Raw genomic sequence first — 222,818 nt, 5'->3', positions numbered from 1 at the left:
GAAAGCGGCTCAACCACTGGCGAAAGCGGCTGTGGTAGGCGTTCACATTCTGGACGTGGATCGCGCCGGCGGCGCTCCGGCGTAGGCGTATCCCTGCGCGCAAGTCGACCGCCTGGTGCGCAATGCCATGCTGGCGGGCGAAGGCCCGATAGGCAGCATACCCGTCGCTGACCAGGAGTACTTGCCGGTCGAGCCTGGGCAGCAGGTGGCGCGTTAGTTGCGCGGCCGTCAGCGCGCCGCGGCCGACCACGGCATCGATGGTCTGCCCGCCGCGGTCGCGCGCCACCAGGATGCAGTCGAGCTCGCGCGAGATCCCGCGCCGGCCGGCGCGTCCGCCGCGCTTGCGCGCCGGACGGTTCAGCTTTTTCGCGCCTTTTTGCGACTCCAGCAGGAATATCTCGTCGGCCTCGGCAATGCCATTGAGCAGTTGCGGGCGGTCATGCTTGGCGCGCTCGAGAAAGCGGTGGCGCCAGCGAAAGGCCGTGTTGCGGTGCACGCCAACCTGGCTGGCTGCAGCCCGCACCGACGTCGAGGCCAGGACCGTGCCCAGGTAATCCAGCCATTTGTCGCGCCGCCGCAGGCGCGCCAGCGGTGTGCCGCTCAGGTCGTTATAGGTGCGCCTGCATGCGCGGCAGCGGTAGCGTGGCAGGCCATTGGCTTGTCCGTGCCGGTGGTACCGTTCACAGGCGCAAGCCGGACAGCGCCGCTGCGCCGCGCCAAGCTGGCTGATCAGCGCCACCACCTGCGCCAGGCCGGCTGCCGGCTGCAGGGCGGCCAGCGTGTGCAGGCGCTGTGGCAGGTTCAGTGCCGGCAGTCTGGCAAACCACTTCTTGAACTGAGGCGCACGCATGCTCGTTTCCCGGTGGTGGAGACCGGTGTTCGACCATGAAACAGCTCAGCAGTTCAAACCTCATCCATAGCGAAGGATGACAGCGCCAAAACAAAAGGCACCCGCAGGTGCCTTCGATCTCGAAATCGGACGCGATCAGTGTGCGCACATGGCGCGGTCCAGCTGGCCCATCCACGGTTCGGTGACCTCGCGGATCGCGCGGTCGTTGGCCATCAGCTGCTTGATCAGGTCGATCTTGCGCTGGCGCTTGGCGCCGTCCAGTGCCGGCACGCCGCCGATCGCCGCGCCTGCCGCGACGCTGGCCTGCACGTTCAGCCTGTCGAAACCCGTCCAGTCGCCCGCTTCGGCGGCGCACTTCATCTGGCTGCTGAGGCCAGCGAGGTTTTCGTACATCGAGAGGGCGTCGTTCGGGGTCATGTGAGCACCAGGGCAGTAAACACCGGCCGGATTGCCGGGTATCCAGGACATTTACGGATGGGCTTTCGGGAACTTTAGGGTGTTTTTGAAAAATTTTTAAAATATTTTTCAACGGACATGAATGTTGCTACTCTTGCACGTTCAGTCGGCCTGCGCCCGAATGCCTCTGCCATTCCCCGGTTTTGGCAGTCTGGCCCCGTTTTTTGCAGTCTGTCGCAATCCGGGCGCAGGCGACGTCGCGCTTTCTTACAGTGCGTGCTGGGTTCTTGCGCCGAGGAGCGCAGGGCCGCACCTATACGACACCAATAAAAACAGCTTAGAGAGAGACCTTATGAGAGACATGCCAGTCGCCCGGGCTGCCAAGGCGCTCGCCTCGGTCGCGTTGGTCCTGGGCGCCGCCACGGCGCAGGCCGAGGCGCCGTTTTCTTTCGCGGCCACGCCCGGCAAGCTGCCGAAGGACGTGGTCCCGCTCCAGTACACGGCCCACATCATGCCGGACGTCGGCGCGAACAGCTTCCGCGGCACCCAGACGGTCGAGATCGAGGTCCTGAAGCCGACCTCGACCATCATGCTGAACGCCGACAACATGCAGATCGACAGCGCCAGCCTGGCGGGCGGGAACATCGGCACGCTCAGGCTCGACCCGATCCTCGACAAGCAGCAGCAGACCCTGCGCTTTCAGCTGGCCCAGCCGCTGGCGCCGGGTAAGTACGAGCTGGCCCTGGCCTTCCGCGGCCAGATCAACCGCGAAGGGCGCGGCCTGTTCTACGTGAACTACAAGGCCGGCGGCCAGGAGAAGAAGCTGATCGCCACCACGATGGCGCCGACCGATGCGCGCCGCATGCTCCCGACCTGGGACGAACCGGCCTTCCGCGCCCGCTTCAAGCTCACGGTCGACGTGCCCGGCAATTTCCAGGCCTATTCGACCACGCCGATCGAGAAGCGCGAAGCGATGGCTGGCGGCATGCAGCGCATCAGCTTCGGCAACACGCCGAAGATGCCCAGCTACCTGGTGGTGCTGGTGGCGGGCGAGCTGGAGCGCCTGTCGAGCAAGCAGGACGGCGTCGACATCGGCATCGTGACCACCGAGGGCAAGCTGAACTCGGCCAGCTTCCCGCTGGCCGCCACCCGCGACCTGCTGCGCTACTACAACCATTACTTCGGCATCCGCTACCCGCTGCCCAAGCTGGACCAGATCGCGATCCCGGGCGGCTTCAACGGCGCCATGGAGAACTGGGGCGCCATCGTCTACAACGAGCCGACCCTGCTGTACGACCCGAAGAAGAGTCCGGAAAAGCTCAAGAAGTTCACCTTCAACATCAATGCCCACGAAGTGGCGCACCAGTGGTTCGGCAACCTGGTCACCATGGCCTGGTGGGACAACTTGTGGCTCAACGAGGGTTTTGCTTCGTGGATGGCGGCCAAGGCCACCCAGCACTTCCATCCCGAATGGCGGCCCTACCTGGAAGCCATGGCCGAGCGCGAATACGTGATGAACCTGGACGCGCGCAAGACCACCCACCCGATCCAGACCCGCATCGACACCGAAGAGCAGGCCGCCGCCGCCTTCGATGCGATCACCTACATGAAGGGCCAGGCCTTCCTGCGCATGCTGGAAGCCTACCTGGGCGAAGACGCCTTCCGCAAGGGCATGCGCGCCTACATGGCCAGGCACCAGTACTCCAACACCACGTCAGCCGACCTGTGGGCGGCGCTGGAAAAGGCGTCCGGCAAGCCGGTCGGGAAGCTGGCCTCGGACTGGACGCTGCAGCCGGGCTTCCCGCTGATCCGCGTGGAGCAGGCCTGCGAGGACGGCAAGCGCAAGGTCACGCTGTCGCAGGAACAGTACCGCCTGGACGAGCCGCCCAGGCAGCTGCGCCTGTGGAACGTGCCGCTGCAGGTCGGCACCGTCAACGGCAAGGCCTGGACCACGCTGCTGACCGGCCCGAGCGCCACGCTGACCCAGGCCAGCTGCGAAGGCACGCTGGTGGTCGACCCGCACAGCGTCGGCTACTTCCGCGTGCAGTACGACCCCGCCAGCTTCCGCGCGCTGGCCGAGCAGGCGCCGCGCCTGCCCGACAGCACGCGCCTGAAGCTCCTTTCCGATACCTGGAGCTTCGCATCGAACGGCCGCATGCCGCTGGCCGGCTACCTCGACCTGGTGCGCACCTACGGCGACGAGCCGCGGGTGGCGGTCTGGGACGCGATCCTGTCCAACCTGCGCACGCTCGACGCGCTGGCGCGCGGCGAGCCGGAGCAGGCGCTGATCCGCCGCTTCCTGATCGGCTTCGCGCGGCCGAAGTTCGAGCGGCTCGGCTGGGAAGAAAAGCCGGGCGAGACCGCCGAGGACACCCAGCTGCGCGGCATGCTGGCGAGCGCGCTGGCGCGCGCCGGCGACCCGCAGGCGATCGCCGAGGGCAAGGCCAGGTTCGCGCGCTACCTCGAGGCCCCGTCCTCGGTGCCGCCGTCGATGATCGACTTCGTCACCGGCACCGCCGGACGCTATGCCGACAAGGCCACCTACGAGGCCCTGGCCGCGCGCGCCGCCAACGCCCCGACCAGCGAGGAGCGCAACCGCTTCGGCCGCGCCTTGAGCGCCGCCCAGGATCCCCAGCTGGCCGCGCGCACCCTGCAGTCGCTGCTCTCGCCCCAGACCCCACCGGACCTGGTGCCCTACATCGTGGGCGGCGTCGCCGCCGAGCACCTCGACCAGACCTGGAACTTCGCCATCGCCCACCGCGAGGCCTTGCTGGACAACATGGAGTCGCTGGGCCGCAACAGCCTGTTCGCCAGCATCGTCGCCTCGTCCGCCAACCCGGCGCACGCCGAGATGATGGAAGCCTACATGCGCAAGAACTTCGGTCCGGACGGCGTTGTCGAAGCCGAGCGCGTCGGCAACGGCGTGCGCATCCGCGCCGACCAGAAGGCGCGCCTGCTGCCGCAGGTGCGCGCCGCCCTGCAGTAAGACCAAGATCATTACCGAGAGAAGGGAAGCCATGAAAACCAGCTGGACCTTGAACAAGACCGCCGTCGCCCTGGCGCTGTGCGGCGCCTTTGCCATTGCGCCTGCCCACGCGGCCGGACAAGCCGCCGGCGCCGTTGCCGCCAAGCCCGACGCCAAGCCCGCCGCCGCCACCGTGCTGCCGGGCGACGACTTCTACGCCTGGGCCAACGGCGAGTGGATGGCCAAGACCGAGATCCCGGCCGACCGCGGCGCCTGGGGCGCAATGTACGCGCTGGCCGAGGAGACCAATGCCCGCATCGTCAAGCTGATCGAGGAAGCGGCGGCCGGCAAGCCCGCCGGCAGCGAGGCGCGCAAGGTGGCCGACTTCTACACCGCTTACATGAACGAAGCGGCGATCGAGTCCGCCGGCCTGGCCGCGCTCAAGCCGCGCCTGGACAGGATCGAGGCCATCAAGGACCGTGCCGCGCTGTCGCGCGTGCTGGGCGAATTCCTGCGCGCCGACGTCGACCCGTTGAACGCCACCAACTTCAACACCCCGAACCTGTTCGGCGTGTGGTTCAACCAGGGTTTGACCGATCCATCCCATAACTTCGCCTACATCCTGCAGGGCGGCATCGGCCTGCCGGACCGCGCCTACTATCTCGACAACAACCCGAAGATGGCCGAGCTGCGCAGCAAGTACCAGCAGTACATCGGCGCCATGCTCAAGCTGGCCGGCTACGACAATGCCGAGGCGCGCGCCGCGAAGATCTTCGCGTTGGAGTCGGAACTGGCCCAGAGCCACGCCACTCGCGAAGAATCGGCCGACATCCAGAAGGCCAACAATCCCTGGAGCATGAAGGACTTCGCCGCCAAGGCCCCCGGCATGGACTGGAAGGCCTTCATGCAGGGCGCCCGCCTGGCCGGCCAGGACCGCTTCATCGCCTACCACCCGGGCGCCATCAAGGGCGCGGCCCGGCAGGTGGCGGCCACCGACCTGGCTACCTGGAAGGATTACCTGGCCTTCCACAGCCTGAACCAGTTCGCCAGCACGCTGCCCAAGGCCTATGGCGACCTGCGTTTCGAGTTCTACGGCAAGGGCCTGACCGGCTCGCCGCAGCAGTCGCCGCGCTGGAAGCGGGCGCTGGCGGCCACCAATAGCGCCATGGAAGAAGCGGTCGGCAAGATGTACGTGGACAAGTACTTCCCGGGCGAGAACAAGGCCCACATCCAGAAGATGGTGGCCAACATCAAGCAAGCCTTCGAGCGCCGCATCGACAAGCTCGACTGGATGGCGCCGTCGACCCGCGCCCAGGCCAAGGACAAGGTGCGCACCATGTACGTGGGCGTGGGCTATCCCGACAGCTGGCAGTCCTACGCAGGCCTGCAGGTCTCGCCGAAGGACGCGCTGGGCAACGTGATGCGCGCGCAGGAATTCCACTACACCCAGCAGCTCGCCAAGCTCAAGCAGAAGCCGAAGAAGACCGAGTGGGCGATGCCGCCGCAACTGGTCAACGCGGTCAACCTGCCGCTGCAGAACGCGCTGAACTTCCCGGCCGCGATCCTGCAGCCGCCCTTCTATGATCCGAAGGCCTCGGACGCCCACAACTACGGCGCGATCGGCTCGGTGATCGGCCACGAGATCAGCCACAGCTTCGACGACATGGGCGCCCAGTTCGACGCCCAGGGCCGCCTGCGCGACTGGTGGACCAAGGAAGACCTGGCCCACTTCAAGCAAGCCTCGCAGAAGCTGGTGGAGCAGTACAACGCCTACAAGCCTTTCGACGACCTGGCCATCAACGGCCAGCTGACGCTGAGCGAGAACCTGTCCGACCTGGCCGGCCTGGCCGCGGCCTACGACGCCTTCAAGTTCTCGCCGAGCGGCAAGGGTACCGGCGTCGAAGCCGACCGCCAGTTCTTCACCGGCTTCGCCCAGAGCTGGCGCACCAAGATGCGCGAAGCATCGCTGCGCCGCAACGTGCTCACCGACGGCCATTCGCCGGGCCAGTACCGCACCTACACCGTGCGCAACCTGGACCCGTGGTACAAGGCCTTCGACGTGCAGCCGGGGCAGCAGCTGTACCTGGCGCCGGAACAGCGGGTGCGGGTCTGGTGATGGGGTAGGGCGGGATGCGCGGCGACACCGGATCTCGCCGGATCTCGCCTTCAGCTGCGATACCGTCGTCCCGGCGCAGGCCGGGGCGACGTGGTCGTGCAGCGAACCAGCGGAGCGGCATGACAGTTCGCAGCGATTGGCCGGATAATGCCGCCATGAACCCCGACGACATCTCCCGCCGCACCCTGGCCCATTATGAGCACAACGCCGAGGCCTTCTTCGCCGGCACCATCGACCACGACGTCAGCCAGAACGTCGCGGCCCTGCTCGGCGCCATCGAGGCGCCGGCGCCCTGGACCATCCTCGACCTGGGTTGCGGTCCCGGCCGCGACCTCAAGACCTTTACCGCGCTCGGCCACAAAGCCATCGGCCTGGACGGCAGCAGCCGCTTCGCCGAGATGGCGCGCGCTTATAGCGGCTGCGAGGTCTGGCGCCAGGACTTCCTGCACCTGGACTTGCCGCCGGCCATGTTCGACGGCATTTTTGCCAACGCGTCGCTGTTCCACGTGCCGAGCGCCGCCTTGCCGGCGGTACTCGCGCAGCTGCACGCCACGCTGAAACCCGGCGGCGTCCTGTTCAGCTCGAACCCGCGCGGCGACAACCGCGAAGGCTGGAACGGCCCGCGTTACGGCAGCTACCACGACTACGCGGCCTGGAAGCGCTACCTGACCGCCGCCGGCTTTATTCCCCTGCATCACTACTACCGCCCGCCCGGCCTGCCGCGCGCCCAGCAGCCCTGGCTGGCCAGCGTCTGGCGCAAGCCAGTGTGTTAACTGGCGTACAGAGTTGCACTGCAATGAAGCCTAGGGTGGGACTTCGTTTCACGCACAAAAGAGGTGATTGACATGAATGACGATCAAATCAAGGGCAAGGCCAAGGACGTCGGCGGCAAGATCCAGGAGAAGGTCGGCGAAGCCGTCGGCAACCGCCAGGCCCAGCGCGAAGGCCTGTCCAAGCAGGCCGAAGGCAAGGTGCAGGAAAAAGTGGGCGACGTGAAGGATATCGTCAAGGGCAAGCGCTGAACCCTGCCGCTCCATGAAAAAGCCGCGCATTGCGCGGCTTTTTCGTTCCTGCTCAGGCCGGAGTTCGCTTCTGCGCCGGCCGGTCGCCCAGCACGTCTTCGATGTAGAGCATCTTGACCAGCACCGCCAGCCCGGCCGCCAGCGGCGTCGCCAGCGCCACCCCGGCAAAGCCGAACAGGGTGCCGAACACCAGCTGCATCACGATCACCAGCGCCGGCGGCAGGTCCACGGCCTTGGCTTCGATCAGTGGCTGCAGCACATAGCCTTCCACCAGCTGGATGCCGACGAACAGCAGCACCGTGTACAGCGCCAGGTCCGGGCTGATCGACAGCGCTAGCAGCACCGCCGGCACGCCGGCCATCACCGGGCCGAGATAGGGGATGAAGTCGAGCAGGCCGGCGATGATGCCGAGGATCAGCGCCAGCGGCACGCCCAGCATGCTCAAGCCGATCGAGGTGGCCACGCCGACGATCAGCATCGAGGCGGCCTTGCCCAGCAGCCAGCTGGACAGCGTGTTTCCCAGCTCCTGCTGTACTTCGCGCGCGCGACTGCGTCGGGTCTTTGGAATCAGGCGGATCACGCCTGTCGTATAGGTGTGCGGACTCGCTGCAAAATAAATGCCCACGAACAGGATGATGACGACGTTGCCCAGTGCGCCGATCACGCCGCCGAAGAACAGGCCCGCGTTCGGCACCATATTGCCCATTTGCTTGACGATCTGCTCGGGCGGCGGCAACTCCGCCACGACGCGCTTCATGAGGGGATGCTGCTCGACCGTCGTCTTCAAGCGCTCGACCGCAGCCGGCACTTCCTTGGCCAGCTTGCTGGACTGCTCGGAAACCTGCGGCGCCATGACCCAGCTGCCGATCCCGACGATGGCCAGCAGCGCCACCACGACAATCACCAGCGCGACACGCCGATGCATGGGGAAGCGCTGCGCCAGCATGTCACTCAACTTGTAGAGGAGAATGGCGCACAGGATGCAGGCAAAGATCAGCAGCAATGCATCGGCGGCCAGCACGACCGCGGCGGCGAGGGCGATGAACAGGATGGCGATTCCGCTGATCATGCTGACCCGCTTGGCATCCCGGCGTTGCGCGGGCGGTGCTTCGGCGGCGTGTTCGTTCCGGTTGTCGTTCATGCTGGGGCCTTTCAAGGTGTGGTCGTGTTGACAATACGTTAGCATTGTCAGCGCCTTAAAGTCGCGCCAATACTGACATTTGTGTAATGTGCGGACGCGAACAGAAGGGCAGCGAAAGCCGCCGTATTCTGTACTCGTGCATGGCCATCCGGGCATGTGAAACTAAGGAGAAGACCATGATCAACGAAAATCAAGTCAAGGGCAAACTGAAAGAAATCGGTGGCAAGATCCAGGAAGAATTTGGTGATGCGATCGACAGCCCAACCCAGGAAGCCAAGGGCCAGGCGACCAAGGTCGAAGGCCAGGCGCAGAAGAAGGTGGGCGACGTTCAGGAAAAGGTGGAAGACAAGCTGGACGACGTTGCGCGCCGCCCGCACTGATTCGCTGTTCACGCGTCGACAACAGCCACCCGAGTGCGGCTGTTGTTGTTTCAGGGCGCCACAATGCAAAACAGCCGCCCGGAGGCGGCTGTTTTGCTTCAGGAGAACACCAGCTTACTTCGCCGCCGTTCCGTCCAGGTTCTTCTTGAAGAAGGCCTCGATCAGCCCGTACACGTGGCGCTGGTTGACCTTGCCCGAGATGCCGTGCTTGGCGCCCGGATAGGTCATCAGGTCGAACTGCACGTTGCGCTTGACCAGTTCGTCGATCAGGCGCGTGGTGTTGGTGAACAGCACGTTGTCGTCGGCCATGCCGTGGATCAGCAGGAGCGGCGACTTCATGCCGTCCAGGTGCGCGAACACGCCGCTGCGCTGGTAGGCTTCCGGATCCGACTTCGGCGTGCCGCCCACGAACTGCTCGGTGTAGTGGGTGTCGTACAGCGACCAGTCGGTTACCGGGGCCACCGACACGCCCATCGCGATCTTGTCCGAGGCTGCCGACAGCAGGCGCAGGGTCATGAAGCCGCCATAGCTCCAGCCGAACACGCCGACGCGCTTCGGATCGACGAAGCTCTGCTGGTTCAGCCAGTCGATGCCGGTCACCTGATCTTCCACTTCGACCGCGCCGAGCTTGCCGTAGAGAGCGTCGGTGAAGACGCGCTCGCGGCGGCTCGAGCCGCGGTTATCCAGGGTGAACACCACGAAGCCCTGCTGCGCCATGTACTGGTTGAAGTAAGCGCCCCAGGTACGGGTCACGCGCTGCGAGTGCGGGCCGCCGTAGGTGAACAGAAAGACCGGGTAACGCTTGCTGGCATCGAAGTTGGCCGGCTTGATCATCGAGTAGTGCAGCGTCTGGCCATCCTTGGCCTTGATGCTGCCGTATTCGGTGGGCAGGTGGTCCGGCAGGTACTTCGCGTAAGGATGGTTGGCGTTCAGTTCGTTCTTTTCCAGCCATTCCACCATCGTGCCGTCGGCACGGCGGATCGACACCTGGGGCGGGGTCTGCGGGTTCGAGTAGGTGTCGACGAAGATCTTGCCGTTGCCTGCGAACGCGGCCTCGTGCCAGCCGTCGCCGCTGGTGATGCGCACCGGCTTGTCGGCGTTCTTGCCGTCCAGGTTCAGAGCGTAGGTCTGCTTGTCGATCACGGCGTCCTTGTTGGATGCGACGTAGACCTTGCCGGCGGCTTCATCGACCGCCAGGATGTTATCGACGCCCCATTCGCCTTTCGACAGCGGGTACTGCAGCTTGCCGTCCATGCCGTACAGGTACAGGTGGTTGCGGCCGCTGCGTTCGGAAGCCCAGATGAAGGCCTTCTTGTTCTTCAGGAAGCGCAGGTCGTTGTGGATGCTGACCCAGGTCTTCGAGGTTTCGGCCAGCAGCGGGCGCTGGGCCAGGGTGTCGACGTCCACGGCGATCAGGTCGAGGCGCTTCTGGTCGCGCGTCTGGCGCTGGTAGACCAGGGTCTTGGCGTCGGCGCTGAAGTCGGCGCGCACCAGGTAGATGTCCTTCTCGGCGCCGAGGTCGACCTTGCGCTGCTGGCCGGTGGCCGGGTTCACGATCATCAGCTCGATCAGCACGTTCGGGTCCCCGGCGGCCGGGTAGTGCTGGTCGATCACTTCGGTGCGGTCGGCGAAGATCTCGAAGCGGCGCACCACCGGGACCGGTTTTTCGTCGTAGCGGCGGTAGGCGATCGCGGAATCGTCCGGCGCCCAGTAGTAGCCGGTGTGCTGGTCCATCTCTTCCTGGGCGACGAATTCGGCCTCGCCGTTGTGGATGGTGCCCTTGCCGTCGGTGGTCAGCTGGCGCTCGGCGCCGGTCTGCAGGTCGATCACGACCAGGTTCTGGTTGCGCACGAAGGAGACGTAGCGGCCCTTCGGCGAGATCTTCGGATCGATCACGTTGCCCGACGCAACCTTGCGCGCGGCTTCCGGCCTGGCGACGTCGACCAGGTACAGGTCGCCGCCGATCGGCACCAGCAGCTGCCTGCCGTCCGGCGACCAGTAATAGTTGAGGATGCCCGACAGGCCGGCGGTACGGGCCCGTTCGCGGCGTGCTTTTTCCTCGAGCGACAGCTCCTCGTTCGGCACCAGGCGCTTGGAATCGACCAGGCGCTGGGTGCTCTTGGTCTTCATGTTGTATTCCCACAGGTCCTGCTGGTACTGGTTGTCGGCACGGCCGCGCAGGAAGGTGACGCGTTCGCCGTCCGGCGAGACGCGCAGGTTCTTCACGCTGGCGCCGGCCAGGGCCGGATCGCCGTAGATACGGTCCAGCGTGAGGCGTTCGGCCGCAGCGGGAGCGGCCGCGAGGGCGACCGCGAGAGCGGTCGAAAGGAGCAGGAGAGGGCGCATGGAGTGTCTCTGGTATAAGTTAATTTGCGACAACTGCGGAACGATACCAGAGACGGACCCGAAAAGCTGTAATTACACCTGTGCCTGCTGTAGCCGGTCGCCCTGGCCCGCAGCCTCGCGGATGCGGCGGCGCGCCAGTTTCTCGAACGACCAGGTCAGCAGCACCGCCGCCACCGTCAGTGCGATCACCAGCCCGATCCAGAAGCCGGTGGTCGACATCGGCGCGTCCGGCGTCCATGGGAACCAGGCCGGCGCCAGGCCCAGGATGCAGCCCAGCGGCAGCGAGACGCCCCAGAAGGCGAGCAGCTGGATGATCATCGGCGCACGCGTTACCTGGTAGCCGCGGATCGCCGAGGCGGTGGCGACCTGGGTGGCGTCGGACAGCTGGAACAGCGCAGCGAACAGCAGCAGGTGGGCGCAGGCGGCCTGCACCGCCGGATCGGAGGTGTAGGCGGCCGCGATCTCCCAGCGGAACAGGGCGATGCAGAGCGCCGACAGCGCGCCGAGCGTCACCGACATGCCGACGCCGACCCAGCCCACGAAGCGGGCGCGCACCGGATTGCCTTCGCCCATGGCCTGGCCGACGCGGGTCATCATGCCGATCGAGAGACTGAGTGGCACCATGAAGGTCAGCGAAGAAAAATTCAGTGCCACCTGGTGCGAGGACACGGCGACCACGCCGAAGCGCGCCACCAGCAGGCTGATCAGGCCGAAGGCGCTGACCTCGGCAAAATAGGTAACGCCGATCGGCAGGCCGAGGCGCAGCATGGCCCCGATTTCCTTGCGGTCCGGGCCCTCCCAGCCGGTGAACGGATAGGTCATGCGGTAGGCCGGCGACCGCTTGATCCACAACACCATGGCGCCCAGCACCAGCCACATGCCGACCGCGGTCGACACCGCGCAGCCCACCGCACCCAGTTGCGGGAAGCCCCAGTTGCCGTACACCAGCAGCCAGTTCGAGAGCACGTTGAAGACCAGGCCGAAGATCGCGATCCACATGATCGGCTTGGTCTGGTTGATGCTGGTGGTGTAGCCATATAACGCGCGGTAGCAGGCGAAGGCCGGCATGCCGAAGCTGATCACGTGCAGGAACAGCGAAGCGCGGTCGGCCACGTGTTGTTCCAGGCCGACGTGATCGAACAGCAGGGTGCACAGGTTGGCGAATAGCATGGCGACCAGGCCCACCAGCAAGCCTTTCCACAGCGACTGGCGTACCGAATGCGGAATCTGGTCGTAGCGCGCCGCCCCGATCTCGTGGGCGACCACGGTGTTAATCGCCATCATGGTGCCCATCACGGTCACCAGGACGATCGACCATACCGAGGTGCCGAGCGAGACGGCGGCCAGCTCCTCGGCGCTGACGTGGCCGGTCATCGCGACGTCGGCCACGCCCATGCCCACGGTGGCCAGCTGGCCGACCAGCATCGGCCAGGACAGGCGCCACAGCGTGGCAATTTCGGAGCGCACCGGAGCGATGTGGGCGGATGAGACAGTGGTGGCGGTCATGGCGGTCTGCTGATGGTACTGGAAAGCCCGCCATTTTACTGACTAAGTGCTTGAACTGAGCAACAAGTTGGCGCCGCCCCGGCGCTGTGAACATGCCAGCGAGCAGCTGCTCATCCGTTCTTGATTGGTCGCAAGGTCTTGCGCGCAAAACTGCACGACCTTTAGATCTTGCGAGAGGAGAACGCCATGGAAGAGCTGTTGCCGTACTACGAGCGTGAACTGGTCTACCTGAACACGGTCGGGCGCGAGCTGGCGCACCAGTATCCCCGCCTGGCGAACGAACTGGGCCTGGGCGCCGAGGGAACCGAAGACCCGCACATCCGGCGCCTGATCCAGGCCTGCGCGCTGCTCAATGCGCGCACCGCACGCAAGCTCGACGATGACTATCCCGAGTTCACCGAAGCCCTGCTGGGCAGTCTTTATCCCTACTTTCTGCAGGGCATTCCGTCCTGCTCGATCGCCCGCATCGACAGCGACGCGGGAGCCCAGGCCGGGGGCAAGCCCGAGCGGGCGGAGACGGTACCGCGCGGCACCGAGATGAGCGCGCTGCACGCCAAGGGCACGGCCTGCCGCTTCCGCACCACCAGTCCCCTGACGCTGGCCCCGGTGGGCGTGGCGCGGGCGCGCTACGAGCCGGTGGTGCATGCGCCGGCCCACGTGCGCCTGCCGGCGCGCGCCACCGGCCAGGTGGCGGTGACGATCGAGAGCGCGGTCCCGGCGCGCCTGCTGCGCCAGCTCGGCATGCCGCGCCTGCGGCTCTACGTCGATGCCGATCCTTTGCTGGCAGCAAGCCTGATCGACATCCTGTTCATGCGCGTCGGCGCCAGCTACCTGGAAATCGGCGACGGCGGACCGTGGCGCCAGCTCGAGCGCATGCCGCTGGCGCTGGGCGGCTTCGGCGACGACGATGCCCTGGTGCCCCTGCGACCGAGCGAACACGGCGCCTACCGGCTGCTGAGCGAATACTTCGCCTTCCCCGACAAGTTCCATTTCATCGACATCGACCTGGGCAAGCTGGGACCGATGCTGCCGGCCGCCGCGCACCGCTTCACCCTGCACCTGATCGTCAATGGCCTGCACGGCGACAGCGGCGCCGCGCGCCTGCTCGGGACCCTGAGCGCGGCGCACCTGGCGCCCGGCTGCACCCCGGTGGTCAACCTGTTCCAGCAGGCCGCCATGCCGGTGCGGATCACCCACCGCAGCGCGATGTACGACGTGCTGCCGGGGCGGCACGAAGAAGACGTGGAGGTCTACAGCATCGACACCGTGAACGTGCTGCGCACGGCGGAGGGCAGGGTGCAGTCGATCGCCTACCGGCCCTACTACGGCCTGCGCCACGGCGAAGGCGGCGAAGGGTGCACACTACGTGAGCGCTACTGGTTCGCGCGCCGCGACGACCGCGGCGTGCACCGCCACCGCATGAAGATCGGCTTCACCGATGCCGGCTTCTCGCTGGCGCCGGACGAGCAGTGCGTGGCCTCGATCGACCTGACCTGCACCAACGGCGCCCATGCGCCCAGCACCGGCTTCGGCGCGCCGGGCGGCGACCTCAGCAGCGAAACCGCGACCGGCGGCCTGCCGATCCGCCTGCTGCGCCGGCCGACCCCGCCGCACCGCTTCCCGTCCTCCGGCGGCGCGCACTGGCGGCTGGTGGCCCAGCTCGCGCTCAACCACCGCTCGCTGGGCGACCTCGACGCCTTCCGCGAGGTGCTGAGCTTGTACGACGTGTCGCGCTCGGCGGCGACGCAGCGCCAGATCGCCGGCATCGCGGCCATGGAAACCCTGCCGTCGACAGCCTGGATGCGCACCCGGATCGGCGCCACGCTGGTGCACGGCACCGAAGTCCGCATGACGGTGGACGAGGAAGCCTTCGCGGGCAGCAGCCTGTACGTGTTTGCGGAAGTGGTGAACCGCTTCTTCGGCCTGTACGTGCACATCAACAGCTTCACGCGCCTGGTGGTGCGCTCGGCGCAGACCGACCGCGAGCTGCTGCGCTGCGAGCCGCGCAACGGCAACCTGACGCTGGTGTGATCGCGCGTGATCACCGAGCTCCTCGCCGAACCCTGGCGCTACGAACTGTTCCAGGCCATCCGCCTGCTGTCGCGCTGGCTGCGCCGCTACGGCCTGTCGCCCGAGACCGCGATCCGCTTCGAGAACAGCCTGTCGCTGGCCTTCCCGGCCAGCGATATCGAGGCGCTGCGGATGGAGCAGGGCGCCGAGGCCCAGGCGGGCAGCGGCGAGATCCGCCTGCGCGTGCGCACCGCGGTGATGGGCCTGCTGGGCGTGAACGGCGCGCTGCCGCAGCATTACACCGAGCGCATCGCGGCCTGGGAGCATGCCACCCGCGACGAAGGCCCGCGCGCCTTCTACGACGCGTTCTCGAGCCGCCAGGTGGCGCTGTTCTACCTTGCCTGGCGCAAGTACCGGGTGCGCGGCGGATCGGACGAGCACCACCGCGACCGCTTCCTGGCCCAGCTGGCGGCGCTCGGCGGCATCGCCGGCCAAGGCCAGCTCGATGCCGGCCTGGCCTTCGAGAGCCTGGCCTATTTCGCCGCCCAGCTGCGCAGCCGGGTCGTGTCCGCCAGCCTGATCGCGGGCGTGCTCGGCGAGTACCTGCAGGTACCGGTCGCGGTGGAGCAGTTCGCCGGCCGCTGGGACCCGCTCGGCAAGGCCGACCGCAGCCGGTTGGGCGAAAATAACTGCGACGTCGGGCTGGGCGCCACCCTGGGCGAGCGCCTGCTGCGGCCCGAACTCGGCATCCGGATCCGGGTAGGGCCCGTGTCCTCCACCCAGTTCGAGCGCTTCCTGCCGGGCGCGAGCGGCGCCCGGGCCCTGGCGGCCTTGCTGGAACGCTTCGCGATCGAAGTGCCTTACCGCGAGCTGCAGGTGGTGCTGCGCGGCGACGAGGTCGACGGCGCCAGCCTGGACGGCACGATGCGGCTCGGCCTGGACGGTTTCCTGTGCACGCGCCCGGACCGGCGCGACCGCGACGACGTCTGCTACCTGCTGGACTGATCCCGGATCATCCGCGCGACGCCTGCCATGTGGACGTCCTACAATCGACCCGACCAGCGGATCAACCGGACAGGAGGGCATATGGAAAATATTGTGAATGCAGGCGATCACCTGGACCTGGTGAGCGAGCAGGACCTGGTCGGCCGGCGCGTTGCGGTCCTGATGACCGACGGCGTCGAACAGGTCGAGTACACCGAACCGCGCAAGTTCCTCGAACAGAAGGGCGTGCGCGTGACCCTGGTGTCGCCCAAGGACGCGGGCGAGGAAGTGCAGGGCAAGAACCACGACCAGCAGGGCGACCGCTTCAAGGTGGAACTGAGCCTGGCGCAGGCCCGGGAAGCCGACTTCGACGCCTTGCTGCTGCCGGGCGGCGAAGAAAATCCGAAGAAGCTGCGCCAGATCCCCGAAGCGATCGCCTTCATCAAGGCCTTCGACGAGGCCGACAAGCCGATCGCCGCGATCTGCCATGGACCGTGGCCGCTGATCGATGCGGGTATTGCCGAATCGAAGCACCTGACCAGCTATCCGGCGATCCAGGACGACCTGAAGGCGGCGGGGGCGGAATGGACGGACGATGAAGTCGTCGTCGACGGCAAGCTGATCACGAGTCGCAAGCCGGACGATATTCCGGCGTTCAACGAGGCGCTGATGAAGGAGTTGATGGTGATGCAGCAGGCCGGGATGGATCCGGGGCCGACGTCGTAGGGTGCTGTTTGGTCAGGTAGCCGCTTACGACGACGAAAACCTTTGCGGAGGTGCGCGTGGAGTACAAGGACTATTACAAGACGCTGGGGCTGGAAAAAAACGCGTCTCCCGAAGAGATCAAGAAGGCCTACCGCAAGCTCGTGCGCCAGTACCACCCGGACCTCAGCAAGCACGAGAACGCGACCGAAAAAACCAAGGAAATCAACGAAGCCTACGGCGTGCTGGGCGACGCCGAGAAGCGTGCGGCCTACGACGACCTGGGCCGCCGCGGCCAGCAAACGCGGGAAGGATTCCGGCCGCCGCCGGACTGGGCCTCGCAGTACGACTTTTCCGGCGCCGGCACCGAAGACGTCTTTGCCGACCTGTTTGCGCACATGGGGCGCCGTGGACGCGCGGGCGCCGGCCCGGGCGCGGGCTTTCAGATGCGCGGCGAAGACATCCACGCTGCGATCACGATCGACCTGCCCGACGCCTACACCGGTGCGACGCGCAACATCGGCCTGCGCGTGCCGGTGCAGCACGCGCAAGGCCATGTGGCGATGCAGGAAAAAACCCTGAGCGTGAACATTCCGAAGGGCGTCACGCCCGGCCAGCAGTTGCGGCTGGGAGGCCAGGGCCAGCCCGGGATCGGGGGTGGCCCGGCGGGCGACCTGTACCTGGAAATCCAGTACAGGGAAGACCCGCGTTACCGGGTGGACGGCGCGAACGTGTACCAGACCGTGCCGGTGACGCCATGGGAAGCGGCGCTGGGCGCGAGGATATCGGTGCCGACACCGTCGGGGACGGTCGAAGTTGCGGTCCCCGCAGGCTCGCAGGCCGGGCGCAAACTACGCTTGAAGGGGCGCGGGATCCCGGCCGCCACGCCGGGCGACCTGTACCTGATCCTCGAGGTGGCGCTGCCCCCGGCCAATTCTCCACGCGCAAAAGAGTTGTACGAACAGATGGCGCGCGAGATGTCCTTCAATCCGCGTAACAACATGGGAGCGTGAACGATGCAACAGCCACAAATCCTGACCGGCGTGCTGCTGGACGAAGTGGCCCTGAGCCTGGAGGAACTGGCACAGGCGGCGAACGTGGAACCGGAGTGGGTGCTGCGCCATGTGCAGGCCGGCGTGCTCGGCGGCGAGGCGGCGGTGCAGGTGACGAGCCTGCGTTTCGGCAGCAGCGACCTGAACCGCGTGCGGCGCCTGCTCAGCATCGAGCGCGACTTCGAAGCCAACGAGCATATCGCGGCACTGGTGATCGACCTGAGCGACGAGGTGCGGCGACTGCGCACCAGGATGCGGGTGCTGGGTCTGGAATAGGGCCTGTGGCCCGGTGCCACCTGTACGGCCAACAAGGCCGAGGCCGCGTGCCAGCCTGGGCCGCCTGCAAGCTCGGGCGACAAGCCGGCAAGCGCGGGCAGAAAAGAAAAAGCCGCTGACGAATCAGCGGCTTTTTGGAAGAGGTTGGTGGAGGCGGCGGGAATCGAACCCGCGTCCGCAAGCACTCTACAGACAGTTCTACATACTTAGCACTATCAATTAATTTAACCTGGACAACGGAGATGTGCACCCTTTGGACAGGCGAGTCACCTATTATTTAGCAGTCGACCAAGTGACCCGGCCTACTGCGAGCCCCTGTAAATGAGTCCACGAACCTTGCGGCACACCCCAGGGGCGAGGTGTTGTGGACCTAGCAGCAATTAAGCTGCGAGTGCGTACGAGTTATCGTTTGCAGTTATTGATTTCTGGATGTATTTACGAGGTAACCAGTCCTCGGTATGCCCTGCGCTGCTTTGCAACCCACGTCGAAACCAGGTCGCCCCCAACGAAAGAAGCTTCATTGTACTCCAATTTGCAGGTCGGTGCAGCTTCACAGCTTGGGAACCGCTTCATGTCAAGCCGGTCCAAAAAGATATGCTCATTGCATGATAAAACTGCAATATGATGAGCCGCTTACGCCGTCCGCATCAAGTCTTTTGACAAGGAAATGGAATGGTTTGCATCGTCTGCGGTAATACTCAAACGGCCGGGATCGCTTCGTGGCATGCGACCTGTCCGGCCTGCCATTACGAAAGCGCGGCGCTGTCGGTCGCGATCAACCGGCACACCGGGCCCGCGGTCAACGAAGCGGAGCGCGAGGCCGGCCTGAAGGCCCTGCGGCTGGAAAATTTCCGCGCCATCGTGCAGTACGCCAAGCGGCATGTCCGGCCGGGGGCGCGCAGCCTGCTCGACGTGGGCAGCGCCCACGGCTGGTTCCTGGAAACGGCGCGCGCCGATTTCGACGTGCTCGGTGTCGAGCCGGATGCGGTCGTCGGTTCGCGCGCTGCCGCGCGCGGCCTGCCGGTGCGGGCCGGCTTCTTTCCCGACGTGCTGCGCGAGGGCGAGCGCTTCGACGTCATCGTCTTCAACGACGTCATCGAACACATTCCCGACATCCGCAGCGCGCTGGATGCCTGCCGAGAGCGCCTGAATCCTAAAGGAATCCTGATCCTCAACCTGCCGAACAGCCGCGGCTTCTTCTATCGCCTGTCGAAAGTCATCGCCCGCCTGGGCTGGCGCACGCCCTTCGAGCGGCTGTGGCAGAAAGACCTGCCGTCGCCGCACGTGCATTACTTCAGCACCGGCAACCTGGCGCAGCTGGTGGCGGGGCGCGGCTTCGACCTGGTCGACAGCGCCGAGCTGCCGGCCCTGCGCGCCAAGGGCCTGCGCGAGCGCCTGAGCTGCGCGGGCAATGTGTCGCCACTGTCGCTATGGGTGCAGTACGTCGCCATCATGTGCGCCATCCCGGTGCTGCGCGTCTTCCCGAGCGACATCATCGTCTGCGTCTTCCGAAAAAAAACCGCAGGCTGAAGGCCTGCGGTTTTCGATGAAGCTGTGAAGCTTAGCGGTTGCGGTTGGCGATCTCGTTGCCGAGCATGCCGCCGCCGATGATGCCGGCCACGGTGGCGAGTTTCTTGCCGTTGCCGCCGCCGATCTGGTTGCCGATCAGGCCGCCGATCACGGCGCCGGTGCCGATGCCGACATAGTTCGGCTGGGCCGGTGCCGGGGCAGGCGCCGGCTGCGGGTAGTAGCGCGGCTCGCTCGGCTTGGCGTGTACCACGCGGGTTTTCTCGACCACCTTGACCACCGGCTTTTCACGGATCACTTCCTTGACCACGACGCGCTCCGGAGCCGGTGCGGGCTGGACGGCCGGCTGGGCGTAGGCGACCGGCATGGCCATTTGCGGCGCCGGACCGGCTGCCAGCTGGGTGGCCAGTTGCGGCGTCACCGGGGTGGCCGACAAGGGCAAGGCAGCGACTTGACCCTGGACTGCGGCGGCCGGCACCATCACGACCTGGCCCTGGGCGGTAGTCACGGGCACCATGCCCGGCTGCTGTTGTGCGCCATACGGTGCGGCGGCTGCGAGCTGGGCGGACGGGGCGCTCGGCGCGCTGTTCGAGTTCGGCAGCAGGCCGGTGATCGCGGCGGCGCCGGTCAGGCTGACAAGCACCACCGACACGGCGGCAGCGGCCATCAGGGGATGAATGCGGTTGAGGCGGGTGGTTTCCATGTTCTGCTCCGTAAGTGACGTGTTGTTGTCGTATGGGAGTAGATTACCGGCGAGCACGGTACAGAACTAGACGGAAGCCTGTATCAATCGTAAGGACTTGTAAGTGTGTAAGTGGCCGGCACTCCGGCGGGCAAATCTGCCCGCCTGGAGGGGATGTGGCTCAGGCAGCCGCCGCGGTCGCGCGTGCGCTTTCGACCACGGTGCGCAGGGTCTGCAGCAGGTCGGTCGGGGTGTCGAGCAGGTAGTCGGCGCCCCAGGTCGAGGGTTCGATGGCGCCGCAGTAGCCCCAGTTGCAGGCCACCGTCACCATGCCGGCGGCGTGGCCGGCTTCGACGTCGCGCTTGTCGTCGCCCACGTACCAGCAATGGGTCGGGTCCACGCCCAGGCGGCGCGCGCCTTCCAGCAGCGGGGCCGGGTGGGGCTTGGAGAAGCCGGTGGTGTCGCCCGACACCACGCAGCCCGCATGCGACAGGCCGATCTGCGGAATCAGGGGATCGGTGAAGCGCGCCGGCTTGTTGGTGACGATGCCCCAGGCCATGCCGGCCTGCTCGATGCCCACCAGCAGTTCGGTGACGCCGCCGAACAGCGAGCTGTGCACCGCCATGGTTTCCTGGTAGCGGTCGAACCACTGCAAGCGCAGTTCCTCGTAACCCTCGTCGCCCGGCGCCAGGCCGAAGGCGGCGCCGATCATGCCGCGCGCACCGGCGGAGGCGGTGGGGCGCAGCACCGAATACGGGGTCGGCGGCAGGCCGCGCTCGGTACGCAGCCAGTTGACGGCGGCCGCGAGGTCGGGCGCGGTGTCGGCCAGGGTGCCATCGAGGTCGAACAGGATGGCACGCGGTGCCGGCAGGACGGTCGGGAGGATCATGGGAAAAGAAGGACGAGGGTCAGAGCGGCTTGCTGCACGCCACCATGTAGTTCACATCGGTGTCGTTGTTGAGCGAGTAAATCTTGGTCAGCGGATTGTAAGTCAGGCCTTTCAGGCCGTCGACTTGTAATCCAGCAAGACGCGCGAATTGCGACAGTTCGGCCGGCGTGATGAACTTGGCGTAGTCGTGGGTGCCGCGCGGCAGCATGCGCAGGACGTATTCGGCGCCGATGACGGCGAACAGGTAGGACTTCGGGTTGCGGTTGAGCGTGGAGAAGAACACGTGGCCGCCCGGTTTCACCAGGGTGGCGGCGGCCTGCACGATCGAGGCCGGGTCCGGCACGTGCTCGAGCATCTCCATGCAGGTGACCACGTCGAACTGGCCGGGCTCTTCGGCGGCCATCTCTTCGGCCGAGACGTGCTTGTAGCGCACCTCCACGCCCGATTCCAGGCTGTGCAGGTCGGCCACTTTCAGCGCCTTCTTGGACAGGTCGATGCCGGTCACCTTGGCGCCCTTGCGCGCCATGGCTTCGGACAGCACGCCGCCGCCGCAGCCGATGTCGATCACCTTCTTGCCCAGCAGCGGCGCGCGGGCGTTGATCCACTCGAGGCGCAGCGGGTTGATTTCGTGCAGCGGACGGAATTCGGAAGTCGGGTCCCACCAGCGGTGGGCCAGCTCGCTGAATTTCTGGATTTCTAATGGGTCTGCGTTCGTATTCATACTCGGGATAATACTGGAAATGGTGATGTTCACGGAGTGCCGCACGGAAAATATGTACGGGCTTGCGAGCGAACCCGGGTTCCGGCCTGCGCCGGAAGTCGTCGGCCCCGGTGGGGCGTACGACGGTCCACGCGCTCGCAGTAAACGCAATCGACGTCATCCCGGCGAGGCCGGGATCCAACGGCGAAAACGAAAAAAACCCCGCCGCAGCGGGGTTTCGTTCAGCAATCTCGCGATTACTTGTTGACGGTGCGGGTACCGACGACTTCGATTTCGACGCGGCGGTTCTTGGCGCGGCCGCTTGACGTCTTGTTGTCGGCTTCAGGCTGCTTCTCGCCCTTGCCTTCGGTGTAGATGCGGTTTTCTTCCACGCCCTTGCCCTTCAGGTAAGCCTTGACGGCTTCGGCGCGGCGGACCGACAGTTTCTGGTTGTAGGCATCGGTGCCGATCGAGTCGGTATGGCCGACGGCGATGATGACTTCCAGGTTCATGTCGCCGAGCTTCGACACCAGCTCGTCCAGCGATGCCTTGCCGGCCGGCTTCAGGACGGCCTTGTCGAAATCGAAGAACGCGTCAGCCGAGTAGGAGACTTTTTCGGAGGTCGGGACCGGGGCCGGAGCAGGGGTCGGGGCAGGTGCCGGAGCAGGCGCCGGCTCGACCACCGGCGGCGGTGGCGGGGCGACGCACTTGCCATTTTCCAGCTTCTCTGGCGCCACGCACAGCGGCGCGTCGCAGCCCGGGACCGCGTCGGCCGGGGTCCAGTAACCGGTGCGCCAGCACAGGCCGAAAGGATTGCGGGCGATCACGCCGCGGCTGTCCTGCACATAGGCGCTGTATGGCGTACGGGCCTGGATGTCGGTGGTCAGCGGCGCATACGGCGCATCGCTCTGGGCAAAAGCGTTGCCCGCGATCGCAGCCGAAGCAGCGAGCATGAGGGTTGCCAGTTTATTCATGTTCTTTTTTCCTTTCGGGTAGATACCATGCGAAACGGAACGGGGCTTTGTGGTCAAGAGATTAACACGCGGCCCAGGGCTATCAGTTTCGCATTGTGAAACAATCAATTATTTTCCTGTCCATTTTGCCACATGCACCAGAATCGCACGACTGCACCTAAATCAAACATTGTTGATTCTATCTCTACGTTGTTTTGTTGCAACATTGGGGCAAGCGAACTCGGCCGACATCGACAATGCTGGAACTGTCCGCCCCGGAAAACGGTTTTGTGCTGTCGCTAAGTGGCCCATGGTAGAATCATCCGTTGCAGTCAAGGGAAGCTCGGAAAACCTGCTGCGCGTTGCCCCGTCGGTTTGCGATGCTCGCTGTACATCTCGTACAGCTGCGCTTCTCAGCCGACGCTGCGGCCGCTCGCGACGGTTTTTCGAGGTCCCTCTATAACCATTAGCCTGAAAGCAGTCGACCCGCCCAATGGATCAATTCGCAAAAGAAACAGTTCCCATTTCCCTCGAAGAAGAAATGCGCAAGAGCTACCTCGATTACGCGATGAGCGTGATCGTGGGCCGTGCTCTGCCGGACGTGCGGGACGGTCTGAAGCCGGTGCACCGCCGCGTGCTGTACTCGATGCACGAAAGTAATACGACCCACAGCCGCCCCTACGTGAAGTGCGCGCGCGTGGTCGGCGACACCATGGGTAAGTACCACCCGCACGGCGACTCGTCGATCTACGACACCCTGGTGCGCATGGCGCAGGACTTCTCGCTGCGCTACACCCTGGTGGACGGGCAGGGCAACTTCGGCTCGATCGACGGCGACTCGGCCGCGGCAATGCGTTATACCGAGTGCCGCCTGGACCGCATCTCGAGCGAACTGCTGGCCGACATCGACAAGGACACGGTCGACTACCAGCCGAACTACGACGGCAAGGAAAAGGAACCGACCGTCCTGCCGACCCGTATTCCGAACCTCCTGATCAACGGTTCGTCCGGCATCGCGGTGGGCATGGCCACCAACATTCCGCCGCACAACCTGTCGGAAGTCATCAACGGCGCCCAGCACCTGCTGAAGAACCCGGACTGCACGATCGACGAACTGATCGAGCTGATCCCGGCGCCGGACTTCCCGACCGCCGGCATCATCTATGGCGTCTCGGGCGTGCGCGACGGTTATCGCACCGGCCGCGGCCGCGTGGTGATGCGCGCCAAGACCCACTTCGAGGAATACGGCAAGGACGGCGGCCGCGTCGCGATCATCATCGACGAACTGCCCTACCAGGTAAATAAGAAGTCGCTGCTCGAGCGGATCGCCGAGAACGTGCGCGACAAGAAACTCGAAGGCATCAGCGACATCCGCGACGAGTCCGACAAGTCGGGCATGCGCGTGGTCATCGAACTGAAGCGTGGCGAAGTGCCGGAAGTGGTGCTGAACAACCTGTACAAGCAGACCCAGCTGCAGGACACCTTCGGCATGAACATGGTGGCGCTGGTCAACGGCCAGCCGAAGCTGCTGAACCTCAAGCAGATGCTCGAGTGCTTCCTGTCGCACCGCCGCGAAGTGGTCACCCGCCGCACCGTGTTCGAGCTGCGCAAGGCGCGCGAGCGCGGCCACATGCTGGAAGGCCTGGCCGTTGCGCTGGCCAACATCGACGACTTCATCGCGATCATCAAGGCCGCGCCGACGCCGCCGATCGCCAAGGTCGAGCTGATGCAGCGCGCCTGGGATTCGTCCCTGGTGCGCGAAATGCTGAACCGCACCGAGATGGGGGCGTCCGGCGGCATCGAGGCCTTCCGTCCGGAGCACCTGCCGAAGCACTACGGCATGCAGCAGGACGGCCTGTACAAGCTGTCCGACGAGCAGGCCCAGGAAATCCTGCAGATGCGCCTGCAGCGCCTGACCGGCCTGGAGCAGGACAAGATCATCAACGAGTACAAGGAAGTGATGGACCACATCGCCGACCTGCTCGACATCCTGGCCAAGCCGGAACGCGTCACGACCATCATCAGCGACGAGATGGCGCAGATCAAGTCGGACTACACCGAGAACGGCAAGGATCAGCGCCGCTCGGCCATCGAACACAATGCCAGCGACCTGGAAACCGAAGACCTGATCACCCCGCAGGACATGGTGGTCACGCTGTCGCACACGGGCTACATGAAGTCGCAGCCGATCGGTGAATACCGCGCCCAGAAGCGCGGCGGCCGCGGCAAGCAGGCGATGGCGACCAAGGACGAGGACTGGATCGACCAGCTGTTCATCGCCAATACCCACGACTACATGCTGTGCTTCTCGAACCGCGGCCGGATGTACTGGCTGAAGGTGTGGGAAGTGCCGCAGGGCTCGCGCAACTCGCGCGGCAAGCCGATCGTCAACATGTTCCCGCTGCAGGACGGCGAGAAGATCACCGTGATCCTGCCGCTGTCGGGCGAGAACCGGACCTTCCCGGAAGACCACTACGTGTTCATGGCGACCTCGCTGGGCACCGTCAAGAAGACCCCGCTGAAGGACTTCAGCAACCCGCGCAAGGCCGGCATCATCGCGGTCGACCTCGACGATGGCGACGTGCTGGTGGGCGCCGCACTGACCGACGGCCAGCACGACGTGATGCTGTTCTCGGATGGCGGCAAGGCGGTGCGCTTCGACGAGAACGACGTGCGTCCGATGGGCCGTACCGCGCGCGGCGTGCGCGGCATGAACCTGGAAGAGGGCCAGCAGGTCATCGCCCTGCTGGTGGCCGAGAACGAGCAGCAGTCGGTGCTCACGGCCACCGAGAACGGCTTCGGCAAGCGTACCCCGATCACGGAGTACACCCGCCATGGCCGCGGCACCAAGGGCATGATCGCGATCCAGACCACCGAGCGGAACGGCAAGGTGGTGGCCGCGACCCTGGTCGACGCCACCGACGAGATCATGCTGATCACGACCGGCGGCGTGCTGATCCGCACCCGGGTGGCCGAGATCCGCGAGATGGGCCGCGCGACCCAGGGCGTGACCCTGATCGCGGTGGAGGACGGCACCAAGCTGTCCGGCCTGCAGCGCATCGTCGAGACCGACCTGGAAGAGGTCGAGCTCGAACAGGCGCCGCAATAACGTACTGGACGGGCCGCCTTCGCGCGGCCCGTTTTTCTGGAAGACCGCATGAAGAAGTTCGTCCTCGCCCTGAGCGCTGCTGCTGCTGTCGCAGCCTTTCCATCGTTTGCCCTGGCCGCGCCAGGCGCGGACCCGCAGGCGACCGCCGCCGTCAACGCCATGTTCGACGCGATGGAAATGCGCAAGAACATGGCTGCCATGTATGCGCAAATGCGGCAAGCCATGCCTGCCATGATGCGCCAGCAACTGGTCGGCGTGATCCAGGCCGACCCCAAGCTCGACGCGCAGCAGAAGCAGGAAGCGGTCGCGAAGGTCGAGCAGTCGCTGCCGCGCATCTCCCAGTCGATCGGCAACCTCCTCGACGATCCGACCCTGATCGATGCAATGATCGATGAAATGGTGCCGCTGTACGCCAACCACTATACCGTGGCCGAAATCAGGCAGCTCACCGCTTTCTACCAGAGCCCGGTGGGCCGCAAGATGATGGCGATATCGCCGACACTGGCGGCCGAAGGCATGGCGATCGGCCAGCGGGTGATGATGCCGCGTGTGGGCAAGCTGATGCAGGACATGGCGCAGGAAGTGCAAAAACCGTAACAGCGCAGAAAGGACCGCATGACGACCCAGGTATTCAATTTTTCGGCCGGCCCGGCCGTCCTCCCGAAAGAAGTGCTGCAGCAGGCCGCCAGCGAAATGCTCGACTGGCACGGCAGCGGCATGTCGGTCATGGAGATGAGCCACCGCGGTCCGGAATTCATCTCCATCTACAAGCAGGCCGAAGCCGACCTGCGCGAACTGCTGGCGGTGCCGCCGAACTACAAGATCCTGTTCATGCAGGGCGGGGGACTCGGCCAGAACGCCATCATCCCGATGAACCTGGTGGGCTGCTGCCCGCAGCCGGCGACGATCGACTTCGTGCATACCGGTTCGTGGTCAGGCAAGTCGATCAAGGAAGCCAAGCGCTACGCCAACGTCAACATCGCCGCCAGCAGCGAAGCGAGCGGCTTCACGGCGGTGCCGGCGCAGGAAACCTGGCGCCTGACCTCGCACGCGGCCTACCTGCACATCTGCACCAACGAAACCATCGACGGCGTCGAATACAACTTCGTGCCCGATTCGCTGCCCAAGGTGCCGATCGTGGCCGACATGTCCTCGCACATCCTGTCGCGGGTGATCGACGTGTCGAAATACGGCCTGATCTTCGCCGGCGCGCAGAAGAACATCGGCCCGGCCGGCCTGACCCTGGTGATCGTGCGCGACGACCTGCTGGAAGACGCACTGCCGATCTGCCCCTCGGCCTTTCACTTCAAGACCGTGGCCGAGCATGAATCCATGTTCAACACGCCGCCGACCTACGCGATCTACATCGCCGGGCTGGTGTTCGCCCACCTCAAGAAGCAGGGCGGGATCGCGGCGATGGAACAGCGTAATATCGAAAAAGCGCGCCTGCTGTACGCGGCGCTGGACGCCGACGACTTCTACCAGAACCGCGTCGCTCCCGCATACCGTTCGCGCATGAACGTACCGTTCTTCCTGCGCGACGAATCCCTGAACGACAAATTCCTGGCCGGCGCGAAGGCGCGCGGGCTGCTGCAACTGAAGGGCCACAAGTCCGTCGGCGGCATGCGCGCATCGATCTACAACGCGATGCCGCTCGAGGGTGTGCAGGCCCTCGTCGATTATTTGAACGAATTCGCGGGCCGGTAAATCAAAGGTACCCGATGTTCGTAGGGTGGACGGCTCTCGTGTTCCGGTCCACTGGACCGGAACACCCCACGCGGTGAGACGCGACTCGTGTAAATTGTTCACGGTCCGTTGGACGCGTGGGCGGGAAACCCGCCCGCCCTACGGAAATAATACGAGCTAACGATGAACGACAAACTTCTCCCCCTGCGCGAGCAGATCGACGCGATCGACGCGCAAATCCTCGACCTCCTGAGCCGGCGCGGCCAGATTGCCCAGGAAGTCGGCCACGTCAAGGCCGAAACCAACGCCCCGGTGTTCCGCCCCGAACGCGAAGCGCAGGTGCTGCGCGGCGTCGCCGAGCGCAACCCCGGTCCGCTGAAGGACCGCGACGTCCAGACCATCTTCCGCGAGATCATGTCGTCCTGCCGGGCGCTGGAAAAGCGCGTGACGGTGGCCTATCTGGGCCCGTCCGGCACCTTCAGCGAGCAGGCCGTGTACCAGCAGTTCGGCAGCGCCATCGAGACGCTGCCCTGCGTCTCGATCGACGAGGTGTTCCGCGCCACCGAGGCCGGCACCGCCGACTTCGGCGTGGTCCCGGTCGAGAACTCGTCCGAAGGCGCGATCAACCGCACCCTCGACCTGATGCTGGCCACCACCACCGTGATCAGCGGCGAGATCTCGATCCCGGTCCATCACAGCCTGATGACGAAAACCGGCAGCATGGACGGCGTGACCGTCGTGTGCGCGCATTCGCAGGCGCTGGCCCAGTGCCAGGTCTGGCTCAACCTGCACCATTCCGGCATCGAACGCCGCGCGGTGGCCTCGAATGCCGAGGCGGCGATCATGGCCAGCCGGGACCCGAGCGTGGCGGCGATCGCCAGCGAGATGGCGGGCGAGCAGTACCAGCTCGGCGTGGTGCAGGCCCACATCCAGGACGACCCGCACAACCGCACCCGTTTCGCCGTGATCGGCAGCCTCGAAACCGGCCCGTCCGGCCGCGACCACACCTCGATCGTGCTGGCCGTGCCGAACAAGGCCGGCGCCGTCTACAGCCTGCTGGCGCCGCTGGCGAAGCACGGCGTGTCGATGACCCGTTTCGAGTCGCGCCCGGCGCGCATCGGCACCTGGGAGTACTACTTCTACGTCGACATCGAGGGCCACGTCAGCGATGCCGCCGTCGCCCGCGCCCTCGAGGAGCTGAAGGACAACGCCGCATTCTTCAAGGTGCTGGGTTCCTATCCCCAGAGCCTCTGACTTCAATCTTTTCAAACTTTCGAGAATCCCCATGTCGCAATTCGGTCCAGATTACGTCCGCGCCATCGCCCCTTACCAGGCCGGCAAACCCATCGCTGAAGTCGCCCGTGAGTTCGGCCTCGACGAAGCCAAGATCGTCAAGCTCGCCTCCAATGAAAACCCGTTCGGCGTGCCCGAATCGAGCCGCGCCGCGATGGCGCAGGCTGCCGCCGACCTTGGCCGTTACCCGGACGCCAACGGCTTCGAACTAAAGGCCGCCCTGTCCGCACGCTACGACGTGCCGGCCGAGTGGATCACCCTGGGCAACGGCAGCAACGACATCCTGGAAATCGCCGCGCACGCCTTCGTGCAGAAGGGCGAGTCGGTCGTGTATGCGCAGTACTCGTTCGCCGTGTACGCGCTGGCCACCCAGGGCGTGGGCGGCCGCGCGATCGTGGTCCCGGCCAAGGATTACGGTCACGACCTCGACGCGATGGCCGCTGCCATCGAGGCGGACACCCGCCTGGTCTTTGTCGCCAATCCGAACAACCCGACCGGCACCTTCATCCCGGCCGATGAAATCGAAGCCTTCCTGCAAAAAGTGCCGAGCAACGTGGTCGTGGTGCTGGACGAGGCCTACAACGAATACCTGGCGCCCGAGCACCAGTTCGAATCGAGCCAGTGGGTGCGCAAGTACCCGAACCTGATCGTCTCGCGCACCTTCTCCAAGGCCTACGGCCTGGCCGGCCTGCGCGTGGGCTTCGCCATCGCCCAGCCGGCGGTGACCGACCTGATGAACCGCATCCGCCAGCCCTTCAACGTCAATTCGCTGGCCCAGGCCGCCGCCATCGCCGCGCTCAACGACAAGGAATTCCTGGCGAAGGGCGCACAGAACAACACCGAGGGCTACCGGCAGCTGACCGCCGCCTTCGACGAACTGGGCCTGCAGTACGTGCCTTCGTTCGGCAACTTCGTGCTGGTGAAGGTGGGCGAGGACGACCAGGCCGGCGCGCGCGTCAACCTGGCGCTGCTCAAGCAGGGCGTGATCGTGCGCCCGGTCGGCAACTACGGCCTGCCCCAGTGGCTGCGCATCTCGATCGGCCTGCCGGAAGAGAATGCCGCCTTCATCGCGGCGCTGAAAAAGGTCATCGGCTGAATGATTGACCGCCTCGTCGTCGTCGGCGTCGGCCTGATCGGCGGCTCCTTCGCGCTGGCCCTGAAACAGGCCGGCGCCGTACGCACCGTCGCGGGCCTGGGCCGTGAGCCGCAAGCGATGGCGCGCGCGCTCGAACTGGGCATCGTCGACGAAGTCTGCGCCAGCCCGGCGCAGGCCATGCGCGGCGCCGACATGGTGCTGCTGGCGGCGCCGGTCGGGCAGACCGGGACCATCCTCGCCGCGCTGCTGCCGCACCTGGAGCCGCACACCGTCATCACCGACGCCGGCAGCACCAAGTGCGACGTGGTGGCGGCGGCGCGCGCGGCCCTGGGCGGGCGCGTGCGCCAGTTCGTGCCGGGCCACCCGATCGCCGGCAGCGAGTCGAACGGACCGGACGCCGCCCGCGCCGAGCTCTATCGCGGCAAGAAGACCGTGCTCACGCCGCTGCCGGAGAATGAACCCGGCATGGTGGAGCAGGTGGCCAACGCCTGGCGCCACTGCGGTTCGCTGATCCATCGCCTGAGTCCCGAGGACCACGACCGCGTGTTCGCCGCCGTCAGCCACCTGCCGCACCTGCTGGCCTACGCGCTGGTCGACGACATCGCCGCCAAGCCGCATGCCGGCATGCTGTTCCAGTATGCCGCCAGCGGATTCCGCGACTTCACCCGGATTGCCGGCTCCTCGCCCGAAATGTGGCGCGACATCTGCCTGGCCAACCGGGAGGCCCTGCTCACCGAGCTGGATGCATATCTGGCACAATTGACTACATTGCGGGCGCAGCTCGCCGCCGCCGATGGACGCGGCCTCGAAACCGTCTTCGCCAACGCGCAGCGCGCGAGGCAGGCATGGATCGAGGCGATCGAAGCCGGCTCGCCGCCCCCGCAACACCAGGATACCGAATGACCCAGTCCAAACACTACCCCCAGCACATCGACCTCGAGCCCGTGATCCACGTGGAAGGATCGGTGCGCCTGCCGGGCTCCAAGAGCATCTCGAACCGCACGCTGCTGCTGGCGGCGCTGTCCGAGGGCACGACCACGATCCACGACCTGCTGGCCTCGGACGACACCATGGTGATGCTGGGCGCGCTGCGCTCGCTCGGCATCAAGTGGGACGAAGTCGACGAGCGCACCGTGGTCGTGCATGGCAACGGCGGCGTGCTGCCGGTCCACGAGGCCGACCTGTTCATGGGCAATGCCGGCACCGCGATCCGCCCGCTGACGGCGGCGCTGGCCGTGATCGGCGGCGACTACACCTTGCACGGCGTCTCGCGCATGCACGAGCGCCCGATCGGCGACCTGGTCGATGCGCTGAACGAAGTCGGCGCCCAGATCGAGTACACCGGCGAGCAGGGCTTCCCCCCGCTGCGCATCCGCCGCGGCCATATCACGGCCAACCGCATCGCCGTGCGCGGCAACGTGTCGAGCCAGTTCCTGACCGCGCTCCTGATGGCGGCGCCCTTGATGGCGACTAGCCACGCGGTATCGATCGACGTGGTCGGCGAGCTGATTTCCAAGCCCTACATCGAGATCACCCTGAACCTGATGCGCCGCTTCGGCGTCACCGTCGAGCAGAACGGCTGGGCCTCGTTCACCGTGCATCCGGGCCAGCGCTACACGTCGCCGGGCAGCATCCACGTGGAAGGCGATGCCTCGTCGGCTTCCTACTTCCTGGCCGCCGGCGCGATCGCCGGCGGCCCGGTGCGGGTGGAAGGTGTGGGCGAGAACAGCATCCAGGGCGACGTGCGCTTCGCCGACGCGCTCGAGCGCATGGGCGCCATCGTGACGCGCGGCGAGAACTGGATCGAGGCCCGTTCGAACGGCGTCCTGAAGGCCATCGACGCCGACTTCAACCACATCCCCGATGCCGCAATGACCATTGCCGTGGCCGCGCTGTACGCGGACGGTCCGAGCACGCTGCGCAACATCGCCAGCTGGCGCGTGAAGGAAACCGACCGCCTGGCCGCGATGGCGCATGAACTGCGCAAGGTGGGAGCCGAGGTGGAGGAGGGGCCGGACTACATCCGCATCACCCCGCCGGAGCAGCTCAAGCCTGCCACCATCGACACCTACGACGACCACCGGATGGCGATGTGCTTCTCGCTGGCGTCGCTCGACGGCGCGGCGCGCAGGGGCAATGCGATGCGCATCAACGATCCGAAATGCGTCGCCAAGACCTTCCCCGAGTACTTCGAGGCCTTCGCGGGCATCGCGAAGAACGAGCTGTTTTAACAAGAGGACAAGGCGGCTGCGCCGCCGACAACAAACCCTATGCCGAATAACCCTATTCCCGTCATCGCCATCGACGGCCCGACCGCCTCCGGCAAGGGCACCGTCGCCGCCAAGGTCGCCGAGCGCCTGGGCTTTCACCTGCTCGACTCGGGCGCCCTGTACCGTCTCACGGCGCTGCAGGCGATTCGCCGCGGCCTCGCGCTGCGCGACGAACACGGCATCGCCAAGCTGGCCGAGCACCTGCCGGCTCGCTTCGTCGGCGGCGACATCTTCCTGAACAACGAGAACGTCACGGCGGCGATCCGGGCGGAAGAAGTTGGCAACATGGCATCGAAGATCGCTGCGCTGCCGACCGTGCGCCAGGCCCTGTATGCCCTGCAACTGGGCTTTCGCGAGACCCCCGGCCTGGTGGCCGACGGGCGCGATATGGGCACGGTGATCTTTCCCGGCGCGAAATTAAAAGTGTTCTTGACAGCAAGCGTGGAGGCGCGTGCGCAACGCCGGTATAAGCAATTGATTGACAAAGGATTTTCTGCTAATATGGACGATCTGCTGAAGGATTTGACCGAGCGAGACGAGCGCGACACCAAGCGCGCCATCGCGCCGCTGGTCCCGGCAGCGGATGCGCATCGGCTCGATACCTCGAACATGACGGCTGTGGAAGCGGTCGAACAGGTGTTGGCGTGGTATGCGCAGAAGTGAGTTGGTCTAGTTTTTTGCGAATTGTCTTCATTGCCATTGGCAGTGAGGACTTTCCGCGCAGGCAGGGACTGGGCGTTGTGCAACATCGTCGGCTTGAGTCATCGCCAGATGGCTGCGCTGCGAAACCCGTGTTTCCGTCTTCGCGGTGGTGACGATCTCAGGATCGTCATCCTTGTAGGGTGCCTGCGGCGGCAATTCCGCCATCGCAGGTGTGTTTCAACCTAACCCCAGTTCAGTCCGCACTATCGCCGGCCTGCTGGGCTAACTCGAGTAATAACCTTTATGTCTACTGCAACCAATCAAGATACCGGCATGGAAAGCTTCGCCGCCCTTTTCGAAGAATCGCTGTCGCGTCAAGACATGCGTTCGGGCGAAGTCATCTCGGCTGAAGTCGTGCGCCTGGATCACAACTTCGTGATCGTCAACGCCGGCCTGAAGTCGGAAGCCTTCATTCCGGTCGAAGAATTCAAGAATGACCAGGGCGAACTGGAAGTCCAGATCGGCGACTTCGTTTCCGTGGCCATCGAATCGCTGGAAAACGGTTTCGGCGATACCATCCTGTCGCGCGACAAGGCCAAGCGCCTGGCATCGTGGCTGGCTCTGGAAAAAGCAATGGAATCGGGCGAGATCGTCACCGGTACCGTCAACGGTAAAGTCAAGGGCGGCCTGACCGTCCTGACCAACGGCATCCGCGCATTCCTGCCGGGTTCGCTGGTCGACACCCGTCCGGTCAAGGACACCACCCCGTTCGAAGGCAAGACCCTGGAATTCAAGGTCATCAAGCTGGACCGCAAGCGTAACAACGTCGTCCTGTCGCGTCGCGCCGTCATCGAAGCTTCGATGGGCGAAGAGCGCGCCAAGCTGATGGAAACCCTGAAAGAAGGCACCGTGGTCACCGGCGTCGTCAAGAACATCACCGACTACGGTGCGTTCGTCGACCTGGGCGGCATCGACGGCCTGCTGCACATCACCGACCTGGCATGGCGTCGCGTGCGTCACCCGTCGGAAGTGCTGTCGGTTGGCCAGGAAATCACCGCCAAGGTCCTCAAGTACGACCAGGAAAAGAACCGCGTCTCGCTGGGCGTCAAGCAGCTGGGCGACGATCCGTGGACCGGTCTGTCGCGTCGCTACCCGCAGGGCACCCGTCTGTTCGGCAAGGTCACCAACCTGACCGACTACGGCGCGTTCGTGGAAGTCGAGCAGGGCATCGAAGGCCTGGTGCACGTCTCGGAAATGGACTGGACCAACAAGAACGTGGCTCCGAACAAGGTTGTCCAGCTGGGCGACGAAGTCGAAGTCATGGTCCTGGAAATCGACGAAGAGCGTCGTCGTATCTCGCTGGGCATGAAGCAGTGCAAGGCGAATCCGTGGGACGACTTCGGCATGACCCACAAGAAGGGCGACAAGGTCAAGGGTTCGATCAAGTCGATCACCGACTTCGGCGTGTTCATCGGCCTGCCGGGCAACATCGACGGCCTGGTGCACCTGTCGGACCTGTCGTGGACCGAGCCGGGCGAAGAGGCCGTGCGCCGCTTCAAGAAGGGCGACGAGCTGGAAGCCGTCGTGCTGGCGATCGACGTCGAGCGCGAGCGTGTCTCGCTGGGCGTCAAGCAGCTGGAAGGCGACCCGTTCAACAACTTCGCTTCGCTGAACGACAAGGGCACCCTGGTCACCGGCACCGTCAAGTCGGTTGAGCCGAAAGGCGCCGTGATCGCCCTGAACGAAGAAGTCGAAGGCTACCTGCGCGCTTCGGAAATCTCGCGTGACCGCGTGGAAGACGCCGGCACCCACCTGAAAGTGGGCGACAAGGTCGAAGCCCTGGTCATCAACATCGATCGCAAGGCTCGCAGCATCCAGCTGTCGATCAAGGCGAAAGACAATGTCGAGACCCAGGAAGCAATGAGCAAGCTGGCTGCCGACAACAGCGCCGCTTCGGGCACCACCAGCCTGGGCGCACTGCTGAAGGCCAAGTTCGATAACAAGAACTAAGCAAGGCTTAATCCCGACTGGAGCGACCAGATGACCAAGTCCGAGCTGATCAACCGCCTGGCTGAGCGTTATTCTCAGCTGGTGGCGAAAGATGCCGAGTTTGCCGTCAAGACCATCCTCGATGCGATGACCAACGCCCTGGCGACCGGCCAGCGTATCGAGATCCGCGGTTTCGGCAGCTTCGCGCTGAACAGCCGGCCACCCCGCATCGGCCGCAACCCGAAGTCCGGCGACAAGGTGATGGTGCCCGAAAAACGGGTGCCGCACTTCAAGCCGGGCAAGCAGTTGCGCGAGCGGGTGGACGCGATGGTCGGGCAACCGATCATCGAGGATTGAAGTCTTCCTGAAGTCGTCTGCGAACCGGCAGACAAGAACGGCGTCCCCTCGGGGATGCCGTTTTTTTTCGCCATGTTGGCCCCATTACGGCGGCAGCGCCACCTCGGCTTTTGAAATATCATGTTGGATATGCGACACTTCGCCTTTGTGCACCCATTTGCGCACTCAACCAGCGGGCACTGCTGATGAAATTTGTCTCCACCATCGTTGGAATCGTCCTGTTCGTCCTGTTCTTCGGCTTCGCCCTGAAGAACACGCAGGAAGTCGATCTCCATTTCTTCCTCAACTACGAACTGCGCGGCCCGCTCGTGCTGATGCTGCTGGCCTTCTTCATCGCCGGCGCCGCACTCGGCATCCTGGCCCTGACCCCGACCGTGTTCCGCCAGCGCCGCCAGACCTCGCAGCACCAGAACACCATCCAGGCCCTGCAGAGCGCCGCCGGCACCGGCTCGGCCAACGTGCAGCCGCAGCCGGATGCCGTGAACCCGGCGCGCTGATTCCACCAGCGCCCACACAGAACAAGAACACATGGAATTCGAACTCTGGATGCTGCTTTGCATCCCATTCTTCTTCGGCCTCGGCTGGATCGCCGCCCGTGTCGACATCAAGGAACTGGTCTCCGAATCGCGCTCGCTCCCGCGCGGCTATTTCAAGGGCCTGAACCACCTGCTCAACGACCAGCCCGACAAGGCCATCGACTCCTTCATCGAGATCGTCAAGCTCGATCCCGAGTCGGCCGACATGCACTTTGCCCTCGGTAACCTGTTCCGCCGCCGCGGCGAGACCGAACGCGCCATCCGGGTCCACCAGAACCTGCTGGCGCGCCCGGACCTGCCGGCCGAGCAGAAGGCGCATGCCCAGTACGAACTCGGCATGGACTACCTGAAGGCCGGCCTGCTCGACCGCGCCGAGGAGACCTTCAATCTGCTGGTCGACACGCCCTTCGAGGTGCAGGCGCGCCGCGCCCTGCTCGAGATCTACCAGCGCGAAAAGGAATGGCGCCGCGCGATCGACGTCGCCGTCGGCCTGCAGGAATCGGGCGCCGGCGCGCGCCAGAAGGAAATCGCGCAGTTCTACTGCGAGCTGGCGCAGGACGCCCTGGTGCACCTGCAGCCGAGCGACGCCATGCAACTGCTGGACAAGGCCTTGCTGGCCGACCGCTCGAGCGTGCGTGCCACCATCCTGATCGGCGACGCCCAGCTGGTCCAGGGCGATACCGAGGCCGCCCTGGCCACCTGGCGCCGCGTCGAGCACCAGAGCGTGCCGCACGTGGCCCTGGTGGCCCAGCGCCTGATGGACGGCTACCGCAAGGTCGGCCGGCCGCAGGAAGGCGTCAACCTGTTGCGCTCCTACCTGGCGGAAGCCTCGTCCATCGACCTGATCGAGGTGGTGTTCAAGGCCGTGATCGAACTCGACGGCGTGGAAGCTGCCAAACAGCTGGTGGTCGAAGAGCTGCGCCGCAATCCGACCCTGCTGGGGCTCGACAAGCTGCTCGAAGCCCACCTGATGGAAGCCCGTACCGAAGTATGGGAAGAGCTGTCGATGGTCAAGAACCTGGTGCAGCGCTATACCCAGAAGCTGGCGCGCTACCAGTGCAGCCACTGCGGCTTCAAGGCGCGCCAGTTCTACTGGCAGTGCCCGGGCTGCAGTCGTTGGGAAACCTATCCGCCGCGCCGTACCGAAGAACTCAACGTGATGAACTGATGCGCGGCATACACAAACCGGCGCTTCCGACATAAACCCATGAACCACCCGATCCCGAGCCGCCTGCTGGCGGCAGACAGCTTCCGCCGCGAGGCGGCCCCCGAACTCTCCGCCGTGCGCCTGCTCGTGGTGGGCGACGTCATGCTCGACCGCTACTGGTTCGGCGACGTCTCGCGCATCTCGCCGGAAGCGCCGGTGCCGGTGGTGCGCATCGAGCGCCGCGAAGAACGCCTGGGCGGCGCCGCCAACGTGGCGCGCAATGCCGCCGCGCTGGGCGCCCACACCGGCCTGCTGGGCGTGACCGGCAACGACGAAGCCGGCGACGAAGTCGAGAAGCTCCTGAAGGGCGCCGGCATCCACAGCTACCTGAAGCGCGACGACGCCATCTCCACCATCATCAAGCTGCGCGTCATCGGCCGCCAGCAGCAGATGGTCCGCATCGACTTCGAGGACGCGCCCACCGAGACCGTGCTGCGCGACAAGCTCGACCAGTTCCGGGCGCTGCTGCCCAGCTACGACGTCGTGATCCTGTCGGACTACAACAAGGGTGCGCTGGTGAACGTGGCCGAGATGGTCAAAGAGGCGCGCGCGGCCGGCAAGATCGTGCTGGTCGACCCGAAGGGCGACGATTTCACCCCTTACCGCGGCGCCACCATCCTGACCCCGAACCGCTCGGAACTGCAGCGCGTGGTGGGCGGCTGGAAGACCGAGGAGCAGCTGAGCGCCAAGGCCCAGGCCCTGCGCGCCGAGCTGGGCCTGACGGCCTTGCTGGTGACCCGTTCGGAAGAGGGCATGAGCCTGTACACCGCCGACGAGGTGCTGCACGTGCACGCCGAGGCGCGCGAGGTCTTCGACGTCTCGGGCGCCGGCGACACCGTGATCGCGACGCTCGCGGCGATGCTGGGCGCGGGCGCACCGCTGGACGAAGCGCTGGCCACCGCCAACCGCGCCGGCGGCATCGTGGTCGGCAAGCTCGGCACCGCGACCGTCACCCGCGAGGAACTGTTCCCCGGTTGAACTTGGCTTGAGCCTGCTCAATCCCGGGCCGTCAACGGTGGCCCGGCAACGCCGTTAGTGCTGGGATGGAGGGCGCCGCCGTCCATCGACTGACAACCTACGGAGAACATTCAATGATCAAGAAACTGGTACTCGCTGTTGCCGCGCTGCTCGCTTCGACCGGGATCGCCTTTGCCCAGGTGGACGTCAACAAGGCCGATGCGGCTGCGCTCGACGGCATCAAGGGCGTGGGACCGAGCATGTCGAAGATGATCCTCGACGAGCGCGCCAAGGGCGAGTTCAAGGACTGGGCCGACTTCCAGGGCCGCATCAAGGGCGTGAAGGGCAAGAAGGCCATGAAGCTGTCCGAGGCGGGGCTGGTGGTCAACGGCAAGCCGATGGAGGCGTCGGCGGCCAAGCCGGCCAAGGCGGTGAAGGCAGAGAAGGCCTCGGCCAAGGCGGACGCCAAGGCCAAGCCGGCCGAGCAGAAGGCAGCAATGTAATACCAGCACGACCAATCCACCAGAAAACCCACAAGTCGGCTTCCGACTTGTGGGTTTTTTATTGCGTACCTGCAGAACGATATTGACCCGCCTCCTTGCAAGAAATAAATGACGAAATTGAGCAAAAAGACGGCGCACGTGCTATATTCGTTGCCATTAAGAAATTAAAGTTGCTGTTTACTCATTTCCAATGGATTAATGAAGCTTATATGACAACAAAGTCCCTCACCATCGGCAAGCGCCTGGCAATTGGCTACGGCGCCGTTTTCTTCCTGATGATCGTCCTGACCGCGCTGGCCATCAGCCGCGTCGGCCAGATCGACAGCATCCTCACCCATATCAACGATGTCAACAACGTCAAGCAGCGCTACGCGATCAATTTTCGCGGCAGCGTGCATGACCGTGCGATTGCGCTGCGCGACGTGGTGCTGGCAGCCGATCCTGCCGGGGCTGCGGAGGCCGTGACCCTGATCCGTACCCTGGATGAGAACTATGCGCGTTCGGCCGAGCCGATGGACAAGCTGTTCGGCGAGCTGAAGGAAATCCTGCCGGCCGAGACCGAGGCGCTGGCGGCGATCAAGGAGCAGGAGCGCCGCGCCAAGCCGCTGATCGAGCAGGTGATCGCGCTGCACGCCGCCGGCCAGGCCCAGGAAGCCGCCGCGCTGCTGTCGCGGCAGGCGGCGCCGGCCTTCGTCGGCTGGCTGGCGAGCATCAATCGTTTCATCGACCTGCAGGAAAAGCTGAACAACGAACAGGCGGCCGGCGCGCGCGACATGGCGTCCGGCTTCTTCGGCTGGATGACCCTGCTTTGCCTGGGCGCGATCGTGGCCGGCGGGCTGGGCGCGTGGACCATCTCGCGCGGCCTGCTGCGCCAGCTCGGCGGCCAGCCGGACTATGCCGCATCGATCGTGGGCGCCATCGCCGCGGGCGACCTGGGCGTGCAGATCGAGACCGCGCCGGGCGACCGCAGCAGCCTGCTGTTCGCCATGAAGGGCATGCGCGACAGCCTGGTGTCGATCGTCGCGCAGGTACGCAACGGCACGCTCGGCATTGCCAGCGTATCGACCGAGATCGCGAGCGGCAACCGCGACCTGTCCGGCCGTACCGAGCGCCAGGCCGGCACGCTGGAAGCGACCGCCGCCTCGGTCGAACAGCTCACCGCGACCGTGCGCCAGAATGCCGACAACGCCCACCAGGCGAATGCGCTGGCCGAATCGGCCTCCACGGTGGCACTGCGCGGCGGCGCGGTCGTTGCCCAGGTGGTCGAGACCATGGCCTCGATCAACGAATCGTCGAAGAAGATCGTGGACATCATCGGCGTAATCGACGGCATCGCGTTCCAGACCAATATCCTGGCGCTGAATGCCGCAGTGGAAGCGGCCCGTGCGGGCGAGCAGGGCCGTGGCTTTGCCGTGGTGGCGACCGAAGTGCGCAACCTGGCCCAGCGCTCCGCGGCCGCCGCAAAAGAGATCAAAGGCCTGATCGGCAATTCGGTCGAGCGCGTCGATGCCGGGGCCCGGCTGGTGGACGAAGCCGGCGCCACGATGAACGACATCGTGGCCTCGGTGCGCCGCGTGACCGACATCATGGCCGAGATCACCCGCGCCAGCGCCGAGCAGAGCGCCGGCATCGGCCAGGTCAACACCGCCATCGGGCAGATGGACGAAGCCACGCGCCAGAATGCGACCCTGGTGCAGCAGGCAACTGCCGCGGCCGCCTCGCTGGAGGAAGAGGCCGAGCGCCTGGCCGCGGTGGTCAGCGTGTTCCGCCTGGACGCCGCGAACGACGGCACGCCGGCGGCGCAGGCCCGGCTGGCGCTCGCCGCACGCTGATCGGTGCAAGGAGGACGGCAAGGGCTGCCGGGACGGCCCTTGTCGCCGCGGCGTGCACGGGCGGCATGTATTGACTGACACCAATCAATCCGCATGAGAAGATGTGCTTGTCTTTGCACATCACGACTAGAAAGGTACTCATGCCTCACGCCCGCATCTCTTCCTCCCTGCTGGCCGCACTGCTCGCCCTTGCCGCCGGCGCCGCCACGGCCGCGACCGCAAGCCCGGCCGACAGCGCAGCCGCCCCCGACCTCAAGCGCCAGCAGCCGCAGATCAACAAGATCCTGGCCGAGGTCTCGCCCAAGCGTATCGAGGCCTATGTGGCCAAGCTGGTCGGCTTCGGCACCCGCCACACGATGTCGGAAACGGAATCCGACACCCGCGGCATCGGCGCCGCGCGCCGCTGGATCAAGGCCGAGCTGGAGCGCTGCGGCGCCGGCACGCCGCTGCAGGTGGCCTTCGACAGCCACATCGCCCCGGTGTCGGCGCGCATCTCGCGCCCGACCGAGATCGTCAACGTGGTGGCCACGCTGCCGGGCACCCAGGAAGCCTCGAAGGACCGCCTGTACGTGGTCAGCGGCCACTACGATTCGCGCGTCACCGACGTCATGAACTACACCGACGACGCGCCGGGCGCCAACGACGACGCCTCGGGCACCGCCGCCGTGATGGAGCTGGCCTGCGTCATGGCCAAGTACAAGTTCGACGCCACCCTGGTCTTCATGACCGTGGCCGCGGAAGAGCAGGGCCTGCTGGGCGCGCGCCACTGGGCCGAGCAGGCGCGCAAGAACAACCTGAACGTCGCGGGCATGCTCAACAACGACATCATCGGCAGCTCGCGCTCGGACAAGGGCAAGGTCGACAACACGCAAGTGCGCCTGTTCTCGCAGAGCATCCCGGCCACCAAGGAAATGAGCGATGCCGTGCGCCAGCTGGTGGCCACCGGCGGCGACAGCGATTCGCTCACCCGCCAGCTGGCCCGCTACACCAAGGAGCACGGCGAGCGCTACGTGAAGGGCTTCAAGGTCTCGGTGATCCACCGCGCCGACCGCTACCTGCGCGGCGGCGACCACATGCCCTTCCTGGAGCAGGGCTACGCCGCGGTGCGCTTTACCGAGCCTGCCGAGGACTTCTCGCACCAGCACCAGGACCTGCGTACCGAAAACGGCAAGGTGTACGGCGACCTTATCAAGTTCAATGACTACGACTACATCGCCAAGGTGACGCGGGTGAACGCGGCGACGCTGGCCTCGCTGGCGCTGGCCCCGGCGGCGCCGCAGAACGTCAAGCTGCGCACCGACAAGCTGACCAACGACTCGACCCTGGTGTGGCAGGCGAATGCCGAACCGGACGTGGCCGGCTACCGGATCGTCTGGCGCGATACCACCGCGGCCGACTGGCAGGGCTCGAAGTGGGTCGGGAACGTCACCGAGGCAACCATTGATTTGTCGAAGGACAATGTATTCTTCGGCGTGCAGGCAGTCGACAAGGACGGCAACGTGAGCGTCGCCACCTACCCGCTGCCGCAACGCTGATCCGGCAGCACCGTGGCCGGCCTCCGGGCCGGTCCGGGGCGGCGCCATACGCCAGCTTGCTGTCCGGATTAGAATAGCGGTTTAGGAAATCGCGAGAGAGCAAGGAATGGCTTACAAGACCATCGAAGATACGATCGGCAACACCCCGCTGGTGCAGCTCGTGCGCCTCCCCGGCGCGGATGCGGCTGCCCGCAACAACATCATCCTCGGCAAGCTCGAAGGCAACAATCCCGCCGGTTCCGTCAAGGACCGCGCCGCCATGTCGATGCTGCGCGGCGCCGAGCAGCGCGGCCTGATCAAGCCGGGCGACACCCTGATCGAAGCCACCAGCGGCAACACCGGCATCGCGCTGGCGATGGCGGCCGCCATCCGCGGCTACAAGATGGTGCTCCTGATGCCCGACAACCTGTCGGTCGAGCGCCGCCAGAGCATGGCGGCCTATGGCGCCCGGATCATCCTGACGCCGAAATCGGGCGGCATGGAATACGCGCGCGACATGGCCGAGCAGATGCAGAAGAACGGCGAGGGCATCATCCTCGACCAGTTCGGCAACCAGGACAATCCGCGCGGCCACTACGAAACCACCGGCCCGGAAATCTGGCGCGATACCGAAGGCCGCGTCACCCACTTCGTGAGCGCCATGGGCACGACCGGCACCATCATGGGCGTGTCGCGCTACCTGAAGGAACAGAACGAGGCGATCCGCATCATCGGCGCCCAGCCGGAAGAAGGTTCGTCGATTCCCGGCATCCGCAAATGGCCGGAAGCCTACCTGCCGAAGATCTACGAGAAGGCGCGCGTGGACCAGGTCGAGCCGGTGAGCCAGGCCGCAGCCGAGCAGATGGCGCGCCGCCTGGCGGCCGAGGAGGGCATCTTCTGCGGCATCTCGGCGGCGGGCGCCTGCGAAGTGGCGCTGCGCATCTCGCAGACGGTCGAGAATGCGACCATCGTGTTCGTCGTGTGCGACCGCGGCGACCGCTATCTTTCCACCGGTGTGTTCCCGGCCTGAGGTAGAAAAGTCTGCTTTGACAGGAGGTAATGTCTGTTACACTGACGAAACAGAAGTTGGGAGACTCGCCTGCTAATGATGCCCTGCCGGCATTCTAGGCGACATGCGAAGCGCAGGCTCATCGAGGATCGGTATTTCCCTGCCATGTATCAGCAAGAGCACCTCATGGCGGCCGCGGCCGCGGCCGGCAAGCACAAGGTACTGGTCATCGACGACCAGCCCATCAATCTCCGCAGCGTTTACCAGACCCTCGGCTCCGAGTATGAAGTCCTGATGGCTACCGGGGGCGAGGCCGGCATCGCGGCCTGCCGCCAGCACCGGCCGGATCTGGTACTGCTCGACCTGGTGATGCCTGGGATCGGGGGCATCGAGGTGGCGCAGCGCCTCAAGGCCGATCCTGCGACCGCGGCGATTCCCCTGATCTTCGTCACGGCCAGCACCGACAGCGAGCAGGAATCGGCATGCTGGGAAGCGGGCGCGGTGGACTTCGTCACCAAGCCTTTCAATCCGATGACGCTGCGCCGGCGCGTCCAGGTGCATCTGGCGCTCAAGCTGCAGGCCGACCTGTTGCAGCGGATGGCGTATATCGATGGCCTGACCGAGATCCCGAACCGGCGCTATTTCAACGAGCGCATCACGGCGGAAGCGGCGCGCGCCCAGCGCGAAGGCGCGGCGCTGGTGCTGATGCTGGCCGACGTCGACTTTTTCAAGCGCTACAACGACCATTATGGACACCAGGCCGGCGACGCCTGTCTGCGGCAGGTGGCCGGCGCGTTGCAGCGCAGCCTGCATCGCCCCAACGACTTCGTGGCGCGCTATGGTGGCGAGGAATTCGCGCTGCTGGCGCCGGGAGCCGGATGCGTGTCCGCGCAAGCGCTGGCGGACACGCTGTGCAGCGCAGTGCGGGCGTTGGCATTGCCGCATGCCGCCTCCGAGGTCGCTCCCTGCGTCACCGTCAGCATCGGAATCGTCTGCGTGGAGGACGCCGAGCGCTTCGACGTCGATTCCCTGTTGCGCCGCGCTGACGAACAACTGTACCGGGCCAAGGCCGCGGGCCGCGACCGGGCCTGCATCGCGAGCGCATGAAGGGCCGGCTGTTCCAGTTGCCGGCGCTCCTGATCGCCGTCGCCGGCGCCGCGCTCAGCATCGCCGGCGCACGCTACCAGCAACAGGACAACCGGCAGGTGATCGAGCGTCGCCTCGAGCGCATGCTGGACGACGCCAGCGACGGCATCCATGCCCGCCTCCAGGGCTACCGCCAGGTGCTGCGCGGGATACAGGGGCTGCTGCTGGTGGTTGGCCCGGACCAGATTGCGCCCCAGCAGCTGACGCGCTATCTCGCCACCATCGACCTGACGCGTGAATTCCCCGGGGCGCGCGGCTTCGGCTTCGTGCGGCGGGTCGCCCCGGAACACGAGGCAGCCTACCTGGCGCGCCAGCGCAGCCTGCACGGCAGCTTCGCGCTGCGCCAGTTCGTGCCGGGCGGCGGCGAGCGCTTCGTGATCCAGTTGATCGAGCCGCTCGACGGCAACCGCGTCGCGCTCGGGCTGGACCTGGCGTCGGAACCGAACCGGCGGCGCGCGGCACTGGCGGCGATGCGCAGCGGCGCCCCGCAGCTGACCGCGCCGATCACGCTGGTCCAGCCCGGCTCGGTCGCGGGCCAGGCCTTTCTGCTGCTGGTACCGGTGTACGAGCAGGGAACGCTGCCGGCGCCGGCCGAGCGCGCCGCGCGGCTGGTCGGCTGGACCTATACGCCCTTGCAGGTCGACACCATCCTGCGCGCGCTGATCGATCCGGCCGAGCCGGTGACGCTCGGCCTGGTGGACGTTACGGCCGGCGCCCAGGACGTGGTGCTGCCGGTGGCGGCGCCCGGCCCCGACACGGTGCAGGCACGCACTGATATCGAGGTATTTGGGCGCCGCTGGCGCCTGACCCTGAGCGCCGGCGAGGCCTTCTTCACGCAGCAGGGAATGACGCGGCCGGCGACCGTGCTGGCGCTCGGACTGTCCGCCAGCGCCGCGCTGGCGGCCCTGGCGCTGCTGGCCGCGTCCGGGCGGGGGCGCAAGCAGGAACTGCGCGCCGGCCAGGCCAGGCTGGCGGCGATCGTCGACAGCTCGATCGACGCGATCGTCGGCAAGGACCTGGATGGACGCATCACCAGCTGGAACCGCGGCGCCGAAACGCTGTTCGGCTACAGTGCCCAGGAAGCGCTTGGCCGCACCGCCGCCGAGCTCCTGATTCCTGCCGATCGCATCGAGGAGGAAAACCGCATGCTGGCCTGGCTGACCGAGCGTCCCGCCGTGGCCGACCTCGAGACGCAGCGACGTCACAAGGATGGCCACCTGATCGATGTCTGGCTGGCGGTTTCGCCGGTGCGCGCGGCCGATGGCAGCGTGGATGGCCTGGCGGTCACGGTACGCGACATCACCGAGCGCAAGGCGGCCGAGGACCGGGTGCGCGCCGCCAACGCCCGCCTGGAGGAGACCGTGGCGAGCCGCACCGCCCAGTTGAGCCAGCTGAATGCGCTGCTCGGTGGCGTGCTGGACGCCGCGACCGGCGTGGCGATCGTGGCCACCGACGCCGACGGCAGGATTACCGTCTTCAACCGCGGGGCCGAGCTGATGCTGGGATATCCGGCCAGCGAGATGATCGGCCGCGCCACGCCCTTGCAATTCCATGATCCGGACGAGGTGGCCGCGCGCGCTGCCGAGCTCAGCGTCAGCGAGGGCCGCCCGGTCGCGGGCTTCGCCACCTTCGTCACCGCAGCCGCGCATGCGGGTTCCGAGACGCGCGAATGGACCTATGTACGGCGCGACGGCAAACACATCACGGTATCGCTGATCGTCAGCGCGATCCGCGCCGCAGGTGGCGCCATCGATGGCTACCTCGGCGTGGCGGTCGACGTCACGGCGCGCAAGGAGCTGTTGGCGTCGCTACGCGAGGCCAAGGAGCAGGCCGATGCCGCCAGCGATGCCAAGTCGACCTTCCTGGCCAACATGAGCCACGAGATCCGCACGCCGCTCAATGCGGTGCTCGGCATGCTGCAGCTGCTGCAGATGACCCGGCTCGACAACCGCCAGCGCGACTATGCGGGCAAGGCCGAACAGGCGGCGCAGGCGCTGCTGCAGCTGCTCAACGACGTGCTCGACTACTCGAAGATCGAAGCGGGCAAGCTGATGCTGGACCCGCACCCGTTCGAATTCGACGGCCTGATGCGCGATCTTGCCACCATCCTGTCCGGCAACCAAGGCGGCAAACCGGTCGAGCTGTTGTTCGACCTGGATCCGCGCCTGCCCGCTTGCCTGGTGGGCGACCGCCTTCGCCTGCAGCAGATCCTGATCAATCTTGCCGGTAATGCCTTGAAGTTCACCGAGCGCGGCACGGTCACGGTCGGCGCCGAACTGCTGGAGCAGGGCGCGGGCGCGGTGCGCATCCGGATCGCCGTGCAGGATACCGGGATCGGCATCGCCTCCGACCAGCGCGAGCGCATCTTCGAGGGCTTCACCCAGGCGGAAGCATCGATTTCTCGCCGTTTCGGCGGCACCGGACTGGGCCTGGTGATCTGCCGGCGCCTGCTGGCGCAGATGGGCTCGGATCTGCAGCTGGACAGCACACCCGGCGTTGGCAGCCGCTTCTGGTTCGACCTGGCACTGGAAACCGCGCCGTCGCCGCCGGCCGCCGTGCGCGCCGCGCTGCGAGTACTGGTGGTGGATGACAACCCTGACACTGGCCGGACCCTGGCGCGGATGATGCGGGGGCTGGGTTGGGATGCCACGCTGGCTGGCGGCGGCGCCGAGGCGCTGGCGCTGTTGCAGGAGCCGGAGCGTCGTTTCGACGTGATTCTGCTCGACTGGCGCATGCCGGGACTCGACGGCATCGATACCGCCCATGACATCCGGCGCGGCTGCGCGCAGGCGCCGGTCGTGCTGATGGTGACGTCGGCCGGACGTGAGATGCTGCTGGCCAGCCACGACAGCGATGGCGAAGCGCCGTTCGCCGGGGTCCTGACCAAGCCGGTGACCCCGCGCCTGATCGCGGACGCGGTGGCGCGCGCGCTGGCCGACCCTGCGCCGATGCCCGCGCCGCGGCGGACGCGCCGGCTGGCCGGCATGCGTATCCTGGTGGTGGAGGACAATGCGGTGAATCGCCAGGTCGCGCGTGAGCTGCTCGAGAGCGAAGGAGCCCAGGTGAGCGTCGCCGAAGACGGCCTCCAGGGCCTCGAGCAGCTGCTCGGAGCCAGCATGCTGCCCGATGCGGTACTGATGGACATGCAGATGCCGGTGATGGACGGCTTGGAAGCGACGCGCCAGATCCGCCGCGCGCTCGGCGAATCGCTGACCATCATCGCGATGACCGCAAATGCGGGCGCGGGCGACCGCATACGCTGCCTGGACGCCGGCATGAACGGACACCTCGGCAAGCCGATCGCGCTGGAGGCGCTGGTGCGGGCCTTACGCCCGGCCGTCGGCAAGGACGACGGGACGCCCGGCGCGTCGAACACCGTGGCCGGCGCCCCGATGCGCGAGGCGCTGGCACGCTTCGGCGACGATGCCGCCGTCTACCTGCGCAGCCTCGACACCTTCCTGCCCGAGGCAGTGACGTTGATGGCGCAGGCCCGTTCCGCACTCGATGCCGGGGAGCGCGCCGCCGCTGGCGCGGCCATCCATAGCCTGAAGGGGGCGGCGGCCACCATCGGCGCGCGCGCGCTGGCCGTGACGCTGGGCGGCGTGGAGGGGCGCTTCATGGCTGGCGAGGAAGACGCCGACCTGCTGGCGGCGTTGCTGCCCATCACGCCTGTGGCCTTGGAGGAGGAATGCACGCGCTTGCGCGACGCCGTCCTGTCCGCCCGCCCCCGGCCTGACCCCGAAGGCGTCGCGCCGGCGACCAGCGGCGAACTGCAGGAGCTCGGCCGCTGGCTGGCCGACGGCAACATGCGTGCGCTCTCGATCGGCGAACGCATTGGCGCGAACGCCGCGCCTGGCTCCATCGAAGGGGTGCTGGCCGCGCAAATCGCGGGCTGCGACTTCGCCGCAGCCCGCGCCACTCTCGCACGCCTGCAAGGCGGCACGCCGAGGATGCCGTAAACGACGCGAGCCACCCCGTTGGGTGGCTCGAACCGTGTCAAGCAAGAAGAGCAAGCGGGCGCGTCCAAACGGGCGCGCCACGTTCGCTTCACGCGGCCGGAAGTCCCGCGCGGATTACGCCTCTTTCGGGGCGGCGCCTTCCTTCGGCTTGAACTGCTTGTCGCTGATGCGGAACTTGGCGCGGCGGTCGCCCATGAGGTAGCGCAGGTCGCGGATCGACAGGTCGCTCACTTCGTGCATGCGGATCAGGAGCGATGCGCCGACCGGCAGGCGGTGGTGGCGGATCTTCGAGATCACCGGCGGCGCCACTTCCAGCGCGCGCGACAGGGCAGCGTCGTTCTTCAGGCGCAGGTTCTCGATCAGGGTGTCGAGCAGGCGGTTCGGGTTGTACTGCAGGAGCTCATCGGATTCCGAATCGCTATTCATATCAATGCCGACTTGGTTTGTCATGATTCAATATCCTATTTTTGGGTTGGACGGAGCCCCATGCGGCGCTCGGCTCCAGGCTTAGGTATTTCGTAATTTTCTATTCAATTGTACAACTAATTTCTAATCTGATACTTAGTAGCAATAAAAATCAGATGACCTCAATCAGTATTGTTGTCTTATCGCAACAATAGCCGCAATGCAATTCTCTCACAAACTCACGGAAATAATAATTGTTTTTTGATTAATCGCGAGTGTATAGGCTAGGGCGTTTTGATGCCGCACAGTATGGAAAATCCTGACAGGCTGACAACAAAACCGGGAGTATGGAAATATTGCAGATGTTTCTACAGAGAATCTGCAGAAAAGACTTGCATACCCCCGGGGAGTATAGGGGGGCGCAAGGGGCTCAGAAGGAGCGGATGGGTAGCAGTTCCGTTACAAATCGATACAAAGTTTCCTGCCGGGCAATGCTCAGCCGCCGCGCGAGGCGCGTACGGCACGGCCAAGTTCGATGACCGACATGGCATAGAAATAACTGCGGTTGTACTTGGTGATGGCAAAGAAGTTATCGTCCGCCACCCAGTACTCGGTGGGCTCGGCGCCGTTCTGCAGATCCACCAGCCCGTACAGGCGCTCGGCGGGCAGGGCGCCATTCACCACCACGCCCGCGGCGCGCAGCTCTTCCGGGCGCAGGGTGGCGGCCAGTCCGCGCTCGAGCAGCGGCTCCCAGGCGCGGTTCGGTGATACGTCGGCCGGGGTGGCCGGGCTGCCGCGGTGCTCCGGGTTCCAGCCATGCTGGATCAGGAAGTTCGCCACGCTGCCGATCGCGTCGTCCGGCGAACCGCGCAGGTCGATCTGGCCATCGCCATTGAAATCCACGCCATACTTCAGGATGTTGCCGGGCATGAATTGCGGCATGCCGACCGCGCCGGCAAACGATCCCAGCAGCGAGAACGGCTCGAGCTTGTGCTCGCGCGCGAACAGCAGGGTATTCGCCAGTTCGCTGCGGAAGAAGGCCATGCGGCTGCTGCGGTTCGGGGTTTCCGGATAGGCGAAGGCGAGCGTCGCCAGGGTATCGAGCACGCGGAACTTGCCGGTGTCGCGCCCGTAGATGGTCTCGACGCCGATGATGCCGACGATGATGTCGGCCGGCACCCCATACGCGGCTTCCGCGCGCGCCAGCGCATCCGCATTCTCGTTCCAGAAGCGCACGCCGGCGGCGATGCGGATCGGTTCGATGAAGCGGTCGCGGTAGGCCTGCCAGTTCTTCGGCTTGCCCGGCGGGGCCGGCTTGACCAGCTGGACCGCCGAATCGATGAAGCGGGCCTGGCCGAACAGCGATTCGAGGCCGGCGCGGTCGAAGCCGTGCCGGGTGCTCATCTCGTCGATGAAGTCGCGCACCGCCTGCCATTCGAGGAAGTTGTGGTGCTCGCCGTCGTAGTCGATCGCGGCCGCCGCCGGGGCCGCTTTCAGGACCCTGGTCGAGCGGATCGAGACGCGCTTGCCGGCCTTGCCGGAAGCCGCGTCTTTCTTGCCTTTGGCCTTGGCGGCCGTTTTGCTTTTGCTGGATGCCTTGGTCTTGGCGCTTGCGGTACGGACGTGCGGATCTTTCGCGGCGGCCAGCGCCTGCCCGGCGGGGGCGAAGGCGATTGCCAGCGCGGCAAACAGGGGAACGATCGGTTTCATCTGACTTGCGACAGTAATCTCTTCAGGGTAGCGGCCAGCTGCCGGTCGCGCAAGGAGAGCGATCCGGGCTGGGGCGGCGCATAGCGCCAGGCGCTGTAGCGGCGCAGGAACTCGGCGGCGGCGTGACGCGATGGCGGCGCCAGCGCCTGCGTGGCCGCGATCCGGGCCGCATAGGCGGTGGGCCCTTCGTCCGCTGCACGTGCCAGGCCCGCATGCAGGTGAGCCAGGCGCTTGCATAGGGAAGAGTATAGCGCCTCGACCGGATTAATTTCCCTACGGAGATACAAAATTCTAGCCAGAAGCAACAATCCGGCCCCCAGCGTGATCAAGGCGGCAATCCGCCAGCCGGCCAGGTTCGACTGCAGGCTCTGCAGGAAGCTGCGCTGGCGTTCCGGCGTGTAGTTCAGTACCCACTGGTTCCAGCCGTTGTTCACCGCGCCGAGCGCATTGCGCAGGCGGCCCAGCAGCGAGTCGCCGCTGCCGCCGAACATCGACAGGCCGCGCAGCGCGTCGATGCCGAACGGCGCCGCCGGCGGCACCGCGGCCGCCAGGTTCTGGCGCACCCGCTCTGGCGCCACGGCGGCGGTCGGGTCGACCCGTACCCAGCCGCGCCCGCGCAGCCAGACCTCGGCCCAGGCGTGGGCATCGGACTGGCGCACCGTCAGGTAGCCGTCGATCGGATTCAGCTCGCCGCCCTGGTAGCCGGTGACCACGCGCGCCGGGATGCCGGCCGCCCGCATCAGGAACACGAAGGCGCCGGAATAGTGTTCGCAGAAACCGGCGCGGGTGCCGTACAGGAATTCGTCGACCGAGTGGCGGCCCAGCAGCGGCGGCTCCAGCGTGTAGCTGTAGGGCTGTTCGCGGAACTGGCGCAGCACCTGCTCGACGCGGCGCGCCGGCAGCGGCTCCTTGCGCAGCGCCAGGCCGGCCGCCAGGGCCTTGGGGTTGTAGCCGTAGGGGAGCAGCAGCCACTGGTTCGGGTCGTCGAGGGCCTCGCGCCCGTCCAGCGCGTATTCCGGGTAGGAGATCATCGTATAACGCACGCGCTGCGCCAGCGGCCGGTCGGTGCTCAGCTCGAGCTGGTGCGAGGCGCGCGTGCGGTAGCCCGGCAGCTCCGGCATGTGGCCGGGCATCTCGAGCGTGAAGATCCAGCGCGTGTCCGAGGGCTCCAGCGTGATCTCGTAGCGCCGCGCCTGGCCGCGCACCCGCAGCGAGGTGCCGGAGCGGGTGGCGATCGAGCCGCCGCGGGTCCAGGCGGTGCCGTCGAAGGCGTCGAGCACCAGGCCGCGCCAGTACAGCTGCGCCTTGGGCGGCACCGGACCCTCGAAGCGCACCCGGAAGGCCGGTTCGCCCGACATGGCCAGGTTCGACATCTGGCCCGGCGCCATGCGGTCCGACAGCCCCGACTTGCCGCCGCCGCTGCCCCCCGCGCCCGGCATGCCCCACAGCGGTCCGCCCAGGCGCGGGAACACGAAGAACAGCGCCACCGCGATCGGCGCCGCGAACAGCAGCATCCTGGCGCCGATCGCCAGGCGCGCGCGCAGCGGCGGCACCTTGCCGGTGAACTGGAAGGACATCTGGGTGGTGAGCAGGGCCAGGACCGCCGCCACCATCAGGAGCGCGGTGCCGATGCCCTGGGCGTAGAAGAAGTTGGTCAGCACCAGGAAGAAGCACAGGAAGATCACCACGTACAGGTCGCGCCGCGCGTGCATCTCGAGCATCTTGAAGGCGACCAGCAGCACCAGCATGGCGACCCCGGCGTCGCGCCCGATCAGGGATTTGTAGCTGAACTGGACGCCGGCCATCGCCAGCGCGGCGATCGGCAGCAGCACCAGGGGCGAGGGCATGCGCTTGCCGCGCAGCGTGATCGCGCCGCGCCAGGCCAGCGTGGCGGCGCACAGCAGCGACACCCACGGCGGCAGGTGGCTGGCGTGCGGCGCCAGCACCAGCACCGCGCTCCCCAGCAGGAGCAGGGTGTCGGCCTTGTCCCTCGGCAGGCGCGCCAGCGAGGACGGCAGTTTCATGCCGCCTCCCTGAGGCCGTACAGGGCCAGGGCGCGCAGGCAGGCCGCCTGGTGGGCGGCGCCGTTGCCGGCATCGTAGCGCACCGCCCCGAGCCGGAAGGCGTAGGGCAGGGCGCGCTGCTCGGCATCCAGCACCCAGCGCGTCATGCGCGACAGGCGCAGCTCCAGGTCGAGATGCGCGGGCAGCAGCGCGAAGTCGAGCAGCAGTTCGTCGCCCACGCCGCCTTCGAAGTGCTTGGTGACGAGCTGGCCGCCGAGGGTGGGGTCGAGGCGGGCGATCTGGCGCCAGGCCAGCTGGCGCGGCGAGTCGCCCGGCTGGTAGCTGCGCACGCCGGCGAAATCGTCGTTGCCTCCGGCCCGGCCGCTGCCGACTGCGCTGCCGCTCACAGGCAAGGGCGGTGCGCCTTCTTCCGGGCGCGGGTACACCAGGGCGCGGGTGGCGGGGCGCCAATAGCTCCAGGCGCGGAACAGGCCGAGCGGAAAGCGGGTGGACAGCACCACGCGCGCCGGCTCCAGCCAGCCGCGCGCGGCGGTCGGCACGGCCAGCATGACGGCGGCGCTGCCGTGGGCGCCGATGTCGGTGACGTGGCGCGGCTCGGCGACGTCGGCAAAATCGATCCAGACCCCATAGCGGGCCAGCGCGCCGCGGTTGGCGATGTGCAGTTCGAACTGCGCCTCCTGGCCGGCGAAGACGCCTGGCACGCGGCCTTGCTGCAGGGCCAGGTGGGCCAGGTTACGGTAGGTGAAGACCATGTCGACCAGCGCACACGACAGCGCCAGGAAGGTCAGCGCGAAGCCCAGGCCGAGGGTGTAGTTGATGGAACCGATCAAGAGCACCAGCAGCAGCACCGCGAAGCCGATGCCGGCGCGGGTAGGCAGGATGAACACGCGGCGCTGGCTCAGCACCACTTCGCCGGCATCGAGCGTGCCGTGGCGCGGCAGCCACTTGCCGGTGGTGCGCCGCAGCCAGCCCCGGAATCCGCCCCGGGGCCGGCCGCGGGAAGCACGCAAGGGGTCGCGGGATACGCCGTCTGCCATTTACACCGGAACCGATTTCTGCAGTTGCAGCACGAGGTCGCGGCTGGCCAGGGCCATGCCCTGGGCCGCCTTGAGCGGCCGCAGGCGGTGCGCGCAGACCGGCACCAGCACTGCCTGGATGTCCTCGGGGATCACGTGGTCGCGCCCCTCGAGCGCGGCCCAGGCGCGCCCGGCCTGCAGCAGCGCGATCGCGGCGCGCGGCGACAGGCCTTCGGCGAACAGGCCGTTCTGGCGCGACGCCTGGGCCAGCGCCTGCACGTAGGTGACCAGCGCCGCCGAGGCATGGATTTCCTTCAGCGCGCGTTGGGCCTGGGCCAGCTGCGCCGGCTGCATCGCCGGCTCCAGGGCCCGCAGCATGGCGCGGCGGTCCTCGCCCATCAGGAGGGCGCGCTCGGCGGCGGCGTCCGGGTAGCCCAGCGAGAGGCACATCAGGAAGCGGTCGAGCTGCGACTCGGGCAGCGGGAAGGTGCCGACCTGGTTGGCCGGGTTCTGGGTGGCGATCACGAAGAAGGGTTCGGGCAGGGGACGGGTGACGCCGTCGGCGCTGACCTGGCGCTCTTCCATGGCCTCGAGCAGGCCGGACTGGGTCTTGGGCGTGGCGCGGTTGATCTCGTCGGCCAGCAGCACCTGGGTGAAGATCGGGCCGGGGTGGAACACGAAGCCGCCGCTGTCGCGTTCGTAGACCGAGATGCCGGCCACGTCGGCCGGCAGCAGGTCGCTGGTGAACTGGACCCGGTTGAACTTCAGGCCGAGCGAGATCGCCAGCGCGTGCGCCAGCGTGGTCTTGCCGACGCCGGGCAGGTCTTCGAGCAGCAGGTGGCCGCCCGCCAGCAGGCAGGTCAGGGCCAGGCGGACCTGCTGGTCCTTGCCGACCACGACCTGGCTGACCTGGCGCGCGGCGGCATGCAGTTGATTGAACATGGTTGGGTTCCGGTGATTCGTTCGAAGCGGTGCTGCGTTTGCAAATAAAGCCGGCAAACAGGCTGTCAAGCCTGACAGGGCGAGCAGGACGGGGCAGCGTGCCGGCTCCCCGCATGGTAGATTAGCGCCATTGGCAAGCTTTATACTCCATCGGCAACAAGCCCGTGCACCGATTCTATGCGAGAACGGCCGCAAAGGTGTGCTATGGATGAGCTGGCACGAACCAAGCGGCAAACGACCAACGCGACGAGCACGATGAGCACAGCAATCTACAGCCACCCCGACTGTCTGCGGCACGAGATGGGCGACTGGCACCCCGAAGCGCCGGCGCGGCTGCAGGCGATCGACGACCAGCTGATCCTGGCGCGCCTGGACGGCCTGTTCGAGCAGCGCAGCGCGCCGCTGGCCGACCTCGAAGACGTCCTGCGCAACCATACGCCGGGCGCGGTGGCGCTGGTGCGCGACCAGGTGCCGGCCGAGGGCGACTACTATCCGCTCGACGGCGACACCATCCTGTGCCACCACAGCTACCGGGCGGCGCTGCGCGCGGCGGGCGCGGCGGTGGCGGCGACCGATGCCGTGATCGCCGGCGACATCGACAACGCCTTCTGCTCGGTCCGCCCGCCGGGACACCATGCAACCCCGACCGAGCCGATGGGTTTTTGCTTCTTCAATAACGTCGCGATCGCGGCGCGCCACGCGATGGAGGTGCACGGGCTGGAGCGCGTGGCCATCGTCGACTTCGACGTCCACCACGGGAACGGCACGGCCGCGGCCTTCCGCGACGACCCGCGGGTGCTGATGGTGAGCCTGTTCCAGCACCCGTTCTATCCCTACTGCGACCCGGAACCATACACGGCCACCAGCGTCAACGTGCCGGTGCCGGCCCTGTGCGACGGCGAAGCGGTGCGCAAGCTGGTCAACGAACTCTGGCTGCCGGCCCTGCATGCGCACAAGCCGCAGATGATCTTCATCTCGGCCGGCTTCGACGGCCACCGCGAAGACGACATGGGCGGCATCGGGCTGGTGGAGGCGGACTACGCCTGGATCACGCGCCAGATGATGGCGGTGGCGAAACAGTATGCCAAGGGGCGCATCGTCAGCTGCCTCGAGGGCGGCTACGCGCTGTCGGCGCTGGGCCGCAGCGTGGTGGCGCACCTGAGGGCGCTCGCCGAACTCGACTAGCGTGCGCGGCTGCCCGCGCAGGGCATCGGCAAGCTCGGCGCGGAACGTCCTGCGCGGTCTGCACATCTAATCCTTCACGGCTTCGCCACCTCATGCGCGGAGCAAACGACAAGGAGAAGAAAAGTGAGACCGATCCGTACCTTCTGCGCGCTGTTCCTGTTTCTGGCATTTACCTTCGCATCGGGCCTGGCAGGCGCCACCAACTACACCCTCTGGATCAACGGCCGGGCCGGCGGCGCCGTCGGCGCCGTCGGGAACTACGACGACTTCAGCTACTGGGGACCGGCCTCGACCCCGGCCGGCATCAACAAGAAGGCCGTCAACTGGGACGGCCGCAGCAGCATCGCTTCCCAGAGCGGCAAGGTGCGCGACGCGCTCGACTGCTTCTGCACCGGTGGCAACTGGTGCTACGTGGTCACCTACAGCGCCGGCGACCTGATGATGGGCTACCTGCTTGCCAACTACGGCGGCTCGACCCGCTTCAGGAAGAACGCCAGCCCTAACGCGAGCGGCGTGTGCGGTAACGGCGACGGCGGCACCCAGATCGGCTGGAACATCCGCTGGGTGCGCGCCGCGGCCGGCGCCGCGGGCGGCTCCGAACTGTCCGACGCCGGCTCCTGGACCACCTCCGAGCCGCTGGTGCAGGACCTGCGGACCACCACCGCGCGCGCCATGTACAACCACAACGCGACGCGCAACATCTGGTTCTACATGTACGCCGGCGCCAGGGGCACGCTGTACTCGGGCCTGCTGCCCGGCCAGGACGACGAGGTCGTCGCCTACCACAGCAGCGGCGGGGTGGCCGGCAGTGCGGGCCGCTCCCTGTGCAACCCGGGCGACTGGTTCTGCAACGACCTCACCCTCGGCACCGCCGACAACCAGGGCGGCAGCGCCAAGTGGAGCTATCACTCGGTGCTGTTCCGCGACGACGGCGAAGACTACAACCACTACACCAAGGGTAACTGGGGCGGGGTCGTGGGCGTCGTGCGCAATGCGGTGGTGAGCAGCGCGCAGTAGCCTTCCATGTCGCCCGGCAAACCTGGGGCAATGCCGCCGGCATTGCCCTTGCGCATGCACAATCTCCAATTAAAAAATGCGATGCCGGACGGCTTCACAACACTGCCAATCGTGCAAATTGACACGTCTGTATGTCGGGCGTACTGTCGATCTCAGCCGTAGTCTGGCGACAAACTGCGGCCAACAAAACCATAAAGGAGAAGACAGTGAGACAAATACGCATGTTGTGCGCGCTTTGCCTGATGTTGGTGACGAGCTGGGCGTCCGCCGCGAATTACACCCTCTGGATCAACGGTCGCACCGGCGGCGGCGCGATCGGCAACTACAACGATTTCACCTACTGGGGCCCGTCGACCACCGCGGCCGGCGTCAACAAGAAAGCCGTCAATTGGGACGGCCGCAGCAGCATCGCCTCGCAGAGCGGCTACGTGCGCAATGCGCTGGACTGCTTCTGCACCGGCAGCAACTGGTGCTACGTCGTCACCCACAGCGCCGGCGACCTGATGATGGGCTACACGATGGCCAACTACGGCGGCTCGGCGCGCGTCAAGAAGAACGCCAGCCCGAACAGCAGCGGCGTATGCGGCAACAGCGACGGCAGCTCGCAGACCGGCTGGAACATCAAGTGGGTGCGCGCCGCCTCCGGCGCGGGCGGCGGCTCGGAGCTGTCGGACGCCGGCTCCTGGACCACCTCGGAACCGCTGGTGCAGGACCTCAAGACCACCACCGCGCGCGCCATGTACAACCACAACACCACCCGCAACGTCTGGTTCTACATGTACGCGGCCGCCAAGGGCACCGCCTATTCGGGCATCCTGCCGGGCCAGGACGACGAGGCCGTCGCCTATCACAGCACCGGCGGCGTGGCCGGCAGTGCCGGCGGCTCCTACTGCAACCCGAGCGACTGGTTCTGCAACGACCTGACCCTCGGCACCGCGGCCAACGAGGGCGGCAGCGCCAAGTGGAGCTACCACTCGGTGGTCTTCCGTGACGACAGCGAAGCCTACAACCACTACGCCAACGGCAACTGGGGCGGGATCGTGGGCGTCGTGCGCAGCGCCGTGGTGAACAGTGCCCTCTAGGCCGCACCGTGCACTGATCGGGCCGGGCGTGGCGGTCGCGGTGGCGCTCGCCGTCGCGCTCGGCCTGTGGCTCGGCCGCGGCGAGCCCGCGCCGCCGCCCCAGGCGGCGTCGAGCCCGCCGCCGTCCGGTCCGCAGTTCTTCGGTCAGGTGGCCGCCGCCGGCGCCCCGCCGGTCCCCGGTGAGCGCGCCGAGCGGCGCCGCCAGCTGCTGGAACAGGTCCAGCTCGCCGACCACACCTATTGCAGCTACCGCGAAGGCAGCAAGTACCCGAACGAGTCGCGCCCCGCCGCGCAGAACCCGGACCAGCTGCAGCCGAACCAGCCGATCGCCGAGATGAACCCGATGCGGCTCGAGGGCGGCGGCAGCGACGCCAATGTCTTCCTGCAGACCTCGCAGTCGCATGTGTACCTGGCCGCCGGCGAAGCCGCCGCGTTCTCGCTGCGCGCGGTGAACGCGCAAGGAGCAAGCGTGCCGCTCGTGATCACGCGCGCGGTGGCGCAGGGCATGACCTATGGGAACAGCCGCCCGACGCCCCAGGTGGCGCTGTCTTTCGCGGACGATGGCAGCGGCGCCGATCCGGTGGCAAACGACAATGCCTTCGCCGGCATCCTGGCGCCGGGCCAGACCGGCCTGGCGGGTTTCCACGGCACCATCCGCACCGAAGTGCGCTACAGCGCCGGCGGACGCAAGGGCTTGGCCCTGTTCGACGTGATCTATACGCCGGTGCTGCCGGCCAGCTGGACCGGCCAGGTGCGCGAAGCGGTCGAGAACGGCTCGCTGAGCTTTTACCTGGGCCTGGACGTGCGCCAGCCCGGCCGCTACGTCGTGACCGGCCGGGTCGACGATGCGCGCGGGCGGCCTTTCGCGCTGGCTAACTTCAACGAGCTGCTCGGGGCCGGCGCGCGCGAAGTGAAGCTGACCGTGTTCGGCAAGCTGATGACGGACGAGCGGCCGGCGCTGCCCTTGCGCTTGCGCGACGTGGACGGCTACCTGCTGCGCGAGAACGTCGACCCGGACCGCCTGCTGGTGCCGCGCCTCGCGGGGCCGGTGTTCGCCAGCCGCACCCGCAGCATGAAAGGGGTGTCGGACGCGGAGTGGGAGAGCGAGGAGCGCTCGCGCTACCTGGACGAATATGCGAAGGACCGCAAGGCCGCGCGCGAACAGCTGGCCGCCTTCGATCCGGGCCAGCCGCTGCCGCCGGGCGACTGCGCGCCGGCCGCGCAGTAAGCGGCCCGGCGCCGGTCGCCGGAATCCGGCCGGATCGGGTCGAACCCAGGCCAGAATCAGGCCAAAATCGGGGCGAACTCAGCCCTGCAGCAGCGGAAAGCGTTCGACCAGGCAGGCGACGCCGACCATCGCGCACAGCATGCCGAACGCGACCCAGCGCGCGAGCGAAGACTTTGGTGGTGCTTGCATGGCGATTCTCCAGTGCGGGCCCGGCGGGCGAAAACCCCAGTGTGCGCCGATGCACGGCGAATGCGTTGCAGAGGATCAACAGCCCGGTACTTGCGCTCCGTCTGTTTCTTCTCCAGGCAGCGTCCAGCGTAAAATAGCGGCCTGATTGAAGATTGAGAAAGCATACGATGTCGATACAATGGTTCCCGGGGCACATGAATGCGGCCAAGAAGGAAGCCGCCGAGCAGATGGAGAACACCGACCTGGTGATCGAAGTGCTCGACGCCCGCCTGCCCGAGGCGAGCTGCAACCCGCTGGTGGAGCAACTGCGCAAGTTCCGCCAGCGTCCTTGCCTCAAGATCCTGAACAAGACCGACCTGGCCGACCCGGTGGCCACCGCGGCCTGGAAGGCCTTCTATGATGCCCAGGAAGGCGTGACCGCCTATCCGATGACGACCAAGAAGCCGGCCGACGTCGCGCGCATCCCGGACATCTGCCAGTCGCTGGCGCCGCACCGCGGCGTGCCGACCAAGCCGCTGCGCATCATGATCATGGGCATCCCGAACGTCGGCAAGTCGACCCTGATGAACGCCCTGCTCAAGAAGCGGGTGGCCAAGGTGGGCGACGAACCGGCCGTCACCAAGACCCAGCAGAAGCTCTACCTCGGCAAGCACATCGTGCTGGTCGACACCCCGGGCATGCTGTGGCCGAAAATCGCCATGGCCAGCGACGGCCTGATGCTGGCGGCGAGCCATGCGGTGGGCTCGAACGCGCTGATCGAAGAAGAGGTGGCCGAATTCCTGGGCAACCTGCTGCTCGAGCGTTATCCGCAGTTGCTCACGGCGCGCTACGGCTTCAAGACCGAGGGCCTGGACGGCATCGCCGTGATCGAGCACGTGGCCCAGCGCCGCGGCTTCCGCGTGCGCGGCGGCGAGTTCGACTACGAGAAGGCCGCCCACGTGCTGCTGCACGACTACCGCACCGGCGCGCTGGGGCGGATCAGCCTCGAGACGCCGGACACCCGCGCCGCCGCGCTGGCGCGCCATGCCGCAGAGATGGCGGAGAAGGCGCGCATCGCCGAAGAGAAGGCGGCGCAGAAGGCCGAAGAGGCGATGCGCGGCAAGCGCGGCACCTGAGCGCTAGCCGTCGGACGGGCGGCGCTTCAGCCCGCCCGACGAAGCGCCGCACCGGAAGCCAGCGCCATCAGCGCGAACAGACGCGCGCAGCGCATCCAGGCCAGCGCCAGCACCGCCAGCTGGGTCAGCAGCAGCCCGCCGAGGAAGCTGCCCGCGCCCAGGGCGGGAACGTTCAGCCGCGCCACCGCCAGCGCGCCGGCCAGTCCCAGCCCGAGGGCGCTGATCCCGAAGTACAGGCCGAAGCCGGCAAGGGGGCGGCGCGCCAGCAATCCCAGGCCGTCCGCCCAGGCCAGCACCGCCGAGCTGCGGCGGCGGTCCAGCGCCAGCACGGCGCGCCCGGCGTCGAGCGTCGCATGGGCCAGCAGCACGAGCAGGCCGGCGACCAGCGCCGCGGCAAGCGCCGCGCGCTCCACCGAGGATTCGAGCACGGCGCCGGGCTGCTCGGCGAGCGTGGCCACCATCCCGCCAAGGACCCCGGCCACGCCGAGCGGCACCAGCGCCCACACCAGCATGCGCAGCAGGCGCCCGTATTCGCGCACGCCGCCGGCGGCCAGCGCGGCAAAGCCGAGCGGCGCCGGTGCGCGCGCGGCGGTGATGGCGGCGCCGGTCAGGAGCGGCGACAGCAGCAGGGTCATCGCGAGCGCAACCAGGCCGCCGGCGCTCAGGGCGGAAGCATGCTGGCCGTGCAGGCCGACCACGTCGGCGATGGCCACCAGGTCGAGGCGCCTGGCCAGCGCCGGCGCGCCCACCGTGCGGTCGAAGGCCGCGCCCAGCATGGTCCAGAGCGGCAGCGCGGCGACCAGGGTCGGCAGCAGCAGTGCCAGCAGCCAGAGCAGCATCAGGCGCCATTGCAGGGCAGGGCGGATCGCCTGCATTACACCGGCGCGGCCGGGCGGCCCGGCAAGCTGCGGGGACTGCGGCGCGAAAGGATCGGAAATGGCGGTCGTGGTCGTCATACGGTGGCGATCAGGGACAGGATGAGTTGGAAAAGGGCCGCCGCGTCGCTGGTCCAGCGGGTCGAGGCGCTACGGTCCGGGGTGATGCTGCGGCTGTCGTCGAGCTTGTTCACGTCGAGGTAATGGCTGCGGCGCGGGTCCAGTTCGGCCGACACGGCGCGGGCCGGCTTGACCCAGCTGAACGTGCGCCATTTTTCGTCGGGCGAGGCGGCGCGCCACTCGACGGTCTCGCTGCTGCCGTCGGCAAAGCGCACCACCAGGGTCTGCGGCACGGCCGCGCCGTCGCGGCGCACGGTCACCTCGGTGCGCCAGGGGAAGGGGCCGCGCCCTTCGCCGGCGTTCGGGTTGGCCTTGTTCCACTGGGCGCGCCGCGCCGCGATGCGCTTGTCCACCTCCGCCTGCGAGGCTTCGATGCGCTTGCCGTCGACCAGGCGGGTGCCGGCCAGCGGCAGCTCTTCCTCGCTCGACAGTTTGGCCACCTTGTCGTCGACGCGCATCGCCGCATAGACCTGCTGCGCGAATACCTGTTCGACCGCGGCGCGCTCGCCGCTGCCGTCGGCCAGGGCCTCGCGCAGGTCGGCCAGGCCCGGGTGGCGGAACTTCCAGCGGCGGTAGTATTCCTTGAAGCCGCGCTCCATCGCCTCGCTGCCGATGCGCTCCTCCAGGTCGCGCATCACGATGGCGCTGCGGCTGTACACCGGTCCGATGCCCTGCAGGCGCTGCCAGGCATTCTGGCCGGGCGCATCGAGCGGACGGTCGCGCGGGGCCGCCAGGCGCATGAAGTCGAAGCCTTCGAAGCCCGGGTCGACGCCGATCCGCTTGAGGAAGGCCGGCGCCGGATACACCTGCTGGCGGCGCTCGCGCATCATGCGGTTTTCCCAGTAGGCGTTCAGGCCTTCGTCGAGCATCGGTTCCTCGAACTCGTTGCTGGCCAGGATGCCGTAGAAGTAGCCATGGCCGAACTCGTGGATGGTCACGGCGTCGAGCTCGTACTCGGCCAGCGATCCGGACGGCACCCGGGCGTAGCCGGAAGCGGTGATGAAGGTCGGGTACTCCATGCCGCCGGCCTCCTGCGCGTTGTAGGGCGGAATCACCACGGTGAGCGTGCGGTAGGGGTAGGGGCCGAGCATGCGCGAGAAATACGCCAGCGAATCCTTGGCCGCCTTCATGGCCGGCTTGGCGCTGGCCTCGTACTCGGCCGGATACAGCACCTGCACGGTAACGGTCGGGCTGCCCGGGCCGGTCCAGGTCTCCACCAGCGGACGGCCGCTGCGCTTGTCCGCGGTCCAGGCGAAATCGTGCACGTCGTGCTGCACGTAGCGGTGCGTCAGCATGCCGTCCTTTTCGCTGGGTGCGCCCTGCAGCTCGCCGGTGGCGCCCACCGTATAGCCCTTCGGGACGGTCAGGCTCACGTCGTAGCTGCCGAAATCGGCGTAGAACTCCGACTCCATGTGGAATTCATGCGCGTTCCAGCGCGGCGCGGTGGCGCCGCGTTCGCCCGGCAGTTCCAGCACCGCGATCTTCGGGAACCATTGCGCGACCAGGTGGAAGCTGCCGTAGTAGCCGGTGCGCGCGATCACGCGCGGCAACTGGGTGGTGAAGGCCATGTCGAGCGTGGTGGAGGCGCCCGGCGCCACCGCCTCGGGCAGGTCGAGGCGCGCCACCGTGTGGTCGGTGGCCGGGCCCCCGTCCGGCTGCACGAAGCGCCACGGTACGGCGGCGCCGCCCTGGCTCACGCTGCGCAGGGCGATGTGGCCCCATTCGCCGTCGTCCATGCCGGCGCCGCTGCGGAAGCGTTCGCCGCGCCGGCGCTGCTCGGTGAAGAAGCTGCTGCCTTCGCCCTCGAAGGCATTCATGTACAGGTGCACGTAGATGCTGCGCACCGGGACCGCGCTGCGGTTGCGCCAGCTGAGCTGCTGGCGGCCGCTGACCAGGTGCTTGACCGGGTCGAGGCTGGCGGCGATGCGGTAGCTCACCACCCGGTCGGACAAGGTCGGCTGGTCGCCGTTGCGGATGCCGCCCCAGGCCTCGGGGCTGCTGGGCACGCCGACGGCGGCGGCGTCCGGCGCCGCCAGCGCGATGCCGTCGAGCGAAGGCGTGGCGGCGGGCGGCGCCGCGTCGGCCCGGGCGAACCAGGCCAGGGTGGCGCCGGACGCCAGTACTGCGGCGACCAGAAGCGCGCGGTAGCCTGGTCGGCTTCCTCGTATCTGCATGCAAGACTCCCTTGATGAATATCATTTTTGTATGAGGGCGACTATAGCCAGAAGCTTGAACAATTTCCAAGCGTTTAGGATAGAAGCACAAATAAAGGCAACGAAATGCGGAAAAGCTTGTCAGGTTATAATCCCGGCGTTCTGGTGCCCGCGCATGCCCTCCGCATGCGCAGTTAAACGGGAAACACGAGGCAAAGGCGCTGCGCGCCGGCGCCGAGGTGTGCTGCCCCCGCAACGGTCAACAAGCGTCGCCGCGCCCTGTCGGGCGCGGTCGGCAGGCTGCTCCGATTACCACTGTGCCCAGGCGGCATAGGAAGGTGGAGCAGTCGGTCTTGCAAGCCCGGATACCGGCCAGACAGGTGGAAGCGGCGGCGCGAGCATTGCGCGCGGCGGCTTCCGTTGAACTCCGGTGTGCGGGGACGCAGGCCGGTGCCATTACCGAGAACATCCAACATGAAATCTGCTGTCGTTCCACGCAGCGCGCCGGCCTTCAAGCCGCTCGCGCTGGCCTGCGCCTTGTCCGTCCTTGCCGCCCACGCCCCGGCCCAGGAAACCCTTCCCTCGATCGTCATCACCGGGGCACGCTTCCCTGCGCAAACCGCTGCCGCGCCGATCGGCGCCACCGTCATCACCGCCGAGGACATCCGCCGCGCCGGCGCCACCGACGTCAATGCCGCGATCCGCAAGGTCGGCGGCGTCTACGGCCGCCAGAGCCTGGACGCGTCGCCCGACTTCGCGCTCGACCTGCGCGGCTTCGGCGCGAACGGCCCCCAGAACATGGTGGTGCTGGTCGACGGCGTGCGCCTGAACGAGAACGAACTGACCAACGCCATCCTGTCGAGCATCCCGGTGGACACCGTCGAGCGCATCGAGATCCAGCGCGGCGGCAGCAGCGTCTTGTGGGGCGAAGGCGCGACCGGCGGCGTGATCAACATCATCACGCGCCGCGGCGTCCAGGGCGGCACCCACGGTTCGCTGTTCGCCGAAGCCGGCCGCTTCGACGCCCACGACCTGCGCGCCTCGCTCAGCCATGGCGCCGGCCCGCTGTCCTTCGACCTGGCCGTGGCCGACCGCGGCACCGACAACTACCGCGCCAACAGCGCGTTCAAACAGAAGACCGCCAGCGGCGGCGTCCAGTACAACTACGGCGCCGGCAAGGCCGGCCTGCGCTTCGAGCGTTCGGAGCAGGATGCGCGCTTCCCGGGTTCGCTGACCGAGGCGCAGTTCCACGCCGATCCGCGCCAGGCTTCGACCCCCGACGATTTCGGCAGCCTCGAAACCGACCGCGTCACCGCCTTCGTCGAGCACCGCATCGGCGGCCTCGAGCTGGCGGCCGAGCTGTCGCAGCGCGAGCGCGAGGTCAGCGCCAACTATTTCTACACCGGCGGCGTCACCCGGGTGGCGTATGACGCCAGCCAGACCCAGTTCTCGCCGCGCCTGCGCCACACCGCGACGATCGGCGACAAGCGCAACGAGCTGGTCGCCGGCATCGACCTGGTGCGCTGGGACCGCCAGACGACATCCGACTTCTCGCTCGGCGACGCCAAGCAGGATTCGAAAGCCGTCTACCTGCGCAACGAAGTCCTGTGGAATGCGCCGCAGTATGGGCTGCAGAATGCGCGCCTGGCCATCGGCGGCCGCCACGAACGCTTCACCAAGGACTATTCGGACCCGCTGGCCTACCCGCCGGTCGTGAACGAGCACCGCAGGCAGTCGATCAATGCCTGGTCGCTCGAAGGCAGCGTCGACCCGCTGCCGCAACTGACCGTGTTCGCCAGGCTCGGACGCAGCTACCGGATCGCCAACGTGGACGAGAACAGCCTGCGGGGCGGGCCGGAAGTGCTGGCGCCGCAGATCTCGCGCGACCTCGAGCTGGGCGTGACCGCCGGGTCGGCCGCCCGCCAGCTGACGGCGCGCCTGTTCCGCCACCGCCTGACCGACGAAATCTTCTATGACCCGACCATCGGCTGGGGCGCCAATACCAACCTCGATCCGACCCGCCGCCAGGGTTTCGAGCTGGAAGGACAGCATGCGCTGACCGAGGCGCTGCGCCTCACCGCCAAGTGGCAGCGCGTGGACGCCGAATTCACCGGCGGCCCGAACGCCGGCCGCGAGATGGTGCTGGTGCCGAAGAACGTGGTCACGCTGCGTGCCGCCTGGACGCCCGCGAGCGGCCACAGCGCCGACATCGGCGCCCAGCGGGTGGACAGCCAGCGCTACGGCAGCGACTTCAGCAACGGCTGCGGCGCGCGGATTCCGTCCTACACCACCCTTGACGCGCGCTACGCCTATCGCGTTGGCGGCTGGGAAGCGGCCGTCACCGCGCTCAACCTGGCCGACCGCCAGTACTACAGCAACGCCTTCGGCTGCCGCGCGGGCATCTACCCGAGCGACGGCCGCCAGCTGAAGCTGTCCTTGCGCTACGACTTCTGATGCGCGCGCCCCGATTGCTGGCAGCGCTGCTGCTCGCCTGCGCCGCGTTCGGCGCCCGGGCCGCGGTAAGCGTGGTCGACGATGCCGGCCGCCGCGTCACGGTGCAGCAGCCGGCCCGGCGCGTCATCTCGATGGCGCCGCACGCGACCGAGCTGCTGTTCGCGGCCGGCGGCGGCAGGCAGGTGGTCGGGGTGATGAACTACAGCGACTACCCGGAGGCGGCGAAGACGCTCCCGCTGGTCGGCAGCAACAGCGTGATCGACATGGAGCGGGTGCTGGCGCTGAAGCCCGACCTGATCGTGGTCTGGCACACCGGGAACACGGCGCGCCAGATCGCCCAGATCGAGTCGCTGGGCGTGCCGGTCTTCCACAGCGAGCCGCGCCGCCTGGCCCAGGTGGCCGACAACGTCGAGCGCCTCGGCCGCTTGCTGGACACCGAGCCGGCGGCCGCGAAAACGGCCGCAGCGCTGCGCGCCAGGCTGGCCGCGCTGGAGGCGCGCTACGCCAGGCGGGCGCCGGTCACGGTGTTCTACCAGATCTGGGACCAGCCCCTGTACACGCTCAACGACGCGCAGATCGCCAGCGATGCGATCCGCGTCTGCGGCGGACGCAACGTGTTCGGCGGCCTCAAGGTGGTGGCGCCCGAAGTCGGCATCGAGGCGGTGCTGGCGGCCGATCCGGAAGCCATCATGGCGGGCAAGCGCTACGATCCGGCCAATCCTGGCCTGCGCCTGTGGGAGCCGTACAAGAGCATGACGGCGGTGAAGCGGGGGAACCTCCTGACCGTGGACGGCGAGTTGCTGACCCGGCCGGGGCCGCGCGCGATTGACGGCGCCGCCCGCTTGTGCGAGGCATTCGAGGCGGTGCGGCAGCGGCGGCCGAAGTGACTTCGTGAAAAGATGGGGTTCGATTCGTCGCCAGGAACGTAACACCCGGCGTTAATTCGGTAAGCAAATGCAAAATTCAGCCCTTCCTCAGAATGAAGGGTCGAAAAAGTGGTAATCTCCCGGCGTTTGCTCAATCAATTGTGGAAGGAAAGCTATGCGTTCTCTGCGTTTTGCCCTCATCGCCGCCACCATGGTCGCCAGTACCGCGTTCGCGTCGCCTGCCGACCCGAAGAACGGTGTCGACTACCAGACCCTGAGTGCGCCGCAGCCGGTGCAGGCAACGGGCAAGAAGGTCGAGGTCATCGAATTCTTCGCTTACCACTGCCCGGCATGCAACGCGCTCGAGCCGACCCTGAACCAGTGGGTCAAGAAGCAGGGCGACAACATCGTCATGCGCCGCATCCACCTGCCGTTCCAGGGGCCGGCCGATCCGGAAGCGCACCTGTTCCTGACCCTGGAAGCGATGGGCAAGCTGGAGGAATACCATCCGCGCGTGTTCCAGGCCGTGCACGTGCAGCGCCAGCGCCTGATGAAGGACGACCAGATCATCGAATGGGCGGCCAAGAACGGCCTGGACAAGGCCAAGTTCATGGAAACCTGGAATTCGTTCGGCGTGACCACCAAGCTGCGCCGCCTGCAGCAGATCTCGAGCAACTACAAGGTCAGCAGCACCCCGACCATCGTCATCGATGGTAAATACGTGGTGTCGCCGGGCCAGGTTGGCGAAAGCAACAAGATCCAGGGTCTGGCCGAAACCATGCAGGCGACCACCCAGGTCATGGATGCACTCGTCAAGAAGGCAGCCGCCAGCAAATGAGCAAGGACGTCGAACGCGAAGTCCTCAAGATGTACGACGGGTCCCGGCCCAACGAGGACGACTTGTTTGAGACCAGCAATGTGAACCACATCGCGTGGTCGATGGCGGTGTTCTTCGCGGGCCTGTCGATCTGGCTCGCGATCGCCCTCGTCAATGCCGAGAACCAGCGCTACGCCCTGATGACCAACAAGTGCCCCGATCCGCTCTTCAAGGGCGGCATCGACAAGGGCTGTCTCGTGACCGTGCATTCGCGCGACCACTGGTGGGAACACCTGTGGTACGGCATCACGCACGTCACCGGCAAGCCCGAGCACACCGAGCGCTATCCCTCCAGGCGCTGACCTGGCGCGCCCAGCCTCGCGCCCAGCCTCATATTGCACCTCCATGGAGCACCGTCGTGTAGTGCTCGACGGTCGGGAAGGGATCGTAGAAATGGTGCAGCAGGGCCTTCCACTCCTGGTAGCCGGGCGAGCCGCGAAAACCCACCGTATGGTCCTCGAGCGTCCGCCAGTTCACCAGCAGGACGTAGCGGTCCGGCCGTTCCAGGCAGCGCTGCAGCTGGTGCGACACGTAGCCCGGCATGCCGGCAATGATGCCCGAGGCGCGGCGGAAGGCCGCTTCGAACGCGTCCTGCTGGCCGGGGCGGACGTCGAGGGTGGCGACTTCGAGGATCATCGCGCCTCCGTGCCGGCCACCGCCGGCGCCGGCGGCGGGCGGCGCTTCGACTGCAGGATGATGGTGTTGCGGCCGCCACCCGGGCGGTCTTCGCCGGTGCTGGTATTGCGCAGGGTGAACTCCTCGGTGCGGCTGTCGTAGGAGATGTATTCGCCCTCGGCCTCTTCGGTCTGGAATCCGTCCAGGCTGCGCCGCACTTTCGCCTTCGAGAACAGCTTGACCATGCCGGTGCGGTCGTCGTACTCGACGCGGTCGGCTTCGCCCTCCATCCAGCGCTCGCCCGGCCCGTCGGCCTTCTGGCGGAAGCGCACCTTCCTGCCGGGCAGCGCCTCCAGCAACAGGCGCTGGTAGCCTTGCGCCGAATCCTCGACCCGGCCGCCGTCGGCCTCGATCTTCAGGGTGCCGCGGGTGAGCTCGACGCCGCCGGCCACCGTGAAGGTGCCGGTCAGGCTGTCGGCGTCGCAGGCGCGGCACACGATCCTGGTGGGGCGATAGGCGTCGGCCTTCTCGGCCGCCGCCTGGCCCGCGGCGGCGAGCAGTAGCGAGGAAAGGACGAATCGTTTCATGCGGTCTCCTGGATGTTTTCTCAAGCGGGCAGGGTGATGACGAAGCGCGCTCCGCCCAGCGGCGAGCCTTCGGCGTGCAGGCTGCCGCCGTGCAGCGCCACCGCCTTGCGCGCGATCGACAGGCCGAGGCCGAAGCCGCCGGTGGCGCGGTCGCGGCTGCGGTCGAGGCGGTAGAACGAGTCGAAGATCTTTTCGCGCTCGTCCGGCGGGATGCCCGGTCCGTCGTCGTCCACCGTGATCTCGACCGCGCCGCCGTCGACGCGCGCGGCCGACAGCAGGATGCGGCCGTGCGCGTATTTCTGGGCGTTGCGCAGCAGGTTGCAGACGGCGCGCGCCAGCAGGCGCCGGTCCATCGCGAATTCGCCCAGGTCATCGGCAAGGGCGCAGTCGAGCGCATGCGGCGAAGGCGGCAGCATGCCGGTGCATTCATGCAGCAGCTCGGCGAGCGCGCCGGGCGCCGCCTGCAGCTGGCGTGTGCTGTCGAGCTTGCTCATGTCGAGCAGTTCGTTGACCAGGGAATTGAGCTCGCGCAAATCGCCTTCCATCGCCGCGATGCGCTTGCTCAGGTCCGGATCCTTGGCGCGCGCATCCAGCAGTTCCATGCCGAATTCCAGCCGCGCGATCGGCGTGCGCAGCTCGTGCGAGACCGAGTGCAGCAGGCTTTTCTGGGCTTCCAGCAGATCCTCGATGCGGTCGGCCATGTGGTTGATGCGCTCGGCCAGCGGGTAGATGCTGGCCGACGGTTTCATTTGCGAGCGTGCGCTCAGCCTGCCACTGCCGAATTCGTCCGCCACGCGCGACAGCGACTGCAGCCCCTGCCAGTGCGAGCGCGACCACAGCGCGATCGGCACCAGCAGCGCCACCGCCACGATCACGTAGCGCAGCGCCTCCATCTTGAGCGCCTGCCCGATGTCCACCGGCAGGTTCTGCGCCCGCAGCACTTCCTCGTGGCTGCCGATGTAGCGTTCGCCCTCCAGGTCGACGCGGCGGTAGAAGCTGCGGCTGGCCGGATCGAGCACGAGTTCGCCGCGATCGAGCTGGGCGCGCCGGCCGGCGGGGAGGGCAGTGCGTGCCTCGGCCAGCGGGATCAGGTCGTAGCGTACGTTGGACACCACGCGCACGTTGTTCAGGCGGGCGAGCCATTCGTCCGCTGGCGCCTGGTCGACATACTGTTCCAGCAGGAAGATCTGGGCTGCGGCCTGGCGGCGCGCGATGTCCTCGAGCGGGTCCCCGAACAGCCTGCTGAAGGCAAAGTAAATCACGAAGGTCGCCGCCGTGATCGACAGCATGACCAGCACGAAGAAACGGAAGAATATCCGGTTCACATGCCCATCCTGCACGACCAGCGGTTACGGGAAGCTGCCCAAGACATAGTATCTCCTTGACAGCATTGTATAGGAGCAAAGCAGCATGTTGGTTGCAAATTGGTACTTCATTGGTCCCCTTGGGTGCCTTACAAATTGATGACAATTCCTCGACAGTTCGAGGGGGACTGCGTTGCCGGGAATTCTTACCATGCTCGTATCAGGTTCAGGATTATCTGGTTTTCCGTTTGCCCGCCTGATATGCGAGTGTCGGCGGGTTTTTTTATTCCTAAGGAAGCGATCGGTGCGCAAGCAGGCACCGGCTACAACAAGTGGAGAAGAAGATGAGCATGCTTGGACGCACACTTGTCACCGCCGCGCTAGCCGGCCTGACCCTGGCAGCCTGCGGTGGCGGCGACGGCGCCTCGGAGATGGGGAACCGCCAGGCATCGCGCGGCATCGCCGTCGGCGAGCCGAATGGCGGCGTTCCGGTCGTTTCCGAGTACATCAAGATGGCGCAGGGCGCCAGCTGCGCGTCGACGCGCAACAATCTCTATGTGATCGACAGCAAGTACGTGCTGTGGGACCGCGCCGGCAGCTGCGCCGACAATGCCTACGGCCAGCAGCTGATGGGCCCGACCCCGGAAGCCGTGCTGTGCACGGCAGGCCAGACCATCGCCGGCCCGCGCACCAGCTGCAGCGACGACAGCGTGCGCGCGCTGTTCGACACCATGCTGAACAACCTCGACAAGGCCGACCTCGGCCTGGGCGCCGGCCACAAGGTCGAGCCGATCGGCTTCCTGCCCGAGTCGGGCACCCCGATCGCCTACAAGACCATCGTGAGCGAAAGCTTCTCGAACATCGCAACCCCGCGCGAAGTCGTGATCAGGGACGCGGCCGCGTGGTCGGCCCTGTGGGCCGAGCACAGCAAGACCGGCAGCGCGGCGCCGCCGGTCGACTTCTCGCGCAACATGCTGGTGGCTGTGTTCCAGGGCAGCGGCAATCCCGGCTGCGGCAGCTTCGACGTGGTGTATGCCGGTTCGCACGAGGGCAAGGTGCTGGTCGAATACGAAATGCGCGACATGTCGCCTGTCATGGTGTGTCCGGCAGTTGTCACCCAGCCGATGCGCGTGGTGTCGCTGCCACGCGTCGATGCGTCGGGCGTCGCCACGCCGGTCGAGTTCCGCAAGATCGTGTCCCCGTATCTCAACTTCACGACGGTCGAACCGGCGCTGCGCACCGCCATCGACACCCAGCGCAACGTCGTCGTGCGCGACGAGGCGGCCTGGGCCAGCCTGTGGGCCGAGCACGCGGGAGCCGGGCATGCCCTGCCCAAGATCGATTTCAGGGAGCAGATGGTGATCGGCGTGTTCCGCGGTCCCAAGCCGAGCACCTGTCACGGCGGTGGCATCAGCGCCGTGTCCTTCCGCGACGGCAAGCTGCAGGTCGGCATCACCGATACCGAACCCGGTCCGGATGTCGTCTGCGGAATGATGATCGTCTACCCGGCGCACCTGGTCGTGGTGAAGCGCAGCGAGGCGCCGGTTGAATTCGTCACGGAAACTCGTACCCGGCAGTAACAATGCGTGAGAGTTCGGCTTGCCCGACGTAAAATGTTGGTTTGCCGAACTCCGGATTGTTGAAGACATGAAAAAGCTTTTCGCCCTGGTCCTGGCTGTCTCGGGCAGCGCCGCAAGCGCACAGACGCCGACCACCAACCCGATGCCCGATGGCAGCCGCGATATGTATGCGGGGCTGGGCGTCGTGTCGGCGCCGCGTTACGAGGGGGCGGACAGCAGCAAGACGAGGGCGCTGCCGGTGCTGCAGGTCCAGTGGAGCAACGGCATCTTCGTGTCGGGCATGAGCGCGGGGATGCACCTGTCCGACAGCCCGACCGTCGAATTCGGCCCCTTGCTGGCCCTGCACCCGCGCCGCAACGAATCGGGCACCGGCGGCGGCATTGGCCAGCTCGAGGGCGCGAGCAGCCTGCTGCCGACCTCGGTGCGCACCTTCGGCAGCGAGAATCCGCTGGCGGGGATGGACGAGATCGGGCTGCGCCTCGAGGGCGGCGGCTTTTTCAACTATTACCTGTCGCCGCAGTGGCGCCTGACCAGCAGCGTGCTGGCCGGCGCCGGCACCGACCGCAAGGGCGTGCGCGGCGAACTGGGCATCCAGCGCCTGGCGATGCAGGTGGCCCCGCACCACACGGTGTCGGTGTCGGCCGCCCTCGGCTTCGCCAACCGCGCCTACCAGCAGAGCTACTTCGGCGTCACCGCCGCGCAGGCCGCCGCCAGCGGCAATCCCGCATACCGTCCGGACGGCGGCCTGAAAGACGTGCGCATCGGCGCGCGCTGGAATTGGGCGCTGTCGCCATCCTGGATGCTGAGCTCGAGCGTGCAGGCAGCGCGCCTGACGGGCGACGCACGCCGCAGCCCGCTCGTCGAGCGGCCCAACAACCTGACGGTTTCGACCGCCTTCGCCTACCGGTTCTGATGATGCGACTCGCTCACGCCACCGCATGCGTTTGCTTCCTGAGCACGGCCAGCCTGGCCGCGGCACAGGCGCAGCCGCAGGCCGCGGAATGGGCGAGCTACCGCGATGCCTACCGTGCGGTGGTGGTGTTCGACAAATACGGCGGCCACAAGAACCACCTGCAGAACCACCTGCAGCTGGTGCCGCGCGATCCTGCGGCCATGCGGGCCGCGCTGGGCGAGGGCCTGCAGCTGGTCCTGAGCGGCAAGACCGTGCAGACCAGCCTCGCGCTCGACCCGCTGGGCCGCGGCGTGCTGCCGCTGTCGAAGGCGGCCTACGACGAGAACGCCGTGCTGGCGCCGAACCGCCGGATCGGCCCGTTCAGCCTGCGCTCCCGCGTGACGATCGCCCCGCAGGCGGACAATATCTACGACAGCGCCGAGCTGCGCGCCGCCTGCGAGCAGGCGCTCGGCTTCGCCCGCTACGTCGATGCCACTGCGCGCTCGCGCCAGTGCGTGGGCGTGCGCATGGTGTTCCCGAAGAAGGGCGTGGAAACCGCAGTCAGGCTGCGCCGTCCCGAGGGCGAGCAGCCGCTGCCGGTCGTAGCGGGACCGGCCTTCGCGGGCGACCCGGAGACCGATTTCCCGGGCGTGACTTACCGCTTCAGTACCGAGCGGGCGCAGGTGATCACCTATAGCGCGCCGCTGGCGATCGTGCCGCTGTTCGAATGACAGCTTGTCGCGGGATGGCCGGCCGCGCCGGCCATGCGGGGATTCAATTCCAGGCCGACGGCGAGAACAGGTAGCCTTCCCCCCACACCGTCTTGATCTTTTCCGAGTCGGCATCCTCGAACTTGCGGCGCAGCTTGGAGATGCAGTTGTCGATGCTGCGGTCCAGGCCGTCGAACTCGATCCCGCGCATCTTCTTGAGCAGGGCGTCGCGCGACAGCACGCGGCCGGCCGCTTCGGCCAGCACCAGCAGCAGCTTGTATTCGGTATTCGACAGCACGCAGGGCTCGCCGCGCCAGACCACGCTGCGGTCGGTCGTGACGATGCGCAGCGCGCCGAACTGCAGCACGCGGGCGTCGACGCCGCCCTTGGCCTGGGCGGTGCGGCGCATCAGGGCGCGCAGGCGCGCCAGCAGCACGCGCGGCTGCACCGGCTTGTTGACGAAATCGTCGGCGCCCTGTTCCAGGCCCGAGACTTCGTCGTAGGAATCCTCGCGCGCGGTCAGGATCAGGATCGGCACTTCGGACAGTTCGCGGATCTGGCGGCATACCACCATGCCGTCCAGTCCCGGCAGCATCAGGTCGAGCACCACGACGTCGGGCAACAGCGCCTTGAAACGCTCCAGCGCCTGGTCGCCGCGGCTGACCAGGTCGACCGCGAATTCATAGCCAGACAGGTATTCGGTGACGAGTTCCGCCAAACGCGCATCGTCTTCCACCAGCATCACTCGGTACATGTGTATCTCCTTCGTCCGAGATTGTATAAGACTCATTGCTTTACAGCACAGCCCCTACAAAGGGGGGACATTTGCATACAGTTCGATGACAATGATGCGGAACAGCGGCAGCGACCGGAACATCTTACCCGCGGCCGCGCTTGTCTGCTGGCCTGTTTTGGGTGCTTCCGGCAGGCGCGACATCGTGTAAAGTTGTAACGCAGTAATACCAACAACCCTTTCGTCATCGGAGACACCGGATGAGACCTGCACGCCGCCCGCTCGGGCTGACCCTGATTGCCACCCTGTTGATTGCCGCCGGCCCCGCATTTGCTCAGGACGCGGCCCAGAATGCGGCCCAGCAAGCCAGCGTCGCGCCGCCCGCGGCGATGGTGCTGGAGAACGTGCCGCCGGTAGCGGCCAGCCTGGCCAGCCGGGTGGCGCAGTACAACGAATTCAGGCCGACCTCGTATGCGTCCTGGCACCCGACCAAACTCGAGATGATCGTCGCGCGCCGCCACAACAACACGCCGCAGCTGTTCCGCGTGGCGAAGCCCGGCGCGCCGCTGCAGCTGCTGACCGACTACGCCGAACCGGTGCGCAGCGCCCAGTTCGAGCCGCGCCACGGCAAGTTCTATGTGTTCGGCCGCGATACCGGCGGCAACGAGGTGTTCCGCGCCTATCGCCGCGATGCGGCGCTCAAGCCGGGCAGCAGCGATGCGATCCCGATCACCCCCGACAACCGCCGCGTGCAGGACACCGCCTGGGCGAAAACCAGCGGCAGGCTGCTGTACGTGACGGTGCCGGTGGGGCGCCAGGGCTCGAACGACCAGATCAGCTCCACCGTGAGCATCGTCGACCCGGCCCAGCCGGAACAGGTGCGCATCCTGGCCGAGCTGCCGGGCGGCGGCTGGGGCGCGTTCGCCTTCTCGCACGACGAGAAGCAGCTGGTGTACAGCGAGTACGTGTCGGCCAACGAGTCCTACCTGTGGCTGATGGATGTCGCGAGCGGCGAGAGCCGCCGCATCACTGAAAAAAGCGCGGAAAAGAACGGCAACGAGACCGTGGCCTACGGCGGCGCCGTGTTCTCGCGCGACGGCAAGGGCCTGTTCGTCACCAGCGACCGCGGCTCCGAATTCCGCCGCCTGGTCTACCTCGACCTGGCGACCGGCAAGGAGACCGTGCTTACCCCGGACATCAACTGGGACATCGACGAGATGGACCTGAGCGATGACGGCAAGCTGCTGGCCTTCGTGGCCAACGAGGACGGCCGCAGCGTGCTGCGCATGATGCGTACCGCCGACCGCAAGCTGGTGGCCCAGCCCAGGCTGCCGATGGGCGTGATCGGCAACATCGCCTGGCACCGGGACAGCCGCCACCTGGCCTTGTCGCTGTCCTCGGCGCGCAGCCCGTCCGAGGTCTACAGCATCGATGCGAAGAACGGCGCCGTGACGCGCTGGACCCGGCACGAGAAGATGGCGGTCGACATGGACAAATTCGTGGAGCCGTCGCTGGTGCGCTGGAAGTCCTTCGACGGCCGTGAGATGTCGGGCTTCGTCTACCGTCCGTCGGCAAGCAAGTTCCCGGGCAAGCGCCCGGTGGTGATCAACATCCACGGCGGACCGGAAGGGCAGTCCACGCCCGGCTTCCTGGGCCGGAACAACTACTACACCGACGAGATGGGCGTGACGGTGATCTATCCGAACGTGCGCGGCTCGACCGGCTACGGCAAGAGCTTCCTGAAGCTCGACAACGGCAAGCTGCGCGAAGATTCGGTGAAGGACATCGGCGCGCTGCTCGACTGGATCGCGACCCAGCCCGACATGGACGCCTCGCGCGTGGCGGTGATGGGCGGCTCCTACGGCGGCTACATGACGCTGGCCGTGTCGACCATGTACGCCGACCGCATCGCTGCGGCGGTCGACATCGTCGGCATCTCGAACTTCGTCACCTTCCTGGAGCGCACCGAAAGCTACCGCCGCGACCTGCGCCGCGTGGAGTACGGCGACGAGCGCGATCCAGGCATGCGCGAGTGGATGGAAAAGACCGCGCCGGCCAACAACGCCGCCAGGATCAAGAAGCCGCTGTTCGTGGTGCAGGGCAAGAACGACCCGCGCGTGCCCTGGCAGGAGGCCGACCAGATCGTGGCGACGGTGAAGAAGAACGGCACGCCGGTGTGGTACATGACGGCGAACGACGAAGGACACGGCTTCGGCAAGAAGGCGAATGCCGATTACCTGTTCTATTCGACGATCGATTTCTTCAATACCTACCTGCTCAAGTGAGCCAGCGAGGCTAGGCGTTTTTCGTAGGGTGGGCGGCTATGCCGCCCACCCTACGTCAAACCGAGGCGAGGTATTCGGCGACCGCCTTGCCCACCTCGGTGGTACTGGCCGTCCCGCCCATGTCCGGCGTGCGCGGCCCGTTCACCAGGCAGTGCTCCATCGCGCGCACGATCGCGTCGTGCGCCTCGGTGTAGCCCAGGAAGTCCAGCATCATCGCCCCCGACCAGATCATCGCGATCGGATTGGCGATGTTCTTCCCGTAGATGTCCGGCGCCGAGCCGTGCACCGGCTCGAACAGCGAAGGGAAGCGGCGCTCGGGATTCAGGTTGCTCGAGGGCGCAATGCCGATCGTGCCGGCGCAGGCAGGGCCCAGGTCCGACAGGATGTCGCCGAACAGGTTCGAGGCCACCACCACGTCGAAGCGCTCCGGCGACAGGACGAAGCGCGCCGCCAGGATATCGACGTGGTACTTGTCCCAGCGGACCTCCGGATAGGCGCTTCCCACCGCGGCGACGCGCTCATCCCAGTAGGGCATCGAGATCGCGATGCCGTTCGACTTGGTGGCGGCGGTCAGGTGTTTCTTCGGACGGCGCTGGGCCAGCTCGAAGGCGTATTTCAGGATGCGATCGGTGCCGTGGCGGGTGAAGACCGCCTCCTGCAGCACCAGCTCGCGCTCGGTGCCTTCGAACATGCGCCCGCCCACCGACGAGTACTCGCCTTCGGTGTTTTCGCGCACCACGTAGAAGTCGATGTCGCCCGGTTGCTTGTTCGCCAGCGGGCAGGGCACGCCCGGCATCAGGCGCACCGGGCGCAGGTTGACGTACTGGTCGAATTCGCGGCGGAACTTCAAGAGCGAGCCCCACAGCGAGATGTGGTCGGGCACGGTGTCGGGCCAGCCGACCGCGCCGAAGAAGATGGCCTCGCAACCATCGAGCTGCGCCTTCCAGTCGTCCGGCATCATCTGGCCGTGCTGGAGGTAGTAGTCGCAGCTGGCCCATGCGAAGTGGACGAATTCCAGCGCTATGCCGAAGCGCGTGCTGGCCGCCTCCAGCGCGCGCAGGCCTTCCGGCATGACTTCCTTGCCGATGCCGTCCCCGGCGATGACGGCGATCTTGTGCGTTTTCATTGCTGCTCCTGGTGTCGATACACCTCAGCTTAGCAAGAAAACGATCTGTTTATAATCGCCAGCATCGTAGCCTCATAAAACACGAATCGTGAATAATCTGGAAAATGGTGACCTGCGGGTGTTCGTCACGGTGGTGCGCAAGGGCAGCTTCAGCGCGGCGGCCGAGGAGCTCGGCATGTCGGCGGCGTTCGTCAGCAAGCGCATCGGGATGCTGGAGCAAAGCCTGGGCGTGCGCCTGTTCGAGCGCAGCACGCGGCGCATCCTCATCACCGAGGAGGGCGAGCAGGTCCTCGGCCGCGCCCAGCTGATCCTCGAGCAGCTCGACGAGATGGTCGACGAGCTGGCCGAGCGGCGCCGCGAGCCGGCCGGACGCCTGCGCATCTGCAGCAGCTTCGGCTTCGGCCGCAAGGTGGTGGCGCCGGTGATCGCCAGGCTGGCGGCCAGCCACCCGAAACTGCAGATCCGCTTCGAGGTCTTCGACCGGCTGGTCGACACGATTGCCGAGGGCTTCGACCTGGACGTGCGCATCGGCGACGACATCCCGCCCCAGCTGGTAGCGCGCAAACTCATGGACAACCACCGCATCCTGTGCGCGTCGCCCGGCTACATCGCCCAGCACGGCATGCCGGCCTCCTTGCAGGAACTCGCCGGCCACCAGTGCCTGGCGATCAAGGAACGCGAGCATCCCTTCGGCAGCTGGCGCCTGCGCGGCAGGGACGGCGAAGAAGAAACGGTGCGGGTGTCCGGCGCGCTGTCGACCAACCACGGCGAGATCGCCTTGCGCTGGGCGGTGGAGGGCGCCGGCATCGTGCTGCGCTCGCTGTGGGATGCGCGCAGCTACCTGGACGCGGGCAGCCTGGTACAGGTGCTGCCCGCGTACACCCAGCCGGCCAGCGTGTGGGCTGTGTATCCGCAGCGACTCGCCGGGTCGGGCCGGGTGCAGGTGTGCGTGGACTTCCTGCGCCGGCAGCTGGCGCAGGATTAAGCTAGCGCCGGCCGGCGACGATCGCGATCTCGATCTTCGCGTCGCGCGGCAGGCGCGCCGCCTGGATCGTGGCGCGCGCCGGCGGGTCCTGCTTGAAGTACTGGGCGTAGACGGCGTTCATCCCGGCGAACTCGTTCAGGTCCTGCATGTACACGGTGCTCGACAACACATCCTCGAAGCCGAGGCCCTGCGAGGCCAGCCCGGCGCCGATGTACTCGAGCACCCGCCTGGTCTGCTCTTCGATGGTGGCGCCCTCGAGTGCGGTGCCGGCCTTGTTGAGGGCGATGATGCCCGAGAAGTAGATGTGATTGCCGTAGCCGATCATCTGGGAGTACGGGCCGATCGGCGGGTAGATCTGGTCGGTCTTTAAGACCACCTTGTGTGGCGCCGGCGTGGTGCAGCCGCCCAGCGCGCAGGCGCCCGCGCCGATGCACAGGGCCATCAGGAATCGTTTCGTGTCCATGGATTCTCCTAAATAAAAGGCACGCCTTGAATGCGACGTGGCTCTTATTAGACTCCGCAGATGGGATGCGCCGGGCTGAACCGGTACTTAATTGATGACGCTCAATTTTTTATACTTACAACAGAGCGGCGGCGCATCCAGTTCCACAGCAGCGCCAGGCCGGCTGCCAGCAACGCGGCGCGGCGCGGTTCCGGAACCGGAGAAAGGCTCGACACGATGGCATTAGCGCCCAGGAACAGCACTCCCGATCCTTCCAGGGCGCCGCTGGCCCCGCTCACCGACACGGTGCCGCTCACAGGGCGTCCCGGGGAGCTTAGCGCACCCCCTTCGAAGCTGAGCGGGACAGCGTCAGGTGCCGACATGAACATGCCGGACATTCCGGCGTAGCTATAGAGCTGCGGCCCAGGCGCCACCGAACTGCTGAGCGTGGCATCCGCACTGAACACGAAGCCGGTATTCGGCGAGAGACTGTAGCTTGCAATCCGTTCCATGAAGACTTGCGCCGACCCCTCGGCAATGTGCAGGTCAAGGCTAATCAGCTCGGGCCTTACCTGGCCGCGCACGATATCCGCGCCGTGCTGCAGGACCACCGCTTGGTCGTCGCGGTTGTCGTTGTGGGCGTACTCGCGCGACCAGTTCGGGTCGTAGAACAGGGTGGCCTTCGGTGAGGGCATCCAGTCGAAACGGATCCAGGGACTCAGGCCGTCGTCCGGGGTCAGATCGATGAGTTGATATCGGAAATTGGTGATCGTGGCGTCAACGTCGACCACAGTGGCGGACGCGCTGCTCGCGAGCGATGACAGGAGCAGGGCCGCAGCGGCCCTCGACGGGGTGAACATGGGACCTCCGCTATCGAGCAACCATCATGCGCGCGGACCAGGCGGACGGGAAGCACGTTTCGCTTGCCGTGGTATGGCCGCAACGGGCCCGCAATGGGCCCATTAAAGCAAACAGCCCGCCGAAGCGGGCTGCGTCGTCGCATGTGCCGGCATGCCGGCAGCAGCGGGCTTACGCCATGTTCTGGTTCACGAAGTCCCAGTTGGCGACATTCCAGAACGCATCCAGGAACTTGGCGCGGGCGTTGCGGTAGTCGATGTAGTAGGCGTGCTCCCAGACGTCGGCGGTCAAGAGCGGCTTGTCCGAGGTGGTCAGCGGGGTGCCGGCGTTCGAGGTGTTGACGATGTCGACGCTGCCGTCGGTCTTCTGCACCAGCCAGGTCCAGCCCGAGCCGAAGTTGCCCAGTGCCGACTTGTTGAACTCTTCCTTGAACTTGTCGAACGAGCCCCACTTGGCGTTGATGGCGTCGGCCACCTTGCCGGTCGGCGCGCCGCCGCCGTTCGGCGACATGCAGTTCCAGAAGAAGGTGTGGTTCCACACCTGGGCCGAGTTGTTGAACACGCCGCCCTGCGACTTCTGGATGATCTCTTCCAGGGACATGTTTTCGTACTCGGTGCCCTTGATCATGTTGTTCAGGTTGGTCACATAGGTCTGGTGGTGCTTGCCGTAGTGGTATTCCAGGGTCTCGGCCGAGATGTGCGGCTGCAGGGCTTCCTTGGCGTACGGCAGTGCTGGCAGTTGATGTTCCATGTTTTCTTCCTTGTTCGTTGGTCGGACGGGTTTTGTTCCAGAGCGGCGTTATTCTAAACCGGATGACAAGATGTTGCATGCTTGGCCAGTGCGGCTCACGCGGGCGTCTCGCCGAGCGCGGTCTGCACGCTCGAGACCACGATGTCGGCGCTGCCGCCCGCCAGGCGCAGATTGAGCTTGTTGCGCGCCTTGATCTGGGCCGGGTCGCGCAGTACCTCACCCTTGGCGTTGCGCACGATCGCATAGCCGCGCTCCAGGGTGCGTTGCGGGTTCAGCAGCTCGAGCTGGGCCGACAGCGCGTTCAATGCGTCGCGCCGCCGCTTGATTGCATTGCACAGGCCGGTATTCAGGTGGCGTCCGTCGGCCAGCAGCTGGGCGCGCAGTGCGCGCATGTCGGGGCGGTGGCGCATCCAGCGCTGCTGCAGCTGGGCCAGCACCAGGTTCTGGCGGTTCACCGGGGTGCGCACCGCGTGGGTCAGCGCGGCCGCCATCGACAGCAGCTTCACGCGCTGGTGCCGGATCTGGGCCGAAGGGCTGAGCAGGCGGCGGCTGTAGCCGTCCAGGCCCTGGCTGGCTTCCGACAGCGTGCGGCGCATCGCCCGGCGCAGGTCCTGGGCGTCGCTCGAGAGCGAGGCAAGCCAGTCGGCGCGCGGGGTGGCGGCCAGTTCGGCGGCGGCGGTCGGGGTGGCGGCGCGCACGTCGGCGGCGAAGTCGGCGATGGTGACGTCGGTCTCGTGGCCCACGCCCGAGATCACCGGGATCTGGCAGGCGTCGATGGCGCGCGCCACGCATTCCTCGTTAAAACTCCACAGGTCCTCGATCGAGCCGCCGCCGCGGCACACCAGCAGCACCTCGGCTTCCTGGCGGCGGGAGGCGGTCATGATGGCTTCGGCGATCTTGTCGGCGGCGAACTGGCCCTGCACCGGGGCAGGGTAGAGGATCACGCGCACGTGCGGGGCGCGCCGGCGCAGGGCGGTCAACACGTCGCGCAGGGCCGCCGCCTGCGGGCTGGTGACGATGCCGATGGTGCGCGGGAACAGCGGCAGCGGGCGCTTGCGCTCTTGATCGAACAGGCCCTGGGCCTCGAGCTTTTGCTTGAGCCGCAGGAAGGCTTCGTAGAGCTGGCCCACGCCGGCGCGGCGGATGGTCTCGACATTGATCTGGTAGTCGCCGCGCGCGCCGTACAGGGTGACCAGCGCCCGTACCTCGACCTTGTCGCCTTCGCGCGGATTGAAGCCGGCGTACTGCGCGCGGCTGCGGAACATGACGGCGCGCACCTGGGCCGCGTCGTCCTTCAGCGTGAAATACCAGTGGCCGGAACTGGCGCGGGTGAAGTTCGAGATTTCCCCGCCAATCCAGACCAGTGGAAAACTCCGTTCGAGCAGGCGGGCGACCTGCTGGTTCAGGGCCGTCACGCTCAGGACAGATGGGGCGGTGTAGGCGGGGTCGGCGTCGTTTCGGAATTCCATGGGCTACTTGAATGAACGGCAAATGAAGGGCAAGAGGATGCTTATGTCATATCTCGGCCAAAACGACAAGGGGCGCGACAGCCGTGCGCGGCGGCTGGTGCGCTTGCAGCGCTTCACGCGTAGTTGCCGCTTTTCAATGCATTCTATTGAAATCCTTTGGAATCAATGGCTTGCAAAGGGGTATTGATGTTTTGGGCTGAGCTTATCCACAAAAACTGTGGGCAACTCATCCATAAGACACAAGATTGCGCAAGAAACGTGCGCTGGGGTCATAGACCTTACGCATCAAGCACTTAGCGTGCATATGCCTGGCTTGGACACACTGTTGTCCACAAAAAATGTGCATACCCTGTTCCCGGGGCGCGAGGCGTGCGAACCCGGAGAGCGTGCGGGACAGTCGGGGCCGGGGCTGCTCAAAAATGACGCTAGGAAATTTTATTGTGTTAGATCAATGACTTAAGCCCTTGTCGCGTCGCTTGCACACAATTTTGTCCACAAAAAGTGTGCACAAGGCGTCGGCGTCATGATCACGGGTGGCCGGCAGGCTCCTTGTGCTCGGTGGTATGACGGTGGAAAAGTCGGGCGGACACCCCGAGGACAGGCCTGGAATCCCGATTTGACTGCCCCTGCATGTTTGATGGGCAGTGGGGTGAGAATCATTTGAAATCAAAGGCTTATGGCAAGCTCTACAAGATTCATCACAATCTTATCCACAAAAAATGTGGAGACATGAATTTTGTCTGCCGGCACTCTTCCTGCGCAGAATAATTCATGCAGGAAAGGTCTCACATACACACAAAAGCTTGCGATACGGCAGATTGATTAAATTTTGTGCAGTATGTATTTTTTGTTTTATATCAAGCACTTAGCTGTCGAAGGACAGCCTTGCTCACATTTTTGTCCACATAAAGTGTGAGGAACCCTGGCCGGCCTTGGGCGTGAGGACGAAAGACGACACTGCCTAAATTTTGCGCCAAGGAAATTTCCTCAATAAAATCAACTACTTAAGTCATGCGCAGCGCCATTGCGCACAATTTTGTCCACAGAATTTGTTCGTAACTGTGCATTGTTGAGCTAGACCAATACCGTGCCTGAAAACGAGGAGAAAGGCATGGCAGGCCGTTTTGCACCCTGCCATTTTCTTGCGCAGGAGGAGAATGTCCTTTGAAATCAAGGCTCTTTGATCTAGATCAGCTTCTTGCACACATTTTTATCCACAGAACTTGTGCAGAACCTCAGGCGCAGCGCACTTGCCGCATAGCTGGCAACTTGTTACATTGCTGAATTGATTTTCTTTCCCACAGGAGTTTCTCTTGCTCGCCATTTTTCAAGCTGCAGGCTGGCCTATCTGGCTGTTGCTGGTCGCCTCGATCGTTGCTGTTGCCCTGATCGTGGAACGCCTGATCTATCTGCGGCGCGAGAAGATCCTCCCGAAGCAATTGCTGGATGAAGTGATCCGCGTCTACCGCTCCGGCAAGGTCACGCCGGACGTGGTCGACAAGCTCGAACACAATTCGCCGCTCGGCACGGTGCTGGCCTCGGCCCTGCGCAATGTCGACGCCCCGCGCGACGTCATGAAGGAATCGATCGAGGAGGCCGGCCGCGGCGTCGCCCACGGCCTGGAACGCTTCCTGACCACCCTCGGCACCATCGCCTCGCTGGCGCCGCTGATGGGCCTGTTCGGCACCGTGGTCGGCATGATCGAGATCTTCGGCGCCCAGAGCCCGACCGGCGGCAGCAACCCGGCCCAGCTGGCGCACGGCATCTCGGTAGCCCTGTACAACACCGGCTTCGGCCTGGCCATCGCCATGCCGGCCCTGGTGTTCTACCGCCACTTCCGCGCCCTGGTCGACAGCTTCATCGTCGAGATGGAACTGCAGGCCGTGAAGTTCGTCGACGTCGTGCACGGGACCCGCAAATGATGAACTTCCGCCGCGGCCGCCAGCGCGAGGAACCGGAGATCAACCTGATTCCGTTCATCGACGTGCTGCTGGTCGTCCTCATCTTCCTGATGGTCTCGACCACCTACAGCAAGTTCACCGAGCTGCAGATCACGCTGCCCACGGCCGACGCCGAGAAGGTGCAGGAGCGGCCCTTCGAGATCAACGTCACCATCGATGCCAAGGGCAACTACACGGTGAACAACGTGCCGGTGGCCTTCCACAGCGTGGCCGGCCTGGCCGACGACCTGAAGAACGCCGCCCGCAGCGGCGGTCCGAACGGCCAGCCGGCGAACGATCCGGTGGTGATCGTCAATGCCGACCAGTTCGCGATGCACCAGATGGTCATCAACGTGCTGGAAGCGGCGCGCGTGGCCGGCTACGACAAGCTGACCTTCGCCGCCCAGACCGGCACCAAGAAATAAACAGCGGGCGGGCGCCACGGCGTTCCGCTGCAGCTCCTCCATGGCTTCCAATCTCGAATCGACCCTCACCCGCGCCTGGCTGCGCCGCGGCCCGCTGGCGCTGGCGCTGCTGCCGCTCGCGCTGCTGTTCCGGGCGCTGTCCGGCATCCGTGCGCTGCTCTACCGCCTCGGCCTGAAACACAGCGAGCGCCTGCCGGTGCCCGTCGTCGTGGTCGGCAATATCTTCATCGGCGGCACCGGCAAGACGCCGCTGACGATCTGGTTGGCCGAGAGCCTGCGCGGCGCCGGCATGCGTCCCGGCGTGATCTCGCGCGGCCACGGCGGGGCCGAAGCGGCGCCGCGCGCGGTCACGCCGCAATCGACGCCGGCCGAGGTGGGCGACGAGCCGCTCCTGATCGCCGCGCGGGCCGGCTGCCCGGTGGTGGTGGGGCGCGAGCGCGCGCAGGCGGGCAGGGCGCTGCTGGCGGCGCATCCCGAGGTCGACGTGATCATCACCGACGACGGCCTGCAGCACTATGCGCTGGCGCGCGACGTCGAGATCGTGCTGTTCGACGGCCGCGGCGTCGGCAACGGCTGGCTGCTGCCGGCCGGGCCGCTGCGCGAGCCGCCGGCGCGCCGCCGCGATTTCACGGTGGTGAACGCTCCCGAGATCACGCCGGCACTGGCGCGCGCGGTCGGCGGCCAGCCGTTCCGGATGCAGCTGGCGGGCGACTTTGCCGAGCCCCTGATGCGCCCGGAAGACTGCCTTCCCCTGGCGCGCCTGAAGGGCCGCCGCATCGTGGCCGCCGCCGGCATCGGCAACCCGGGGCGCTTCTTCGCCATGCTGCGCGGCGCCGGCCTGGACTTCCAGGAACTGCCGCTGCCGGACCACCACGACTTCCTCGACCGGCCTTTCGACGGGCTCGACGCCGATGTCATCCTGATCACGGAGAAGGATGCAGTAAAATGTCGGCAACTTGATAACCTGAAGGACGACCCGCGCTTGTGGGTCGTGCCGGTGACGGCGCGGATCGACCCCGCGCTGGCCGAACAAATCGTGGAGAAATGTCGTGGACGCTCGACTGCTTGATATCCTGGTGTGCCCGCTGTGCAAGGGCCCACTCCAGTACGACAAGAAGGCGCAGGAACTGATCTGTAGCCCGGACCGCCTTGCCTATCCGATTCGCGACGGTATCCCGATCATGTGGGCCGACCAGGCGCGCAAGATCGAAGCGGTGTAAGCCGATGGGCTTTACCGTCATCATCCCGGCGCGCCTTGGCTCGACCCGCCTGCCGAACAAGCCGCTGGCCGACCTCGGCGGCAAGCCGATGGTGGTGCGCGTGGCCGAGCGGGCGCGCGCATCGGGCGCGTCGCGCATCATCGTCGCCGCCGACCATCCGGATATCCTGGCGGCCTGCGCAGCGCACGGCATCGAAGCCTGCATGACCCGCGCCGACCATCCGTCGGGCACCGACCGCATCGCCGAAGTCGCGCTCGCGCTCGGTTTGGCGCCGGATGAGGTGGTGGTCAACCTGCAGGGCGACGAGCCGCTGATCGACCCGGCGCTGCTGGCCGCCTGCGCCGCCCGCATCCGCGACGGCGTGCCGATGGCCACCGTGGCGCACCCGATCACGGAGGTGGCCGACGCGTTCAACCCGAACGTGGTCAAGGTGGTGCTCGACAAGGCGGGCAGGGCGCTGTATTTCTCGCGCGCCACGATTCCTTGGCACCGCGACGCCTTCGCGACCAGCAAGGACACGCTGCCGGCCGGCTACGCGCCGCTGCGCCACGTCGGCTTGTATGCCTATAGCAACGCTTTCCTGCAGGCCTATCCGGCGCTGGACAGTGCTCCCCTCGAAACCATCGAGGCGCTGGAGCAGTTGCGCGTGCTGTGGCATGGCTACCCGATCGCCGTGCACATCACCGACAGCGCGCCGCCGGCGGGTGTCGACACGCCCGAGGACCTGGAGCGCGTGCGGCGCCACTACGCTCCCTGAACTTCCTTACGCCAGTTTTACGTTGTCTGCGCTATGTCAAAACGACCTGGCGGAGGCCCCCGGGATTGGCGTTAAAGCTGACTTTTGTGGTAACTTTCGTGTCAAGTAGCCAGATATGCATCAAATGCCGCATCCCATGCAGTTGCAAATGCGGCATCAAACGCGATCGTTAGCGCGCATAAAAATTATTAACATCCTCTAAGAATCTAGGAAACTCATGCGTCTCATTCTGTTAGGAGCACCCGGCGCCGGCAAAGGCACCCAGGCCAACTTCATCAAGGAAAAGTTCAACATTCCGCAGATTTCCACCGGCGACATGCTGCGCGCCGCGATCAAGGCTGGAACCGAGCTGGGCATGGCTGCCAAGAAGGTCATGGATGCGGGCCAGCTGGTGTCGGACGACATCATCATCGGCCTGGTGAAAGAGCGCCTGAAGGAGACCGACTGCGCCAACGGCTACCTGTTCGACGGCTTCCCGCGCACCATCGCGCAGGCCGACGCCATGAAGGACAGCGGCGTGGCCATCGACTACGTGCTGGAAATCGACGTGCCGGACGAGCTGATCGTCGAGCGCATGTCGGGCCGCCGTTCGCACCCGGCCTCGGGCCGCGTGTACCACACCAAGTTCAACCCGCCGAAGGTCGAGGGCGTCGACGACGTCACCGGCGAAGCGCTGGTGCAGCGCGACGACGACAAGGAAGAGACCGTCCTGAAGCGTCTGTCCGTGTACCACAACCAGACCGAAGTGCTGCTCGGCTACTACAACAAGTGGGCCCAGTCGGGCCTGCCGGGCGCGCCGAAGTACCGCAAGATCTCGGGCGTCGGCCCGGTCGAGCAGGTGCGCGACGCCGCCTTCGCGGCCCTGTCCGAGTAAATAGTCAAGGACTTGATCGAACGGCCCTGCGGGGCCGTTTTGCATTGTTCAGAGGCGGCGCTCCACCGCCGCCGTCAGCGAAGCGCGGTCCGAGTCTCCCTGGTAGCGCTCGCCGTTGATGAAAAAGCTCGGCGTGCCGCTCGCGCCCAGCGACTTCGCCTGGGCCGCCTGCTGCCGGATCCGTTCGCGGTGCCGGCGCTGCGCCAGGTCCTGGTCGAAGCGTGCGCCGTCCAGCCCCAGCTGCTGCGCCAGCAGCGGCAGTTGCGCCGGCGCCATCTGCGCCTGGTGCTCGAACAGCGTATCGTGCATGTCCCAGAACTTGCCCTGGGCCGCGGCCGCTTCCGCAGCTTCGGCGGCGGTTTCCGCATACGGGTGCATGCTGAGTGGCAAATGGCGGTAGACCAGGGCGATCCGTTCGCCATACTGCTGCTGCAGCCCGGCCAGGGTGGGATGGGCGCGGGCGCAGTAGGGGCACTGGAAATCCCCGTACTCGATGATCACGATGTCGGCATCGGGACGTCCCCGGATGTGGTCGCCTTCCGAGATCTGCACCTGGCGCATGCTCGCTCCTGTGGATGTGGACGGCCCGATCTTCGCATGCCTGCCGGCGGCCGCGCGGTCTGTTACCGCCTATCAATGATGTAAGGGAGTGTTTCGCGTGCGCCGAGGCCGCGTGCAGAAGAGAATAATGGCCGGTCCACCATTCGAATCGCATGAGGTGCACCATGAGTCCCATCCAGTCCATGATTGCCGTGCTGTTCGCGCTGGGTTCGGCGGGCGCGCTGGCCCAGAACCAGGCCCCGGCACAGCCGCCCACCGGCAAGCCGGTGGACGACAGCGCCGTCTTCGGTCCGGTGCTGAACCCGCAGACGCCCCCGGCCACGACCCGGAAGCCGAGCCAGGCCAGCACGCAGGCGACCGGCGAGGCGCGGCCGCAGGCGCAGGAAGAACGTGCCGGCCAGGCGCCGGTCACCAGCAAGCACAACGAGGTCGATCCCTCGGCCCGTCCGGCTCCGGAGACCACGCCGCCGCAAAGCCGGCAGCTGCAGCCCCAGCCGCAGTCCCAGACCCTGCAACCGAAAACGCAGCAGGAACTGCAGGGCCGCCCGGAACGCCAGCAACAGACGAAGAAAGACAAGCAGGCCCAGCGCCGCCCTGGCGCGGTCCAGCGCATCGAGGGCACGCCGCGCATCGCCGCCCCGGCGCCGACCCTGACGCCGCCGCCGCCGACCGCGGCAGGGGCCATGCCGGCCCCGGTCGGCCCGCAGACCAGCCAGGTGATCGGCTGCATGGGCAGCGGCTGCACCGACGTCGACGGCGGCGCCTATAACGCCGGCAGCGCCGGCAACGCCACCGTCAGCAGCAGCGGCCGCCTGTGCACCCGCAACGGCGCCAACATGCAGTGCCTGTGAGGCCAGATCAATAGCCGAGCCAGCTGAATGGTTTTTTCTGGCAAAAGTTCGCTACAATGCCGCTGCTTGACGTTTACGTTAACGTAATTAACGGAAGACGTGCGTCATCACCGCTTGCAGACAGCGGCACCAGAACTTTTAAAAGGGAAAACCATGCAAATTCAGAACAATGTGTTCATCGTGACCGGTGGCGCGTCGGGCCTGGGAGCAGCCACGGCGCGCATGATCACGGAAGCGGGCGGCAAGGTCGTCATCGCCGACGTGCAGCTTGAGGCCGGCGCCGCCCTGGCGGCCGAACTCGGCGGCCAGTTCGTCAAGTGCGACGTCACCCTTGAAGCCGATGGCCTGGCGGTCGTGGATGCGGCCGTCAAGCTGGGCACGCTGCGCGGCCTGGTCAACTGCGCCGGCGTGGCGCCGGCCATCAAGACCGTCGGCAAGGATGGTCCGCATCCGCTGGACGCCTTCCAGCGCGCGGTGAACATCAACCTGGTCGGTACCTTCAACATGTGCCGCCTGGCGGCCGACGCCATGGGCAAGCTCGACGCCTCGGAATACGGCGAGCGCGGCATCATCATCAACACCGCCTCGGTCGCGGCCTTCGACGGCCAGATCGGCCAGGCCGCCTACGGCTCGTCGAAAGCGGCGGTCGCCGGCATGACCCTGCCGATGGCGCGCGACCTGGCGCGCAGCGGCATCCGCGTGATGACCATCGCCCCGGGCATCTTCGAAACCCCGATGCTGATGGGGATGCCGCAGGAAGTGCGCGACTCGCTGGGCAAGATGGTGCCGTTCCCGCCGCGCCTCGGCATGCCGAAGGAGTACGCGCACCTGGCCAAGGCCATCATCGAAAACGTGATGCTCAACGGCGAAACGATCCGCCTGGACGGCGCGATCCGCATGCAGCCGAAGTAAGCATTCCTGAAGCCGCCTGCCAATTGTTGTACGATTGGCGGATGTCGGGCGCGTGGCGCAAGCCGCGCGCCCGTTTTTGCTTCTGGAGAGACGATTTGACGAACACGAAGATCCGCCACGCCGTGCTGGTCCTGGCGCTGGCGCTGAGCACCGGCCCGCAGGTGCTGGCGCAGGACACCCGCCAGGCCGCGCCCGAAGCCGCTACCGGCTATGCCCAGAAGGCCGGCTGGCCGGCAAGGAAATACATGGTGGCCGCGGCCAATCCGCTGGCGGTGGAAGCCGGCTACCGGATCCTGAAGCAGGGCGGCAGCGCGATCGACGCCGCCATCGCCACCCAGCTGGTGCTGACCCTGGTCGAGCCGCAATCGTCCGGTATCGGCGGCGGCGCCTTCCTGGTGCACTACGACGGCCGCAAGACCCAGGCCTTCGACGGCCGCGAGACCGCGCCCGCGAAAGCCGACGAGCGCCTGTTCCAGCGCCCGGACGGCACGCCGCTGTCGCGCACCGAGGGCATCGTCGGCGGCCGCTCGGTGGGCGCGCCCGGCGTGCTGCGCATGCTCGAACTGGCGCACAAGGAGCATGGCAAGCTGCCCTGGAAGGCCTTGTTCGCGCCCGCCATCCGGCTGTCGGAAGACGGCTTCGCGGTGAGCCCGCGCCTGCATGCGCTCTTGTCGGGCGACCGCTACCTGCGCAAGGACCCGGAGGCCGCGCGCTACTTCTACGGCAACGGCGGCCAACCCTGGCCGGTCGGCCACATCCTCAAGAACCCGGCGCTGGCCAGGACCTTGCGCGAGATCGCCGAGGGCGGCGCCGACGTGTTCTACCAGGGCCGCATCGCGCGCGACATCGCGGCCAAGGTGCAGGGCCACCCGAGCAATCCGGGCCTGCTCAGCGCAGCGGACATTGCCGCCTACCAGCCCAAGGTCCGCACCCCGGTGTGCAGCGACTATCGTGCCTACACGGTATGCGGCATGCCGCCGCCATCCTCGGGCGGCATCGCGGTGGCGCAGATGCTGGGCATGTTCGAGACCTTCGACATGAAGGCGCTCGCGCCCACCAACGGCGTGCCGGGGCCGGAGGCGCTGCACGTGTTCACCGAAGTAGGGCGCCTGGCCTACGCCGACCGCAACCGCTACGCGGCCGACAGCGACTTCGTGCCGCTGCCGGGCCGCGGCGTGCCGAGCCTGATCGACAAGAACTACCTGGCCGGCCGCGCCAAACTGGTGGGCCCGCGCTCGATGGGCGAAGCCGCGGCCGGCAAGCCGCCCGGCCTGGAGACGGCCTGGCGCTGGGGCAAGGACAACGCCATCGAGACCCCGTCCACCTCGCACGTGGCGGTGGTCGACGGCTACGGCGCCGGCCTGGCCATGACCACCACCATCGAAGACGCCTTCGGCTCGCGCCAGATGGTGGACGGCTTCATCCTCAACAACCAGCTGACCGACTTCTCGTTCGCCTCGCGCGACGCCGACGGCCCGATCGCCAATCGCGTCGAAGCCGGCAAGCGCCCGCGCAGCGCGATGTCGCCCACCGTGGTGTTCGACCGCAAGACCGGCCGGCTGGTGCTGACCGTGGGCTCGCCGGGCGGCCCGGCCATCATCAACTACGTCGCCAAGGTGCTGGTCGGCACCCTCGACTGGGGCCTGAACGTGCAGGAAGCGATTTCGCTGCCCAACTTCGGCAGCCGCAACGGCCCGACCGAGCTCGAGGTGGGACGCTTCCCGTCCACCACCATCGAGGCGCTGAACGCGCGCGGCCACAAGGTGCGCCTGGGCGAGCAGACCTCGGGCCTGCACGGCATCCAGCGCATCGAGGTGCATGGCGTGCCGCTGTGGTACGGCGGGGCCGATCCGCGCCGCGAAGGCGTGGCCAAGGGCGACTGAATGCCCGCCCCGTCGACGGCGGCCGCCTACGACCTGCTGGCGGAACGCTGGCGGGACGGCAGCTTCGACGGGACCAACGGCATCGGCCAGCACGAGCGGGCGCTGGCCTTCGTCGCGCGGGATGACGGCGGCTGGGCGCTCAACGTCGGCTGCGGATGCAACACCCGCTTCAACGCGATGATGCGTGCGCACGGTCTGCGGATCGAAGGCGTCGATGTTTCGGCGCGCATGCTGTCGTTGGCGCGGGCGGCCGACCCGGATGTCACCCTGCACCATGCCGACATCTGCGCCTGGCCGCTGCCGCGCCGCTACCGCTTCATCACGGCATGGGACAGCATCTGGCATGTCGAGCGCGAAGAACAGCCTGCGCTGATGCGCAAGCTGATGGGGGCGCTCGAACCGGGCGGCGTGTTCGTCTTTTCGGCCGGTGGCCTGGACGAAGCGGCCGAACACGTCGATGCGGCGATGGGGACGCCGCTCTACTACGGCACGCTCGGGATCCCGGGGCTGCTCGCCGTGATCGGGCAGGCAGGCTGCGTGTGCCGGCACCTCGAGTTCGACCAATACCCCGAGAAGCACCTGTTCGTCCTTGCCCAGCGCTTGCCGTAACACGTGAGTATTGCCTTGGCCGAGGCGATCGTCAGCGAAATCCAACTAAAGCCCATTTATTTCCCAAGAGACAGCTGACTTTTGCTAAGCTTGGCGGGTGGACAGACAAGCAAAAACGGGCCTGGTCCTCACAGGCGGCGGAGCGCGCGCCGCCTACCAGGCCGGCGTGATGCATGCGATCGCCCGCATCCTGGCAGACGCGGGTCGTCCGGCCCTGCGTTCTCCCTTCGATATCATCTGCGGCACCTCGGCCGGCGCCCTGAACGCCACCGCGCTGGCCTGCCGCGCCGATGACTTCAGCAGCGCCGTGCGCGGCCTGCTGGGGGTGTGGGAGGGCGTGGCCGCCCACCAGGTCTACCGTGCCGATTCGCTGGCGGTGCTGTGCTCCGGCGCGCGCTGGCTGTCGCTGCTGTCCTTCGGCTGGCTGCTGCGCAAGTGGCACGCCTCGCCGCCCCAGTCCCTGCTCGACAATACCCCGCTGGCCGGCCTGCTGCACCGCGCCCTCGACCTGCCGCGCCTGGACGCCGCGCTGGCCGACGGGGTGCTGCACGCGCTGGCGATCACCGCTTCGTCCTATTCCAGCGGACACCACATCACCTTCTACCAGGCCGCGCGCGAGATCGCGCCCTGGCTGCGCCACCAGCGCCTGGCGCTGGCGACCCAGATCAGCGTCGAGCACCTGCTGGCCTCCAGCGCCATCCCCTTCATCTTCCCGGCGGTGCCGCTGTACCTGGGCGGACGGCGCGAATACTGCGGCGACGGTTCGATGCGCCAGCTGGCGCCGATCGCGCCGGCCATCCACCTGGGCGCGACGCGCGTGCTGGTGGTGGGGGCAGGGCGCATGTCGGAGGCGGCCATGGACCCGGTGCCGGGGGTGGCGGCCAGCGGCGGTTATCCGAGCCTGGCGCAGATCGCCGGTCACGCGCTGTCCTCGATCTTCCTCGACAGCCTGGCGTCCGACATCGAGCGCCTGCAGCGGGTCAACCAGACGCTCGAGCGCGTGCCGCCGGAGGCGCGGGCGGCGCTGCCGCTGCGGCGCGTGGAACTGCTGGTGATCGCGCCCTCCGAACGGCTCGACAACATCGCACTGCGCCACGTGCACGCCCTGCCGGCCCCGGTGCGCACGCTGCTGGGCGGGATCGGCGCGCTCGAGACCCGCGGCGCGGCGCTGGCTTCCTACCTGCTGTTCGAAGGCGCCTACACGCGCGAGCTGATCCGCCTCGGCGAACACGATACCCTGGCCCGGCGCGACGACGTGCTGGCCTTCTTCCCCGAATGAAGACGCTGCTGCGACTGTTCGCCACGGCGCTCCTGCTGGCCATGTGCGCGGGCGTGATGGCCGCTTCGCCGCGCCAGACGCTGCGCTTCGAGCACCTGTCGGTGGCCGAAGGGCTGGCGCAGGAGACCGTGCTGGCGGTGCTGCAGGACCGCGACGGCTTCATGTGGTTCGGCACCCAGAACGGCCTGTCGCGCTTCGACGGCTACCGCGTCATCAACTATCGCAACGTGCCGGGCAAGCCGCGCTCGCTGTCGAACAGCTGGGTGCGCGTGCTGCACCTCGACCGCCACGGCCGGCTGTGGCTGGGCACCGACGGCGGCCTCAACCTGTACGACCCGGTGACCCAGTCCTTCACCCTGTTCGTGCCGGAAGAGACGGCGCGGCGCGGCAACGGCAACCGCCACATCAACGCCATCGTCGGCGACGGCCGCGACGGGCTCTGGATCGGCACCAACGACGGCCTGCAGTACTTCGACACCGCGCTGCGCCGCTTCACCACCTGGCACCACGAGCACGGCAACGACGGCAGCCTGAGCGACGACAACGTCAATGCGCTGGCGCTGGACGGCGCCGGCCGCCTGTGGATCGGCACCGGCGGGGGACTCGACAGCCTGGGCCCGGAGCGCACGCGCATCGAGCACCACCCGTCCGGCCTGGACCCGCGCCGCAATCCGGTGCACGCACTGATGGTGGATGGCGAGCAGCGCCTGTGGGTCGGCCGCACCGGCGGGCTGGAACGCCGCGCATTGACCGGCCTTGATGCGGGCAAGCTGCGCCGCTTCGGTCCGGCGGACGGCATCGGCGCTTGGTGGATCACGGCCCTGTACCGCGACGCCGGCGGCGAGATCTGGGTCGGCACCCACGACGACGGCCTGCTGCGCTGGCGCGGCCGCGAGGACAGCTTCGAGAACCACCGCCACGCCGTCGCCGACCGCCACAGCCTGGGCGACAACCAGGTGTCCTCGCTGTACCGCGACCGCCTCGGCACCTTCTGGGTCGGCACCTGGTATGCGGGCGTGTCGCGCGTGGACCTGGGCAGCGGCGGCTTCACCCGCATCGTGCGCAGCGGCGATGGCGTCGAGGACGGCACCCTGGCCGACAACAAGGCACGCGCGCTGCTGGGCGACGGCGAGCGGCTCTGGGTCGGCACCGCCACCGCGCTCAACCATGTCGATCCGGCCACCGGCGCCAGCACCATCTACCGCCCGGATCCGCGCAACCCGAACAGCCTGGCCGGCCTGCCGGCTTCCGCGCTGGCGCGCGACGCCGCCGGCCGGTTGTGGATCGGCGGCCGCACCGGCGTCACCGCGTACGATCCCGCCACCCGCCGCTTCGACCGCCATGCGCTGCCCGGCGACGCCGACGCCAACCACGTGCGCGCCCTGTACGCGGCGCCCGACGCCGGCATCTGGATCGCCACCCGCGGCGGCCTGCACCGGCTCGACCCTGCCACCCGCAAGATCGACAGCTGGCGCCACGACCCGTTCCGCTCGACCAGCCTGGCCGACGACATCGTGCGCCCGATGCTGCAGGACCGGCGCGGCCGCATGTGGGTCGGCACCTTCGACGGCCTCGACCTGATGGATCGCGCCAGCGGGCGCTTCCGCCACTTCCGCCACGACCCCTACGATGCCGACAGCCTCAGCCACGACGAGGTGCATGCGCTGTTCGAGGACAGCCGCGGCGACGTCTGGGTCGGCACCGCGGTCGGCCTGAACCGCATGGTGACCGCGAACGACGGCTCGGTGAGCTTCGTGCGCTACACCACCCGCGACGGACTGCTCGACGATGCGGTCGCCGCCATCCTCGAGGACGGCGACGGGCGCCTGTGGGTCAGCACCACCAGCGGCATTTCCTGCTTCGACCCGGTGGCCAAGCGCTGGCGCAACTACACCGCCGCCGACGGCATCACCGAAGGCGCCTTCTTCGATACATCGGCCCTGCGCGGCGCCGACGGCACCCTGTACTTCGGCGGCTTCAACGGCATCACGGCCTTCGATCCGCGCGCGATTCGCGACAACCGGGTGGCGCCGCGGCCCGTGATCACCGGCCTGTCGATCTTCAACCGGCCGATCGAGGAAGCGCTGCCGGACGCGCTGCGCGGGCCGGTCGAGCATGCCGAGACGGTGACCCTGCCGGCCGGCGCCTCGGTGTTCACGCTGGAGTTCTCGGCGCTGCACTTCGCCGCGCCCGAGCGCAACCGCTTCGCCTACCGCCTCGACGGCTTCGACCAGGACTGGGTGCAGGGCGACGCCGGCAAGCGCTTCGCCACCTACACCAACCTCGATCCCGGCACCTATGTGTTCCGGCTGCGCGCGGCCAACAAGGACGGTGTCTGGAGCGAGCAGGTGGCGGCGCTGGCGATCACGATCGAGCCGCCGCCCTGGGGCACGCCGTGGTTCCGCGCGGTCGCGGTGCTGCTGGCGGCCACGCTCGGCTACGTCGCGGTGCGCATGCGCCTGTCGGGGCTGCGGCGCCAGAAGGAGCAGCTCGAGAGCCAGGTCAGCGTGCGCACCGAACAGGTCGAACAGCAGAACCGCATGCTCGAGCAGCAGACCCGGGAACTGCGCGACCAGGAACAGCGCGTGCGCCAGCAGTCCAACGAACTGGCGCGCGCCTACCGCGCGCTGCAGGAGAACGAGGAATTCCTGCGCCAGGCCAAGCAGCGGGCCGAGGACGCGACGCGCCAGAAGTCCGAATTCCTGGCCAACATGAGCCACGAGATGCGCACCCCGCTGGCCGGCGTGATCGGCATGCTCGGCTTCGCGCTGCGCGACCCGGGCCTGCGCGAAACCACGCGCGAGCAGATCGAGCGCGGCCAGGGCAATGCCCAGTCGCTGCTGGCGATCATCAACGACCTGCTCGACTTCTCGAAGATCGAGGCGGGCAAGCTGAGCATCGAGAACATCGACTTCGACCTGCACGCCAAGATCGACAACGTGGCCAACCTGTTCGAGGAGCAGGCGGCCGGCAAGAGCGTCGGCTTCGACGTGCGCATCGATCCGGCGCTGCCGCGCTTCGTGGTGGGCGACCCGACCCGGCTGCGCCAGGTGCTGGTCAACCTGGTCGGCAATGCCTTCAAGTTCACCCGCTCCGGCTCGGTGTCGCTGGCGGTCGAGCTGCGCGAGGAAGACCAGGTGCGCGGCGAGGGCTGGAACATGGTGCGCTTCACGGTGCGCGACACCGGCATCGGGATCCCGGCCGACGCGCTGCCGCGCCTGTTCCAGAAGTTCGAGCAGGCCGACACCACCACCACGCGCCGCTACGGCGGCACCGGGCTCGGGCTGGCGATCTGCCGCCAGCTGGTGGCGCTGATGGGCGGTTCCATTGGCGTCAACAGCCTCGAGGGCAAGGGCAGCACCTTCAGCGTGCTGCTGCCGCTGGCCGACGGGGTCGAGCCGCCGCACGTCGAGCAGGCGCCGCGCGCGCCGCACACCCACCGCCTGCGCATCCTGTGCGCCGAGGACTTCCCGACCAACCAGATCATCGCCCGCACCATGGTCGAAGAGATGGGCCACGAGATCGACATCGCCGACAACGGCCTGCTTGCGGTGGCGGCCTGCGCCCGCGTGCGCTACGACCTGGTGCTGATGGACGGCCGCATGCCCGAGATGGACGGCGCCACCGCCACCCGCATCATCCGGGCCGGCGGCACGCCTGAGGCGCGCGTGCTCGACCAGCACATGATGATCGTGGCCCTGACCGCCAACGCCAGCGGCGAGGACCGGGCGCGTTACCTGGCCTGCGGCATGGACGCCTTCCTGACCAAGCCGATCGACGAAGATGCGCTGCACCAGCAGATCTCGCGCGCCATCGAACGCCAGCTCGGGCGCGGCATCGCGCTGCCGCCGATGCATCCCCAGGCGCAGGCGGCCGCGCCGCTGGCCGTGCTGGATGCGATGTTCGGCGTCGCGCCCGCGGAAGCGTCGGCCGCGCCGGCGGCGCCGGCCCGCCAGGCCGACGACCTGGGCGCGCGCCTGCGCGCCGCCTTCGCCGCCGACCTGCCGCGCCGCCGCGCCGAGCTCGATGCGGCGCTGGCAGCGGGCGACCTGGAGGCGGCGGGGAGGGTGCTGCACGGCTTGCGCGGCAGCGCCGCCTACCTGGGCGAGCCGGCGCTCGGCCAGCTGTGCGCCACGCTGGAAGCGGCCGCCGACGCCGGCGAGCGCGAACGCCTGCTGGCCGGCGTCGCGCAGCTCGGGCGCCGGCTGGCCGCCTTCGACCAGGCCTGATGCCGGCCACGTCCGCATTGGCTTCGCATTGGCTTCGCTTTGGCTTCGCTTTGGCTTATATATAATGGCCCCATCAAGGCATGGGACGGGGGCACGGTGCAGATGAAGGTGCTGGTGGTGGATGACGACGTGGTGTCGCGCATGATGCTGATGCATCTGGTGGACGGCTGCGGGCGCTACGACATCGTGGAGGCCGAGGATGGCGAGGATGCCTGGCGCCAGCTGGAAAGCGGCCTGCGTCCCGAGGTCGTGTTCTGCGACCTGCGCATGCCGCACCTGGACGGCATGGCGCTGCTGGCGCGGGTGCGCGCCGCCCTCGAGCCTGCGCTTGCCCGGATGCCCTTCGTGCTGGTGTCGGCGGCCTCCGATTCCGACACCCTGGCCGAAGCCGGGCGCCTGGGCGCCGACGGCTACATCGTCAAGCCCTTCGCGGCGGGGCAGGTGCGGGCCCAGCTGGCGCGCCTGGCGCAGCCCGACGAAGATCCCGCCTCGGTGGCGCAGCGCCTCGGGATCGCGCCCGAGCGCCTGCTGCTGTATCTCGGCGGTCTGCGGCGCCAGCTCGAGGAAGCGGCGGCGCCGCTGGCGGCGCCGCCGGCCCAGGAACGGGCCGCGCAGCTGCAACGCCTGGCCGAAGGCTGCGCCACGCTCGGGCTGGCCGAGAGCGCGGCGCGCTTGCGCAGCGTGGCGGCGCAACACGGCGAAGCGGAAGGGGGCGGCAGCCTGGACATGGCGCAGGCGATCCAGGCGGCGCTGGCGCACGCGCTGGAAGCCGTCGGGCGCCAGCAGCTGCGCGCCGGCGACTGAGCAAGGCCGGGCCCGATTTCTCTTGCTGGCAAATTACTTTAGATTTAAAGTAAAGCGCGTTCTGCTCGCAATATAGTCGGAATTTCCAAGGGACCCCCACATGACCGACGTTTCCGCAGCACTTGCGCCGTCCGGCTATGCCGACGGCTTCGCCCGCGCCAACCTGCCGCCACCGGACGCGTGGCCCGAATTCCTGTTCGACCTGCCCGAATTGCAGTACCCGCCGCGCCTGAACTGCGTGGCCGAGCTGTTCGGTGCCGCGCGCCTGCGCGGCTGGGATGAACGTACGGCGCTGGCCGGGGCGCGCGAGCGGCTCAGCTACGCCGAATTGCGCGCGCGGGTCGACCGGATCGCTCACGTGCTGCGTGCAGACCTCAAGCTCGCGACCGGCAGCCGGGTGCTGCTGCGCGGCGCCAACTGCCCGATGATGGCGGCCTGCATCCTGGGCGTGATCAAGGCCGGCTGCATCGCGGTGCCGACCATGCCGCTGCTGCGCGCGCGCGAACTCGGCACCATCGCCGCGCGCGCCCGCGTCGGCGCGATCCTGTGCGCGGCCGGGCTGCGCGCCGAGGTCGATGCGATGATGGCGGCGGCGCCCCCCGACGATTGCCTGCCGCTGCTGCTGTTCGACGCTGCCCAGGCCGCGGACTCGCTGGAGGCGCGCATGGCGGCCCACGACGCCCCCTTTGCCGCGCCCGACACGGCCGCCGACGACGTCTGCCTGATCAGCTTCACCTCCGGCACCACCGGCGTGCCCAAGGGGACCATGCACTTCCACCGCGACCTGCTGGCGATCTGCGACTGCTTCCCGCGCCACACCTTGCGCGCGCGGATGGACGACGTGTTCATCGGCACGCCGCCGCTGGCCTTCACCTTCGGGCTGGGCGGGCTGCTGCTGTTTCCCCTGCGCGTGGGCGCCAGCGCGGTGCTGATCGAGAAACTGGCGCCGGACAGCCTGCTGGCGGCGATCCGGGAACACCGCGCCACGGTGTGCTTCACCGCGCCCACCTTCTATCGCCAGATGGCCCAGCTGGCGGCGCGCATGGAAGCCGGCAGCCTGCGCAGCCTGAGCCGTAGCGTGTCGGCCGGCGAGGCCTTGCCGGTGGCCACGCGCGAGGCCTGGAAGGCGGCTACCGGCCTCGACATGATCGACGGGATCGGCGCCACCGAGATGCTGCACATCTTCATCTCGGCCGCCGGCAGCGAGGTGCGGCCGGGCGCCACCGGCAAGCCGGTGCCGGGCTACGTGGCCTGCGTCCTCGACGAGGACGGGCAGCCGCTGGGGCCGGGCGTGATCGGCCGCCTGGCGGTGAAGGGACCGACCGGCTGCCGTTACCTCGACGACCCGCGCCAGCGCAACTACGTGCAGGGCGGCTGGAACATCACCGGCGACGCCTACGAAATGGATGCCGACGGCTATTTCTATTACCGTTCGCGGCTGGACGACATGATCATCTCGGCCGGTTACAACATCGCCGGCGCCGAGGTCGAGGAAGTGCTGCTGCATCACCCGGCGGTGGCCGAGTGCGGCGTGGTGGGCCGCCCCGACGAGGAGCGCGGCCAGGTGGTCGAGGCCCACGTCGTGCTCAAGCCGGGCCATGCGCCCAGCAGCGAACTGGCGGCGGCGCTGCAGGATTTCGTCAAGGCGCAGATCGCGCCCTACAAATATCCGCGCGTGCTGCGCTTTCGCGAACAGCTGCCGCGCACCGAAACCGGTAAACTGCAACGGTTTAAATTACGCATGGATGCGGTCTGAGGATAACGATGTCCGATCTCGAGGACGGGGAGCAGGGGAGTCCGGACCTGGCAAGCCGCTTGCGGCAGGAGCACCACCAGTCGCTCAAGCTGTGGCTGCGCATGCTGTCGTGCACCGTGCGCATCGAAAACGAGATCCGCTCGCGGCTGCGCGCCAGCTTCGACATCACGCTGCCGCGCTTCGACCTGATGGCCCAGCTCGAGCGCCATCCCGAGGGCCTGCGCATGGGCGAGCTGTCGCGGCGCATGATGGTCACCGGCGGCAACGTCACCGGCATCACCGACCAGCTCGAACGCGAGCAGCTGGTGGTCCGGGTGCCCGACCCGCAGGACCGGCGCGCCTCGGCGGTGCGCCTGACCCCGGCCGGGCGCAGCGCCTTCGCCGAGATGGCCGCGGTGCACGAGCGCTGGATCGACGAGATGCTGGCCGACATACCGGCCGAGGACAAGGCCAGCCTGATCGCGCTGCTGGCCTCCATGAAGGGCCGGCTCAGGGTGGACGAGCCGAAGTAGGGGGGGGGCGTGTGCGAACAAGGCGCGACGATGGTCGCTGCCACTGTTCTGATTTGGCAAGGTGGCTGGTACAATAGGCGACTGTGCCCCGTGCCATCGGCACGGGGCCGGAAGTGTCGCCATAGTACAATGGATAGTACAAGGTCCTCCTAAGACTTAGATGCAGGTTCGATTCCTGCTGGCGACACCACCCCTCCAGCCCGTCCTGGCGCCGTTCCCCTCGAATTTCCGCCTGCGCAATCCCATCCTTGCTTGCCGATGGCCCGAAACCGCGGACCAGGCGCGCCAGTCGGTACAATGCACCTTTCATTCAACATTTTTGCGTCCGGCGCCGCGATCGGTGGCCGGCGGATCACGGACCATGGCTGTCATTTCCCTCACTTCCGCGCAATTGGCTTTCGGCCACGTCGCGCTGCTCGACCACGCTGACTTTTCCCTGGAGACCGGCGAACGCGTCGGCCTGATCGGCCGCAACGGCACCGGCAAATCCTCGCTGCTGAAAATCATTTCGGGCCGCTCCAGGCTCGATGACGGCCTGCTCGTCATGCAGCAGGGCCTGAAGATCGCCTACGTCGAGCAGGAGCCGGTCTTCGATCCGGCTGCCAGCGTGTTCGATGCCGTGGCGGCCGGCATGGGCGAGCAGCAGGCGATGCTGGCCGAGTACGAGTCCCTCACCGGGCAGTTCGGCGGCGACAACGACGACGCGCTGATGGAGCGCATGCACGAGCTGCAGCTGAAACTCGACGCCGTCGACGGCTGGAACCTGGCGCACAAGGTCGACACCACGCTCGACCGCCTGGGACTGAACCGCGAAGCGAAGATGGGCACCCTGTCGGGCGGCATGCAAAAGCGCGTGGCGCTGGCCGTGGCCCTGGTCTCGGCCCCGGACGTGCTGCTGCTGGACGAGCCCACCAACCACCTCGACTTTACCTCGATCAAGTGGCTCGAAGGCCTGCTGCGCGCCTATACCGGCTCGGTGCTGTTCATCACCCACGACCGCAGCTTCCTCGACAATGTCGCCACCCGCATCATCGAGCTCGACCGCGGCCGCCTGCTGTCCTTCCCGGGCAACTTCTCCACTTACCAGGAGCGCAAGCGCGAACTGCTGGCCAACGAGGAAGTCGAGAACGCCAAGTTCGACAAGTTCCTGGCGCAGGAAGAAGTCTGGATCCGCAAGGGCGTGCAGGCGCGCCGTACCCGTGACGAAGGCCGGGTACGCCGCCTGGAAGCGCTGCGCCTGCAGCGCGCCGCGCGCCGCGAGCAGCAGGGCACGGTCCGGCTCGACGTCGGCACCGGCGAACGCTCGGGCAAGATCGTTGCCGACATGGAAAATATCTCCAAATCCTACGGTGAAAAAATCATCGTCAGCAACTTCACCGGCACCATCATGCGTGGCGACAAGGTCGGCCTGATCGGCCCGAACGGCGCCGGCAAGACCACGCTGCTGAAGATCATCCTCGGCGACGAGACCGCCGACAGCGGCTCGGTCAAGCTCGGCACCCGCCTGAACGTGGCCTATTTCGACCAGATGCGCGCCCAGCTCAACGAAGAGGCGAGCCTGGCGGACACCATCTCGCCGGGCAGCGACTGGGTCGAGATCAATGGCCAGAAGAAGCACGTGATGACCTACCTCAACGACTTCCTGTTCGCACCGGAACGCGCGCGCTCGCCCGTGAAATCGCTCTCGGGCGGCGAGCGCAACCGCCTGCTGTTGGCGCGCCTGTTCGCCAAGCCGGCCAACTGCCTGGTGCTGGACGAACCGACCAACGACCTCGACATCGAAACCCTGGAACTGCTCGAGGAATTGCTTGAGGAATACACCGGCACCGTGTTCCTGGTCAGCCACGACCGCACCTTCCTCGACAACGTCGTCACCCAGGTGATCGTGGCGGAAGGAAATGGTTTGTGGCGCGAATACGTCGGCGGCTACAGCGACTGGGAACGCGTGCGCGCCACCGAGCCGGCGCCCGCGGCCAGGCCCGCGGCGACTGCGGCCAAGCCCGACGGCCAGGCTGCGGCCGCGACCGTGCCCAGCTCAGCCAAAGCTGGCGAAATGTCATCTACCGCACAGAGCGGGTCTGGTAAAAAGGTAAAGTTGAGCTACAAGGAGCAGCGCGAGCTGGAGGAACTTCCCCAGCTGATCGCCACTCTTGAAGATGAGCAGTCCGCGATCACAGCCCAGCTGAATTCGCCCGACTTCTACAAGCAGAGTCCCGGCGATGCGCGCCGCCTGAGCGAGCGCCACGCCGAGATCGACGACCTGCTGCTCGACGCCCTCGATCGCTGGGAGCGCATCGAAGCCCGCGCGCGGGGCGAGTAGCGTAACTAACCGGGCAGGCCAGGCGCCTGCAAGACAAGGAACATGACCGAGCACAACGACTCACGTACCGCTCCAACAGCAGCCCCAGCGTTATCGGTCGACGCCCCCCTCTTCAGCCGCGCCGCCTGGGCGCGGATCCTGCCTTTCGGCGCCTACATCTTCTTCATCATCCTCGGCGACATGCTCGAACGCACGGGCATGTCCCGTGCCGACCTGCGCTGGCTGTACCCGGTGCAGATCGGCGTGGTGGCGCTGCTGCTGGCCTGGTCCTGGCGCCGCTACCACGAGCTGCGCGCGCCGCTGCCGAGCCCGCTGCAGCTGCTGGTCTCGGTGGCGGTCGGGGTGCTGGTGCTGGTGCTCTGGATCAAGCTCGACGCGTCCTGGATGACGGTCGGCGCGAGCCCCGGCTACGACCCGCGCACCAACGGCGAGCTCGACTGGCTGCTGGTCGCCATCCGCATCGCCGGCGCCGCCCTGGTCGTGCCCGTCATGGAAGAACTGTTCTGGCGCTCCTTCGTGATGCGCTGGGTCGATGCCGCCGACTTCGAGGCGCTCGAGCCGGCGCGCGTCGGCATCAAGGGCTTCCTGGTGTCGGTCGTCCTGTTCGGTTTCGAGCACAACCTGTGGCTGGCCGGCATCGTGGCCGGCGTCGCCTACAGCCTCCTGTACATGCGGCACCGCAATCTCTGGTCCGCGGTGATCGCCCATGCCGTCACCAACGGCCTGCTCGGCGCCTGGGTGGTCGCCACCGGCAGCTGGGCCTTCTGGTAATCCGCAGGCACCATTCCTAAGCGCAATGACTTCAGAAAAGACGAACAACATGATGCCCTTACGCCCCCACACGCTCCGCCCGATCGCCGCCCTGGTCGGTGCACTGTTCCTCCTCCCGATCGCCGAGGCCGGCGCGCAGAACAGCGCGCAGCAGGAAGAAGGCCTGAAGCTGTACGGCGGCATCGGCTGGGGCTACGACGACAACCTGCTGCGGGTGCCGGACAACCGTCCGGCCTTCGGCGGCAAGCGCAGCGACCGCTGGCGCCAGCTTGAAGCCGGCATTGTCTACAACAAGCGCATCAGCCGTCAGCGCGTGGCGGTGGTGGCCAAGGCCTCGAAGGTGAATTTCGACTTCTTCAAGCAGCTCGACTACGACGGCCGCGACCTGCAGGCCACCTGGTTCTGGGAGCTGGGCAACAAGTTCGAAGGGCAGGCGGGCACCCTGTACGACCGCACCCTGGCCCCTTACACCGACTTCTTCAGCGACGAGCGCAACGTGCGCGAGCGCCGCCGCCAGTGGTTCGACGCGGGCTGGAAGATGCACCCGAGCTGGAAGCTGCGCACCGGCTTCACGCGCGAGCGCTACGAATACGAGCTGCTGCGCCAGCGCTACAACAACCGCACCGAAAAGGCGGTCGAGGCCGAACTCGTGTACCGGCCGCGCAGCGGCAGTTCGGTGGGCCTGGTGGCGCGCCGGGTCAAGGGCGAATACCCGTTCCGCCGTCCGGCCACCAGCGGCGTGCTGGTCGACGACTTCACCCAGGACGAACTGAAGGTGCGCGTCAACTGGTACGCCAGCGGCTCCACCACCTTGCAGGCCCTGGGCGGCTACGTGCGGCGCGAGCAGCCTTCCTTCGGCGCAGGCAAGACCAGCGGCTTCAACGGGCGCCTGAACGCCACCTACCAGCCGCGCGGCAAGATGACCTACAACGCCTCGGTATGGCGCGAATTCGCCCCGATCGAGAGCACCATCGTCAGTTATACCCTGAACCGCGGCGCCAGCCTCGGCGCCACCTGGCAGGCCACCGGCAAGATCAAGGTCGACGCCACCGCCGCCTACGAACAGCGCGCCTACAACGCGCGCCGCGTGTTCGCCGGCTCGGACGCGCTGGAAGACTCGCTGAAGACCGCCAGCCTGCGCGCGACCTGGCAGGTCAAGCGCAAGATCGCGCTGTCGGCCGGCTGGCAGCACCAGGCGCGCAGCGGCTCGGAGGCGCTGGGCCTGGGCAAATTTGACGCCAACACCGTCATGGTGAACGCGAACGTGCTGTTCTGAAGCAGTAGTGTACTGAATGAAGTGACTTTATGACGGTAAACGACATCCCGATCATCTCGTTTTTCCAGCGCGTGCTTGATCCCCTGATCATCATGGGGACCCTGTATCTCGCAACGCTCTACTACGGTGAACCGTTTTCCGGATACTCGCTGGTGCTGATGATTCTGGCCTTCTTCATCTCCACCTCGGTCTACCAGCACGTGGATCCCTACCGCACCTGGCGCAGCGGCCGCATGCTGGCCTATGCCCGCGACACCGTGTTCGGCTGGTGCCTGACCATCGCGGTGCTGTACTTCCTGGGCTCGGCCAGCGGCCTGAAGTATTTCTATGACGAGCGCGTGCTGCTGGCCTGGTTCGTCGCCACCCCGGTGACGATCCTGGTCAGCCACCTGGCGGTGCGCAAGGCCACCGGCAGCCGCGACCGCAAGCGCGAGGTGCGCTCGATCGTGGTGGTCGGCATCAACGACGTCGGCATCAAGTTCGCCGGCGTGTGCGAGCGCCACCCGAACCTGTTCATGGAAGTCTGCGGCTTCTTCGAGGATCGCAAGGACGAGCGCTGCCCCGCCAATATCGGGCACCCGGTGCTGGGCGGCATGGCCGACGTCTGCGCCTATGTGCGCCAGCACAACATCAAGATGATCTTCATCAGCCAGCCGATCTCGGCCCAGCCGCGCATCCGCAAGCTGATCGACGAACTGAAGGACACCACCGCCTCGGTCTACTTCCTGCCCGACGTCTACGTGTTCGACCTGATGCAGGCGCGCTTCGACACCGTAGGCGGCATGCCGGTGATCGCGATCAGCGAGACCCCGTTCATGGGCTGGAACAGCGTGATCAAGCGCGGCAGCGACATCGTGATCGGCAGCGTGATCCTGGTGCTGCTGGCGCCCCTGATGCTGGTGATCGCGCTTGCCGTCAAGCTCACCTCGCAGGGGCCGGCGATCTTCCGCCAGCGCCGCTACGGCCTGTACGGCGAAGAGATCTTCGTCTACAAGTTCCGCTCGATGACCGTGACCGAGGACGGGCCGACCGTGGTGCAGGCGCAAAAGAACGACCAGCGCGTGACGAAGATCGGCGGCTTCCTTCGCCGTACCTCGCTCGACGAGCTGCCGCAGTTCATCAACGTGCTGCAGGGGCGCATGAGCCTGGTGGGACCGCGGCCGCATGCGGTGGCCCACAACGAGCAGTACCGCAAGCTGATCAAGGGCTACATGCTGCGCCACAAGGTGCGCCCCGGGATCACCGGCTGGGCCCAGGTGAACGGCCTGCGTGGCGAGACCGCCACGCTCGACAAGATGGAAGCGCGCATCCAGTACGACCTCGATTACCTGCGCAACTGGTCGCTCTGGCTCGACCTGTGGATCATCGTGAAGACCGTGAAGGTGGTGCTCACGCGCGAGAATGCGCACTGAGCGCCCACTGAGCGCCCACTGAGCGCACCCTGAGCGCCCGCCGGCGGCGAGGATGCCGGCCGGACATGCATGGAACCCGGCCTTGCAGGCGGCATCGAACAGCAGCAAAGGTGGGAAATGCCGCTCCATCAAAATGCAATTAACTGCTTGCAACGTGCTTTATTTATCAGCGAAAACACTTTAAATATGAATTGGAAACAATTCGCTTAAGGTCAACTTAAAAACGACGCGCACGATTGGTATCTTGCTTGCGTGACCATGTCAGCTGCGTAGAATTGTTGATGAGTTTGCAACTGCCGGGGCCGGCGTCTCGTCTGTTTCGTAAGGGAAAAATATGAAGAAAGCACTGATTACCGGCGTTACCGGTCAGGACGGTTCCTACCTGGCGGAGCTGCTGCTCGAGAAGGGCTACGAGGTGCACGGCATCAAGCGCCGCGCCTCGCTGTTCAACACCGGCCGCATCGATCACATCTACCAGGATCCGCACGCCGACAATCCGCGCTTCTTCCTCCACTACGGCGACCTCAGCGATACCTCGAACCTGACCCGTATCCTGCAGCAGGTGCAGCCCGACGAGGTCTACAACCTGGGCGCGATGAGCCACGTGGCGGTTTCCTTCGAGTCGCCCGAGTACACCGCCGACGTCGACGGCATCGGCACCCTGCGCCTGCTCGAGGCGATCCGCCTCCTCGGCCTGGAAAAGAAGACCCGCTTCTACCAGGCGTCGACCTCCGAACTGTACGGCCTGGTGCAGGAAACCCCGCAGCGCGAGACCACCCCTTTCTATCCGCGCAGCCCGTATGCCGTCGCCAAGCTCTACGCCTACTGGATCACCGTCAACTACCGCGAGGCCTACGGCATGTATGCCTGCAACGGCATCCTGTTCAACCACGAATCGCCGCGCCGCGGCGAGACCTTCGTCACCCGCAAGATCACCCGCGCGCTGGCCAACATCGCCCAGGGCCTGGAGCCTCAGCTCTTCCTCGGCAACCTGGACGCGCTGCGCGACTGGGGCCATGCGCGCGACTACGTCCAGATGCAGTGGCTGATGCTGCAGCAGGACAAGCCCGAAGACTTCGTGATCGCCACCGGGCGCCAGTATTCGGTGCGCGATTTCGTCGAGGTGGCAGCTACCGAACTCGGCATCGAGATCGCATGGCAGGGGCAGGGCGTCGACGAGCGCGGCCTGGTGGCCGCCGTGCATGGCGACAAGGCGCCGGGCGTGGTGGTCGGCCAGCCGATCGTGGCGGTCGATCCACAGTATTTCCGTCCGACCGAGGTCGAGACCCTGCTGGGCGACCCGAGCCGTGCGCGCGAGCGCCTCGGCTGGGAACCGACAACCAGTTTCGAAGCGATGGTGCAGGAGATGGTGGCGCACGACCTCGACACGGCGCGCCGCCACAAGCTGCTCGCATCGCATGGCTACAACGTCGCACTTTCACTGGAGTAAATGTGTTGAATAATCAGCCTTGCATCTATGTCGCCGGCCATCGTGGCCTGGTCGGCTCGGCCATCGTGCGTGTCCTGCGCGCCCAGGGCCACACCAACATCGTCACCCGCACCCACCAGGAACTCGAACTGACCGACCAGGCCCAGGTGCGCGAGTTCTTCCGCACCGAGCACATCGACCAGGTCTACCTGGCCGCGGCCAGGGTGGGCGGCATCCACGCCAACAACACCTATCCGGCCGAGTTCATCTACGACAACATGATGGTGCAGGCCAACGTGGTCCACGAAGCCTGGCGCGCCGGCGTCAACAAGCTGCTGTTCCTCGGCTCCTCGTGCATCTATCCGCGCCTGGCGGCCCAGCCGATCCGCGAGGAATACCTGATGAACGGCATCCTCGAGCCCACCAACGAACCCTATGCGATGGCCAAGATCGCCGGCATCAAGCTGTGCGAGAGCTACAACCGCCAGTACGGCACCGATTACCGCAGCGTCATGCCCACCAATCTGTACGGTCCGGGCGACAACTACCACCCGGAAAACAGCCACGTGATCCCGGCCCTGCTGCGCCGCTTCCACGAAGCGCGCGAAAACAATGCGCCGGAAGTCGTGATCTGGGGCAGCGGCAAGCCGATGCGCGAATTCCTGTACGTGGACGACATGGCAGCCGCCAGCGTCTACGTGATGAACCTGCCCATGGACGTGTATGCGGAAAATACCGACCCCATGCATTCGCACATCAACGTCGGCACCGGCCAGGACGTCACGATCGCCGAACTGGCGCGGCTGGTGGGTGAGACCGTCGGCTACCGCGGCCGCATCGTGTTCGACGCCAGCAAGCCGGACGGCACGCCGCGCAAGCTGCTCGACGTGTCCAAGCTGGCCACGCTCGGCTGGCGCGCCAGTACCCCGCTGCACGAAGGCCTGCGGCGCGCCTACGAATCCTTCGTCGCCGAGCAGACGGCGGAAGAGGCGGGGCCGTCCGAGGTGCCGTCCGCGCTGCTCGGGCGCGCGCCGGGTGCGGCGGCGCGGGTGGCAGCCTGAAAGCCGGCCGCAGTAGCAGAATGTTAATTGACGAACAGAGAAGGAATCGTGCGGAACCCAGAATGGATGAGCCCTCATTCGATACCGGGTTCCGGGCGGGGCACGAATAACAAGAGGAATACGAGGCGGGCCTGCCCGCTAACCAACGTCGAGGAAATTATCTTGAAAACCTTCCATTTGGCAGCCAACCAAACCTCCTTCCCCAGCCCCCGGCGCCTGCTGTCGGCGGCGGCCCTGGTGCTGTGCGCCGCGACCCTGGCTGCGTGCAGCAAGGACGACGCGCCCAAGGAGTCGAAGCCGGGCCAGGCCCTGGCCAGCGTCAACGGCGACGAGATCACCGTGCTGCAACTGAACGAGGAACTGCAGCGCCTGGGTGTCGGCGCGCCGCAGCAGCAGCAGGCGGGCAAGCAGGTCCTGCAGGCCCTGATCGACCGTGAACTGCTCGAAGACGAGGCCGCCAAGGAAAAGATCGACCGCGATCCGAAGGTGATGCAGGCGATCGAACGTGCGCGCTCGCTGATCATCGCCCAGGCCTACATGCAGAAGCGCCTCGGCGAGCCGGCGCGCCCGACCCCGGCCGAGGTCGAGGATTACTTCAACAAGAACCCGCAGTTCTTCTCCAACCGCAAGCAGTTCGCCATGAACGAGCTGATCATCGCGGCGAACGACCTCACGCCCGAAGTGCGCGCCGCCGCCGACAAGGCCAAGTCGCTCGAGGAAATCGCGGTGTTCCTCGACGCCCGCAACATCAAGTACGGCCGCGCCCAGGTCACCCGCAGCACCGCCGACCTGAATCCCCAGCTCTCGAGCAAGCTGCTGTCCATGCCGAAAGGCCAGCTGTTCGCCGTGAAGGAAGGCGAGCGCGCCATGCTGATCTCGATCGCCGAAGTGCGCGACGCGCCGGTCAACCTGACCATCGCCGGTCCGCAGATCGCCCAGTACCTGATGAACAAGAAGCAGAAGGAACTGGCCGCCGCCGAAATCCAGCGCCTGCGCGGCACCGCCAAGATTGCTTACCTGAACAAGGATTACGCGCCTGACCCGAACGCATCGAAAGGCGCCGCCCCGGCCGCCGGCAACCCGCCGGGCGCAACGGCGGTGGCCGGCGTGCCTGCCGACGCACCGGCCGGTACGGCCTCGGTCGCGCCGGCGCCGGAAACCCCCGTCGCCAACACCGACAAGGCCGCGCTCGACCGTGGCGTGGCAGGCCTGAAGTAATCGTTCTAACACTCAACACCAATAACAGGAATTGAAGGAGCAATCATGAAACGATTCGTCAAGTGGATGATGGCCGCTGCGCTCGTGCTGAGCATGGGCGTCGCCGGCGCCGCCGAAGTGCTGCTCGGACCGGGCGACGTGGTCAAGCTGTCCGTCTACGGCAGCCCCGACCTTTCGCTCGAAACGCGCGTCAGCGAGGCCGGCAACATCACCTTCCCGCTGCTGGGCCAGGTGGCGGTCGGCGGCCTGTCGGTGGCCGCCGCCGAAAAGAAGATCGGCGACCTGCTCGAGAAGGGCGGCTACCTCAAGAAGGCCCAGGTCAACATGCTGGTCACCACGCTGGCCAGCCAGCAGGTCTCGGTGCTGGGCTATGTGAACCGTCCGGGGCGCTATGCGGTGGAAGGGCGCCGCAAGGTGCTCGACCTGCTGGCGATGGCCGGCGGCATCCACGGCGACGGCGGCGACATCATCAACCTGGTGCGCACCCGCAACGGCAACACCACGCGCGAGACCATCGACGTGGTCGACATGGTCCGCAAGGGCGAGCTGAACCAGGACTACGAAGTGGCCGGCGGCGACATCATCTATGTCGAACGCGCGCCGCGCGCCTACGTCACCGGCGAAGTCCAGCGTCCGGGTCCGTTCCGCCTCGAGCGCGGCATGACCGTCCAGCAGGCCGTCTCGGCCGGTGGCGGCCTGAACATGCGCGGCAGCGATAAGGGCATGAAGATCACCCGCAAGGATGCCAGCGGCAATCCGGTGACGATCAATGTCAAGGCCAGCGATCCGGTCCAGGTCGACGATGTGATCATCGTGCGTGAAAGCTGGTTCTAAGAGGTTTTCCGGCGCACCGGGAACGGTGCGCCGTCCAGCAGTTTTCAGTTTTGCTTAACAAGTAGCCTCAGCACCTGCGGTACCCGATTCGTGTTTCGCCGTTTTGTCCACCCCGCTGTCAAGGCATCTGATGCAAAGGTAAGGCCATGAACGTTCATCAATTCCTGCTGATTCTTCTTGCCAGGAAGAAGATCATCCTGTCGACCCTGCTGGTTACGGTCCTGCTCGCGCTGGGCTGGAGCCTGATGCAACAGAAGACTTACAAGGCAACCGCATCCGTGCTCTTGAACTACAAGGGCGTGGACCCGGTGAGCGGGCTGACCATGCCCGGCAACCTGATGCCGGGCTATATGGCCACGCAGATGGACATCATCACCAGCAAGACCGTGGCGCTGCGCGTGGTCGACTCGCTGCGCCTGGCGTCGAGCCCGGCCGTGCAGGCCCAGTGGCGCGAGGCCAGCGAAGGCAAGGGCACGGTGCGCGACTGGCTGGCCGACCTGCTGCTGAAAAAACTCGAGATCATGCCCTCGCGCGAATCGAGCGTGGTCGAGGTCAGCTTCAGCGGCGCCGACCCGGCCTTTGCCGCGGCGGTCGCCAACGCCTTCGCCGACGAATACCAGAAGATCAGCGTCCAGCTCAAGACCGAGCCGGCCAAGAAGGCCTCGGCCTACTTCAACGAACAGACCAAGCAGCTGCGCGACAACCTGGAAGCCGCGCAGGCGCGCCTGTCCAAATACCAGCAAGAAAAGGGCATCGTCAGCCTCGACAACAACCGGGTCGACGTCGAACTGTCGCGCCTGAACGACCTGTCGGGCCAGCTGGTGGCGGCCCAGACCCAGGCCATGGAAGCCAGCTCGCGCGAGCGCATGGCCACCGGCGTCGGTTCGCCCGACGTCGCCAACAACGCCCTGGTGCAGAGCCTGCGCGTGAGCCTGGCGAGCGGCGAGGCCAAGCTGGCCGAAGCCGCCTCGCGCTACGGCCGCAACCACCCGGCCTACCAGTCGGCTTCCGCCGAGGTGAGCAAGATGCGCGCCGAACTGAACGCCGCCCTGGGCAGCGTCTCCAAGAGCGTCGGCGCGAATGCCCAGGTCTACCGCCAGCGCGAAGCCGAACTGCGCGCCGCACTGGCCGCGCAGAAGACCCGCGTGCTGGAACTGAACCGCACCCGCGACGAGCTGGGCGTGCTGCTGAAAGACCTCGACAGCGCCCAGCGCGCCTTCGATTCGGCCAGCCAGCGCTTCTCGCAGACCCGTATCGAGGCCCAGTCCGAGCAGTCCGATATCTCGATCCTGAACCCGGCGGTGCCGCCGACCGCGCCGTCCGGCCCGCGCGTGCTGCTCAACACCCTGGTGTCGATCCTGCTGGGCACCATCCTCGGGGTCGGCCTGGCCCTGCTGCTGGAGCTGATCAACCGTCCGGTGCGTTCGAGCGGCGACGTCAAGGACATGCTGGGCATCCCGGTGCTCGGCACCATCGAATGGCGCATGAAGCGTCCGCGCAGCTCCGGCATCCGCGCGCTGATGACCCCGCGCCGCCTGCTGCGGCTGAACTGAGGCGCACCGTCCACCCTGCGCCCACGCGGCGCAGGGCGGCGGGGCATCCCTAACAAGAACAGGACATGACCATGAATTCATCCGTGCTATCCGCATTGCCTACCGGCGCACCCCACGACGGCGCAGCGCAACACGCTGCGCACGCCGATTCGAGCATGGGCGCCTTGCTGCTCGATTCCGGCAAGCTCACGCCCGAGAGTGCCGAGCGTGTCCTGCGCATGCAGAAAGACCTCGGTATCCGCTTCGGCGAAGCCGCCGTGCGCCTGGGGCTGGTCAGCGAGGACGACATCCAGCAGGTGCTGGCGCGCCAGTTCTCCTATCCCTACCTGCAGAAGGGGCAGGCCAACCTGTCGCCCAAGCTGGTAGCCGCCTACGACCCGTTCTCGCCCCAGGTCGAGGCGCTGCGTGCGATCCGCAGCCAGCTGATGCTGCGCTGGTTCGCCCGCGGCCGGCGCGCGCTGGCGATCGCCGGCGTCACGCCGGAAGACGGTTCCAGCCTGTTTGCCGCCAACCTGGCGGTGGTGTTCTCGCAGCTGGGCGAACAGACCCTGCTGGTGGACGCCAACCTGCGCAGCCCGCGCCAGCAAGAAATGTTCGGCGTCAAGCCGCGCCAGGGCCTGTCCGACCTGCTGGCCGGCCGCGCCGACCTCGACGTGATCCAGCGCGTGCCGTCCTTCGTCGACCTGTCGCTGATGCCGGCCGGCACCCTGCCGCCGAATCCGCAGGAGCTGCTGGCGCGCGAAGGCTTCCGCAACCTGAATACCCAGCTCGAGAGCCGCTACGACGTGGTGCTGTACGACCTGCCGCCGTTCGCGGCCGGCGCCGATGCGCTGGCGGTGGCCGGGCGCGCCGGCGGCGTGCTGCTGGTGGCCTGCAAGCACCGCACCCGCATCGCCAACATCAGCCGCATGGCCGAGCAGATGGCGGAATCCGGCGCCGAAGTGGTCGGCTCGGTGGTGGTGGAGTTCTGACATGGCGACGGCGGCAAGCAAGGACAGCGCGGCGGCCCTGCCGCACGATGCGCCCCCCAGCCTGGCCGGCACGCTCGCCGCCCTGCGCGGCGCACTGCCGGAATGGTGGCCCGTCTTCGCCGGCCTGGCGATCCTGTTCGGACCGACCTTCTACGACCTGTTCACCGGCGCCTGGGTCGGCGAGGAGCAGGGGCACGGCCCGATCATCTTCTTCCTGGCCTTGTGGCTGATCTGGCGCAAGTGGCCGGAAGCGATGGCCGCCGCCGGCTACGGCTCCGGCCGCCCGCTCGGCAGCTGGACCGGCTGGCCGGTGCTGGCCATCGGCCTGATGTTCCACCTGCTGGGCCGTTCGCAAAAGATCCTGATGTTCGAGGTGGCCTCGATCCTGGTGGTGATGGCGGCGGTGGTGCTGCTCAAGGTCGGCACCCGCGCGCTGCGCGTGCTGTGGTTCCCGTTCTTCTTCATGCTGTTCATGGTGCCGCTGCCGAGCGAACTGGTGGCGGCGGTGACGATGCCGATGAAGATGGCGGTGTCCTGGGTGACCGAGCACATCCTGTTCGCGCTGGGCTACCCGATCTCGCGTTCCGGCGTGGTGCTGCAGATGGGCCAGTACCAGCTGCTGGTGGCCGATGCCTGCGCCGGCCTGCAGACCCTGCTCACGCTGGAAGCGCTCGGCCTGTTCTACCTGAACCTGATGCGCCACCCGTCCGCGTTCCGCAACATCACGCTGGCGCTCCTGATCATCCCGATCTCGTTCACGGCCAACGTGATCCGCGTGATCGCGCTGACCCTGATCACCTATTACTTCGGCGACGCCGCCGGCCAGGGCTTCCTGCACGGCTTCGCCGGCATGGTCCTGTTCATTACCGCGCTGGTGCTGATCCTGGCGGTCGACAACGGCCTGCAGTGGTGGATCAAGCGCGGAGAGGGCAGGAGCGGCGGCAGCGGCGGCCCGGGCACGGGCGGCGGCCGCATGAACGCGACCCTGAAGGAGGCAACATGAATCGCCGTTTCGCCATCAGCCTGGTGCTGGGCGTGGCCATGGCCGGCACCTCGGCGCTGACCGGCGCGCTCACGCCCAAGGCGCGCGTGCCGCAGGCCCACGAACAGTTCAGCCTGGAACAGATGATCCCGCAGCGCTTCGGCGACTGGCGCATCGACCCCTCGGTGGTGCCGCTGACGCCCGATCCGGAGCAGCAGAGCGTGCTCGAGAAGATCTACGACCAGACCCTGTCGCGCACCTACGTCAACAACCAGGGCCACCGCGTGATGCTGTCGATCGCCTACGGCGGCGACCAGAGCAAGGCGCTGCAGCTGCACCTGCCCGAGGTCTGCTACGTGGCCCAGGGCTTCCAGATGGAGAAGGAAGCCGAGGACAGCCTGGCGACCAGTTTCGGCGAACTGCCGGTCAAGCGCCTGGTGGCGCGCCTGCACGAGCGCAACGAGCCGATCACCTACTGGATCACGATCGGCGAGCACGCCTCGCGCGCCGGCATCCAGCAGAAGCTGCGCCGCCTGGCCTATGGCCTGTCGGGCGAGATCCCGGACGGCATGCTGGTACGGGTCTCGACCATCCAGGCCAATGACGCCCAGGCCTACCGGGTGCAGGACCGCTTCGTGGCCGACATGCTCGGCGTGATGGCGCCGCGCGACCGCACCCGCCTGCTCGGCGCGGGCCTGGCCCCGGCGCCCGAGGCCGCAGCCGCGGCGGCGCCGGCACATACCGGCGCGCCGGCGCGCGGCTAGGGCAGGGGAGTCAAAGGCACCCGATGAATTCGATCCTCCCGTACATTTATTACTCGCTGCCGTGGGCCTTCATCATCGGCCTGTCGATCGCGGCCGTCGCGGGGATCGGCATCGGCCTGGTATGGCCGCGCTTCCTGGTCTATCCCTACCTGGCGGTGTACTTCTGCATGAACTCCACCAGCTACGGGAACATGGCGATCTTCGCCACCCGCAGCATCTACAGCCGCGGCTCCGGCATGCTGCTGTTCGGCCTGCTGCTGTGGTATGTGCTGGGCGCCTGGGCCTGCGCCCGCGTGGCCGCCAGCTTCCAGCGCTACCCGACCCCGGCCTGCAACCTGCGGCCCTGGTTCTGGGCCTGGCTGGTGCTGCTCGCCGGGCACGTGGCGGTCGGCCTGATGCACGGCGTCTCGCTGGCCGAGGCGCTGACCCCGCAGGGCTTCTCCAATATCGTCTGGATGGCGCCGCTGATCTCGCTCATGCTGCTGTCCTTCCGCACCCGCGAACACGTGCTCGAGCTGACCCATTTCATCCTGATCGTCGGCCTGTGCCGCGCGCTGTTCGGGCTGGTGCGCTGGGCCGCCTTCGGCGGCGACCCGAACAACGTGTACGCCAACATGAACGCGATCAAGATTCGCCTGACCTTCTTCGACATCAACGACAGCCTGGTCTGCACCATCGCCTTCGCGATCGCCGCCGTCCACCTGTTCCAGACCGTCAAGATCGAGCGTCCGAAGTTCTGGCGCAGCATCGAGTGGATGACCCTGTGCTCCACCGGGCTGTGCATCCTGCTGTCCTACCGCCGCAGCGCCTGGATCGGCTTCATGCTGGCCTTCCTGGTGATCATGATGCGCTTCCCGCTCAAGCGCCGCATGCAGCTGATGACGGGCGGCCTGCCGGTGGTCGGGGCGGCGCTGGCCTACGTCGCGGTGCAGCGCCTGTCGCAGACCAAGGGCGCGGGCAGCGGCCTGTCGAGCCTTGCCTACGACATGCAGTCCAAGCGCTTCGGGCCGGAGAGCGAACGGGTGCTCGAACTGAAGTTCGCGCTGGCCGACTTCCTGGCCAACCCGATCACCGGCATCGGCACCTGGGGCCGCTACACCGGCTACCAGTACATCTCGTGGCAGAACAACCCCGACGGCGGCCTGTTCCTGCACAGCGGCGCGCTGCACGTCGCGCTCAAGAGCGGGCTGCTCGGGATCGTCCTGCTGTTCGGCACCATCGTCACCTTCGTGCTGTTCGCCCGCCGTGCCCTCAAGACCCTGCCGCCGGAACTGCTCGGCCTGGCCACTGCCGGGGTGGCCGGGATCGCCTTCATGATTCCCGACTTCCTGATCGGCACGCCGATCCCGCAGGTGCGCACCACCCAGATGCTGGCCATCTGCCTGGCCCTGCCTTACCTGGCGATGGCGGTGGCGAAGGCGGCGCCGGTGACCAAGCCCGCGGCGAAGCCTTTCATGCCGCCGCGTCCCCAGCTGGTGCACGCCTGATGAACCTGCGCCTCGCCCGCAATGCCTGGTCGAACCTGCTCGGCGCCGCGATCCCGGCGCTGGTCATGCTCGGCACCGTGCCGCTGGTCGTCAAGGGACTGGGCGACGCCAGCTATGGCGTGTACTCGCTGGTCACGGCCATCGTCGGCTACTTCGCCGTCATCGACATCAACGTCACCGCCGGCTCGGTCAAGTACATCGCCGAGCACAATGCGCGCAAAGACGACGAGCGGATCTTCGAGACCATTTCCTTCGGCCTGGCCACGTATGCCGGCATCGGCGTGCTGGGCGCGCTCGGCCTGTTCTTCGGCGCCGCCTGGTTCGTGGGCGGGGTGTTCGAGGTGCCGCGCCAACTGGTGCCGGAAGCCACCGCCACCCTGAAGCTGGCCGCGCTCGGCTTCCTGGCAGGCCAGCTGCAGAGCTACCTGAACAGCGTGCCGCAGTCGCTGATGCGCTACGACATCTCGGCCCGCCTCGAGATGGTGTTCGGCACCCTGGTGCCGCTCGCCACGGTCGGCGTGCTGCTGCTCGGCCATGGCCTGTTCGAAGTGATCCTGCTGCGGGTGATTGCCTCCAGCATCCACTGCGGCATCCTGTGGGGCGCGATCCGGCGCCTGCTGCCCGGCATGCGCTGGCGCTGGCCCGGCAGCAGCTTCCGCAACGCGCTGCTCAGCTTCTCGGCCTATTCCTTCCTGTCGCGCTTCGCCACGCTGTCGTATGCCCATGCCGACAAGCTGATCATCGGCGCCCTGGTCGGCGTCACCGGGCTGGCCTATTTCACGGTGGCGGCCACGCTCGCCAACCGGGTGCTGAGCCTGACCTTCCGCCTGTCCGGGGTGTTCTTCCCGGCCGCCAGCGCGCTGGCGGCAAGCGGCGAACTGGCGCGCCTGGACCGCGTCTACCTGAAGGCGACGCGCTACGTGGTCTACCTGAACGCTGCGATCCTGGTGCTGGTGGCGGTGTTCGCGCACCAGATCCTGGGCTACTGGATGAACGACGCCTTCGCCCGCAACGGCGCCACCGTGCTGGCCGTGATGGCGCTGTCGCAGTTCGTCGATTCGCTCACCAGCCTGCCGTCGCTGGTGAACGACGGCATGGGCCATCCGCGCGTGTCCGGGCTGTTTGCGGTCACCCGCGCCATTGCCGGCCTCGGCATCGTGTATGTGGGCGTGGCCGGCTGGGGCATCGACGGCGCGGCCTGGGGCCACCTGGTCGGCTCGCTGGCGTTCACCTGCGCTTTCCTGCTGTACGTGCACGGCCGCACCGTGCCCACCACGCTGGCCCGGCTGCTGGCCCAGGGCTACGCGCCCGGCCTGGCCGGGGTCGCGTTGGTGGCGGTGGCCGCCACCGCGGCCGAGCAGCTGTTCGACCGCGGCCCCTGGGACTTCCTGTTCATCCTGGGCGTCACCATGCTGCTGCTGGGCGTGCACGGCGCCCTGTTCGTGGTCGAGCGCGACGACCGGCTGCTGGCCTGGTCGCGCCTGAAGGCCGGCTGGGCGCGCATGCACGCGGCCGGCGCGCGGTGACGCAGCAATGAAGCAGCAAGGATGCGGAACCTGACAGTGAAAGGAAGTGTGCGAAGCGTGATGGGGAAACGAAGCTGGCGGAGGATGACATGCGTATCCTGATGGTGTCGGAAGATCTACCGGGCGACAAGGTCGGCGGACTGGGCAAGCACGTGGTCACGCTGGCCAACCGCCTGCTGGCCGAGGGCCATGACGTCGAAATCCTGGGCCGCAACGACCGCGGCGTCGAGCGTTGCGCCGAGCAGATCGGCTTTCGCGGGCATTTCCGCCCCGGCTTCGACTATGCCCGCCCGGGCTGGAAGGAACTGCAGCTGGGCGTGTTCAATCCGCTCAAGCGTCCTTTCTTCGCACGCAAGATTGCGATGGCGATCAACGAGCACGCGCCCGGCTTCGACGTGGTGCACTACCACGGGCACGTGCCGATGGTCGGGCTGCACGTGGAAGAGGGCGTCAACTACGTGCAGACGCGCCATGACCAGGGCAGCGAATGCCTGACCCACCTGCGCTTTCGCGACGAGGCCGTGTGCGACAACCTGGTGCCGGGCGACTGCTCGGCCTGCATCGCGCGCAAGGACAAGCCGGCCGGGACGATGCGCAAGACGGTGACCGCGATTGCCGTCAACGGCTACCGCAGCCAGACCGCGCGCGCCTTCGCGCGCCACAAGACGGTGTTCGTGTCCGATTTCCTGCGCCGCCAGTTCCTGCGCGCGGTGCCGGATGCCGACCTGTCGCGCTGCCGCGTGATCCACAACTTCGTCGACTATCCGCGCCTGCTGGGCGCGGCGCGCCGGGCCCAGGCCCCGGTGCCGGGCGAGGTGGTGCTGGTCGGCCGGGTCGATGCCGGCAAGGGTTTCGCCGAATTCCTGGCCGCCAGCGAAGGCCGGCTGCCGTCGCACGCACGCTTGAGCATCGCCGGCGATGGCCCGCTGCTGCCCGCCCTGCAGGCGCGCTACGGCGGTCCGCAAGTGCATTTTCTCGGCTGGCAGGACTACGATGCGGCGCTGGCCCTGAGCGCGCGCGCCCACCTGTGCGTGGTGCCCTCGGTGTGCGAGGAGGCCTGCAGCACCACCGTGCTCGAGGCGCTTGCCCTGGGCCGGCAGTGCGTGGCGATGGCGCGCGGCGGTACGCCCGAGCTGGCCGCCTACCAGCAATACGAGGGCCAGCTGCAACTGGCCGACACGATGGACGAGCTGGTCGAGCGCGTGCGCGCCCAGCTCGCCGAACCGCCGCGGCAGCTCGCGCCGCCGCCCACCTTCGGCGCCGATGCCGGGCGCCTCCTGCCTAGACTACTGGAGTTGTATGCAGAGCAAACCAACCTTCTCGATCGTTACGTGCACCTGGAACAGCGCCGCCACGCTGGCTGACACCCTGGCCTCGGTCCAGTCGCAGACCTGCCAGGACTACGAGCACATCTTCGTGGACGGCGGCTCCACCGACGGCACCCTGGACATGATCGCCGCCTACCTGCATGACAGACCCGGCAGCAAGCGGGTGCTGCGCGACGTCGGCGGCGGCATCAGCCGCGCCATGAACCAGGGCATCGACGCCGCCCAGGGCGAGTACATCGCCCACCTGCACTCGGACGACTACTACAACGGTCCGGACGTGCTGGCCACGGTCAAGCGCGTGTTCGAACAGGCCAGGGCGGCCGGCCGCCCGCTCGACTGGGCCTACGGGAACATCCAGGTCCTGAAGGACGGCAAGATGGTGGCGCCATACAAGATGCCGCCGTTTTCCTACCGCTCCTTCGTGGCCGGGCGCAGCTCGATCCCGCACCCGGCGGTATTCGTGAGCAAGGCCGCGTTCGAGCGCGTCGGCAGCTTCGACGAGAAGCTCAAGTACGCGATGGACATCGACCTCTGGCTGCGCCTCGGCGCGGTGAGCCGCCCGGCCATGATCGACCAGCCGCTGACCGTGTTCCGCGACCACGCCGGCAGCGTGTCCTCGGCCAACCGGCTCAAGGCGCGCCAGGAAGAATTCAACGTACGCCGGCGCCACATGGACAAGGCGCCGCTGGCCTTCGGCATCTACTGCCTGCGCTACCTGAAGCGCATGCGGACGCTGCAGGCCGAGGCGCGCGCGCTCGCCGTCCCGTAAGCGGTAGCAAATTGACAGCTTTGCCGTTTTGTCTTTTCAGTCGGTTTACGACCGTTAAAAGCCTGCAAATATTGTTCGGTAAATGTTGAAAATTTGACGTGGGATTTCTGCAAAGCAAGCAAAAAAACTGTGATTTCTTTGGGGAATTTGCCTGTGCTCAACTTGCTTTGGGGTAGCATAAGCCTTGTCGAGTAAGTCGCTAGCAAGCGCAGCAAACGTTCTCAAGTCCCGCCGCGCTCACCGGTCCGGGGCAAGGAATTTCAAGATTTTTTCTCGGAGCACCCACATGCAATTTCAACGGAAAAGCCTGGTCCTGGCCGCTGCTTTCGTCTCGCTGTTCGCGAGCGTTAATGCCCGTGCCGACTGGGTCCAGTCGACCGATCCCCTGGTCGTCCAGGCAAAGCCTGAAATGAACCAGGTGCAGGCGCAGAATCCCCCCGGTTTCACCTGGGCGCGCCATTCGACCGGTCCGGCCAGCTACGAAATCGAAATCACCCCGGTCGGCGGCACGCCGACCAAGGCGGTGGTCGAACGCAACTGGTACCTGCCGACCAAGGCCCTGGCCCTGGGCAACTACACCTGGCGCGTGCGCCCGGTGGGCACCAACGACTGGTCGAGCCTGCGCACCTTCTCGATCACCAGCCGCTCGAACGTGTTCGAAGTGCCGGACAACGCTACCCTGCGCAACCGCATCCTGTCCAAGGCGCGTCCGCGTTCGCTGCCGGCTTCGGTCACGCCGTTCTCGACCTGGAACTATGACAAGCGCACCACGCTGGAACCCTACCTGAGCCGCCTCGGCAACGAAGTCAAGGCCCAGATCACCGCCGTGCCCTCGCTGTCGGACTCGCGCTGGTCGATCGTCATCAGCTCGCCGCTGACCGCCGCCATGGCCTCGCAGCAGACCGACGTGCGCCAGCGCATCAACGAAGCCAGCCGCCAGATGGAAGCGGCGGCCCTGATGTGGCGTCTGAAAGGCGAGAGCGTCTACCTGACCGAGGCCCTGCGCCGCGGCGACGAACTGGCGGCCCTGAACCCGGCCGGCCCGACCAGCTACGTCAACCAGGACCAGGCCACCCGCCAGATCGCCTGGGGCCTGGCCAAGACCATCGACCTGCTGGCCGGTTCGCTCGACGCCACCCGCAAGGCGCGCTGGCTCGGTTCGATCAAGGCCCGCACCAACGAGATGTACAACAACCTGGCCGGCGACAACGGCCGCCTCGACCAGTACCCGTTCGATTCGCACGGCAATACCAGCCTGGTATTCCTGGTCCTGATCTCGACCCTGACCCTGGGCGACATCCCGGAAGCCCAGAACTGGTTCGACTTCTCGTTCCGCGCCTACGCCCTGAGCCCGAACCCGTGGGGCGGCCCGGAAGGCGGCTACGCCAACGGCACCGCCTACGCCGAGTACGCGGCCGGCTACCTGCTGGCCCTGTGGGACCCGCTCACCCATGCCAGCGGCGTGAACTTCTTCGGCAAGCCCTGGACCCTGGGCTTCCTCGACTTCGCGATGGAATTCATCCCGCCGGGCGCGCGCACCCACGCCTTCGGCGATGCGAGCGAGACCAAGCCGGACCCGCGCGTGTTCCGCGCCTTCGCCTCGCGCATGTGGTCGCCGCGCGCCGCCTGGTATGTGAAGAACACCACCGGCATGGAAGACGCGATGTCGCTGCTCCAGGCCCAGTATCCGCTGCCGGTGACCGATACCAAGGTCTACGCGGCGCCGTCGGACTCGGCCTATTACCCGACCGTCGGCTGGGTCGCGATGCACAGCAACCTGGCGTCGAGCTCGCGCATCTCGACCTTCTTCAAGTCCAGCCCCTACGGCTCGTTCAACCACAGCCACGGCGACCAGAACGGACTGCTGCTGTCGAGCGCCGGCCAGCCGCTGCTGGTCAAGGCCGGCTGGTACGACTGGTACGGCTCGCCGTACTGGACCGACTGGTACCACCAGACCCGCTCGCAGAACGCGATCACCTTCGACGGCGGCAAGGGCCAGATGGTGACCGGCTACCGCGAACAGCTGCAGCGCAACGGCCGCATCACCGCCTTCACCGCCCAGCCGAGCTATGACTACGCGGAAGGCGACGCCACGCCATCGTATGGCGGCCAGCTGACGGTGGCCAAGCGCCAGGTCTGGCACCTGCGCGAAGCCGGCAACGCGATCCTGGTGCGCGACCGCCTGTCGAGCACCGTGGCCCGTACCTACGAGTGGAACATGCACACCCCGGCCATCATGACGGTCGAGAACGGCCAGAACGTCAAGGTGGTGGCGGGCACCCAGTCGCTGTGCGTGCGGTCGCTGAACACCAACGCCAGCTTCGCCAAGTGGATCGGTCCGGGCGCCAAGACCAACGTGGTCGAGGACCACGGCGCCTTCTACCTGAAGGCCGACGCCAACGCGACCGCCGAGTACCTGGTGCTGCTCGACGTCGGCTGCAAGAAGCCGAGCGTGAACATCTCGAGCTCGGGTTCGGTGCGCACCGTGACGGTGGGTGGCCAGACGGTGACCATCAACTGACAGGACGGCGCCCGCTGAACCGGGCGCGCTTTCTCCTGCACGCCATGCTAGACTCGGCGCGCAGCAAAAGTCCTCTGCGGCAAGCGCTGCAGAGGACTTTTTTGCTTGAGGGGGAAGGCGATGAAACAGGTGTTCCTGATTTGCGCGCACAAGGACATGGACCAGCTCAATGCGCTGGTCGAGGCCTTGTCCGATCCGGACTTCACCGTCTACGTCCACCTCGACCGCAAGAGCACGCTCGATCCCGCCGCGCTGCACCCCGCCGCGCGCCGGGTGGCCCCGCGCATCGACGTGCGCTGGGGCGGCTTCTCGCAGGTGCAGGCCACCCTGGTCTCGCTGCGCCAGATCCTGCGCGAGCAGCCGGACTTCGACAAAGTCGTGTTCCTGTCGGCCCAGGACTTTCCGCTGCTGCCGAATGCCCTGCTCAAGCGCGAGCTGGCCCGCTTGAAAGATCACGAACTGCTGGAGACGGCGCCGATCCGCCCGGGCGGCTGGAACGTGGGCTTTCGCTACCAGTTCTTCCACCGCGAAGGAGGCGGGCGCCTGGAACGCCTGGCCTGCGCCCTGGCCAACCGCGCGCTGCGCCTGAGCGGCCGGCGGCGCCGCTTGCCGGACGGCTTCGTGCCGCATGGCGGCTCCTCGTGGTGGGCCCTGTCGCGCGCCTGCCTGGCCGAAGTGCTGCAGTTGGCCGACAGCCACCCGCGCCTGATGCGTTCCATGCGCACCGTCCAGTGCCCGGACGAGATGCTGTTCCAGACCCTGGTCATGCACTCGCGCTTCGCCGGCCGCGTGCTCTCGGACAATTACCGCTACGTGCAATGGCCGGAACACGGCGCCCGCAATCCCAAGGTACTCGACAGCGGCGATTTCGAGCGCATCCGCGCCTCGAACGCCCATTTCTGCCGCAAGCTCGACAGCCAGGCCAGCGCCGCGCTGCTGCCGGTGCTGGTGCAGTGGAAGGAAAGCCGCGCCGCGGCCTGAGGCGCGAGGCGGTGCGGGGGCGCACAGACGCGCTGCCGGCACGGGCCCATTCTGGCGGTCCGATCGGGAGAAACCCATGAACGACGCCACGCGCGACAGCAATCCGGAGCACCCCTCCACAGACGAGTCCAGCACGGAGGGGAGCGGACGCGAAGGTTCCCAGAAAGTGATCTATGCGGCGATCGGCGCCAACCTCGGGATCGCGGCCGCCAAGTTCATCGTGGCCGGGATCACGGGCAGCGCGGCGATGGTGGCGGAGGGCATCCACTCGGCCGTCGACACCGGCAACGAGTTCCTGTTGCTGCTCGGCGAGCGCAGGAGCAACCGTCCCGCCGACCGCAAGCATCCCTTCGGCTATGGCAAATCCCTGTACTTCTGGGCCCTGATCGTGGCGCTGTCGGTGTTTTCGCTGGGCGGCGGACTGTCGATCTACCACGGGATCCACGCGCTGCAGGATCCGCCTCCGCTGGAAGACCCGTTCTGGAACTACGTGGTGCTGGGCGTGGCCGCCGTCTTCGAAGGCTACAGCTGGAACCTGTCGCGCAAGGCCCTGAACGCGGTGCGCAAGCCGGGCGCCAGCCTGTGGCAGGCAGTGCGCGCGAGCAAGGATGCGTCGGTGTTTACGGTCTTCATCGAAGACTCGGCCGCGCTGCTGGGCCTTGCGATTGCCGCGCTCGGCATCGCGCTTGGCCAGTTTCTCGGCAACCCGTACGCCGATCCGGTCGCCACGATTCTGATCGGCCTGCTGTTGATCGGCGCCGCCTTCATGCTGGCGCGCGAAACCGGCGCCCTGCTGGTCGGCGAAAGCATCGACCGCGACCAGTTGGCCGCCCTGTACGCGCTGTTCCGCCGCGAGCCGGCGCTGGACAGCGTGAGCAGCCTGCGCACCATGCAGATGGGACCGGAGGAAGTCCTGCTGGCGGCCTCGGTCCAGTTCCGCCGGGGCATGCGGATCGACGAGGTAGAGCAGGCGATCGCCCGGCTCGAGGCGGCGGTCGCCGCCGAGCATCCGGTGATCCGCCAGATCTATTTCGAGGCCTCGGCCCTGCGCAGCTCCATGCACTGAAGCAGGCCGGCCGCGGTTTTTCGCGCCGAACGTGCTGCAGCGCACATTAGCGCGCCGCGCCCGAAGCGTGCTCGGGACACCCTGCGCTAGAATCGGCTGGCCTGGCTCATCCTTTCAAACCGTATGCGCAAGCCCCTGTCCATCGCCTTCATCGTCCGTGATCCCCTGCCGCCGCTGCGCGCCGACGTGGCGACCCTGTTCGGCGCCGAAATGCCGCGCTACGGCGTGCACAGCGAACTGGTGGGGCAGGCCGGCGGCGAGGACGGCGACGCCGGCGCGCCGTGGCCGGCCGGGGGCATGCACACGGTCGGCAGCCTGAAGTCGCGCTTCGCCGCCGTCCTGTCGCCGCTCTGGGACCTGCGCGGCCTGCTGCGCGCGCGACAGCGGGTGCGGCCGGACTGCATCCAGGTGCGCGACAAGATCGCCTCCGGCCTGCTCGGACGCCTGGCGGCCGCCGTGCTGCGGGTGCCCTTCGTGTACTGGATGTCCTTCCCGATCGTCGAAGGCTTCGAAGTGCGGCGCGACGAGATCGGCAGCCGCGGCAAGGGCCTGACGTGGTGCGCCCACGCCCTGCGCGCCTGGGCTTCGCGCTTGGTCATCTACCGCCTGGTGCTGCCCGGCGCCCACCACATCTTCGTGCAGAGCGAAGCCATGGCCGCCTGGCTGGCGGCGCGCGGCTTCGAGCGCGCCCGCATGACGGCCGTGCCGATGGGCGTCGACGCCACCCTGTTCGACCGCAATGCCGTCGCGCCGAGCGAGGACCCGCGTCTTGATGGGCGCCGTGTGATCCTCTACCTGGGCCGCATCGCCCAGGCGCGCCGCTCCGACTTCCTGCTCGAGGTGGCCGCGGAACTGAAGCGGGACGTGCCCGACCTGCTGCTGGTGATCGCCGGCGACGCCGCCTCGAACGACGAAATGGACTGGATGCGCGCCGAGATCGCGCGGCGCGGCATCCAGGACCACGTGCTGCTGACCGGCTGGCTGCCCCAGCGCAGCGCGCTCGGCTACGCGCTGCGGGCCGAGGTCGGACTGTCGCCGATCCCGCGCGGCACCCTGTTCGACGTGTCCTCGCCGACCAAGCTGGTCGAATACCTGGCGCTGGGCATTCCCAGCGTCGCCAACGACATCCCCGACCAGCAACTGGTCATCGACGAGAGCGGGGCAGGGCTGTGCGCGCCGATGGAGGCCAGGCCGTTCGCACAGGCGGTCAAGCGCTTGCTGGACGACAAGGCGCTTGCCGCCGAGTTCGCGAAACGTGGCCCAGCGTACGTAAACAGCCACCGCACCTATGCTATTCTGGGCCGGATTGTTGCAGAAACGTACACAAAAATCTTGCCGCGTCCGGGTTGAAAAAGCAACACGGGAGTCCGGCAGGCATCGAATCGTGCGCTTCCGGGAGTAAACACTGTTGTACCATCCAAAAAAATTTCTAATTTGCAAACTGAATTGCATCTGCGCTTCTGAGCGCGTGAGGGAAAGGCACATGGCATGAACCGGGCATCGGCACCAGCAGCGCCAGCGGCGACGCATGCCTCGCCACGGGTGCTCATGCTGGGAACCGAGCCCGGCGGTCGCGGCGGTGTCGCCACCGTGGTCTCGCTGCTGCGCCAGAACGGCCTGTTCGAACGCGAAGGCGTGTGCTACGTGGCCACCCATGCCGAAGGATCGCGCCCGGCCAAGATCGGCGCCGCCCTGAAGGGGCTGGCCGGCACCCTGGCCTGCCTGGCGCGCCGTCCCGACATCGTGCATGCGCATGCGGCGTCGAAAGGCAGCTTCGTGCGCAAGTCGGTGCTGCTGGCGCTGTCGCGCGCGAGCGGCGCCAACACCGTCTTCCACCTGCACGGCGCCTGTTTCGACGCCTTCATCGAAGGCTCCGGTCCGCGCATGCAGCGCTGGATTCGCCACACGCTGGAGCAAAGCTCGGTTGTCATCGCGCTGTCCAGCCGCTGGGCGGAGTACCTGCACGGCTTCGCGCCGCGCGCGCGGGTGGTGGTGATCCCGAACTCGGTGCCGCTGCCGCCGCCGGCCGCGGACGTGGCCGAACCGGGCCGCATCCTGTTCCTCGGCCAGGTCGAGCCGCGCAAGGGGATCTACGAACTGATCGAGGCGCTGGCCCTGCTCAAGGACCGCTTTCCGCAGGCGCGGCTGGCGATCGGCGGCCAGGGCGAACTGGACAAGGTGAAGCGCCGTGCCGGCGAGCTGGGTGTGCTCGACCGGGTCGAGGAACTGGGCTGGGTCACCGCCCGGCGCAAGCACGAGGAACTGGCGCGCGCCGCGGTCTTCTGCCTGCCCTCGCATGCCGAGGGCCTGCCGATGGCCCTGCTCGAAGCGATGGCGGCGGGCAAGGCGGTGCTCAGCACCGGCGTCGGCGGCATTCCGGATGCGCTGCGCGACGGCGACAACGGCCTGATGGTCGAGCCGGGCAAGGTGGACGCGCTGGCGGCCGGGCTGGCCAGGCTGCTCGGCGACGACGAAGAGCGCCGGCGCCTGGGCGGGCGTGCGCGCGCCACCATCGAACAGGAATTCGAGTCCAGCGTCGTGATCGGGCAGATTTCAGCGGTGTATCAACAATTAAGAAGCAATAAGAGGTTCCAGGACCACAGCGCGGCAAGCGAGCGCCAACAAGACGTGACGAGGTCACAAGACGGGGGAGAGCGATGAACGCAACAGTGAGGATAGGGTGGCTGGTGAACCGGCTGCGCTGCATGTCGGTGGCGGAAGTGGGATACCGGGTCCGGCAGGCGGCCGCGACGCGGATGGGCCGGCGCATGGCCGGCCGCACGGCGCCGGCGCCGCTGCCGCGCGCCCGCACGCTGGCGGTGCAGGGCGCACCCGCCCTCGATCCGCACGAGATCGAGGCCTTGCTGCTGGACGCCGAGCGCATCTGCGCCGGCCACGTGGTGCTGTTCGCCGAACGCCGCTACGACGTCGGCGCCCCCACCGCCTGGAACCGCGACCCCGAGACCGGCGTGGTCGGACCCGCCATCTACGCGGGCGACATCGCGATCACCCGGCGCGAGCAGGTCGGCGACATCAAGCACGTATGGGAGCTGAACCGCCACCTGCACCTGGTGCGCCTGGCGCAAGCCTGGGCGGTGAGCGGCGAGGAGCGCTGGCTGCACGCCCTCGGGCAGCAGCTGCGCAGCTGGCTCGAGCAGTGCCCGCCGCTGACCGGCCCCAACTGGACCAGCTCGCTGGAACTGGGCATCCGCCTGATCAACTGGAGCCTGGTGTGGCAGCTGGTGGGCGGCGAGAACGGCCCGCTGTTCGCCGGCGACGCCGGGCAACGGCTGCGCGAAGACTGGCAGGGCAGCATCCATGCCCACTGCCGCAGCATCGCGCGCCACCTGTCGCGCCACTCCTCGGCCAACAACCACCTGATCGGCGAACTGGCCGGCCTGTACGTCGGCGCCAGCACCTGGCCGTGCTGGAAGGAATCGGCCGACTGGCTGGAGCAGGCGCGCAGCGAGCTCGAACGCGAGGCCGTGCTGCAGTTCTCGCGCGACGGCGTCAACCGCGAGCAGGCCTTTGCCTACCACATCTTCTCGAGCGAATTCCTGTTCGTGGCCGGCCTGATGGGCCAGGCCTGCGGCCAGCCTTTCCCGCGCCACTACTGGGGTTCGCTGCAGCGCGCGCTGCGCTTCCTGCGCTCGGTGCGCGACGTCGGCGGCCACGTGCCGGCGGTGGGCGACGCCGACGACGGCGCCGTGTTCCGCCTGGACGCCTCCGGCATGGACCGCGCCGCCCAGCTGCTGGCGCTGGGCGACACCGTGTTCGGCGGCCATGCCGACAACCATCCGGGCGTGCGCTGGCTGCTGCACGCGCTGCCCGGCTCGCGCCCCGACTGCGATCCGCACGAGGTCGACACCGGCTGGGCCTTCCCGGACGGCGGCTATCTCCTGTTCGGCAACCACTTCGGCGAACACAGCGAGATCAAGGGCATGCTCGACTGCGGCCCGCTGGGCTACCTCGGCATCGCCGCCCATGGCCATGCCGACGCGCTGGCCATGACCCTGTCGGTGGCGGGCGAGGAGTGCCTGATCGATCCCGGCACCTATTCCTACTGGCAGGAGCAGAAGTGGCGCGACTACTTCCGCGGCACCTCCGCCCACAACACCGTGCGCATCGACGGCCTCGACCAGTCGACCAGCGGCGGGCGCTTCATGTGGCTGCGCAAGGCCGAGGCGCACATCGACCGCATGCCGAGCAGCCCGAACGACTTCGATTTCCGCGGCTCGCACGACGGCTATACCCGCCTGTCCGACCCGGTGCGCCACATGCGCAGCGTGCGCTTCGACGGCGCCAGCAATACCCTGACCGTGCGCGACGAGGTCTCGGCGCGCAAGCAGCACAAGGTCGAGCTGTTCTGGCACTTCGCGCCCGAACTCGACGTGCGCCTGACCAGCCAGGGGCTGTCGGTACGCGGCAAGCGCTTCGTGCTGCAGCTGCAGGCCAGCGGCGCCGACCTGCAGCTGGAGCTGGTGCGCGGGGCCGAGAACCCGCCGCTCGGCTGGTGCTCGCGCACCTACGAATCGAAGCGCCCTTGCGAAGTGCTCAGGATCACGACCGTATCGTCCGCCGTCCCGGTCGAATGCAGGTTTACAATAACGTTCTTGCATTAACAAACAATAATCAGTTTGTTTGCATAAAATTAGAAATTTATAAAGGGAAATGTCCAAATGCTGATTTATCTCGTTGCCGGTGCACGTCCGAATTTCATGAAGATCGCGCCGATCGTGCGCGCGCTCCAGGCGCAGGATGTCTTGTCGTTCAAGATCATCCACACCGGACAGCACTACGACCGCGAGATGAACGACGTGTTCTTCGAAGAGCTGGGCATCCCGCAGCCGGACGTGTTCATGGCCGCCGGCGGCGGCAGCCATGCCCAGCAGACCGCGAAGATCATGGTCGCTTTCGAAGAGCTGTGCATGGCCGAGCGTCCCGCGGCCGTGCTGGTGGTGGGCGACGTCAACTCGACCCTGGCCTGCTCGATCGTGGCCAAGAAGCTGGCGATCCCGGTGGCGCACGTCGAGGCCGGCCTGCGCAGCGGCGACATGGCGATGCCGGAAGAAATCAACCGCCTGGTCACCGACAGCATCTCGGACTGGTTCTTCGCCACCGAGCCGGCCGCTTGCGAGCACCTGCGCCGCGAAGGCAAGCCGGACGGCGCCGTGCACTACGTCGGCCACGTGATGGTGGACAACGTGCTGTACCAGGCCGACAAGCTCTCGAAGGCCGATACCTCGGCGTTCGAGACCAGCAGCTACAAGGCGCAGCGCCAGGCGCAGGGCGGACGCTACGGCGTGGTCACGCTGCACCGTCCCAGCAATGTGGACGAGCCGGAAACCTTTGCCCGCATCGCCGGCGCACTGAAGGAGATCGCGCAAGACCTGCCGCTGATCTTCCCGGTCCACCCGCGCACCCGCGCCAACATCGAGAAGTTCGGCATCGACCTCGGGCCGAACGTCACGCTGGCCGGCCCGCAGGCCTACATGGCCTTCCTCAACCTGTGGAAGGACGCGGCCGTGGTGCTCACCGACAGCGGCGGACTGCAGGAGGAAACCACGGCACTGGGCGTGCCCTGCGTGACCATCCGCGAAAACACCGAACGTCCGGTGACGGTCGACGAGGGCTCCAACGTCCTGGCCGGCACCGATCCCGAAGCCATCGTGCGCGAAGCCAGGAAGGTCTTGCGCGGCGAAGGCAAGCAGGGCCGCCGCCCCCACCTGTGGGACGGCAAGGCGGCCGAACGCATCGTCGCGATCCTGGCAAGGGAGCTCGCGGCGGCACCGCCGGAAGGCATTGCCGCATAGGTGCATTACCGAAGCGCAAAGGACTCACATGGATGACCGGATCACGTTGATGGGCTGTCAGGTGGACAACCTGACCATGGAAGAAACACTGGGCAAGGTCGAAGGATTCATCCAGTCCGGCCGGCCCCATCAGCACGTGGTGGTCAACGTGGACAAGCTGGTCAAGGCCAGCCGCGACCCGGAGTTGCGCCAGATTATCAACGACTGCGCGCTGGTCAACGTGGACGGCATGCCGGTGGTGTGGGCCTCGCGCCTGCTCGGCAAGCCGCTCAAGGAACGGGTCGCGGGCGTCGACCTGTTCGAGGCGCTGATGCGGCGCGCCGGCGACAAGGGCTGGCGTGTGTTCCTGCTGGGCGCGCGCGAGGAAGTCGTCGGCAAGGTGGCCGAGACCTATACCCGCAAGTACCCGAAGCTGGTGCTGGCGGGCTACCGCAACGGCTACTGGAAGGGCGAGGAAGAAGAAGCCCAGGTGGCCGAGCAGATCCGTCAAAGCGAGGCCGACCTGTTGTTCGTGGCGATCAGCTCGCCCAAGAAAGAGCAGTTCCTTGGCAAATACCAGGCCCATATGCGGATTCCTTTCGCGATGGGCGTCGGCGGCACCTTCGACGTCGCCATCGGCAAGGTCAAGCGGGCCCCGCTCTGGATGCAGAAGTCCGGGCTCGAATGGTTCTACCGCTTCCTGCAGGAGCCGCGCCGCATGTTCCGGCGCTACTTCATCGAAGACATGGCCTTCATCGGACTGTTCCTGAAGGAAGCCATCAAGGGCAGGCAAGTCAAGCAGGGATAGGGCGGCCGCAGAAGCCGCCTGTTACCGCACACAAATAAAACAAGCCCCGAGCAGGACAAGGCGTGGAGACCGCAGCGCTGCCGACCCGACCGCCCCGTGCGGCAGGCATCGGTAGGGTGTGGGCGTATCCGGCGTAGCCGTGATATGCTGCGCCATTTATTGTAATATTATTAATATATTTTATATATCACAGAGAGCGAAACGACATGAAGATCCTGGTTACTGGCGGTATGGGCTACATCGGCTCGCATACCGTCGTCGAGTTGCAGAGCGCGGGCCATGAGGTGGTCGTGGTGGACAACCTGTCCAACGCGGTCGCATCGGTGCAGGAACGCGTGCAGCGCATCACGAACAAGCCCTTCATCTTTGAAAAAGCCGACATCCGCGACCGCGCGGCCATGGAGCGCATCTTCGGCGCGTACCAGGTCGAGGCCGTGATCCACTTCGCCGGCCTGAAGGCGGTCGGCGAATCGGTGGCGCAGCCGCTGCGCTACTACGACAACAACGTCAACGGCAGCGTCATCCTGTTCGAGACCATGGCCAAGTTCGGTGTCAAGACCATCGTGTTCTCGTCCTCGGCCACGGTATACGGCGACCCGGCCTCGGTGCCGATCCGCGAAGACTTCCCGCTGTCGGCCACCAATCCCTACGGCCGCAGCAAACTGATGATCGAAGACATCCTGCGCGACCTGGCCAAGGCCGAACCCGACTGGCGCATCGCGCTGCTGCGCTACTTCAACCCGGTCGGCGCCCACGCGAGCGGCCTGATCGGCGAAGAGCCGAACGGCATCCCGAACAACCTCGTGCCCTACATCGCCCAGGTCGCCAACGGCCAGCGCGAGAAGCTGTCGGTGTTCGGCGGCGACTATCCGACCCCGGACGGCACCGGCCTGCGCGACTACATCCACGTGGTCGACCTGGCGATCGGCCACGTCAAGACCCTGGATCGCCTGGCGAAAGCGCCGGGCATCGTTACCTACAACCTCGGCACGGGCCGCGGCAACAGCGTGCTCGAAATGGTGCACGCCTTCGAGCAGGCCTGCGGGCGTCCGATCCCCTACCAGATCGTGGAGCGCCGCCCGGGCGACGTGGCCAAGTGCTATGCCGATCCGACCAAGGCCCGTGAAGAATTGGGATGGACTGCAGAGCGTGATGTCGCTCAAATGTGCGCCGACGTGTGGCGCTACCAAACCACAGCCAAATAATCTAAGTTATGTAAAGGACGGTCTGATGAAAGCCATGATTCTCGCTGCAGGCAAGGGCACGCGTGTACGCCCGCTGACCTATGACCTGCCTAAACCCATGATCCCCCTGCTGGGCAAACCCGTGATGGCCTACCTGGTCGAGCACCTCAAGAAGCATGGCGTGACCGAAATCATGGTCAACGTCAGCTGGCTCCACGAGAAAATCGAGGAGTACTTCGGCGAGGGCGAGCAGTTCGGCGTTCAGATCGGCTACTCCTTCGAAGGCTACATCAAGGACGACGGCGAAGTCGTGCCGGAACCGATCGGCTCGGCCGGCGGCATGAAGAAGATCCAGGAATTCGGCGGCTTCTTCGACGACACCACCATCGTCCTGTGCGGCGACGCCCTGATCGACCTCGACCTGAAAGCCGCGTTGCTCGAGCACCGCCGCAAGGGCGCGATGGCCACCGTCATCACCAAGGAAGTCCCGTGGGACAAGGTCTCGTCGTATGGCGTGGTGGTCACCGATGCCAACGGCCGCATCGTCGAGTTCCAGGAAAAGCCGTCCGAAGCCGAAGCGAAATCGAACTTCATCTCGACCGGCATCTACATCTTCGAGCCGGAAGTCATCGACCTGATCCCGTCGGGCGTGCCCTTCGACATCGGTTCCGAACTGTTCCCGCTGCTGGCCGAGCGCGGCCTGCCGTTCTACGCCCAGGGCCGCCCCTTCAACTGGCTCGACATCGGCACCATGAGCGACTACTGGGAAGTGCTGCAGACCGTGCTGACCGGCGAGGTCAACCACATGGACGTGCCGGGCATCCAGATCGAACCGGGCGTCTGGACCGGCCTGAACACCAGCATCGACTGGAACGGCACGGTCATCGAGGGGCCGGTCTACATTGGCTCGAACGTGCGCATCGAAGCGGGCGCGCGCATCGTCGGCCCGACCTGGATCGGGCACGGCAGCCACATTTGCGAAGGCGCCGAGGTCGTGCGTAGCGTGTTGTTCGAATACACACGGGTGTTGCATGATGTAACATTGAATGAAATGATAGTTTTCAAAGATTACAGTGTCGACCGCAAGGGCGAGATGAAGCACGCCTCCGAGTACTCCTCGGAAGAGTGGCTGAACGCGCGTGACCGCCGACGCTCCCGCCGCAAGGACAGCGACGTCGAAGCCGATACCGCATTAGAAAAAATCAGAGAGAAAGTAAGCGCATGAAAATTTATCCAGTCATCCTCTCCGGCGGCGCCGGTACCCGCCTGTGGCCGCTCTCGCGCGCCGTGCTGCCCAAGCAGCTGCTGCCCCTGGTGGCGGACAGGACCATGTTGCAGGAAACTGCGCTGCGGGTGGCCGGCTGGCCGGGAGTGATGGCGCCGCTGGTCGTGTGCGGCAACGACCACCGCTTCATGGTGGCCGAGCAGCTGCGCGAGATCGGCATCACGCCGCTGGGCATCCTGCTCGAGCCGGTCGGCCGCAACACCGCGCCGGCGGTGGCGGCCGCGGCCCACTACCTGAAGGCGATCGACCCGGAAGCCCTGATGCTGGTGCTGCCGGCCGACCACGTCATCGAAGACGGCGCCGCCTTCCGCGACGCGGTCGAACGCGCCGTGACCCTGGTGGGGCAGGGCGCGCTGGCCACCTTCGGCATCGTGCCGAAGACCCCGGAAACCGGCTATGGCTACATCCGCCGCGGCGAAGCCGTGAGCAACTGCGGCGACTGCTACAAGGTGGCGCGCTTCGTCGAGAAGCCGGACGCCGCCACCGCGCAAAGCTTCCTCGACGAAGGCGGCTACTACTGGAACAGCGGCATGTTCATGTTCCACGCCGAACGCTTCCTCCAGGAGCTGCAGGAACATGCGCCGGCCATCGCAGACGCCGCCGGCAAGGCCGTCAGCACCGGCTACCGCGACCTCGACTTCTGCCGCCTGGAAGAAAAGGCCTTCTCCGACAGCCCGTCCGATTCGATCGACTACGCGGTGATGGAAAAGACCCGCGACGCCGCCGTGGTCCCGGCCGACATCGGGTGGAACGACGTCGGCTCGTGGTCGGCGCTGTGGGAAGTGCAGCCCAAGGATGCCGACGGCAACGCCCGGCGCGGCGACGTCTACCTGGACGGCGTCACCAATTCGCTGGTGCGCGCCGAATCGCGCATCGTGGCCGTGGTCGGCGTCGACAACCTGGTGGTGGTCGAGACCCAGGATGCGGTGCTGGTCACCCACAAGGACCAGGTCCAGCGCGTCAAGCAGGTGGTCGACCACCTCAAGAGCAAGGCGCGTACCGAGCACCTGCACCACACCCGCGTCTACCGTCCCTGGGGCCACTACGAGGGCATCGATGCCGGCGACCGCTTCCAGGTCAAGCGCATCACGGTCAAGCCGGGCGAGAAGCTCTCGCTGCAGATGCACCACCACCGCGCCGAGCACTGGGTCGTGGTGTCGGGCACCGCGCGCGTGACCTGCGGCGAGAAGGTCTGCCTGCTGTCTGAAAACGAATCCACCTACATCCCGATCGGCGTCACCCACCGCCTGGAAAACCCGGGCAAGCTGCCGCTCGACCTCATCGAGGTGCAGTCCGGCAGCTACCTCGGCGAGGACGACATCGTCCGCTTCGAGGACATCTACCAGCGCGCCTGACGGGACGCCTGACAATTCCCCCGATGGCGGCCTGGTATCGTCTTGCCGTACCAGCGTACGGTCTTCGTGGTCCGCCACTGCGGCGATACGCCTTGCCCTCGGGGTTTTGTCAGACGCCCTTACTCCGCTCGGTCCTGCCGCCGGCATGGGGCAGGGCCGCGATCGCGTGGCCATAGGGCCGGGCCGTATGGCCGAGTGATAGCGCCGCGCTCGCTTGCACAGCGGAACCGTGTGAACCTGTTCCGGAACGCGGGCATACAATGCCCGCAACTGAACCGAGCGAGGGGGCACCATGAAAACAATGCTTGCAGCGTCTGGCCTGGCCATTACCATGACCCTGGGCCTGGCGGCGCCGGCCGCCCATGCCCAGGGCGGCGCGCCGCTGCTGGACCTGACCCTGTACGGCCAGCTCGAACGCTGGCTCGGCGCCGGGCCGCTGGACCTGCGCAACATCTACACCCGCCAGACCGGCCACAATTCGCGCGACTTCCACGACGCCGCCGACGGCGCCGGCATGAGCTTCACGCTGCTGCAGGTGACCAACGATTTCGGCCAGAGCTGGATCGTGGGCGGCTATAACCCGCAGAGCTGGTCGTCCACCGACGGCTGGCACGAGACCCCGCGCGACTGGCAGCGCACCGCCTTCATCTTCAACTATACGGCCGGCGAGCTGTGGCGCCAGGTCCAGTCCGACGACATCCTGCCGAACCGGGGCATACGCCAGACCTTCAACGAGCCCAACCACGGCCCGACCTTCGGCGCCGGCCCCGACCTGTTCGTCAACGACCGGCTCAACGCCGCGCTGTCCTGGCAGGTGAGCTATGGCGACGGCCTGTCCGAAGGCACCAGCATCATCGATGGCAGCACCGGCGGCCAGCTGTTCCGGGTCGACGCCCTCGAGGTGTATTCGATCTCGCTCGTACCCGAACCGGCCACGACGGCGATGTTCATCGGCGGCCTGGGCGTGCTGGGCTGGACCGCATGGCGGCGCCGCGCGCGTCCCGCGCCCCGGCGCACGCACTGAAGGGCAGGGCAGCCTGCGGCCGGTCCCGTGGCAGGCGTGAGATGACTGAACGGCAAGCTGTGGCATGATGGCGGCGGAGTCCTGGCTCCGCCCCCGTTCATCCTGCGACCGATCCATGCGACCGACCCTGCACGCTTACCTGGGTGCGCGCTTGCGCGCCTTCCTGCTCTGCTGCCTGTCCCTGCTGTGCGCCGCCGGCGCGCTCCATGCCCCATATGCGCTTGCCGCGACCGGCGCCTCCGCGCTCACGCCCCGGCAACTGGCGATCGTCATCAACGATGACGATCCGTCCAGCGTCGCGGTCGGCGCGTATTACCGCAAGCGCCGCGCGATTCCGGCTGCCAACGTGGTGCACGTGCGCATACCCGGCAAGCCGCGCACGATCAGCCCGGCGCGCCTGCGCCTTCTGAAGGGAGAGATCGACAGCCAGCTGGGCCCGGACATCCAGGCCGTGCTGATGGTCTGGACCGCGCCGTATGCGGTGGACTGCAATTCCATCACCAGCGCCTACACCCTCGGCTTCGACGGCAGCCAGTGCGCCAAGACCTGCGCCGCCGGCCAGCCCAGTCCGTATTTCAACAGCAAGTCGGCGCGCCCCTACACCGACCACCAGATGCGCATCTCGATGCTGCTGCCGACCGAATCGGTGCAGGGGGCGAAAGACCTGATCGACCGCGGCGTGGCCGCCGGCTTTCGCACCGTGCCGGCCACCGCCTATTACCTCGCCACCTCGGAAAAGGCGCGCAACACCCGCGCCGGCTTCTTCCCGCGCCCGGGCCGCATTCCCGGACGCCGCCTCGCTACGCGCGTGATGCAGGCCGACGTGCTGGAAGGCGCGAAGGATGTGCTGGTCTACCAGACCGGCATGGCCCAGGTGCCCAAGCTGGAGACCCTCGGTTTCGTGCCCGGCGCCCTGGCCGACCACCTGACCTCGCTCGGCGGCGACCTGCTGGGCACCTCCCAGATGAGCAGCCTGCGCTGGCTGGAAGCAGGCGCCACCGCCAGCTACGGCACCGTCAGCGAGCCGTGCAACCATTGGCAGAAGTTCCCCAACCCCTCCGTCCTGCTGCGCCACTACCTGAGCGGCAACAGCGCCATCGAAGCCTACTGGAAGAGTGTTGCGTGGCCAACACAAGGTCTCTTCATCGGCGAGCCCCTCGCCGCACCCTACCGTTCCCGCTAAAGCCGGCTCTTCCCTATGAGAGAGAAGGAAGCACATGCTTCCTTGTCTCCGCGCGCGTCTGTTGTAGAGGCAATGACATCAAAAACATGTCACAAGGATGTAAATTTATTCATTTACAGTAATTTTTTCCAATGATAAATTTCATTTTGCTAAGTTATTCCCCTTAAACATAGATCCGGATCAAACATCAGGGACCCCATGAACAAGATCGCCGCATCGCCTCTTTCTCCCGGCCGCCTTACCGTCCTGGCCAGCCTGCTTGCCAGCCTGTCGGTATCGGCGCTTGCCGCCTCGCCCGACATCGTCATCAGCCAGGTGTACGGCGCCGGCGGAAACGGCAGCGGCGCCACCGTCGCCACCTACAAGCACGATTTCATCGAACTGTTCAACCGCAGCGGCGCTGCCGTGGACATCGGCGACTGGAGCGTGCAATACGCGTCGAGCACCGGCAGTTCGTGGCAGGTGACGCGGATCCCGGCCGGCACCCGGATCGAGCCGGGCCAGTACTTCCTGATCCGCGAGGCGGCCGGCGCCGCCGCCGTGCCGGATACCCCGTCCGACCTGAACGGCAGCATCCCGATGGCCGGCGCGGCCGGCAAGGTGGCGCTGGTCAGGAACGGGACCGCTCTCAGCGGCACCAAGCCGACCGGCGCCACGGTGGTCGACCTGGTCGGCTACGGCAGCGGCACCAACGGATTCGAAGGCGATGCGCCGACCGCCAGCATCGGCAACACCAGCTCGGCCGCGCGCGCATCGGACGGCTGCCAGGACAGCGACCAGAACGGCGTCGACTTCAGCGTCGGCCCGGTTGCCCCGCGCACCAGCGCCAGCCCGCGCAACATGTGCTCGGCCGGCGAACCGGTCGCCGCGCCGATCGTCGCCAGCTGCCCGGCGGGCCTGCAGGTCCAGCAGGGCAGCGGCGGCTCGGCGCTGCTGTCGGCCAGCGACAAGGACAGCATCGTCAACAATGCCGTGATCGTTTCCGGCGCCGCGCCGGGCATCAGCCTGAGCGGCCTGGCGCCGGCCGGCGCCATCGGCGCCAGCGCCAGCGTGACCCTGCAGGTCGACGCCGCCGCCGCGGCCGGCAGCTATCCGGTGAAGGTCAGCTTCACCAACAACGACAGCCAGGAACAGAGCTGCACCGTGGCCGTGAGCGTCGCCGGCCAGCTCAGCATTCCGCAAATCCAGGGCAGCGGCCCGGCCAGCCCCTATGCCGGCACGGTGCAGTCGACCGAAGGCGTGGTGACGGCAAAGCTGGGCAGCAGCCTGTTCGTGCAGGATCCGGTGGGCGACGGCGACCCCACGACCTCGGACGGCATCTACGTCTTCAACAGCAATGCCGCGCTGGTCACCGGCATCAATCCGGGCGACCGCGTGCGCGTGAGCGGCAAGGTCACCGAATACCGCCCGAGCGGCGCCAACCGTACCTATACCGAGCTGACCGAGATCGCGCAGGTCACCAAGCTGGCCAGCGGCCAGTCGGTAACGCCGACCAACATCGTGCTGCCGAACGCCGACCTGGCCCGCTATGAGGGCATGCTGGTGCGCTTCGTGTCCGACTTGACCGTGAACCAGAACAAGTACCTGGGCGACCGCGGCGAACTGACCCTGGCCTATGGCCGCCGCGAGAATCCGACCAACCGTTATCCGGCCGGTTCGCCGGAAGCGGCGGCGCTGGCGCAGGAAAATGCCGCCAACGAAGTGGTGCTGGACGACGGCATCTTCACCGCCCCGGCCGTGATTCCCTACCTCGGCGAAGACAATACCGTGCGCGCGGGCGACACCGTGACCGGCCTGACGGGCGTGCTCGACTACGGCTCGATCGGCGGCGGCGGCGCGGCGTTCAAGCTGCAGCCGACCGAAGCGCCGCAGTTCTCGCGCAGCAATCCGCGTCCGGCCGCGCCGAGCCTGCCGGCCGGCGTCAAGGTTGCCAGCGCCAACGTGCTGAACTTCTTCACCACCTTCACCAACGGCGGCGACGCCTGGGGCCGCACCGGCCAGGGCTGCACCATCGGTTCGCGCACCGCGGCCAGCGAATGCCGCGGCGCCGACAACATGACCGAGTTCGTTCGCCAACGCAACCAGATCGTGGCTTCGCTCAAGAGCCTGGACGCGGACGTGGTGGGCCTGATGGAAATCCAGAACAACGGCGACGTCGCCGTCGGCTACCTGGTCGAGCAACTCAATGCCGCCATCGGCCAGCCGGTCTATGCGGCCGTGCCGGCGCCTGCCGCAACCGGGACCGACGCCATCCGCGTGGCCATGATCTACAAGCCGGCCGTGGTCTCGCTGGTGGGAGGCGCCCTGTCGGACGGCGACCGCATCAATAACCGCCCGCCCATGGCCCAGACCTTCAAGGCCGGCAATGGCGCCAAATTCTCCGTGATCGTCAACCATTTCAAGTCGAAAGCCAGCTGCGGCGGCGCTACCGGCGGCGACCTCGATCCGGGCAATGGCCAGGGCTGCTGGGACACCACCCGCGTCAACCAGGCCACGCGCCTGGCCGATGTCTTCATCCCGCAAGTGGTGCAGGCCGCCGGCGATCCGGACGTGCTGGTGATCGGCGACATGAACGCCTATGCCTTCGAGAACCCGATCAACCTGCTGACCGGCAAGGGCCTGGTCAACCAGATCGAGCGCTTCGTCCGCCCGCAAGGCATGCCGTATTCCTACGTGTTCGACGGCCAGGCAGGCTATCTCGACCATGCACTGGCCAGTGCTTCGCTGAGCGCGCAAGTGGCCGGCGCCGCCGAGTGGCACAACAATGCCGACGAGCCGGAGCACATCGACTACAACCTGGGCGACACCGTCCAGGATCCGTATCGCGAGAACGCCTACCGCGCTTCGGACCATGACCCGGTGGTGGTCAGCCTGGACCTGACCGCGCCGTATGCCGACGTCACCGCGTCGGTGAAGGTCACGCAGGGCGGCCTGACGATGAACCGCGCCACCCTGAGGTACAGCGGCAAGGTCAGCTTCACCAACACCACCGCCGCGACCCTGTCCGGCCCGCTGCACTTCGTGCTGCAGGGCCTGACCGAGGGCGTGAGCCTGGACGGCGCCAGCGGCACCCACGACGGCGCGCCTTACCTGACGCTGCCGGAGACCAGCATCGCCCCGGGCGCCAGCGTGAGCGTCACCGTCACCTTCAGCAACCCGTCGAAGAAGGCGATCGGCTACACGCCGAAACTCTTCTCGGGCTCGTTCTAACATCAAGGGAAAACTGTCATGACCAACTTCAAGAACCTGTTCCTGCGCGCCTTGCTGGCGCTGTCGATCTTCGCGGCTGCGCCGGCGGCGCTGGCCGGGCCGCTGTACCGCGTCACGCTCAATACCGGCGCCAGCGACTGGGTCGGCCTGTCGGGCTACCTCGACCTGAGCTTCGGCGGCCTGGTCGGGGTCGGCCCGGCCAAGGCGACCGTGACCAACCTGCAGGGCGATTTCGACGAGAGCGTCGAGGCGTACTTCGAGTCGCTGGCGGGCGGCAACCGCGCCGACGGCTTCACCCTGGTGGCCAGCGAGAACCTGTCGCTGGTCAGCCAGGCGGTGACCTTCGGCGGCATCTTCAGCTTCGACCTGCGCTTCGAGGAAGCGCTGGCCGGACTGGGCGCGGACTTCGGCGTTTCCCTGGTCGACAGCAATTTCGCCCCGCTGACCGGTGACTTCCCGGCGCTGACCTTCTTCCTGGTGCCGGGCGAAGACACCACCATGGTCGGCGCCGAGCTGGCACGGGTCGAGGTCCTGCCGCGAGGGGACGTGCCGGAACCGTCGGACTGGGTGCTGGTCGCCACCGGCCTGTTCCTGCTCGGTGCAACCCGGCGTCAGCAGCGCCGCTGAGCGCCAATGGATGCGAAAACACCTGCCTGCGGGCAGGTGTTTTTTTTGGCGCAATTACTGTTCAGTGTGGGACGCGTCGCGGCAGCGCTGCCCGGCCCGCCTTATGGGGCTGGCGCAGGACGCCGAAGCTTGGGAGCAAAAAAGCAACGGCGCCGAAAGGCGCCGTGACGGATGCGTCGGGAGGGGGATTACGACCGGGTGATGCCGTCGGTGTCGGTGTCGGCTGCGGCGCGGCGCATCGCGTCCACGCGGTAGGCTTCGGCATTGCCGTCGATGATGCGCAGGCTGGCGCAGCCTTCGGCGGCGCAGTCCGGGACCGGATTGTTCGGGCCGGTGGCAGCGGCGACGGCCGGGCCGGTCGCGGCCGCCGGCGCGGCGACTGCGGCGGCGGGAGCGCCTGCCGCGACGCTCAGGTCGCTCTGCACTGCCGAGCCAAGGGTCTTCGGCATTTGCGTGTCCTGCTGGCCTGCGCCGCAGGCGGTCAGGAGGGTGGTCAGGGCGATGGCGGCGAAAGTACGGAAGGAGATGTTCATGATCGGTCTGTTGAGCAAGCTCGTCGGTAACGAAGCCTATTGTAGTGAGTAAATTTTTCCGATGCTCAATTATTTTCGTTATCGAACAGAAAATATTAAGATTTAGAAATAAAAATACCCGACGTTGATGAGTTTTAGAAGAAATTGGCGCATCTGCTTTTAAGGGAATAAAAATTCTTTAGGGCAATTGATGCGCTACGGCAACAGGGTTCGTTGCCGTTTGGCGACGCGTCGGGCTCTATTCCGAATGCCTCGGCAAGTCCGGTCATGCATGCCGTGATTCGCTTGACCACGTACGGGCAAGCAGGGAAGATGGAGTCATGCGAAAACTCTTCCTTATCCTCCTGCTCGGGTGCAGCGCCTGCACCACCCAAGCCCAGGACCCGGGCCGCAAGGGAGCGTCCGCCGGCACGCCGGCAGCGGGCGCGGCGGCAGCGCAGGGCGGCGCTACGCTGGCCCGCATCCGTGCGCTGATCGGCGAGGCCTCGTGTACCCATTCCGGCCAGTGCCGTAGCCTGCCGGTCGGGGCACTGGCCTGTGGCGGCCCGCAGGCCTACCTGCCGTATTCCGAATCGGGCACCGACGAGAAGGCGCTGCGCGCGCTGGCCGAGCAGTTCAAGGCCGAGCGGCAAGCCGAGATCAAGGCCAGCGGCCTGGTGTCCACCTGCCGCTACCTGCCCGATCCGGGCGCGGTCTGCAGCAGCGGCAGCTGCCAGCTCGGTGCATCCTCGCCATCGGCGCCGCCGGTCGCGCGCTGAGGCCCTGTTCCGCTCTGCTGCGGGCGCAGCCGTTGTGCGCCGGCGCAAGCCGGACAGGACAGGCGGCTGCGATACTGCAAGCACGATGGCAAAAAATAAAGAAATGTTGTCTTGGCATCGAGCGCCGTGGTAGCCTTCGATGCTGAGTTTCTTGTATGTGCAATGAGGAGTCGGTCGATGCATTCAGTATTGGAACAGCGGGAACAGCGTGGCGGCGTGCGTCCTGCCCGGCGCCCCGCCCTGGGCTTCACCCTGCTCGAACTGCTGGTGGTGATCGTGATCATCGGCCTGCTCGCCGCTTACGTCGGTCCCAAGTATTTCTCGCAGCTGGGCAAGTCCGAAGTGACGGTGGCGAAGGCGCAGATCGAAGCCTTCGACAAGTCGCTCGATACCTACCGCCTCGACGTCGGCCGCTACCCGAGCAGCGAAGAAGGACTGAACGCCCTGATGGCCGCCCCGCCCAGCGCCGGCGCCAAGTGGAACGGTCCCTACCTGAAGAAAGGCGTGCCGCAGGATCCCTGGGGCCGTCCCTACCAGTACCGTGCGCCCGGCAGCAAGGCCGAGTACGAAATCCTGTCCCTCGGCAAGGATGGCCAGCCGGGCGGCAGCGGCGACAATGCCGACATTTCGTCGAATTGAACGCTTGCGACAGCGCCACCTGACACGCCAGCGTTAACACAGCCGGGGCCGCCTTCATGCAGTTCGCCGTTCGCACCCTCGCGCCCGACATGTCGATCTCGAACCTCGTCGTCGACGCCGCCGACGCGCTCGATGCGCGCCGCCAGGTCGAGGCGCGCGGGCTGTTCGTCAGCGCCGTCGAGCCGGCCCGTTCCTCGCCGCTGGCCCTGTTCGGCGGCCTGCGCCGTACAGGCGGCGCCAGGCTCTCGCTGGTGCTGTTCAGCCAGGAGCTGCTGGCCCTGCTTAACGCCGGCCTCGGCATCGTCGAAGGCCTGGAAGCGCTGCTGGAAAAAGAAGCCAGTCCCGGTGCGCGCGGCGTGCTCGAACGCCTGCTCGGCGGCCTGCGCGAGGGCAAGCGCTTTTCCAGCGTGCTGGCCGCCCAGCCCGACCTGTTCCCGCCGCTCTACGTCGGCATCGTGCGCGCCGCCGAAGGCACCAGCGACCTGCCGCGCGCACTGTCGCGCTACATCGACTACCAGCAGCGCATCGACCTGGTGCGCGCCAAGATCGTCAGCGCCTCGATCTATCCGGTGATCCTGCTGCTGGTCGGTGGCGGCGTGAGCGCCTTCCTGATCGGTTATGTGGTGCCGAAGTTCGCCGAGGTCTACCAGGGGGCAGGGCGCTCGCTGCCCTGGATGTCGCAGCTGCTGCTCGACTGGGGCCAGTTCGCCGCCAGGCACGGCAGCGCGATCCTCGTGACCGCGCTGCTGGCCATTGTCGGCGCGGTGGCCGGAGTGCGCCACTTGCTGCGCAGCGGCGGCATCAACCGCCTGCTGGTGCGCCTGCCCGGCATCGGCGAGCGCGCCCGCATCTACGAACTGTCGCGCCTCTACCTCACGCTCGGCATGCTGACCGAGGGCGGCATTACCATCGTCGGCGCCATCGAGACCGTGCAGCCGATGGTGTCCGGCTCCGTGCGCAAGGGCCTGCTGCAGGCGCGCGCCGCCATCGAATCGGGCCAGCCGCTGTCCGATGCCTTCGAAGCGAACGGGCTGACCACGCCGATCTCGCTGCGCATGCTGCGGGTCGGCGAGCGCACCGGCGACATGGGACCGATGCTGACCCAGTCGGCGGCCTTCTACGACGGCGAGATCACGCGCTGGATCGACCGCTTCACCCGGACCTTCGAGCCTCTGCTGATGGCCGCCATTGGCCTGGTGGTGGGCGCCATCGTGGTGCTGCTCTACATGCCGATTTTCGACCTGGCCGGAGATATGTCTTGACCGCTGCCGGCATCGTCAATCTCCTGGATCCGGCGCTGCTGGCCCGCGCGCGCGCGCAGGCGGCGCAATCGCGGCGCGGCCTGGTGGCCGAGCTCGAAGGACTCACCGGCATGGAGCCGCGCCACATCGTGCGCGAACTGGCCGCGCCCTTCGGCCTGCCGGTGATGGAAACCGCCGCCATGCTGGCCCAGGTGCCCGCCTTCGACCTGCTGCCGCTGGCCCAGGCCATGGCGCGCCATTGCGTGCTGCTGCGCGATGCGGGCGGCCGCCTCACCGGTGTGCTGTCCGATCCGTTCGACCTCGACCTGCAGACCTGGCTGGGCGCGCAGGCGCGCGCCACCGCAAGAAGCCCGCTCGCGCTGTGCCTGGCGCTGCAGTCCGACATCCAGGCCTATCTCTCCAAGCAGGAGGAATCGGCGCGCGCCGTCGACAACCTGGTGGGCGCCGACGGCGAAGCCCGGCGCGACGGCAAGACCGCCCAGGTGCTGTCCTTCGCCTCGGTGTCGGAAGGCGCCAGCCCAGCCGTCAAGCTGGTCAATTCCACCCTGTACGATGCGCTCAAGGCCGGCGCCTCCGACATCCACCTGGAAAGCACCGCCACCGGCCTGGCCGTGAAGTACCGCATCGACGGGGTGCTCGACCACGCGGCCACGGTGGGCGGCATCGAACTGGCCGAGCACATCATCTCGCGCCTGAAGGTGCTGGCCGAACTCGACATCGCCGAGCGCCGCATCCCGCAGGACGGCAGCTTCCGGGTCGCCTCCGGCGGGCGCGACATCGACCTGCGGGTCTCGATCATGCCCAGCATTCACGGCGAGGACGCGGTGATCCGTATCCTCGACAAGCGCGCCATGATCGAAGCCTATGGCGCCCTGACGCTGGAAGCGCTGGGCTTCGACGCGCCTTCGCTGGTCACCCTGCGCAGCCTGGCCCAGGAGGCCTACGGCATGCTGCTGGTGACCGGGCCGACCGGTTCCGGCAAGACCACCACCCTGTACGCGGCGCTCACCGAGATCCATAACGGGCGCGAGAAGATCATCACCATCGAGGATCCGGTCGAGTACCAGCTGCCGGGCATCCTGCAGATTCCGGTCAACGAAAAGAAGGGCCTGACGTTCGCCAAGGGCCTGCGCTCGATCCTGCGCCACGATCCGGACAAGATCATGGTCGGCGAGATCCGCGACCGCGAGACCGCCGAGATCGCGGTGCAGTCGGCCCTGACCGGCCACCTGGTGCTGACGACCGTCCACGCCAACAACGTGTTCGACGTGTTCGGCCGCTTCACCCACATGGGCATCGATCCGTATGCCTTCGTGTCGGCCCTGAACGGCATCTGGGCCCAGCGCCTGATCCGCATGAACTGCCCGCACTGCGCCGAACGCTACGAGCCGGACGTGCTCGAGCTCGCCTCGGTGCACCTGGCGCGCGAGGACGCGCAGGAGTACGTGTTCATGCGCGGCAAGGGCTGCGGCGACTGCCGGGGCACCGGCTACCGCGGGCGCCGCTCGATCGCCGAGATCCTGACCCTGAACGACGAGATCCGCGAACTGATCGTCGACAAGCAGCCGATCCGCCGCATCAAGGCCGCGGCGCACGCCAACGGCACCCGCAGCCTGCGCCTGGCCGCCCTCGACCTGGTCAGGCGCGGCGCCACCACCCTCGACGAGATCAAGCGGGTGACCCTCCATGCGTAGACGCTTCGGACAGTCCCTGCGCCTCGGCGTCGCCGCCGACGGCCTGGCCCTGCTGCGCGTGGGCGGCTGGCCGCGTGCCCGCGCCGAGGTGCTGGCCACCGCGCCGGTCGAAGCCGGCGCGCCCGAGGCCCTCGAGAACGGCCTGCGCGCGCTGCTGGGCGAAGCGAATCCGCGCGGCTGGCCGCTGACGGTGGTGCTGGCCGACGAGCTGGTGCGCCTGTGGCAGGTGGCGCCGCCGCCGGGCGCCGCCCGCTTCAGTGACCTGCAGGCCGCCGCGGCGCTGCGCCACCAGAGCCTGTTCGGGGCGCCGCCGCAGGCGTGGCGCATCAGCGCCGACTGGGACGCCGCGCGTCCCTTCCTGGCCGCCGCCGCGCCCGAGGCGCTGCTGGCCCTGCTCGAATCCTTGGCGCGCCGGCACCGTTTTCACCTGGTCGAGGTGGCGCCGCAGTTCGTCATGGCGCTGAACGCCTGGCGCCGTGCGCGCCGGCCCGGGGCCTGGTTCGGCCTGGTACACGGCGGCGTACTGTCGCTCGCCGCCTACGAGGGCAGGACGCTGGCCGCGCTGCGCACCGCCCCGATTCCGCCCGGCGCCGGCCGCGACTGGCTCGACGCCCACGTCGCGCGCGAGGCCTTGCGCGTGGGGGTAGGGCGGCCGCAGCGCCTGCAGCTGTGCGGCGCCGCCCCGGCCGGCTGGGCCATCGCGGCCGGCCAGCCGCAATTCGCCTGCACCCTGCTGGAAGACGACAGCGCCGACTGGCCGCTGCCTGTGCTGCTGGCGCGCACCGGAATCGGATCATGAAGCGCACCCACATCGACTTCGCCCCGCGCACCCTGCGGCGCACGCTGTTCCGGGTGCCGCCGCGCTTTGCCGGATTCGTGCTGGCCACCGCCGGCCTGTGCTTCGTGCTGCTCGCGCAGCTGCTCGGCTACCAGGAGGAGCGCGCGCAGCTGGCGGCGCTGCAGGCCGCCATCGCGATGCGCGCGAACGCGATGCGGCCCTTGCCGGTGGCGGCGCAGCCGGCGTTCACGGTGCCCGAGGCCCAGGCCCAGGCCGTCAACGACGCCGTCATGCAGCTCAACCTGCCGTGGCGCGACCTGGTCGAGGCGGTGAGCGCGGCCACGCCCTCGAACGTGGCCTTGCTGGCGCTCGAGCCGGACGCCAGGCGCCGCAGCCTGCGCATCACCGCCGAGGCGCGCAACAGCGACGACATGCTGGCCTACGTGGCCAGGATGCAGGAGCAGGGCTGGTTCGCGTCGGTGGCCCTGGTGCGCCACGAGATCGCGGAACAGGAGCCGAACCGGCCGCTGCGTTTCCAGCTCAGTGCGCAGTGGGGCGGCCAATGAGGGACGTCAACCTGTCCGCGCCGTGGCTGCGCATGGTGCTGTCCCTGCGCCGGACCAACCCCATCGTCGCCGGCGTGTTCGCACTGGCCGTGGCCGTGGTCGTGGCGATCGTCCTGGTGCTGGCGGCGCTGGCCGACCTCGACGAGGAGTACGCGGCGGCCCGCCGCCAGGCCGCCGCCCCGCCGCCGGCGCCGGCAGCGCTGCCGGCGCCGCCGCCGAGCGCCGACCAGAACCTGGCCCACTTCTATGCCGCGCTGGGCGAGCGCGGCAAGGTCGACCGCCAGCTCAAGACCCTGTTCGGGCTGGCCGAGAAGAACGGCCTGCTGCTCCGCCAGGGCGAATACCGCAGCAGCCAGGACCGCGCCGGGCGCTTCCTCACCTACCAGATCACCCTGCCGGTCAGCGGCCGCTATGGGGCGATCTGGCAGTTCGCTTTCGACGCCCTGCGCGCATTGCCGCATGCCTCGCTCGACGACGTGGCCTTCCGGCGCGATGCGATCGGCAGCGAGACCGTCGAGGCGCGCCTGCGCCTGACCCTGTACCTGGCGGCCGCGCCGGGGGCGCCGCGATGAAGCCGCGCCATATCGCGATGGGCGTCGCGTTGGCCGCTGCCGCCGGGCTGGTGGTTTTCGGGGACAAGACGCCCGAGGACGCGGTGGCCGAAGCGGTCGAGCGCGCGCCGGCGGCGCCGGCCGCGCAGCGCGGCGCCGCGCCGGACCACCACGGCGACCAGGGCAAGGACAAGGCCCCGGCCATCCTGCGCCAGGTCGATCGCGAAGTACTGATCGGCGACGGCGGCGAGCGTTTCAACCAGGGCGAACAGGGCGTGTTCGCGCGCCAGGACTGGACTCCGCCGCCACCGCCGCCCGAACCGGCGGCGCCGCCGCCGCCGCCCAGCGCGCCGCCGCTGCCCTTTACCTTCATCGGCAAGTCGCTGCAGGACGGGGTCTGGGAAATCTACCTGGCGCGCGGCGAGCGCACCCACCTGGTGCGCGAGAACACGGTCATCGACGGCGTCTACCGCGTCGATGCGATCAGGCCGCCGGTGCTGACCCTGACCTACCTGCCGCTGAACCAGGTTCAGCAGCTCAATATTGGAGTATTCGACTGATGGTTCGTATCCGCAAACTCGTGCTGGCCGCCGGCCTGGGGGCGGTGCTGCTGGCCGGCTGCGCCGGCCAGCGCGCCTACCAGGAAGGCAATGCGCTGGTCGCACGCGACCAGGTCGCGGCCGGGCTGGTGAAATACCAGGAAGCGGTGAGCGCCGACCCGACCAACCCCGAGTACCGCGCGGCCTACCTGCGCGCGCGCGACGGTGCGGCGACCCGCCTGGTCCAGCAGGCCGAGGCCGCGCTGGCGGACGGGCAGCCGGAGCTGGCCGCGCAGGACTACCGCCGCGTGCTGGCGTTCGATCCGGCCAACGAGCGCGCCCGGTCCGGCCTGCGCCAGGTCGAGGCCGACCGCCGCCACGCCGGCATGCTGGAGGCGGCCCGCGCGGCCTTCGACAAGGGCGACACCGATACGGCGCGCCAGAAGCTGGGCGCGATCCTCACCGAGCGCCCGGCCCACGAAGCGGCGCGCCTCCTGATGCTCGAGGTCGACGAGAGGGCCGCGGCGGCGCCTGCCGGCGAGGCGGCGCTGGCCGCGGCCTTCCGCAAGCCGATCAGCCTCGAGTTCAGGGATGCGCCGCTGAAGCAGGTGTTCGAGGTCATCTCGCGCCATGCCGGCCTGAACTTCGTGTTCGACAAGGACGTCAAGTCCGACCAGCGCAGTTCGATCTTCCTGAAGAACAGCACGGTCGAGGCGGCGGTGTATTACCTCTTGATGACCAACCAGCTCGAACGCCAGGTCATGGACGGCAACACCATCCTGATCTACCCGAACGTGGCGGCCAAGCTGAAGGAATACCAGGAGATGACGGTCAAGACCTTCTTCCTGGCCAATGCCGAGGCCAAGAACATCGCCAACACCTTCAAGACCATCCTCAAGTCGCGCGACGTGGTGGTGGACGAGAAGCTCAACCTGGTGATCCTGCGCGACAGTCCGGAAGCGGTGCGCGTGGCGACCCAGCTGGTGGCGCTGCAGGATGTGCCCGAGCCGGAAGTCATGCTCGAGGTCGAGGTGCTGGAGATCAAGCGCAGCCGCGTCACCGACCTCGGCATCCGCTGGCCGGGCGCGGTATCCTTCTCGCCCCTGGCCACGCTCGACGGGGTCCCGGTCACGATCGACGAGCTGCGCGGCCTGAACAGCCGCAACGTCGGCACCGTCACCGAACTGGCGGCCACCATCAACGCCAACAAGACCGACGGCGATTCCAACACCCTGGCCAACCCGCGCATCCGGGTGCGCAACAAGGAAAAGGCCAAGGTCGTCATCGGCGACAAGATCCCGAACATCTCGACCACGATCTCGTCGGGCGTGGGCGGATTCGCCTCCGAGTCGGTGAACTACGTGGACGTGGGCCTGACCCTGAACGTCGAGCCGACCATCTACCTGAACAACGAGGTCGGCATCCGCATCTCGCTCGAGGTGAGCACGCTGGGCGAATCGGTCACCACCCGTTCCGGCACCGTGGCCTACCGCATCGGCACCCGTTCGGCCACCACCTTCCTGCAGCTGAAGGACGGCGAGAACCAGGTGCTGGCGGGCCTGATCAGCAACGAGGACCGTTCCGGCGCCAGCAAGGTGCCGGGCATCGGCGACCTGCCGCTGGTCGGCCGCCTGTTCGGCAGCCAGCGCGATTCCAACGACCGCACCGAGATCGTGCTGTCGATCACGCCGCGCCTGTTGCGCACCGTGCAGCGCCCGCCGGCGGCCAGCTCCGAATTCGGCGCCGGCACCGAGGCCAGCTTCCGCCGCCGTCCGGACAGCACGGCGCGCGCGCCGGTGCAGTTGCCGGTGACCGCCAATGGCGCGGCCGCGGCCGCTGCCGCGCGGGCGGCGGGCACGGCGCCGGGAACGGCGCCCGTGCCGGCGAATGGCGCCCCGGCGGCGCCGGCCCCGGCCCCGCTGTCGGTGCCGCCGTCGCAGCTGCCGGTGACGCCGCAGACCGGTTCGCCACCATCCGGCCCGCCGCCGGCGGCGCCTGCGCCGGCAATCCAGGTGGTGCCGGTGGCACCGCCGCCCGCCCCCCAGGCCCCCCAGGCCCCCCGGCAGTGATGTGCAGGCGCGGTTTCACGCTCATCGAGCTGCTGGTGACGCTGGCGATCTTGGGGCTGCTGGGAACGCTGGTGCTGCCGGTGGCCCAGGTCACGGCCCAGCGCCGCGACGAAGTGGAACTGCGCCGCGCCCTGCGCGAGATCCGTGCCGGCATCGACGCCTACAAGAAGGCCAGCGACGAAGGCCGCGTGGCCAAGGCTGCCGGCAGCTCGGGCTATCCGCCGCGCCTCGAGATGCTGGTCGAGGGCGTGCGCGACCTGCGCAGCCCGAAGCAGGCGAAGATCTATTTCATGCGCCGGCTGCCGCGCGATCCCTTCCACGCCGATCCCCAGGCCCCGAATGCCGACACCTGGGGCAAGCGCAGCTACGCCAGCGAGCCGGACGAGCCGAAAGAGGGCGAAGACGTCTACGACGTGTACTCGCTGTCCGAGCGGCCCGGCCTGAACGGCGTCCCCTACAACAAATGGTGAGCATGAAGCCCGAGCGCCTGCGCCTGCGCGCGTTTACCCTGATCGAACTGCTGGTGGTGCTGGGCATCGTGGCCCTGCTGCTCACGCTGGCGGTGCCGCGCTTCTTCCCGAGCATCGACGCTACCCGCGAAACCATCCTCGAAGAGAACCTGCGCAACACGCGCGCCGTGATCGACCAGTTCCGCTCCGACACCGGACGCTATCCGGACTCGCTCGAGCAACTGGTGGAAAAAAAGTACCTGCGCGAGCTGCCGATGGACCCGATCCTCGAGTCGCGCGCGTCCTGGGTGGTGGAGCCGCCGCCCGAAGGCGAGCAGGGCGAGGTCGGCAACATCCGCAGCGGCGCGCCGGGCACGGGCCGCAAGGGCACGGCCTACGCGGAGTGGTAGCGTGGGCGCGCCCATCCGCTCGCGGCAGGCCGGCTTCACCTACCTCGGCCTGGTCATCTTCGTGTTCATCCTCGGCATGGTCGGCGCCGCCACCCTGAAGATCGGTTCGCTGCTGCAGCGCGCCCACGCCGAACAGGAACTGCTGGAAATCGGCTTTCAGTTCAGCGCCGCCCTGAAAAGCTATGCCGACGCCACCCCGCGCGGCCAGCCGCCGCAGCCGATGAGCCTGCAGGAACTGCTGCGCGATACGCGCTTCCCGACTCCGCGCCGGCACCTGCGCAAGATCTTCGTCGATCCGGTCGGCGGCAAGGCCGAATGGGGGCTGGTGCGGGCCGGCGAGGGCGGGCGCATCCTGGGCGTGCACAGCCTGTCGCAGGCGGCGCCGCTGAAGCTAGGCAATTTTGACAAGCGCTTCCCGGGATTCGAGAACCGCGAACACATTGCCGACTGGAAGTTCATGGCCGAGGGCGGCAGCGCCGGGGCGCCGCAGGCGTCGCCCGCACCCCGGGTGCCTGTAGCGCCGGGTGTCGTGCCGGCCGATCCTGCGCCCGCGCCCCCGGGCACGGCCGCGCCCGCCGAGCCGCCGAGCGCGCCACCCGCCGAACCACCCGCCGAGCCGCCGAGCGAGCCGCCGCCGGAGCCGGAGCAGCCTGAGCGCGAAGAGCCCGAGGCGCCGGCCGCTCCGGTCCAGGGCCCGCCCGGCCAGGCGCAGGACGCGGGCCGCTAGTCGGCGCGACGATAGAGGCAGCGCAAGCCCGCGCAGGCCGGGGCCGGGACAATGGATGCCGCCCCCACTTGCGGAGACCGCGCGATGCATCCTTTCCTTCCCCCGAGCACCCTTGCGCTGCCGACGCGTTCGCGCACCCGGCACTATCTGCTGTGGGTGCTGTCGGCAGGCTTCATCCTGGTCTCGCTCGGCGTGCTCGGCGTGCGCACCCTGGTGCCGCCCGACGAAGGGCGCTACGCCGAGCTGGCGCGCGAGATGCTCGCCAGCGGCGACTGGATCACGCCGCGGTTGAACGGCATCGTCTATGTCGAGAAGCCGCCCCTGCAGACCTGGATGACGGCGCTGACCTTCGGGCTGTTCGGCCTGGGCGAATGGCAGGCGCGCCTGTGGACCGGCCTGTGCGGACTTCATGCGCCCGCTGCGGGTCGTCATCGGCCGCGAGCGCGCCGAGGCGGGCGCGCTGCTGCGCCGGCTGTACGCGCCGTTCTGCCGCGATCCGGAACGCATCCTCGAAATGGACCTGCGCAGCGCCGAGATGGCGAAATACGCGGCCAACGCCATGCTGGCGACCCGGATCAGCTTCATCAACGAACTGGCCAACCTGGCGGAACGGACCGGCGCCGACATCGACGCCGTGCGCCTGGCGATCGGCATGGACCCGCGCATCGGACGCCGCTACCTGTGCCCCGGCGCCGGCTATGGCGGCTCCTGCCTGTCGAAGGACGTGAAGGCGCTGATCCGGAGCGCAACCGAGCATGCCTGCCCGCTGCGCCTGCTGGACGCGGTCGAGGCAGTCAACGAAGCGCAGAAAGACGTCCTGTACGCCAAGCTGGTCCGCTTCTTCGACGGCGGCCGTGCGCTGGCCGGCAGGACGATCGCGCTGTGGGGACTGGCGTTCAAGCCGCTCACCGACGACATGCGCGATGCGCCCAGCCGCCGGCTGATCGCGGCGCTGCTGGCCGCCGGGGCCGGGGTGGTGGCCTACGACCCGGTGGCGAACGCCGAGGCCGGGCGCGTCCTGGCCGCGGTGCACGGCGGGCCGGCATGCGGCGGACGGCTGCGCTTCGCCGACTCGGCAAGCGCGGCGGTGGTCGGCGCCGACGTGCTGGTGGTCGTCACCGAATGGGAAGAATTCCGCCGGCCCGATCTCGGCTTCCTGGCCGAGGCGCTGGCCATGAAAGCCGTGTTCGACGGCCGCAACATGTACGATCCGGCGGCGCTGGAGGCCGCCGGGCTGTATTACGAGTGCATCGGCTACGCGCCGCCGCTGCCTACTTTGCGCGGCGCTTGAAGTCGCGTGGGCGGAAGCCCAGCAGCATCAGCACGGCAAAATAGGCGAGGGCGGCGCCGGCGATGATCGCCGCCAGCGCGCCGGCGCGCAACAGCGGGGTGGCGCGCAGCGCGATCCAGTCGAACTGCAGCTGGCCGAACCACGCGACCGCACCCATCACGCTCACCGCCACCAGCAGCTTGAAGAAGAAGGCGCCCCAGCCCGGCTGCGGCACGTAGATCCGGCGGCGCCGCAGGCCGCTGTAGAGAAAGCCGGCGTTGATGCAGGCGCCCAGACCGATCGACAGCGCCAGGCCGGCCACGCCGAAGCCCAGTCCCCACACGAACAGCACGTTCAGTAATTGGGTCACGACCAGCACCCCCATCGCGATCTTGACCGGGGTGCGCACTTCCTGGCGCGCGTAGAAGGCCGGCGCCAGGGTCTTGACCAGGATGAAGCCGAGCAGGCCGGCGCTATAGGCCATCAGCGGCAGCGAGGAGGCGTGCACGTCGGCGGCGTCGAACACGCCGTAGTGGAACAGGGTGGCGATCATCGGCACCGCCAGCGCCGCCATGCCGACCGAGGACGGCAAGGCCAGCAGGAAGGTCAGGCGCAGGCCCCAGTCCAGCAGCGAGGAGTATTCCTGGGTGTCGCCCTCGGTGTTGGCCTTGGCCAGGCTCGGCAGCAGGATGGTGCCGAGCGCCACGCCCAGTAGGGCGGTCGGGAACTCCATCAGGCGGTCGGCGTACTGCAGCGCCGTGACGGCGCCGGCGGCCAGGCTGGCCGCGATGGTGGTGTTGATCAGGAGGCTGATCTGGGCCGCCGACACCGCGAACACGGCCGGCCCCATCTTGCCGAGCATGCGGCGCACGCCGCTGTCGCGCAGGCCGGTGAGCGGATTGAGCGACAGGCGCGGCAGCATGCCGAGCTTGACCAGCGAAGGAATCTGGACCGCCACCTGGGCCAGGCCGCCGACGCAGACGCCCACCGCCATCGCATAGATCGGCTGCTCGAACCAGTCGGCCAGCACCAGCGCCGAGACGATGAAGGAGATGTTCAGCAGCACCGGCGTGAAGGCGGGAATCTTGAATTGGCGCCAGGTATTGAGCACGCCGCTGGCCAGGGCCACGAAGGCCATGCAGGCGATGTAGGGGAACATCATGCGCGTCATGACCACCGCCGCGTCGAAGGCGGCCGGCTCGCGTTGCAGGCCGCCGCCGATCAGGTAGATCAGTACCGGGGCGGCGAGTATGCCGACGATGCTGGTCAGCACCGTGGCCCAGATCAGCACCGTGGCCACGTGGTCGACCAGGGTCTTGGTGGCTTCCGGTCCGTTCCTGGTCTTGTATTCGGTCAGGATCGGGACGAAGGCCTGCGAGAAGGCGCCCTCCGCGAACAGCCGGCGCAGCAGGTTGGGCAGGCGGAAGGCGATGTTGAAGGCATCGGTGAAATTCGAGGCGCCGAAGGTGGCGGCAAACAGGCTGTCGCGCAGCAAACCGGTGACGCGGGACACCATGGTCATGCTGGAAATGGCGGCGAGGGTACGGAGCAGGTTCATGGCCCGGGATTATACGTGGGCAACACTGGCCGGAAGCCGCGCACGCCCGGGAAACGCAAGAATTATTCGTCCGGCCTATCGGATCGGCGAGACAATTATGCATTTATGAATTGCCCTGATCGCTTTCTATCGCTATAATCGTGGGCTGTACTGAATTCTGTTAGCAGACACTAATCGTTGGGCAGGCACCAGCCGACTACATGCGGCGCCGGTTTCACTCGCTAATGTTTGCAAACGCAACTTGACCCCGATTTAGGAAATTTCATGGCAAATACCGCACAAGCGCGCAAACGCGCTCGTCAAGCAGTTAAGCAAAACGCGCACAACTCGGCACAGCGTTCGACCCTGCGTACCGCAATCAAGGCAGTCCGCAAGGCCATCCAGGCTGGCGACAAGGCCGCTGCAACCACCATCTTCCAGCAGTCCGTGTCGACCATCGACAGCATCGCTGACAAGAAGATCATCCACAAGAACAAGGCAGCCCGCCACAAGAGCCGCCTGGCCGCTGCCCTGAAGGCACTGTCCGCTTAATTAGCGAGGTGCGTGCGGCCCCAGGCCGCGCAGGCAGTTCTGTGCAGAGAAAGACCCGCCCGACTTCGGTCCTGGCGGGTTTTTCTGTTTGCTGCATACACTTCAGCCTGCTTCGAATCCGTGTGGCGCGCGGGCATGCGGGCGGGGAGGGTGGAGCGTTAAAACCGTGGCGCACAGTAAAATACTGGTGCATAATGTGAAACGCCGTCTTATGTCTTATAGAAGACTTACCAAGTCGTCCACATGAAGACCCGGGCGTTACCACCTGTTTTTTGACATCGCGCCAAAGCGCGAGCATCGAGGAAAAAGCGTATGAGCAGTGATCCGACCATCATCTACACCCTGACCGACGAGGCACCGCTGCTGGCGACGCACGCCTTCCTGCCAGTCGTCAGCACCTTCACCAAGCCGGCCGGCATCAAGGTCGAGCAGAGCGACATCTCGGTCGCCGCCCGTATCCTGGCCCAGTTCCCGGAAAACCTGAGCCCGGAACAGCGCGTGCCGGATGCACTTACCGAGCTGGGCAAGAAGACCCTGGAACCGGACGCCAACATCATCAAGCTGCCGAACATCTCGGCCTCGGTGGGCCAGCTGGTCGCCGCCATCAAGGAACTGCAGGGCAAGGGCTACAACCTCCCCGACTACCCGGCCGACCCGAAGACCGACGAAGAGAAGGCCATCAAGGCGAAGTACGCCAAGTGCATCGGCTCGTCCGTGAACCCGGTCCTGCGCGAAGGTAACTCCGACCGCCGCGCACCGAAGGCGGTCAAGGAATACGCACGCAAGAACCCGCACTCGATGGGTGAATGGTCGCAGGCATCGCGCACCCACGTGTCGCACATGACCCACGGCGACTTCTACCACGGCGAAAAGTCGATGACCCTGGACGCCGCCCGCGACGTCAAGATGGAACTGATCACCAAGTCTGGCAAGACCATCGTGCTGAAGCCGAAGGTCGCGCTGCAGGCCGGCGAGATCATCGACTCGATGTTCATGAGCCGCAAGGCCCTGCTGGCCTTCTACGAGAAGCAGATCGAAGACGCCAAGGACACCGGCGTGCTGTTCTCGCTGCACGTCAAGGCGACCATGATGAAGGTCTCGCACCCGATCGTGTTCGGCCACTGCGTGCGCATGTTCTACAAGGAAGCGTTCGAAAAGCACGGCGCCCTGTTCGACAGCCTCGGCATCAACGTCAACAACGGCATGGCCGACCTGTACAACAAGATCGCCGACCTGCCGGCCTCGCAGCGCGAAGAGATCGAGCGCGACCTGCACGCCTGCCAGGAGCACCGTCCGGCGCTGGCCATGGTCGACTCGGCCAAGGGCATCACCAACTTCCACTCGCCGAACGACGTGATCGTCGACGCATCGATGCCGGCCATGATCCGCGCCGGCGGCAAGATGTACGGCGCCGACGGCCGCCTGAAGGAAGTCAAGGCAGTCATTCCGGAATCGACCTTCGCCCGCATCTACCAGGAAGTCATCAACTTCTGCAAATGGCACGGCGCCTTCGATCCGAAGACCATGGGCACCGTCCCGAACGTGGGCCTGATGGCGCAGCAGGCCGAGGAATACGGCTCGCACGACAAGACCTTCGAAATCCAGGAAGACGGCGTGGCCAACATCACCGACCTCGCCACCGGCGAAGTGCTGATGAGCCAGAACGTCGAGACCGGCGACATCTGGCGCATGTGCCAGGTGAAGGACGCGCCGATCCGCGACTGGGTCAAGCTGGCGGTCACCCGCGCGCGCAACTCGGGCATGCCGGCCGTGTTCTGGCTGGACCCGTACCGTCCGCACGAGAACGAGCTGATCAAGAAGGTCAAGACCTACCTGAAGGATCACGACACGAGCGGCCTGGACATCCAGATCATGTCGCAGGTGCGTGCGATGCGCTTCACCCTGGAACGCGTCTCGCGCGGCCTGGACACCATCTCGGTGACCGGCAACATCCTGCGCGACTACCTGACCGACCTGTTCCCGATCCTGGAACTGGGCACTTCGGCCAAGATGCTGTCGATCGTCCCGCTGATGGCAGGCGGCGGCATGTACGAAACCGGCGCGGGTGGCTCGGCGCCGAAGCACGTGCAGCAGCTGGTCGAAGAAAACCACCTGCGCTGGGATTCGCTGGGCGAGTTCCTGGCGCTGGCCGTGTCGCTGGAAGACCTGGGCCTGAAGACCGGCAACAGCAAGGCCAAGGTGCTGGCCAAGACCCTGGACGCCGCCACCGGCCGCCTGCTGGACAACCGCAAGGGCCCGTCGCCGAAGACCGGTGAGCTCGACAACCGCGGCAGCCAGTTCTACCTGTCGATGTACTGGGCGCAGGAACTGGCCGCGCAGACCGAGGACGCCGAACTGGCGGCCAAGTTCGCGCCGCTGGCCAAGCAACTGGCCGAGAACGAAGCCAAGATCGTTGCCGAGCTGCTGGAAGTGCAGGGCAAGCCGGTCGACATCGGCGGCTACTACAAGGCCGACGAGGCCAAGGTGAAAGCCGTGATGCGTCCGAGCGCGACCTTCAATGCGGCGCTGGAGTCGTTCGCAGCCTGAGCCTGATCCGCTCCACATGAAAACGCCGACCTGCGGGTCGGCGTTTTTTTTCGCGTTGCGACGTTACGGATAACGCACTTCGATGAATTCGCCCGGCATCAGGGGATGCGTCGCCAGCGAAAACGGCCCGATGCTCGAGCGTACCAGGCGCAGGGTCGGCAAGCCTACCGCCGCCGTCATCCGCCGCACCTGGCGGTTCTTGCCTTCCTCCAGCGTGATCGCGATCCAGCTGGTCGGCTTGTCCTGGCGGCTGCGGATCGGCGGGTTGCGCGGCCACAGCCAGGCGGGTTCGGCGATCCGCACCGCCTTGCACGGCTTGGTCACGAAGTCGCCCAGGTCGAGCGGCGCCTGCAGGCGCGCCAGGGCGGCGGCATCGGCCACGCCGTCCACCTGCACCAGGTAGGTCTTGGCTTCCTTGTGGTCGGGGTGGGCGATCTTGTGCTGCAGCTTGCCGTCGTCGGTGAGCAGCATCAGGCCTTCGCTGTCGGCGTCCAGGCGGCCGGCAGGGTAGATGTTGGGAATGTCCAGGTAATCGGCGAGCGTTTCGCGCCCGCCCTCGCCGGAGAACTGGCACAGGACCTGGAACGGTTTATTGAAGAGGATCAGAGGCATGGATGGCGAATGGGTACATAAAGGGTGCTGCGTAGCGCCTCGGAAAATACTGGTGCATAATGCAAGATGCTAGGAAGGGGTCTTATACAAGACTTGCAGCCGTATTCCACATTGTAGATGAAATGCAGGCCAGGCCTGGCCGGAGCGCCCCGGGGCCGCGAAGCAGCCTGCCGGGCGAACACATGGGAGAACACGATGGTCCAACATATCAAGGTCCCGGCCGACGGCCAGAAGATCACCGTCAACGCCGACTTTTCGCTGAGCGTGCCGGACAATCCGGTCATCCCCTACATCGAGGGTGACGGCACCGGCGTCGACATCACGCCCGTGATGATCAAGGTCGTCGACGCGGCCGTGGCCAAGGCCTACGGCGGCAGCCGCAAGATCAGCTGGATGGAAATCTATGCCGGCGAGAAGTCGACCAAGGTCTATGGCCCGGACGTGTGGCTGCCCTCGGAAACCCTGGAGGTGCTGAAGGACTACGTGGTGTCGATCAAGGGCCCGCTGACGACCCCGGTGGGCGGCGGCATCCGTTCGCTCAACGTCGCGTTGCGCCAGGAACTCGACCTGTATGTCTGCCTGCGCCCGGTGCGCTATTTCGCCGGCGTGCCTTCGCCGCTGAAGCAGCCGGAAAAGACCGACATGGTGATCTTCCGCGAGAACTCGGAAGACATCTATGCCGGCATCGAATGGGCCGAAGGCTCGGCCGAGGTCAAGAAGGTCATCAAGTTCCTGACCGAAGAGATGGGCGTCAGGAAGATCCGCTTCCCGGAGAGCTCGGGCCTGGGCATCAAGCCGGTCTCGCGCGAAGGCACCGAGCGCCTGGTGCGCAAGGCGATCCAGTATGCGATCGACAACGACAAGCCTTCGGTGACCCTGGTCCACAAGGGCAACATCATGAAGTACACCGAAGGGGGCTTTCGCGACTGGGGCTACGCGCTGGCGCAGAAGGAGTTCGGCGCCGAGCTGATCGACGGCGGCCCATGGTGCAAGTTCAAGAATCCGAAGAGCGGCCGCGAGATCACCATCAAGGATTCGATCGCCGACGCCTTCCTGCAGCAGATCCTGCTGCGCCCGGCCGAGTACAGCGTGATCGCCACCCTGAACCTGAACGGCGACTACATCTCCGACGCGCTGGCGGCCCAGGTGGGCGGCATCGGCATCGCGCCGGGCGCCAACATGTCGGACTCGGTGGCGATGTTCGAAGCCACCCACGGCACCGCCCCGAAATACGCCGGCAAGGACTACGTGAACCCGGGTTCGCTCATCCTTTCGGCAGAGATGATGCTCCGCCATATGGGATGGACGGAAGCGGCCGATCTCATCATCGGCGCCATGGAGCGCGCGATCACCTCAAAAAAGGTCACCTACGACTTCGCGCGCCTGATGGAAGGGGCCACGCAAGTGTCCTGCTCGGGCTTCGGCGAAGTGATGATCGAGCAGATGTAAGAGGCCGCAGCACCGCTTCGGCTATGATGAAAGCCGCGTGCGCGCCGGCGCCGGGGCTTTTTGATTCTGGAGGCAGCGATGGCAGACTACGAGCGCATCGCCCGTTTCATCTACGGCTTCCACCGTTTCGCCAATCCCGAGTCGCTGCGCAAGCTGGGAGGCGAGGGAATCCTGCCGGCGGGGCTGGTCGCCCGCGGCGCCATGCTGGCGCAGCGCTTCGACGCCGTGCTGGGCGACTGGCAGGACGATGCCCGGCTCGAGCGCGCCGACTCGGTCAGCGATGCGCGCATCGCCGCACTATTGAAAGATACCCGCGACTTCGCGGCGGAACTGGCTTATGCTCGTACCCAAGGGGCCCAGTGGGAAGGCGGCAGCGAAGGCTAGGCGCGGGCAGGCGAAAAAAAACCCCGCCTGGGCGGGGTCTTCGCTTCCGGGAGGGGAATGATTACATGCCCTGGATGTTGGAAGCTTGCTTGCCTTTCGGGCCTTGCGTGACTTCGAATTGGACTTTTTGACCTTCTTTGAGGGTCTTAAAACCGTTCATATTGATTGCGGAGAAGTGTGCGAACAGATCCTCGCCGCCGTCATCAGGAGTGATGAAGCCAAAGCCTTTGGAATCATTGAACCACTTAACAGTACCAGTTGCCATAAAAGAACTTTCAAATTTTAACTAATCACACGAGCCATAAAAGCAAGAAGCTTCTTGCCCCCTCCTCAGCCTGCTCACTTCTTATCAACAAGTACATAAGTACATGTCAATAACTGCATTGTTGGCGGAACAATCTTTGAAGTCAAGCGGTTTTGGGGACCCTTTGCCAAATTTTCCACAGCAGAGCTAACGCGGCTCTTGATTTCGTCAATTGGATCGCCATCTGCGTATTCAACGGGAATCGCGTAACATGGAAGCACATGAGAACAAGCTGATGTTTACGCTTGGCACAGACTTTGAAAGCATTAAAATACGCCCATGGCTACGAAGCATGACACCGAACAGCTGCTGGAGCGGCAGACCGTAAAACCGCCACCGTTATACCAGGTGGCGTTGCTGAACGACGACTACACGCCGATGGAATTCGTGGTTGCGATCATCCAGGAGTACTTCAACAAGGATCGCGAAACGGCGACCCAGATCATGCTTTCCGTGCATCGGCATGGCAAGGGCGTCTGTGGGGTGTTTTCCAAAGATATAGCGTGTACCAAAGTGGAGTTTGTCTTAACGCATGCGCGTAAGGCAGGGCATCCCCTGCAATGCGTGATGGAGGAAGTATGATTGCGCAGGAACTTGAAGTATCCCTACACATGGCCTTTGTCGAAGCCCGCCAGGCCCGCCACGAATTCATCACCGTGGAACACCTGCTGCTGGCCCTGCTCGACAATCCATCAGCCGCCGAAGTCCTGCGTGCGTGCGCGGTCAATATCGAAGACCTGCGCAAGACCTTGACGAATTTTATCGGTGATAACACCCCGACCGTGCCGGGCACGGGCGAGGTCGACACCCAGCCGACGCTCGGTTTCCAGCGCGTGATCCAGCGCGCCATCATGCACGTGCAGTCGGCCTCGAACGGCAAGAAGGAAGTCACCGGCGCGAACGTGCTGGTGGCGATCTTCGGCGAGAAGGACTCGCATGCCGTCTACTACCTGCACCAGCAGGGCGTGACCCGCCTGGACGTGGTCAACTTCATCTCGCACGGCGTGCGCAAGGACCAGCAGCTCGACACCAGCAAGGCGTCGGAAGGCGTGGAAGAAGCGCAGGTCGAAGGCCAGGCCAAGGAAAGCCCGCTCGACCAGTTCACCCAGAACCTGAACAAGTCGGCTGCCGACGGCAAGATCGATCCGCTGATCGGGCGCGAGGAAGAAGTCGACCGCGTGATCCAGATCCTGTGCCGCCGTCGCAAGAACAATCCGCTGCTGGTGGGCGAGGCCGGTGTCGGCAAGACCGCCATCGCCGAAGGCCTGGCATGGCGCATCGTCCAGGAAGACGTGCCCGAGATCCTGCAGAACGCCGTCGTGTATTCGCTCGACATGGGCGCGCTGCTGGCCGGCACCAAGTACCGCGGCGATTTCGAGCAGCGCCTGAAGGCCGTGCTCAAGCAGCTCAAGGACACCCCGAACGGCATCCTGTTCATCGACGAGATCCACACGATCATCGGCGCCGGCTCGGCATCGGGCGGCACGCTCGACGCATCCAACCTGCTGAAGCCGGCCCTGGCCAACGGCCAGCTCAAGTGCATCGGCGCGACCACGTTCACGGAATTCCGCGGCGTGTTCGAGAAAGACCACGCACTGAGCCGCCGCTTCCAGAAGGTGGATGTGAACGAACCGTCGGTCGAGCAGACCGTGGCGATCCTGCGCGGCCTGAAGTCGCGCTTCGAAGAGCACCACGGCGTGAAGTATTCGGCCTCGGCGCTGTCGACCGCGGCCGAGCTGGCGGCGCGCTTCATCAACGACCGCCACCTGCCCGACAAAGCCATCGACGTCATCGACGAAGCGGGCGCGGCGCAGCGCATCCTGCCGAAGTCGAAGCAGAAGAAGACCATCGGCAAGACCGAGATCGAGGACATCATCGCGAAGATCGCGCGGATCCCTCCGCAGACCGTCAACCAGGACGACCGCAGCAAGCTGCAGACCATCGACCGCGACCTGCGCAACGTGGTGTTCGGCCAGGATCCCGCCATCGAAGCCCTGTCGGCGGCGATCAAGATGGCGCGCGCCGGCCTGGGCAAGCAGGACAAGCCGATCGGCTCCTTCCTGTTCTCGGGTCCGACCGGGGTCGGCAAGACCGAGGTCGCCAAGCAGCTGGCCTTCATCCTGGGCATCGAGCTGGTGCGCTTCGACATGTCCGAGTACATGGAGCGCCACGCGGTGTCGCGCCTGATCGGCGCGCCGCCGGGCTACGTCGGCTTCGACCAGGGCGGCCTGCTGACCGAGGCCATCACCAAGAAGCCGCACGCGGTGCTGCTGCTGGACGAGATCGAGAAGGCCCACCCGGACATCTTCAACATCCTGCTGCAGGTGATGGACCACGGCACGCTGACCGACAACAACGGACGCAAGGCCGACTTCCGCAACGTGATCATCATCATGACCACCAATGCGGGCGCCGAGAGCCTGACCAAGCGCTCGGTGGGCTTCGTGGACAGCAAGGCGGCAGGCGACGAGATGGCCGACATCAAGCGCATGTTCACGCCGGAGTTCCGCAACCGCCTGGACGCGATCATCAGCTTCCGCGCACTCGACGAAGACATCATCCTGCGCGTCGTGGACAAGTTCCTGATGCAGCTGGAAGAGCAGCTGCACGAGAAGAAGGTGGAAGCCGTCTTCACCGAGAAGCTGCGCAAGTTCCTCGGCAAGAAGGGCTTCGACCCGCTGATGGGCGCCCGTCCGATGTCGCGCCTGATCCAGGACATGATCCGCAAGGCGCTGGCCGACGAGCTGCTGTTCGGCCGCCTGGTCAACGGCGGCCGCGTGACGGTGGACCTGAACGAGAAGGACGACGTCGTCCTCGAGTTCCCGGAAGGCGACGCACTGCCGCCGCCGGCCCCGGCCGAGACGGTCGAGATCGAATAAGCCTCGGTCTCCCAACAAAACCGCGCCTCGAGCGCGGTTTTTTTGCATGTATGCACGTCGCGCACGGGCACACGTATGGCAAACTCTTCCTCTCGAGTAAACTTTGCCCCGCGTAAACATGACCGTGTCCCGCACCATCCTAGCCCTGTCGCTGGCGCTCATCGGCAGCCAGGCCGCCGCCGCCGATCCCTACTTCCGTTTCCCCGCCATCCGCGGCGACAGCATCGTGTTCACTGCCGAGGGCGACCTGTGGCGCACCACGCCGGCCGGCGGCAAGGCCACCCGCCTGACCACGCATCCCGCCAGCGAAACCCAGGCGGCGATCTCGCATGACGGCAAGTTGGTCGCCTTCGCCGCTTCCTACGAAGGCGCCCAGGAGGCCTATGTGATGCCGCTCGAGGGTGGCCTGCCCAAGCGCATCACCTTTGAAAATGGCGGCGTGACGGTGCTGGGCTGGACCGCGCAGGGCGAGGTCCTGGTGAGCACCGAAAATTCGGTGGGACCGTCGAAACACCGTATCGTCGCCGCGCTCGACCCGGTCAGGATGACGCGCCGCGTGCTGCCGCTGGCCGACGCCAACGACGCCGTGCTCAGCGACGACGGCCGCAGCGTGTTCTTCACGCGCATGGGCCTGTCCATGACCAACGATAACGTCAAGGCCTACCGCGGCGGCGCCCATGCCCAGCTGTGGCGCTACGAGCTGGGATCGAAGGGCGAGGCGGTGCGCCTGTTCAAGGACGACATGGCCAACAATCGGCGCGCCATGTGGTGGCAGGGCCGCATCTACTTCATCAGCGACGCCGGCGGCGCCGACAATATCTGGTCCGCGCGCCCGGACGGCAGCGACCGCAAGCAGCACACCCGGCATACGGAATGGGACGTGCGCACCGCCTCGCTCGGCGACGGCCGCATCGCCTACCAGCTGGGCGCCGACCTGCGCGTGTTCGACATCGCGGCCGGCAGCGACACCCGGGTCCAGGCCAGCCTGGTCTCGGACTTCGACCAGCAGCGTACCCGCCGCGTGCGTTCGCCGCTCGATGCGCTGACCAATATCGACGTGGCCAACAAGGTCGAACGCATCGTGCTGACCGCGCGCGGCAAGGTGACCATCGCCGGCACCGGCAGTTATCGTCGCGTCGAGATCGCCGTGCCGGAAGGCGCACGCGCACGCGGCGCCGTGTTCAGCCACGACGACAAGTGGGTGTATGCCTTTGTCGACACCACCGGCGAGAACGAAATCTGGCGCTACGCCGCCGACGGCTCGGGCAAGGGCGAGCGCCTGACCATCGACGGCGCCAGCCATCGCTCCGGCATCTATCCGTCGCCGGACGGCAGGTATCTGGCCCATACCGACAAGAAGGGCCGCACCTGGCTGCTCGACCTGCAGTCGAAAACCAATGTCATCATCGACGACGCCCAGCAGGCCGGCGTCGACCGTCCGGACCAGGTCGTGTGGTCGCCGGACAGCCGCAACCTGGCGTTCGTCCGCGTCGGCTCAAGCGAGCAACGCAACCAGATCGGCATGGTCAACCTGGCTTCGAAAAGCCTGAGCTTCGTCACCACCGACCGCTACACGGCCGACTCGCCGGTCTTCTCGCCCGACGGGAAGTGGCTGTACTTCCTGTCCTCGCGCCACTTCAACGTCGGCAATGCCGGCCCCTGGGGCGACCGCAACATGGGCCCGGTATTCGACCGCCGGGTCGGCATCTACGCCCTGGCCCTGCAGCCGGGCGTGCGCTTCCCGTTCAAGCCCGAGGACGAGCTGACCAAGCCGGAAGAAAAATCGCCGGAAGCCGCGGCACGCGCCGCGGTCCAGACCCCGGGCAAGGAAGAAGCCGACAAGACCGCCGCCGTGGCTGCGGCCGCGGCGGCCACCGCCGCCGCCAGCGCGGCAGACCCGAAGGCCAAGGCGGCGCCGACCCCGGCCATCGACTACGCCGGCCTGCGCGAGCGCCTGTACGAGGTGCCGATTGCGCCCGGCAACTACCGCGCGCTGGCGATCGACGAGAAGCGCCTGTACATCCTGGAGTCCGACAACGGCCGCAGCGGCGCGCTGAAGACCCTGGAGATCTCGCGCAGCAGCCCGCAGCCGGAAGTCTTCGTGAACAACGTGCGCGAGTTCGGCCTGAGCACCGACCGCAAGCACGTGTTCTACCGCACGTTCAATGCCAGCGGTCCGGGCGAGATGCTGATCGTTGCCGCCGGCGCCAAGGCCCCGGCCGACGTCAGCAAGGCGCGCATCAAGATCGACGACTGGGCGGTGAGCACCAATCCGCGCCTGGAGTGGAAGCAGATGTTCAACGACGCCTGGCGCATGCACCGCGACTTCCTGTACGACGCGAACATGCGCGGGGTCGACTGGGTGGCCGTGCGCAACCGGTATGCGCCGCTGGTCGAGCGCGTGACCGACCGTGCCGAGCTGGACGACGTGCTGGGCATGATGGTGGGCGAAGTCGGCGCGCTGCACTCGCAGATCCGTCCGGGCGACGTGCGCAGGGCGAGCGGCGAAGGCGTGCCCTCGAGCCTGGGCGCGGTGCTGTCGCGGGTCGCCGACGGCTTCCGCGTCGACCGCGTCTACCGGAGCGAACCGGAACTGCCCTCCGAGCGCGGCCCGCTGGCGGCGCCGGACGTCGGCGTCAAGGAAGGCGACGTCATCACCGCCGTCAACGGCAAGTCGCTGGTGGAGGCGCGCGACATCGCCGACCTGCTGCTGGACCAGGCCGACAAGCAGGTGCTGCTGCAGGTGAAGAGCCCCGAGGGCAAGCAGATGAGCAAACCCCGCCTGGTGATCGTCACCCCCGTCAACATGGCGCGCCATGCCAGCCTGCGCTACGCCGACTGGGAGCAGAGCAGGGCGCAGCAGGCCGACCAGGCTTCCAAAGGCAGGATCGGCTACCTGCACCTGCGCGCGATGACGGCGCGCGACATCAATGCGTTTGCGCGCGACTTCTATGCCAACATCAACAAGGAAGGCCTGATCATCGACGTGCGCCGCAATAACGGCGGCAACATCGACAGCTGGATCATCGAGAAGCTGCTGCGCCGCTCCTGGGCCTTCTGGAGCTCGAACGGCAAGCTGCCGCAGTCGAACATGCAGAACACCTTCCGCGGCCACCTGGTGGTGCTGATGGACGAGCTGACCTATTCGGACGGCGAGACCTTCGCGGCCGGCGTCAAGGCCCTGAAACTCGGCCCGCTGGTCGGCAAGCGCAGCGCCGGCGCCGGCGTCTGGCTCAGCGACGGCAACGTCCTGGCGGACAACGGCATGGCGCGCGTGGCGGAGTTCGGCCAGTTCGCGGCCGACGGCGACTGGCTGATCGAAGGCGTGGGCGTGACGCCGGACGTCGAAGTCGACAACCTGCCGCACGAGACCTTCGAGGGCCGCGACCGCCAGCTGGAAGTGGCGATCGAACTGCTCGAGAAGAAGATGAAGGAACAGCCGGTCATGCCGTGGAAACCGGCGGCGATCCCGGCGCTGAAGCGCGCCGCGCAGTAAGCAGGCCGGTCGGGTGGGCGGCAGGTCCGTCCACCCGGCTTGAAGACCCACGGCGGCGATGTCATCCATTTCATCGTCCTGTCACATTCAATTTCTAAACTGCAAGTATTCGATCACTCCGATACTTGCAATGCGCCCCTTCCAGCTCCAGACCGGCACCAGGATCCTCGGCTCCTTCGGCATCGTCTCCCTCCTGATCGTCCTGCTGTCGGCGGTGGCCTTGTGGCGCATGCAGGCCAACGACAGCCTCACGGCCGACCTCGTCTACGACAAGCTGGCCAAGCAGCAGCTGAGCTCCGACCTGCTCGGGATCGAGCGCCTGAACGGCTCGCGCACGCTCGCCATCGCGCGCAGCGACAGCCTCGAACTGGCCGATTATTTCGGCGCCCAGCTGGCCAGCGGCAAGCAGGGCGTGCTGGCGCTGGAAGCGCAGCTGGGCAAGCTGCCGCGCTCGGCGCGCGAAGCCGCCCTGATCGCCGAGGCCGACAAGCACAAGGCGGCGCTGGCGAAGATCGAGGCCGCGCTGTTCCAGGCCAAGGAATTCGGCCAGACCCAGACCGTCGAGCAGCTCGTCGACGGCAGCTGGGAACAGGCCTACCAGGCCCGCGTCACTGCGCTGGAAGCCCTGCTGGCGCATGAAAGCGAGGAAGCGCGCCGGCTGGCGCAGGAGTCGAACGCCGCATCGTCCTTCGGCAAGGCCCTGCTGCTGGCGCTGGGCGTGGGGGCGCTGGCCATCGGCGCGCTGCTGGCCTGGGTCCTGACCCGCAAGCTGGTCGGTCCGCTGCAGCAGGCGGTCCGGCTGGCCGAGCAGGTGGCCAAGGGCGACCTGCGCCCGGTGATCCGCCACCAGCGCACGGACGAGATCGGCCGCTTGTTCGACGCCCTCAACGGCATGACCGGCGGCGTATCCGCCACCGTGTCCCAGGTGCTGGACGGCGCCCAGGCCATCGATGCGGTCTCGGGCGAGATCGCCGACGGCAACCAGGACCTGTCGCGCCGCACCGAGCGCCAGGCAGCGAGCCTGCGCCAGACCGTCGGCGCGATGGAAGAATTGAGCGAGGCGATCGCCCGCAACAACGCCAGCGCCAGGTCCGCCCATGCCCTGGCCCAGTCGGCGTCGAGCGTCGCCACCCGCAGCGCGCAGGCGGTCGAGCAGGTGGTGGCGCGCATGGGCGCGATCAAGGCCTCGGCCGACCGGATCGTCGACATCACCGGCATGATCGACAGCATCGCCTTCCAGACCAACATCCTGGCGCTGAACGCGGCGGTGGAAGCGGCGCGCGCCGGCGCCGAGGGGCGCGGCTTCGCGGTGGTGGCGGCCGAGGTGCGCAACCTGGCCCAGCACTCGGCGACGGCGGCCCGTGAGATCAAGAAACTGCTCAAGGAATCGAGCGAGGAAATCGTGGCCGGCACCGGCATTGCCGGCGCCGCCGGCGAGACCATGCGCGCCGTGCTGGCCCACGTGCACGACGTGGCCGGCCTGCTCGACACCATCCACACCGCCAGCGCCGAGCAGGCCGGCGGGGTGGCGCGGGTCGGCCAGGCGATCGCCGAGATGGACGAGTCGACCCGGCAGAACGCGGTGATGGTCGAGCAGGCCGCCAGCGCGGCCGCGTCGATGCGCCGCCAGGCGGCCGAGCTGTCGGAACTGGTGGCCACCTTCAGGCTGCGCGCGCCGGCGGCAGCGGGCGCCGGCGCGCCGCGCGCCCTGGCGGCCGCCTGAGCAGGCGCGCATGCTGCCAAACATGCGGCGAACGGGGAGCCGGGCTTGCTGTATCATCCCGCACCTGGAAACGAAAGCCGCACATGCTCACCATCACCATCAAACAGGGCAAGGAAGCCGGCCTGCTGGCCGGCGACCCCTGGATCTACCTCTCCGCCATCGACAAGGTCGACGGCAAGCCATCCGAACGCAACAAGCAGGGCGCGACCGCGATCGTGCAATCCTCGTCGCGCAAATTCCTGGCGCGCGCCGCCTATAACGCCAAATCGCAGATTGCCGCGCGGGTCTGGACCCTGCGCGAAGACGAGCCGGTCGACCACGCGCTGATCAAGCGGCGGGTCCAGGCTGCCGTGGAGAGGCGCGCCAGCAATGCGGACGCCGATCCGCAGGCGCTGGTGCAGCTGGTCGACGGCGAACAGGATGGCCTGCCGGGCCTGCTGGTGCACGGCTACGGCGGCCCTGGCGGCTACCTGGTCTGCCAGTTCAACGCCGCCGGGGTCGACCTGTGGAAGGTGCCGGCCGTGCAGGCGCTGATCAAGGCCACCGGCTGTCCCAACGTCTACGAGCGCGCCGACGAGCTGGTGCGCAAGGCCGAAGGCTTGCCGATCACGCGGCGCGTGCTGGCCGGCGAGGAGCCGCCCCAGCGCCTGATGGTCCGCGCGGGCGGCCGCCTGGCGCCGATGGACATCCGCACCGGCTTCACCTATCCGCGCTGAGGCAGGTCGCCGAACGGATCAGCGCACTTCCAGCAGTTCGACATCGAAGACCAGGTTGGCGTTCGGCGGGATCGGACCGGCGCCCGAGCTGCCGTAACCGAGGCTGGCCGGGATGATCAGGGTGCGCTTGCCGCCGACCTTCATGCCGGCCACGCCTTCGTCCCAGCCCGGGATCACCTGGCCGCCGCCGAGCGCGAAGCTGAACGGCTCGCGTCCGCTGGAAGAGTCGAACTGGGCGCCGCGCTTCGATTCCGTATTCGGTTCGTACAACCAGCCGGTATAGTGGACGACCACGGTCGTGCCCTTGGTCGCTTCCTTGCCGGTGCCGGTCACGGTATCGATCTTCTGCAGGGCGACGCTGTCGGCCTGCACGGATTGCGGGGCTTCGGCGCGCTTGCAGCCGGTGGCGGCCAGGGCCAGGGTCAAGCCGAGGATGCAGTGGGAGAGCAGCTGTTTCAAGGTAATCCTTCGTGATGTGTTGAGGGGTGGGCCTGCCGCAGTATACATTGCAGTCTGGTCAAGACAACGGCAGCAGGCTGCCCACAGGAGAAAGCCATGCACCTGGCGCAGGGACTTCGTACCGTGGCCGTGCTCGAGGCGGCAAAAGGCGCCGTGGTCTTGCTGACCGGCTTCGGCCTGTTCGCGCTGCTGCACCAGGACGTCCAGCGCTTCGCCGAGGCGCTGGTGCGACACGCGCACCTGAATCCCGCTTCCCATACGCCGCGCGTGTTCATCGACTACGCCGGCCGGCTGGACGATGCGCGCCTGATGCAGCTGGCCGCCGCGGCGCTGGCCTACTCGGCCGTGCGCCTGGTCGAGGCCTATGGCCTGTGGCATGGCCGCGCGTGGGGCGAAGCCTTTGCCGCGCTCAGCGGCGCCATCTACCTGCCTTTCGAGCTGGACGAACTGCTGCGCCGCCCGGGCCTGCTCAGCATCGGTTTGCTGGCGCTTAACCTGGCGATTGTCGCCTTCATGGTCTACAGTCTGAGAAGGCGCCGCGCAGTCCGCCGCCCCCCTTGAATACCGGCAAGTCAACCAGGACAGCCCATGGTAGCGAACCAGCCCGGATTTCTCTTTGCCACCGGCATCGAGAACAGCATCCCGACCATCGCCGGCGGCCGGGTGCGCATGGACGAGATGGACAAATGCGGCCACTATCGCCACTGGCGGCGCGATTTCGACCTGGTGCAGGAAATCGGCATCCGCTTCCTGCGCTACGGGCCGCCGCTGCACACGACGCTGGTCGGCCCGCAGCGCTACGACTGGTCGTTTGCCGACGAGACCTTTCCCGACCTGCGGCGCCGCAGCCTGGTCCCGATCGTCGACCTGTGCCACTTCGGCTTGCCCGATTTCCTCGGCAATTTCCAGAACCCGGATTTCCCCGCCATCTTCGCCGCCTATGCGCGCGCGTTTGCCCAGCGCTACCCCTGGGTCCAGCTGTACACGCCGGTCAACGAGATGTCGATCAGCGCGCTGTTCTCGGCCCTGTACGGCTGGTGGAACGAGCAGCTGCGCAGCGACCGGGCCTTCGTGACGGCGCTCAAGCACCTGGTCAAGGCCAACCTGCTGGCCATGCGCGCCATCCTGGACGTGCGCCCGGATGCCCTGTTCGTGCAGAGCGAATCGTCGGAGTATTTCCACGCCAAGTCGCCGGCCGCGATCGGCCCGGCCGAGACCATGAATGCGCGCCGTTTCCTGTCGCTCGACCTGAACTACGGCCGCCGCGTCGACTCCACCATGTACGAGTACCTGCTCGACAACGGGATGACGCGCGAGGAATACCACTTCTTCCTGAATAACAACCTGAAGCACCACTGCATCATGGGCAACGATTATTACCAGACCAACGAGCACCTGGTGACGGCGGACGGCGCCAGCACCGCGTCCGGCGAGATCTTCGGCTATGCGGTGATCACGCACCAGTACTACAACCGCTACCGGCTGCCCGTGATGCATACCGAGACCAACCTGTGCCAAGGGCCCGGCGGCGACGAAGCGGTGAAGTGGCTGCGCAAGGAGTGGGCCAACGTACTGCGGGTCCGTAACAACGGCGTGCCCCTGGTCGGCTTCACCTGGTATTCGCTCACCGACCAGGTGGACTGGGACACCGGCCTGCGCGAGAACAACGGCCACGTCAACGCCCTGGGCCTGGCCGACCTCGAGCGCCGCCTGCGTCCGGTCGGGCAGGCCTACCGCGACCTGATCCGCGACTGGACCGAAGTGCTGCCGACGCAGAGCGTGTGCCTGCAGGTGCCGCTGGCGCTCGATGACGACTATCCGGCCTTCGGCGCGGCCCTGCAGCGGCCGGCGCAGGATAGCTCGGCGGCGACCGGCGCCCCCAGGAACACCGAGTGAGGGAGGACGGCATGCGTTTCACCGACAAGGTCGTGCTCGTCACCGGCGCGGCCGGCGGCATCGGCCTGGCGACGGCGCTGCGTTTTGCGGCCGAGGGCGCGCGCCTGGTGCTGGCCGACCGCGACGCCGCGGCCCTGCCGGCGGCCGCCGCCGCGCTGCGCGGACCGGCGCAGGCCGAGGCGCTGCAGGTGGTGTGCGACGTCGGCGTGGAACAGGAGGTCGCCGCCGCCGTCGGCCAGGCCATGGCGCGCTTCGGCCGGCTGGACGTGGTCGTCAACAATGCCGGGCTGATGGTGTTCAAGCCCATCGTCGAGCTCGACGCCGCCGACTGGCTGAAGGTGCTGCAGGTCGACCTGCTCGGCGCCTTCTTCTTCATCAAGCAGGCCTTCCTGCACATGGAGCAGGGCGGTGCGGTGGTCAACGTGTCCAGCGTGCACGCGCTGGAAACCGAAGTCCATGTGGCGCCCTATGCGGCGGCCAAGGCCGCCTTGCTGTCGCTGACGCGCTCGGCGGCGCTGGAGGGCGGGCCCAAAGGCATCCGCGTCAACGCCGTCCTGCCCGGCGCCATCGACACCCCGATGCTGTGGAATAACCCCCAGGTGCAGTCCGGGGTCGAGCGCATCGACCAGGCCGAGGTGGGGCGGCCCGGCGACGTCGCCGCCGCGATCGCCTTCCTGGCCTCCGGCGAAGCCGCCTTCGTCCAGGGCGCCTCGCTGCTGGTCGACGGCGGGCGCCTGTGCCAGTTGTAGACAGCCTGGCGCGTCGGCACCCTGCGGCGCGCGCACGCAGCCACTCGAAAGTTGTCTGAATGAAATTCTTCGGGGCTCTGTTTTATTTCCAAATGAACATTAATCTTTGCTTCCGAGGTACAATCGCCGTTTGTCTTGCTGGGCTACATCTGCAAACGCCACGCATCCGTATTCCATTCCTGGGTATCCCGTGCCGTACCAAGATCCATCGTTCATCCGCCCCACCATCCATCCGTGGCGCGCCGAATTCGCTGACGCGGCACTGGAACAGCGCTTCCTGCACCATGTCATGCCGGAGCGCAACGCCCAGCTGAAGGCAAGCCTGCTGTTCGCCGCGTTCTGCTACGTCCTGTTCGGCGTCACCGACATCGCTACCCTGGGCCTGGGCCCGACTGCCTGGATGCTGCTGGGGCTGCGCGCGGGTGTTGCGCTGGTGGCGCTGGCCGGCCATGCCGCCGTCTCGCGCCATCCCCGTTCGGCACGGGTCTCGGAGCTGGCAGCCTGTTCCGCGCTGGTGGCGGCGCTTGCCGTGTTCATGGCGGTGGCCTGGTTCCAGCCCAGCGCGATGCCATGGAATACGATGTCGCATGCGCTGTTGCTGATGGTGATCTACGTCATTTTCCCGAATCGCTTCGTGTATGCCCTGGCCATGGGGATCGGCTCCAGCATCTTCTTCGCGGCCATGCTGTTCTCCCACTTCCCGCTGAAGACGGACGACCTGCTGACCCTGGTCTTGCTGCTGGTCTGCGGCAACGCCATCGGCTATATCGCGGCGCGCCGCTACCACGTCGCCCAGCGCGAGCAGTTCCATGCCACGGTCTTGCTGCAACAGCTGGCCGAGCGCGATGCGCTGACTGGCTGCTACAACCGCCGGGTCTTGCAGCGCGGCTTGCTGGATGCCGAACTGGCACAGGCGCGCCGCAAGGGCACGGCCTTGTCGGTGATCCTGTGCGACATCGACCATTTCAAGCGCATCAACGACACCCATGGGCATGCATCCGGCGACGTGGTGCTGGACAAGTTCGCCGGCTTGCTGAAGGCGATGACGCGCGCCTCGATCGACAGCGTCATCCGCTATGGAGGAGAGGAATTCCTGGTGGTGCTGCCGCAGACCGACCTGGCGGGCGCGCAGGCGCTGGCCGAACGCATCCGCGCCGCGTTCGCCGCCAGCGCAACGCCGGCGGTGGATGGCAGAGCGATGCTTGCCACCGCCAGCTTCGGCATCGCCACCGTGCCCGAGCGGACGCCCCATCCGCCCGCGCGCTACGAAACCCTGGTCGACGCCGCCGACGCCCAGCTGTACGCGGTCAAGCGCGGTGGGCGCAATGGGGTGCGCGCCACCAGCGTCGCGGCGTGATCAGATCGCGGCCAGCGCGCGGCGCAGGTCGTCGCGCTGGTCTTCCAGGTGCTCGATGCCGACCGACAGGCGGATCAGGCCGTCGCCGATGCCCAGCTGGGCGCGCTGCTCGGGCGGGATGCTGGCGTGGGTCATCAGGGCCGGGTGCTCGATCAGGCTCTCGACCCCGCCCAGGCTCTCGGCCAGGGTGAACACCTCGCAGGCTTCCAGGAAGCGCCTGCTTCCGGCCAGGTCGGTTGCCAGGTCGATCGACACGATGCCCCCGAAAGCGCTCATCTGGCGCCGCGCCAGCGCATGCTGCGGATGCGACTCCAGCCCCGGATAGAACACCTTGCGTACCTTGGGCTCGCGTTCCAGCCACTGGGCCAGGGCCAGCGCGTTGGCGCTGCTGCGTTCCACGCGCAGGGCCAGCGTCTTGATCCCGCGCAGCACCAGGAAGCTGTCGAAGGGCCCCTGGATCGCGCCCACCGCGTTCTGGATGAAGCCGAGCTGCTCGGCCAGCGCGGCGTGGCGTTCGTCCGTGCCCACCACCGCCACGCCGCCGATCACGTCGGAGTGGCCGTTCATGTACTTGGTGGTCGAGTGCACCACGATGTCGAAGCCCAGTTCCAGCGGGCGCTGGTTGACCGGGCTGGCGAAGGTGTTGTCGCACACGGTGACGATGCCGCGCGCACGGCACAGCTGGGCGATCGCCGCCAGGTCGGCCAGCTTCAGCATCGGGTTGGTCGGCGTCTCCACCCATACCAGCCTGGTTTCCGGCCTCAGGGCCCTGGCCAGCGCGTCCGGATCGGTCAGGTCGGCATAGCTGAACGCATGGCCGGCGCTCTTGCGGCGCACCCGCTCGAACAGGCGGAAGGTGCCGCCGTACATGTCGTCGCCGGCCACGATGTGCGAGTTGGCCGGCAGCAGCTCCAGCACCGCCGCGATCGCCGCCAGGCCCGAGGCGAAGGCGAACGCCGCGCTGCCGCTTTCGATGTCGGCCACGCAGCGCTCCAGCGCCCAGCGGGTCGGGTTGTGCGAGCGGCCGTAGTCCAGGCCCTTGTGCACGCCCGGGCTCTCCTGGCGGAAGGTCGAGGTGGCGAAGATCGGCGGCATCACGGCGCCAGTGCCCGGCTCCGGCGCCTGGCCGCCGTGGATCACGCGGGTCGCAAGCTGTTTTTTCGTGTCCGTCATGAGAGCGTCCTTCGCAGGTGGTTGAGCAGGTCGTAGCGGGTGATCAGGCCATAGAAATGCGCGCCGTCGGCGATCACGGCGGTCAGTCCGCGGTCGAGGATCTCGCGCAGGTGGCCCATGCTGGCGCCGGGCAGCAGGGTCTGGAGCGAGGAGCTCATGGTGCTTGAAACCGGCGCGCTGAAGTGCTTGGGCTCGGCCGTCACGTGCAGCAGTAGGTCGGACTCGTCGATCAGGCCGACCAGGCGGCCTTCCTTGTCGACGACCGGCAGCTGCTGCAGGTCGGCGTTGCGCATGCGGTTGAAGGCGGTCAGCAGGGTGTCGGTCGGCGCCGCGGTGACCACTTCGCCCTGGTCGTAGCGGCGGCCGATCAGGTCGCGCAGGTCGCCCGTCTTCGGGCGCGTGATCAGGCCCTGGTCGACCATCCAGCCGTCGCTGTAGACCTTGCTCAGGTAGCGGGTGCCGGTGTCGCACACGAAGCTGACCACGCGCTTCGGACGGGTCTGCTCGCGGCAGTAGCGCAGCGCGGCCGCCAGCAGGGTGCCGGTCGAGGAGCCCCCCAGGATGCCTTCCTGCTGCAGCAGCAGGCGCGCGGTGTTGAAGCTTTCCTCGTCGGGGATGGTGTAGGCCTTCTTCACGCGCGACAGGTCGGCGATGCCGGGAATGAAGTCTTCGCCGATGCCTTCCACCGCCCACGCGCCGGCATCGGTGCGCAGCACGCCGGTGTTGATGTAGTCGGCCAGGATCGAGCCCTTCGGGTCGGCCAGCACGAATTCGAGCAGGGGCTGGGTCTTCTTGAAATAGCGCGACAGGCCGGTGAGCGTGCCCGAGGAGCCGACGCCGACCACGATCGCGTCCAGCCGGTGGTTGACCTGGTCCCAGATCTCGGGGCCGGTGCTGGTTTCGTGGGCGCGCGGGTTGGCCGGGTTGTTGAACTGGTCGGCGAACCAGGCCCCGGGAATCTCTTTCGCCAGGCGCGCCGCGTAATCCTGGTAGTACTCGGGGTGGCCCTTGCCGACGTCGGAGCGCGTCAGGTGGATTTCGGCGCCGAGCGCCTTCAGGTGCAGGATCTTCTCGGCCGCCATCTTGTCGGGCACCACCAGCACCACGCGGTAGCCCTTGATGCGGGCCACCAGCGCCAGGCCCAGACCGGTATTGCCGGCGGTGGCTTCGACCACGGTGCCGCCGGGCTCCAGCAGGCCGTCGTGCTCGGCCTGCTCGATCATGGCGCGGCCGATGCGGTCCTTGATGGAGCCGCCGGGATTCTGCGATTCGAGCTTCAGGAACAGCTGGCAGGGACCGGTGTCGATGCGGGTGACTTCGATCAGGGGAGTGTCACCGATCAGGGAAAACAATGCAGCTTGCGACGCGTGTTGCATAGTGCCTCCGTCAGGCCGGGCAGGGGCCCGGGCGGTGCGCCACTTCATGGGTGGACGCTAGTCGAAGAGCTGGCGCTTGCTTGGGGTTGGATGGGCGCCAGGCCATGTAAAAAAGACATGATACGGCGATAATTCAACATCGTGTTGACGAAACATGGTGCCAGGCGCCCTATGGATTCTTCAGTCGCCGCCACAGGGTGGTGCGGCTGATCCCCAGGTGCCTGGCCGCCGCGTCGCGCTGCCCGCCGAAGCGTGCCAGCACCTCGGCAATGCTTTCCGATTCCGCTGTGGGCGCAGGCAATGCGGGCGCTTTGTCGGCCCCCTTTGCTAGCTCCGGGGCAATCGATACCAAGAAACTCGGGGTCAGCGCCTGCAGCGGTTCGGCCGCCAGGAACAGCGCCAGCCGCTCCATCAGGTTGCGCAGTTCGCGCACGTTGCCCGGCCAGCCATAGCCCTCGAGCAGCGCGGCGCAGGCCTTGATCTCGGCATGCAGGTTCGGATGCGGCTTGGCGCCGAGCGCCGCCAGCGCGTTCTTGAGCGACCATTCGCTCAAGGGGACGATGTCGGCCACGCGCGCGCGCAGCGGCGGCAGCGCCAGGCGCAGCACCGCCAGCCGGTAGAACAGGTCGGCGCGGAAGCGCCCCTCGCGCACGCGCGCCTCCAGGTCGCAGTGGGTGGCGCTGATCACGCGCACCTCGATCGGCACCGGCCGGGTGCCGCCCACCCGCATCACTTCGCGCTCTTCCAGCACGCGCAGCAGGCGGGTCTGCAGGCCGAGCGGCATTTCGCCGATCTCGTCGAGGAACAGGGTGCCGCCGTTGGCGGCCTCGAACAGGCCGGCGTGGCCGCCGCGGCGCGCGCCGGTGAAGGCGCCTTCCTCGTGGCCGAACAGTTCGGATTCGAGCAGCGATTCGGCGATCGCGCCGCAGTTCACCGCCACGAAGGGCCGGTTGGCGGCGCGGTGCGCGCCTTCGCGGTGGATTGCCTGCGCCACCAGTTCCTTGCCGCTGCCGGTCTCGCCCTGGATCAGCACGGTGGCCGGCGAGCGCGCGTACAGCACCACGGTCTGGCGCAGCCGTTCCATCGCGGCCGACTCGCCGCGCAGGTCATGCAGGCCGCGGCGCGCGCGCCGGGTGTCGGCGCCGGCGCCGCTGCCGTTCCTGCGCCCGCGGGCGGCCTCCAGCCGGGTCAGGCGCGCCATCTCGAGGGCGTCGTCGAAGGCCTGGCGGATCGACGCCGCCGAGTACAGGAACACGCCGGTCAGGCCGGCTTCCTCGGCCAGGTCGGTGATCAGGCCGGCGCCGACGATCACCTCGATGCCCGCCGCCTTGAGCTCGTTCATGCCGGCGCGCGCGTCTTCCTCGGTGACGTAGGTGCGCTGCGCGATGGCGATGCCGAAGGTGTCGGCGAACTCGGCCAGCTCGCGCAGCGGCGCCTGGTAGGTGATCACGCCGATGCGGGGCGACACCCGGCGCGCGCGCGCCAGCGCCTGCATCACGTCGAAGCCGCTGGCCTTGGCCACCACCACCGGCACCGAGATCCGGCCCTTCAGGTAGGCGGCGTTGGAGCCGGCGGCGATCACCACGTCGCAGTGCTCGGTGGCGAGGCGCTCGCGCAGCGTGCGCGCGGCTTCGTCGAAGCCGAGGTGCAGCGGTTCGATCGAGGCCAGGTGGTCGTACTCGAGGGTGATGTCGCGGAACAGGTCGGACAGGCGCGACACCGACACGGTCCAGATGACCGGCCTGTCGTCCTTGTCCCCGGGGGCGGCGCTGCGGGCGGGGTTGGGTACGGCGTAACTCATGTTTCAAGTGTAGCCCATTCTCCGGGTCATGTTTCATTTTGAAACGCATGCGCCTGCCGGCCGTGCACAGGCAGCCGTAATCAGCAGCCGTAAGAATGCGGTAAGGGCAGGCCCGTAGGATGAAGTCAGCCTGGCAGATTTGCATCGTCCGAAGGCATCACGATAAATACTAGGAGACAAAAGTGGAACAAGACATCGTACAGCGGGTCAAGGCCGACCCCAATTACCGCAAGCTGGTCACGAAACGCTCGCGTTTTGGCTGGACGCTTACCTGGAGCATGATGGTCGTGTACTACGGCTTCACCTTGCTCTGCGCCTTCGACAAGGAATTCATGGGCAGCCGCATCGGCGCCGGCGTCATGACCTGGGGCATCCCCCTGGGCCTGTTCGTCATCCTGTTCACCGTGGTCGTGACCGCCGTCTACGTGCGCCGCGCCAACAGCGAGTACGACCAGCTGACCGAGGCCATCAAGGCCAACGTCGCCGGCGGCGGCAAGAAGGTGGCAGCATGAAGGCCCTGCACCGTAGCGCCATCGCATGCGCCCTGCTGGCGGCGAGCGCCGCCGCCATGGCCGCGCCCGACCTCGGCCAGGCCACCAAGCAGCCGACCAACTGGACCGCGATCAGCATGTTCGCGATCTTCGTCGTGCTGACCCTGTTCATCACCAAGTGGGCCGCCGCCAAGACCCGTTCGGCCTCCGACTTCTACACCGCCGGCGGCGGCATTTCCGGCTTCCAGAACGGCCTGGCGATCGCCGGCGACTTCATGTCGGCCGCGTCCTTCCTGGGCATTTCCGCCGCCGTCTTCCTCGACGGCTTCGACGGCCTGATCTACGCGATCGGCTTCCTGGTCGGCTGGCCGGTGATCACCTTCCTGATGGCCGAGCGCCTGCGCAACCTGGGCCGCTTCACCTTCGCCGACGTTGCCGCCTACCGCTTCCACCAGAAGCCGATCCGCGTGTTCGCGGCCTCCGGCACCCTGGTGGTGGTGGCCTTCTACCTGATCGCGCAGATGGTCGGCGCCGGCCAGCTGATCAAGCTGCTGTTCGGCCTGGAATACTGGATCGCGGTGGTGATCGTCGGCCTGCTGATGATGGTCTACGTGCTGTTCGGCGGCATGACCGCGACCACCTGGGTGCAGATCATCAAGGCCGTCCTGCTGCTGTCGGGCGCCTCGTTCATGGCCTTCTCGGTGCTGGCGCAATACAACTTCAGCCCGGAACAGCTATTCTCGGCCGCCACCGACGTGCATACCAAGGGCAATTCGATCATGGGCCCGGGCACCTTCCTGAAAGACCCGATCTCGGCGATTTCCTTCGGCATGGCGCTGATGTTCGGTACCGCCGGCCTGCCGCACATCCTGATGCGCTTCTTCACCGTCCCGAGCGCGAAAGAGGCGCGCAAGTCGGTGCTGTGGGCCACCACCTGGATCGGCTACTTCTACATCCTCACCTTCATCATCGGCTTCGGCGCAATCGTGCTGGTGGGCACCAATCCGGACTTCAAGGATGCGGCCGGCAAGCTGCTGGGCGGTAACAACATGGCGGCGGTGCACCTGGCCAAGGCCGTGGGCGGCGACATCTTCCTGGGCTTCATCTCGGCGGTGGCGTTCGCGACCATCCTGGCCGTGGTGGCCGGCCTGACCCTGTCGGGCGCCTCGGCCGTGTCGCACGACCTGTACGCCACCGTGTTCAAGAAGGGCAAGGCCAACAGCGCCGACGAACTGAAGGTCTCGAAGATCACCACCATCGTGCTGGGCATCGTGGCCGTGATCCTCGGCATCGCCTTCGAGAAGCAGAACGTCGCCTTCATGGTGTCGCTGGCCTTTGCCATTGCCGCCTCGGCCAACTTCCCGGTGCTGTTCATGTCGGTGCTCTGGAAAAACTGCACCACCCGCGGCGCCACCGTCGGCGGCTTCCTGGGCCTGGCCACCGCGGTCGCGCTCACCGTGGTGTCGAAGTCGGTGTGGGTCGACGTGCTCGGCCATGCCGCACCGATCTTCCCCTACACCTCGCCGGCGATCTTCTCGATGGCGGTGGGCTTCATCGGCATCTGGTTCTTCTCGGTGACCGACAAGAGCCCGCGCGCCGCGATCGACAAGGCCGGCTTCGAGGCGCAGGAAGTGCGTTCGGAAACCGGTATCGGCGCCGCCGCAGCCAGCGCCCACTAAAAATCCTGGGCTTTCGTTTGAACCCCGCTACGGCGGGGTTTTTTATTGGTATCATGTTCCATTTGTGTTTCATGTTTCAGGATGTTGAAACACATGAGTCGTCGAAATCGCTCGCCGCTCGCCGTATGCGCGCGCAAGTCCTTGAAATTGCGGCAAAAGGCGCGGAACAGGGAACTGGCACGCCCCTTGCATAGGATTACCCCGTATCCGACCAACGCATCATTCGAAAGGTAAAGCATGAGCCACTACTCCGCCGGCGCCGCATTCCGCCAGGCCGTCCAGGAAGAATCCCCGCTGCAGGTCATCGGCGCCATCAATGCCAACCACGCGCTGCTGGCCAAGCGCGCCGGCTACCGTGCGATCTACCTGTCGGGCGGCGGCGTGGCCGCCGGTTCGCTGGGCCTGCCGGACCTGGGCATCTCGAGCCTGGAAGACGTGCTGATCGACGTGCGCCGCATCACCGACGTGTGCGACCTGCCGCTGCTGGTCGACATCGACACCGGCTTCGGCGCGTCCGCCTTCAACGTCGCACGCACCGTGCGCTCGCTGGAAAAGGCCGGCGCCGCCGCCTGCCACATCGAAGACCAGGTCGGCGCCAAGCGCTGCGGCCACCGTCCGGGCAAGGAGATCGTCAGCAAGGACGAAATGGTGGACCGCGTCAAGGCCGCCGCCGACGCCCGCACCGACGAGCAGTTCGTGATCATGGCGCGCACCGACGCGCTGGCCGTGGAAGGGCTGGATGCCGCCATCGAGCGCGCGGTTGCCTGCGTGGAAGCCGGCGCCGACATGATCTTCCCGGAAGCGATGACCAGCCTGGAGATGTATAAACAGTTCGCCGACGCCGTCAAGGTGCCGGTGCTGGCCAACATTACCGAGTTCGGCTCGACCCCGCTGTTCACGCTCGACGAACTGCGCAGCGCCAACGTCGCCATCGCCCTGTACCCGCTGTCGGCCTTCCGCGCCATGAACAAGGCGGCCGAGAACGTCTACAACGCGATCCGCCGCGACGGCACCCAGAAGAACGTGCTCGACACGATGCAGACCCGCGCCGAACTGTACGACCGCATCGACTACCACAGCTACGAGCAGAAGCTCGACGCGCTGTTCGCACAGAAGAAGACCAAGTAAGCCATTCGAGAACACAGGAGAACCACGCATGAGCACCCAGAACAACGACACCCCAACGTTCAAGCCGAAGAAATCGGTGGCCCTGTCCGGCGTCGCCGCCGGCAATACCGCGCTGTGCTCGGTCGGCAAGTCGGGCAACGACTTGCACTACCGCGGCTACGACATCCTCGACGTCGCCACGTCCTGCGAGTTCGAGGAAATCGCCTACCTGCTGGTGCACGGCAAGCTGCCGACCCAGGCAGAACTGAAGGGCTACAAGGCCAAGCTGAAAATGCTGCGCGGCCTGCCGCAGGCCGTCAAGAGCGCCCTCGAAGCGCTGCCGGCCGGCGCCCACCCGATGGACGTGATGCGCACCGGCGTCTCGACCCTCGGCTGCGTGCTGCCGGAGAAGGACGACCACAACATCGCCGGCGCGCGCGACATCGCCGACCGCCTGATGGCCTCGTTCGGCTCGATGCTGCTGTACTGGTACCACTTCAGCCACAACGGCAAGCGCATCGAGGTCGAGACCGACGACGATTCGATCGGCGGCCACTTCCTGCACCTGCTGCATGGCGAAAAGCCGCGCGAGTCCTGGGTGCGCGCGATGCACACCTCGCTGATCCTGTACGCCGAGCACGAGTTCAACGCCTCGACCTTCACCAGCCGCGTGATCGCCGGCACCGGTTCCGACATCCACTCGGCCATCACCGGCGCGATCGGCGCGCTGCGCGGTCCGAAGCACGGCGGCGCCAACGAAGTGGCGCTGGACATCCAGAAGCGCTACGAGAACGCCGACGAAGCCGAAGCCGACATCCGCAACCGCGTGGCCAACAAGGAAGTCGTGATCGGCTTCGGCCACCCGGTCTACACCATCAGCGATCCGCGCAACGTGGTCATCAAGGAAGTGGCGCGCGCCCTGTCGCAGGAAGCCGGTTCGATGAAGATGTTCGACATCGCCGAGCGCCTCGAGTCGGTGATGTGGGAAGTCAAGAAGATGTTCCCGAACCTGGACTGGTTCTCGGCCGTGTCCTACCACATGATGGGCGTGCCGACCGCCATGTTCACCCCGCTGTTCGTCATCTCGCGCACCTCGGGCTGGGCCGCGCACATCATCGAACAGCGCATCGACAACAAGATCATCCGCCCGAGCGCGAACTACGTCGGTCCCGAAGACCTGCAGTTCGTGCCGATCGCAGATCGGAAGTAATCAAGCAATCATGAATACCAATCACCGCAAACCCCTCCCGGGCACCTCGCTGGACTACTTCGACACGCGCGCCGCGGTCGAGGCCATCCAGCCCGGCGCCTACGACACGCTGCCCTACACCTCGCGCGTGCTGGCCGAGAACCTGGTCCGCCGCTGCGACCCGGCCAGCATGACCGACGCGCTCAGGCAGATCATCGAGCGCAAGCGCGAACTCGACTTCCCGTGGTTCCCGGCGCGCGTGGTCTGCCACGACATCCTGGGCCAGACCGCGCTGGTCGACCTGGCCGGCCTGCGCGACGCCATCGCGCTGCAGGGCGGCGACCCGGCCCTGGTCAACCCGGTGGTCCCGACCCAGCTGGTGGTGGACCACTCGCTGGCCGTCGAGTGCGGCGGTTTCGACCCGGACGCCTTCGCCAAGAACCGCGCCATCGAGGATCGCCGCAACGAAGACCGCTTCCACTTCATCGAGTGGACCAAGAAGGCCTTCCAGAACGTCGACGTGATCCCGCCGGGTAACGGCATCCTGCACCAGATCAACCTGGAACGCATGTCGCCGGTGATCCAGCAAGAGCAGGGCGTGGCCTATCCGGACACCCTGGTCGGCACCGACTCGCACACCCCGATGGTCGACGCCCTGGGCGTGATCGCGATCGGCGTGGGCGGCCTGGAAGCCGAAAGCGTCATGCTGGGCCGCGCCTCGTACATGCGCCTGCCGGACATCGTCGGCGTCGAGCTGACGGGCAAGCCGCAGCCCGGCATCACCGCCACCGACATCGTGCTGGCGCTGACCGAGTTCCTGCGCAAGTCGAAAGTGGTCTCGGCCTACCTCGAGTTCTACGGCGAAGGCGCCTCGGCACTGACGCTGGGCGACCGCGCGACGATTTCCAACATGGCCCCGGAATTCGGCGCCACCGCCGCGATGTTCTACATCGACGAGCAGACCATCAAGTACCTGCGCCTGACCGGCCGCGAGGAAGAGACCGTGCAGCTGGTCGAAGCCTACGCGAAGGAAGCCGGCCTGTGGGCCGACAGCCTGAAGTCCGCCCAGTACGAGCGCGTGCTGAGCTTCGACCTGTCGAGCGTGGTGCGCAACATCGCCGGGCCGTCGAACCCGCACAAGCGCGTGCCGACTTCCGAACTGCTTGAACGCGGCATCGCCGGCAAGGTGGAAAACGAACCGGGCCTGATGCCGGACGGCGCCGTGATCATCGCGGCGATCACCAGCTGCACCAACACCAACAACCCGCGCAACATGATCGCGGCCGGCCTGATCGCCCGTAACGCCAACCGCGCCGGCTTGACCCGCAAGCCCTGGGTCAAGAGCTCGCTCGCGCCGGGCTCCAAGGCCGTCGCCCTCTACCTGGAAGAAGCCGGCCTGATGCCGGAGCTGGAAAAGCTGGGCTTCGGCGTGGTGGCCTTTGCCTGCACCACCTGCAACGGCATGAGCGGCGCGCTCGATCCGAGCATCCAGCAGGAGATCATCGAGCGCGACCTGTACGCGACCGCCGTCCTGTCGGGCAACCGCAACTTCGACGGCCGCATCCACCCCTACGCCAAGCAGGCCTTCCTGGCCTCGCCGGCGCTGGTGGTGGCCTATGCGATCGCCGGTACCATCCGCTTCGACATCGAGAAGGACGTGCTGGGCACGGACGCTTCCGGCGCGCCCATCCGCCTGGCCGACCTGTGGCCGAGCGACGAAGAAATCGACGCCGTGGTGGCAAGCAGCGTCAAGCCGGAGCAGTTCCGCAAGGTCTACACGCCGATGTTCGCGCGCGTGGCCGACGATGGCGAGAAGGTCAGCCCGCTGTACGACTGGCGTCCGCAGAGCACCTACATCCGCCGTCCGCCCTACTGGGAAGGCGCGCTGGCCGGCGAGCGCACCCTGGCGGGCATGCGGCCGCTGGCGGTCCTGGGCGACAACATCACCACCGACCACCTGTCGCCGTCCAACGCGATCCTGCTCGATTCGGCCGCCGGCGAATACCTGGCCAAGATGGGCCTGCCGGAAGAAGACTTCAACTCCTACGCGACCCACCGCGGCGACCACCTGACCGCGCAGCGCGCCACCTTCGCCAACCCGACCCTGAAGAACGAGATGGTGCGTGATCAGGCCGGCGCAGTCAAAGCTGGATCTTTGGCGCGCATCGAGCCGGACGGCCAGGTCACCCGCATGTGGGAAGCCATCGAGACCTACATGGAGCGCAAGCAGCCGCTGATCGTGATCGCCGGCGCCGACTACGGCCAGGGCTCCTCGCGCGACTGGGCGGCCAAGGGCGTGCGCCTGGCGGGCGTGGAAGCCATCGTGGCCGAAGGCTTCGAGCGCATCCACCGCACCAACCTGGTCGGCATGGGCGTGCTGCCGCTCGAATTCAAGCCGGGCGTGAACCGCCTGACGCTCGGCATCGACGGCACCGAGACTTTCGACGTGATCGGCGAGCGCACCCCGCGCACCGACTTGACCCTGGTGATCCACCGCAAGAACGGCGAGCGCGTGGACGTGCCGGTGACCTGCCGCCTCGACACCGCCGAGGAAGTGGCGATCTACGAGGCGGGCGGAGTGCTGCAGCGCTTCGCGCAGGATTTCCTCGAGTCGTCGGCTCCCAAGGCCGCCGCGTAATCGCGAACGTGATTTGAACGCCCACGCTACGAATATCGATCACCGTAGGGTGGGCGGGTCTCCCGCCCACGCGTTCAATCATCATTTGAACATCCGTCAAGGATTTCTATGCCACATACTCCCCAAATCAAAATCCCCGCCACCTACATGCGTGGCGGCACCAGCAAAGGCGTCTTCTTCCGCCTGCAAGACCTGCCCGCGGCCGCCCAGGTCCCCGGCGCGGCGCGCGACGCGCTCCTGCTGCGCGTGATCGGCAGCCCGGACCCCTATGGCAAGCAGATCGACGGCATGGGCGGCGCCACCTCGAGCACCAGCAAGGCCGTGATCGTCGACCGCAGCAGCCGCCCGGACCACGACGTCGACTACCTGTTCGGCCAGGTCTCGATCGACAAGCCTTTCGTGGACTGGAGCGGCAATTGCGGCAACCTGTCCTCGGCGGTCGGGTCGTTTGCGATCGCGAGCGGCCTGGTCGACCGCGAACGCGTGCCGCAGGACGGCATGGCTACCGTACGCATCTGGCAAGCCAACATCGGCAAGACCATCATCGCCCACGTCCCGGTGGCCGACGGCGCGGTGCAGGAGACCGGCGACTTCGAACTCGACGGCGTGACCTTCCCGGCGGCCGAAGTGCAGCTCGAATTCCTCGACCCGGCGGCCGAGGAAGAGGGCGCCGGCGCGGGTGCGGCAAGTTCGATGTTCCCGACCGGGAACCTGGTCGACGAACTGGAAGTCCCGGGCGTCGGCCTGCTGAAGGCCACCATGATCAACGCCGGCATCCCGACCATCTTCGTGAACGCGGAGGCGATCGGCTACGACGGCACCGAGCTGCAGGAGGCCATCAACGGCGACCCGCGCGCGCTTGCCATGTTCGAGACCATCCGCGCCCACGGCGCGCTGCGCATGGGCCTGATCTCCAGCATCGAGGAGGCGGCCAAGCGCCAGCACACGCCGAAGGTGGCCTTCGTGGCCAGGCCGGCCAGCTATGTCGCTTCCAGCGGCAAGCAGGTCAAGGCCGCCGACGTCGACCTCCTGGTGCGCGCGCTGTCGATGGGCAAGCTGCACCACGCGATGATGGGCACGGCGGCGGTGGCGATCGGTACCGCCGCCGCCATCCCGGGCACCCTGGTCAACCTCGCGGCCGGCGGCGACGGCGGGGAAGGCAAGCGCAGCGCGGTGCGCTTCGGCCACCCGTCGGGCACCCTGCGGGTCGGCGCCGAGGCGGTGCAGGTGAACGGCGAGTGGAGCGTGGCCAAGGCGATCATGAGCCGCAGCGCCCGGGTGCTGATGGAAGGCTGGGTCCGCGTCCCGGGCGATTGTTTCTAAGAAACTGCTGTCCCATGCGGCATTTTGATGGGCCGTAACAACACGGCCCATTTTTCATGCTTCTTAGTTTTGGAACATCATCGGTTTGTGGTTTATGATTTCTAAAAGGCAAGTTAGCCGAGGGACAATCAATAACCACCATGGACCGACACTCCGCCGAGTTTCCGCTCGCAGCCGGCATCGCCCTTGCGGAACTGCCTCCGCCGGCCGACGGCGATCTTGAACACGAGATGCTGCGCGTCGCCCTGCGCGAGCAGCGCGCCATCCTGGAGAATGCGCCGGTCGGCATCGTATTCACGCTGCCGGGGCAGTTCAAGTCCTGCAATCCGCGCATCTGCGAGATGCTGGACTATTCCTATGCCGAGCTGAGCCGCCTGCATCCGGCCCAGGTGTTCGGCTCGCCGGCGGACTACCAGGCGCTGACCGCCGAAGCCTATCCGGTGCTGGCCGCCGGCGGCCTGTACGAGAAGGGCGAGCATCCGTTCCGCCGGCGCGACGGGTCGGTCATCTGGGCGCGCCTGCGCGGCCGCGCGGTCGACCCGAGCGCGCGCGAAGCGGGCACCATCTGGATCGTCGAGGACGTGACGGAAACGCGCCAGACCATGATCGAGGTCCAGGCCATCATGACCAATGCCACGGTCGGCATCATGTTCTCCCGCAACCGCGTGATCCAGCGCTACAACCCGGCGTTCGCGGCCATGTTCGGCTGGCGCGACGGCGAAGCGCTGGGGCGTTCCACCCGTATCCTGTACCCGGACGACGACAGTTTCGTCGAGGGCGGCGCGCGCTCCTATTCGAAGCTGGCGCGCGGCCTGCCTTACCGCGTCGAACTGGAACTGGTGCGCAAGGACGGCGAGCCGATCTGGGTGCAGGTCAACGGCTACCTGTTCAATCCGGACGATCCGGACCTCGGCACCGTGTGGATGTACGAGGACCGCACCCGCGAGAAGCAGGACGAAGTCCAGCTGCGCAACGCGCTGATGGAAAACCGCGCGATCCTCGACAACGCGGTGCTCGGCATCGCGGTGGTGGAGAACGGCGCCACCGTCCACTGCAACAGCAAGATGGAAGAGCTGTTCGGCAGTCCGGCCGGCGGCATGGACGGCGCCCGGGTGCGCGCCCTGTACCCGGACGACGCCACCTGGCGCATGGCGCGCCAGGACACCGCGCGCAGCTTCAGGGCAGGGCAGGTGCACTCGGCCGAGTACCGGATGGTCCGGCGCGACGGCACGCTGTTCTGGGCGCGCCTGTCGGGACGCCTGTTCGACCTGGCGGAGCAGGGCGGACGCAGCGTCTGGCTGCTGGACGACGTCACCGCCCAGCGCGAGGCGGCCGACGCGGTCCGGCGCGCGCGCGACGAACTCGAGATCCGCGTGGCCGAGCGCACCGCCGAGCTGGCCGGCGCCAACCGGCTGCTGCAGGAAGAGATCGTCGAGCGCCGCCAGGCCGAGGCGCGCGTGCACCACATGGCCTACCACGACAGCCTGACCGGGCTGCCGAACCGCGCGCTGCTGGCCGACCGGCTCGACTGCGCGCTGCGCACGGCGCACCGCAACGCCAGGGACGCGCGCGACGGCAAAGGGCGGCTGGCGGTGATGTTCCTCGACCTCGACCGCTTCAAGACCATCAACGATTCGCTCGGCCACGCCACCGGCGACCACCTGCTGCGCGAGGTGGCGAAGCGCCTGTGCGCGGCGGTGCGTGACAGCGACACCGTGGCGCGCCTGGGCGGCGACGAGTTCGTGGTGCTGCTGCCCGACGTCGACGGCGCCCCCGAGTGCGCGCTGGTGGGCGACAAGATCATCGACGCGCTGGCCACGCCCTTTCCCTTCGAGGGCCACAGCCTGCACATCTCGCCCTCGATCGGCATCTGCCTGTGCCCGGACGACGGCAAGGACGTCGAGACCCTGATGCGCCACGCCGACGCGGCGATGTACCACGCCAAGGCGGCCGGGCGCAACAACTACCAGTTCTTCGACCAGCGCATGAACCAGGCGGCGGCGCGCCGCTTCGAGCTGGAATCGCACCTGCGCGGGGCGCTGCTGCGCGAGGAATTCGAACTGCACTACCAGCCGATCATCGATACCGCCACCCGCCGCCTGCACGCGCTCGAGGTGCTGCTGCGCTGGCGCCGCGGCACCGGCGGCACGGGCGGCGAGACCGTGCTGGTGGGCCCGGACGAATTCATCCCGATCCTGGAAGAAAACGGGATGATCGTGCCGGTGGGCGAGTGGGTGATCCGCAGCGCCTGCGAGCAGAGCATGGCCTGGCAGCGCCAGGGCTTGAGCGCGGTGCCGCTGGCGATCAACCTGTCGGCGCGCCAGTTCATGCACGACGGCCTGGTGAACTCGATCCGCCGCATCGTCGGCGCGACCGGCATCGATCCGTCGCTGGTGGAATTCGAACTTACCGAGACCGCGCTGATGCAGCACGGCGGCCAGACCCTCGAGATCCTGCGCCAGATCAACGACATGGGCATGCGCCTGTCGATCGACGACTTCGGCACCGGCTATTCGAGCCTGGCCTACCTGAAGCGCTTCCCGGTGCGCAAGATCAAGATCGACCGCGCCTTCGTGCGCGAGCTCGAAGCCAGCGCCGAAGACCGCGCCATCGTGGCGGCCGTGATGGCGCTGGCGAACAGCCTGGGATTGTCGGTGGTGGCCGAAGGCGTCGAGACCGAAGGGCAGTACGCGCTGCTGGGCGGCTACGGCTGCCAGTTCGCGCAGGGTTACCTGTTCGCGCGGCCGCTGCCGGCCGGGGAGGCGGCGCGGCTGCTGGCGGGTGCGGTACTGAAATGATGAAGCAGCAGGGTGGTCGGCAAGCCGACCACCCTGCAACGATCAGTCCGCGAGCGTCGCCACCACCGGCGCGTGGTCCGACGGCTGTTCCCACTTGCGGGTCTCGCGGTCGATGTGGCAGGCCGTGCAGCGCCTGGCCAGCGCCTCGCTCAGCAGGATGTGGTCGATGCGCAGCCCGCGGTTGCGGCGGAAGGCCATCTGGCGGTAGTCCCACCAGCTGTACTGTTTTTCCGGCTGTTCGAACAGGCGGAAGGCATCCCGCAGCCCCAGGTCCATCAGGGCCTGCATCTGCGCGCGTTCCGGCGGCGTGAAGTGGATGTGGTTCTCCCATTCGGCCGGGTCGTGCACGTCGCGTTCTTCCGGCGCGATGTTGTAGTCGCCCAGCAGGGCCAGTTGCGGATGCGCGCCCATCTCGGCCGCGATCCAGTCGCGCAGCGCATCCAGCCAGGCCATCTTGTAGGCGAACTTGTCGCTGCCGATCTCCTGCCCGTTCGGCATGTAGGCGCACACGATGCGCATGCCGGCGATGGTCGCCGCCAGGATGCGCTGCTGCTCGTCCGCGAAGCGCGGGTTGTTCTTCTGGACGTCCTCGATCGGGTGCTTCGACAGGATCGCCACGCCGTTATAGGTCTTCTGGCCGCTGAAGGCCACCCGGTAGCCGACGGCCTCGATCTCGGCCAGCGGGAATTTGTCGTCGGTGAGCTTGGTCTCCTGCAGACACAGGACGTCGACCGGATTGGCTTCCAGCCAGGTGAGCAGGTGCTGGAGGCGGACTTTCAGCGAGTTGACGTTCCAGGTGGCGATTTTCATGCGAGCAAAGAGCGAGATGGGGCAAAGGCGGCATGATAACCGTTTTGCCAACAGCGGGGCGAGATTGGCATGGAGGCGCGTTTCGGCATTCGGCTTGAATAAACTGTATTGATGTGACAGTTGTATTTATGCTGAACGCACAGCAATTATTGTTAAAGACCCTACAACATTGTGTAGGGCATAATTGGATATGCTAGAATAAATTAATAGAATAATAAATAAACACGGGGTTTTATGCGGAGCACGCTGTAAAAAGCTTCGCAAAAGCATTAAACTAAGGTCTGCACATGTAACACTGTTTCCGTGCGGGAACAAAGTAATTGCGCTGAAGCAACTAACCTTGTACTATTTACAGAGTGAGAAACCAGTTCGGTCGCCTGATGCTTGCCCAATCGTGCAGGCATGTGGGGGCGGTGCAAAATGGTACTATTCGGAATCTTGTGTTTTCGATAGCAAATGAACCCGAACGCTGATTTACAAAGGAATGAAATGCGCACTGCATTCGAAGCGTGGGCCCAACGCGAAGGCCATATCGTACGCCGCCGCGAGGACAAGCCCGAGGAATACCTCGTCTACGAAACCCAGCGCCGCTGGGTCATCTGGCAGGCGGCCCTGACGCACGGCGCCAAGGCCGCGGCCGAGGCGCCGTCGAAGTTCGCCAAGGAAGCCGAGCAGAAGCCTGCGGTGACGCAGGACGAGGCTGCGGTGCGCAACCGTGTGCTCAACGAAGTGCTCGACGCTTTCAGCGAGCTGGACGAAGCGGCCGGCATGGAAGGCGTGCTGAAGGTCATCCAGGGCCTGAAGAAAAAGCAGAACGCCCTGGCCGACAGCAAGGCCTGAGTGCCCGCCAGCAAGCGCTACCGCCACTACAAGGGCGGCATCTACGAGCTGGTCTGCGAAGCCGTCCTGGAAGCGGACCGCACGCCCGTGATGGTCTATCGCGGCGAGGACGGCGCCGTCTGGGTGCGTCCGCGGGCCGCGTTCTTCGAGACCGTCAGCGTCGGCGGCGCGGCCGTGCCGCGCTTTGCCGCCATCCCCGAATCGTCCGCCGCGCCAGCCGCGCAGGGCGATCAGTAAGCGCCACCCTTCAGCATTTGCCCCTGCCTGCCGTTAATGGCAGCATGAAGCTTAGCCTGATGGGTCCCATGCCGCGCCTTTCCCCCTATCTGTCCGCCGTGCTGGCGGCCGTTCCGCTCGTGCTGGGCGGCTGCGCCACCGTGTCCGATTCTCCTCAGCAGCAGCTCGAACTGCATGCCGTGCTCGACTACAAGGAAGTCGGCGGGGTGGGCTGCATCCTGAGCAATGACATGGGGCGCTGGTTTGTGGTCGCGCCGGGCCGGGTGACGGTCACGCGCAGCACCCGGCCCCTGCAGGTGAGCTGTAAAAAGGACGGGACGGGCATGGCCCGGGAAAGCTATGGCGCGCGTGCGGACCTTGCCGGTTTGATGGGCAATGTGGTCATCAGCGCCGGCATCGGGCACCTGGTCGACCGCTATACGGGGGCGGGTTTTTCGTACCCGGCCAACCTGACGGTGCTGATGGAGCCGGTGCAGCCGCGCGAAGAACTGGCGGCGGCGCAGCGGGTGGAATCCGCGGTGTTTTGAACGCGCTCGAAACAACAACAGCCCCGCAAGCGGGGCTGTTTTTATTCGTGAAATAATATTTCACTACAGCGCCGGGACGAAAGAATATTTCACCCGGCGCGTCGGCAACGATTACACGCGGTTCATCAGGAAGGTGGTCAGCAGCGGCACCGGACGGCCGGTGGCGCCCTTGTTCGCACCCGACTTCCAGGCGGTGCCGGCGATGTCCAGGTGGGCCCAGGTGTACTTGCGGGTGAAGTTCTCCAGGAAGCAGGCCGCGGTGATCGAGGCTGCGCCCGGGGTGCCGATGTTGGCCAGGTCGGCGAAGTTCGACTTCAGCTGCTCGTTGTAGTTCTCGCCCAGCGGGAAGCGCCATGCCACGTCGCCGGCCTGCTTGCCGGCGTCCAGCAGTTCCTGCGCCAGGCCGTCGTGCGCGTCGTCGTGGCGGGTGAACAGGCCGCTGGTGTGGTGGCCCAGGGCCACGATGCAGGCGCCGGTGAGCGTGGCGATATCCACCACGGCGGCCGGCTTGAAGCGCTCGGCGTAGGTGAGGGCGTCGCACAGGATCAGGCGGCCTTCGGCGTCGGTGTTCAGGATTTCGATGGTCAGGCCGTTCATCGAGGTCACGATGTCGCCCGGCTTGCTGGCGCGGCCCGACGGCATGTTTTCGCAGGCCGCCACGATGCCGATCACGTTCAGCTTCAGGCCCATCTCGCCGATGGCGCGGAAGGTGCCCAGCACCGAGCCGGCGCCGCACATGTCGTACTTCATCTCGTCCATGCCGGGACCGGCCTTGATCGAGATGCCGCCGGTATCGAAGGTGATGCCCTTGCCGACCAGGACCACCGGCGCATCTTTCTTGTTGCCGCCCATGTGCTTCAGGACGATGAACTTCGGCGCTTCGTCGCTGCCCTTGGCCACCGACAGGAAGCTGCCCATCTTCAGGGCTTCGAGCTGCTTGCGCTCCAGGACTTCGATGTCGAAGCCGAACTGGTCGGCCAGCTGGCGCGCGGTATTCGCGAGGTAGGTCGGGGTGCAGACGTTCGGCGACAGGTTGCCCAGTTCCTTGGTCAGCGCCATGCCGTTCGAGATCGCGACCGCCTGGGCCAGGGTGCCCTTGAGCTGGGTGGCGGCATTCGCGGCATCGGCGGCGATGACGATCTTGCGCACGCCGCTTGCTGCCGGATCCTTCTTGCTCTTTTGGGTATCAGTCCTGTGTTCGGTCTCATTGGCCGCGATCACCAGTGCACGCAGCGCCCAGTTGATGTCGCGGTCTTTCACATCTGCCAGCGGGAATGCGATAATGGCATCTGCCGCGCCGAGGGTGCCGAACACTTTCAGGGCTGCGCCGACCGCGCTGGTGTAGCTCTTTTCGCTCACTGCCTCGTCGGTGCCCATGCCCACCAGCAGCACGCGCGCTGCGGCGACACCGGTCACGCCGCGCAGCAGCAGGGTCGAACCGGCCTTGCCGCTGATGTCGCCGGACTTGAGCGCTGCGGTGATGTCGCCGTTGACGTCCAGCGCCTTGGCAGCCTGCGACAGTTTCTTGTTTTCGAACACGGCAACGGCAACCACGCCGGCTTTCGCAGCGGCCAGGGTGTTCTTGGTGTCGAATGCTTTTATGCTAAAGTCCATTTTTGGTTCTCCGGTTTGTTTTTCGCGGCGCCACGGTATTGCTGATCGATATACCGTTGTGCCTAACCTGCAATTATAGCTACTTATTGAATGATCTTTCGACGCGCCCTGCAACGTGAATTGGCCAGTTCGGCCGGCGCCACCTTTACGGTGCTGTTCACGATCCTGGTCACCTGGACCCTGATTACCGTCCTGGGCAAGGCCGCCGGGGGCAAGGTCGACTCGGGCGACGCGCTCGCCCTGATCGGTTTTGCAATCCTGAATTATCTGCCAACCATCCTGACCCTCACCACCTTTATTTCGGTGCTGGCCGCGGTCACGCGCAGCTACCGCGATTCCGAGATGGTGGTCTGGTTCGCCTCCGGCATGTCGCTGCGGCGCTGGATCGCCCCGGTGCTCACCTTCGGCCTGCCGATCGTGGCGCTGGTCGCCGCGCTGTCGCTGGTGGTGGCCCCGTGGGCCGCGCTCAAGCGCGTCGAGTTCGTCGAGCGCTTCCAGAAGCGCGAAGACCTCAAGCGCGTGGCCCCCGGCCAGTTCCGCGAATCGTCCTCGGCCGACCGCGTGTTCTTCGTCGAACGCTCCACCACCGGCGCTACCGTGGTGCAGAACGTGTTCGTCAATTCGCAGGACAAGAACGGCACCTCGATCGTGGTCGCCAAGGAAGGCGTGATCGAAACCGACGCCAAGGGCGGCCAGTACCTGGTGCTCAGCAACGGACGGCGCTACCAGGGCACGCCGGGGCAAGCCGACTTCCAGTCGATGGAATTCGAGCGCTACAAGATGCGGGTCGCGACCCGCAGCCCGGTGCTCGGCACCGACACGCCCAGCAACGCGCTGCCCACCTCGGTCCTGCTGCAGGTCGAGAACCAGTACACGCGCGCCGAACTGCTCGACCGGATCTCGGCGCCGATCATCTGCCTGGTGCTGATGCTGCTGGCGATCCCGCTCGGCTTCGTCAACCCGCGCGCCGGCAGTTCGGCCAACATGATCCTGGCGCTGCTGATCTTCTTCACCTACCTGAACCTGAACAAACTGATGGAAAACAGCGTCAAGCGCGCCAAGCTCGATTTCGACGTCGCCTGGTGGCCGCTGCACCTGGCGGCCGCGCTGGTGGTCGCCGGCCTGTTCGCCTGGCGCCTGAACGTCAACCACCGCTGGCACCCGCTGGCGCTGATCGGCGCCTGGAAGCGGCGCAAGAACACACTGCAGGCGCACGGCAAGGCCGATGCGCTGCCGGCCAGGGCGGAGGCGGAATGACGGTCCTGCAACGCTACTTCGCGGTCAGCATCGCGCAGGCGGTCAGCTTCGTGCTGGTCGCCTTCCTCGCCCTGATCTCCTTCATGGACCTGACCAGCGAGCTGCCGGCGGTCGGCAAGGGCGGCTACGAATTCCAGCATGCCCTCATCTACGTGCTGCTGCTGGTGCCCGGCAACGTGTACCAGGTGATGCCGGTGGCGGCGCTGATCGGCACCATCTACACCATGGCGCAGTTCGCATCCACCTCCGAATTCACCATCATGCGCGCATCGATGATGTCGACCCGCATGGCCGGCTGGATGCTGTTCAAGGTCGGCGTCGTGTTCGTCCTGATCACCTTCGTGTTCGGCGAACTGATCACCCCGCGCACCGCCCCGCTGGCCGAGCGCGTGCGCCTGGCCGCCAAGGGCTCGACCCTGTCGGCCGAGTTCCGCTCGGGGATGTGGACCAAGGACAGCATCCACACCGAGGGCGTCAAGGGCCCGGTGGTGGGCACGCGCTTCTTCAACGTGCGCCAGATCGGCGCCGACGGCCAGCTGGTCGACGTGCGCCTGTACGAGTTCGACGCCAACATGCGCATGCGCGCCCTGATCACCGCCGCCGGCGCCACCTACCGCGGCAACAATACCTGGCGCCTTACCGGCGTCAGCGAAACCATGTTCTCGAACAGCCGCACGCTGCCCGCGCCGGGCAGCCCGGTGCCGCAGGGGCAGTCGATTGCCGCCACCTTCGGCCAGGACACCTCGGCGGTCGCCACCCGCAAGCTGGAGACGCTCGACCTGGCGTCGGAAATCACGCCCAAGATCCTGTCGGTGTCGCGTTCCGACCCCGAGCGCATGTCGGCCAACGAGCTGGCGGTCTACACCCGCCACCTGGCGGAAAACCGCCAGGAGACCGAGCGCTTCAAGGTGGCGTTCTGGAAGAAGATCATCGATCCGCTGTCGATCATGGTCCTGATGGCGCTGGCCTTGCCCTTTGCCTACCTGCATACCCGCAGTGGCGGCGTCAGCCTGAAGATCTTCGTGGGCATTATGATCGGCGTGAGCTTCCTGCTGCTGAATGCCCTGTTCTCGCACCTGGGTGTGCTGACCGCGCTGCCGGCCTTCATGACGGCGGCCGCGCCCAGCCTGCTGTTCCTGCTGCTGGCGATCGGCGCCCTGTGGTGGGTGGAGAGACACTGATGAAACGCGCACTCGTCCTGTTTGCCCACGGCGCCCGCGCGCAGAGCTGGGCCGCTCCCTTCGAACGTCTGCGGGATCAGGTAAAAGCGCAGACGCAGGCGCATGAACCCGAGCTGCCCGTCACGCTGGCCTTCCTCGAGCTGATGGAGCCGCGCCTGCCGGCCGCGATCGACGCGCTGGTGCGCGAGGGCGTCGACGACATCACGGTGGTGCCGGTCTTCCTGGGGCAGGGCGGCCACCTCCTGCGCGACCTGCCGCAACTGGCGGACGGCATCCGCGCCGCCCATCCCGGCCTGCGCCTGCAGCTTGCCGGCGCCATCGGCGAAGATCCCGGCGTGCAGGCGGCCATGACCGATTACTGCATCCGCTCGCTCGGGTAGGCGTCCGTTGCCTGCCCGTCCAGTGTTTTGCTGGCGAAGCGTTAACACCCTTGGCAAAGCAGGCAATATTACGTTGGTTTCGCGCCATATTGCCGCATGGAATTTAATTTCCGTCTTTAACTAGGTATTTCTGTAGGGCATTATTGCTGCTGTCTCGTTCCGCGTCCGCCGCGGCCACCCACCAGCAAGCTGCCCCATGAGCACCGATACCACTGATTACGCGCCCGTCGGCATCGTCGATGACCGCGATGTCCTGTTCACGACCCTCCGCAACGGCGACGTCGCCGCGACCCTGATCCCGATCGACTGGGGACTGCCCAGCGGCGGGCGCTGGGTCATCGATGCCCAGTCGGTGCCGGGCCTGTTCTCGATTTCATACAATCCCGCCACCGACACCACGGCGCGCCTGGTGGTCGCCAACGCGGCCCTGTTGCCGGCCGCCGGGTCGGCCCTGAGCGTCACCGCGCATTATTACGACCGCTACCAGCTCGACGGCAACGGTAATCCGCTGCCGGGCTATGGGGTCGCCGAAACCCTGGTCTACACCGTCGAAGCGGGCAGCTCGCGCGACCTGGACGGATTCGGCAGCGAACTGGTGTTGGGCGCGGGGGCGGCATCCGCCAATCCCGGCATGGCGACCCTGTCGAGCGGCGCCTTCATGACGGTCTGGCAGGCGGCAGGCGGCAGCATCGTGGGGCAGGTGAGCACCGCCGGTGGGGCCGCGCAGGGCGCGGTATTCGCCATCAGTTCGACCGCCGACGCCGCCACCGAAGGGGCGCCGGCGCTGGCGGCGCTGGCCGGCGGACGCTCGGTGGTGGCCTACACCAGCAGCGACGCCACAGGCACCCGCATCGCCTACCGCATCGTCGACGCCAAGGGCACGCCGGGCGCCGAAGTGGTCGTCGGCGCCGCCGGCGCGGACACTGCGATGCCGGACGTGGTGGCCCTGCGCGACGGCTCCTTCGCCCTGGCCTGGCGCAGCGGCGGCCAGGTGCATGTGCGTACTGCCGACGCCAACGGCAACCCGACCGGCGCCGAGCAGGTCTACGGCGTGCTGGGAAGCGCTTTCAGTCCGAGCATCGCCGCCACCGACACCGGCTACGTGCTCGCCTGGGGCGAACTCGGCGACGGCAACGTCTACGCCGCCCGCAACGGCGAGGCGGCCATCCTGGTGAGCGGGGATGGCCTGGCCGCCAGCCGCGCCACGGCGGCGCCGCAGCCATCCATCGCCGTGCTGGCCGGGGGCGGCTTCGTGGTGACTTGGGACAGCTACGCCAACTCGCCCTGGGGCTTTGCGAGCAGCGACATTTTCTTCCAGCGCTACGACGCTGCCGGCAACCGGATCGGCGGCATGACGCAGGCGAACCTCGATGGCGGCGGCGGTCGTTTCGAATCGACCGCGATCGCCCTGGCCGACGGCGGCTTTCTGGTCGCATGGCAGAGCGACAGCGGCGACTTCGATCACAGCGGCGTGTTCGGCCGGCGCTTCGGCGCGGACGGCGCCGCCCTCGACGCGCGCGAGTTCGGGATCAATGAAATGCGGCAGGGCGACCAGGCCAACCCGGTGCTCACCGCCCTGGCCGATGGCGGATTCGCCGCCGCCTGGATCGACACCCAGGACGACGGGACGGTGCAGGTCGAGGCGCGCGTGCTGCCCGGCAGCACGGGCACCGGCACGAGCGCCGGCAGCGGTTCCGCGACCGCCCCCAACGTGAACGGGTCCAATGGCGCCGACCTGTTCAAGGCGGCGGCGGGCAGCCAGAAGATCGACGGCCTCAGCGGTATCGATACGATCGAATACGGCAGCAGCAAGGGCACGTTCGAGATCACGCGCACGGCGGCCGGCGTGACCGTCGCCGACCGCGTTGGCAGCGCCGGCATCGATACGCTGGTCAACGTCGAGCGCCTGAAGTTCGCCGACGTGTCGGTGGCGCTGGACGTCGACGGCGTCGCCGGCCAGGCCTACCGCCTGTACACGGCCGCCTTCAACCGCGCCCCGGACAAGGCCGGCGTCGGCTACTGGATCAAGATGATGGATGCCGGCGTGACGCTGGAGCAGGTGGCGGCCGGCTTCACCGGCAGCGCCGAGTTCAAGGACCTGTACGGCGCCAATGCGAGCGACGCGCAGTTCGTCGAACTCCTGTATAACAACGTGCTGCACCGGAGCGCCGAAGGCGGCGGGCGCGATTACTGGATCAAGGCACTGGGCGAGCTGCACACCCCGCGCGAGCAGGTACTGGCTTACTTCAGCGAGAGCGCCGAGAACCAGTCCCAGGTGATCGGGGTGATCCAGGACGGGATCGAGTTCACGCCCTGGGGGTGATACCTGCGGCGGCGGTCACGGTTGGTGTTCGCGCTTGGCGAGCGCCTCGCCCAGCATGACCAATACTGGCCCATGCCCCGGTTCCAGCCCGCGCGCCAGGTCCGCCAGCGTCAGCCGCAGGATGCGCTCGTCCGCCCGGCTGCAGTTTTCCACGACAACGACAGGCAGCTCCGACCGCCGTCCTTGCGCCAGCAGGCGCTCGGCGGTGGCCGCAGCTTCGCGTCCACCCATGTACTGGACCAGGGTATCGGTTTCGGGCAAGGCCGGGTGATCCGGCTGGTCGGGGGCGGTGCTCGAGGTGAAGAAGGCGACGCTGCGCGCCACGCCGCGCTTGGTCAATGGTTGCTTGGTCGCCGCGGCGGCAGCCACCGCGGTGGTGATGCCGGGGACGACCTCGACCTCGATGCCGGCCGCCTCCAGCGCGCGCAATTCCTCGTCGGCGCGCCCGAACAGCATCGGGTCGCCGCCCTTCAGGCGCACGATGCGCCTGAACTTACCGGCGCAGTCGACCAGTTGCTGGTTGATGTGCTGTTGCGCCGTGGAGCGCTGGCCCGAGCGCTTGCCGACCGAGATCAGCTCGGCCTGGCGGCACAGGTCCAGCATCTCGGGCGTGACCAGGGCGTCGTAGAGCACGACGTCGGCCTGCGCCAGCAAGCGCGCGCCGCGTACGGTGATGAGATCGGCGGCACCCGGTCCGGCTCCTACCAGATAGACTTTGCCCAGTGCCCCCATGGAACCCCTTCGTTATTGATCCAGTCGGATCATACCTGCCGCCACGGTCTGGTGGGTGACTTCGTCGATCAGGATGAAGGCGCCCGTTGCGCGGTTGTCGCAATAGGCATCGGCCGCCAGCGGCTGCTGCACGCTCAGCTGTACGGTGGCGATGTCGTTCAGCTTCAAGCCCTCGGCCGAAGGGGAGCCAACCGAGCGCTGCTGGGTGTTGACGTCGAGGATGCTGTCGACCTGCTTGACCTTGGCCGCGGTCTGGCGGGTGCCGTGCTTGATCCAGTACTTGCGGCGCATGTCGAGCGCTTCGTCCGACATCCAGCACAGGTCCGCCACCACCTGCTTGAGCTGGGTGGCCGGCTGGTCGGCATTGGCCAGCAGGTCGCCGCGCGAGATGTCCAGGTATTCGTTCAGCAACAGGGTGACCGACTGCCCGGCCACCGCAGTGGCAAGCGGGCCGTCGAAGGTGAGGATCTCCTTGACGGTGGCCTGCTGGCCCGAAGGCTGTACCACCAGCCTGTCGCCGACCGAGACCTGGCCCGACTCGATCCGGCCCATGTAGCCGCGGAAGTCGTTCGCTTCGTGGCCGTTGTGGCGCGCCACCAGCTGCACCGGGAAGCGGAAGGGGGCGGCGTGCGCCTCGTCGTATACCGACAGGCCTTCGAGCAGCTCGATCAGGGTCGGGCCGGTGTACCAGGACATGTTCTTCGATTCCGTCACCACGTTGTCGCCGGCGAGGGCCGACAGCGGGATCGCGGTCACGTCCTTCAGCCCCAGCGAGTCGGCGAAGCTGCGGTAGGCGGCCACGATGCGATCATAGACCGCCTGGTCGTAGTTCACCAGGTCCATCTTGTTGACCGCGACGATCACGTGCTCGATCTGCAGCAGCTTGGCGATGGTCGAATGGCGCTTGGTTTGCGTGAGCAGCGCGACCGAGCCATCGTCGCCCAGTTTCACCTTCGAGACGTCGACCAGGATGATCACGGCGTCGGCGGTCGAGGCGCCGGTGACCATGTTGCGGGTGTACTGCTCGTGGCCCGGGGTGTCGGCGATGATGAACTTGCGCTTCGGGGTGGCGAAGTAGCGGTAGGCCACGTCGATGGTGATGCCTTGTTCGCGCTCGGCTTCCAGGCCGTCGGTCAGCAGCGACAGGTCGATGGTGTCGCCCACGGTGCGCTTGTGCTTGGAGCGCGAGACGGCGGCCAGCTGGTCGGCGAAGATGCCCTTGCTGTCGTACAGCAGGCGGCCGATCAGGGTGCTCTTGCCGTCGTCGACGGAACCCGCGGTGATAAAGCGCAGCAGGCCGCTTTGGTGGAGCTTATCGGCGAAGTTGTCAATGCGGGCGTTCATCAGAAATATCCTTGCTTCTTGCGTTTTTCCATCGAGGCTTCGGAGGTCTGGTCGTCCATCCGGGTGGCGCCGCGTTCGGTCACTTCGGTGACGGCCGTCTCGGCGATGATCTGCTCGACCGTGGCGGCGCTGGAGGCCACCGGGCAGGTGCACGAGATGTCGCCCACGGTGCGGAAGCGCACGGTGCGGGTCTCGACCTGTTCGCCTTCGCGGGCCGGCGTCAGCGGCGTGAGCGGCACCAACAGGCCGTTACGCGGGATCACCTGGCGCTCGTGCGCGAAGTAGATCGGGGGCAGGGCCAGCTTTTCGCGGGCGATGTACTGCCACACGTCCAGCTCGGTCCAGTTCGAGATCGGGAACACGCGCATGTTCTCGCCCGGGTGGACGCGGGTGTTATACAGGTCCCACAGTTCCGGGCGCTGGGCCTTCGGGTCCCACTGGCCGAACTCGTCGCGGAAGGAGAAGATGCGCTCCTTGGCGCGCGCCTTTTCTTCGTCGCGGCGCGCCCCGCCGATGCAGGCATCGAAGCCGTGTTCGGCGATGGTTTCCAGCAGGGTCACGGCCTGGGCCGCGTTGCGCGAATCGGTGGCGGGGTTGCGCAGGCGCACGGTGCCGCGCTTGATCGAGTCCTCCACCGAACCGACGATCAGGCGCTCGCCCAGTTCCGCCACGCGGGCATCGCGGAAGGCGATCACTTCGTCGAAGTTGTGGCCGGTGTCGATGTGCACCAGTGGGAAGGGAAATTTGCCCGGGCGGAAGGCCTTTTCGGCCAGGCGCAGCAGGACAACCGAATCCTTGCCGCCCGAGAACAGCAGGGCAGGCTTGCTGCACTCGGCCGCCACTTCGCGCAGGATGTGGATGGCCTCGGATTCGAGGGCGTCGAGGTGGCGCGCGTTGACATCACCGAGCACGTCGGTGAGCGAGGCGGGGTTGTCGAATACTGTCGTCATGTTGTTTTGCCTTTGGGTGAACGGCTCAGGCCGCCACGGATTTGATGCGAATGAGTTTGCCGTCGACCACGTGCAGGCCGCATTCCTTCGATTCGGGGTTCTCCCACCACCAGCGGCCGGCGCGCAGGTCCTCGCCCGGCTGGATCGCGCGGGTGCAGGGCTCGCAGCCGATCGACGGGTAGCCGCGGTCGTGCAGGGCGTTGTAAGGGACCTGGTTGGCGCGCAGGTAGTCCCAGACGTCTTGCTCCGACCAGTCGGCCAGCGGGTTGAACTTCTGCATGCCGTGCGCGGCATCGTCTTCCTGCACCGCGAGTTCGGTGCGCGTCGTCGATTGCGCGCGGCGCTGGCCGGTGACCCAGGCCTGCTTGCCGGCAAGCGCACGGCCGAGCGGCTCGACCTTGCGCACGCGGCAGCATTCCTTGCGCATCTCGACGCTGTCGTAGAAGGCGTTCAGGCCGTTTTGCGCCACGTAGGCCTGCACCGCTTCCGGCTGCGGCTTGAACAGCGCGATCTCGTGACCATAGGTCGCGCGCACGCGCTCCAGCATGTCGAGGGTTTCGGCATGCAGGCGGCCGGTCTCGAGCGAGAAGATCCCGATCGGCAGCCCGGCCTTCAGAATCAGGTCGGTCAGGACCATGTCCTCGGCCGCCAGGCTGGATGCGAACACGGCCGGCGAAAAATCGCGGGCGATGCGCGCCAGGATGGCTTGCGTTTCCTCGACGCGGCGATGGAGGTCGCTCATGTTCGCTTCCTTAAATGCCGGCGCCGACGTCGGTGAGTTCCGGCGGGGTCCCGCGCGGCACGCGGCGGAACAGCGGCAGCGGCTGGTCGCTTGATGCCTGGTAGGTTTCCGAGAACACGCTCAGGCCCTTGAGCGCATCGGTGATGCTGCGGTCCTGGCGGGTGGCGAAGGCATCGAAGCCGACGCGCGACAGGGGCCACAGCTGGTCGCGCAGCACGTCGCCGATGGCGCGCAATTCGCCGGTATAGGCCAGGCGGCGGCGCAGGTTGAAAGCGGTCGAGTAGCCGCGGCCGTCCGAGAACTTCGGGAAGTCCACGGCCACGACGCCGAAGCGGGACAGGTCGTCCTTGATGGCGGCGGCGGCTTCGTCCGGCGCCAGCCAGACGCCGATCTCGGTGCGGCCGGACAGCGCCGGGCGCTGCGCCTGCCACACGCCGAGTGGCACGATGAACTTGCCGTCCGGGACCACGACGGTTTCCGCGGTCTCGCCCTCGGCGAGGCGCAGCACGGTCCAGTCGTCCTCGACCACGTCGCGGTGCTTGATGATCTGCTTGTGCAGGACGAGATTAGGCATAGTGGTCCTCTCCAACCAGTTCGCCCGCCGCGATCGGCGTGGCATACACGTATTCCTTGAACGGCGCGACGCCCAGGCGCTGGGCGGTGTCCACGAAGCGTTCGCCTTCGAAGCGCTCGCGCACGTAGACTTCCAGCAGGCGGCCGACCACTTCCGGCATCTGCTGGGCCGAGAACGAGGGGCCGATGATCTTGCCGATCGCCGAGTTGTTTCCTTGCGAGCCGCCGATCGACACCTGGTACCACTCGCTGCCGTCCTTGTCGACGCCGAGGATGCCGATGGCGCCCACGTGGTGGTGGCCGCAGGCGTTGATGCAGCCCGAGATGTTCAGTTCGATGTCGCCGATGTCGTGCTGGAAGTCGAGGTTGTCGAAACGCTCGGCGATGGCGGCCGCGATCGGGATCGACTTGGCATTCGCCAGCGAGCAGAAATCGCCGCCCGGGCAGGCGATGATGTCGGTCAGCAGGCCGATGTTCGGCGTGGCGAGACCCCTGGCCTTGGCCAGCTGCCACAGTTCGAACAGCTTCGATTGCTCGACGTCGGCCAGCACCAGGTTCTGCTCGTGCGTCACGCGCAGCTCGCCGAAGCTGTATTTGTCGGCCAGGTCGGCCACGAAGTCCATCTGCTCGGCGGTCGCGTCGCCCGGCGGCACGCCGGTCTTCTTGAGCGACAGCACCACGGCGGCATAGCCCGGCACCTTGTGCGGCTTGACGTTGCGGTTGAGCCAGTTGGCGAAGGCCCGGTTGTCCGGGTGTGCGGCAGTCGGGTCGATGTCGTCGAGCGTGGCATAGCCGTGCGGCTGGAACCACTGGGCGACGCGGTCGAATTCTTCCTGGGTGAGCGTTTCCGGACCATCCTTCAGGTCTTCCCACTCTTCTTCCACCTGGCGCGTGAATTCCTCGACGCCGAGCGCCTTCAGCAGGATCTTGATGCGGGCCTTGTACTTGTTGTCGCGGCGGCCGTGCTGGTTGTACACGCGCATCACGGCTTCGGTATAGGTCAGCAGGTGCTGCCAGGGCAGGAAGTCGCGGATCACCGAGCCCAGGATCGGGGTGCGGCCCATGCCGCCGCCGGCCATGAACTTGAAGCCGACCTCGCCCGCCTCGTTCTTGACCAGGGTCAGGCCGATGTCGTGGATGGCGATCGCGGCGCGGTCTTCGACGGCGCCGTTGATCGCCACCTTGAACTTGCGCGGCAGGGCGATGAACTCGGGGTGGAAGGTGCTCCACTGGCGCAGGATCTCGGCGAAGGGACGCGGATCGATGATCTCGTCGGCCGCCACACCGGCGAACTCGTCGGTGGTGATGTTGCGGATGCAGTTGCCCGAGGTCTGGATCGCGTGCATCTCGACCGAGGCCAGGTCTTCCAGGATCTGCGGGGTATGCTCCAGCTCGATCCAGTTGTACTGGATGTTCTGGCGGGTGGTGAAGTGGCCGTATCCGCGATCGTACTTGCGAGCAATATGGGCGAACATGCGCATCTGCTTCGAGGCCAGCAGACCATAGGGCACGGCCACGCGCAGCATGTAGGCGTGGCGCTGCATGTAGAGGCCGTTCTGCAGGCGCAGCGGCAGGAATTCTTCTTCAAGCAGCTCACCGGACAGGCGGCGTTCCACCTGGCTGCGGTACTGCGCAATGCGTTCGCGCACGATGAGATGGTCGTAGTGGTCGTAGCGGTACATGGTCTCGTCCTTATGGGTAGACCTGTACAAACATTGTCCACCCGTTAAATGTACGGCCAAGTGTACGGACCAGTCTTTATATTCCAAACTACCGAGATTTCATTTGCTTATATGCGTAACTTGAATAAGCATCTTAAAATGTCATCTGCTGCCACTCTTTCAACAAAAACGCACCCTTCATGAATCTTCACCAGCTGCGCTTCGTGCGCGAAGCCGTTCGCCAGAACTACAACCTGACCGATGCGGCCAAGGCGCTGTTCACCTCCCAGCCCGGGGTCTCGAAAGCCATCATCGAACTCGAGGAGGAGCTCGGTGTTGACATTTTCACACGTCATGGCAAGCGCATCCGCGGGTTGACCGAGCCCGGCCGGCTGGTGCTGCAGTCGGTCGAGCTGATCATGCAGGAGATCGACAGCCTCAAGCGCATCGGCAAGGAATACGCGGCCCACGACAGCGGCAGCTTCACCATCGCCACCACCCACACCCAGGCGCGCTACATGCTGCCCAAGGTGGTGCAGGGCTTCATGCAGAAGTACCCGAAGGTGCGCCTGTCCCTGTTGCAAGGCAACCCGCGCCAGATCGCCGACATGGTCAAGAACGACCAGGCCGACCTGGCCATCGCCACCGAATCCATCGCCGCCATCGACGGCCTGATCACGCTGCCGTGCTACCAGTGGGAACACGTGCTGGTGGTGCCGCCCGAACACCCGTTGCTGCGCTCCAAGGCAGTGTCGCTGGAGGAAATCGCCGGCTACCCGGTAATCACCTACGATGCCGCCTTCGCCGGCCGCAGCAAGATCGACCACGCCTTCGGCCTGCGCAGCCTGAAGCCGGACGTGCTGCTGGAAGCCATCGATGCCGACGTCATCAAGACCTATGTCGAACTGGGCATGGGCGTCGGCATCATCGCCGGCATGGCCTTCGACCCGGAGCGCGACCGCAACCTGCGCGCCATCCCCGTCGGCCACCTGTTCGGCATGAACACCTCGCGGGTGGCGGTGAAGCAGGGCGCCTACCTGCGCAGCTATATTTATACCTTCATCGAACTGCTCGCCCCGACGCTCAACCGCAAGATGGTCGAGTCGGCAATGCGCGGTGGCGAAAACTACGAACTGTAAGAATCAAGGAAATACCATGAGCACTATCCCTGGAAACAACGATGTCGCCGACTTCTATACTGCGATCGCCGAGCATTACGACGCGCAGTTCCATGACGAGAGCGACGAAGACCGCCAGGACGACCTCGACGACGTGGCCGAGCAGGTGGCCGAGCTGATGCGCGGCCACACCGTGCTCGAGCTGGGCTGCGGCACCGGCTACTTTACCGACGTCATCGCCGAGACCGCCAAATCGGTACTGGCGACCGACATCAGCGAAGCCATGCTGAACGTGGCGCGCGAACACGGCGAGGGCCTGGAGAACGTCGCGTACCGTGTGGTCGATGCGCTCGATCTCCCCACCGACCTGGGCAAGTTCAGCGCCGTGTTCGCCGGCTTCCTGTGGTCGCATTTCAGGAAGGAAGAGCAGGATGCCTTCCTGGCCGGCCTGCGCGCCCGCATCGGCGCCAACGCGCTGCTGGTGCTGATCGACGACGAGTACGTCGAAGGCGCCAGCCCGACGATCGCGCGCACCGACCTGCAGGGCAACACCTGGGCCCAGTTCGTCGATGCCGACGGCAAGCGCCACGAGCTGCCCAAGAACTACCCGACCGACAGCGCGCTGCGCAAGCGCCTGGGCACGGCGGTACGCGAGATCAAGATCGGGCGCTGGGACAGCTGCTGGGCGCTGACCTGCAGGCTGAAGTAAGACAGCCGGCGAGGTCCTCGCATGCTACACGCTCGTTCGGAATTGCTTATCCTGCTCGACCAGAACAGTCATCAATTTTTATCCGAAGGGAATTGCATGAAATTTGCCGTCCATACCGTATTGGGTCTGTCCCTGGTCCTCGCCGCTCCCGCATTTGCCGCGCCCGCGGCGGCCCCCGCGCCAGTTGCGGCACCGGCAGCGGCCGTGGCGCCCAGCGCCGCCCACGTGAAAGCCGTGCAGGACCTGCTCGGCGCGATGCAGGTCGAAAAGCTGCTACGCGGCGTTGCCGGCCGCAGCCGCTACCAGAGCGCGGCGCAGCGCCAGGCGGTGTTTGCCAAGCTCGACAAGACGCCGCCGGCGGAAGTGCAGCGCCGCCTGGCCGGACCGCTGGCACAGGTCATCTCCGCCGAGACCGCGACCGAGATGACCCGCTTCTACCAGACTCCCTACGGCAAGCAGCTCATCGCGCAGAAGTACGACAGCGCGCCGCAAATCGTGATGTCGGGCATGAAGCCGGTGCTTGCGCCGGAAGAAAAGAAGGAACGCAAGCGCGCTGCCTACGTCAAGGCGAGCAAGGAGCTCGCGGATGCGCAGCCGGCGATCGAGCGCGAGGCCTTCCAGCTGCTGCAGATGATTAACAAGGAAAAGCGCTGAGCCCCGGCGTCGCAGGGCCGATCGGCGCTTTCCCGGCGCCGGCCGGCAGGCTGATTGGATGTTTACGCTGCCAGTATTGACGCAAAAGAAATATTTTCTGATTGGCAATAATCTTTGGTAGACTGGATGGCTTGATCGACAACAGGAGCCATCGTGCGACCACGCCACCTCGTCACTTCCCTTGCCTTGCTGTCGCTCGCTGCATGCGGCGACTCCACCCAGACCACCACCGGCGCGCAGCAGTCGCGCTCGTTCGCGACGACCAGCATTGCCGTCGCGCCCCTCGCGGCCGACTACCACCGCGTGGTGCAGCAGATCTATGTCGGCTACTTCGGCCGGCCGGCCGACGTCGGCGGGCTCGACTGGCATGCGAAGGTGCTGCTGGCGGCCGGCGCCCCGACGGACATCGCGGGCATCGCGCGCGCCTACGACAGCAACGCCGCGCTGCGTGCCGAGATCGACAGCTTCGGCACCAGCGCCGAGTCGGCCGCCCTCTACCCGGGCGATAACGGCCAGTTCATCGACGCGCTGTACCGCAATCTGTTCAACCGTGCGGCCGACCCGGCCGGCAAGGCGTTCTGGGTCAAGGCCCTCGACGACAAGCTGATGACGCGCGCCAGCGCCGCCATCCAGCTGATGTCCGGCGCGGGCGGCAGCGACGTCGCCATCATCGGCAACAAGACCTCGGCCGCCGGCGCCTTCACCGGGCTGCTGGCGATGCCGGTGCAGCAGGAGGGCTACAGCGGCCTGGCAGCCAACGCGGTGGTGCGCGGCGTGCTGGCCGAGGTCGGCGGCGGCACCGACCTGGCCGCCTTCAACGCCACCCTGCGCACCACCATCGCCGGCCTGGCCGCAACCGTCGCGCACAGCAAGGGCTGGGATATCGTGCCGCAGGCGCCCGCCATGAACAGCGCCACGCTGAAGGCGCCGGTGATCCTGCCGCTCCAGGTGGTCGCACGTCCGCCCGCGCAGCCGGCCGCGCCGCCGGTGCCGGCCACCCTCGCGGCCGCGCCGGCGGGGAGCAATCTCAAGTTGTGGTTGTACGACCCGCGCAGCAGCGCCGGCGCCGCCCTCGCGACCGGCATCTTCCTGCGCAACGTGACGGCCAACGGCGCCTGGAACTTCGTCGCCGCCGGCGCCGACGGCAGCCTGTACCAGCAGCTGGCGAGCGGCGCCAGCTATGAATTCGACGTGGTGGAACCGCAGGGCGGCGCGCTGCAGCGGCGCCGCTACCAGGCCAGCGTCTCGGGCGCCGGCGCGGTCGTGCTGCAGGACCAGAACGCCGATGCGAACGGCTACTACGCCGTCACCGTCGGCATGCCGGCCGACGTGACGGCCGAGGTCAAGCTGCGCCAGGAGGCGCTGCGCCTGCTGGCCGAACGTCCGGTGTCGAGCTTCCGCCCGACCTCGCAATGCCAGCTGCTGGACGCCGTGGCGCCGCAGCGCAGCTTCGCCACCGACCTGTCGGCCGGCTTCCCGAAAGTGCGCACCCGCCTGCCGTCCTTCGGCCAGCTGCGCTCGCTGATCATTCCGGTGGACTTCCCCGAAGTGGCTGGCCAGGGCGACCCGGGCAGCCTGTTCACGCCGCTCGCCAACGAGGTGCGCGACTTCTTCTACAAGCAGTCCTACGGCCGCCTGGCCTTCGAATTCGACATCCTGCCGAACTGGGTGCGCCTGCCGTTCAACCCGTCCAGGTATGGCTTCACTGCGGTGAACGGCTCGGGTGACTTCAGCGCTTACCGGAACGACATCTTCGCGATGCTCGACGGGCAGGTGGACTTCAGTCGCTACGACGCGGTCTACATCCTGGTGCCGAAGGAGATGCCGATGGCGAAGATGGGCTACGGCCCGGCCATCACCGGCCCGAGCTGGACCTCGACCGGCTACGTGATCAACGGCGCCACCGGCGGCGCCGACATGTACCTGCAGCCCGGCAACGAATGGCGCTGGATGGCGCACGAAACCGGCCACGCCTTCGGCCTGCATGACGAAGACCTCGACCACCGGACCCAGACCCTCGGCCACTGGGGCATCATGGCGATGAACTGGAGCCGTAACGCGATCGAGAACGTCGGCTGGGACCGCTACCTGCTGGGCTGGTTGCCGGAGGAGCAGGTGGCCTGCCTGCCGAAGGAGACCCTGAGCAGCGCCGGCACCAGCGTGGCGCTCGCGCCGCTGGTGCGCCAGGATGCCGGCACCAAGGCGGCCATGGTGCCGCTGTCGGGCACCAGGATCCTGGTGATGGAATCGCGCAAGAACGAAGGTTATGACCGCATCGCCGCGGGCAACGAGGGCGTGCTGGTGTATACGGTGGACATGACGCTCGCTACGCTCAAGGGCGGCTACCGCACCGTGCGCCGCCCGGGCTCGATCGACCCGAACTTCGAGGATGCCGCGTTGCGCAGCGGCGAGTCGGTGAGCGTCGACGGCGTGACGGTCACGGTGACGGCCTCGGGCAAGGATGGCGACACGGTGAGGATCAGCCGGCAGTAAGCCTGTGGCGCTGCGCAGGGCCGCGGGCAGGCGCAGCCCCGTCCTGCGTGGCGACACGGGGACGCGAGGGACACTACAGTTGAGTGACCGTTCTCAACTTTTGTCCAGGAGTCTGACACCATGCCATTTCGCAGCCTGCTTTCCTCCATCCTGATCGGCGCTGTCGCCAGCGCCCGCTCCATGACGCCGATGGCCACCATCGCCACGGCGCGCCTCGCCAAGCGCGACACCCCGGGCGAACTGTTCCTGCTCGACCGTCCGCTGTTCAAGTATGGTGCGCTGGCCATGGGCGCCGGGGAGCTGGTCGGCGACAAGATGAAGTCGGCGCCCGACCGCACCGTGTTCCTGGGCCTGCTGGCACGGGTGATGAGCGCCGGCATCGCCGGCGCGGCGCTGGCGCCGCATGGGCGGGAAAAGGCAGGCGCCGCGGCCGCGGTGGCCACCGCCGTACCGCTCGCCTACCTGACGCTGGCCGGGCGCAAGCAGGCCATGGCGAAGATCGGCCAGACCCGCAGCGGACTGATCGAAGATGCCTTGATCGTCGCGGCCGGCGCGGCGATCGTTGCCCTGTCCACCAATGCGCGCAACGACCATGCGCGCACCGCGCTGCAACGGGCGCGGACCTGAATCGGCACTCCCGGCGTCACACGTTCAGGGCGCCTCGAAGTCGAGCGTATCGGTATCGCGGTCGCTCGCCAGCGGCCCGCCCCACAGCTTCAGCCAGGTGAAGCCGGCGACGCCGGCCACCGTTGATGCCGCCAGGATCGCCATCTTGGATCCGTTGATGGCATCCGGTGCGCCCGTGAAGGCCAGGTTGGTGATGAAGATCGACATCGTGAAGCCGATCCCGCCCAGCAGGCCTGCGCCCAGGACGTGACGCCAGGCCAGGTCGAGCGGCAGGCGGCACAGGCCGAGCGCCACCGCCGCAAAGCTGAACAGGAAGATGCCGACCGGCTTGCCGGCCACCAGGCCGAGGATGATCCCCAGGCTGTTCGGGCTCAGGAGTTCGGAAGCCCAGCCGGCGCCGATCACGATCCCCGTATTGGCCAGCGCGAACACCGGCAGGATCAGGAAGGTGACCGGCTTGTGCAGCACGTGTTCGAGCCGGTGCGAGGGCGAGTCCGCATCGTCTTCCTTGGCGGAATAGGGAATGGCGAAGGCCAGCAGCACGCCGGCGATGGTCGCATGCACGCCCGACTTGAGCATCAGGAACCACATCAGCGCGCCTCCTGCCAGGTAGGGCAGCAGCGCCATCACGCGCAGCACGCGGTTCATTGCCAGCAGGCCGGCAAACACGGCCAGCGCCCCGAGCAGGTAGAGGAAGGACAAATCAGTGGTGTAGAACAGGGCGATGACGACGATCGCGCCCAGGTCGTCCATCACGGCCAGCGCCGTCAGGAAGATCTTGAGCGAGGCCGGCACCCGGCTGCCGAGCAGGGCCAGCACGCCGAGCGCGAAGGCGATGTCGGTCGCCATCGGGATGCCGACCCCGGCCTGGGTGGGCGTGCCGCCGTTCAGGACGAAGTGGATCAGGGCCGGCACCGCGATGCCCCCGGCAGCGGCCAGGATCGGCAGCATGGCGTTGCGCAGGTCGGACAGTTCGCCGTTGTAGAGCTCGCGCTCGAGCTCGAGGCCGATCAGGAGGAAGAAGATCGCCATCAGGGCGTCGTTGACCCAGTGCTCGATGCTCAGCCCCGCGACATGCTGATGCCAGAAGCCGAGCCAGGCCGGGCCGAGCGTCGAATTGGCGAGTGCCAGCGAGACCAGCGTGCAGGCGATCAGCATGATGCCGCCGGCCTTGCTCGAATGGATGAATGCCTTGAAGGTCCGGGAGAGGCGGCGTTCGATGCGCATCATGCGGCCACCAGGGCGGCGTGACGGGAACGGGAGATGAGCAGGGAAGCGGGATGGATGCCGTGCATGATGGTCGCGAGTAAGCCGCGTGGCGGCCCGACCATCGCGCATCCTGTCGTACCGCCATGGTACGAACACCCGCGCCCAGTATAACAGAGGAGAGAGCGGCCGCGCCGGGCAGCGCGGCCGCCGTGGGACGATGCCTAGCTGACGGTCTCGGTCGACGCGGTGGCACCCGCGGCCTTGTCCTGGGCATTGCGCTGCACCCAGTAGTCGGCATTCTGGATGCCCAGCGCCATCGGATCGAAGACCGGGTCCTTGCCCTGGGCCTTCTGCGCCTCGTAGTCGCGCAGGCACTTGAAGGCCACGTTACGCAGCAACAGGATCGCCACGATGTTCAGCCAGGCCATCAGGCCCACGCCCAGGTCGCCCAGGGCCCATGCGGCATCCGCGGTCTTGATCGCGCCGTAGAAGGTGGTGGCGATCATGCACAGCTTCAGCACGAAGGTCATCCAGGGGCGGCTGGTAGCACGGTTGATGTAGGCGATGTTGGTTTCGGCGATGTAGTAATAGGCAACGATGGTCGTGAACGCGAAGAACAGCAGGGCGATCGCGACGAACATCGAGCCGAAGCCCGGCATGATGTTCTCCAGCGCGGTCTGGACATAGCCCGGGCCTGCGGCGACACCCTGCACGCCGGTGAACATCGGCGCGCCGTTCGGCGCCTGCACGTTGTACTGGCCGGTGATCAGGAGCATGAAGGCGGTGGCCGAGCACACGAACAGGGTGTCGACGTAGACCGAGAAGCCCTGCACCAGGCCCTGCTTGGCCGGGTGGCTGACCTCCGCCGCCGACGACGCGTGCGGGCCGGTGCCCTGGCCGGCTTCGTTGGAGTACACCCCGCGCTTGACGCCCCACTGGATCGCCATGCCGATGATGGCGCCGAACGCCGCGTCCATGCCGAAGGCCGAGCTGAAGATCAGGCTCAGCACGTGCGGCAGCTGGTCGATGTGCAGGGCCACGATGATGCAGGCCACTACCACGTAGCCGAGCGCCATGAAGGGCACCACGTATTCGGCGAAGGTGGCGATGCGCTTGACGCCGCCGAAGATGATGAAGGCCAGCGCGATCGCCAGCACGGCGCCGGTCACCGTGGTATCGACGCCGGCGGCGGTCTTCAGGCTCTCGGCGATCGAGTTGGCCTGCACGCCCGGCAGCAGCACGCCGGTGGCGAGGATGGTCACGAACGCGAACAGCAGCGCGTACCACTTCACGCCCAGGCCCTTCTCGATGTAGAAGGCCGGGCCGCCGCGGAATTCCCTGTTGATCGATTCCTTGTATACCTGGCCCAGGGTCGATTCGACGAAGGCCGAGCTGGCGCCGAGGAAGGCCACCATCCACATCCAGAACACCGCGCCGGGGCCGCCGAAGGTGATGGCGGTGGCGACGCCGGCGATGTTGCCGGTGCCGACGCGGCCGGCCAGGGTCATGGTCAGCGCCTGGAAGGACGAGACGCCCTGGTCGGAGCTTTTCCCGTCCATCATCAGGCGCGTCATCTCGCGCACGTGGCGCAACTGCAGGAAGCGCGAGCGGATGGAAAAATACAGGCCGGCGCCCAGGCACAGCGCGATCAGCGCCGTGCTCCAGACATAGCCGTTGATGGTGTTGACCAACTCATTCATTTACGTGATCCCCGTAGCAAGTCTCGTGTTCGATCATGGCCGGAAACGCTGCCCGGCCGCTTGTGGATTGCAACGATACCCGAAGCCTTGCTTGATTCCTATCGTTATTTTTTGACTTGAAACAGGCGCCCTCGAATAGTGCAGCGCAGCATGGTTTTTCGGGCGCCTTGCCATGGGGGAGGGCGCGGCGGCACGCTTTCAGTGCAGCTTCACCGGCGCCACCGTGGTCCCGTCGCGGACCTCGATGGCGGCGTCGTCGAAACCGGGCGGACCGAAGCGGCCGGCGGCGTCGCGGCTGAAGCCGTAGTTCTCTTTCGGAATGCCGAGGAAATTGCGGTCGAGCTCCTTGTTCTCGTTCTCGTCCTGGTAGGCCAGCACCGCCCAAGTGCCGGGCGGGATGTCCTTCAAGCTGACCACGGTCTCGCCTTCGCGGGCCGGCACCGAGGCGCTGTAGGCGCATTGCTTGAGGAAGCGCTCGCGGTCGCACACGGCGACGTTGACCTTGCCCTTGCCGCCGGCCACATTCGTGACCCTGACTTCGACGGTGGCGGCGGATGCCGGCGTGGGGATGACGTGGGCGGCCAGCAGCAGGGCGCAGGAAAGCGCGGCGCTCAGTACGGCAGGCCGCGAGGTGCATGCTTGGGGCATGGATGTCCTTTCGTTGATGAAGATGATGCTTGTACCGTCGCTGAACCGCGCCCGACGGTGCATGTCAGTCGTGCAAGGCGGCGCCTGTGGTAGGCTCCGGATATTCCGTCCACCGCTTTCGCGCCATGCTGCTCAATGCCCTCATCGTCGTGCTCACCGTCGTACTGATGGAAGTGTTTTCCATCGTCGCGCACAAGTATGTGATGCACGGCTTCGGCTGGGGCTGGCACCGCTCGCACCACGAGCCGCGCAGCGGCTGGTTCGAAAAGAACGACCTCTACGCCGTGGTGTTCGCCGGCGTGGCGATCGCCCTGATCTGGTTCGGCACCGAAGGCGCGTGGCCGCTGCAGTGGATCGGCGCCGGCATGACCGCCTACGGCTTCCTGTATTTCGTCGCCCACGACGGCCTGGTGCACCAGCGCTGGCCCTTCCGCTACACGCCGCGCAGCGGCTACCTCAAGCGCCTGTACCAGGCCCACCGCATGCACCACGCGGTCGAGGGCAAGGACGGCGCCGTGTCCTTCGGTTTCCTGTACGCGCCGCCGGTGCACAAGCTCAAGCAGGCCTTGCATGCGCAGCACGGGGGACGTCCACCGCGCCGCCCGGACGCGGCCACAGCGCCGGATCGCGCGGCCGCGCAGCAGGATCGCGCGCACTGAGGCGCGAGGCCAGGGCCATCGCTCCCCCCTTTGCCAGCAGCCACAGCTTGGTCGCCTTGCCGGTGCCGGCACGCGCGTCCCAGGCGCGTGCGCCGCGCCGCTTCACCTCGATGCCGATCTGCCGATAGACGTTGCGCGCGCTGGCGATCGCCCAGGCCGAGCGCAGGGGCAGGGCGGCGATGCCGTCGCGCGCCGAGTCGTAGTAGGGCTCGGCGTAGTCGACCAGCCTGGCCGCGACCTGCGCCAGCGCCGCGCGGTGGCGCGGCTCGGCCAGCTCGTGCGGCGCAATGCCGGCTTCGCGCAGCCACTGCGCCGGCAGGTAGCAGCGGCCGATGCCGGCATCGGCCACGATGTCGCGCGCGATGTTGGTAAGCTGGAAGGCCAGGCCCAGGTCGCAGGCGCGGTCGAGCACCCGGGGATCGCGTGCGCCCATGATCGACGCCATCATCAGCCCGACCACGCCGGCCACGTGGTAGCAATAGCGCAGGGTGTCGTCGATGGTCTCGTAGCGGGCGCCCTCGACGTCCATCGCGAAGCCGGCCAGGTGGTCGAAGGCGAAGCGCGGGTCGATATGGTGGCGCAGCGCCACTTCCTGGAAGGCGGCAAAGGCGGGATCCTGCATCGGCTCGCCGGCATAGGCGCGGCGCGTCTCGGCTTCGAGCAGCGCCAGCGCGGCGGCGCCATCGTGGGGCGCCGGCGCGGTGGCCTGGAAGCCGAGTTCCTGGCCGTCCACCACGTCGTCGCAGTGGCGGCACCAGGCGTACAGCATCAGCACGCTGCGCCGTGTGGCCGGGTCGAACAGGCGCGCGGCGGCGGCAAAGCTTTTCGACCCGACCTCGATGGTGCGGGTCGCGTGATCCATCAGCGCTTCGCTCATGCCCGCGCCTCCTCCTGGAAGGCGGCGGCTTCGCTCAACATCAGGCCGGCGGTGGCCTTGGCCGAACCGATCACGCCCGGCACGCCGGCGCCCGGATGGGTGCCGGCGCCGACCAGGTACAGGTTGGCCAGCTCGGCGTCGCGGTTGTGCGGGCGGAACCAGGCGCTCTGGGTCAGGATCGGCTCGAGCGAGAAGGCCGAGCCGAGGTGGGCGTTGAGCTGGTCGCGGAAGTCCACCGGGGTGAAGAAGCGGCTGGTGACCAGCTGGCTGCGCAGGCCCGGCATGTAGCGCTGCTCGAGGTAGTCGAGGATGCGGTCGCGGTAGCGTGGGCCCTCCACCGACCAGTCGATCGGCGCATTGCCCAGGTGCGGCACCGGCGCCAGCACGTAGTGGCTGCCGCAGCCGGGCGGGGCCAGCGACGGGTCGGTGACGCAGGGCGCGTGCAGGTAGAGCGAGAAGTCGTCGGCCAGTTGCTGGCCCTGGAAGATGTCCTTGATCAGCGCCCGGTAGCGCGGGCCGAAGCAGACCGTGTGGTGCTGCAGTTGTTCGTGGTGCTTGTCGAGGCCGAAGTAGAGCACGAACAGCGAATTGCTGAAGCGCTTCTTGCGCAGGGACTCGCCTTCGGCCGCGCCGCGCGGGTGCTGGCCCAGCAGCTTGGCATAGGTATGGACCACGTCGGCGTTCGAGGCCACCGCATCGGCCGGGAACAGGCGGCCGTCTTCCAGGCGCACGCCGCTCACGCGATTGCCGGCCGCTTCGATGCGCGCCACCGGGGCGTTGACTTCGATGCGGCCGCCGATGTCCTGGAACAGGCGCACCATGGCGCGCACCAGGGCGCCGGTGCCGCCGCGCGGGAACCACACGCCCCACTGGCGCTCGAGCGCGTGGATCAGGGTATAGATCGAACTGGTGGCGAAGGGATTGCCGCCCACCAGCAGCGAATGGAAAGAAAAAGCCTGGCGCAGCTGCTCGTCCTGGATGAAGCGCGCCACCATGCCGTACACGCTGCGCCAGGCCTGCAGGCGGGCCAGCTGCGGACCGGCCGCGATCATGTCGCGGAACGAGAGGAAGGGCACGGCGCCGAGCTTCAGATAGCCCTCGTCGAACACCGCCTTCGAGTAGGCCAGGAAGCGGCGATAGCCTTCCACGTCCTGCGGGTTACGGGCATGGATCTGGCGGTCGAGCGCGTCCTGGTCGTTGGCGTAGTCGAAGTGGCTGCCGTCCTCCCAGCACAGGCGGTAGAAGGGCGCGACCGGCAGCATCTCGACGTAGTCGGCCATGCGCTTGCCGGCGGCCGCGAACAGTTCTTCGATGCAGGACGGATCGGTGATCACGGTCGGTCCGGCGTCGAACACGAAGCCCTGGTCTTCGTAGACGTAGGCGCGGCCGCCCGGCTTGTCGCGCTTTTCGAGCAGCGTGACCTGCTGGCCGCCGGCCTGCAGCCGGATGGCAAGCGCGAGGCCGCCAAAGCCCGCGCCGATCACCACGGTGTTCTTTTTCTGATTGTGCTGATTGTGCGAATTCATGCTGGTTTCCTGATCTGGTCGGGGTGGATCTTGCATGCCGCCGCCAGGGCTTGCGCCACCGGCACCGGCGGTTTGCCGCTGAGCAGGCGCGCCTTGTCGCCCAGTCGCAGGCGCCCGGCGTAGAAGCGGGCGACCAGGGGCGCCGGCAGGCGGTAGAAGCGTTGCATCACGCGCCAGCGCGCCTCGGGCCGGCCGGCCAGGAACAGCATGCGGTTGAGCAGCCGGAAGAAGCGCTGGCCCTGCCATTCGCGCCGGGCTTCTTCGCGGATCGCGGCGAACAGGCGCGTGGCGTCGAGATCGTCCAGGGCGGCGACGCGCTCGGCCAGGCGCACCGCGTGCGGCAGCGAATAGCCGGTGGTCGGATGGAACAGGCCGGCGCGCAGGCCGCTGCAGGGCTGTCCGTGCAGGTCGTCCCAGAAGGCCTCGAAGTCGCCGGCCAGCACGATCGGCAGCGAGCCCTGTTCTTCGCGCTCCACGTGGACGACCTGCCAGCCGCGCTGTTGCGCATAGGCCGCGATGTTGGCGCGCAGGCGCTCCGGCTCCCAGGCGGCGCTGTCGACGTAATGGGTGTCCTCGACCAGCACCCGGTCGGGCCCGAAGGGCAGCAGGTAGACGAAGCGGTAGCCGCCCTGTTGTTCGACCGTCGCATCCATGATCACCGGGGCCGCCAGGCCGTGCGGGGCCGCCAGGCGCAGCTCCTGGCCCAGGAAGGTCTGGTAGCCGAGCGAGAGGCGGGTGGTGGGCCGCATGCCGCGGCCGTCGACGACGGCGCGGGCGTGAACGGTCTGGCCGTCGGCCAGCACCACCGTGGTCGGCGTCACCGATGCGATCCGCACGCCGGTGAGCAGCGAGGCGCCGAGCGCCGGCTCGATCACGCGCGCGAAGTCGCTCGATGCGATGCTGGCATAGCCGCCCTCCAGCGTGCGCGCCAGCTCGGGGAAGGCGACGTCGTAGCGCGGCCAGCGCTGCGACACCAGCGGCGCGATCCAGGCCCGCTGGCCAGGGCTCAGGTCGCTGTCGTGGAAGGACCAGGTATGCTGGCCGCCGATGTGCTCTTCGCCCTCGAGCAGCAGGATGCGCAGCTCCGGGCGCAGCGCGCGCAGGCGCCAGGCCAGCAGGCCGTTGGCGAGACCGCCGCCGGCCAGCACCAGGTCGTAGTGAAGCGCGGGCTTATCCAAGGTGGGCCATGTCCAGTGTGCTGGCATCGGGGCGGCGGCCCGTCTGCAGCGCCGCCTCGATGAGGTCGGCCGCGCGGCGCGTGCCGCCGGCCTGCGCCAGGCTGGCGGACAGCGCGTCCAGGCGCGCGCCGAAGCCGGGCTCGTCGAGCAAGCGCCGCAGCAGCCGCGCCAGGCCGGCGCTGCCGGTAAAGCGGGCCGATGCCTTCAGACCCAGGCCCGCATGGACCACGCGCGCGGCGGCGCCGGGCTGGTCGAAGGCGATCGGCAGGGCCAGGATCGGCGTGCGCGCGGCGATCGCATCCATGACGGTGTTCGAGCCGGCGTGCGAGACCACCACGTCGGCCCGTTCGAGCACCGCCTGCTGGTCGGCAAAGGCGCACACCCAGGTGGCGCCGGCCTGCGCCAGCACGGCTTCCTGGCGCGCATCCAGCCCGCCGCAGTGCGCGACCAGCAACTGCACATCGAGCGCCCGGCAGGCCTGCGCGATGCGCTTGAACAGGGCCAGGCGTCCGCCCTGCATGGTGCCCAGTGACGCGAACACGAAGGGACGCCCGGCGGCGACTTCGGGCACGAACTGCTGCGCCGCCGCGCCCGCGTGCCGGCCGGTGGGACGCAGCGGCCCCACATGGTGGAAGTGCGGCGGCAGCGCGCGCCGCGGGAAGTCGAAGGCGGCCACGGTCTGGCTGACCTGGACCAGCGGCGACAGGCATTCGTGCAGACCGTCGCGCGCGGGCAGGCCCAGGCGGCGCGCATTGGCCGCGATGGCGCGCCGGTGCGGCGTCATCATCCAGTCGTAGACCCGGGTGCTGCCCTCGTAGATCTTGTGCGCGCGTTCGCGCTCGTGCTCGCCCTCGGGGTAGTCGAAGGGCATCACCGGCAGCGGGATGCCGGGTTCGCGGTTGACCGGCAGCGCGCAGGCGACCGAGACGAAGGGCAGGCCGAGGCTTTCGGCGACCAGTCCGCCCGCCGCTTCCATCTGGTCGGCGATGATGGCGTCGATCCCGAGGGTGTCGATGGCGCGCGGCAGTTCGCGGCACAGCATGTCGGTGCCGGCCGCCATGTCGAGGATGACCCGGCGCAGCCCGAGCGGCCCGCCCGGGTTGGCGGCGCGCTCCAGCGCGGCCGCGAGCGAACCGGGCGGATGGGTGGCGGCGCCGACCGCGTGGAAGCCGAGCTGCGGATCCTTGACATAGGCGGCGGCGTCCGGCCGGTGCACGAAGCTGACGCGGTGGCCGCGGTCGACCAGTTCGCCGGCGAGCGCGCCCAGGGCGCTGTAGTGGCTGTAGAAGGCGGGTGCCACGACCCCGAAATGCGCCATGTGCGTTCCCGGGTCAGTTCACGAGTACTTCGCGGCCGCGCACCTGGTCGGCGGCCGGCGCGGCGGCCGGCGCGGCAGGAGACGCCGCACCCGGCAGCGCGGCCTCGCCGAAGCGCAGGCGCGCACGGCCCTGCGCGAACAGGCCGCCGACGAACAGGCGCGTGACGGCCTGGGCGCCGAGCGCGTCTTCCAGGTGGCGCTGCGCATCGTGCAGGTGCCGCGCCAGGCGGCGCTGCGCCTCGTCGAAACCGAGCGAGGCGAGCAGGGTGGATTTGCCGAGATCCTTGCCGGTGTCCTTGCCGCTCTCGGCCCCGGTGAGCGCGATGTCGGTGCCCGGCAGGTCGAGGAAGTCGTCGCGGATCTGGAAGGCATGGCCGGCCGCCAGCGCGAAGGCGCGCAGCGACTGCGCCACGCGCTCGTCGGCCTGGGCAAGGATGGCGGCCATGTCGACGGCGACGCCGAGCAGCACCCCGGTCTTGAGTTCGTTGGTGGTGGCGATGGCGTCGGGGGTACGCGCGCCGCCGTGCAGGTCCTGGTATTGGCCGCGTACCAGGCCCTGGCTGCCGACGGTTTCGGCCAGGCGCGCCACCAGGCGCGTGCGGGTCACCGGGGGGATGTCGGCGGCGCTCGCCAGCACCCCGAAGGCGCGGCTGAGCAGGGCCACCGAGGCCAGGATGGCGACATCCTCGCCGTACTGCACGTGGATGGCCGGCTTGCCGCGCCGGAGCCGGGCGTTGTCCATGCAGGGCATGTCGTCCAGCATCAGCGAAGCCGCATGCACCATCTCGACCGCGCAGGCCACGTCGGCCAGGGCCGGCGAGGTGCAGCCGAGGTCGCGCGCCACCAGCATCACCAGCAGCGGCCGCATGCGCTTGCCGGCGCTGAGCGCACCGGCACGCATGGCCGCGGCCAGCAAGTCGGCCTGGTCGCCGGAATCGGCCAGCAGGGCGGCCATGCGTTCCTCGATGGCCTCGCGCAAGTCGTCCAGTTGCTGCGCATGCGGTTCCTCGCCCTGCGCCAGGTCAAATCCATTCATGGCCCCATTCAGGGTCCCGTCGAGCCTCGGTGCCGCTGTAGTCATGCGCTAACCCCTTCTGGCCGAGCCGGAAATAGGAAGTTCGAAATGCGGAAATTGCCAGATTTGCTGATAATCATACCGGAAGCAATATTGAGCAATCGTTAATTTTTTCAATCGTGTGCAGTTTTTTTGAGGTGCATGCGTGTGCGTGCCTGCGAAGCACCGCAGCGCCGCAGGGACGTATTAAACTTGAAAACTTGGCCACGTTCGAGCAAGCGGCGAAGGTGAGCGGGACAATGCAGGGACGCGGGACGGCCGGCGAAGGCCGTGCCCGGAAGGGGAACATGCCGGCTGGCCGGCATGCTGATGCGCACGCGGCAGTGGCCGCGCGCGCGGGACGGCTTAGAAGCTGTGGCGCACGCCCACGTTGAACACGCGCGGATCGGCGCCCAGCGCCGTTGCCGGCGGGGCGATGGCCACCGACGAGGAGCTGATGCCGAAGGCGGCGCGGCCATTGTTGCGCAGCTGGGCGTAGGTGGTGTAGATGTTGGTGCGCTTCGACAGTGCGTAGGTATAGGCCAGCGACACGGTGTTGCCCTTGGCGCCGGATTCCAGCTTCTGCTGCTGGAAGTTCAGGAAGAACTTGTTCGGGCCGGTGGTGTAGGCGGCGCCAATGTTGGCGTTCTTGTACTCGTTGTTGGCCCCGGTCTGGTCGGCCACCAGGTAATTGCCCTTGATCTCGAAGGCGCCGAAGCTGTAGCCGGCGCCGAAGGCGTATTCCTTGTCGTCGCCGCTAGCCAGGCGCTCGAGCACATGGTAGCCGCCGCCCAGGTACAGGCCGCCGTTCTTGTATTCCAGCGACACGCCCATCAGGTCGCCCGACGGGTCCACGCTCTTCTCGCCGGTGGCGTAGGCGGCGTTGACGGTGAAGCCGCTCATCGCGTTGCTCTTGTAGTTGACCGAATTGGCCAGGCGGCGGGTCAGGCGGTTGCTGGCGAAGGCCGACAGGTTGCTGCCGTACAGGCCCTGGCCCAGCACGTCGCTGGCCGCGGCGACGGCGGCGATCGGGCTGTATTCGCGGCCCACGGTCAGGGTGCCGAAGTTGCCTTGCAGGCCGACCACGGCGCGGCGGCCGAACAGGTTCGAGTCGGCTGCGCCGGTATCCAGGGCGACGCCGGCTTCGATGTTGAACAGCGCCTTCAGGCCATTGCCCAGGTCTTCGGTGCCGCGGAAACCGATGCGGCTGCTCGACTGGTTGCCCGAATTGATCACGGTGCGGCTGTCTTCACCCGGTGCGCCGGTGTCTTCCACGGCGATTGCTGCATCCATCACACCATAGATCTGGACGTTGGTCTGGGCGTGGGCGAACAGCGGCAGGGCGGACAGCAGCGCGGCTGCCAGGGTTTTGCACTTCATGTAGAGCTCCTTAGGTTTGGACAGGATGTCGAGTTATTCAACACTCGGATCGAAGCGGATAGTACAGAGCGAATATTTCCGCTTAGTGACATCCTGATATGCCAGACAGCCAACGGCGCCCGGGAGGAGAATGCTCGAGGAGAATGCTGAGGGAAATGACACGCGCTGGAAGCTCAGCCGCTGCTCTCTTCCCCGATGACGCGGCCGGCCAGCGGCAGCACGATGTCGATGCTGGTGCCGCTCTCGTCGCTGCCGATGGTGATCTGGCCCTGCATGGCCCAGACCCGCTCGCGCATGCCCACCAGGCCCAGCGATTCCTTCTTTTCCATGTCTTCGCTGCGGATGCCGCGGCCGTCGTCGCGGATGGCGAGCAGCAGCTCGCCGTCGACCCGGTCCAGCGTGAGCAGCACCTGGGTCGCGCCGGCGTGGCGCGCGATGTTGGTCAGGGCTTCCTGCACGATGCGGAAGATGACGGTGCTGGCGGTATCGTCGAGGCGCAGCTCGGCTTCTTCGGCCACCAGGGTGCAGGCGATGCCGTGGCGCTCGGTGAAATCGTCGCGCAGGCCCTGCAGCGCGAAATACAGGCCGCCTTCGTCGAGCGCGCGCGGGCGCAGGTTGGTGGCGATGCGGCGCAGCGAGGCGATCGCCATCAGGAGGTTGGTTTCCATGCCTTCGATCAGGCGCTGGCTCGGCTCGGGCAGCTGGTTGTTGCCCTGTAGTAGGGTCAAGTCCATGCGCAGCGAGGCCAGCAGCTGGCCGAGGTCGTCGTGCAGTTCGCGCGCGATATGGGTGCGTTCTTCTTCGCGGATGGTCTGCAGCGCCGAGGACAGCTGGCGCAGCTGGTCGTGCGAGCGCGCCAGCGTCTGCTGCACCAGGTGGCGCTCGGAGACGTCGCGCAGGATCACGGTACAGACCTCGTGTCCGTCGTGCTCGACGGTGGAGACCGAGCCTTCGATCGGGAACAGCTGGCCGTTGCTGCGGATCCCGGTGACGGCGTAGTCGGTGGCGCGCCGTCCGGCGCGGCCGCCGCCGGCCGGAAAATAGTCGTAGGGCGTGCGGGCGTCGTGCACCGGCGGCTGGATGAAACGCGCCAGCGAGCTCCCCTGCATGGCGTTGACGCTGCTGGCGAACATGTGGGCCGCGGCCGGATTGGCGAACAGGATGACGGCGTGCTCGTCGATGGACAGGATGGCGTCGCTGGCGCTGTGGATGATGCGCCGCCCGTCGAAAGGACGAACGATGCGCTGCACACAGCGCGCACGGCGCAAGGCGGCCGCCGCATGGCCGGCGCAATAGCCGCCCAGGAAGGAGAACACGAGAACCGTGGTGCCCGGAGCACGCCGGCGGGGGCGTCGCTGTGGTGTCATGCGGGAAGCAGCAAAGAGAGGCCAAGGAAAGGCCGGGAGCTCTACATTACGGCGAGGGGGCGGGGCGGGGCTTGATGCGAGACAAGGGGGGCGGAACGGCGGGGG

189 protein-coding genes, 1 tRNA gene, 1 other RNA gene, 2 pseudogenes and 1 riboswitch are annotated in these 222,818 nt (G+C 67.0%); of the genes and pseudogenes, 140 read left to right on the top strand and 53 right to left on the bottom strand.

The features are described 5' to 3' along the window. A partial coding sequence (locus AB3347_RS17380; RefSeq protein ID WP_369093041.1) for an IS1595 family transposase occupies positions 1-850 on the bottom strand: 850 nt, incomplete at its 3' end. A 135-nt stretch (positions 851-985) separates the two neighbouring features. Beyond that, positions 986-1,267 (bottom strand): flagellar protein FliT, encoded by a 282-nt coding sequence (locus AB3347_RS17375; protein ID WP_369093040.1) that lies wholly within the window; start codon positions 1,265-1,267, stop codon positions 986-988. Between the two features lie 340 nt (positions 1,268-1,607). Here AB3347_RS17375 and AB3347_RS17370 point away from each other — a divergent pair, with 340 nt between their 5' ends. The 4 genes from AB3347_RS17370 (at position 1,608) to AB3347_RS17355 (ending at position 7,349) form a co-directional block, all read left to right on the top strand. Next, entirely contained in the window at positions 1,608-4,232 is a 2,625-nt protein-coding gene (locus AB3347_RS17370) for a M1 family metallopeptidase (protein ID WP_369093039.1), read from the top strand. A gap of 31 nt (positions 4,233-4,263) precedes the next feature. Further along, the gene (locus AB3347_RS17365) at positions 4,264-6,327 is read left to right on the top strand and encodes a M13 family metallopeptidase (RefSeq protein ID WP_369093038.1); all 2,064 of its coding nucleotides are present in this window, start codon (positions 4,264-4,266) and stop codon (positions 6,325-6,327) included. Between the two features lie 155 nt (positions 6,328-6,482). Beyond that, on the top strand, positions 6,483-7,100 hold the full coding sequence (locus tag AB3347_RS17360) for a class I SAM-dependent methyltransferase (RefSeq protein WP_369093037.1): 618 nt from the start codon (positions 6,483-6,485) through the stop codon (positions 7,098-7,100). A gap of 72 nt (positions 7,101-7,172) precedes the next feature. Then, the gene (locus AB3347_RS17355; RefSeq protein WP_369093036.1) at positions 7,173-7,349 is read left to right on the top strand and encodes a CsbD family protein; all 177 of its coding nucleotides are present in this window, start codon (positions 7,173-7,175) and stop codon (positions 7,347-7,349) included. Positions 7,350-7,401: 52 nt separating this feature from the next. Here AB3347_RS17355 and AB3347_RS17350 read toward each other — a convergent pair whose 3' ends face one another. Next, on the bottom strand, positions 7,402-8,490 hold the full coding sequence (locus tag AB3347_RS17350; protein WP_369093035.1) for an AI-2E family transporter: 1,089 nt from the start codon (positions 8,488-8,490) through the stop codon (positions 7,402-7,404). A 179-nt stretch (positions 8,491-8,669) separates the two neighbouring features. Here AB3347_RS17350 and AB3347_RS17345 point away from each other — a divergent pair, with 179 nt between their 5' ends. Beyond that, positions 8,670-8,870 (top strand): CsbD family protein, encoded by a 201-nt coding sequence (locus AB3347_RS17345; RefSeq protein ID WP_369093050.1) that lies wholly within the window; start codon positions 8,670-8,672, stop codon positions 8,868-8,870. A gap of 114 nt (positions 8,871-8,984) precedes the next feature. Here the strand turns inward: AB3347_RS17345 and AB3347_RS17340 are convergent, their stop codons facing one another. Both AB3347_RS17340 and AB3347_RS17335 read right to left on the bottom strand, forming a co-directional pair. Next, the gene (locus tag AB3347_RS17340; protein ID WP_369093034.1) at positions 8,985-11,216 is read right to left on the bottom strand and encodes an alpha/beta fold hydrolase; all 2,232 of its coding nucleotides are present in this window, start codon (positions 11,214-11,216) and stop codon (positions 8,985-8,987) included. A gap of 72 nt (positions 11,217-11,288) precedes the next feature. Beyond that, on the bottom strand, positions 11,289-12,722 hold the full coding sequence (locus tag AB3347_RS17335; RefSeq protein WP_369093033.1) for an MATE family efflux transporter: 1,434 nt from the start codon (positions 12,720-12,722) through the stop codon (positions 11,289-11,291). Positions 12,723-12,908: 186 nt separating this feature from the next. On the opposite strand from AB3347_RS17335, the gene tssF reads away from it, so the two are divergent. From tssF to AB3347_RS17310, 5 genes are all read left to right on the top strand, one after another. After that, the gene (gene tssF / locus AB3347_RS17330) at positions 12,909-14,753 is read left to right on the top strand and encodes a type VI secretion system baseplate subunit TssF (protein WP_369093032.1); all 1,845 of its coding nucleotides are present in this window, start codon (positions 12,909-12,911) and stop codon (positions 14,751-14,753) included. A gap of 6 nt (positions 14,754-14,759) precedes the next feature. Continuing rightward, positions 14,760-15,737, top strand: a complete 978-nt coding sequence (gene tssG / locus AB3347_RS17325; RefSeq protein ID WP_369093031.1) for a type VI secretion system baseplate subunit TssG — start codon at positions 14,760-14,762, stop codon at positions 15,735-15,737. Positions 15,738-15,830: 93 nt separating this feature from the next. Next, positions 15,831-16,442 carry a type 1 glutamine amidotransferase domain-containing protein gene (locus tag AB3347_RS17320; RefSeq protein ID WP_369093030.1) on the top strand — a complete coding sequence of 204 codons (612 nt, stop codon included), beginning with the start codon at positions 15,831-15,833 and terminating at the stop codon, positions 16,440-16,442. Positions 16,443-16,498: 56 nt separating this feature from the next. After that, positions 16,499-17,431: a DnaJ C-terminal domain-containing protein gene (locus tag AB3347_RS17315; RefSeq protein WP_369093029.1), complete on the top strand. Its 933-nt coding sequence runs from the start codon at positions 16,499-16,501 to the stop codon at positions 17,429-17,431. Between the two features lie 3 nt (positions 17,432-17,434). After that, complete coding sequence (locus AB3347_RS17310) at positions 17,435-17,746, top strand: MerR family transcriptional regulator (RefSeq protein WP_369093028.1); 312 nt, start codon at positions 17,435-17,437, stop codon at positions 17,744-17,746. A 145-nt stretch (positions 17,747-17,891) separates the two neighbouring features. On the opposite strand, the gene ssrA is transcribed toward AB3347_RS17310, so the two are convergent. After that, positions 17,892-18,250, bottom strand: a transfer-messenger RNA (tmRNA) gene (ssrA, locus tag AB3347_RS17305). 168 nt (positions 18,251-18,418) lie between these two features. On the opposite strand from ssrA, the gene AB3347_RS17300 reads away from it, so the two are divergent. Further along, the gene (locus tag AB3347_RS17300; protein ID WP_369093027.1) at positions 18,419-19,276 is read left to right on the top strand and encodes a class I SAM-dependent methyltransferase; all 858 of its coding nucleotides are present in this window, start codon (positions 18,419-18,421) and stop codon (positions 19,274-19,276) included. A 31-nt stretch (positions 19,277-19,307) separates the two neighbouring features. On the opposite strand, the gene AB3347_RS17295 is transcribed toward AB3347_RS17300, so the two are convergent. From AB3347_RS17295 to ompA, 4 genes are all read right to left on the bottom strand, one after another. Next, positions 19,308-19,976: a glycine zipper 2TM domain-containing protein gene (locus tag AB3347_RS17295; RefSeq protein WP_369093026.1), complete on the bottom strand. Its 669-nt coding sequence runs from the start codon at positions 19,974-19,976 to the stop codon at positions 19,308-19,310. Positions 19,977-20,136: 160 nt separating this feature from the next. Further along, complete coding sequence (locus tag AB3347_RS17290) at positions 20,137-20,844, bottom strand: HAD family hydrolase (protein ID WP_369093025.1); 708 nt, start codon at positions 20,842-20,844, stop codon at positions 20,137-20,139. A 19-nt stretch (positions 20,845-20,863) separates the two neighbouring features. Continuing rightward, complete coding sequence (gene ubiG / locus AB3347_RS17285; protein ID WP_369093024.1) at positions 20,864-21,565, bottom strand: bifunctional 2-polyprenyl-6-hydroxyphenol methylase/3-demethylubiquinol 3-O-methyltransferase UbiG; 702 nt, start codon at positions 21,563-21,565, stop codon at positions 20,864-20,866. A 236-nt stretch (positions 21,566-21,801) separates the two neighbouring features. Further along, positions 21,802-22,518, bottom strand: coding sequence for an outer membrane protein OmpA (ompA, locus tag AB3347_RS17280; protein ID WP_369093023.1), 717 nt, complete (start codon positions 22,516-22,518; stop codon positions 21,802-21,804). 472 nt (positions 22,519-22,990) lie between these two features. Between ompA and gyrA the strand changes: the two genes are divergently transcribed. From gyrA to AB3347_RS17185, 19 genes are all read left to right on the top strand, one after another. Beyond that, positions 22,991-25,606, top strand: a complete 2,616-nt coding sequence (gyrA, locus tag AB3347_RS17275) for a DNA gyrase subunit A (RefSeq protein WP_369093022.1) — start codon at positions 22,991-22,993, stop codon at positions 25,604-25,606. Between the two features lie 48 nt (positions 25,607-25,654). Continuing rightward, positions 25,655-26,203 carry a DUF2059 domain-containing protein gene (locus AB3347_RS17270; RefSeq protein WP_369093021.1) on the top strand — a complete coding sequence of 183 codons (549 nt, stop codon included), beginning with the start codon at positions 25,655-25,657 and terminating at the stop codon, positions 26,201-26,203. A gap of 18 nt (positions 26,204-26,221) precedes the next feature. Next, positions 26,222-27,313, top strand: coding sequence for a 3-phosphoserine/phosphohydroxythreonine transaminase (gene serC / locus AB3347_RS17265; protein WP_369093020.1), 1,092 nt, complete (start codon positions 26,222-26,224; stop codon positions 27,311-27,313). Positions 27,314-27,475: 162 nt separating this feature from the next. Beyond that, entirely contained in the window at positions 27,476-28,546 is a 1,071-nt protein-coding gene (gene pheA / locus AB3347_RS17260) for a prephenate dehydratase (protein WP_369093019.1), read from the top strand. A gap of 31 nt (positions 28,547-28,577) precedes the next feature. Continuing rightward, positions 28,578-29,681: a histidinol-phosphate transaminase gene (gene hisC / locus AB3347_RS17255; protein WP_369093018.1), complete on the top strand. Its 1,104-nt coding sequence runs from the start codon at positions 28,578-28,580 to the stop codon at positions 29,679-29,681. After that, the gene (locus AB3347_RS17250) at positions 29,682-30,584 is read left to right on the top strand and encodes a prephenate dehydrogenase (RefSeq protein WP_369093017.1); all 903 of its coding nucleotides are present in this window, start codon (positions 29,682-29,684) and stop codon (positions 30,582-30,584) included. It begins immediately after the preceding gene. Next, positions 30,581-31,912, top strand: coding sequence for a 3-phosphoshikimate 1-carboxyvinyltransferase (gene aroA / locus AB3347_RS17245; RefSeq protein WP_369093016.1), 1,332 nt, complete (start codon positions 30,581-30,583; stop codon positions 31,910-31,912). The genes AB3347_RS17250 and aroA overlap by 4 nt, the downstream gene beginning before the upstream one ends. Before the next feature lie 39 nt (positions 31,913-31,951). Continuing rightward, positions 31,952-32,614 (top strand): (d)CMP kinase, encoded by a 663-nt coding sequence (gene cmk, locus AB3347_RS17240; protein ID WP_369093015.1) that lies wholly within the window; start codon positions 31,952-31,954, stop codon positions 32,612-32,614. Positions 32,615-32,896: 282 nt separating this feature from the next. Continuing rightward, complete coding sequence (gene rpsA, locus AB3347_RS17235) at positions 32,897-34,603, top strand: 30S ribosomal protein S1 (RefSeq protein ID WP_369093014.1); 1,707 nt, start codon at positions 32,897-32,899, stop codon at positions 34,601-34,603. A 30-nt stretch (positions 34,604-34,633) separates the two neighbouring features. Beyond that, entirely contained in the window at positions 34,634-34,939 is a 306-nt protein-coding gene (locus tag AB3347_RS17230; RefSeq protein ID WP_027864826.1) for an integration host factor subunit beta, read from the top strand. A gap of 185 nt (positions 34,940-35,124) precedes the next feature. Further along, complete coding sequence (locus AB3347_RS17225; RefSeq protein ID WP_369093013.1) at positions 35,125-35,436, top strand: lipopolysaccharide assembly LapA domain-containing protein; 312 nt, start codon at positions 35,125-35,127, stop codon at positions 35,434-35,436. Positions 35,437-35,467: 31 nt separating this feature from the next. Further along, positions 35,468-36,643 carry a lipopolysaccharide assembly protein LapB gene (lapB, locus tag AB3347_RS17220; protein ID WP_369093012.1) on the top strand — a complete coding sequence of 392 codons (1,176 nt, stop codon included), beginning with the start codon at positions 35,468-35,470 and terminating at the stop codon, positions 36,641-36,643. Positions 36,644-36,682: 39 nt separating this feature from the next. Further along, positions 36,683-37,660, top strand: a complete 978-nt coding sequence (gene rfaE1, locus AB3347_RS17215) for a D-glycero-beta-D-manno-heptose-7-phosphate kinase (protein ID WP_369093011.1) — start codon at positions 36,683-36,685, stop codon at positions 37,658-37,660. Positions 37,661-37,773: 113 nt separating this feature from the next. After that, on the top strand, positions 37,774-38,142 hold the full coding sequence (locus tag AB3347_RS17210) for a ComEA family DNA-binding protein (protein ID WP_369093010.1): 369 nt from the start codon (positions 37,774-37,776) through the stop codon (positions 38,140-38,142). 209 nt (positions 38,143-38,351) lie between these two features. Next, a complete protein-coding gene (locus AB3347_RS17205) occupies positions 38,352-39,974 on the top strand; it encodes a methyl-accepting chemotaxis protein (RefSeq protein WP_369093009.1) in 1,623 nt (540 codons plus the stop codon). Positions 39,975-40,114: 140 nt separating this feature from the next. Continuing rightward, positions 40,115-41,509, top strand: a complete 1,395-nt coding sequence (locus tag AB3347_RS17200) for a M28 family peptidase (protein ID WP_369093008.1) — start codon at positions 40,115-40,117, stop codon at positions 41,507-41,509. Positions 41,510-41,615: 106 nt separating this feature from the next. Next, complete coding sequence (gene cysM, locus AB3347_RS17195; protein ID WP_369093007.1) at positions 41,616-42,518, top strand: cysteine synthase CysM; 903 nt, start codon at positions 41,616-41,618, stop codon at positions 42,516-42,518. 144 nt (positions 42,519-42,662) lie between these two features. Continuing rightward, positions 42,663-43,604 carry a diguanylate cyclase gene (locus AB3347_RS17190; RefSeq protein ID WP_369093006.1) on the top strand — a complete coding sequence of 314 codons (942 nt, stop codon included), beginning with the start codon at positions 42,663-42,665 and terminating at the stop codon, positions 43,602-43,604. Next, positions 43,601-47,602, top strand: coding sequence for a response regulator (locus AB3347_RS17185; protein WP_369093005.1), 4,002 nt, complete (start codon positions 43,601-43,603; stop codon positions 47,600-47,602). The genes AB3347_RS17190 and AB3347_RS17185 overlap by 4 nt, the downstream gene beginning before the upstream one ends. 114 nt (positions 47,603-47,716) lie before the next feature. Here the strand turns inward: AB3347_RS17185 and AB3347_RS17180 are convergent, their stop codons facing one another. From AB3347_RS17180 to AB3347_RS17160, 5 genes are all read right to left on the bottom strand, one after another. Beyond that, on the bottom strand, positions 47,717-48,052 hold the full coding sequence (locus AB3347_RS17180) for a hypothetical protein (RefSeq protein ID WP_036216124.1): 336 nt from the start codon (positions 48,050-48,052) through the stop codon (positions 47,717-47,719). Between the two features lie 450 nt (positions 48,053-48,502). Continuing rightward, positions 48,503-49,717 carry a lytic murein transglycosylase B gene (gene mltB / locus AB3347_RS17175; RefSeq protein WP_369093004.1) on the bottom strand — a complete coding sequence of 405 codons (1,215 nt, stop codon included), beginning with the start codon at positions 49,715-49,717 and terminating at the stop codon, positions 48,503-48,505. Next, positions 49,714-51,741 (bottom strand): DUF3488 and DUF4129 domain-containing transglutaminase family protein, encoded by a 2,028-nt coding sequence (locus tag AB3347_RS17170; RefSeq protein WP_369093003.1) that lies wholly within the window; start codon positions 51,739-51,741, stop codon positions 49,714-49,716. The genes mltB and AB3347_RS17170 overlap by 4 nt, the downstream gene beginning before the upstream one ends. Further along, positions 51,738-52,751 carry a DUF58 domain-containing protein gene (locus AB3347_RS17165; protein WP_369093002.1) on the bottom strand — a complete coding sequence of 338 codons (1,014 nt, stop codon included), beginning with the start codon at positions 52,749-52,751 and terminating at the stop codon, positions 51,738-51,740. The genes AB3347_RS17170 and AB3347_RS17165 overlap by 4 nt, the downstream gene beginning before the upstream one ends. Positions 52,752-52,778: 27 nt before the next feature. Next, positions 52,779-53,699 (bottom strand): AAA family ATPase, encoded by a 921-nt coding sequence (locus AB3347_RS17160; protein ID WP_369093001.1) that lies wholly within the window; start codon positions 53,697-53,699, stop codon positions 52,779-52,781. A 255-nt stretch (positions 53,700-53,954) separates the two neighbouring features. Here AB3347_RS17160 and AB3347_RS17155 point away from each other — a divergent pair, with 255 nt between their 5' ends. From AB3347_RS17155 to ylqF, 5 genes are all read left to right on the top strand, one after another. Beyond that, entirely contained in the window at positions 53,955-54,884 is a 930-nt protein-coding gene (locus AB3347_RS17155; protein ID WP_369093000.1) for a histone deacetylase family protein, read from the top strand. Between the two features lie 123 nt (positions 54,885-55,007). After that, a complete protein-coding gene (locus tag AB3347_RS17150; protein ID WP_369092999.1) occupies positions 55,008-55,901 on the top strand; it encodes a hypothetical protein in 894 nt (297 codons plus the stop codon). A gap of 206 nt (positions 55,902-56,107) precedes the next feature. Beyond that, positions 56,108-56,983, top strand: coding sequence for a hypothetical protein (locus AB3347_RS17145; protein WP_369092998.1), 876 nt, complete (start codon positions 56,108-56,110; stop codon positions 56,981-56,983). Next, positions 56,973-58,211 (top strand): hypothetical protein, encoded by a 1,239-nt coding sequence (locus AB3347_RS17140; protein WP_369092997.1) that lies wholly within the window; start codon positions 56,973-56,975, stop codon positions 58,209-58,211. Before AB3347_RS17145 ends, AB3347_RS17140 begins: the two co-directional genes overlap by 11 nt. A 356-nt stretch (positions 58,212-58,567) precedes the next feature. Next, positions 58,568-59,515 (top strand): ribosome biogenesis GTPase YlqF, encoded by a 948-nt coding sequence (ylqF, locus tag AB3347_RS17135; protein WP_369092996.1) that lies wholly within the window; start codon positions 58,568-58,570, stop codon positions 59,513-59,515. Between the two features lie 26 nt (positions 59,516-59,541). Here ylqF and AB3347_RS17130 read toward each other — a convergent pair whose 3' ends face one another. Next, entirely contained in the window at positions 59,542-60,471 is a 930-nt protein-coding gene (locus AB3347_RS17130; RefSeq protein WP_369092995.1) for a hypothetical protein, read from the bottom strand. Further along, on the bottom strand, positions 60,468-62,684 hold the full coding sequence (locus AB3347_RS17125) for a M1 family metallopeptidase (RefSeq protein ID WP_369092994.1): 2,217 nt from the start codon (positions 62,682-62,684) through the stop codon (positions 60,468-60,470). The genes AB3347_RS17130 and AB3347_RS17125 overlap by 4 nt, the downstream gene beginning before the upstream one ends. A gap of 125 nt (positions 62,685-62,809) precedes the next feature. After that, positions 62,810-63,055: riboswitch (cobalamin riboswitch) on the top strand. An 82-nt stretch (positions 63,056-63,137) separates the two neighbouring features. On the opposite strand from AB3347_RS17125, the gene AB3347_RS17120 reads away from it, so the two are divergent. The 4 genes from AB3347_RS17120 (at position 63,138) to AB3347_RS17105 (ending at position 67,162) form a co-directional block, all read left to right on the top strand. Continuing rightward, positions 63,138-65,117, top strand: coding sequence for a TonB-dependent receptor (locus tag AB3347_RS17120; RefSeq protein WP_369092993.1), 1,980 nt, complete (start codon positions 63,138-63,140; stop codon positions 65,115-65,117). After that, on the top strand, positions 65,117-66,004 hold the full coding sequence (locus tag AB3347_RS17115; RefSeq protein ID WP_369092992.1) for a cobalamin-binding protein: 888 nt from the start codon (positions 65,117-65,119) through the stop codon (positions 66,002-66,004). The genes AB3347_RS17120 and AB3347_RS17115 overlap by 1 nt, the downstream gene beginning before the upstream one ends. A 154-nt stretch (positions 66,005-66,158) precedes the next feature. Further along, a complete protein-coding gene (locus AB3347_RS17110) occupies positions 66,159-66,821 on the top strand; it encodes a thiol:disulfide interchange protein DsbA/DsbL (RefSeq protein ID WP_369092991.1) in 663 nt (220 codons plus the stop codon). Beyond that, entirely contained in the window at positions 66,818-67,162 is a 345-nt protein-coding gene (locus tag AB3347_RS17105) for a hypothetical protein (protein ID WP_369092990.1), read from the top strand. Before AB3347_RS17110 ends, AB3347_RS17105 begins: the two co-directional genes overlap by 4 nt. 28 nt (positions 67,163-67,190) lie before the next feature. Here AB3347_RS17105 and AB3347_RS17100 read toward each other — a convergent pair whose 3' ends face one another. Genes AB3347_RS17100 through AB3347_RS17090 form a run of 3 tightly spaced genes read right to left on the bottom strand, consistent with a single transcriptional unit; the run spans position 67,191 to position 69,387 of the window. Then, positions 67,191-67,496: an antibiotic biosynthesis monooxygenase gene (locus AB3347_RS17100; RefSeq protein ID WP_369092989.1), complete on the bottom strand. Its 306-nt coding sequence runs from the start codon at positions 67,494-67,496 to the stop codon at positions 67,191-67,193. Then, entirely contained in the window at positions 67,493-68,062 is a 570-nt protein-coding gene (gene lptA / locus AB3347_RS17095) for a lipopolysaccharide transport periplasmic protein LptA (protein WP_369092988.1), read from the bottom strand. Before lptA ends, AB3347_RS17100 begins: the two co-directional genes overlap by 4 nt. Before the next feature lie 20 nt (positions 68,063-68,082). Next, positions 68,083-69,387, bottom strand: coding sequence for an ATP-binding protein (locus AB3347_RS17090; RefSeq protein ID WP_369092987.1), 1,305 nt, complete (start codon positions 69,385-69,387; stop codon positions 68,083-68,085). 323 nt (positions 69,388-69,710) lie between these two features. Between AB3347_RS17090 and AB3347_RS17085 the strand changes: the two genes are divergently transcribed. The 3 genes from AB3347_RS17085 (at position 69,711) to AB3347_RS17075 (ending at position 72,569) form a co-directional block, all read left to right on the top strand. After that, positions 69,711-70,946, top strand: a complete 1,236-nt coding sequence (locus tag AB3347_RS17085; protein ID WP_369092986.1) for a protease complex subunit PrcB family protein — start codon at positions 69,711-69,713, stop codon at positions 70,944-70,946. Positions 70,947-71,013: 67 nt separating this feature from the next. Continuing rightward, the gene (locus AB3347_RS17080) at positions 71,014-71,859 is read left to right on the top strand and encodes a MipA/OmpV family protein (protein ID WP_369092985.1); all 846 of its coding nucleotides are present in this window, start codon (positions 71,014-71,016) and stop codon (positions 71,857-71,859) included. Next, entirely contained in the window at positions 71,859-72,569 is a 711-nt protein-coding gene (locus tag AB3347_RS17075) for a hypothetical protein (protein WP_369092984.1), read from the top strand. Before AB3347_RS17080 ends, AB3347_RS17075 begins: the two co-directional genes overlap by 1 nt. A gap of 43 nt (positions 72,570-72,612) precedes the next feature. On the opposite strand, the gene AB3347_RS17070 is transcribed toward AB3347_RS17075, so the two are convergent. Further along, entirely contained in the window at positions 72,613-73,302 is a 690-nt protein-coding gene (locus AB3347_RS17070; protein ID WP_369092983.1) for a response regulator, read from the bottom strand. 239 nt (positions 73,303-73,541) lie between these two features. Between AB3347_RS17070 and AB3347_RS17065 the strand changes: the two genes are divergently transcribed. Next, positions 73,542-75,566, top strand: coding sequence for a prolyl oligopeptidase family serine peptidase (locus tag AB3347_RS17065; RefSeq protein ID WP_369092982.1), 2,025 nt, complete (start codon positions 73,542-73,544; stop codon positions 75,564-75,566). A gap of 55 nt (positions 75,567-75,621) precedes the next feature. Here the strand turns inward: AB3347_RS17065 and AB3347_RS17060 are convergent, their stop codons facing one another. Continuing rightward, entirely contained in the window at positions 75,622-76,692 is a 1,071-nt protein-coding gene (locus AB3347_RS17060) for a tartrate dehydrogenase (RefSeq protein WP_369092981.1), read from the bottom strand. A gap of 88 nt (positions 76,693-76,780) precedes the next feature. Between AB3347_RS17060 and AB3347_RS17055 the strand changes: the two genes are divergently transcribed. Then, on the top strand, positions 76,781-77,677 hold the full coding sequence (locus AB3347_RS17055) for a LysR substrate-binding domain-containing protein (RefSeq protein WP_369092980.1): 897 nt from the start codon (positions 76,781-76,783) through the stop codon (positions 77,675-77,677). Position 77,678: 1 nt separating this feature from the next. Here the strand turns inward: AB3347_RS17055 and AB3347_RS17050 are convergent, their stop codons facing one another. The 4 genes from AB3347_RS17050 to xseA form a co-directional block, all read right to left on the bottom strand. Further along, on the bottom strand, positions 77,679-78,140 hold the full coding sequence (locus AB3347_RS17050) for a Rid family detoxifying hydrolase (protein WP_369092979.1): 462 nt from the start codon (positions 78,138-78,140) through the stop codon (positions 77,679-77,681). Between the two features lie 101 nt (positions 78,141-78,241). After that, positions 78,242-78,979 (bottom strand): PEP-CTERM sorting domain-containing protein, encoded by a 738-nt coding sequence (locus AB3347_RS17045; RefSeq protein WP_369092978.1) that lies wholly within the window; start codon positions 78,977-78,979, stop codon positions 78,242-78,244. 169 nt (positions 78,980-79,148) lie between these two features. Next, positions 79,149-79,727 carry a superoxide dismutase [Fe] gene (gene sodB / locus AB3347_RS17040; RefSeq protein WP_369092977.1) on the bottom strand — a complete coding sequence of 193 codons (579 nt, stop codon included), beginning with the start codon at positions 79,725-79,727 and terminating at the stop codon, positions 79,149-79,151. Positions 79,728-79,822: 95 nt separating this feature from the next. Continuing rightward, entirely contained in the window at positions 79,823-81,196 is a 1,374-nt protein-coding gene (gene xseA, locus AB3347_RS17035; protein WP_369092976.1) for an exodeoxyribonuclease VII large subunit, read from the bottom strand. Between xseA and AB3347_RS17030 the strand changes: the two genes are divergently transcribed. The 7 genes from AB3347_RS17030 (at position 81,195) to adk (ending at position 86,412) form a co-directional block, all read left to right on the top strand. After that, positions 81,195-81,383, top strand: coding sequence for a hypothetical protein (locus AB3347_RS17030; RefSeq protein WP_369092975.1), 189 nt, complete (start codon positions 81,195-81,197; stop codon positions 81,381-81,383). The genes xseA and AB3347_RS17030 overlap by 2 nt on opposite strands. A gap of 1,126 nt (positions 81,384-82,509) precedes the next feature. Beyond that, a complete protein-coding gene (locus tag AB3347_RS17025) occupies positions 82,510-83,118 on the top strand; it encodes a MotA/TolQ/ExbB proton channel family protein (protein WP_369092974.1) in 609 nt (202 codons plus the stop codon). After that, positions 83,118-83,561, top strand: a complete 444-nt coding sequence (locus AB3347_RS17020) for an ExbD/TolR family protein (RefSeq protein WP_369093049.1) — start codon at positions 83,118-83,120, stop codon at positions 83,559-83,561. The genes AB3347_RS17025 and AB3347_RS17020 overlap by 1 nt, the downstream gene beginning before the upstream one ends. 40 nt (positions 83,562-83,601) lie before the next feature. After that, the gene (lpxK, locus tag AB3347_RS17015) at positions 83,602-84,630 is read left to right on the top strand and encodes a tetraacyldisaccharide 4'-kinase (protein WP_369092973.1); all 1,029 of its coding nucleotides are present in this window, start codon (positions 83,602-83,604) and stop codon (positions 84,628-84,630) included. Then, on the top strand, positions 84,611-84,781 hold the full coding sequence (locus tag AB3347_RS17010; RefSeq protein WP_369092972.1) for a Trm112 family protein: 171 nt from the start codon (positions 84,611-84,613) through the stop codon (positions 84,779-84,781). The genes lpxK and AB3347_RS17010 overlap by 20 nt, the downstream gene beginning before the upstream one ends. 4 nt (positions 84,782-84,785) lie before the next feature. Beyond that, on the top strand, positions 84,786-85,538 hold the full coding sequence (gene kdsB / locus AB3347_RS17005) for a 3-deoxy-manno-octulosonate cytidylyltransferase (protein WP_369092971.1): 753 nt from the start codon (positions 84,786-84,788) through the stop codon (positions 85,536-85,538). Between the two features lie 217 nt (positions 85,539-85,755). After that, on the top strand, positions 85,756-86,412 hold the full coding sequence (adk, locus tag AB3347_RS17000) for an adenylate kinase (RefSeq protein WP_369092970.1): 657 nt from the start codon (positions 85,756-85,758) through the stop codon (positions 86,410-86,412). A 48-nt stretch (positions 86,413-86,460) separates the two neighbouring features. Here the strand turns inward: adk and AB3347_RS16995 are convergent, their stop codons facing one another. Then, positions 86,461-86,973, bottom strand: coding sequence for a DsbA family protein (locus AB3347_RS16995; protein WP_369092969.1), 513 nt, complete (start codon positions 86,971-86,973; stop codon positions 86,461-86,463). A gap of 164 nt (positions 86,974-87,137) precedes the next feature. Here AB3347_RS16995 and AB3347_RS16990 point away from each other — a divergent pair, with 164 nt between their 5' ends. The 42 genes from AB3347_RS16990 to AB3347_RS16785 all read left to right on the top strand — a co-directional run bounded on the left by AB3347_RS16990 (position 87,138) and on the right by AB3347_RS16785 (position 140,545). Further along, entirely contained in the window at positions 87,138-87,824 is a 687-nt protein-coding gene (locus tag AB3347_RS16990; RefSeq protein ID WP_369092968.1) for a hypothetical protein, read from the top strand. A gap of 153 nt (positions 87,825-87,977) precedes the next feature. Further along, the gene (locus AB3347_RS16985) at positions 87,978-88,736 is read left to right on the top strand and encodes a 3-hydroxyacyl-CoA dehydrogenase (protein WP_369092967.1); all 759 of its coding nucleotides are present in this window, start codon (positions 87,978-87,980) and stop codon (positions 88,734-88,736) included. 161 nt (positions 88,737-88,897) lie between these two features. Beyond that, the gene (gene ggt / locus AB3347_RS16980) at positions 88,898-90,619 is read left to right on the top strand and encodes a gamma-glutamyltransferase (RefSeq protein WP_369093048.1); all 1,722 of its coding nucleotides are present in this window, start codon (positions 88,898-88,900) and stop codon (positions 90,617-90,619) included. Then, positions 90,620-91,228, top strand: coding sequence for a class I SAM-dependent methyltransferase (locus AB3347_RS16975; protein ID WP_369092966.1), 609 nt, complete (start codon positions 90,620-90,622; stop codon positions 91,226-91,228). 97 nt (positions 91,229-91,325) lie between these two features. After that, positions 91,326-92,507, top strand: a complete 1,182-nt coding sequence (locus tag AB3347_RS16970; RefSeq protein WP_369092965.1) for a patatin-like phospholipase family protein — start codon at positions 91,326-91,328, stop codon at positions 92,505-92,507. Beyond that, complete coding sequence (locus AB3347_RS16965) at positions 92,504-96,736, top strand: two-component regulator propeller domain-containing protein (RefSeq protein ID WP_369092964.1); 4,233 nt, start codon at positions 92,504-92,506, stop codon at positions 96,734-96,736. Before AB3347_RS16970 ends, AB3347_RS16965 begins: the two co-directional genes overlap by 4 nt. Positions 96,737-96,838: 102 nt before the next feature. After that, complete coding sequence (locus AB3347_RS16960; RefSeq protein WP_369093047.1) at positions 96,839-97,540, top strand: response regulator transcription factor; 702 nt, start codon at positions 96,839-96,841, stop codon at positions 97,538-97,540. Between the two features lie 100 nt (positions 97,541-97,640). Then, positions 97,641-99,296 (top strand): AMP-binding protein, encoded by a 1,656-nt coding sequence (locus AB3347_RS16955; protein ID WP_369092963.1) that lies wholly within the window; start codon positions 97,641-97,643, stop codon positions 99,294-99,296. Positions 99,297-99,304: 8 nt separating this feature from the next. Further along, a complete protein-coding gene (locus tag AB3347_RS16950) occupies positions 99,305-99,808 on the top strand; it encodes a MarR family winged helix-turn-helix transcriptional regulator (RefSeq protein WP_369092962.1) in 504 nt (167 codons plus the stop codon). Between the two features lie 115 nt (positions 99,809-99,923). After that, positions 99,924-99,998: transfer RNA gene (locus AB3347_RS16945), tRNA-Arg, on the top strand. Positions 99,999-100,169: 171 nt separating this feature from the next. Next, positions 100,170-102,128 carry an ATP-binding cassette domain-containing protein gene (locus AB3347_RS16940; RefSeq protein ID WP_369092961.1) on the top strand — a complete coding sequence of 653 codons (1,959 nt, stop codon included), beginning with the start codon at positions 100,170-100,172 and terminating at the stop codon, positions 102,126-102,128. 42 nt (positions 102,129-102,170) lie between these two features. After that, positions 102,171-102,899, top strand: a complete 729-nt coding sequence (locus AB3347_RS16935; protein ID WP_369092960.1) for a CAAX prenyl protease-related protein — start codon at positions 102,171-102,173, stop codon at positions 102,897-102,899. A 49-nt stretch (positions 102,900-102,948) separates the two neighbouring features. Next, positions 102,949-104,175 (top strand): XrtB/PEP-CTERM-associated polysaccharide biosynthesis outer membrane protein EpsL, encoded by a 1,227-nt coding sequence (gene epsL, locus AB3347_RS16930; protein WP_369092959.1) that lies wholly within the window; start codon positions 102,949-102,951, stop codon positions 104,173-104,175. A 29-nt stretch (positions 104,176-104,204) separates the two neighbouring features. Next, positions 104,205-105,587 (top strand): undecaprenyl-phosphate glucose phosphotransferase, encoded by a 1,383-nt coding sequence (locus AB3347_RS16925; RefSeq protein WP_369092958.1) that lies wholly within the window; start codon positions 104,205-104,207, stop codon positions 105,585-105,587. A gap of 69 nt (positions 105,588-105,656) precedes the next feature. Continuing rightward, on the top strand, positions 105,657-105,797 hold the full coding sequence (locus AB3347_RS16920) for a hypothetical protein (RefSeq protein WP_369092957.1): 141 nt from the start codon (positions 105,657-105,659) through the stop codon (positions 105,795-105,797). Positions 105,798-105,921: 124 nt separating this feature from the next. Then, positions 105,922-107,037, top strand: a complete 1,116-nt coding sequence (gene gmd, locus AB3347_RS16915) for a GDP-mannose 4,6-dehydratase (protein WP_369092956.1) — start codon at positions 105,922-105,924, stop codon at positions 107,035-107,037. A gap of 5 nt (positions 107,038-107,042) precedes the next feature. Continuing rightward, the gene (locus tag AB3347_RS16910) at positions 107,043-108,077 is read left to right on the top strand and encodes a GDP-L-fucose synthase family protein (RefSeq protein ID WP_369092955.1); all 1,035 of its coding nucleotides are present in this window, start codon (positions 107,043-107,045) and stop codon (positions 108,075-108,077) included. 162 nt (positions 108,078-108,239) lie between these two features. Then, on the top strand, positions 108,240-109,295 hold the full coding sequence (locus AB3347_RS16905; RefSeq protein ID WP_369092954.1) for an EpsD family peptidyl-prolyl cis-trans isomerase: 1,056 nt from the start codon (positions 108,240-108,242) through the stop codon (positions 109,293-109,295). Between the two features lie 45 nt (positions 109,296-109,340). Next, positions 109,341-110,129: a polysaccharide export protein EpsE gene (epsE, locus tag AB3347_RS16900; RefSeq protein ID WP_369092953.1), complete on the top strand. Its 789-nt coding sequence runs from the start codon at positions 109,341-109,343 to the stop codon at positions 110,127-110,129. Between the two features lie 146 nt (positions 110,130-110,275). Further along, positions 110,276-111,682, top strand: a complete 1,407-nt coding sequence (epsF, locus tag AB3347_RS16895; protein ID WP_369092952.1) for a chain length determinant protein EpsF — start codon at positions 110,276-110,278, stop codon at positions 111,680-111,682. Positions 111,683-111,837: 155 nt separating this feature from the next. Beyond that, positions 111,838-112,653, top strand: coding sequence for a chain length determinant protein tyrosine kinase EpsG (epsG, locus tag AB3347_RS16890; RefSeq protein ID WP_369093046.1), 816 nt, complete (start codon positions 111,838-111,840; stop codon positions 112,651-112,653). Position 112,654: 1 nt separating this feature from the next. After that, a complete protein-coding gene (gene xrtB / locus AB3347_RS16885; protein WP_369092951.1) occupies positions 112,655-113,656 on the top strand; it encodes an exosortase B in 1,002 nt (333 codons plus the stop codon). Further along, the gene (epsI, locus tag AB3347_RS16880; protein ID WP_369092950.1) at positions 113,653-114,399 is read left to right on the top strand and encodes an exosortase-associated protein EpsI, B-type; all 747 of its coding nucleotides are present in this window, start codon (positions 113,653-113,655) and stop codon (positions 114,397-114,399) included. The genes xrtB and epsI overlap by 4 nt, the downstream gene beginning before the upstream one ends. Before the next feature lie 23 nt (positions 114,400-114,422). Continuing rightward, positions 114,423-115,886 (top strand): O-antigen ligase family protein, encoded by a 1,464-nt coding sequence (locus AB3347_RS16875; protein WP_369092949.1) that lies wholly within the window; start codon positions 114,423-114,425, stop codon positions 115,884-115,886. Further along, the gene (locus AB3347_RS16870) at positions 115,886-117,412 is read left to right on the top strand and encodes an oligosaccharide flippase family protein (protein ID WP_369092948.1); all 1,527 of its coding nucleotides are present in this window, start codon (positions 115,886-115,888) and stop codon (positions 117,410-117,412) included. The genes AB3347_RS16875 and AB3347_RS16870 overlap by 1 nt, the downstream gene beginning before the upstream one ends. Before the next feature lie 89 nt (positions 117,413-117,501). Next, the gene (locus AB3347_RS16865; RefSeq protein ID WP_369092947.1) at positions 117,502-118,776 is read left to right on the top strand and encodes a glycosyltransferase family 4 protein; all 1,275 of its coding nucleotides are present in this window, start codon (positions 117,502-117,504) and stop codon (positions 118,774-118,776) included. Then, positions 118,712-119,509 carry a glycosyltransferase family 2 protein gene (locus AB3347_RS16860; protein WP_369092946.1) on the top strand — a complete coding sequence of 266 codons (798 nt, stop codon included), beginning with the start codon at positions 118,712-118,714 and terminating at the stop codon, positions 119,507-119,509. Before AB3347_RS16865 ends, AB3347_RS16860 begins: the two co-directional genes overlap by 65 nt. Before the next feature lie 286 nt (positions 119,510-119,795). Beyond that, positions 119,796-122,030 carry a DUF4962 domain-containing protein gene (locus AB3347_RS16855; RefSeq protein ID WP_369092945.1) on the top strand — a complete coding sequence of 745 codons (2,235 nt, stop codon included), beginning with the start codon at positions 119,796-119,798 and terminating at the stop codon, positions 122,028-122,030. Positions 122,031-122,150: 120 nt separating this feature from the next. Continuing rightward, on the top strand, positions 122,151-123,011 hold the full coding sequence (locus AB3347_RS16850) for a beta-1,6-N-acetylglucosaminyltransferase (protein WP_369092944.1): 861 nt from the start codon (positions 122,151-122,153) through the stop codon (positions 123,009-123,011). Between the two features lie 76 nt (positions 123,012-123,087). After that, positions 123,088-124,077, top strand: a complete 990-nt coding sequence (locus tag AB3347_RS16845) for a cation diffusion facilitator family transporter (protein WP_369092943.1) — start codon at positions 123,088-123,090, stop codon at positions 124,075-124,077. Positions 124,078-124,200: 123 nt separating this feature from the next. Then, positions 124,201-125,427 carry a glycosyltransferase gene (locus AB3347_RS16840; protein WP_369092942.1) on the top strand — a complete coding sequence of 409 codons (1,227 nt, stop codon included), beginning with the start codon at positions 124,201-124,203 and terminating at the stop codon, positions 125,425-125,427. A 138-nt stretch (positions 125,428-125,565) separates the two neighbouring features. After that, a complete protein-coding gene (locus tag AB3347_RS16835; RefSeq protein ID WP_369092941.1) occupies positions 125,566-126,738 on the top strand; it encodes a glycosyltransferase family 4 protein in 1,173 nt (390 codons plus the stop codon). After that, complete coding sequence (locus AB3347_RS16830) at positions 126,735-128,699, top strand: alginate lyase family protein (RefSeq protein WP_369092940.1); 1,965 nt, start codon at positions 126,735-126,737, stop codon at positions 128,697-128,699. Before AB3347_RS16835 ends, AB3347_RS16830 begins: the two co-directional genes overlap by 4 nt. A 57-nt stretch (positions 128,700-128,756) precedes the next feature. Continuing rightward, positions 128,757-129,890 carry a non-hydrolyzing UDP-N-acetylglucosamine 2-epimerase gene (gene wecB / locus AB3347_RS16825; protein WP_369092939.1) on the top strand — a complete coding sequence of 378 codons (1,134 nt, stop codon included), beginning with the start codon at positions 128,757-128,759 and terminating at the stop codon, positions 129,888-129,890. 28 nt (positions 129,891-129,918) lie between these two features. Beyond that, positions 129,919-130,677: a WecB/TagA/CpsF family glycosyltransferase gene (locus AB3347_RS16820; RefSeq protein ID WP_369092938.1), complete on the top strand. Its 759-nt coding sequence runs from the start codon at positions 129,919-129,921 to the stop codon at positions 130,675-130,677. A gap of 206 nt (positions 130,678-130,883) precedes the next feature. After that, positions 130,884-131,882 (top strand): UDP-glucose 4-epimerase GalE, encoded by a 999-nt coding sequence (galE, locus tag AB3347_RS16815; RefSeq protein WP_369092937.1) that lies wholly within the window; start codon positions 130,884-130,886, stop codon positions 131,880-131,882. 25 nt (positions 131,883-131,907) lie between these two features. Then, the gene (locus tag AB3347_RS16810; protein ID WP_369092936.1) at positions 131,908-133,086 is read left to right on the top strand and encodes a sugar phosphate nucleotidyltransferase; all 1,179 of its coding nucleotides are present in this window, start codon (positions 131,908-131,910) and stop codon (positions 133,084-133,086) included. Next, positions 133,083-134,501, top strand: a complete 1,419-nt coding sequence (locus AB3347_RS16805) for a mannose-1-phosphate guanylyltransferase/mannose-6-phosphate isomerase (protein ID WP_369092935.1) — start codon at positions 133,083-133,085, stop codon at positions 134,499-134,501. Before AB3347_RS16810 ends, AB3347_RS16805 begins: the two co-directional genes overlap by 4 nt. Before the next feature lie 292 nt (positions 134,502-134,793). Then, positions 134,794-135,525, top strand: a complete 732-nt coding sequence (locus AB3347_RS16800; RefSeq protein WP_369092934.1) for a PEP_CTERM-anchored TLD domain-containing protein — start codon at positions 134,794-134,796, stop codon at positions 135,523-135,525. A gap of 115 nt (positions 135,526-135,640) precedes the next feature. Next, complete coding sequence (locus tag AB3347_RS16795) at positions 135,641-136,708, top strand: TIGR03790 family protein (RefSeq protein WP_369092933.1); 1,068 nt, start codon at positions 135,641-135,643, stop codon at positions 136,706-136,708. A 198-nt stretch (positions 136,709-136,906) separates the two neighbouring features. Next, a complete protein-coding gene (locus tag AB3347_RS16790) occupies positions 136,907-139,918 on the top strand; it encodes an ExeM/NucH family extracellular endonuclease (RefSeq protein ID WP_369092932.1) in 3,012 nt (1,003 codons plus the stop codon). Between the two features lie 18 nt (positions 139,919-139,936). After that, positions 139,937-140,545 (top strand): NF038129 family PEP-CTERM protein, encoded by a 609-nt coding sequence (locus AB3347_RS16785; RefSeq protein WP_369092931.1) that lies wholly within the window; start codon positions 139,937-139,939, stop codon positions 140,543-140,545. 188 nt (positions 140,546-140,733) lie between these two features. Here AB3347_RS16785 and AB3347_RS16780 read toward each other — a convergent pair whose 3' ends face one another. Beyond that, positions 140,734-141,078 carry a hypothetical protein gene (locus AB3347_RS16780; RefSeq protein WP_369092930.1) on the bottom strand — a complete coding sequence of 115 codons (345 nt, stop codon included), beginning with the start codon at positions 141,076-141,078 and terminating at the stop codon, positions 140,734-140,736. A 320-nt stretch (positions 141,079-141,398) separates the two neighbouring features. Between AB3347_RS16780 and AB3347_RS16775 the strand changes: the two genes are divergently transcribed. From AB3347_RS16775 to AB3347_RS16710, 14 genes and pseudogenes are all read left to right on the top strand, one after another. Beyond that, the gene (locus AB3347_RS16775) at positions 141,399-141,836 is read left to right on the top strand and encodes a hypothetical protein (protein ID WP_369092929.1); all 438 of its coding nucleotides are present in this window, start codon (positions 141,399-141,401) and stop codon (positions 141,834-141,836) included. 177 nt (positions 141,837-142,013) lie between these two features. Further along, complete coding sequence (gene gspG / locus AB3347_RS16770; RefSeq protein WP_369092928.1) at positions 142,014-142,475, top strand: type II secretion system major pseudopilin GspG; 462 nt, start codon at positions 142,014-142,016, stop codon at positions 142,473-142,475. Between the two features lie 56 nt (positions 142,476-142,531). Then, the gene (locus AB3347_RS16765) at positions 142,532-143,737 is read left to right on the top strand and encodes a type II secretion system F family protein (protein WP_369092927.1); all 1,206 of its coding nucleotides are present in this window, start codon (positions 142,532-142,534) and stop codon (positions 143,735-143,737) included. Further along, a complete protein-coding gene (locus tag AB3347_RS16760) occupies positions 143,734-145,431 on the top strand; it encodes a GspE/PulE family protein (RefSeq protein WP_369092926.1) in 1,698 nt (565 codons plus the stop codon). Before AB3347_RS16765 ends, AB3347_RS16760 begins: the two co-directional genes overlap by 4 nt. Beyond that, positions 145,424-146,230, top strand: a complete 807-nt coding sequence (locus AB3347_RS16755; protein ID WP_369092925.1) for a hypothetical protein — start codon at positions 145,424-145,426, stop codon at positions 146,228-146,230. The genes AB3347_RS16760 and AB3347_RS16755 overlap by 8 nt, the downstream gene beginning before the upstream one ends. Beyond that, a complete protein-coding gene (locus AB3347_RS16750) occupies positions 146,227-146,775 on the top strand; it encodes a PilN domain-containing protein (RefSeq protein WP_369092924.1) in 549 nt (182 codons plus the stop codon). The genes AB3347_RS16755 and AB3347_RS16750 overlap by 4 nt, the downstream gene beginning before the upstream one ends. Continuing rightward, positions 146,772-147,347: a hypothetical protein gene (locus tag AB3347_RS16745; protein ID WP_369092923.1), complete on the top strand. Its 576-nt coding sequence runs from the start codon at positions 146,772-146,774 to the stop codon at positions 147,345-147,347. The genes AB3347_RS16750 and AB3347_RS16745 overlap by 4 nt, the downstream gene beginning before the upstream one ends. Next, a complete protein-coding gene (locus AB3347_RS16740; RefSeq protein WP_369092922.1) occupies positions 147,344-147,886 on the top strand; it encodes a hypothetical protein in 543 nt (180 codons plus the stop codon). Before AB3347_RS16745 ends, AB3347_RS16740 begins: the two co-directional genes overlap by 4 nt. Then, complete coding sequence (locus AB3347_RS16735) at positions 147,886-149,934, top strand: secretin N-terminal domain-containing protein (RefSeq protein ID WP_369092921.1); 2,049 nt, start codon at positions 147,886-147,888, stop codon at positions 149,932-149,934. The genes AB3347_RS16740 and AB3347_RS16735 overlap by 1 nt, the downstream gene beginning before the upstream one ends. Continuing rightward, positions 149,934-150,404, top strand: coding sequence for a type II secretion system protein (locus AB3347_RS16730; RefSeq protein WP_369093045.1), 471 nt, complete (start codon positions 149,934-149,936; stop codon positions 150,402-150,404). The genes AB3347_RS16735 and AB3347_RS16730 overlap by 1 nt, the downstream gene beginning before the upstream one ends. Next, a complete protein-coding gene (locus tag AB3347_RS16725) occupies positions 150,398-150,793 on the top strand; it encodes a type II secretion system protein (protein ID WP_369092920.1) in 396 nt (131 codons plus the stop codon). The genes AB3347_RS16730 and AB3347_RS16725 overlap by 7 nt, the downstream gene beginning before the upstream one ends. Before the next feature lies 1 nt (position 150,794). After that, on the top strand, positions 150,795-151,520 hold the full coding sequence (locus AB3347_RS16720) for a type II secretion system protein (RefSeq protein WP_369092919.1): 726 nt from the start codon (positions 150,795-150,797) through the stop codon (positions 151,518-151,520). 84 nt (positions 151,521-151,604) lie between these two features. Beyond that, positions 151,605-151,928 (top strand): annotated as a pseudogene (locus tag AB3347_RS16715) (ArnT family glycosyltransferase); the annotation flags it as partial. Continuing rightward, positions 151,924-152,811 (top strand): annotated as a pseudogene (locus AB3347_RS16710) (nucleotide sugar dehydrogenase); the annotation flags it as partial. The pseudogenes AB3347_RS16715 and AB3347_RS16710, both read left to right, overlap by 5 nt. On the opposite strand, the gene murJ reads toward AB3347_RS16710, so the two are convergent. Further along, a complete protein-coding gene (gene murJ / locus AB3347_RS16705; RefSeq protein WP_369092918.1) occupies positions 152,792-154,348 on the bottom strand; it encodes a murein biosynthesis integral membrane protein MurJ in 1,557 nt (518 codons plus the stop codon). The pseudogene AB3347_RS16710 and the gene murJ overlap by 20 nt on opposite strands. Positions 154,349-154,612: 264 nt before the next feature. Here murJ and rpsT point away from each other — a divergent pair, with 264 nt between their 5' ends. Beyond that, positions 154,613-154,879 carry a 30S ribosomal protein S20 gene (gene rpsT, locus AB3347_RS16700; protein ID WP_036216299.1) on the top strand — a complete coding sequence of 89 codons (267 nt, stop codon included), beginning with the start codon at positions 154,613-154,615 and terminating at the stop codon, positions 154,877-154,879. A 312-nt stretch (positions 154,880-155,191) separates the two neighbouring features. Then, a complete protein-coding gene (locus AB3347_RS16695) occupies positions 155,192-157,426 on the top strand; it encodes an NADP-dependent isocitrate dehydrogenase (RefSeq protein WP_369092917.1) in 2,235 nt (744 codons plus the stop codon). A 63-nt stretch (positions 157,427-157,489) separates the two neighbouring features. On the opposite strand, the gene AB3347_RS16690 is transcribed toward AB3347_RS16695, so the two are convergent. Next, positions 157,490-158,038 carry a pseudouridine synthase gene (locus AB3347_RS16690; protein WP_369092916.1) on the bottom strand — a complete coding sequence of 183 codons (549 nt, stop codon included), beginning with the start codon at positions 158,036-158,038 and terminating at the stop codon, positions 157,490-157,492. 195 nt (positions 158,039-158,233) lie between these two features. Here AB3347_RS16690 and icd point away from each other — a divergent pair, with 195 nt between their 5' ends. Continuing rightward, a complete protein-coding gene (gene icd / locus AB3347_RS16685) occupies positions 158,234-159,487 on the top strand; it encodes an NADP-dependent isocitrate dehydrogenase (RefSeq protein WP_369092915.1) in 1,254 nt (417 codons plus the stop codon). Positions 159,488-159,565: 78 nt separating this feature from the next. Then, on the top strand, positions 159,566-159,871 hold the full coding sequence (locus AB3347_RS16680) for a hypothetical protein (RefSeq protein WP_369092914.1): 306 nt from the start codon (positions 159,566-159,568) through the stop codon (positions 159,869-159,871). Positions 159,872-159,932: 61 nt separating this feature from the next. Here the strand turns inward: AB3347_RS16680 and AB3347_RS16675 are convergent, their stop codons facing one another. Then, positions 159,933-160,136 (bottom strand): cold-shock protein, encoded by a 204-nt coding sequence (locus AB3347_RS16675; RefSeq protein ID WP_020653506.1) that lies wholly within the window; start codon positions 160,134-160,136, stop codon positions 159,933-159,935. Positions 160,137-160,454: 318 nt separating this feature from the next. Here AB3347_RS16675 and clpS point away from each other — a divergent pair, with 318 nt between their 5' ends. The 5 genes from clpS (at position 160,455) to AB3347_RS16650 (ending at position 168,989) form a co-directional block, all read left to right on the top strand. After that, on the top strand, positions 160,455-160,757 hold the full coding sequence (gene clpS / locus AB3347_RS16670; protein ID WP_027864722.1) for an ATP-dependent Clp protease adapter ClpS: 303 nt from the start codon (positions 160,455-160,457) through the stop codon (positions 160,755-160,757). Beyond that, complete coding sequence (clpA, locus tag AB3347_RS16665; protein WP_369092913.1) at positions 160,754-163,054, top strand: ATP-dependent Clp protease ATP-binding subunit ClpA; 2,301 nt, start codon at positions 160,754-160,756, stop codon at positions 163,052-163,054. The genes clpS and clpA overlap by 4 nt, the downstream gene beginning before the upstream one ends. Positions 163,055-163,172: 118 nt before the next feature. Next, positions 163,173-166,550, top strand: coding sequence for a S41 family peptidase (locus AB3347_RS16660; RefSeq protein WP_369092912.1), 3,378 nt, complete (start codon positions 163,173-163,175; stop codon positions 166,548-166,550). A 130-nt stretch (positions 166,551-166,680) separates the two neighbouring features. Further along, entirely contained in the window at positions 166,681-168,273 is a 1,593-nt protein-coding gene (locus tag AB3347_RS16655) for a methyl-accepting chemotaxis protein (protein WP_369092911.1), read from the top strand. Positions 168,274-168,356: 83 nt separating this feature from the next. After that, positions 168,357-168,989 (top strand): SAM-dependent methyltransferase, encoded by a 633-nt coding sequence (locus tag AB3347_RS16650; protein WP_369092910.1) that lies wholly within the window; start codon positions 168,357-168,359, stop codon positions 168,987-168,989. An 18-nt stretch (positions 168,990-169,007) separates the two neighbouring features. Here AB3347_RS16650 and AB3347_RS16645 read toward each other — a convergent pair whose 3' ends face one another. Next, on the bottom strand, positions 169,008-169,448 hold the full coding sequence (locus AB3347_RS16645) for an FKBP-type peptidyl-prolyl cis-trans isomerase (protein WP_369092909.1): 441 nt from the start codon (positions 169,446-169,448) through the stop codon (positions 169,008-169,010). Between the two features lie 96 nt (positions 169,449-169,544). Between AB3347_RS16645 and AB3347_RS16640 the strand changes: the two genes are divergently transcribed. The 4 genes from AB3347_RS16640 (at position 169,545) to AB3347_RS16625 (ending at position 173,450) form a co-directional block, all read left to right on the top strand. Next, positions 169,545-170,009, top strand: coding sequence for a DUF2127 domain-containing protein (locus AB3347_RS16640; RefSeq protein ID WP_369092908.1), 465 nt, complete (start codon positions 169,545-169,547; stop codon positions 170,007-170,009). Positions 170,010-170,036: 27 nt separating this feature from the next. Further along, positions 170,037-171,344 (top strand): family 1 glycosylhydrolase, encoded by a 1,308-nt coding sequence (locus AB3347_RS16635; RefSeq protein ID WP_369092907.1) that lies wholly within the window; start codon positions 170,037-170,039, stop codon positions 171,342-171,344. Positions 171,345-171,355: 11 nt separating this feature from the next. Beyond that, a complete protein-coding gene (locus AB3347_RS16630; RefSeq protein ID WP_369092906.1) occupies positions 171,356-172,093 on the top strand; it encodes an SDR family NAD(P)-dependent oxidoreductase in 738 nt (245 codons plus the stop codon). A 190-nt stretch (positions 172,094-172,283) separates the two neighbouring features. Then, the gene (locus AB3347_RS16625) at positions 172,284-173,450 is read left to right on the top strand and encodes a diguanylate cyclase (protein WP_369092905.1); all 1,167 of its coding nucleotides are present in this window, start codon (positions 172,284-172,286) and stop codon (positions 173,448-173,450) included. On the opposite strand, the gene AB3347_RS16620 is transcribed toward AB3347_RS16625, so the two are convergent. The 3 genes from AB3347_RS16620 to prpR form a co-directional block, all read right to left on the bottom strand. Then, entirely contained in the window at positions 173,451-174,623 is a 1,173-nt protein-coding gene (locus AB3347_RS16620) for a PLP-dependent aspartate aminotransferase family protein (RefSeq protein ID WP_369092904.1), read from the bottom strand. Continuing rightward, complete coding sequence (locus AB3347_RS16615) at positions 174,620-175,999, bottom strand: pyridoxal-phosphate dependent enzyme (RefSeq protein ID WP_369092903.1); 1,380 nt, start codon at positions 175,997-175,999, stop codon at positions 174,620-174,622. Before AB3347_RS16615 ends, AB3347_RS16620 begins: the two co-directional genes overlap by 4 nt. Before the next feature lie 169 nt (positions 176,000-176,168). After that, positions 176,169-177,800, bottom strand: a complete 1,632-nt coding sequence (gene prpR / locus AB3347_RS16610) for a propionate catabolism operon regulatory protein PrpR (RefSeq protein ID WP_369092902.1) — start codon at positions 177,798-177,800, stop codon at positions 176,169-176,171. Between the two features lie 182 nt (positions 177,801-177,982). Between prpR and AB3347_RS16605 the strand changes: the two genes are divergently transcribed. The 7 genes from AB3347_RS16605 (at position 177,983) to AB3347_RS16575 (ending at position 189,025) form a co-directional block, all read left to right on the top strand. Then, complete coding sequence (locus AB3347_RS16605; protein ID WP_369092901.1) at positions 177,983-178,312, top strand: DUF485 domain-containing protein; 330 nt, start codon at positions 177,983-177,985, stop codon at positions 178,310-178,312. After that, positions 178,309-179,970: a cation acetate symporter gene (locus AB3347_RS16600; RefSeq protein ID WP_369092900.1), complete on the top strand. Its 1,662-nt coding sequence runs from the start codon at positions 178,309-178,311 to the stop codon at positions 179,968-179,970. The genes AB3347_RS16605 and AB3347_RS16600 overlap by 4 nt, the downstream gene beginning before the upstream one ends. A gap of 237 nt (positions 179,971-180,207) precedes the next feature. Next, on the top strand, positions 180,208-181,098 hold the full coding sequence (gene prpB / locus AB3347_RS16595; protein ID WP_369092899.1) for a methylisocitrate lyase: 891 nt from the start codon (positions 180,208-180,210) through the stop codon (positions 181,096-181,098). A gap of 28 nt (positions 181,099-181,126) precedes the next feature. Continuing rightward, positions 181,127-182,287, top strand: coding sequence for a 2-methylcitrate synthase (gene prpC / locus AB3347_RS16590; protein ID WP_369092898.1), 1,161 nt, complete (start codon positions 181,127-181,129; stop codon positions 182,285-182,287). 10 nt (positions 182,288-182,297) lie between these two features. After that, positions 182,298-184,904 (top strand): Fe/S-dependent 2-methylisocitrate dehydratase AcnD, encoded by a 2,607-nt coding sequence (gene acnD / locus AB3347_RS16585; RefSeq protein ID WP_369092897.1) that lies wholly within the window; start codon positions 182,298-182,300, stop codon positions 184,902-184,904. 108 nt (positions 184,905-185,012) lie between these two features. Further along, positions 185,013-186,227 (top strand): 2-methylaconitate cis-trans isomerase PrpF, encoded by a 1,215-nt coding sequence (prpF, locus tag AB3347_RS16580; protein ID WP_369092896.1) that lies wholly within the window; start codon positions 185,013-185,015, stop codon positions 186,225-186,227. 140 nt (positions 186,228-186,367) lie between these two features. Beyond that, positions 186,368-189,025 (top strand): EAL domain-containing protein, encoded by a 2,658-nt coding sequence (locus tag AB3347_RS16575; RefSeq protein ID WP_369092895.1) that lies wholly within the window; start codon positions 186,368-186,370, stop codon positions 189,023-189,025. A gap of 42 nt (positions 189,026-189,067) precedes the next feature. Here AB3347_RS16575 and xth read toward each other — a convergent pair whose 3' ends face one another. Next, positions 189,068-189,835, bottom strand: a complete 768-nt coding sequence (gene xth, locus AB3347_RS16570; protein WP_369092894.1) for an exodeoxyribonuclease III — start codon at positions 189,833-189,835, stop codon at positions 189,068-189,070. A gap of 489 nt (positions 189,836-190,324) precedes the next feature. Here xth and AB3347_RS16565 point away from each other — a divergent pair, with 489 nt between their 5' ends. The 3 genes from AB3347_RS16565 to AB3347_RS16555 are packed head-to-tail and all read left to right on the top strand — an operon-like array spanning position 190,325 to position 191,439. Beyond that, the gene (locus AB3347_RS16565) at positions 190,325-190,675 is read left to right on the top strand and encodes a hypothetical protein (RefSeq protein WP_369092893.1); all 351 of its coding nucleotides are present in this window, start codon (positions 190,325-190,327) and stop codon (positions 190,673-190,675) included. Next, a complete protein-coding gene (locus AB3347_RS16560; protein ID WP_369092892.1) occupies positions 190,676-190,912 on the top strand; it encodes a DUF1653 domain-containing protein in 237 nt (78 codons plus the stop codon). It begins immediately after the preceding gene. 44 nt (positions 190,913-190,956) lie between these two features. Then, complete coding sequence (locus tag AB3347_RS16555) at positions 190,957-191,439, top strand: hypothetical protein (RefSeq protein ID WP_369092891.1); 483 nt, start codon at positions 190,957-190,959, stop codon at positions 191,437-191,439. A 111-nt stretch (positions 191,440-191,550) separates the two neighbouring features. On the opposite strand, the gene AB3347_RS16550 is transcribed toward AB3347_RS16555, so the two are convergent. Beyond that, complete coding sequence (locus AB3347_RS16550; protein ID WP_369092890.1) at positions 191,551-193,053, bottom strand: leucyl aminopeptidase; 1,503 nt, start codon at positions 193,051-193,053, stop codon at positions 191,551-191,553. Positions 193,054-193,143: 90 nt separating this feature from the next. Between AB3347_RS16550 and lptF the strand changes: the two genes are divergently transcribed. The 4 genes from lptF (at position 193,144) to AB3347_RS16530 (ending at position 198,194) form a co-directional block, all read left to right on the top strand. Beyond that, complete coding sequence (gene lptF / locus AB3347_RS16545) at positions 193,144-194,310, top strand: LPS export ABC transporter permease LptF (RefSeq protein WP_369092889.1); 1,167 nt, start codon at positions 193,144-193,146, stop codon at positions 194,308-194,310. Further along, positions 194,307-195,491 carry an LPS export ABC transporter permease LptG gene (gene lptG / locus AB3347_RS16540; RefSeq protein WP_369092888.1) on the top strand — a complete coding sequence of 395 codons (1,185 nt, stop codon included), beginning with the start codon at positions 194,307-194,309 and terminating at the stop codon, positions 195,489-195,491. Before lptF ends, lptG begins: the two co-directional genes overlap by 4 nt. Then, on the top strand, positions 195,488-195,871 hold the full coding sequence (locus AB3347_RS16535) for a sirohydrochlorin chelatase (protein ID WP_369093044.1): 384 nt from the start codon (positions 195,488-195,490) through the stop codon (positions 195,869-195,871). The genes lptG and AB3347_RS16535 overlap by 4 nt, the downstream gene beginning before the upstream one ends. Before the next feature lie 196 nt (positions 195,872-196,067). Further along, positions 196,068-198,194, top strand: a complete 2,127-nt coding sequence (locus AB3347_RS16530) for a DUF4214 domain-containing protein (RefSeq protein ID WP_369092887.1) — start codon at positions 196,068-196,070, stop codon at positions 198,192-198,194. 15 nt (positions 198,195-198,209) lie between these two features. Here AB3347_RS16530 and cobA read toward each other — a convergent pair whose 3' ends face one another. From cobA to AB3347_RS16500, 6 genes are read right to left on the bottom strand one after another with little or no spacing between them, the layout of a single operon-like run. Then, positions 198,210-198,926 (bottom strand): uroporphyrinogen-III C-methyltransferase, encoded by a 717-nt coding sequence (gene cobA, locus AB3347_RS16525; RefSeq protein WP_369092886.1) that lies wholly within the window; start codon positions 198,924-198,926, stop codon positions 198,210-198,212. A 12-nt stretch (positions 198,927-198,938) separates the two neighbouring features. Then, positions 198,939-200,270 (bottom strand): sulfate adenylyltransferase subunit 1, encoded by a 1,332-nt coding sequence (locus AB3347_RS16520; protein WP_369092885.1) that lies wholly within the window; start codon positions 200,268-200,270, stop codon positions 198,939-198,941. Next, positions 200,270-201,220 (bottom strand): sulfate adenylyltransferase subunit CysD, encoded by a 951-nt coding sequence (gene cysD, locus AB3347_RS16515; RefSeq protein WP_369092884.1) that lies wholly within the window; start codon positions 201,218-201,220, stop codon positions 200,270-200,272. Before cysD ends, AB3347_RS16520 begins: the two co-directional genes overlap by 1 nt. Positions 201,221-201,245: 25 nt before the next feature. Next, on the bottom strand, positions 201,246-201,962 hold the full coding sequence (locus AB3347_RS16510; protein WP_369092883.1) for a phosphoadenylyl-sulfate reductase: 717 nt from the start codon (positions 201,960-201,962) through the stop codon (positions 201,246-201,248). Between the two features lie 10 nt (positions 201,963-201,972). Beyond that, positions 201,973-202,536 (bottom strand): DUF934 domain-containing protein, encoded by a 564-nt coding sequence (locus AB3347_RS16505; RefSeq protein ID WP_369092882.1) that lies wholly within the window; start codon positions 202,534-202,536, stop codon positions 201,973-201,975. Continuing rightward, the gene (locus AB3347_RS16500; RefSeq protein WP_369093043.1) at positions 202,529-204,217 is read right to left on the bottom strand and encodes a nitrite/sulfite reductase; all 1,689 of its coding nucleotides are present in this window, start codon (positions 204,215-204,217) and stop codon (positions 202,529-202,531) included. Before AB3347_RS16500 ends, AB3347_RS16505 begins: the two co-directional genes overlap by 8 nt. Positions 204,218-204,396: 179 nt before the next feature. On the opposite strand from AB3347_RS16500, the gene AB3347_RS16495 reads away from it, so the two are divergent. The 5 genes from AB3347_RS16495 to AB3347_RS16475 all read left to right on the top strand — a co-directional run bounded on the left by AB3347_RS16495 (position 204,397) and on the right by AB3347_RS16475 (position 209,797). Next, positions 204,397-205,335, top strand: coding sequence for a CysB family HTH-type transcriptional regulator (locus AB3347_RS16495; RefSeq protein WP_369092881.1), 939 nt, complete (start codon positions 204,397-204,399; stop codon positions 205,333-205,335). Positions 205,336-205,351: 16 nt separating this feature from the next. Next, positions 205,352-206,023, top strand: coding sequence for a class I SAM-dependent methyltransferase (locus AB3347_RS16490; RefSeq protein WP_369092880.1), 672 nt, complete (start codon positions 205,352-205,354; stop codon positions 206,021-206,023). Between the two features lie 96 nt (positions 206,024-206,119). After that, entirely contained in the window at positions 206,120-206,677 is a 558-nt protein-coding gene (locus AB3347_RS16485; RefSeq protein ID WP_369092879.1) for a hypothetical protein, read from the top strand. Positions 206,678-206,830: 153 nt separating this feature from the next. Beyond that, positions 206,831-209,170, top strand: coding sequence for a DUF4214 domain-containing protein (locus AB3347_RS16480; protein ID WP_369092878.1), 2,340 nt, complete (start codon positions 206,831-206,833; stop codon positions 209,168-209,170). 120 nt (positions 209,171-209,290) lie between these two features. Next, positions 209,291-209,797 (top strand): hypothetical protein, encoded by a 507-nt coding sequence (locus AB3347_RS16475; RefSeq protein ID WP_369092877.1) that lies wholly within the window; start codon positions 209,291-209,293, stop codon positions 209,795-209,797. 24 nt (positions 209,798-209,821) lie between these two features. On the opposite strand, the gene nhaA is transcribed toward AB3347_RS16475, so the two are convergent. The 3 genes from nhaA to AB3347_RS16460 all read right to left on the bottom strand — a co-directional run bounded on the left by nhaA (position 209,822) and on the right by AB3347_RS16460 (position 213,354). After that, on the bottom strand, positions 209,822-211,024 hold the full coding sequence (gene nhaA, locus AB3347_RS16470) for a Na+/H+ antiporter NhaA (protein ID WP_369093042.1): 1,203 nt from the start codon (positions 211,022-211,024) through the stop codon (positions 209,822-209,824). Positions 211,025-211,227: 203 nt separating this feature from the next. After that, the gene (locus tag AB3347_RS16465) at positions 211,228-212,706 is read right to left on the bottom strand and encodes an alanine/glycine:cation symporter family protein (protein ID WP_369092876.1); all 1,479 of its coding nucleotides are present in this window, start codon (positions 212,704-212,706) and stop codon (positions 211,228-211,230) included. A gap of 198 nt (positions 212,707-212,904) precedes the next feature. Then, positions 212,905-213,354, bottom strand: coding sequence for a DUF2141 domain-containing protein (locus AB3347_RS16460; protein WP_369092875.1), 450 nt, complete (start codon positions 213,352-213,354; stop codon positions 212,905-212,907). Positions 213,355-213,440: 86 nt separating this feature from the next. Between AB3347_RS16460 and AB3347_RS16455 the strand changes: the two genes are divergently transcribed. Next, positions 213,441-214,013: a sterol desaturase family protein gene (locus tag AB3347_RS16455; protein WP_369092874.1), complete on the top strand. Its 573-nt coding sequence runs from the start codon at positions 213,441-213,443 to the stop codon at positions 214,011-214,013. On the opposite strand, the gene crtB is transcribed toward AB3347_RS16455, so the two are convergent. From crtB to AB3347_RS16420, 7 genes are all read right to left on the bottom strand, one after another. Further along, positions 213,910-214,890, bottom strand: a complete 981-nt coding sequence (crtB, locus tag AB3347_RS16450) for a 15-cis-phytoene synthase CrtB (RefSeq protein ID WP_369092873.1) — start codon at positions 214,888-214,890, stop codon at positions 213,910-213,912. The two genes, AB3347_RS16455 and crtB, sit on opposite strands and share 104 nt — an antisense overlap. Beyond that, the gene (locus tag AB3347_RS16445; protein ID WP_369092872.1) at positions 214,887-216,416 is read right to left on the bottom strand and encodes a phytoene desaturase; all 1,530 of its coding nucleotides are present in this window, start codon (positions 216,414-216,416) and stop codon (positions 214,887-214,889) included. Before AB3347_RS16445 ends, crtB begins: the two co-directional genes overlap by 4 nt. Next, positions 216,413-217,594, bottom strand: coding sequence for a lycopene beta-cyclase CrtY (crtY, locus tag AB3347_RS16440; protein ID WP_369092871.1), 1,182 nt, complete (start codon positions 217,592-217,594; stop codon positions 216,413-216,415). Before crtY ends, AB3347_RS16445 begins: the two co-directional genes overlap by 4 nt. After that, a complete protein-coding gene (locus tag AB3347_RS16435) occupies positions 217,587-218,912 on the bottom strand; it encodes a glycosyltransferase (RefSeq protein ID WP_369092870.1) in 1,326 nt (441 codons plus the stop codon). The genes crtY and AB3347_RS16435 overlap by 8 nt, the downstream gene beginning before the upstream one ends. Before the next feature lie 13 nt (positions 218,913-218,925). Then, positions 218,926-219,948 (bottom strand): polyprenyl synthetase family protein, encoded by a 1,023-nt coding sequence (locus tag AB3347_RS16430; RefSeq protein WP_369092869.1) that lies wholly within the window; start codon positions 219,946-219,948, stop codon positions 218,926-218,928. A 384-nt stretch (positions 219,949-220,332) separates the two neighbouring features. After that, complete coding sequence (locus AB3347_RS16425; RefSeq protein ID WP_369092868.1) at positions 220,333-221,346, bottom strand: porin; 1,014 nt, start codon at positions 221,344-221,346, stop codon at positions 220,333-220,335. A 173-nt stretch (positions 221,347-221,519) separates the two neighbouring features. Then, positions 221,520-222,713, bottom strand: a complete 1,194-nt coding sequence (locus AB3347_RS16420; RefSeq protein WP_369092867.1) for a histidine kinase — start codon at positions 222,711-222,713, stop codon at positions 221,520-221,522. Positions 222,714-222,818: the final 105 nt, after the last annotated feature.

Origin of the sequence: Massilia sp. X63, assembly GCF_041023745.1 — a bacterium.
Classification (GTDB): Bacteria; Pseudomonadota; Gammaproteobacteria; order Burkholderiales; family Burkholderiaceae_D; genus Telluria.
This window is presented reverse-complemented; position numbering and strand designations above follow the sequence as displayed.

Coding starts and splice junctions, on each gene's coding strand:
- lptG (WP_369092888.1), top strand. CDS start 194,307: ATGACGGTCCTGCAACGCTACTTCGCGGTCAGCATCGCGCAGGCGGTC.
- AB3347_RS16520 (WP_369092885.1), bottom strand. CDS start 200,270: ATGAACGCCCGCATTGACAACTTCGCCGATAAGCTCCACCAAAGCGGC.
- murJ (WP_369092918.1), bottom strand. CDS start 154,348: ATGAACCTGCTCCGTACCCTCGCCGCCATTTCCAGCATGACCATGGTG.
- lptA (WP_369092988.1), bottom strand. CDS start 68,062: ATGAAACGATTCGTCCTTTCCTCGCTACTGCTCGCCGCCGCGGGCCAG.
- AB3347_RS17030 (WP_369092975.1), top strand. CDS start 81,195: ATGGGCTACTTGAATGAACGGCAAATGAAGGGCAAGAGGATGCTTATG.
- AB3347_RS17120 (WP_369092993.1), top strand. CDS start 63,138: ATGAAATCTGCTGTCGTTCCACGCAGCGCGCCGGCCTTCAAGCCGCTC.
- AB3347_RS16475 (WP_369092877.1), top strand. CDS start 209,291: ATGCCATTTCGCAGCCTGCTTTCCTCCATCCTGATCGGCGCTGTCGCC.
- cobA (WP_369092886.1), bottom strand. CDS start 198,926: ATGGGGGCACTGGGCAAAGTCTATCTGGTAGGAGCCGGACCGGGTGCC.
- AB3347_RS16690 (WP_369092916.1), bottom strand. CDS start 158,038: ATGCCTCTGATCCTCTTCAATAAACCGTTCCAGGTCCTGTGCCAGTTC.
- AB3347_RS17210 (WP_369093010.1), top strand. CDS start 37,774: ATGATCAAGAAACTGGTACTCGCTGTTGCCGCGCTGCTCGCTTCGACC.
- AB3347_RS16870 (WP_369092948.1), top strand. CDS start 115,886: ATGAACCTGCGCCTCGCCCGCAATGCCTGGTCGAACCTGCTCGGCGCC.
- AB3347_RS17170 (WP_369093003.1), bottom strand. CDS start 51,741: ATGAAACTGCCGTCCTCGCTGGCGCGCCTGCCGAGGGACAAGGCCGAC.
- AB3347_RS17180 (WP_036216124.1), bottom strand. CDS start 48,052: ATGACAAACCAAGTCGGCATTGATATGAATAGCGATTCGGAATCCGAT.
- cmk (WP_369093015.1), top strand. CDS start 31,952: ATGCCGAATAACCCTATTCCCGTCATCGCCATCGACGGCCCGACCGCC.
- gspG (WP_369092928.1), top strand. CDS start 142,014: ATGCATTCAGTATTGGAACAGCGGGAACAGCGTGGCGGCGTGCGTCCT.
- AB3347_RS17300 (WP_369093027.1), top strand. CDS start 18,419: ATGGTTTGCATCGTCTGCGGTAATACTCAAACGGCCGGGATCGCTTCG.
- AB3347_RS17100 (WP_369092989.1), bottom strand. CDS start 67,496: ATGATCCTCGAAGTCGCCACCCTCGACGTCCGCCCCGGCCAGCAGGAC.
- AB3347_RS16810 (WP_369092936.1), top strand. CDS start 131,908: ATGAAAGCCATGATTCTCGCTGCAGGCAAGGGCACGCGTGTACGCCCG.
- epsG (WP_369093046.1), top strand. CDS start 111,838: ATGGGCGCCTTGCTGCTCGATTCCGGCAAGCTCACGCCCGAGAGTGCC.
- lpxK (WP_369092973.1), top strand. CDS start 83,602: ATGGCTTCCAATCTCGAATCGACCCTCACCCGCGCCTGGCTGCGCCGC.
- AB3347_RS17130 (WP_369092995.1), bottom strand. CDS start 60,471: ATGACGACCACGACCGCCATTTCCGATCCTTTCGCGCCGCAGTCCCCG.
- ubiG (WP_369093024.1), bottom strand. CDS start 21,565: ATGAATACGAACGCAGACCCATTAGAAATCCAGAAATTCAGCGAGCTG.
- cysM (WP_369093007.1), top strand. CDS start 41,616: ATGGCTTACAAGACCATCGAAGATACGATCGGCAACACCCCGCTGGTG.
- nhaA (WP_369093042.1), bottom strand. CDS start 211,024: ATGCGCATCGAACGCCGCCTCTCCCGGACCTTCAAGGCATTCATCCAT.
- AB3347_RS16650 (WP_369092910.1), top strand. CDS start 168,357: ATGCTCACCATCACCATCAAACAGGGCAAGGAAGCCGGCCTGCTGGCC.
- AB3347_RS16505 (WP_369092882.1), bottom strand. CDS start 202,536: ATGCCTAATCTCGTCCTGCACAAGCAGATCATCAAGCACCGCGACGTG.
- AB3347_RS16635 (WP_369092907.1), top strand. CDS start 170,037: ATGGTAGCGAACCAGCCCGGATTTCTCTTTGCCACCGGCATCGAGAAC.
- sodB (WP_369092977.1), bottom strand. CDS start 79,727: ATGGAACATCAACTGCCAGCACTGCCGTACGCCAAGGAAGCCCTGCAG.
- AB3347_RS16780 (WP_369092930.1), bottom strand. CDS start 141,078: ATGAACATCTCCTTCCGTACTTTCGCCGCCATCGCCCTGACCACCCTC.
- gyrA (WP_369093022.1), top strand. CDS start 22,991: ATGGATCAATTCGCAAAAGAAACAGTTCCCATTTCCCTCGAAGAAGAA.
- epsI (WP_369092950.1), top strand. CDS start 113,653: ATGAATCGCCGTTTCGCCATCAGCCTGGTGCTGGGCGTGGCCATGGCC.
- AB3347_RS16835 (WP_369092941.1), top strand. CDS start 125,566: ATGAACCGGGCATCGGCACCAGCAGCGCCAGCGGCGACGCATGCCTCG.
- tssF (WP_369093032.1), top strand. CDS start 12,909: ATGGAAGAGCTGTTGCCGTACTACGAGCGTGAACTGGTCTACCTGAAC.
- AB3347_RS16795 (WP_369092933.1), top strand. CDS start 135,641: ATGCGACCGACCCTGCACGCTTACCTGGGTGCGCGCTTGCGCGCCTTC.
- AB3347_RS16460 (WP_369092875.1), bottom strand. CDS start 213,354: ATGCCCCAAGCATGCACCTCGCGGCCTGCCGTACTGAGCGCCGCGCTT.
- rpsA (WP_369093014.1), top strand. CDS start 32,897: ATGTCTACTGCAACCAATCAAGATACCGGCATGGAAAGCTTCGCCGCC.
- adk (WP_369092970.1), top strand. CDS start 85,756: ATGCGTCTCATTCTGTTAGGAGCACCCGGCGCCGGCAAAGGCACCCAG.
- AB3347_RS17310 (WP_369093028.1), top strand. CDS start 17,435: ATGCAACAGCCACAAATCCTGACCGGCGTGCTGCTGGACGAAGTGGCC.
- AB3347_RS16660 (WP_369092912.1), top strand. CDS start 163,173: ATGACCGTGTCCCGCACCATCCTAGCCCTGTCGCTGGCGCTCATCGGC.
- AB3347_RS17115 (WP_369092992.1), top strand. CDS start 65,117: ATGCGCGCGCCCCGATTGCTGGCAGCGCTGCTGCTCGCCTGCGCCGCG.
- AB3347_RS16965 (WP_369092964.1), top strand. CDS start 92,504: ATGAAGACGCTGCTGCGACTGTTCGCCACGGCGCTCCTGCTGGCCATG.
- prpC (WP_369092898.1), top strand. CDS start 181,127: ATGAGCACCCAGAACAACGACACCCCAACGTTCAAGCCGAAGAAATCG.
- AB3347_RS16550 (WP_369092890.1), bottom strand. CDS start 193,053: ATGGACTTTAGCATAAAAGCATTCGACACCAAGAACACCCTGGCCGCT.
- AB3347_RS17225 (WP_369093013.1), top strand. CDS start 35,125: ATGAAATTTGTCTCCACCATCGTTGGAATCGTCCTGTTCGTCCTGTTC.
- AB3347_RS16620 (WP_369092904.1), bottom strand. CDS start 174,623: ATGACGGACACGAAAAAACAGCTTGCGACCCGCGTGATCCACGGCGGC.
- AB3347_RS16725 (WP_369092920.1), top strand. CDS start 150,398: ATGGTGAGCATGAAGCCCGAGCGCCTGCGCCTGCGCGCGTTTACCCTG.
- ompA (WP_369093023.1), bottom strand. CDS start 22,518: ATGAATAAACTGGCAACCCTCATGCTCGCTGCTTCGGCTGCGATCGCG.
- AB3347_RS17020 (WP_369093049.1), top strand. CDS start 83,118: ATGAACTTCCGCCGCGGCCGCCAGCGCGAGGAACCGGAGATCAACCTG.
- acnD (WP_369092897.1), top strand. CDS start 182,298: ATGAATACCAATCACCGCAAACCCCTCCCGGGCACCTCGCTGGACTAC.
- AB3347_RS17205 (WP_369093009.1), top strand. CDS start 38,352: ATGACAACAAAGTCCCTCACCATCGGCAAGCGCCTGGCAATTGGCTAC.
- AB3347_RS16850 (WP_369092944.1), top strand. CDS start 122,151: ATGAAACAGGTGTTCCTGATTTGCGCGCACAAGGACATGGACCAGCTC.
- AB3347_RS16465 (WP_369092876.1), bottom strand. CDS start 212,706: ATGAATGAGTTGGTCAACACCATCAACGGCTATGTCTGGAGCACGGCG.
- AB3347_RS16995 (WP_369092969.1), bottom strand. CDS start 86,973: ATGCGCCAGGTGCAGATCTCGGAAGGCGACCACATCCGGGGACGTCCC.
- AB3347_RS17230 (WP_027864826.1), top strand. CDS start 34,634: ATGACCAAGTCCGAGCTGATCAACCGCCTGGCTGAGCGTTATTCTCAG.
- AB3347_RS16600 (WP_369092900.1), top strand. CDS start 178,309: ATGAAGGCCCTGCACCGTAGCGCCATCGCATGCGCCCTGCTGGCGGCG.
- AB3347_RS16935 (WP_369092960.1), top strand. CDS start 102,171: ATGACCGAGCACAACGACTCACGTACCGCTCCAACAGCAGCCCCAGCG.
- AB3347_RS17160 (WP_369093001.1), bottom strand. CDS start 53,699: ATGTTCAATCAACTGCATGCCGCCGCGCGCCAGGTCAGCCAGGTCGTG.
- AB3347_RS16800 (WP_369092934.1), top strand. CDS start 134,794: ATGAAAACAATGCTTGCAGCGTCTGGCCTGGCCATTACCATGACCCTG.
- AB3347_RS16765 (WP_369092927.1), top strand. CDS start 142,532: ATGCAGTTCGCCGTTCGCACCCTCGCGCCCGACATGTCGATCTCGAAC.
- AB3347_RS16920 (WP_369092957.1), top strand. CDS start 105,657: ATGGAACCCGGCCTTGCAGGCGGCATCGAACAGCAGCAAAGGTGGGAA.
- AB3347_RS16640 (WP_369092908.1), top strand. CDS start 169,545: ATGCACCTGGCGCAGGGACTTCGTACCGTGGCCGTGCTCGAGGCGGCA.
- clpA (WP_369092913.1), top strand. CDS start 160,754: ATGATTGCGCAGGAACTTGAAGTATCCCTACACATGGCCTTTGTCGAA.
- AB3347_RS16805 (WP_369092935.1), top strand. CDS start 133,083: ATGAAAATTTATCCAGTCATCCTCTCCGGCGGCGCCGGTACCCGCCTG.
- AB3347_RS16860 (WP_369092946.1), top strand. CDS start 118,712: ATGCAGAGCAAACCAACCTTCTCGATCGTTACGTGCACCTGGAACAGC.
- epsL (WP_369092959.1), top strand. CDS start 102,949: ATGATGCCCTTACGCCCCCACACGCTCCGCCCGATCGCCGCCCTGGTC.
- AB3347_RS17290 (WP_369093025.1), bottom strand. CDS start 20,844: ATGATCCTCCCGACCGTCCTGCCGGCACCGCGTGCCATCCTGTTCGAC.
- AB3347_RS17375 (WP_369093040.1), bottom strand. CDS start 1,267: ATGACCCCGAACGACGCCCTCTCGATGTACGAAAACCTCGCTGGCCTC.
- AB3347_RS17080 (WP_369092985.1), top strand. CDS start 71,014: ATGAAAAAGCTTTTCGCCCTGGTCCTGGCTGTCTCGGGCAGCGCCGCA.
- aroA (WP_369093016.1), top strand. CDS start 30,581: ATGACCCAGTCCAAACACTACCCCCAGCACATCGACCTCGAGCCCGTG.
- AB3347_RS16630 (WP_369092906.1), top strand. CDS start 171,356: ATGCGTTTCACCGACAAGGTCGTGCTCGTCACCGGCGCGGCCGGCGGC.
- AB3347_RS16615 (WP_369092903.1), bottom strand. CDS start 175,999: ATGCAACACGCGTCGCAAGCTGCATTGTTTTCCCTGATCGGTGACACT.
- galE (WP_369092937.1), top strand. CDS start 130,884: ATGAAGATCCTGGTTACTGGCGGTATGGGCTACATCGGCTCGCATACC.
- AB3347_RS16445 (WP_369092872.1), bottom strand. CDS start 216,416: ATGAATTCGCACAATCAGCACAATCAGAAAAAGAACACCGTGGTGATC.
- AB3347_RS17070 (WP_369092983.1), bottom strand. CDS start 73,302: ATGTACCGAGTGATGCTGGTGGAAGACGATGCGCGTTTGGCGGAACTC.
- AB3347_RS16740 (WP_369092922.1), top strand. CDS start 147,344: ATGAAGCCGCGCCATATCGCGATGGGCGTCGCGTTGGCCGCTGCCGCC.
- prpB (WP_369092899.1), top strand. CDS start 180,208: ATGAGCCACTACTCCGCCGGCGCCGCATTCCGCCAGGCCGTCCAGGAA.
- AB3347_RS16420 (WP_369092867.1), bottom strand. CDS start 222,713: ATGACACCACAGCGACGCCCCCGCCGGCGTGCTCCGGGCACCACGGTT.
- AB3347_RS17105 (WP_369092990.1), top strand. CDS start 66,818: ATGAGCAAGGACGTCGAACGCGAAGTCCTCAAGATGTACGACGGGTCC.
- AB3347_RS16985 (WP_369092967.1), top strand. CDS start 87,978: ATGCAAATTCAGAACAATGTGTTCATCGTGACCGGTGGCGCGTCGGGC.
- AB3347_RS17270 (WP_369093021.1), top strand. CDS start 25,655: ATGAAGAAGTTCGTCCTCGCCCTGAGCGCTGCTGCTGCTGTCGCAGCC.
- xseA (WP_369092976.1), bottom strand. CDS start 81,196: ATGGAATTCCGAAACGACGCCGACCCCGCCTACACCGCCCCATCTGTC.
- epsE (WP_369092953.1), top strand. CDS start 109,341: ATGAAACGATTCGTCAAGTGGATGATGGCCGCTGCGCTCGTGCTGAGC.
- AB3347_RS16510 (WP_369092883.1), bottom strand. CDS start 201,962: ATGAGCGACCTCCATCGCCGCGTCGAGGAAACGCAAGCCATCCTGGCG.
- AB3347_RS16785 (WP_369092931.1), top strand. CDS start 139,937: ATGACCAACTTCAAGAACCTGTTCCTGCGCGCCTTGCTGGCGCTGTCG.
- AB3347_RS16565 (WP_369092893.1), top strand. CDS start 190,325: ATGCGCACTGCATTCGAAGCGTGGGCCCAACGCGAAGGCCATATCGTA.
- AB3347_RS16500 (WP_369093043.1), bottom strand. CDS start 204,217: ATGTACCGCTACGACCACTACGACCATCTCATCGTGCGCGAACGCATT.
- hisC (WP_369093018.1), top strand. CDS start 28,578: ATGTCGCAATTCGGTCCAGATTACGTCCGCGCCATCGCCCCTTACCAG.
- AB3347_RS17360 (WP_369093037.1), top strand. CDS start 6,483: ATGAACCCCGACGACATCTCCCGCCGCACCCTGGCCCATTATGAGCAC.
- AB3347_RS16790 (WP_369092932.1), top strand. CDS start 136,907: ATGAACAAGATCGCCGCATCGCCTCTTTCTCCCGGCCGCCTTACCGTC.
- AB3347_RS17370 (WP_369093039.1), top strand. CDS start 1,608: ATGCCAGTCGCCCGGGCTGCCAAGGCGCTCGCCTCGGTCGCGTTGGTC.
- AB3347_RS16975 (WP_369092966.1), top strand. CDS start 90,620: ATGCCCGCCCCGTCGACGGCGGCCGCCTACGACCTGCTGGCGGAACGC.
- AB3347_RS16990 (WP_369092968.1), top strand. CDS start 87,138: ATGAGTCCCATCCAGTCCATGATTGCCGTGCTGTTCGCGCTGGGTTCG.
- cysD (WP_369092884.1), bottom strand. CDS start 201,220: ATGACGACAGTATTCGACAACCCCGCCTCGCTCACCGACGTGCTCGGT.
- pheA (WP_369093019.1), top strand. CDS start 27,476: ATGAACGACAAACTTCTCCCCCTGCGCGAGCAGATCGACGCGATCGAC.
- prpF (WP_369092896.1), top strand. CDS start 185,013: ATGCCACATACTCCCCAAATCAAAATCCCCGCCACCTACATGCGTGGC.
- AB3347_RS16955 (WP_369092963.1), top strand. CDS start 97,641: ATGACCGACGTTTCCGCAGCACTTGCGCCGTCCGGCTATGCCGACGGC.
- AB3347_RS16820 (WP_369092938.1), top strand. CDS start 129,919: ATGGATGACCGGATCACGTTGATGGGCTGTCAGGTGGACAACCTGACC.
- AB3347_RS16950 (WP_369092962.1), top strand. CDS start 99,305: ATGTCCGATCTCGAGGACGGGGAGCAGGGGAGTCCGGACCTGGCAAGC.
- AB3347_RS16735 (WP_369092921.1), top strand. CDS start 147,886: ATGGTTCGTATCCGCAAACTCGTGCTGGCCGCCGGCCTGGGGGCGGTG.
- AB3347_RS17250 (WP_369093017.1), top strand. CDS start 29,682: ATGATTGACCGCCTCGTCGTCGTCGGCGTCGGCCTGATCGGCGGCTCC.
- AB3347_RS16875 (WP_369092949.1), top strand. CDS start 114,423: ATGAATTCGATCCTCCCGTACATTTATTACTCGCTGCCGTGGGCCTTC.
- AB3347_RS16430 (WP_369092869.1), bottom strand. CDS start 219,948: ATGAATGGATTTGACCTGGCGCAGGGCGAGGAACCGCATGCGCAGCAA.
- AB3347_RS16830 (WP_369092940.1), top strand. CDS start 126,735: ATGAACGCAACAGTGAGGATAGGGTGGCTGGTGAACCGGCTGCGCTGC.
- AB3347_RS16655 (WP_369092911.1), top strand. CDS start 166,681: ATGCGCCCCTTCCAGCTCCAGACCGGCACCAGGATCCTCGGCTCCTTC.
- AB3347_RS16530 (WP_369092887.1), top strand. CDS start 196,068: ATGAGCACCGATACCACTGATTACGCGCCCGTCGGCATCGTCGATGAC.
- AB3347_RS17295 (WP_369093026.1), bottom strand. CDS start 19,976: ATGGAAACCACCCGCCTCAACCGCATTCATCCCCTGATGGCCGCTGCC.
- AB3347_RS17125 (WP_369092994.1), bottom strand. CDS start 62,684: ATGCAGATACGAGGAAGCCGACCAGGCTACCGCGCGCTTCTGGTCGCC.
- AB3347_RS16840 (WP_369092942.1), top strand. CDS start 124,201: ATGCGCAAGCCCCTGTCCATCGCCTTCATCGTCCGTGATCCCCTGCCG.
- AB3347_RS17340 (WP_369093034.1), bottom strand. CDS start 11,216: ATGCGCCCTCTCCTGCTCCTTTCGACCGCTCTCGCGGTCGCCCTCGCG.
- epsF (WP_369092952.1), top strand. CDS start 110,276: ATGAACGTTCATCAATTCCTGCTGATTCTTCTTGCCAGGAAGAAGATC.
- AB3347_RS16490 (WP_369092880.1), top strand. CDS start 205,352: ATGAGCACTATCCCTGGAAACAACGATGTCGCCGACTTCTATACTGCG.
- AB3347_RS16775 (WP_369092929.1), top strand. CDS start 141,399: ATGCGAAAACTCTTCCTTATCCTCCTGCTCGGGTGCAGCGCCTGCACC.
- AB3347_RS16755 (WP_369092925.1), top strand. CDS start 145,424: ATGCGTAGACGCTTCGGACAGTCCCTGCGCCTCGGCGTCGCCGCCGAC.
- AB3347_RS17050 (WP_369092979.1), bottom strand. CDS start 78,140: ATGGACACGAAACGATTCCTGATGGCCCTGTGCATCGGCGCGGGCGCC.
- xrtB (WP_369092951.1), top strand. CDS start 112,655: ATGGCGACGGCGGCAAGCAAGGACAGCGCGGCGGCCCTGCCGCACGAT.
- AB3347_RS16425 (WP_369092868.1), bottom strand. CDS start 221,346: ATGAAGTGCAAAACCCTGGCAGCCGCGCTGCTGTCCGCCCTGCCGCTG.
- prpR (WP_369092902.1), bottom strand. CDS start 177,800: ATGAGTTACGCCGTACCCAACCCCGCCCGCAGCGCCGCCCCCGGGGAC.
- AB3347_RS17200 (WP_369093008.1), top strand. CDS start 40,115: ATGCCTCACGCCCGCATCTCTTCCTCCCTGCTGGCCGCACTGCTCGCC.
- AB3347_RS17110 (WP_369092991.1), top strand. CDS start 66,159: ATGCGTTCTCTGCGTTTTGCCCTCATCGCCGCCACCATGGTCGCCAGT.
- AB3347_RS16750 (WP_369092924.1), top strand. CDS start 146,227: ATGAAGCGCACCCACATCGACTTCGCCCCGCGCACCCTGCGGCGCACG.
- AB3347_RS17060 (WP_369092981.1), bottom strand. CDS start 76,692: ATGAAAACGCACAAGATCGCCGTCATCGCCGGGGACGGCATCGGCAAG.
- AB3347_RS16940 (WP_369092961.1), top strand. CDS start 100,170: ATGGCTGTCATTTCCCTCACTTCCGCGCAATTGGCTTTCGGCCACGTC.
- AB3347_RS16495 (WP_369092881.1), top strand. CDS start 204,397: ATGAATCTTCACCAGCTGCGCTTCGTGCGCGAAGCCGTTCGCCAGAAC.
- AB3347_RS17075 (WP_369092984.1), top strand. CDS start 71,859: ATGATGCGACTCGCTCACGCCACCGCATGCGTTTGCTTCCTGAGCACG.
- mltB (WP_369093004.1), bottom strand. CDS start 49,717: ATGAAACCGATCGTTCCCCTGTTTGCCGCGCTGGCAATCGCCTTCGCC.
- AB3347_RS16485 (WP_369092879.1), top strand. CDS start 206,120: ATGAAATTTGCCGTCCATACCGTATTGGGTCTGTCCCTGGTCCTCGCC.
- AB3347_RS16745 (WP_369092923.1), top strand. CDS start 146,772: ATGAGGGACGTCAACCTGTCCGCGCCGTGGCTGCGCATGGTGCTGTCC.
- wecB (WP_369092939.1), top strand. CDS start 128,757: ATGCTGATTTATCTCGTTGCCGGTGCACGTCCGAATTTCATGAAGATC.
- rfaE1 (WP_369093011.1), top strand. CDS start 36,683: ATGAACCACCCGATCCCGAGCCGCCTGCTGGCGGCAGACAGCTTCCGC.
- AB3347_RS16845 (WP_369092943.1), top strand. CDS start 123,088: ATGAACGACGCCACGCGCGACAGCAATCCGGAGCACCCCTCCACAGAC.
- lptF (WP_369092889.1), top strand. CDS start 193,144: ATGATCTTTCGACGCGCCCTGCAACGTGAATTGGCCAGTTCGGCCGGC.
- rpsT (WP_036216299.1), top strand. CDS start 154,613: ATGGCAAATACCGCACAAGCGCGCAAACGCGCTCGTCAAGCAGTTAAG.
- AB3347_RS16925 (WP_369092958.1), top strand. CDS start 104,205: ATGACGGTAAACGACATCCCGATCATCTCGTTTTTCCAGCGCGTGCTT.
- AB3347_RS17365 (WP_369093038.1), top strand. CDS start 4,264: ATGAAAACCAGCTGGACCTTGAACAAGACCGCCGTCGCCCTGGCGCTG.
- AB3347_RS17045 (WP_369092978.1), bottom strand. CDS start 78,979: ATGTTCACCCCGTCGAGGGCCGCTGCGGCCCTGCTCCTGTCATCGCTC.
- ylqF (WP_369092996.1), top strand. CDS start 58,568: ATGTCGATACAATGGTTCCCGGGGCACATGAATGCGGCCAAGAAGGAA.
- kdsB (WP_369092971.1), top strand. CDS start 84,786: ATGGGCTTTACCGTCATCATCCCGGCGCGCCTTGGCTCGACCCGCCTG.
- clpS (WP_027864722.1), top strand. CDS start 160,455: ATGGCTACGAAGCATGACACCGAACAGCTGCTGGAGCGGCAGACCGTA.
- AB3347_RS17350 (WP_369093035.1), bottom strand. CDS start 8,490: ATGAACGACAACCGGAACGAACACGCCGCCGAAGCACCGCCCGCGCAA.
- AB3347_RS17355 (WP_369093036.1), top strand. CDS start 7,173: ATGAATGACGATCAAATCAAGGGCAAGGCCAAGGACGTCGGCGGCAAG.
- serC (WP_369093020.1), top strand. CDS start 26,222: ATGACGACCCAGGTATTCAATTTTTCGGCCGGCCCGGCCGTCCTCCCG.
- AB3347_RS16865 (WP_369092947.1), top strand. CDS start 117,502: ATGCGTATCCTGATGGTGTCGGAAGATCTACCGGGCGACAAGGTCGGC.
- AB3347_RS16575 (WP_369092895.1), top strand. CDS start 186,368: ATGGACCGACACTCCGCCGAGTTTCCGCTCGCAGCCGGCATCGCCCTT.
- AB3347_RS16555 (WP_369092891.1), top strand. CDS start 190,957: ATGAAGCTTAGCCTGATGGGTCCCATGCCGCGCCTTTCCCCCTATCTG.
- icd (WP_369092915.1), top strand. CDS start 158,234: ATGGTCCAACATATCAAGGTCCCGGCCGACGGCCAGAAGATCACCGTC.
- AB3347_RS16855 (WP_369092945.1), top strand. CDS start 119,796: ATGCAATTTCAACGGAAAAGCCTGGTCCTGGCCGCTGCTTTCGTCTCG.
- AB3347_RS17085 (WP_369092986.1), top strand. CDS start 69,711: ATGAGCATGCTTGGACGCACACTTGTCACCGCCGCGCTAGCCGGCCTG.
- AB3347_RS16730 (WP_369093045.1), top strand. CDS start 149,934: ATGTGCAGGCGCGGTTTCACGCTCATCGAGCTGCTGGTGACGCTGGCG.
- AB3347_RS17065 (WP_369092982.1), top strand. CDS start 73,542: ATGAGACCTGCACGCCGCCCGCTCGGGCTGACCCTGATTGCCACCCTG.
- AB3347_RS16680 (WP_369092914.1), top strand. CDS start 159,566: ATGGCAGACTACGAGCGCATCGCCCGTTTCATCTACGGCTTCCACCGT.
- AB3347_RS16695 (WP_369092917.1), top strand. CDS start 155,192: ATGAGCAGTGATCCGACCATCATCTACACCCTGACCGACGAGGCACCG.
- lapB (WP_369093012.1), top strand. CDS start 35,468: ATGGAATTCGAACTCTGGATGCTGCTTTGCATCCCATTCTTCTTCGGC.
- AB3347_RS17335 (WP_369093033.1), bottom strand. CDS start 12,722: ATGACCGCCACCACTGTCTCATCCGCCCACATCGCTCCGGTGCGCTCC.
- xth (WP_369092894.1), bottom strand. CDS start 189,835: ATGAAAATCGCCACCTGGAACGTCAACTCGCTGAAAGTCCGCCTCCAG.
- AB3347_RS16960 (WP_369093047.1), top strand. CDS start 96,839: ATGAAGGTGCTGGTGGTGGATGACGACGTGGTGTCGCGCATGATGCTG.
- AB3347_RS16675 (WP_020653506.1), bottom strand. CDS start 160,136: ATGGCAACTGGTACTGTTAAGTGGTTCAATGATTCCAAAGGCTTTGGC.
- AB3347_RS17185 (WP_369093005.1), top strand. CDS start 43,601: ATGAAGGGCCGGCTGTTCCAGTTGCCGGCGCTCCTGATCGCCGTCGCC.
- AB3347_RS17190 (WP_369093006.1), top strand. CDS start 42,663: ATGTATCAGCAAGAGCACCTCATGGCGGCCGCGGCCGCGGCCGGCAAG.
- gmd (WP_369092956.1), top strand. CDS start 105,922: ATGAAGAAAGCACTGATTACCGGCGTTACCGGTCAGGACGGTTCCTAC.
- crtB (WP_369092873.1), bottom strand. CDS start 214,890: ATGAGCGAAGCGCTGATGGATCACGCGACCCGCACCATCGAGGTCGGG.
- AB3347_RS16435 (WP_369092870.1), bottom strand. CDS start 218,912: ATGGCGCATTTCGGGGTCGTGGCACCCGCCTTCTACAGCCACTACAGC.
- AB3347_RS17155 (WP_369093000.1), top strand. CDS start 53,955: ATGAGCACAGCAATCTACAGCCACCCCGACTGTCTGCGGCACGAGATG.